211 protein-coding genes, 2 tRNA genes and 3 pseudogenes (1 of these 216 cut by a window edge) are annotated in these 229,303 nt (G+C 68.5%); 130 read left to right on the forward strand and 86 right to left on the reverse strand.

Going from position 1 to position 229,303, the window contains the following annotated elements; genetic code table 11:
* Positions 1-647: pseudogene (locus tag TBIF_RS24100) on the reverse strand (IS1634 family transposase); the annotation flags it as partial.
* A gap of 256 nt (positions 648-903) precedes the next feature.
* Between TBIF_RS24100 and TBIF_RS20205 the strand changes: the two are divergent.
* Complete coding sequence (locus TBIF_RS20205) at positions 904-1,905, forward strand: HNH endonuclease (RefSeq protein WP_024796557.1); 1,002 nt, start codon at positions 904-906, stop codon at positions 1,903-1,905.
* Between the two features lie 150 nt (positions 1,906-2,055).
* Here TBIF_RS20205 and TBIF_RS20210 read toward each other — a convergent pair whose 3' ends face one another.
* The 26 genes and pseudogenes from TBIF_RS20210 to upp all read right to left on the reverse strand — a co-directional run bounded on the left by TBIF_RS20210 (position 2,056) and on the right by upp (position 31,831).
* A complete protein-coding gene (locus TBIF_RS20210; RefSeq protein ID WP_024796558.1) occupies positions 2,056-2,487 on the reverse strand; it encodes a hypothetical protein in 432 nt (143 codons plus the stop codon).
* Positions 2,480-3,469 (reverse strand): hypothetical protein, encoded by a 990-nt coding sequence (locus TBIF_RS20215; protein WP_024796559.1) that lies wholly within the window; start codon positions 3,467-3,469, stop codon positions 2,480-2,482. The genes TBIF_RS20210 and TBIF_RS20215 overlap by 8 nt, the downstream gene beginning before the upstream one ends.
* Positions 3,470-3,973: 504 nt before the next feature.
* The gene (locus tag TBIF_RS20225; RefSeq protein ID WP_024796561.1) at positions 3,974-5,098 is read right to left on the reverse strand and encodes a hypothetical protein; all 1,125 of its coding nucleotides are present in this window, start codon (positions 5,096-5,098) and stop codon (positions 3,974-3,976) included.
* A gap of 163 nt (positions 5,099-5,261) precedes the next feature.
* Entirely contained in the window at positions 5,262-6,371 is a 1,110-nt protein-coding gene (gene bar, locus TBIF_RS20230) for a barbiturase (protein ID WP_024796562.1), read from the reverse strand.
* A gap of 154 nt (positions 6,372-6,525) precedes the next feature.
* Positions 6,526-8,022 carry a carboxyl transferase domain-containing protein gene (locus tag TBIF_RS20235; protein ID WP_024796563.1) on the reverse strand — a complete coding sequence of 499 codons (1,497 nt, stop codon included), beginning with the start codon at positions 8,020-8,022 and terminating at the stop codon, positions 6,526-6,528.
* On the reverse strand, positions 8,019-9,266 hold the full coding sequence (locus TBIF_RS20240; RefSeq protein WP_024796564.1) for a CaiB/BaiF CoA transferase family protein: 1,248 nt from the start codon (positions 9,264-9,266) through the stop codon (positions 8,019-8,021). The genes TBIF_RS20235 and TBIF_RS20240 overlap by 4 nt, the downstream gene beginning before the upstream one ends.
* A gap of 122 nt (positions 9,267-9,388) precedes the next feature.
* Positions 9,389-9,745, reverse strand: a complete 357-nt coding sequence (locus TBIF_RS20245) for a hypothetical protein (RefSeq protein WP_024796565.1) — start codon at positions 9,743-9,745, stop codon at positions 9,389-9,391.
* On the reverse strand, positions 9,742-10,218 hold the full coding sequence (locus TBIF_RS20250) for a hypothetical protein (RefSeq protein WP_024796566.1): 477 nt from the start codon (positions 10,216-10,218) through the stop codon (positions 9,742-9,744). The genes TBIF_RS20245 and TBIF_RS20250 overlap by 4 nt, the downstream gene beginning before the upstream one ends.
* Positions 10,219-10,286: 68 nt before the next feature.
* Positions 10,287-10,448, reverse strand: a pseudogene (locus tag TBIF_RS25520) (helix-turn-helix domain-containing protein); the annotation flags it as partial.
* A 358-nt stretch (positions 10,449-10,806) separates the two neighbouring features.
* Positions 10,807-10,947 carry a hypothetical protein gene (locus tag TBIF_RS25805; RefSeq protein WP_158506377.1) on the reverse strand — a complete coding sequence of 47 codons (141 nt, stop codon included), beginning with the start codon at positions 10,945-10,947 and terminating at the stop codon, positions 10,807-10,809.
* 15 nt (positions 10,948-10,962) lie between these two features.
* Positions 10,963-12,396 carry a hypothetical protein gene (locus tag TBIF_RS20265; RefSeq protein WP_024796567.1) on the reverse strand — a complete coding sequence of 478 codons (1,434 nt, stop codon included), beginning with the start codon at positions 12,394-12,396 and terminating at the stop codon, positions 10,963-10,965.
* A 291-nt stretch (positions 12,397-12,687) separates the two neighbouring features.
* The gene (locus TBIF_RS20270; protein ID WP_024796568.1) at positions 12,688-14,424 is read right to left on the reverse strand and encodes a PucR family transcriptional regulator; all 1,737 of its coding nucleotides are present in this window, start codon (positions 14,422-14,424) and stop codon (positions 12,688-12,690) included.
* A 45-nt stretch (positions 14,425-14,469) separates the two neighbouring features.
* Entirely contained in the window at positions 14,470-15,312 is an 843-nt protein-coding gene (locus tag TBIF_RS20275; RefSeq protein WP_024796569.1) for an NmrA family NAD(P)-binding protein, read from the reverse strand.
* Between the two features lie 10 nt (positions 15,313-15,322).
* Positions 15,323-17,260, reverse strand: coding sequence for a hydantoinase B/oxoprolinase family protein (locus tag TBIF_RS20280; RefSeq protein ID WP_024796570.1), 1,938 nt, complete (start codon positions 17,258-17,260; stop codon positions 15,323-15,325).
* Positions 17,257-19,365 (reverse strand): hydantoinase/oxoprolinase family protein, encoded by a 2,109-nt coding sequence (locus tag TBIF_RS20285; protein WP_024796571.1) that lies wholly within the window; start codon positions 19,363-19,365, stop codon positions 17,257-17,259. The genes TBIF_RS20280 and TBIF_RS20285 overlap by 4 nt, the downstream gene beginning before the upstream one ends.
* Before the next feature lie 188 nt (positions 19,366-19,553).
* Positions 19,554-19,931 (reverse strand): type II toxin-antitoxin system VapC family toxin, encoded by a 378-nt coding sequence (locus tag TBIF_RS20295; protein ID WP_024796572.1) that lies wholly within the window; start codon positions 19,929-19,931, stop codon positions 19,554-19,556.
* A gap of 9 nt (positions 19,932-19,940) precedes the next feature.
* Positions 19,941-20,180 carry a toxin-antitoxin system HicB family antitoxin gene (locus TBIF_RS20300; RefSeq protein WP_024796573.1) on the reverse strand — a complete coding sequence of 80 codons (240 nt, stop codon included), beginning with the start codon at positions 20,178-20,180 and terminating at the stop codon, positions 19,941-19,943.
* Between the two features lie 130 nt (positions 20,181-20,310).
* Entirely contained in the window at positions 20,311-20,967 is a 657-nt protein-coding gene (locus TBIF_RS20305; RefSeq protein WP_024796574.1) for an SRPBCC family protein, read from the reverse strand.
* Positions 20,964-23,435 (reverse strand): aerobic carbon-monoxide dehydrogenase large subunit, encoded by a 2,472-nt coding sequence (gene cutA / locus TBIF_RS20310; protein WP_024796575.1) that lies wholly within the window; start codon positions 23,433-23,435, stop codon positions 20,964-20,966. The genes TBIF_RS20305 and cutA overlap by 4 nt, the downstream gene beginning before the upstream one ends.
* Positions 23,432-24,070 (reverse strand): (2Fe-2S)-binding protein, encoded by a 639-nt coding sequence (locus TBIF_RS20315; RefSeq protein WP_024796576.1) that lies wholly within the window; start codon positions 24,068-24,070, stop codon positions 23,432-23,434. Before TBIF_RS20315 ends, cutA begins: the two co-directional genes overlap by 4 nt.
* Positions 24,071-24,072: 2 nt before the next feature.
* Entirely contained in the window at positions 24,073-24,963 is an 891-nt protein-coding gene (locus tag TBIF_RS20320; protein ID WP_024796577.1) for an FAD binding domain-containing protein, read from the reverse strand.
* A gap of 90 nt (positions 24,964-25,053) precedes the next feature.
* Positions 25,054-26,505, reverse strand: a complete 1,452-nt coding sequence (locus tag TBIF_RS20325; protein ID WP_024796578.1) for a uracil-xanthine permease family protein — start codon at positions 26,503-26,505, stop codon at positions 25,054-25,056.
* Between the two features lie 152 nt (positions 26,506-26,657).
* Positions 26,658-28,286, reverse strand: coding sequence for a PucR family transcriptional regulator (locus tag TBIF_RS20330; RefSeq protein ID WP_038172228.1), 1,629 nt, complete (start codon positions 28,284-28,286; stop codon positions 26,658-26,660).
* 120 nt (positions 28,287-28,406) lie between these two features.
* Positions 28,407-29,567: an XdhC family protein gene (locus tag TBIF_RS20335; RefSeq protein ID WP_024796580.1), complete on the reverse strand. Its 1,161-nt coding sequence runs from the start codon at positions 29,565-29,567 to the stop codon at positions 28,407-28,409.
* A gap of 105 nt (positions 29,568-29,672) precedes the next feature.
* Positions 29,673-31,067 carry an amidase gene (locus tag TBIF_RS20340; RefSeq protein ID WP_024796581.1) on the reverse strand — a complete coding sequence of 465 codons (1,395 nt, stop codon included), beginning with the start codon at positions 31,065-31,067 and terminating at the stop codon, positions 29,673-29,675.
* 140 nt (positions 31,068-31,207) lie between these two features.
* On the reverse strand, positions 31,208-31,831 hold the full coding sequence (gene upp, locus TBIF_RS20345; protein ID WP_024796582.1) for a uracil phosphoribosyltransferase: 624 nt from the start codon (positions 31,829-31,831) through the stop codon (positions 31,208-31,210).
* Positions 31,832-31,963: 132 nt separating this feature from the next.
* On the opposite strand from upp, the gene TBIF_RS20350 reads away from it, so the two are divergent.
* Positions 31,964-32,701 (forward strand): sulfite exporter TauE/SafE family protein, encoded by a 738-nt coding sequence (locus TBIF_RS20350; RefSeq protein ID WP_024796583.1) that lies wholly within the window; start codon positions 31,964-31,966, stop codon positions 32,699-32,701.
* Here the strand turns inward: TBIF_RS20350 and TBIF_RS20355 are convergent.
* A complete protein-coding gene (locus tag TBIF_RS20355) occupies positions 32,639-34,054 on the reverse strand; it encodes a uracil-xanthine permease family protein (RefSeq protein ID WP_024796584.1) in 1,416 nt (471 codons plus the stop codon). The two genes, TBIF_RS20350 and TBIF_RS20355, sit on opposite strands and share 63 nt — an antisense overlap.
* A gap of 275 nt (positions 34,055-34,329) precedes the next feature.
* On the opposite strand from TBIF_RS20355, the gene TBIF_RS20360 reads away from it, so the two are divergent.
* Both TBIF_RS20360 and TBIF_RS20365 read left to right on the forward strand, forming a co-directional pair.
* Positions 34,330-34,722 (forward strand): hypothetical protein, encoded by a 393-nt coding sequence (locus TBIF_RS20360; protein ID WP_038172173.1) that lies wholly within the window; start codon positions 34,330-34,332, stop codon positions 34,720-34,722.
* 81 nt (positions 34,723-34,803) lie between these two features.
* Positions 34,804-35,592 (forward strand): RES domain-containing protein, encoded by a 789-nt coding sequence (locus TBIF_RS20365; protein ID WP_024796586.1) that lies wholly within the window; start codon positions 34,804-34,806, stop codon positions 35,590-35,592.
* On the opposite strand, the gene TBIF_RS20370 is transcribed toward TBIF_RS20365, so the two are convergent.
* The 4 genes and pseudogenes from TBIF_RS20370 to TBIF_RS20385 form a co-directional block, all read right to left on the reverse strand.
* Positions 35,589-36,731 (reverse strand): DUF3322 domain-containing protein, encoded by a 1,143-nt coding sequence (locus tag TBIF_RS20370; RefSeq protein WP_024796587.1) that lies wholly within the window; start codon positions 36,729-36,731, stop codon positions 35,589-35,591. The genes TBIF_RS20365 and TBIF_RS20370 overlap by 4 nt on opposite strands.
* Positions 36,728-37,189, reverse strand: a pseudogene (locus TBIF_RS20375) (SbcC/MukB-like Walker B domain-containing protein); the annotation flags it as partial. The pseudogene TBIF_RS20375 and the gene TBIF_RS20370, both read right to left, overlap by 4 nt.
* 101 nt (positions 37,190-37,290) lie before the next feature.
* Complete coding sequence (locus TBIF_RS20380; RefSeq protein WP_024796589.1) at positions 37,291-37,971, reverse strand: SIMPL domain-containing protein; 681 nt, start codon at positions 37,969-37,971, stop codon at positions 37,291-37,293.
* A 25-nt stretch (positions 37,972-37,996) separates the two neighbouring features.
* The gene (locus TBIF_RS20385; RefSeq protein WP_024796590.1) at positions 37,997-39,070 is read right to left on the reverse strand and encodes an FUSC family protein; all 1,074 of its coding nucleotides are present in this window, start codon (positions 39,068-39,070) and stop codon (positions 37,997-37,999) included.
* 50 nt (positions 39,071-39,120) lie between these two features.
* Here TBIF_RS20385 and TBIF_RS20390 point away from each other — a divergent pair, with 50 nt between their 5' ends.
* A complete protein-coding gene (locus TBIF_RS20390; RefSeq protein ID WP_024796591.1) occupies positions 39,121-39,618 on the forward strand; it encodes a MarR family winged helix-turn-helix transcriptional regulator in 498 nt (165 codons plus the stop codon).
* Positions 39,619-39,809: 191 nt separating this feature from the next.
* Here the strand turns inward: TBIF_RS20390 and TBIF_RS20395 are convergent, their stop codons facing one another.
* The 4 genes from TBIF_RS20395 to TBIF_RS20410 form a co-directional block, all read right to left on the reverse strand.
* Positions 39,810-40,664, reverse strand: coding sequence for a tyrosine-protein phosphatase (locus TBIF_RS20395; protein ID WP_024796592.1), 855 nt, complete (start codon positions 40,662-40,664; stop codon positions 39,810-39,812).
* Positions 40,665-40,732: 68 nt separating this feature from the next.
* Positions 40,733-41,335: a DUF3558 family protein gene (locus tag TBIF_RS25095; RefSeq protein WP_158506378.1), complete on the reverse strand. Its 603-nt coding sequence runs from the start codon at positions 41,333-41,335 to the stop codon at positions 40,733-40,735.
* Positions 41,335-41,643, reverse strand: coding sequence for a hypothetical protein (locus TBIF_RS20405; protein WP_024796593.1), 309 nt, complete (start codon positions 41,641-41,643; stop codon positions 41,335-41,337). Before TBIF_RS20405 ends, TBIF_RS25095 begins: the two co-directional genes overlap by 1 nt.
* Before the next feature lie 147 nt (positions 41,644-41,790).
* Positions 41,791-43,356 carry an adenylate/guanylate cyclase domain-containing protein gene (locus TBIF_RS20410; protein WP_024796594.1) on the reverse strand — a complete coding sequence of 522 codons (1,566 nt, stop codon included), beginning with the start codon at positions 43,354-43,356 and terminating at the stop codon, positions 41,791-41,793.
* A 77-nt stretch (positions 43,357-43,433) separates the two neighbouring features.
* Here TBIF_RS20410 and nucS point away from each other — a divergent pair, with 77 nt between their 5' ends.
* The 3 genes from nucS to TBIF_RS20425 all read left to right on the forward strand — a co-directional run bounded on the left by nucS (position 43,434) and on the right by TBIF_RS20425 (position 45,412).
* A complete protein-coding gene (gene nucS / locus TBIF_RS20415; RefSeq protein WP_024796595.1) occupies positions 43,434-44,093 on the forward strand; it encodes an endonuclease NucS in 660 nt (219 codons plus the stop codon).
* A gap of 1 nt (position 44,094) precedes the next feature.
* Complete coding sequence (locus TBIF_RS20420; protein ID WP_024796596.1) at positions 44,095-44,424, forward strand: Rv1322 family protein; 330 nt, start codon at positions 44,095-44,097, stop codon at positions 44,422-44,424.
* Positions 44,425-44,734: 310 nt separating this feature from the next.
* Positions 44,735-45,412, forward strand: a complete 678-nt coding sequence (locus TBIF_RS20425; protein WP_235174905.1) for a DUF559 domain-containing protein — start codon at positions 44,735-44,737, stop codon at positions 45,410-45,412.
* Between the two features lie 57 nt (positions 45,413-45,469).
* Here TBIF_RS20425 and TBIF_RS20430 read toward each other — a convergent pair whose 3' ends face one another.
* Together TBIF_RS20430 and mce are read right to left on the reverse strand one after the other, a co-directional pair.
* Entirely contained in the window at positions 45,470-46,405 is a 936-nt protein-coding gene (locus TBIF_RS20430) for a DivIVA domain-containing protein (RefSeq protein WP_024796598.1), read from the reverse strand.
* 69 nt (positions 46,406-46,474) lie between these two features.
* Positions 46,475-46,906: a methylmalonyl-CoA epimerase gene (gene mce / locus TBIF_RS20435; RefSeq protein ID WP_024796599.1), complete on the reverse strand. Its 432-nt coding sequence runs from the start codon at positions 46,904-46,906 to the stop codon at positions 46,475-46,477.
* Between the two features lie 69 nt (positions 46,907-46,975).
* Between mce and TBIF_RS20440 the strand changes: the two genes are divergently transcribed.
* The 4 genes from TBIF_RS20440 (at position 46,976) to TBIF_RS20455 (ending at position 51,812) form a co-directional block, all read left to right on the forward strand.
* A complete protein-coding gene (locus tag TBIF_RS20440; protein ID WP_024796600.1) occupies positions 46,976-48,166 on the forward strand; it encodes an acetyl-CoA C-acetyltransferase in 1,191 nt (396 codons plus the stop codon).
* A 74-nt stretch (positions 48,167-48,240) separates the two neighbouring features.
* Positions 48,241-48,636 carry a DUF3817 domain-containing protein gene (locus TBIF_RS20445; RefSeq protein WP_024796601.1) on the forward strand — a complete coding sequence of 132 codons (396 nt, stop codon included), beginning with the start codon at positions 48,241-48,243 and terminating at the stop codon, positions 48,634-48,636.
* A gap of 87 nt (positions 48,637-48,723) precedes the next feature.
* Positions 48,724-49,608, forward strand: coding sequence for a tetratricopeptide repeat protein (locus tag TBIF_RS20450; RefSeq protein WP_024796602.1), 885 nt, complete (start codon positions 48,724-48,726; stop codon positions 49,606-49,608).
* Positions 49,609-50,201: 593 nt separating this feature from the next.
* Positions 50,202-51,812 carry a sulfatase family protein gene (locus tag TBIF_RS20455; protein WP_024796603.1) on the forward strand — a complete coding sequence of 537 codons (1,611 nt, stop codon included), beginning with the start codon at positions 50,202-50,204 and terminating at the stop codon, positions 51,810-51,812.
* Here the strand turns inward: TBIF_RS20455 and TBIF_RS20460 are convergent.
* Positions 51,809-53,239, reverse strand: a complete 1,431-nt coding sequence (locus tag TBIF_RS20460; RefSeq protein ID WP_024796604.1) for a neutral zinc metallopeptidase — start codon at positions 53,237-53,239, stop codon at positions 51,809-51,811. The two genes, TBIF_RS20455 and TBIF_RS20460, sit on opposite strands and share 4 nt — an antisense overlap.
* Positions 53,236-55,404, reverse strand: coding sequence for a 1,4-alpha-glucan branching protein GlgB (gene glgB, locus TBIF_RS20465; RefSeq protein ID WP_024796605.1), 2,169 nt, complete (start codon positions 55,402-55,404; stop codon positions 53,236-53,238). The genes TBIF_RS20460 and glgB overlap by 4 nt, the downstream gene beginning before the upstream one ends.
* 46 nt (positions 55,405-55,450) lie before the next feature.
* Here glgB and TBIF_RS20470 point away from each other — a divergent pair, with 46 nt between their 5' ends.
* The 6 genes from TBIF_RS20470 to TBIF_RS20495 are packed head-to-tail and all read left to right on the forward strand — an operon-like array spanning position 55,451 to position 60,481.
* Positions 55,451-56,281, forward strand: coding sequence for an ABC transporter ATP-binding protein (locus tag TBIF_RS20470; protein ID WP_024796606.1), 831 nt, complete (start codon positions 55,451-55,453; stop codon positions 56,279-56,281).
* A gap of 8 nt (positions 56,282-56,289) precedes the next feature.
* Complete coding sequence (locus tag TBIF_RS20475; RefSeq protein WP_051461683.1) at positions 56,290-57,090, forward strand: NUDIX hydrolase; 801 nt, start codon at positions 56,290-56,292, stop codon at positions 57,088-57,090.
* 58 nt (positions 57,091-57,148) lie between these two features.
* On the forward strand, positions 57,149-57,928 hold the full coding sequence (locus tag TBIF_RS20480; RefSeq protein WP_024796608.1) for an enoyl-CoA hydratase-related protein: 780 nt from the start codon (positions 57,149-57,151) through the stop codon (positions 57,926-57,928).
* Positions 57,929-57,960: 32 nt separating this feature from the next.
* The gene (locus TBIF_RS20485) at positions 57,961-58,929 is read left to right on the forward strand and encodes a class I SAM-dependent methyltransferase (protein ID WP_024796609.1); all 969 of its coding nucleotides are present in this window, start codon (positions 57,961-57,963) and stop codon (positions 58,927-58,929) included.
* Positions 58,930-58,943: 14 nt separating this feature from the next.
* Complete coding sequence (locus tag TBIF_RS20490; protein WP_024796610.1) at positions 58,944-60,110, forward strand: class I SAM-dependent methyltransferase; 1,167 nt, start codon at positions 58,944-58,946, stop codon at positions 60,108-60,110.
* 38 nt (positions 60,111-60,148) lie between these two features.
* A complete protein-coding gene (locus TBIF_RS20495; protein WP_024796611.1) occupies positions 60,149-60,481 on the forward strand; it encodes a hypothetical protein in 333 nt (110 codons plus the stop codon).
* Here the strand turns inward: TBIF_RS20495 and TBIF_RS24105 are convergent.
* Positions 60,478-61,788 carry an outer membrane protein assembly factor BamB family protein gene (locus TBIF_RS24105; protein ID WP_024796612.1) on the reverse strand — a complete coding sequence of 437 codons (1,311 nt, stop codon included), beginning with the start codon at positions 61,786-61,788 and terminating at the stop codon, positions 60,478-60,480. The genes TBIF_RS20495 and TBIF_RS24105 overlap by 4 nt on opposite strands.
* Before the next feature lie 113 nt (positions 61,789-61,901).
* On the opposite strand from TBIF_RS24105, the gene TBIF_RS20505 reads away from it, so the two are divergent.
* On the forward strand, positions 61,902-62,642 hold the full coding sequence (locus TBIF_RS20505; RefSeq protein WP_024796613.1) for an acyltransferase: 741 nt from the start codon (positions 61,902-61,904) through the stop codon (positions 62,640-62,642).
* Positions 62,643-62,647: 5 nt separating this feature from the next.
* Here the strand turns inward: TBIF_RS20505 and TBIF_RS20510 are convergent, their stop codons facing one another.
* Positions 62,648-63,361: a Crp/Fnr family transcriptional regulator gene (locus TBIF_RS20510; protein WP_038172176.1), complete on the reverse strand. Its 714-nt coding sequence runs from the start codon at positions 63,359-63,361 to the stop codon at positions 62,648-62,650.
* A 160-nt stretch (positions 63,362-63,521) separates the two neighbouring features.
* Here TBIF_RS20510 and TBIF_RS20515 point away from each other — a divergent pair, with 160 nt between their 5' ends.
* Genes TBIF_RS20515 through TBIF_RS20530 form a run of 4 tightly spaced genes read left to right on the forward strand, consistent with a single transcriptional unit; the run spans position 63,522 to position 66,802 of the window.
* The gene (locus TBIF_RS20515) at positions 63,522-63,854 is read left to right on the forward strand and encodes a cupin domain-containing protein (protein WP_024796615.1); all 333 of its coding nucleotides are present in this window, start codon (positions 63,522-63,524) and stop codon (positions 63,852-63,854) included.
* Positions 63,854-64,972, forward strand: a complete 1,119-nt coding sequence (locus tag TBIF_RS20520) for an ABC transporter substrate-binding protein (protein WP_024796616.1) — start codon at positions 63,854-63,856, stop codon at positions 64,970-64,972. The genes TBIF_RS20515 and TBIF_RS20520 overlap by 1 nt, the downstream gene beginning before the upstream one ends.
* Positions 64,965-65,990: a FecCD family ABC transporter permease gene (locus TBIF_RS20525; RefSeq protein WP_024796617.1), complete on the forward strand. Its 1,026-nt coding sequence runs from the start codon at positions 64,965-64,967 to the stop codon at positions 65,988-65,990. Before TBIF_RS20520 ends, TBIF_RS20525 begins: the two co-directional genes overlap by 8 nt.
* Positions 65,987-66,802: an ABC transporter ATP-binding protein gene (locus TBIF_RS20530; protein ID WP_024796618.1), complete on the forward strand. Its 816-nt coding sequence runs from the start codon at positions 65,987-65,989 to the stop codon at positions 66,800-66,802. The genes TBIF_RS20525 and TBIF_RS20530 overlap by 4 nt, the downstream gene beginning before the upstream one ends.
* On the opposite strand, the gene TBIF_RS20535 is transcribed toward TBIF_RS20530, so the two are convergent.
* From TBIF_RS20535 to TBIF_RS20545, 3 genes are read right to left on the reverse strand one after another with little or no spacing between them, the layout of a single operon-like run.
* Positions 66,774-68,033: a glycosyltransferase family 4 protein gene (locus tag TBIF_RS20535; RefSeq protein WP_024796619.1), complete on the reverse strand. Its 1,260-nt coding sequence runs from the start codon at positions 68,031-68,033 to the stop codon at positions 66,774-66,776. The genes TBIF_RS20530 and TBIF_RS20535 overlap by 29 nt on opposite strands.
* Positions 68,030-69,559, reverse strand: coding sequence for a 1,4-alpha-glucan branching protein domain-containing protein (locus TBIF_RS20540; RefSeq protein ID WP_038172246.1), 1,530 nt, complete (start codon positions 69,557-69,559; stop codon positions 68,030-68,032). Before TBIF_RS20540 ends, TBIF_RS20535 begins: the two co-directional genes overlap by 4 nt.
* Before the next feature lie 29 nt (positions 69,560-69,588).
* Positions 69,589-70,359, reverse strand: coding sequence for a class I SAM-dependent methyltransferase (locus TBIF_RS20545; protein WP_051461684.1), 771 nt, complete (start codon positions 70,357-70,359; stop codon positions 69,589-69,591).
* A 271-nt stretch (positions 70,360-70,630) separates the two neighbouring features.
* Here TBIF_RS20545 and TBIF_RS20550 point away from each other — a divergent pair, with 271 nt between their 5' ends.
* Complete coding sequence (locus TBIF_RS20550; RefSeq protein WP_024796622.1) at positions 70,631-71,416, forward strand: electron transfer flavoprotein subunit beta/FixA family protein; 786 nt, start codon at positions 70,631-70,633, stop codon at positions 71,414-71,416.
* Between the two features lie 43 nt (positions 71,417-71,459).
* Positions 71,460-72,419, forward strand: coding sequence for an electron transfer flavoprotein subunit alpha/FixB family protein (locus TBIF_RS20555; protein WP_024796623.1), 960 nt, complete (start codon positions 71,460-71,462; stop codon positions 72,417-72,419).
* Between the two features lie 277 nt (positions 72,420-72,696).
* Here TBIF_RS20555 and TBIF_RS20560 read toward each other — a convergent pair whose 3' ends face one another.
* On the reverse strand, positions 72,697-73,632 hold the full coding sequence (locus TBIF_RS20560; RefSeq protein WP_024796624.1) for a hypothetical protein: 936 nt from the start codon (positions 73,630-73,632) through the stop codon (positions 72,697-72,699).
* Positions 73,633-73,922: 290 nt separating this feature from the next.
* On the opposite strand from TBIF_RS20560, the gene TBIF_RS20565 reads away from it, so the two are divergent.
* The 7 genes from TBIF_RS20565 (at position 73,923) to TBIF_RS20595 (ending at position 81,586) form a co-directional block, all read left to right on the forward strand.
* Positions 73,923-74,747 carry a GNAT family N-acetyltransferase gene (locus TBIF_RS20565; RefSeq protein ID WP_024796625.1) on the forward strand — a complete coding sequence of 275 codons (825 nt, stop codon included), beginning with the start codon at positions 73,923-73,925 and terminating at the stop codon, positions 74,745-74,747.
* A gap of 62 nt (positions 74,748-74,809) precedes the next feature.
* Positions 74,810-75,535, forward strand: a complete 726-nt coding sequence (locus TBIF_RS24110) for a lysophospholipid acyltransferase family protein (protein WP_235174908.1) — start codon at positions 74,810-74,812, stop codon at positions 75,533-75,535.
* A 55-nt stretch (positions 75,536-75,590) separates the two neighbouring features.
* Complete coding sequence (locus TBIF_RS20575) at positions 75,591-76,817, forward strand: cysteine desulfurase family protein (protein ID WP_024796626.1); 1,227 nt, start codon at positions 75,591-75,593, stop codon at positions 76,815-76,817.
* Positions 76,814-77,893, forward strand: coding sequence for a tRNA 2-thiouridine(34) synthase MnmA (mnmA, locus tag TBIF_RS20580; protein ID WP_024796627.1), 1,080 nt, complete (start codon positions 76,814-76,816; stop codon positions 77,891-77,893). Before TBIF_RS20575 ends, mnmA begins: the two co-directional genes overlap by 4 nt.
* A gap of 2 nt (positions 77,894-77,895) precedes the next feature.
* Positions 77,896-78,954 carry a methionine synthase gene (locus TBIF_RS20585; RefSeq protein ID WP_024796628.1) on the forward strand — a complete coding sequence of 353 codons (1,059 nt, stop codon included), beginning with the start codon at positions 77,896-77,898 and terminating at the stop codon, positions 78,952-78,954.
* A gap of 35 nt (positions 78,955-78,989) precedes the next feature.
* Positions 78,990-81,110 (forward strand): NAD-dependent DNA ligase LigA, encoded by a 2,121-nt coding sequence (gene ligA / locus TBIF_RS20590; RefSeq protein ID WP_024796629.1) that lies wholly within the window; start codon positions 78,990-78,992, stop codon positions 81,108-81,110.
* Positions 81,107-81,586 (forward strand): GNAT family N-acetyltransferase, encoded by a 480-nt coding sequence (locus TBIF_RS20595; protein ID WP_024796630.1) that lies wholly within the window; start codon positions 81,107-81,109, stop codon positions 81,584-81,586. The genes ligA and TBIF_RS20595 overlap by 4 nt, the downstream gene beginning before the upstream one ends.
* A gap of 103 nt (positions 81,587-81,689) precedes the next feature.
* Here TBIF_RS20595 and TBIF_RS20600 read toward each other — a convergent pair whose 3' ends face one another.
* Positions 81,690-82,340: an ACT domain-containing protein gene (locus TBIF_RS20600; RefSeq protein WP_024796631.1), complete on the reverse strand. Its 651-nt coding sequence runs from the start codon at positions 82,338-82,340 to the stop codon at positions 81,690-81,692.
* Positions 82,341-82,581: 241 nt separating this feature from the next.
* On the opposite strand from TBIF_RS20600, the gene gatC reads away from it, so the two are divergent.
* From gatC to TBIF_RS25100, 3 genes are all read left to right on the forward strand, one after another.
* The gene (gatC, locus tag TBIF_RS20605; protein ID WP_024796632.1) at positions 82,582-82,881 is read left to right on the forward strand and encodes an Asp-tRNA(Asn)/Glu-tRNA(Gln) amidotransferase subunit GatC; all 300 of its coding nucleotides are present in this window, start codon (positions 82,582-82,584) and stop codon (positions 82,879-82,881) included.
* Positions 82,878-84,362, forward strand: coding sequence for an Asp-tRNA(Asn)/Glu-tRNA(Gln) amidotransferase subunit GatA (gatA, locus tag TBIF_RS20610; RefSeq protein ID WP_024796633.1), 1,485 nt, complete (start codon positions 82,878-82,880; stop codon positions 84,360-84,362). The genes gatC and gatA overlap by 4 nt, the downstream gene beginning before the upstream one ends.
* A 175-nt stretch (positions 84,363-84,537) precedes the next feature.
* Positions 84,538-85,356, forward strand: a complete 819-nt coding sequence (locus TBIF_RS25100; RefSeq protein WP_084611820.1) for a glycine-rich protein — start codon at positions 84,538-84,540, stop codon at positions 85,354-85,356.
* On the opposite strand, the gene TBIF_RS20620 is transcribed toward TBIF_RS25100, so the two are convergent.
* Both TBIF_RS20620 and TBIF_RS24120 read right to left on the reverse strand, forming a co-directional pair.
* The gene (locus TBIF_RS20620; RefSeq protein ID WP_024796635.1) at positions 85,353-86,684 is read right to left on the reverse strand and encodes an alpha/beta-hydrolase family protein; all 1,332 of its coding nucleotides are present in this window, start codon (positions 86,682-86,684) and stop codon (positions 85,353-85,355) included. The genes TBIF_RS25100 and TBIF_RS20620 overlap by 4 nt on opposite strands.
* Positions 86,684-87,334, reverse strand: a complete 651-nt coding sequence (locus TBIF_RS24120) for a hypothetical protein (protein WP_024796636.1) — start codon at positions 87,332-87,334, stop codon at positions 86,684-86,686. The genes TBIF_RS20620 and TBIF_RS24120 overlap by 1 nt, the downstream gene beginning before the upstream one ends.
* Before the next feature lie 374 nt (positions 87,335-87,708).
* On the opposite strand from TBIF_RS24120, the gene TBIF_RS24125 reads away from it, so the two are divergent.
* The 6 genes from TBIF_RS24125 (at position 87,709) to TBIF_RS20655 (ending at position 94,463) form a co-directional block, all read left to right on the forward strand.
* Entirely contained in the window at positions 87,709-88,851 is a 1,143-nt protein-coding gene (locus tag TBIF_RS24125) for a sensor histidine kinase (RefSeq protein ID WP_051461701.1), read from the forward strand.
* Positions 88,848-89,519: a response regulator gene (locus TBIF_RS20635; RefSeq protein WP_038172180.1), complete on the forward strand. Its 672-nt coding sequence runs from the start codon at positions 88,848-88,850 to the stop codon at positions 89,517-89,519. The genes TBIF_RS24125 and TBIF_RS20635 overlap by 4 nt, the downstream gene beginning before the upstream one ends.
* A gap of 18 nt (positions 89,520-89,537) precedes the next feature.
* Positions 89,538-90,569, forward strand: a complete 1,032-nt coding sequence (locus tag TBIF_RS20640) for an ATP-dependent 6-phosphofructokinase (protein ID WP_024796639.1) — start codon at positions 89,538-89,540, stop codon at positions 90,567-90,569.
* A 166-nt stretch (positions 90,570-90,735) separates the two neighbouring features.
* On the forward strand, positions 90,736-91,710 hold the full coding sequence (locus TBIF_RS20645) for a glycine-rich protein (protein WP_024796640.1): 975 nt from the start codon (positions 90,736-90,738) through the stop codon (positions 91,708-91,710).
* 34 nt (positions 91,711-91,744) lie between these two features.
* Positions 91,745-93,256: an Asp-tRNA(Asn)/Glu-tRNA(Gln) amidotransferase subunit GatB gene (gatB, locus tag TBIF_RS20650; RefSeq protein ID WP_024796641.1), complete on the forward strand. Its 1,512-nt coding sequence runs from the start codon at positions 91,745-91,747 to the stop codon at positions 93,254-93,256.
* A 10-nt stretch (positions 93,257-93,266) separates the two neighbouring features.
* Entirely contained in the window at positions 93,267-94,463 is a 1,197-nt protein-coding gene (locus tag TBIF_RS20655; RefSeq protein ID WP_024796642.1) for a cation:proton antiporter, read from the forward strand.
* Here TBIF_RS20655 and TBIF_RS20660 read toward each other — a convergent pair.
* The gene (locus tag TBIF_RS20660; RefSeq protein WP_024796643.1) at positions 94,440-95,570 is read right to left on the reverse strand and encodes a PQQ-dependent sugar dehydrogenase; all 1,131 of its coding nucleotides are present in this window, start codon (positions 95,568-95,570) and stop codon (positions 94,440-94,442) included. The genes TBIF_RS20655 and TBIF_RS20660 overlap by 24 nt on opposite strands.
* 120 nt (positions 95,571-95,690) lie before the next feature.
* On the opposite strand from TBIF_RS20660, the gene TBIF_RS20665 reads away from it, so the two are divergent.
* Positions 95,691-96,581, forward strand: coding sequence for a DoxX family protein (locus tag TBIF_RS20665; protein ID WP_148302352.1), 891 nt, complete (start codon positions 95,691-95,693; stop codon positions 96,579-96,581).
* 107 nt (positions 96,582-96,688) lie between these two features.
* Here the strand turns inward: TBIF_RS20665 and ilvD are convergent, their stop codons facing one another.
* Positions 96,689-98,530 carry a dihydroxy-acid dehydratase gene (gene ilvD / locus TBIF_RS20670; RefSeq protein WP_024796645.1) on the reverse strand — a complete coding sequence of 614 codons (1,842 nt, stop codon included), beginning with the start codon at positions 98,528-98,530 and terminating at the stop codon, positions 96,689-96,691.
* A gap of 60 nt (positions 98,531-98,590) precedes the next feature.
* Positions 98,591-99,085, reverse strand: coding sequence for a PH domain-containing protein (locus TBIF_RS25105; protein WP_158506379.1), 495 nt, complete (start codon positions 99,083-99,085; stop codon positions 98,591-98,593).
* Between the two features lie 297 nt (positions 99,086-99,382).
* Here TBIF_RS25105 and TBIF_RS20680 point away from each other — a divergent pair, with 297 nt between their 5' ends.
* Genes TBIF_RS20680 through ilvC form a run of 3 tightly spaced genes read left to right on the forward strand, consistent with a single transcriptional unit; the run spans position 99,383 to position 102,954 of the window.
* Complete coding sequence (locus tag TBIF_RS20680) at positions 99,383-101,380, forward strand: acetolactate synthase large subunit (protein ID WP_024796647.1); 1,998 nt, start codon at positions 99,383-99,385, stop codon at positions 101,378-101,380.
* A complete protein-coding gene (gene ilvN, locus TBIF_RS20685; RefSeq protein ID WP_024796648.1) occupies positions 101,377-101,880 on the forward strand; it encodes an acetolactate synthase small subunit in 504 nt (167 codons plus the stop codon). Before TBIF_RS20680 ends, ilvN begins: the two co-directional genes overlap by 4 nt.
* 60 nt (positions 101,881-101,940) lie before the next feature.
* Positions 101,941-102,954, forward strand: a complete 1,014-nt coding sequence (gene ilvC / locus TBIF_RS20690) for a ketol-acid reductoisomerase (RefSeq protein ID WP_024796649.1) — start codon at positions 101,941-101,943, stop codon at positions 102,952-102,954.
* 76 nt (positions 102,955-103,030) lie between these two features.
* Here the strand turns inward: ilvC and TBIF_RS20695 are convergent, their stop codons facing one another.
* Complete coding sequence (locus TBIF_RS20695) at positions 103,031-103,702, reverse strand: chymotrypsin family serine protease (RefSeq protein ID WP_024796650.1); 672 nt, start codon at positions 103,700-103,702, stop codon at positions 103,031-103,033.
* A 199-nt stretch (positions 103,703-103,901) separates the two neighbouring features.
* Here TBIF_RS20695 and serA point away from each other — a divergent pair, with 199 nt between their 5' ends.
* Both serA and TBIF_RS20705 read left to right on the forward strand, forming a co-directional pair.
* Positions 103,902-105,494 carry a phosphoglycerate dehydrogenase gene (gene serA, locus TBIF_RS20700; protein WP_024796651.1) on the forward strand — a complete coding sequence of 531 codons (1,593 nt, stop codon included), beginning with the start codon at positions 103,902-103,904 and terminating at the stop codon, positions 105,492-105,494.
* A gap of 80 nt (positions 105,495-105,574) precedes the next feature.
* On the forward strand, positions 105,575-106,588 hold the full coding sequence (locus tag TBIF_RS20705) for a 3-isopropylmalate dehydrogenase (RefSeq protein ID WP_024796652.1): 1,014 nt from the start codon (positions 105,575-105,577) through the stop codon (positions 106,586-106,588).
* 102 nt (positions 106,589-106,690) lie between these two features.
* Here TBIF_RS20705 and TBIF_RS20710 read toward each other — a convergent pair whose 3' ends face one another.
* The 3 genes from TBIF_RS20710 to TBIF_RS20720 form a co-directional block, all read right to left on the reverse strand.
* On the reverse strand, positions 106,691-107,647 hold the full coding sequence (locus TBIF_RS20710) for a hypothetical protein (RefSeq protein WP_024796653.1): 957 nt from the start codon (positions 107,645-107,647) through the stop codon (positions 106,691-106,693).
* A 236-nt stretch (positions 107,648-107,883) separates the two neighbouring features.
* Entirely contained in the window at positions 107,884-108,666 is a 783-nt protein-coding gene (locus TBIF_RS20715) for a PIG-L deacetylase family protein (protein ID WP_024796654.1), read from the reverse strand.
* Complete coding sequence (locus tag TBIF_RS20720; RefSeq protein WP_024796655.1) at positions 108,663-109,874, reverse strand: MFS transporter; 1,212 nt, start codon at positions 109,872-109,874, stop codon at positions 108,663-108,665. The genes TBIF_RS20715 and TBIF_RS20720 overlap by 4 nt, the downstream gene beginning before the upstream one ends.
* A 156-nt stretch (positions 109,875-110,030) precedes the next feature.
* Between TBIF_RS20720 and TBIF_RS20725 the strand changes: the two genes are divergently transcribed.
* From TBIF_RS20725 to TBIF_RS20745, 5 genes are all read left to right on the forward strand, one after another.
* On the forward strand, positions 110,031-110,831 hold the full coding sequence (locus TBIF_RS20725) for a fumarylacetoacetate hydrolase family protein (RefSeq protein ID WP_024796656.1): 801 nt from the start codon (positions 110,031-110,033) through the stop codon (positions 110,829-110,831).
* 78 nt (positions 110,832-110,909) lie between these two features.
* Complete coding sequence (locus TBIF_RS20730; protein WP_024796657.1) at positions 110,910-112,523, forward strand: AMP-binding protein; 1,614 nt, start codon at positions 110,910-110,912, stop codon at positions 112,521-112,523.
* A 27-nt stretch (positions 112,524-112,550) separates the two neighbouring features.
* A complete protein-coding gene (gene gltX / locus TBIF_RS20735; RefSeq protein WP_024796658.1) occupies positions 112,551-114,035 on the forward strand; it encodes a glutamate--tRNA ligase in 1,485 nt (494 codons plus the stop codon).
* Between the two features lie 147 nt (positions 114,036-114,182).
* Positions 114,183-114,254 (forward strand) — tRNA-Gln (locus tag TBIF_RS20740).
* Positions 114,255-114,375: 121 nt separating this feature from the next.
* A tRNA-Glu gene (locus TBIF_RS20745) sits at positions 114,376-114,448 on the forward strand.
* A 57-nt stretch (positions 114,449-114,505) separates the two neighbouring features.
* Here TBIF_RS20745 and TBIF_RS20750 read toward each other — a convergent pair.
* The gene (locus TBIF_RS20750) at positions 114,506-115,207 is read right to left on the reverse strand and encodes an IclR family transcriptional regulator (protein WP_024796659.1); all 702 of its coding nucleotides are present in this window, start codon (positions 115,205-115,207) and stop codon (positions 114,506-114,508) included.
* A 160-nt stretch (positions 115,208-115,367) separates the two neighbouring features.
* Between TBIF_RS20750 and leuC the strand changes: the two genes are divergently transcribed.
* From leuC to TBIF_RS20765, 3 genes are all read left to right on the forward strand, one after another.
* Positions 115,368-116,810, forward strand: a complete 1,443-nt coding sequence (gene leuC, locus TBIF_RS20755; protein WP_024796660.1) for a 3-isopropylmalate dehydratase large subunit — start codon at positions 115,368-115,370, stop codon at positions 116,808-116,810.
* A 36-nt stretch (positions 116,811-116,846) separates the two neighbouring features.
* Positions 116,847-117,452 carry a 3-isopropylmalate dehydratase small subunit gene (leuD, locus tag TBIF_RS20760; RefSeq protein ID WP_024796661.1) on the forward strand — a complete coding sequence of 202 codons (606 nt, stop codon included), beginning with the start codon at positions 116,847-116,849 and terminating at the stop codon, positions 117,450-117,452.
* Between the two features lie 134 nt (positions 117,453-117,586).
* The gene (locus TBIF_RS20765) at positions 117,587-118,414 is read left to right on the forward strand and encodes an HU family DNA-binding protein (RefSeq protein ID WP_024796662.1); all 828 of its coding nucleotides are present in this window, start codon (positions 117,587-117,589) and stop codon (positions 118,412-118,414) included.
* A 102-nt stretch (positions 118,415-118,516) separates the two neighbouring features.
* Here the strand turns inward: TBIF_RS20765 and TBIF_RS20770 are convergent, their stop codons facing one another.
* The 3 genes from TBIF_RS20770 to cofC form a co-directional block, all read right to left on the reverse strand.
* A complete protein-coding gene (locus TBIF_RS20770) occupies positions 118,517-119,425 on the reverse strand; it encodes an NUDIX hydrolase (protein ID WP_024796663.1) in 909 nt (302 codons plus the stop codon).
* Positions 119,422-121,542: an RNA degradosome polyphosphate kinase gene (locus TBIF_RS20775; RefSeq protein ID WP_084611835.1), complete on the reverse strand. Its 2,121-nt coding sequence runs from the start codon at positions 121,540-121,542 to the stop codon at positions 119,422-119,424. The genes TBIF_RS20770 and TBIF_RS20775 overlap by 4 nt, the downstream gene beginning before the upstream one ends.
* A gap of 120 nt (positions 121,543-121,662) precedes the next feature.
* Positions 121,663-122,352 carry a 2-phospho-L-lactate guanylyltransferase gene (gene cofC, locus TBIF_RS20780; RefSeq protein ID WP_024796665.1) on the reverse strand — a complete coding sequence of 230 codons (690 nt, stop codon included), beginning with the start codon at positions 122,350-122,352 and terminating at the stop codon, positions 121,663-121,665.
* A gap of 127 nt (positions 122,353-122,479) precedes the next feature.
* Between cofC and TBIF_RS20785 the strand changes: the two genes are divergently transcribed.
* A complete protein-coding gene (locus TBIF_RS20785; RefSeq protein ID WP_024796666.1) occupies positions 122,480-123,478 on the forward strand; it encodes an NAD(P)H-dependent glycerol-3-phosphate dehydrogenase in 999 nt (332 codons plus the stop codon).
* A 24-nt stretch (positions 123,479-123,502) separates the two neighbouring features.
* A complete protein-coding gene (locus TBIF_RS20790; RefSeq protein ID WP_038172185.1) occupies positions 123,503-124,624 on the forward strand; it encodes a D-alanine--D-alanine ligase family protein in 1,122 nt (373 codons plus the stop codon).
* A 9-nt stretch (positions 124,625-124,633) separates the two neighbouring features.
* Here TBIF_RS20790 and TBIF_RS20795 read toward each other — a convergent pair whose 3' ends face one another.
* Entirely contained in the window at positions 124,634-125,233 is a 600-nt protein-coding gene (locus TBIF_RS20795; protein ID WP_024796668.1) for a DUF3515 domain-containing protein, read from the reverse strand.
* A gap of 158 nt (positions 125,234-125,391) precedes the next feature.
* Between TBIF_RS20795 and TBIF_RS24135 the strand changes: the two genes are divergently transcribed.
* From TBIF_RS24135 to TBIF_RS20810, 3 genes are read left to right on the forward strand one after another with little or no spacing between them, the layout of a single operon-like run.
* Positions 125,392-126,357: a thiamine-phosphate kinase gene (locus TBIF_RS24135; protein ID WP_038172188.1), complete on the forward strand. Its 966-nt coding sequence runs from the start codon at positions 125,392-125,394 to the stop codon at positions 126,355-126,357.
* Positions 126,358-126,409: 52 nt separating this feature from the next.
* Positions 126,410-126,931: a gamma carbonic anhydrase family protein gene (locus TBIF_RS20805; protein ID WP_024796669.1), complete on the forward strand. Its 522-nt coding sequence runs from the start codon at positions 126,410-126,412 to the stop codon at positions 126,929-126,931.
* Positions 126,932-127,654 carry a uracil-DNA glycosylase gene (locus tag TBIF_RS20810; protein ID WP_024796670.1) on the forward strand — a complete coding sequence of 241 codons (723 nt, stop codon included), beginning with the start codon at positions 126,932-126,934 and terminating at the stop codon, positions 127,652-127,654.
* Between the two features lie 20 nt (positions 127,655-127,674).
* On the opposite strand, the gene TBIF_RS20815 is transcribed toward TBIF_RS20810, so the two are convergent.
* The 3 genes from TBIF_RS20815 to rpmB all read right to left on the reverse strand — a co-directional run bounded on the left by TBIF_RS20815 (position 127,675) and on the right by rpmB (position 130,046).
* A complete protein-coding gene (locus TBIF_RS20815; RefSeq protein ID WP_024796671.1) occupies positions 127,675-128,559 on the reverse strand; it encodes an alpha/beta fold hydrolase in 885 nt (294 codons plus the stop codon).
* Between the two features lie 194 nt (positions 128,560-128,753).
* Positions 128,754-129,755: a hypothetical protein gene (locus TBIF_RS20820; protein ID WP_024796672.1), complete on the reverse strand. Its 1,002-nt coding sequence runs from the start codon at positions 129,753-129,755 to the stop codon at positions 128,754-128,756.
* A gap of 99 nt (positions 129,756-129,854) precedes the next feature.
* Positions 129,855-130,046, reverse strand: a complete 192-nt coding sequence (gene rpmB, locus TBIF_RS25110; RefSeq protein WP_084611823.1) for a 50S ribosomal protein L28 — start codon at positions 130,044-130,046, stop codon at positions 129,855-129,857.
* 237 nt (positions 130,047-130,283) lie between these two features.
* On the opposite strand from rpmB, the gene TBIF_RS20825 reads away from it, so the two are divergent.
* The 14 genes from TBIF_RS20825 to smc all read left to right on the forward strand — a co-directional run bounded on the left by TBIF_RS20825 (position 130,284) and on the right by smc (position 148,357).
* Positions 130,284-132,017 (forward strand): DAK2 domain-containing protein, encoded by a 1,734-nt coding sequence (locus tag TBIF_RS20825; RefSeq protein ID WP_235174910.1) that lies wholly within the window; start codon positions 130,284-130,286, stop codon positions 132,015-132,017.
* Positions 132,018-132,117: 100 nt separating this feature from the next.
* A complete protein-coding gene (gene recG / locus TBIF_RS20830) occupies positions 132,118-134,421 on the forward strand; it encodes an ATP-dependent DNA helicase RecG (protein ID WP_024796674.1) in 2,304 nt (767 codons plus the stop codon).
* A gap of 41 nt (positions 134,422-134,462) precedes the next feature.
* Positions 134,463-137,846, forward strand: a complete 3,384-nt coding sequence (locus TBIF_RS20835; RefSeq protein ID WP_024796675.1) for a pyruvate carboxylase — start codon at positions 134,463-134,465, stop codon at positions 137,844-137,846.
* Positions 137,843-138,397: a 16S rRNA (guanine(966)-N(2))-methyltransferase RsmD gene (rsmD, locus tag TBIF_RS20840; protein WP_024796676.1), complete on the forward strand. Its 555-nt coding sequence runs from the start codon at positions 137,843-137,845 to the stop codon at positions 138,395-138,397. The genes TBIF_RS20835 and rsmD overlap by 4 nt, the downstream gene beginning before the upstream one ends.
* A 36-nt stretch (positions 138,398-138,433) precedes the next feature.
* On the forward strand, positions 138,434-138,910 hold the full coding sequence (coaD, locus tag TBIF_RS24140; protein ID WP_038172192.1) for a pantetheine-phosphate adenylyltransferase: 477 nt from the start codon (positions 138,434-138,436) through the stop codon (positions 138,908-138,910).
* Between the two features lie 170 nt (positions 138,911-139,080).
* Complete coding sequence (locus TBIF_RS20850; protein WP_024796677.1) at positions 139,081-139,833, forward strand: DivIVA domain-containing protein; 753 nt, start codon at positions 139,081-139,083, stop codon at positions 139,831-139,833.
* Positions 139,834-139,965: 132 nt separating this feature from the next.
* On the forward strand, positions 139,966-140,586 hold the full coding sequence (locus TBIF_RS20855) for a YceD family protein (RefSeq protein ID WP_024796678.1): 621 nt from the start codon (positions 139,966-139,968) through the stop codon (positions 140,584-140,586).
* Positions 140,587-140,588: 2 nt separating this feature from the next.
* Positions 140,589-140,771 (forward strand): 50S ribosomal protein L32, encoded by a 183-nt coding sequence (rpmF, locus tag TBIF_RS24145; protein WP_038172195.1) that lies wholly within the window; start codon positions 140,589-140,591, stop codon positions 140,769-140,771.
* Positions 140,768-141,490, forward strand: a complete 723-nt coding sequence (rnc, locus tag TBIF_RS20860) for a ribonuclease III (protein WP_024796679.1) — start codon at positions 140,768-140,770, stop codon at positions 141,488-141,490. The genes rpmF and rnc overlap by 4 nt, the downstream gene beginning before the upstream one ends.
* A gap of 3 nt (positions 141,491-141,493) precedes the next feature.
* Positions 141,494-142,393, forward strand: coding sequence for a bifunctional DNA-formamidopyrimidine glycosylase/DNA-(apurinic or apyrimidinic site) lyase (gene mutM, locus TBIF_RS20865; protein WP_024796680.1), 900 nt, complete (start codon positions 141,494-141,496; stop codon positions 142,391-142,393).
* A gap of 51 nt (positions 142,394-142,444) precedes the next feature.
* Positions 142,445-143,884 carry an alanine/glycine:cation symporter family protein gene (locus TBIF_RS20870; RefSeq protein WP_024796681.1) on the forward strand — a complete coding sequence of 480 codons (1,440 nt, stop codon included), beginning with the start codon at positions 142,445-142,447 and terminating at the stop codon, positions 143,882-143,884.
* A gap of 70 nt (positions 143,885-143,954) precedes the next feature.
* The gene (locus TBIF_RS20875) at positions 143,955-144,410 is read left to right on the forward strand and encodes an OsmC family protein (protein WP_024796682.1); all 456 of its coding nucleotides are present in this window, start codon (positions 143,955-143,957) and stop codon (positions 144,408-144,410) included.
* Complete coding sequence (locus TBIF_RS20880) at positions 144,397-144,702, forward strand: acylphosphatase (RefSeq protein WP_051461688.1); 306 nt, start codon at positions 144,397-144,399, stop codon at positions 144,700-144,702. The genes TBIF_RS20875 and TBIF_RS20880 overlap by 14 nt, the downstream gene beginning before the upstream one ends.
* A gap of 25 nt (positions 144,703-144,727) precedes the next feature.
* On the forward strand, positions 144,728-148,357 hold the full coding sequence (gene smc, locus TBIF_RS20885) for a chromosome segregation protein SMC (RefSeq protein WP_024796684.1): 3,630 nt from the start codon (positions 144,728-144,730) through the stop codon (positions 148,355-148,357).
* A gap of 47 nt (positions 148,358-148,404) precedes the next feature.
* On the opposite strand, the gene TBIF_RS20890 is transcribed toward smc, so the two are convergent.
* The 5 genes from TBIF_RS20890 to TBIF_RS20910 form a co-directional block, all read right to left on the reverse strand.
* A complete protein-coding gene (locus TBIF_RS20890; protein WP_024796685.1) occupies positions 148,405-149,994 on the reverse strand; it encodes a CotH kinase family protein in 1,590 nt (529 codons plus the stop codon).
* Positions 149,994-150,671, reverse strand: coding sequence for a DUF4956 domain-containing protein (locus TBIF_RS20895; RefSeq protein WP_024796686.1), 678 nt, complete (start codon positions 150,669-150,671; stop codon positions 149,994-149,996). Before TBIF_RS20895 ends, TBIF_RS20890 begins: the two co-directional genes overlap by 1 nt.
* Before the next feature lie 36 nt (positions 150,672-150,707).
* Positions 150,708-151,607 (reverse strand): polyphosphate polymerase domain-containing protein, encoded by a 900-nt coding sequence (locus tag TBIF_RS20900; RefSeq protein WP_024796687.1) that lies wholly within the window; start codon positions 151,605-151,607, stop codon positions 150,708-150,710.
* A 97-nt stretch (positions 151,608-151,704) separates the two neighbouring features.
* A complete protein-coding gene (locus TBIF_RS20905; protein WP_051461690.1) occupies positions 151,705-153,153 on the reverse strand; it encodes a sensor histidine kinase in 1,449 nt (482 codons plus the stop codon).
* Complete coding sequence (locus TBIF_RS20910; protein WP_235174912.1) at positions 153,150-153,863, reverse strand: response regulator transcription factor; 714 nt, start codon at positions 153,861-153,863, stop codon at positions 153,150-153,152. Before TBIF_RS20910 ends, TBIF_RS20905 begins: the two co-directional genes overlap by 4 nt.
* Positions 153,864-154,024: 161 nt before the next feature.
* On the opposite strand from TBIF_RS20910, the gene ftsY reads away from it, so the two are divergent.
* The 18 genes from ftsY (at position 154,025) to TBIF_RS24150 (ending at position 172,345) form a co-directional block, all read left to right on the forward strand.
* Positions 154,025-155,425, forward strand: a complete 1,401-nt coding sequence (gene ftsY, locus TBIF_RS20915) for a signal recognition particle-docking protein FtsY (RefSeq protein WP_024796690.1) — start codon at positions 154,025-154,027, stop codon at positions 155,423-155,425.
* Between the two features lie 360 nt (positions 155,426-155,785).
* Complete coding sequence (locus TBIF_RS20925) at positions 155,786-157,204, forward strand: ammonium transporter (protein WP_024796691.1); 1,419 nt, start codon at positions 155,786-155,788, stop codon at positions 157,202-157,204.
* Complete coding sequence (locus TBIF_RS20930; RefSeq protein WP_024796692.1) at positions 157,201-157,554, forward strand: P-II family nitrogen regulator; 354 nt, start codon at positions 157,201-157,203, stop codon at positions 157,552-157,554. Before TBIF_RS20925 ends, TBIF_RS20930 begins: the two co-directional genes overlap by 4 nt.
* A gap of 86 nt (positions 157,555-157,640) precedes the next feature.
* Positions 157,641-159,206 (forward strand): signal recognition particle protein, encoded by a 1,566-nt coding sequence (ffh, locus tag TBIF_RS20935; protein ID WP_024796693.1) that lies wholly within the window; start codon positions 157,641-157,643, stop codon positions 159,204-159,206.
* Between the two features lie 19 nt (positions 159,207-159,225).
* A complete protein-coding gene (locus TBIF_RS20940) occupies positions 159,226-160,335 on the forward strand; it encodes an amidohydrolase family protein (RefSeq protein WP_024796694.1) in 1,110 nt (369 codons plus the stop codon).
* Between the two features lie 160 nt (positions 160,336-160,495).
* The gene (gene rpsP, locus TBIF_RS20945) at positions 160,496-160,972 is read left to right on the forward strand and encodes a 30S ribosomal protein S16 (RefSeq protein ID WP_024796695.1); all 477 of its coding nucleotides are present in this window, start codon (positions 160,496-160,498) and stop codon (positions 160,970-160,972) included.
* The gene (locus tag TBIF_RS20950) at positions 160,969-161,214 is read left to right on the forward strand and encodes an RNA-binding protein (RefSeq protein WP_024796696.1); all 246 of its coding nucleotides are present in this window, start codon (positions 160,969-160,971) and stop codon (positions 161,212-161,214) included. The genes rpsP and TBIF_RS20950 overlap by 4 nt, the downstream gene beginning before the upstream one ends.
* A 67-nt stretch (positions 161,215-161,281) precedes the next feature.
* The gene (rimM, locus tag TBIF_RS20955) at positions 161,282-161,836 is read left to right on the forward strand and encodes a ribosome maturation factor RimM (protein WP_024796697.1); all 555 of its coding nucleotides are present in this window, start codon (positions 161,282-161,284) and stop codon (positions 161,834-161,836) included.
* Positions 161,837-161,848: 12 nt separating this feature from the next.
* Complete coding sequence (trmD, locus tag TBIF_RS20960) at positions 161,849-162,580, forward strand: tRNA (guanosine(37)-N1)-methyltransferase TrmD (RefSeq protein WP_024796698.1); 732 nt, start codon at positions 161,849-161,851, stop codon at positions 162,578-162,580.
* Between the two features lie 77 nt (positions 162,581-162,657).
* Positions 162,658-165,048, forward strand: a complete 2,391-nt coding sequence (locus tag TBIF_RS20965) for a Tex family protein (protein ID WP_024796699.1) — start codon at positions 162,658-162,660, stop codon at positions 165,046-165,048.
* 152 nt (positions 165,049-165,200) lie between these two features.
* Positions 165,201-165,542, forward strand: coding sequence for a 50S ribosomal protein L19 (gene rplS / locus TBIF_RS20970; RefSeq protein WP_024796700.1), 342 nt, complete (start codon positions 165,201-165,203; stop codon positions 165,540-165,542).
* Positions 165,543-165,773: 231 nt separating this feature from the next.
* Positions 165,774-166,526 carry a signal peptidase I gene (gene lepB, locus TBIF_RS20975; protein ID WP_024796701.1) on the forward strand — a complete coding sequence of 251 codons (753 nt, stop codon included), beginning with the start codon at positions 165,774-165,776 and terminating at the stop codon, positions 166,524-166,526.
* Between the two features lie 9 nt (positions 166,527-166,535).
* Positions 166,536-167,240 carry a ribonuclease HII gene (locus TBIF_RS20980; protein WP_084611825.1) on the forward strand — a complete coding sequence of 235 codons (705 nt, stop codon included), beginning with the start codon at positions 166,536-166,538 and terminating at the stop codon, positions 167,238-167,240.
* A gap of 76 nt (positions 167,241-167,316) precedes the next feature.
* Positions 167,317-167,640, forward strand: a complete 324-nt coding sequence (locus tag TBIF_RS20985; protein ID WP_024796703.1) for a DUF2469 domain-containing protein — start codon at positions 167,317-167,319, stop codon at positions 167,638-167,640.
* A gap of 510 nt (positions 167,641-168,150) precedes the next feature.
* Complete coding sequence (locus TBIF_RS20990; protein WP_024796704.1) at positions 168,151-168,558, forward strand: YraN family protein; 408 nt, start codon at positions 168,151-168,153, stop codon at positions 168,556-168,558.
* A complete protein-coding gene (locus tag TBIF_RS20995; protein ID WP_024796705.1) occupies positions 168,558-170,066 on the forward strand; it encodes a YifB family Mg chelatase-like AAA ATPase in 1,509 nt (502 codons plus the stop codon). Before TBIF_RS20990 ends, TBIF_RS20995 begins: the two co-directional genes overlap by 1 nt.
* Positions 170,063-171,235 (forward strand): DNA-processing protein DprA, encoded by a 1,173-nt coding sequence (dprA, locus tag TBIF_RS21000; RefSeq protein ID WP_051461692.1) that lies wholly within the window; start codon positions 170,063-170,065, stop codon positions 171,233-171,235. The genes TBIF_RS20995 and dprA overlap by 4 nt, the downstream gene beginning before the upstream one ends.
* A 441-nt stretch (positions 171,236-171,676) precedes the next feature.
* Positions 171,677-172,345: a hypothetical protein gene (locus TBIF_RS24150; protein WP_148302354.1), complete on the forward strand. Its 669-nt coding sequence runs from the start codon at positions 171,677-171,679 to the stop codon at positions 172,343-172,345.
* Positions 172,346-172,939: 594 nt separating this feature from the next.
* Here the strand turns inward: TBIF_RS24150 and TBIF_RS24665 are convergent.
* Positions 172,940-173,326, reverse strand: a complete 387-nt coding sequence (locus TBIF_RS24665) for an STAS domain-containing protein (protein WP_024796709.1) — start codon at positions 173,324-173,326, stop codon at positions 172,940-172,942.
* Between the two features lie 334 nt (positions 173,327-173,660).
* Here TBIF_RS24665 and TBIF_RS21020 point away from each other — a divergent pair, with 334 nt between their 5' ends.
* Positions 173,661-174,092, forward strand: coding sequence for a hypothetical protein (locus TBIF_RS21020; RefSeq protein WP_024796710.1), 432 nt, complete (start codon positions 173,661-173,663; stop codon positions 174,090-174,092).
* 2 nt (positions 174,093-174,094) lie between these two features.
* Positions 174,095-174,886, forward strand: coding sequence for a SigB/SigF/SigG family RNA polymerase sigma factor (locus TBIF_RS21025; RefSeq protein ID WP_024796711.1), 792 nt, complete (start codon positions 174,095-174,097; stop codon positions 174,884-174,886).
* A 92-nt stretch (positions 174,887-174,978) separates the two neighbouring features.
* Here the strand turns inward: TBIF_RS21025 and TBIF_RS25810 are convergent, their stop codons facing one another.
* A complete protein-coding gene (locus tag TBIF_RS25810; protein WP_158506380.1) occupies positions 174,979-175,137 on the reverse strand; it encodes a hypothetical protein in 159 nt (52 codons plus the stop codon).
* Positions 175,138-175,245: 108 nt separating this feature from the next.
* Between TBIF_RS25810 and TBIF_RS21035 the strand changes: the two genes are divergently transcribed.
* Both TBIF_RS21035 and TBIF_RS21040 read left to right on the forward strand, forming a co-directional pair.
* Positions 175,246-175,683 carry a DUF5709 domain-containing protein gene (locus TBIF_RS21035; RefSeq protein ID WP_024796712.1) on the forward strand — a complete coding sequence of 146 codons (438 nt, stop codon included), beginning with the start codon at positions 175,246-175,248 and terminating at the stop codon, positions 175,681-175,683.
* Positions 175,684-175,869: 186 nt separating this feature from the next.
* Positions 175,870-176,370 (forward strand): flavin reductase family protein, encoded by a 501-nt coding sequence (locus TBIF_RS21040; RefSeq protein WP_024796713.1) that lies wholly within the window; start codon positions 175,870-175,872, stop codon positions 176,368-176,370.
* A gap of 368 nt (positions 176,371-176,738) precedes the next feature.
* On the opposite strand, the gene TBIF_RS25925 is transcribed toward TBIF_RS21040, so the two are convergent.
* Positions 176,739-176,894 carry a DUF6131 family protein gene (locus tag TBIF_RS25925; RefSeq protein WP_162835019.1) on the reverse strand — a complete coding sequence of 52 codons (156 nt, stop codon included), beginning with the start codon at positions 176,892-176,894 and terminating at the stop codon, positions 176,739-176,741.
* Between the two features lie 339 nt (positions 176,895-177,233).
* Between TBIF_RS25925 and TBIF_RS24160 the strand changes: the two genes are divergently transcribed.
* Positions 177,234-178,019 carry a formylglycine-generating enzyme family protein gene (locus TBIF_RS24160; protein WP_038172205.1) on the forward strand — a complete coding sequence of 262 codons (786 nt, stop codon included), beginning with the start codon at positions 177,234-177,236 and terminating at the stop codon, positions 178,017-178,019.
* Here TBIF_RS24160 and TBIF_RS21060 read toward each other — a convergent pair.
* Entirely contained in the window at positions 178,009-179,175 is a 1,167-nt protein-coding gene (locus tag TBIF_RS21060) for a multidrug effflux MFS transporter (RefSeq protein ID WP_024796716.1), read from the reverse strand. The genes TBIF_RS24160 and TBIF_RS21060 overlap by 11 nt on opposite strands.
* 233 nt (positions 179,176-179,408) lie before the next feature.
* Here TBIF_RS21060 and TBIF_RS21065 point away from each other — a divergent pair, with 233 nt between their 5' ends.
* On the forward strand, positions 179,409-180,314 hold the full coding sequence (locus tag TBIF_RS21065) for a tyrosine recombinase XerC (RefSeq protein ID WP_024796717.1): 906 nt from the start codon (positions 179,409-179,411) through the stop codon (positions 180,312-180,314).
* Here the strand turns inward: TBIF_RS21065 and TBIF_RS21070 are convergent.
* Positions 180,262-180,813, reverse strand: a complete 552-nt coding sequence (locus TBIF_RS21070; RefSeq protein ID WP_024796718.1) for a M23 family metallopeptidase — start codon at positions 180,811-180,813, stop codon at positions 180,262-180,264. The genes TBIF_RS21065 and TBIF_RS21070 overlap by 53 nt on opposite strands.
* A 358-nt stretch (positions 180,814-181,171) precedes the next feature.
* Here TBIF_RS21070 and rpsB point away from each other — a divergent pair, with 358 nt between their 5' ends.
* The 5 genes from rpsB (at position 181,172) to TBIF_RS21095 (ending at position 185,421) form a co-directional block, all read left to right on the forward strand.
* Complete coding sequence (gene rpsB / locus TBIF_RS21075) at positions 181,172-182,092, forward strand: 30S ribosomal protein S2 (protein WP_024796719.1); 921 nt, start codon at positions 181,172-181,174, stop codon at positions 182,090-182,092.
* Positions 182,093-182,151: 59 nt separating this feature from the next.
* The gene (gene tsf, locus TBIF_RS21080) at positions 182,152-182,976 is read left to right on the forward strand and encodes a translation elongation factor Ts (RefSeq protein WP_024796720.1); all 825 of its coding nucleotides are present in this window, start codon (positions 182,152-182,154) and stop codon (positions 182,974-182,976) included.
* A gap of 155 nt (positions 182,977-183,131) precedes the next feature.
* Positions 183,132-183,860 (forward strand): UMP kinase, encoded by a 729-nt coding sequence (pyrH, locus tag TBIF_RS21085; RefSeq protein WP_024796721.1) that lies wholly within the window; start codon positions 183,132-183,134, stop codon positions 183,858-183,860.
* 56 nt (positions 183,861-183,916) lie between these two features.
* A complete protein-coding gene (frr, locus tag TBIF_RS21090) occupies positions 183,917-184,474 on the forward strand; it encodes a ribosome recycling factor (RefSeq protein ID WP_024796722.1) in 558 nt (185 codons plus the stop codon).
* Positions 184,475-184,539: 65 nt separating this feature from the next.
* Positions 184,540-185,421 carry a phosphatidate cytidylyltransferase gene (locus TBIF_RS21095; protein WP_024796723.1) on the forward strand — a complete coding sequence of 294 codons (882 nt, stop codon included), beginning with the start codon at positions 184,540-184,542 and terminating at the stop codon, positions 185,419-185,421.
* A 7-nt stretch (positions 185,422-185,428) separates the two neighbouring features.
* Here TBIF_RS21095 and TBIF_RS21100 read toward each other — a convergent pair whose 3' ends face one another.
* Positions 185,429-185,836: a LapA family protein gene (locus TBIF_RS21100; RefSeq protein ID WP_024796724.1), complete on the reverse strand. Its 408-nt coding sequence runs from the start codon at positions 185,834-185,836 to the stop codon at positions 185,429-185,431.
* 80 nt (positions 185,837-185,916) lie between these two features.
* Here TBIF_RS21100 and rlmN point away from each other — a divergent pair, with 80 nt between their 5' ends.
* The gene (gene rlmN / locus TBIF_RS21105; RefSeq protein WP_038172210.1) at positions 185,917-187,041 is read left to right on the forward strand and encodes a dual-specificity RNA methyltransferase RlmN; all 1,125 of its coding nucleotides are present in this window, start codon (positions 185,917-185,919) and stop codon (positions 187,039-187,041) included.
* Between the two features lie 166 nt (positions 187,042-187,207).
* Here the strand turns inward: rlmN and TBIF_RS25115 are convergent, their stop codons facing one another.
* Positions 187,208-187,486 (reverse strand): DUF2631 domain-containing protein, encoded by a 279-nt coding sequence (locus tag TBIF_RS25115; protein WP_024796726.1) that lies wholly within the window; start codon positions 187,484-187,486, stop codon positions 187,208-187,210.
* Between the two features lie 133 nt (positions 187,487-187,619).
* Between TBIF_RS25115 and dxr the strand changes: the two genes are divergently transcribed.
* The 5 genes from dxr to TBIF_RS21135 all read left to right on the forward strand — a co-directional run bounded on the left by dxr (position 187,620) and on the right by TBIF_RS21135 (position 194,067).
* The gene (gene dxr, locus TBIF_RS21115; RefSeq protein ID WP_024796727.1) at positions 187,620-188,792 is read left to right on the forward strand and encodes a 1-deoxy-D-xylulose-5-phosphate reductoisomerase; all 1,173 of its coding nucleotides are present in this window, start codon (positions 187,620-187,622) and stop codon (positions 188,790-188,792) included.
* Between the two features lie 7 nt (positions 188,793-188,799).
* Complete coding sequence (locus TBIF_RS21120) at positions 188,800-190,017, forward strand: M50 family metallopeptidase (RefSeq protein ID WP_024796728.1); 1,218 nt, start codon at positions 188,800-188,802, stop codon at positions 190,015-190,017.
* 43 nt (positions 190,018-190,060) lie between these two features.
* The gene (ispG, locus tag TBIF_RS21125) at positions 190,061-191,212 is read left to right on the forward strand and encodes a flavodoxin-dependent (E)-4-hydroxy-3-methylbut-2-enyl-diphosphate synthase (protein ID WP_024796729.1); all 1,152 of its coding nucleotides are present in this window, start codon (positions 190,061-190,063) and stop codon (positions 191,210-191,212) included.
* A gap of 155 nt (positions 191,213-191,367) precedes the next feature.
* Positions 191,368-192,204 (forward strand): GNAT family N-acetyltransferase, encoded by an 837-nt coding sequence (locus TBIF_RS21130; protein ID WP_024796730.1) that lies wholly within the window; start codon positions 191,368-191,370, stop codon positions 192,202-192,204.
* 54 nt (positions 192,205-192,258) lie between these two features.
* A complete protein-coding gene (locus tag TBIF_RS21135; protein ID WP_024796731.1) occupies positions 192,259-194,067 on the forward strand; it encodes a penicillin-binding transpeptidase domain-containing protein in 1,809 nt (602 codons plus the stop codon).
* On the opposite strand, the gene TBIF_RS21140 is transcribed toward TBIF_RS21135, so the two are convergent.
* Genes TBIF_RS21140 through galT form a run of 3 tightly spaced genes read right to left on the reverse strand, consistent with a single transcriptional unit; the run spans position 194,064 to position 197,589 of the window.
* Positions 194,064-195,305: a serine hydrolase domain-containing protein gene (locus TBIF_RS21140; protein ID WP_024796732.1), complete on the reverse strand. Its 1,242-nt coding sequence runs from the start codon at positions 195,303-195,305 to the stop codon at positions 194,064-194,066. The genes TBIF_RS21135 and TBIF_RS21140 overlap by 4 nt on opposite strands.
* Positions 195,306-195,343: 38 nt before the next feature.
* On the reverse strand, positions 195,344-196,465 hold the full coding sequence (galK, locus tag TBIF_RS21145) for a galactokinase (RefSeq protein WP_024796733.1): 1,122 nt from the start codon (positions 196,463-196,465) through the stop codon (positions 195,344-195,346).
* Entirely contained in the window at positions 196,462-197,589 is a 1,128-nt protein-coding gene (galT, locus tag TBIF_RS21150) for a galactose-1-phosphate uridylyltransferase (protein WP_235174916.1), read from the reverse strand. Before galT ends, galK begins: the two co-directional genes overlap by 4 nt.
* Before the next feature lie 57 nt (positions 197,590-197,646).
* Between galT and map the strand changes: the two genes are divergently transcribed.
* Positions 197,647-198,504 carry a type I methionyl aminopeptidase gene (gene map / locus TBIF_RS21155; RefSeq protein ID WP_024796735.1) on the forward strand — a complete coding sequence of 286 codons (858 nt, stop codon included), beginning with the start codon at positions 197,647-197,649 and terminating at the stop codon, positions 198,502-198,504.
* A gap of 46 nt (positions 198,505-198,550) precedes the next feature.
* The gene (locus TBIF_RS21160) at positions 198,551-199,126 is read left to right on the forward strand and encodes a hypothetical protein (protein ID WP_024796736.1); all 576 of its coding nucleotides are present in this window, start codon (positions 198,551-198,553) and stop codon (positions 199,124-199,126) included.
* Positions 199,127-199,210: 84 nt separating this feature from the next.
* Here the strand turns inward: TBIF_RS21160 and TBIF_RS21165 are convergent, their stop codons facing one another.
* Together TBIF_RS21165 and TBIF_RS21170 are read right to left on the reverse strand one after the other, a co-directional pair.
* On the reverse strand, positions 199,211-200,611 hold the full coding sequence (locus tag TBIF_RS21165) for a mycothione reductase (protein ID WP_024796737.1): 1,401 nt from the start codon (positions 200,609-200,611) through the stop codon (positions 199,211-199,213).
* Between the two features lies 1 nt (position 200,612).
* A complete protein-coding gene (locus tag TBIF_RS21170; protein ID WP_024796738.1) occupies positions 200,613-201,629 on the reverse strand; it encodes an alpha/beta hydrolase in 1,017 nt (338 codons plus the stop codon).
* 111 nt (positions 201,630-201,740) lie between these two features.
* Between TBIF_RS21170 and mqo the strand changes: the two genes are divergently transcribed.
* The 3 genes from mqo (at position 201,741) to TBIF_RS21185 (ending at position 206,108) form a co-directional block, all read left to right on the forward strand.
* Positions 201,741-203,270 carry a malate dehydrogenase (quinone) gene (mqo, locus tag TBIF_RS24165; RefSeq protein WP_084611827.1) on the forward strand — a complete coding sequence of 510 codons (1,530 nt, stop codon included), beginning with the start codon at positions 201,741-201,743 and terminating at the stop codon, positions 203,268-203,270.
* Between the two features lie 115 nt (positions 203,271-203,385).
* On the forward strand, positions 203,386-204,642 hold the full coding sequence (cobA, locus tag TBIF_RS21180; RefSeq protein ID WP_051461697.1) for a uroporphyrinogen-III C-methyltransferase: 1,257 nt from the start codon (positions 203,386-203,388) through the stop codon (positions 204,640-204,642).
* Positions 204,642-206,108, forward strand: a complete 1,467-nt coding sequence (locus tag TBIF_RS21185) for a DHA2 family efflux MFS transporter permease subunit (RefSeq protein ID WP_024796740.1) — start codon at positions 204,642-204,644, stop codon at positions 206,106-206,108. Before cobA ends, TBIF_RS21185 begins: the two co-directional genes overlap by 1 nt.
* A 325-nt stretch (positions 206,109-206,433) precedes the next feature.
* Here TBIF_RS21185 and yaaA read toward each other — a convergent pair whose 3' ends face one another.
* Positions 206,434-207,177, reverse strand: a complete 744-nt coding sequence (gene yaaA, locus TBIF_RS21190) for a peroxide stress protein YaaA (RefSeq protein ID WP_024796741.1) — start codon at positions 207,175-207,177, stop codon at positions 206,434-206,436.
* A gap of 54 nt (positions 207,178-207,231) precedes the next feature.
* Here yaaA and TBIF_RS21195 point away from each other — a divergent pair, with 54 nt between their 5' ends.
* On the forward strand, positions 207,232-208,977 hold the full coding sequence (locus tag TBIF_RS21195) for a proline--tRNA ligase (protein ID WP_024796742.1): 1,746 nt from the start codon (positions 207,232-207,234) through the stop codon (positions 208,975-208,977).
* 118 nt (positions 208,978-209,095) lie between these two features.
* On the opposite strand, the gene TBIF_RS26360 is transcribed toward TBIF_RS21195, so the two are convergent.
* From TBIF_RS26360 to TBIF_RS21210, 3 genes are all read right to left on the reverse strand, one after another.
* The gene (locus tag TBIF_RS26360; protein ID WP_235174918.1) at positions 209,096-209,641 is read right to left on the reverse strand and encodes a PDDEXK-like endonuclease domain-containing protein; all 546 of its coding nucleotides are present in this window, start codon (positions 209,639-209,641) and stop codon (positions 209,096-209,098) included.
* A gap of 538 nt (positions 209,642-210,179) precedes the next feature.
* The gene (locus tag TBIF_RS21205) at positions 210,180-210,653 is read right to left on the reverse strand and encodes a ferritin-like domain-containing protein (RefSeq protein WP_084611829.1); all 474 of its coding nucleotides are present in this window, start codon (positions 210,651-210,653) and stop codon (positions 210,180-210,182) included.
* Positions 210,650-211,195: a hypothetical protein gene (locus TBIF_RS21210; protein WP_024796745.1), complete on the reverse strand. Its 546-nt coding sequence runs from the start codon at positions 211,193-211,195 to the stop codon at positions 210,650-210,652. Before TBIF_RS21210 ends, TBIF_RS21205 begins: the two co-directional genes overlap by 4 nt.
* A 203-nt stretch (positions 211,196-211,398) precedes the next feature.
* Between TBIF_RS21210 and rimP the strand changes: the two genes are divergently transcribed.
* From rimP to truB, 10 genes are all read left to right on the forward strand, one after another.
* The gene (gene rimP, locus TBIF_RS21215; protein WP_024796746.1) at positions 211,399-212,031 is read left to right on the forward strand and encodes a ribosome maturation factor RimP; all 633 of its coding nucleotides are present in this window, start codon (positions 211,399-211,401) and stop codon (positions 212,029-212,031) included.
* Positions 212,028-213,053, forward strand: coding sequence for a transcription termination factor NusA (gene nusA / locus TBIF_RS21220; RefSeq protein ID WP_024796747.1), 1,026 nt, complete (start codon positions 212,028-212,030; stop codon positions 213,051-213,053). Before rimP ends, nusA begins: the two co-directional genes overlap by 4 nt.
* Before the next feature lie 79 nt (positions 213,054-213,132).
* Positions 213,133-213,438: a YlxR family protein gene (locus TBIF_RS25120; protein ID WP_084611830.1), complete on the forward strand. Its 306-nt coding sequence runs from the start codon at positions 213,133-213,135 to the stop codon at positions 213,436-213,438.
* 201 nt (positions 213,439-213,639) lie between these two features.
* Positions 213,640-216,615 (forward strand): translation initiation factor IF-2, encoded by a 2,976-nt coding sequence (gene infB / locus TBIF_RS25125; RefSeq protein ID WP_024796748.1) that lies wholly within the window; start codon positions 213,640-213,642, stop codon positions 216,613-216,615.
* Positions 216,616-216,729: 114 nt separating this feature from the next.
* Positions 216,730-217,215: a 30S ribosome-binding factor RbfA gene (gene rbfA, locus TBIF_RS21230; protein ID WP_024796749.1), complete on the forward strand. Its 486-nt coding sequence runs from the start codon at positions 216,730-216,732 to the stop codon at positions 217,213-217,215.
* Between the two features lie 2 nt (positions 217,216-217,217).
* The gene (locus TBIF_RS21235; RefSeq protein ID WP_024796750.1) at positions 217,218-218,192 is read left to right on the forward strand and encodes a DHH family phosphoesterase; all 975 of its coding nucleotides are present in this window, start codon (positions 217,218-217,220) and stop codon (positions 218,190-218,192) included.
* A gap of 5 nt (positions 218,193-218,197) precedes the next feature.
* Positions 218,198-219,538, forward strand: coding sequence for an MATE family efflux transporter (locus tag TBIF_RS21240; protein ID WP_024796751.1), 1,341 nt, complete (start codon positions 218,198-218,200; stop codon positions 219,536-219,538).
* 14 nt (positions 219,539-219,552) lie between these two features.
* Positions 219,553-220,494, forward strand: coding sequence for a metallophosphoesterase family protein (locus TBIF_RS21245; RefSeq protein WP_024796752.1), 942 nt, complete (start codon positions 219,553-219,555; stop codon positions 220,492-220,494).
* A complete protein-coding gene (locus TBIF_RS21250) occupies positions 220,491-221,189 on the forward strand; it encodes a 4'-phosphopantetheinyl transferase family protein (protein WP_024796753.1) in 699 nt (232 codons plus the stop codon). Before TBIF_RS21245 ends, TBIF_RS21250 begins: the two co-directional genes overlap by 4 nt.
* 9 nt (positions 221,190-221,198) lie before the next feature.
* Positions 221,199-222,119 carry a tRNA pseudouridine(55) synthase TruB gene (gene truB / locus TBIF_RS21255; RefSeq protein ID WP_024796754.1) on the forward strand — a complete coding sequence of 307 codons (921 nt, stop codon included), beginning with the start codon at positions 221,199-221,201 and terminating at the stop codon, positions 222,117-222,119.
* Positions 222,120-222,227: 108 nt separating this feature from the next.
* On the opposite strand, the gene TBIF_RS21260 is transcribed toward truB, so the two are convergent.
* Complete coding sequence (locus TBIF_RS21260) at positions 222,228-222,944, reverse strand: metal-dependent transcriptional regulator (RefSeq protein ID WP_024796755.1); 717 nt, start codon at positions 222,942-222,944, stop codon at positions 222,228-222,230.
* Between the two features lie 100 nt (positions 222,945-223,044).
* On the opposite strand from TBIF_RS21260, the gene TBIF_RS21265 reads away from it, so the two are divergent.
* The 5 genes from TBIF_RS21265 to dapB form a co-directional block, all read left to right on the forward strand.
* Positions 223,045-224,034, forward strand: coding sequence for a bifunctional riboflavin kinase/FAD synthetase (locus TBIF_RS21265; RefSeq protein ID WP_024796756.1), 990 nt, complete (start codon positions 223,045-223,047; stop codon positions 224,032-224,034).
* A 144-nt stretch (positions 224,035-224,178) separates the two neighbouring features.
* Positions 224,179-224,448: a 30S ribosomal protein S15 gene (gene rpsO / locus TBIF_RS21270; RefSeq protein ID WP_024796757.1), complete on the forward strand. Its 270-nt coding sequence runs from the start codon at positions 224,179-224,181 to the stop codon at positions 224,446-224,448.
* 541 nt (positions 224,449-224,989) lie between these two features.
* Entirely contained in the window at positions 224,990-227,278 is a 2,289-nt protein-coding gene (locus tag TBIF_RS21275; RefSeq protein ID WP_024796758.1) for a polyribonucleotide nucleotidyltransferase, read from the forward strand.
* A complete protein-coding gene (locus tag TBIF_RS21280; RefSeq protein WP_038172216.1) occupies positions 227,271-228,626 on the forward strand; it encodes a M16 family metallopeptidase in 1,356 nt (451 codons plus the stop codon). The genes TBIF_RS21275 and TBIF_RS21280 overlap by 8 nt, the downstream gene beginning before the upstream one ends.
* A gap of 58 nt (positions 228,627-228,684) precedes the next feature.
* A protein-coding gene (gene dapB / locus TBIF_RS21285; protein WP_024796760.1) for a 4-hydroxy-tetrahydrodipicolinate reductase crosses the window boundary here: on the forward strand, positions 228,685-229,303 show its 5' portion. It continues 128 nt past the right edge of the window; the window shows 619 of its 747 coding nt (coding positions 1-619); it begins with the start codon at positions 228,685-228,687; its stop codon lies beyond the right edge, outside the window.

Raw genomic sequence — 229,303 nt, forward strand, 5'->3', positions numbered from 1 at the left:
CCACGCATCGGCATAACTGAAACGTCGGCATAAACCTTATTATGCCGACGTCGGCATAATAAGGTCGTCACGTCGTAAAGGATGAGGCTGAGTCCGCCGGTGTCGGCGGCGTGGTCGAAGCATTTGTCGGCGATGATGTCGCGGTAGCCGCTGGGGGTGATCATCGCCAGATGTCGTTGGATTGTCTTGTAGGACACCGGTTCTGCGCCCAGGTCGTCGAGGACACGCTGGGTGTCGGCCTTCGAGGTGGGCTCGATGATCCGGGCGATGACCAAGTCCCGGAACACGTCGTCGCCGACGATGTTGAAGCCGAGCTGGTCGTAGACGGAGCCGAGGACCTCGTAGATCAGGCGGGAGCTGGTTGCGCTGATTCGTCCCGGCGGCGCCAGCCCCGGGGCGGGCCGGGGTGCCGGTGGGAGCAGTTCGGGGTTTCGCCAGTCCGCGACGTCGTCGATGCGGTGGATCAGTTCGGGCACCTCGAGGTCGAGCATCGGCTGGTCGCCGCCGACGAAGGCGTGGGCCTGCGCGAGGAGGACGCCGAGTTCGGCGTCGGTGTGCGCGGATCCGAAATGCTTGATGATCTCGAGTTTGCCGTCGCGTTTCTCCGCGGCTTGGACGGCGACCGCGCCGGAGCCTGTTCGGGTCTTTACCGGCGATCACCACGGCCTGGATACTACCGCCTTAGTATCCTTTTCCGCCCTACCGACGACGCGAACACGCAGGTCACAACATCGCCAGCCGATCTACTGACCGGTAATGTCCTAACTCAGGTCGGAGCCTACGAGGCCCGGCAGTCCTCGGGCTCAGTGGACGTGCGGAGTTCAGTGGCTTTGCGATCGAGTTATTTCGAGCCGGGCAACCGGACACGTCGTGGGCAAAGGACTCTATCCATGAAGGAGCGTGGTGGCCCAGCCTGACATCGCGGAGTTCGTAGACCCGTCGCCGGCCATGCTTTCCACGCAATGGAAGTCGGTGCTGGACCGAAATGTCTTGCCGGGCCAGCGCCAGGTCGACTTCGTTCCGTGCGAGATTGTGCTCTGCCTTTGTGCGTCGTTGGTACTTAACCACCGGGACTTCTCAAGCGAGAATCGGGCCAAGACCGCCGGGCGGCCAATCCCAGAGTTCCACAGCCTGTTCCAGAGACGGCGTCGGAGCTTCTTTGCGAAAATGGCCAACCTCGACGGCTCACTCCCCAACGCAGGCATGCGGGATATCGAGGTCGCGGCTCGTCTCTTGTCCGACAGCCTGATGCTTCAGGACGTATATCTGCGAATCATGAGGTCGGCCCGGCTGCACGGCATCGATGAGATCGTGCTGCCGGATTTTCTCGGCCTCGAAGGCGGCGAGTCCCTGGTCTTGTCTGGGCAGGAGGAACTTGTCCTCAGCGATGTCGAGTTCTCATTGGAAGGGGCGCTGCAGAAGTGGCGGGATCACCCGAAGGGCAAGGACATTCCGGCCGAGATGACGGAGCGTCTCCTCATCGGCGCTGTCCGCGTGGGCCAGCACCGTTTCGCCGAGGACGTGCTGACCAACCACGGCCGGCGCTGCGTGTTTTGCGGTCTGAGCGGCAGCATCGGCGGGCGAGAACGGCCGAGGTTGCTCACCGCCAGCCACATCAAGCCGTGGAAGGACAGCGACAACAAGGAGCGTCTCGATCACCGCAATGGATTCACTGCCTGTCCAACCCACGACGTCGCCTTTGACACTGGGCTGATCACGGTCGACGAGGACCTGGGTCTGCATTACGCGCCGGGCGTGGAGGCCGAGTTTGAACACGAGCGGCCGTTGCGTCTGGCGCTGGGCCGGCCGCCGCTGGGGGACCGGCTGATCCTGCCGGACCGCGCCGCGCGACCGGATGTCGCGTGCCTGAACTGGCACCGGGACAAGGTGTTTGTCGCAATCTGAGCGGAACAACTGGCGGCGTCGCGCAATGCTCTCGACGCCGGTCGGGTCGACTCCTGTTGGTTCTCCTATTGCCCATCAGTGGCCAGGATAGAGCTTTTTTCTGCGGATCTCCGCTTTCCAGTCAACACGGCTGGAAACACGAGCTCGCGGTCAGAGGTCCCAGACCTGGTCGGGGTCGTCGAGTGCCGCGCGGATCTGGCTCAGGTCGTTGAGGTCGCCAAGTGGGGAAGTGCGGGCGACATCGACAATGCTCTTCAGAACAGCGCCGGCTACTTCAGCGTTACCCTGTTCGAGTGCCTGGTCGAGCCGGGTGAACAGCCCATCAAAGTTGGTCCGCCGTTCGGCAAATACCTGCCCGAAATAGTTACGCAGGATCGACTCGGCAGCCTTGATACGCGTTACTTCGGTTGTCTCGTAGGCCGCGATCCGGGCTTGCTTTGAGTTCTCGACAGCATGCACGGTGATGCACTCCCGAGCCGCATTCACCAACTGGTTCAGTGCGTTGAAACCATCGAGGGCAGAGGGGAGGCCCTTGAGCGGTCCAAGAACCTCGCCGACGTGTACCTTGCCTTTTTCAGTCATCCTCAGCCTCTTCAGTCATCGCGCGATACTTGATTGTCAGGTTCGAGCTCTCCTCGCTGAGGTCGCCAGAGTCATCGATGACCGGCGTAGCAGCTAGATCTCGGACGGCGACGACGAGTACCATCGTCCGTTGGAATCGTGGTGCGTGAGCTTGGGGCTCGAATGGCTCAGACTCAAGCAGGTCGAGAGCGCTAACTGCTCGGGCAGTCAGCTTCTGTAGCAGGGAGCTCAGCTCCTCGGCGCGATCGTCAACCGCTGCCAATTTGGCGTCGGTTGCAGCCAACTCGGCTATTCCCACTGCGATCTTCGCCTGGAACTCCTTCGCCTGGGTGATGGCCTTGACTCCCTGGCCCTTTGTGACGAAGCCACCGACGAGCAGGGCCGGTCCTATCATCAATACATTGAGAACCACGGCACCGACCGCCATTCCGCCGCCGCCGGCGGCCAAGGCTCCGCCGCCAAGCCACGCGATGGTCGCACTCTGTGCCGCGGCTCCAGACAGCCCAGCGATCGCTGTGCCGGTGCTAGCAGCACCAAAGCTAGTGACAGCAGCCGTTGCCGCAGCTCCGGTTCCCATCGCTGATACCGCTGAAGCGGCGGCTCCGCCCACCCAGGACTTCGCATCAACACTCAGCCCAGTCAGGCCTGGTACGCGGGCCATCTTGGCGTCGACCCCGTCGACCAGTAACCGTTCGCTCTCTCGGATCTTCCGTTGATTGCGAACCATGAATTCCGCCATACGAAGTACGGTTTCTTTGTACGCACGCTGCTGGAGTGTCCCAAGATCCCCAATGGTCTGGTTGGTACCTGAGATCTTCTGCTCGGTGTTCATACGATGTTTTTCGTACTCTGCGCGAGCTTCTTTGATGTTGCCAGAAGCTTTCTTGATGTCGTAGGCGCCCTTGCCTCCGAGAGCGAGGCCGCCTCCGCCTACCGCAGCGCCAACAGCGATGACAGCGGCTGGGATCAGTGGCAAGACCATAGCGGTTCCTTTCAACAACGAGTGACGAGCAGCGAGATTCGGGTAATTCTCAATTTGCGGGACGCACATTAACCCGCAGTCGCGACATAGGCATCTCGGGTGATGATGAATAGTACTCGACCAAGCCTTGTCATTGAATGGGGCATCCTGTATTCGTAAGGAAGTCTCCAATGCGCGGCAGCTGGTCGCCGGTCCCGTGCCATAGCCTCGAAGTTTCGATACGTCCGCGGGTCCCTAGACCCCGCCGATATGAGGTCGGTCCTTCGACGATCGAGATCGAGCTGGGCGTCATCACGACAGAGGAGATCGAGTCGGTTCACGTCACCGAGCGGCACTACGTCTACGCCCAGTCCGAGGACCTGCGGCAGCTGGTGGGGACCTACGCATAGGCAATGCGAGTGGATAGGGGGCCTTGTTGAGGTGCCCCGCCGATCGCGCTGCGGACCATTGGGCTGAGCGACATGAGGCTCGCCAGGCGGCTGGTGTTCCCGTGATGGGCGAGCGTCATTCTTGGCTGTTGACCACTACCCAGAAGGTGCCGAAGTCCCAATCGTCCGGGGTCTCAGCATCGATCTCGATCATCGCCGCGATGATCGCGTCGAGGTCGAACCGCTCGGCGGTGCCCGGACCATGGCGTCGGTCGAGCGTGTTCGCGACGCAGCAGCGGACGGACTGCTGCCAGTTGCCCGATCCATCCCCGCCGTCTGGCGCATTCTGCACGCTGGACCCGTGAATGCTCAGCTCTGCCGCGGCCGCCAGGTAGCTCTCGGCGTCGCAGAGCTCGCCGGGGCTGACGTCGAGGGAATATCCGCCGAAGGCATCCAGCACTGGGGTCCAGCGGTTCTCGTCGCAGTCGAACTGCAGCGATTCCCAGTCGGTCCGGTCATCGTCGCGCTCGGCGAGCTCTCCCCAGAGCCAGGCGAACATGGGGCTGTGGAGGAAGTCGTAGTACTCCTTCCCGTGGTCTTCGGGATTCTCGGCGTAGCGATCCTGCAGGCAGAGGAGTTCACCGACCATAAGCTCGTATATTTCGTCCTCCCACGCACTAGGGGAACGATCAGTCCGCCGGCTGTCCTCCACCACCAGCCAGAACGTGCCGAAGTTCCAGTCGTCCAGTTGCGGCTCGTCGTATGCGAGCATGCGGTCGACAACGCGGTCGACGTCGTAGTCCTCGGCGGCAACAACGCCGTACCGGGCCTCGATGGCGGCGGCCACCCGACACCGGATGGCCACGATGCCGCCCTCGGTGCCGTGCTCGGTATGCCCGGACAATTCCGCCACGGCGATGGTCAATGCCAGGGAGTCGTGGACCGGGTGCAGCGCCTCGAAGGGCGTGTCCTCGATGTCGAAGAGCACGGGCAGCCAGCGGTTCGCCGCGTAGGTGCCCATGTGCGGACCGCAGTCGAAGCGGGAGTCCCGTCGCTCGATCGCCTGGCCCACGAGCCACACGAACATCGGCCCGGCGGTGAAGGCCGCCATATCGTCCTCGGCGTCGACCAACATCCGCGCGAGTGCCGAGACGTTGTCCGTGTCTACGTGCGGCAACGCGGCCGTGCAGCCTCGGATGCTGGCACCCATGTGCAGGTAGTCCTCCAGAACCAGCTCGTATAGCCCATCGTCATTCGTCAATTCCCACCCCTGTTGCGACCTGGCCGGCGTGCTCGCTCGCGCGTCGGCGTCAACTGTCGGCGATTGTGTATCAGGGGTCTGACATTGGCATCGCCAGCAGGCCAGGGACGACGAGAAGGGCCGCACGGGAGATCCCGTGCGGCCCTACCTGGTCAGCTGAGTCTTACGCGCCCATGTCCACAATTGCGGCGACGGGGCCGCCGCCCTCGGGGCCCTGGTGCGCGGCGGAGACGGAGACGAACACGGCCGGGTCGCCGGTGACGGACGCGGCGACGCCGCCGACGGCCGCCTTGATCTGGCGGTGCCAGTGCACGTCGGAGTCGTCGAGCATGGCGTTGCGGCGCCCGCGGACGGTGCCGTCCTGGCTGGCCTCGCACTTGAGGAAGACGTTGACGAGCTTGCCGTCGAGGTCGCTGGTGCGGGGGCGCTCGGGCAGCTCGAGGCCGGCGTCGCGGATCGCGTTCCAGATGCCGTCCTGGTCGAGGGCGTCCGTCATGACGGAGTGGCCGATGCGGTAGCGGCCGCCGACGCCGCGGGCGTTGCCGACGACGACGATCTGCGCGCGGTCGAGCTCCACGCCCGAGGAGCAGGAGGCGACGGCGGAGAACAGCTCGCGGTTGTTCATCACGTCCTCGTCGGTGGGCATCTCGATCTCGCCGAGCGCCACGGCGATGCCGAGGGCGGTGCCGCCGTTGGACAGGTCCATCGACTCGTGCGTCTGCTCGGTCCACACGGTCTTGCCGCGCTTCTTCGCGTCGCGGATGGTGTGGATGGTCAGCAGCGGTGTCTTGGTCTGCACGTAGTGCACGTCCGCGGGGTCGGTGATGCCGGCGTTGGCCATCGCGTCGCGCACGGCGTCGGCGACCTTGGTGATCATCGCGACGCGGCCGATGTCCTCGGGCAGCAGCTGCTGGCTCATCGCGACGCCGACGGTCAGGCGCGGCTCGTCGGTCTTGACGACCTTGTCCGCGGGGACGGTCGCGAAGATCGTCGCGTGGGGGCTGATGACGCCGTCGGTGCCGCCGGACCAGACGATGGGGACCTGGCCGACGTCGTACGCGCTGCGGGTGCCGCGGGCGGTGAGGACCTCGCGGAAGGCGCGGTCGGCGATGATGCGGGTGTAGTCGTTGACGCCGCCGTTGCCCTCGGTCTTGCCGATGACGGCGATCACGCGGTCCGCCTCGATCACACCGTTGCTGATGAGCTTGTCCAGCTCGCTAGCGTCGGACACGTTGTGGAGCGGGACCTTTTGGACTTCAATTGCCTCGGGCATGGGAATCTCCTTGATGTTCGGCGGTCAAGTGCGGGGCGGTCAAGTGTGAGGGGGCGACCAGGGAGTGACCTGATGACACACATCACGTTATCGGTGGGGGAAGGGCACGGGCATCGGCAAGGATTGCCCAACCTGGCCTAGATCTTGGGCAGGTTCACGCGCCCATCTCGCGGTAGCGGCGCAGGCGCAGTGCCAACAGCTCCTCGGGGGAGCGGGCGAGCAACGCCGCCAGCTCGTGTTCGAGCACCCGGCCCAGGCGGGCCAGGAACGCGTCGGGCTCGTCGGCGGCGTCGGGCCACTCGGCCACGATCCTGTCGACCAGGCCGTTGCGCAGCAGGTCGACGCTGCGCACGCCCTGCTGCTCCGCCATCTCGGCGGCGCGCTCGGTGGTGTGGAAGCGGATCGCCGACGCGCCCTCGGGCGGCAGCGGCGAGAGCCATGCGTGCTGCGCGCACAGGACCCGGTCCGCGGGCAGGAGCGCGAGCGCCCCGCCGCCGGCGCCCTCGCCGAGCAGCAGGCAGATCGTCGGCGCGGTCAGCGTGGTCAGGTCGACGAGGCAGCGCGCGATCTCCCCGGCGAGCCCGCCCTCCTCGGCCTCCTTGCTCAAAGCCGCTCCCGCAGTGTCGATCACGGTGACCAGCGGTAGCCGTAGGTCCGCGGCCAGGCGCATGCCGCGGCGGGCCTCGCGCAGCGCGGCGGGGCCCAGCGGCTGGCTGGCGGTGGTGCGGTCCTGGCCGAGCAGCACGCAGGATGCCGCGCCGAACTTCGCGAGGGCCAGGAATAGCCCGGGCTCGCGCTCGCCGGCCCCGGTGCCCTGCAGCGGGGTGACGGTGTTCGCGGCGACGCGCACGAGCTGGCGCACGCCGGGCCGGTCGGGTCGGCGCGAGCGGGTGATGGACTCCCACGCGGTCACATCCGCCAGTTTCTCCAGGGGCACGTTCGGCACGGGCGGCGGCGCGTCCCGCGGGGCGCACAGCACGGCGAGGGTGTCGATGGCGACGCGGCGCAGCTCCGAGTGTGGGACGACGGCGTCGACGAGGCCGTGGTCGGCGAGGTTCTCGGAGGTCTGCACATCCCGGGGGAAATCCTCCCCGTAGATCGCCTTGAACACACGCGGCCCGAGGAACCCGACGAGCGCCTTCGGCTCCGCGGCGGTCACGTGGCCCAGCGAGCCCCACGAGGCGAACGCCCCGCCGGTGGTGGGGTGGCGCAGGTAGACGACGTACGCCAACCCCGCCGCCTTGTGCTGGGCGACGGCGGTGGAGATCTTCACCATCTGCAGGAACGCGACGGTGCCCTCCTGCATCCGCGTGCCGCCGGAGGTGGGAGCGGCCAGCAGCGGCAGGCCCTCGGCGGTGGCCCGGTTGATGGCCTGGACCAGGCGCTCAGCGGCGGCGACGCCGATGGAGCCGGCGAGGAAGCCGAACTCGCACAACACCACTGCGACGCGCCGGCCGTCGAGGGTGGCTTCGCCGGTGATGACGGACTCGTCGAGCCCGGTGCGCTCGCGTGCCTCGGCGAGCTCGTCGAGGTAGCTCTGCGCGGGCGGGCCGTGGACGCCGATGGGCGGGCGCGGCTCGCTGTCCCAGCGCGTGAAGCTGCCCTCGTCGAAGACCAGGGCGGCGAGCGCTAGCGCGCCCACGCGGCTCACTGGACCACTCGTAGCGGCTGGGCGGAGGTCTCGTTGAGCCAGTGGCGGATCGAGTCGCCGTGCTGGTCGAGGGTGGGCGGCGCGGCGTGCGTCGTGCGGGTGGCGGGGCCGGCCTCGTCGGCGTCGAAGCGCAGCGCCGGGCCGGGCAGCGTGACCTTGCCGAGCGCGGCGTGCTCGACGTCGATGAGCAGGCCCTGCGACTTCGTCTGGTCCCACTCGTAGACCTCGCCGAGGTCGCGCACGCGGCCGGCGGGGATGCCGAGCTCGGTGAGCTTGGCGAGCAGCGGCGCGCTCTCGAACGGTGCGAACGCGGCGTCGACGGCGGCGTTGACCGCGTCGCGGTCGGCCACCCGCTGCGGGTTGGTGGCCCACTCGGGGCGGTCCAGGCCGAAGGCGGGGGCGAAGCGCTGCCACAGGCCCTCGCTGCCGACGGCGATCTGCACCGGGCCCTCAGAGGAGCGGAACAACCCGTACGGGCAGATCGACGGGTGGTGCCCACCGGTGGGGACGGGGACCTCGCCGGCCACGGTGTAGCGGGTGCCCTGGAAGGCGTGCACCCCGACGATGGCGGCGAGCAGGCTGGTGCGCACGACGCGGCCGCGGCCGGTGGCATTGCGCTCATGCAGGGCGGCGACGACGCCGTACGCGCCGTTCATGCCGGCGAGCAGGTCGCCGATCGGCACGCCGACCCGCGTCGGCTCCTCTTTGCTGGGGCCGGTCAGCGACATCAGGCCGGCCTCGCCCTGGGCGATCTGGTCGTAGCCGGGGCGGGCGCCCTCCGGGCCGTCGTGGCCGAAGCCGGTGATGGACAACACCACCAGGCGCGGGTTCAGCTCGTGGAGGCGCTCGACGTCGAAGCCGAGGCGGTCCAGGACGCCAGGGCGGAAGTTCTCCACCAACACGTCGGCCTGGCGCACCAGCTGGGTCAGCGTGTCCTTGCCGTCCGCGGCCTTGAGGTCCAGCGCGATGGACTCCTTGTTGCGGTTGCAGGACAGGAAGTACGTCGAGTGGCGCTCGCCGTCCGCGTCGGCGACGAACGGGGGACCCCAGCTGCGGGTGTCATCTCCCGAGCCGGGGGCCTCCACCTTGATCACGCGGGCGCCGAGGTCGCCGAGCATCATCGCGGCGTGCGGGCCGGCGAGGGCGCGGGAGAGGTCGATGACGAGGCAGTCGGACAGCGGGCCGACGGACTCGGCGGGGGCGGAGCGGGCCCAGGTCTCGGGCCGGTTCTGAGGAGTCGTCATAGCTCTTGAGTCAACTGACCCGAGGCCCGGAAGTCCTTGGCAGAATCTGCCGAGACTTGGCTCACGGGTTCGCAACATCGCCAGTGGCGGATGAACGCACGGCCCTTCAGCCCATGGTTGGGTCAGTCGGTTGTCTTGGGGTGCCCGGTGCCGGCGGCCTTGATCCACAGGGTGCGCCGGGCGGTGTCGACGAGATACCAGATTCGCCCACTTGCGGTTACTTCGTACTGCCACTGCTCCATCGCCGTCCCGCCGTGCGCGGCAGTGGCAAGGGAGCCTTTGAGCTGGTGGTGCCGAGGGGTCGGTCCGGGGTTCTCCGGGCGTGAGCGCATCTCGGTCCAGGCTGTGAGGGTGTTCGCCGGAGCCTGCTGGCACAGCGCCTCCCAGCCCTTGACCGCGTCGGTGGTGGCGAAGCGCAGTTCCCATCCTTCAGCTGGGTTGGCGGGTGGGGCCACCCGGTCGCCGCGTTTCGGGCTCACACAGTGTCCGGTGCGGGAACGACTCCGTGGTCTTCATAGGTGTCGGCCGCGAGGATCGCCGCCAACTCGGGGTCGGCCATCGCTTCGGCCGTGTGCCGCCACGCTTCGATCACCTGGACCACCGGGGCAGGATTGTCGATCGACTCCGCCGCCCGCAGCATCGCGACCAGCTCGACCACGAACTGCTGGATATCATCGCGAGAGAGGAACGACACCCACGGGAACACCTCGGGCAGCACATCGGTGGCCAGCTCCCGCGACTGCGGGTCGCGCTGCATCAATGCCACGAGCATCCGCGTAGTCACCGACGCAGCAGTGCGCTCGAGCTCGGCGCGCGCCGCCGTGGTCAACACCAGGTCCTCCGCATCACGCCGTCGCACCAGGAGCGCCTGGGCTGGCGAGCGCCGCAGCCGCTCGACCGTCGCCTTGCCCTGCAGTTGCAGCTGCGAGAATGTCACCTCATTTACCGACATACATTAAAACTACTTGTAAACTAGCGTGCTGTCGATGGTGCGGAGCCCGGCCCACGATGCCCCCGCACCTACAAACCCCGCATCTCCATCACCCGCAGCGCCAGGGCCACGTCGAGACGCAGCACCGGGCCCGTGGTGAACGGCCCGACGATGGTCTCCAGCTTGGTGATCCGGTACCGCACGGTGTTGTAGTGAAAGTGCAGGGCGCGGGCGGTCTCGGCAGTCTCCACTCGCGCCCGCCCTTGAGCCTGACCAGTCGGCGCTCGGAGACCATGGCCGACACCGTCTGAGGGGAGACACCAAGCAGGGCTGCCACGGCTCGATATGAGAAAGCCCCTTGGGCCAGTGGCCTTCGGGGCTTTCATGTATTAACAGGGAGCCTGTCCCTGCATCGACGCCCACTGTACTACTCCTGTACGAGCGTCGCCGCAGCCTGCGAGATGTCTCGCGTAGAGATAGTCGCCCAGGTATCGCAGGTCAGAACTACGATGACGCGGTGTCCATGATGAGTTCAGAATCTGCCAAGACTGAGGGCTGTAGGTTCGCAATATCGCGGTGGAATATCCAGAACGTGTGGGTGGGCGTCAACTAGCCGCGGCGATCGCCGAACACCCTCTTGAGAACTGCGCCGACGCCGGGAATGCCGCCTGCAAGGTAGAGCGTGAACCACAACGGACTTAGGATCCGAAGCTCGATGACGCGCCAGCGCCAGGGCGGTTTCTTCTCCATGACTATGTCTCCAAACTAGACGGCAACCGGCTGTCCAAATGATTGGAATGGGGCCACTTCCACGCCGCACTCAACGAGTAGATTTCCGATATCGTGCACTTTCTGTGGCGTGACCTGCGAGTTGATCGATTTCTCGTATCGGAATGTGCTCGCGATGACGCCGACCTCCTGCCCGCATGGGAACTCGGAACCCGGACCCCAGAGGCCGGAATTGTCTCCGTAGTTATACGGTTCCCCGTTGGTGTGGAACCCGTCGCGTGTCAAAAATTGACTATCGCTGCCGTCCGATCCCACCACCCAGACGAGTTTCCCGCCGCGACGCTCGACTTGGGCCTTGTCAAAGCATCCGGGCTGACTGTCGTCGACGATCACGGTCCCCCGCAGGTCCAGTTCGCAGTATTGATCTATGTCATCGAGATCGATTCGGGTGGTGGTGGCAGCGACCACAATCGAGGTGTTGGTCAGCACGGAAAAGGCGGATCCCTCGACGGTGATAAATTTAGTGAAGGGATGGGTCTCGGCCATTCTGGATAGGGCTTCGTTTCGGGTATCAAACGCGTGCACGTGATAATTGTCGGAGGATGCCAGTAATACGTCCAGGGTGGAGGATCCTATTGAGCCGGCGGCCCCGATGATTCCGACCCTCCCGTTGTTCTCTACGAAGGATTCGTGGCAGAGTTTCTTGACTATTTCCGATATCATCCAGACCGTCCCGCCGTGGCCGGTGGTGGTGGTCAGCGTGGTCGTTCCGTGGAGGTCGCTGATGGCTCGCCCGAAGTTTGTCAGCTTGGGCAGGATTGCTCCTAGCCCGATCAGGTTGGCCCCCAGCCTGTTTGTTGCGAACGTGACTGTCTCGTTGAGGATATGGGCGGCCGCCCCGATGAGGCGTTGATTCTGCTCCTTGTTGCCTCGGTCGGGGCGCAGGTCAGCGGTCATGTCCACGTACATCGGAGCCAGCACGAGCGCGCCACTCTGGCCGGGGATTTCACTTCTGAGGTATGTGTCGAGAACCAAGGGCGGAAACCCGTAAAGGGTGCGCATGCGAATCTCTGAGTCGACGCCAAACCGCACTGGGTCGAGCAGTGGGACGAACGGGGTGGACTCGCTCGCGTAAGACTCGTCTCGTCGATCGGACCGCATGGGGACGACGAATGCGCGATCCACCTTGCGACCCAGGACCTCTGAATTGCGCGACTCATACATATCGAATATCTTGTCGATGAATACCTGGCTAGCGCGGTAAGCGTCGGCGGCCTCCGTTTGGCTGGAGTTGGTCTCCCGCGTCACGGTGCGATAGACCGCGTCGAGCTTATTGTGGGACGACTTTCGGGAGAAGATGTCGTAGCTGGGAACCTCAACCCAGGGCCCCAGTGCGGACTTGAGACTTGCGGTGACCGCCGCTCTTTCTTCGCTCGAAGCAGAATATGGCGTCAGATGATTTACACCCATGACGTCTCCCCTCAAGGTTGCTCAACGCGCATTAAGAATGGTGATATATGCGCTGTCAAGCGGCACTCGAGGCGTCAGGGGAATGGGGCCCGGGGCGGCTATGGACTTCCATTTCGCCGTGTGGGCCGCATCTGGCGCCTGGTGTTGGGAGGCAGTGCTACAGCCATTATTTAGCATTCACCCCATGTTGTCTGTCCCCTAAAAGGAGGACATGGCTGGTATCGAGCCAACGCGTGGTCGGCCCTCGGGGATGGGTGGGCATGGCCTGCCCGGGCCCTTCTACCCCCGCGTCTACAAACCCCGCATCTCCATCACCCGCAGCGCCAGGGCCACGTCGAGGCGCAGCACCGGGTCCGTGGTGAACGGCCCGACGATGGTCTCCAGCTTGGCGATCCGGTACCGCAGGGTGTTGTAGTGAAAGTGCAGGGCGCGAGCGGTCTCGGCGACGTTGCAGTTGGTGTCCAGCAGTTGCTGCAGGGTCTGGCGCAGGTCCACCGACTCCTCGGTGTCCGCGGCCATCGCGCCGAGCACCTCGCCCGCGAAGGCCTGCAGCTCGCTGCCCTCGGGGATGAGCGAGAGCAGCCGGTGCACGCCCAGGCCGTCGAAGTGCGCGACGGTGCCGTTGCCGGACATCCGCCGCCCCACCTGCACGGCCCGTCGCGCCTGGTCATAGGCCTGGGGGAGCTCGGCCACGGACTCGACGATGCGGCTCACGCCGGTGCTGAACGAGTGCCGGCCCCCGCCCCGGTCGCCCGCGACCGCGTCCTGCAGCTCGGCCACCGCGGCGGCGACGTGCTGCGGGCTGATCTGCTCCGGGGCTGTGGGGTCGAGCGCGACGGGCAGCAGTAGCACCACCTCGTGGGTGAAGCCGACGACCGGGGCGGTCCGGTGCCGCCGGCGCGCCACCTGCTCCCACGCGGAGCTGAACCGCTCCTGGGCCATCCGGGCCGCGACCGGCTCGGTCGCGGGGTCGGGGGCCTCCGGGGCCGGGTCCAGTTGGGCCACCACGACCGCCATGGGCTGGCTCATGTCCCACTCGAGGTGGACGCAGTGGGTGAGGACCTGCTCGGGGGTGCCGGCGGTGCCGTTGAGGACATCCCGGAGAAAGTCCCCGCGGAACTTGGACTCGACGGCGGCGACCGCGCGCTGCTTGGTCACGGCGAGGGCGACGACCGTCGCGGCCCGCTCGAGGGACTGCACGGTGACGGGGCCGAGGTCGCTGGCGTACGCGACGATCAGACCGTAGTCGACCTCGCCCGCGGCGACCTGCGCGACGGCGATCTGGCCGGGCACGTCGTCCGGCGCGGCCTGCAGCCCGTGCCGGAGGCGCTCGGTGCGCAGCCGCCCGGAGGCGTCGAAGATCGAGGACTGGTCCAGCGTCCGAAGGTCGGCCTCGGGCCCGGACCTCGCCTGGACGCGGCCGTCGGGGGAGCAGACCAGGACCGCGGCCTCGAACACCGTGGCCACCTCCTCCGCGATCTGCGGGAGGTCGCCGCCCTCGAGGACGATGGCGGTCAGCGCGCGGTGCATGCGGTCGGCCACGTCGAGGGCCCCGGCCTGGCGGTCCACCAGGTGGGTGAACACCTCGGTGAGCACCTCGTTGAACCCGGTCTCGCGCGGCATGCGGAACAGCGGGAAGCCGAGCCGGTCCGCCGCGTCCAGCATTGCGGCCGGCAGGTCGTCGAGGTAGCGGCCCTCCTTCACTCCGAGCGCCGCGGCGCCGCGCTCGTCGAGGCCCTCGACGAGCGCGACCAGCGCGTCCGCGTCGAACGGCTGCCCGGACTCGCCGTGGCGCAGCGGGAATCCGGTGGTGAGCAGCAGCTCGTTCGCCTGCACCCACGGCAGGATGTCCGGGACCTCGATCACGTTGACCCGGCGCACGACGCGCTCGAGGCCGCCGTCGCCGGCGATCAGCTTGGACCCGGCCAGGCTGGGCAGGGCGAGCAGCTCCCGGACCGCCAGCGGATAGCTGGTCGGCGTGGTCAACTCTTGCCCATCAGGACGCTCATTCTCGGCAATACCTTCCATGGGCAGACCCTACGTGACGGCCACCACCCGGCCATAGGTTCAGTCTCAGTCGCGGATCAACGCGGACACGGGGGTGGGCGGGCGGCCCAGCAGCGCGGCGGTCACCGCGGAGCCGGCGAGGAAGTCCCGCTGGTTGTAATACTCGAACATCGCGACCAGCCTGCGCACGGCGTCGTCGGGCATGGTCGGGGACTGCGCGGTGGCCCACTGCGCCGGGTCGATCCGGACAATCGGCACCGCCCGGCCGGTGGTGTCCTCGACCAGCCGCACGAGCTGGCGCACGCTCAGCGCCGCCGGCCCGCCGAGCTCGTACGTCGCGCCGTGGTGGACGTAGATGCCCTCGATGAGTACCCGGGCGGCGATCTGCGCGACATCCTCGAGGCTGACGAAGCGGAAGCGGGTGTCCGGGCTGTAGGGCACGGTCACGCTGCCCGCCTCGCCGGTGAGCGCGGCCTCGAAGTTCTCCGCGTAGGCGCAGGGCTGGAGCACCGTCCACCGCAGCCCGCGCGCCGCCGCGAACTCGCGAAGCAGATCCTCGCAGCGGGCCTTGTCCAGGTGGTGCGGCATGGCGGGGCTGTAGGGCCACGCCACCGAGTGGTAGACGACGTGCTCCACGCCCGCGTCCGCCGCCGCCTCGAGGACCCGGCGCAGCAGCGCCGGCTCGTCCGGATGCACGTTGGGCGCGATGAAATACACCGCGCGGCAACCAGTTAGCGCCGCGTCGAGCCCGGCGCCGGTCTCGAGGTCGATGGGGTGCTCGCTGCTGCGAGAAAGCCTGCGGACCGGCACGGGTGTAGCAGCTGCCAATGCGGCAACCACAGCCCGGCCGGTCTTGCCCGCGGCGCCGACGACTGCGATGTCGGCGCCGCGGGTGGTGATGCTCGTCATCGGTGCGTGCTCACGCGTCGATGAAGTCGTACACAGCGTGCTTGGCGCCGCCGGAGAGGCGCTCGAAGCCGGGGCCGCGGTCGAAGAACGGCTCGCTGCCGTCGCGCTCATTGCGCATCGCAGCGCGCAGCGAGTCGCTGGCGTCCTCGTCGGCGACAGGATGGTCACCGTCGAGCAGGATCACGCCGTAGTCGTTGCGTGCGCCCTCACGGGAGACCTTGTGCCACAGCACATCCCGAACCACCTCGGCGATCGGCCGGTCGAGGGGGTCGCCCCAGCCGCCGCCGCCGGTGGTGCGGATCCGGAAGGTCTCGCCCGCCTTGATCGGCTCGGCGTCGGTGAGCGCGTCGAAGACCCGCTCGTTGGGCTCGCCCGGGTTGAGCACCACGGAGAACGGCTGGCCGGCCTTGCCGCCCTTGACGCCCCAGCAGGCGAGGATGGAGCGGTCCGCGATGGACATGAAGTGCGCGTCCTTGAGCATCCGGATGTGCTTCTCGTAGCCGAGGCCGCCGCGGTAGCGCCCCGCGCCGCCGGAGTCCTTCGCCAGGCCCAGCTTCTCGACGATGAACGGGAAGCGGCTCTCGGTGAACTCGGTGGGCAGGTTCCGCGAGTCCGGCACCACGTGGATGGTGTCCTCCCCGTCGGCGTAGTACCGACCGCCGGAGCCGCCGCCGAGCACCTCGCGCATGAGGTAGGACTGGCCCTCGAAGTCCTCGCCGTAGACGCCGGTGTAGCGGATGGTCTCCTGGTCGGCGGGCATGTTGCCGTCGACGGCCTTGGCGATGGCGCCGGTGAGCACGCCGAGCAGGCGCAGGATCACGAAGGTGCGGGCGTTCGTCGGGGCCGGGAAGATCGGGGTGATCAGCGTGCCCGGCTCCGGGAACTTCATCTCGATGAGGGGGATGATGCCCTCGTTGACGTCCAGCTCGGCCATCCGCTCCGGGGTGTCCGCGAGGCTGCGGAGCACCGGCGCGAGCCACTTCGCCAGGAAGTTGCCGTCCGAGTAGTCGCCGCAGTGGTTGATCGGGCCCTTGGCCTGGGGGCCGGTGCCGGTGAAGTCGAGGATCAGCCGCTCGCCGCCCTCGTCCTCCGGCGCGGTCTTGGTCATGGTGATCCGCTGCACGTGGAGCTGCGGCTCGTCGACGCCGTCGTGCTCGGCGTAGTCCTCCCAGGTGTAGGAGCCGACGGGGATCTTGGACAAGATCTCGCGCCGGTAGGTCTCGGTGCAGGCGTCCATGGAGGCGTCGAAGCAGGCCTCGATGGTCTCCACGCCGTAGCGCTCGAACAGCTCCGTGAGCCGGCGCGCGCCCATCAGGCACGCCGAGCACTCGGCGTCCAGGTCGGCCGCCAGCGCGTCGGGCATCCGGGAATTGCGGGTCATGATGCGCAGCGCGGCCTCGTTGGGCACGCCCTGGTCCCACAGCTTGATCGGGGGGACCATCAGGCCCTCCTCGAAGACGGTGGTGGCGCCCGAGGGCATCGAGCCCGGGCAGCAGCCGCCGATGTCGTCGTGGTGGCCGAAGGCCTGCACGAACGCCACGACCGAGGGCTCGTCGGCCCCGGGCAGCGTCGCGAAGACGGGGACGGTCACGCACAGGTCGGGCAGGTGGCCGATGCCGCCTTCGGAGAGGTACACGTCGTTGTGGAAGTAGACGTCGCCGGGCTTCATCGTCTCGATCGGGAAGTCGCGGACCACGGGCTGGACCAGCGCCGAGTAGGAGCGGCCGGTGAGCTTGCGCATGTTGCGGTCATAGATGCCGGCGCGGAAGTCGTGCGCGTCGCGGATCATGGGGGAGCGGGAGGTGCGCGCGATGTGGGTCTCGACCTCCATCTCGACGCTGGCGAGGTAGCCGGCGACGATCTCGACGAGGACCGGGTCCGGCGTCTCGGCGTCGACCGGGGTGAGGCGGTAGGGCTTGCCGTTCACCAGATCTGTGGTCACGGTCATGACTGCGCTCCGTTCGTGGCGATGAGGTCCTTGCTGATGCGGATGTTCCCGTAGGTGTCCATGTGTGCGGTGAACCCGGGGTGCACCGGCACTGTGGAGCTGAACTCCTCGATCACGGCGGGGCCGGCGAGGATGTCGTCCGAGCCCATCAGCGCGCGGTCGTAGACAGCCGTCTCGAGCCAGCCGTCGAAGTAGCCCTGGCGGGTGCCTGTGCGCGCGTGCTCCGCGCCGCGGCCCTTGGGGACCTGCGGGATCTCCGGGCGCTTGATCGGGCCGATGCCGCTGACCCGCAGGTTGACCCACTCGACGTACTGGGTGGGGTCGCCGCGGAAGTCATAGCCGTAGAGCTCGCGGTGCGCCACGTGGAAGGCCTCCGCAGTGTCGTCGATGATCTGCTGGGTGACGGGGCCCTCCCCGACGGGCACCCGCACCTCGAAGGCCTGCCCGAGGTAGCGCAGGTCCGCCGTGCGCTGGTAGCGCCGCTCGTCGGGGCCGAAGCCCTCCTCGACCAGGGCGGTCTCGGCCTCGCCCGCGAGCGAGTCCATCTCCGCCTGCAGGTCCTCGCAGCGCAGCCGCTCGTGGCGGGTGACGTTGGTCTGCACGTAGTCGTTGCGCACGTCCACGGTCAGCAGCCCGAACGCCGAGACGTTGCCGGGGTTGGCCGGGACGAGCACGCCCTTGAGGTTGAGGATGTCGATCAGCCGGCAGGCGAGCAGCGAGCCGGAGCCGCCGAAGGTGACCAGGGTGAAGTCGCGGACGTCGAGGCCGCGTTGGACGGAGATCTGGCGCAGCGCGTTGGCCTGGTTCCAGGCCGAGACCTCCAGGATGCCGGTGGCGCAGGCTTCCATTTCCAGGCCCAGCGTGTGCGCGAGCTCGGTGACGCCCTTGCGGGCCAGCTCGGTGTCGAGGGGGATCTCGCCGCCGAGCAGGTGCGGGGGGATGCGGCCGAGCAGCACGTGAGCGTCGGTGATGGTGGCGTCGTTGCCGCCGTTGCCGTAGCACATTGGGCCGGGATCGGCGCCTGCAGACTGGGGGCCGACGCGCAGCGTGCCCTCGGGCGTCATCCAGGCGATGGAGCCGCCGCCGGCGCCGACGGTGACGACGTCGATCATCGGGATCTTCGAGGGGTAGTTGCCCACCCGGCCCTCGGTGGTCAGCGCGGGGTCACCCTGGACCACCACGGTGACGTCGGTGGAGGTGCCGCCGCCGTCGCAGGTCAGGACATGCTCCACGCCCGCCACGCTGGCGACCATGGCCGCGCCCAGCGCGCCTGCCGCCGGCCCGGACAGGACCGTCGTGATCGGCTGGTGCACAACCTCTTTGGCGGAGAGGACACCGCCGTTGGACTTCATCAGGTAGAACGGGATCTCGCGGGTGGCGCCGTCGGCGGTGGCCGAGAACTGGCGCAGGCCGGTGGAGATGTTGGTGACGTAGTCGCGGATGTTCGGCTTGACCGACGCGTCGACGAGCGTGGTGATCGAGCGCTCGTACTCGCGGTACTCGCGGAGCACCTCGCTCGAGATGCTGATGGTGGCCTCGGGGAACTCCTCGAGGATGATCTCGCGGACGCGGCGCTCATGGAGCGGGTTCGCGTAGGAGTGCATCAGGCAGATGCCGAGCGTGTGGATCCCGTTGTCGCGGAAGAACCGGGCCGCCGCGCGAGCGTCCTCCTCGACGAGGGGGCGGATCTCGTTGCCCTGGTAGTCAAGGCGGCCGCCGACGGTGCGGACCTTGTCAGCGGAGACGATGCGGTCCGGCTTGACCCAGAAGTACGAGTTGCCGTAGCCGTCCGGCACGGACTGGCGGGCGATCTCGAGCACGTGCCCGTAGCCCTCGGTGGCGATGAAGCCGAGGTTGCCGACCTTGCCCTCGAGGAGCTTGTTGGTCGCGACGGTGGTGCCGTGGCTGACGGCCGTCAGGGCCTCGCCATTGACGCCCATCTGCTTGAGGACCTTGTCGATGCCGGCCAGGAAACCCTCGGCGGGGTCGGCGGGCGTCGACGGCGTCTTGGTGGTGACCATCTCGCCGGACTCTTCGTCCACCGCCACCACGTCAGTGAACGTCCCGCCGGTGTCGATGCCGACCCGAATCTTTCTGGACTCCATAAGTTCCTCCTTGGATAGCCGGCCCGAACCGGCCGTGTGAATTCATTCCACTCGTTCCCGCGGAGGTAATCGTCGTCACATATCGCCAAACTCGGGCATGGGTTTTCATGCACCCGAGTTGTGGGGGAGCGGAGGCCTGGCAGGTGGCGCCGAAAGGCAATCGGCGCCTGAGTTGGCGTGCGGACCCGTTAGAGAAGCTGGATCGGGCATTGCAGCCCGGGTGCGTGGGCGAGGCGCGCGTCGGTGGTGAGCAGCGCGGTGGCGTCGATCGCTTCCGCGAGTGCCACGTAGGTGGCGTCGTAGGCGGACAGGTTGTGGCGCAGTGCCCACATGCGCGGCCGCAGCTGCTGCGCAGGGAAGCGTGTGAGGGTGAGCGCCAGGAATCCGTCGAACGCGGCGGCCGACTGGGCGTCGGTCAGGGCGCCGCGGCGAGCGAGGTTGCGCAGCACGTGCGTCACTTCGCTGTCGATGAGGTGCGGGGCAGCGAGTGGTTCGTGCCCGAGCGCGTCGGGGTCGAGGTCGCCGACGAGGAGCTCGACGAGGACGCCTGCGTCAACGACTTTCACGCGGGACCTTCACTTCCGGCCCTCGTCGAGCGCAGCGAGGATGGTGGCCCGGTCGACATGTCCGTGCACCGCGTCCTGGGTGCGGCGGATGGCGGCGGCGTTATCGGCGACGACCTGCGCGCGGGTGGCGATCCCCTCAAGCTCGCGCAGCACGTACCGGGTTAGCGATAGCCCCTGTTCGGCGGCGGCGGCGGTCAGGGCGGCGTGCACGTCCGCGGGCACATCCCGGATCTGCACAACTTTTGACATGGCTCCACTATAACCCTCATGGGTGCAGTGTGCACCCAGCTTCTTTCGGCGCCGCGTGGCCACCTCCCCGACATGCCAACGGCCGCCGCCCCGAAAGGGGACGACGGCCGTGGTGGCTACGGGAGGCAGGCTATCGCGGGCAGCGCCGCCAGCTGAGGAGCCCGCCAACGAGCACCCCGGAGAGGGCGATGCCGGCGCCGACGGCCGCGGCCACCAGCAGCGACTGCTGCGAGGCGGGAGCTGCGGCGGCTGTTGCGGGGGCGGGGGTCGCCAGGCCGGCGACTGCGGCCTCGACATCTGCGGCAATGGACTCGGCCACGGCCGCGAGCGCCGCCGGGGCCTCGGGGATGCCGTGGTCGATGACCTTGCCGAGCTCCTTGAAGAACACGCCCGCCATCTTCTTGGCGACGCCGGTGATCATCCGCTGGCCGACGCCGCCGACCATGCCGCCGACCACTGCGTCCGCGTCGTAGGTCAGCAGGGTGCCGCCCTCGTGGGCCTCCAGCCGCACGGTGACATCGGCGGTGACCGTGCCCGGCGCGCCCGATCCGGAGGCCGTCATCACGAAGGACTCCGGCCGGTTCTGCTGGGAGAGCTTCACCTCGCCGTCGTAGGTGCCCTTGATGGCGGCGACTCCGGCGATGACCGAGAGCTTGTAGTGGTTGTCGGTGACCTGCTCCAGGGACTGCACGCCCGGGATGGTGGCGGCGAGGACTCGGCCGTCCTGCAGGTTGTCGTAGACGACCTCGGGCGGCGCGGTCAGCTGCGCGGTGCCTGCGATTCTCATTGCTTCTCCTCGGTGTCGGCGGCGTGGGCCAGCCGGAGTTCATATAGTTCGGACGGGGAAATGGGCATGCGCAAGATGGGGAAGCCCTCGGCGTCCTCGATCGCGGCGGCGATGGCGGCGGATGTCGGGATGACGCCCGCCTCGCCGGCGCCCTTCATGCCCAGGGGGTTGAGCGTGGACGGGGTGACGGTGTGGTCGATCTCGATCTCTTCGGGGACCTCGGTGACGAAGGGCATCAGGAAATCCATGAACGATGCGTTGAGCATCTGCCCGTGCTCGTCGTAGACGATCCGCTCATACAGCGCGCCGCCGATGCCCTGTGCGACGCCGCCGTGGATCTGCCCCTCCACGATCCGGGGGTTGATCACGTTGCCGCAGTCGTGGATCACGGCGTAGCGCTCCACATGGATCTCCGCGGTGACCGGGTCGGTCTCAACGATCGCGGCGTGGATGCCGGAGGCGAACGTCGAGCGCGGCGGCGAGTAGTAGCCGGTGGCCTCGAGGCCGGGTGCCTCCCCGTCGCGGATCGGCGGAATAGACATGTCGGTGACGGGCTTCGCGAATCCTGTTGCGGCCCTGGACTCCTTGTCGAACGCGTAGCGCAGGGGGTTGGACAGCACCGCGACGGTGGCCAGCGAGAGCGAGGTGCCGTCGGCGCCGGGGACGGTGCCGATCTTGCAGACGTGGCCGCCGCGCAGCTCGAGCTCGGCCGGGTCGAGGTCGAGGGTCTCGCCGGTGATCTTCTTGGCCTTCTCCGCCACCATCTGCGCCGCCACGTGGAACGCGGAGCCGGACATCACGGCCCCGCGGGACGCGAAGGTGCCGACGGCGTAGCCGAATCGGCGGGTGTCGCCGGTGACGATCTCGATATCGGACATCGGCACGCCGAGGTCGTCGGCGATGATCTGCGCGAATGAGGTCTGGTGCCCCTGGCCCTGGGTGGTCAGGCCGGTGGCGCCCTTGATCTTGCCGGACGTCTCGATCAGCACATGTGCGCCCTCGTAGGGGCCGGGGCCGGTGCCCTCGACGTATGCGCCGACCCCGATGCCGACGGTGCGGCCCTCCTCGGCGGCCTGCCTCTTGTACTCGGGGAACCCATCCCAGTCGATGAGCTTCTTCAGCTTGTCCAGCCCGGCCTGGTAGCTGCCGGAGTCGTAGATCAGGGGGCGGCCGTCTTGGAAGGTCAGGTGGAAATCGTAGGGGAACTCGTCGGGCCTGATGAAGTTGTGCTCGCGGACCGTCAGCACGTCCTTGCCGAGGTGCTTGGCGATGGCGTCCATGGAGCGCTCCATCGCGAACACGGCCTGGGGCCGACCGGCGCCGCGGTACGGGGTGACGATCACCGTGTTGGTGTACAGCGAGTACGCGTTGACCCGGAACGAGACCGGCTTGTACGGGCCCAGCACCTGGGTGGCGGTGTTGATCATGCAGATGATCCCGTACGGCAGGTACGCGCCGTTGTCGTGCCAGAACGTGAAGTCGAAGGCGAGCAGGCGGCCGTCGTCGTCGAAGCCGACGGTGACCTCCTGCAGCTGCCCGCGCTCGTGGGCGCTGGAGATGAAGTGCTCGCGGCGGTCCTCGGTCCACTTGACCTCGCAGGAGATGCCGGCCCGGCCGAGCTTGCGCGCGGCCCACGTGACCATGACCTCCTCGGGCCACGGGTGCATGATCTTGGCGCCGAACCCGCCGCCGACGTCGGGCGCGATGCAGTGCACCTTGTTCAGTGCCATCCCGAGCCGGGCGGCGATCGCGGCGCGGGCCGAGGTGGACGTCTGCGTGGACGTCCAGAACGTCAGCGCGTCCTCGTCGTCGTCCCAGCGGGCGAAGACGCCCTTGCCCTCCATGGGCATGGACGCGGAGCGCTCGATGTCCAGCTCCAAGGTGAGGGTGTGCGGGGCCTTGGCGAGCTCGGCGTCGATGTCCCCGAAGCCGTGGTGCAGGTGCGCCGCCACGTTGTCCGGGACGTCGGCGTGCACGGCGCGCTCCGCGCGTCGGGCGGTCTCGATGCCGACGACGGGGAGCAGCTGGTCATAGGTGACATTGATCAGCGCGCAGGCGTCCTCCGCGATGTAGCGACTGGTGGCCACCACCATCACGATGGCCTCACCCACGTGGTTGACCTCGTCCTTGGCCAGGGGATAGCCGTTGCGCGGGGCGATGATCGCCGGGTGCGGGATGAGCAGCGGGAGGCACTCGGCGAGCTCCTCGGAGTCCGCGGCGATGTCCTCATAGGTGTACACGGCGTGCACGCCCGGGAGCTCTAGGGCCGCGTCGATGTCGATGTCGACGATGCGCGCGTGGCCGTAGGGGGAGCGCACGAAGGCTCCGATCAGCGCGCCGTGCCCGAGGTCGTCGAGGTACTTGCCCTTGCCGCTGAGCAGCCGGTTGTCCTCGGAGCGGGGGATGGGCTTGCCGAATAGGGGCTCGGACGCGGTGGTGGTGGGGGTGTCTGTCTGCTGGGTGCTCACAGCTTGGACCCCCGGCCGCCGACGGGGTTGGTGGTGCCGCGGACCTTCGCGTCGAGGGAGGCCCGGCTGGACTCGTCGTCCTGGCCGAGGGGGGACTCGCCGGCCCGCTCGCGGGTGATCTCCGCGGCGCGCAGCACGGACGCCTTGATGTTCTGGTAGCCGGTGCACCGGCACAGGTTGCCGGCGATGGCCTCGGTGGCCTCCGCGCGGGTGGGGTTGGGGTTCTCCTTGATGAACGCGGCGATCGTGGTGACGAAACCTGGTGTGCAGAAACCACATTGGAGGCCGTGGCAGTCCTTGAAGGCCTGCTGGACCGGGTGCAGGGTGCCGTCCGGCTCAACGAGGCCCTCGACTGTGGTGACCGAGCGGCCCTCCAGGCTGGCAGCGAGCATCAGGCAGGAGCGGATGGGCTTGCCGTCGAGCAGCACGGTGCACGCGCCGCACACCCCGTGCTCGCAGCCGACATGGGTGCCGGTCTTGCGCAGGTGGTGGCGGATGGCGTCGGAGACGAGGGTGCGCGAGGGCAGCACCACCGTCTGCGTGACCTCGTTGAGGGTGAAGGTCACCGCGACGTGCTGTTCGCCCGTCTCGGACTGCAGCTCGGCGAGCTGGTCCTCGATGTTCTTGGTGGGCACCGTTAATTCCTTTCGGCGGAGTGGAGGGCGTCCTGCGCGGCGTTGAAGACCACTCGGGAGGTGAGGGCCGCGACGAGCTGGGACCGGTACCGCGCGGTGGCGTGGATGTCGGCGTCGGTCTCGACGCGCTCGCGGGCGGACTCGGCGAGGGCGCGCCACGGCGGGTCGGACTCGTCGACGGCGGAGGCTCCGGCGAGGATCTCCGTGAAGTCGATGACCTCGCCGAACTCGCCCGCCGAGATGTAGGCGGCGCGGGCCTCCGTGACCACCTCGTCCACGACGCGGACCTGCGCGACGACGCCGACCAGTGCGTAGTCGCCGTGCCGGCGGGCGATCTCGTCGATGGCGGTGCCCACGCCGGGCTCGGCGGCCGGGACGGTGACGCTGACGGCGACCTCGTCCGGCTCCACCGAGGATTCGAGGGGGCCGAGGAACAGCTCCTCGGCGGCGATCGTGCGGGTGCCGCGCACCGAGCGGACCTGGACGGAGCCGCCGAGTAGCAGCAGCACCGCGGGCATCTCGGCCGACGGGTCCGCGTGCACGATGGAGCCGAGGGTGGTCCCGCGGTTGCGGATAGTGGCGTGGGCGACGTGGTGCAGGCCGCGACGCAGCAGCGGCTGGGCCGCGAAGGCGCCGTCGTTGGCAGCGAGGTCGGCGTGTGTGACCAGCGCGCCGAACGTCACCCCCGCCTCGCTCGACGAGGTGATCTCGTCGAGCTTCGGGATGGCGGTGATGTCGATCAGGTTTGCGGGCGCGGCCAGCCGCATGGAGAGCATCGGGACGAGCGATTGGCCGCCGGCTAGGACCTTTCCTTCGTGTCCGACCTCGGCGAGGACCTTGCAGGCCTCCTCGACCGAAGTCGGACGGTGATACACAAGCGGCGAAGGTTTCATGCCTAGATTCTGCCTCTCCAAGTTGGAAGCCGATTCATCGATTAGTGACAAGCATCACGGGTAGAGCTGGCAATAAGTGCCGCAATCCCATTAGACGAGTTGCTTGTCCGGATCTGGCAGGTCCGGCCGGGCCTCGGCGGCGCCGGTGCGGTCCGGCAGGGGCGCATCGGGCCGCACCTGTTCGGCCATGTCGTCGCGCATGTGCGCTGGCGCGATGGCCTTGCACAGGTGGTAGAGCACGATCACCGCGATGGTCCCGAACGCGATGCCGCTGAGTGCGAACGAGTCTGTGAAGTTCAGGGAGGTGTCGCCGATAGCGAGGATCAGCCCGGCCGCGACGGGCATGATGTTGAGCGGGTTGCCGAAGTTGACGCCGTTCTCCATCCAGATCTTCGCGCCGAGCAGCCCGATCATGCCGTAGAGCACCACGGTGATGCCGCCGAGCACTCCGCCTGGCGTCGCGGAGATGATCGCGCCGAATTTCGGGGAGAAGCCGAGCAGGATCGCGATCAGCCCGGCCATCGCATAGGCGGCCGTGGAGTAGACCTTGGTCGCGGCCATCACGCCGATGTTCTCGGCGTAGGTGGTGGTGGGGGAGCCGCCGACGGCCGAGGCCATCACGGTCGCCATGCCGTCTGCGGCCAGTGCGCGGCCCATCATCGGGTCGAGGTCCTCGCCGGTCATCTCGGAGACGGCCTTGACGTGGCCGGCGTTCTCGGCGATCAGGGCGATGACGCCGGGGAGCACCAGCACGATGAACGTCAGGCTGAACGAGGGGGCGTGGATGCCGACGATCCCATTGGCCTCATCGGACATGGGCGGCAGGCCGAACCAGTCGGAGGAGCCGACGCTGCCCCAGTTCACCCGGAAGTGCTCGGTGATCTCCCCGACGTTCGCGTCGTAGGAGGTGATCTTGCCGACCGTGAGGTCCAGGATCCAGGACAGCGCGTAGCCGAAGACGAGCGAGAGGAAGATCGCGATCCGGCCGAGGAAGCCGCGCAGCGCGATGCTGCCGATGATGAGCACCACCATGACGGTCAGCCCCACCCACTGGTCCTGCGGCCAATAGAGGGTGGCCACCACGGGCGCGAGGTTGAAGCCGATGAGCATGACGACCGCGCCGGTGACCACCGGTGGGAGGATCTTGAACACGATCTTGCCGCCCATGAAGTGGATCGCCACGCCGATCAGGGCCAGCACGAGGCCGGAGACCAAGATGGCGCCGGTGACCTCGGCGCTGGTGCCGCCCTGCGCGCGGATCGCGGCGATGCCGCCGACGAAGGCCGCGGACGTGCCGAGATAGCTGGGGATCTTGCCCTTGACCACGAGCAGGAAGAAGATGGTGCAGAAGCCGGACATCAAGATGGCGAGCTGCGGATTGAGACCCATGATGATGGGGAACACGAAGGTGGCGCCGAACATTGACACCACATGCTGGCCGCCGAGGCCGATCGTCCGGCCCCAGTTCAGCCGTTCATTGGGTGCGACAACCTCGCCGGGCAGGACATTTTTACCGTCCCCATGAATCTTCCAAATAGCCATTCTCACGCCTTCCATGATGGTGGCGGTGCTGGAGTCGCTCGCGACTGAATAGTGCCGACGACGCACCTGTAACTAACGACGACGCTAATGCAAAAGTGAGGCAGGCCACATGGGGGTAATCTGCCAAACCGGCGTGCACCGCATAGGCACTGTTAGTGATTAATTCGGCGCATCGACATGATCTTGAGGGCCAGCGACAGATCGAGGCACAACTCCGGCTGGTCGGTGAAGGAGCCCAGGATCTTCTCCAGCTTCACCACGCGGTATCGCAAGGTGTTGTAGTGGAAGTGCAGCTTCCGGGCGGTCTCCGCGATATTGATGTTGGTCGATAGCAGCGTCTCGAGGGTCCGGCGCATGTCCTGGGCCTCGGCGGTGTCCGCGGTGAGCTCGCGCAGCGTCTCCCGGGCGAAGGACTCAAGCTCGCCCTCGTCGTCGACGAGGCTGAGGAGGCGGTAGACGCCCAGGTCGTCGAAGTGGGTGACGGCCCAGTCGCCGGAGATCTTGCGCCCCAGCTGCAAGGCGGTGCGCGCCTGGCTGTAGACCGTCGGCAGCTCATCCATGGACGTGCACGGGCGGGAGACGCCGACGCTGAACGCGCGGCGGCCGCCGCCACCCTCGCCGCGAACGATGGCGACCAACTCATGGACCGTGTCCATCGTGTGGGCGTCGGCGCCGAGCAGGATCACGGTCTCGGTGGCGAGCGCGGCCATGGCCGCAGCCGGGTCGCGGGATGCGAGGGCGCTGCTGAAGGCCCGAGCCTGGCGATCCACCAGCGGCATCTGGACCGGGGCGGCCGGCGTCTCGAGGGGCACGGGGTCCGGCTCGATCGAGACCACCACCACCTCGCGGTCCAGGTCCCAGCCGAAGCTCTTGGCATGGGCGACGGCGTGGTCGTGGCCGCCGCCGCGGCCCAGCAGTAAGTCCCGGACAAAGTTTGAGCGGTGCTTGTCCTCCACCGAGGCCAGGGCCTGGTCTCGGGAGACCACGAGCGCGCAGACCGACGCGGCACGCTCGAGCAGGTACAGATCATCGTGCGCCAGCGTCCGGTCGCGCCGGAACGCGGCGATGCGCCCGTGGTCGACGCCATTCGCGGAGATAGCGCTGACCGCGATGCTGCCGCACTCCGTGGACCGCACGCCGAGGCCGCCCTCGATGGCGTCGGTGCGCAGCCGGCCCGTCGCGTCGAGCGCATGGCTGTGGGCCAGCGCGCACAGGTCATCGGCACTGCCGGCCCGTGCGATCTCGCGGCCGTCCGAGGTGGTCACCAAGATCGCCGCCGACAGCTCCTGGGCCCCGGCCGTCGCGATGTCGGCGAACGCGCCGCCCGCCACCACGACGTCGACCAGCCGACGCCGGAGTCGCTCCGCTCGGAACATGGCCGCGCGTTGGCTCGCGGCCAGCGCGGCCAAGCCGCGGCCGAGGGGGTGACCGGGGTCCGGCGCCTGCGTCACGGCGATGACGGGCAGCCCGAGCGCGCCGGCCACGGCGAGGGCGTCTTGGGGAAGGCTGTCGTCCCGTTCGCTGGCGAGGTGCACGATCACGGCGGCGATGCCCCGGGAGTTCGCTCGGGAGAAGAAGGTCCCGACGGGCTCGGCCAGCTGGTCCAGCATGAACCCGGTGGTGAGTAGCAGGTCCTGGGGACGCAACCACGTGATGACGTCGGGGACCTCCATGACGTTGAGCCGCATGATCTCGCGGCCCAGGTTGGCATGGCCGGCGAGCACGCTGCAAGAGGACAGGAAACTGGTCGCGAGCAGGTCCTGGACCGTCGTCGGGTGCATGGCGTTGTCGACGCGGGCCTCGAGTTGTGTGCCGGACGTGTTCACTTCGCCACCTTGTAATCTGGAGTATTCGATCACCACAATGTGATCTGCATTATCTTCAGCGATGGTAGCCGCGGCTCAGCAGCCCTCGACGGCTTTGCTGCGCTCGAACCCGCCCAGGGCGGCCGCGGCCTCGCGGTGGATGGGCCCGGTCAGGCTGCGCAGCTCGAGCCCGGTCGCATCGCGCGTGGTCTTGAGGACCTCGGCCATGATCGAGATGGCGGTCTCCTCGGGGGTCCTGGCCCCGAGGTCGAGCCCGATAGGCGAGTGCAGCCGGTCCAGTTCCGCCGCGCCCAGCCCGGACTCGATCAGCTTGTCCATGCGGCGCTCATGGGTGGCCCTACTGCCCAATGCGCCGACATAGGCGGCGTCGGTGCGCAGCGCCAGCTCCAGCAGCGGGATGTCGAACTTCTCGTCGTGGGTGAGCACCGCGATGATGGTGCGGGGGTCCACCGGGGCACCGGCGAGGAAGCGGTGCGGCCAATCCACGACCACCTCGTCGGCGTCGGGAAAGCGCGCCGCGGTGGCGAAGACGGCCCGGGCGTCGATGACGGTCACGTGATAGCCGGCGAATTTGCCGATCCGGCACATCGCCGCGGCGAAGTCGATGGCGCCGAAGACATACATGCGCGGGGCGGTGCCAAACGCCTCGACCAGCACCTGGTCCAGATCCTGCGAGCCAGCCGGTCCCAGCTCCATGACGCCCAACTCCATGAATCCCAGTCCCGAGGCGCCGGACTGGAGGCCGGTGCGGACGCGGCCGATCAGCTCGTCGTCCGCTTCGCCGCCGCCCATCGAGCCCCACGCGTCCTCTGCGGTCACGACGAGGTGCCGGGGTGGCTCGCCAGCGCGGCAGTCGGTGAGCACGGCGACCGGCTCGCCGGCGGCGACCAGCCCGGGCACCCGCGCGAAGTCGGGGAACGTGTCGGGGGTGATGAGCTGGAGGTAGACGACGATGGTGCCGCCGCACGTGAGGCCGACACCGATCGCGTCGTCGTTGGCGACGGTGAATATCTCGGTGCGGCTCACGCCGTCGGCCAGCACCTCCGCGGCCAGTTCATACAGGGTGCCCTCGACGCAGCCGCCGGACACGCTGCCGACGACGGCGCCGGATTCGGAGACCGCCATCGCGGCGCCGGCTGGGCGGGGGGAGGATTGCCAGGTCCGGATGACGGTGGCCAGCGCGAAGCGCTCACTGCGGGCAGACCACACCGCAAGGTCATCGAGAATGTCTCGCATTGCCGAACCTCCTAATGTGATGTGGCGCTCACAGTATCCGGCCCGCGCGGGTGCCCGGTGGGCAGATCTCGCCCAACTTCCCCTGGGTTTCCTGTGAGGTCTTGCTCAGATGTCCACGGCCCGCCAGCACAGTGCGGCCAGGGCTAGGGCCTCGTGCTCGTGGAACGGCTTGGCGACGATCTGCACCCCGATGGGCAGGCCCGACGCGGACGTGCCCACCGGCACCACCACGGACGGCACTCCGAGGATGCTGATGGCCCGGCTGCTGGCCAATGCCTGCGCCCAGGTCAGCACCTGGTCTCCGACGGGGAACTCGGTGGCGTCCACGCCCGGCGCGACGATGGACGCCACAGGCATGACCAGCAGGTCGCCGATCTCGGAGAGGAACTGGTCCACGAGCAGGGTGCGCTGGCTCCACCCGGCCTCGAGCTCGATGGTGGAGACGGGACGCACCGCGGACAGGAAGGCCTGGGTGTTGCCGCTGAAGCCAGCCGGGGGACCGTACTGGGTGACATCGGTCTGCGTCTCGCGTGCGCGCATTGCGCTAAACAGCGGCTCGGCCTGTGACAGCGCCTGGCCGGAGTACGGGGCGATTGACCCGACCGCGGGCTGCAGCCGCGCTGCCAACGCGGCCACCGTCGCCTTGATCTCCTCGGCCACCGGGACGTTGCCCTCACCGTCGGCCCAGCGGACGTCGAGCGCGGAGACGTCGACGGTGGCGGGGTCCACCCATCGGAACTGCGGCTCGGAGAGCACCTTGAGCAGGGCCGTCAGATCGTCCAGATCTCGCGCCAAGGGACCGATCATCTGCACGGCGCCGTGCAGGGTCACCGGGTTCGTCAGCACCCCTCCGCTGACCGTCGCACTGCCGGTCATGACACCCGGGTACTGGCCGTCGTCGGCGACGCGCCCGGCCGTCGGGCGCACCGAGCACAGGCCGGTGCAGTGCGCCGGCCAGCGGACGGAGCCGCCGAAATCGGTGCCCAAGCCGGCGGCGCTCATGCCGGAGGCGATGGTGGCGGACTCGCCGCCGCTGGACCCGCCGGGGGACAGCGCGATCCCCTCGGGCGCGAGCGGGCTGACGGTGTTGCCGAAGTACTCGTTGTGGGTCAGTCCGCTGGCGCCGAACTCGGGGGTGTTGGTCTTGCCGATCAGGATCGCGCCCTCTGCGCGCATGCGGGCCACGGCCGGGGCGTCGGTGTCCGGCACGTTGCCGAGCAGCGCCTCTGAGCCAGCCGTCGTCCGCACGCCGGCGGTGGCGATCAGGTCCTTGACCGAGAAGGGGACGCCCGCGAGCACCCCGACGGACTCGCCGCGCTCTAGGCGGCGGTCGAGCTCCGCCGCCGCCTCGATGGCCTGCTCCGCGGGGACCGTCAGGATCGCGTTCAACCGGGTGTTGGTCTCCGCGATGTGGCTGAGGTGCTGTTCGATCACCTCGCGGGCGCTGATCTCGCGGGCGGTCACAGCCCGGGCGATCTCCAGGGCTGAGGCACCCACCATGGAACGGCGGTCTACGGAGCTAGCTTTTGTTTGCGGCACGGTATTCACGCTATTGGTCGACGGGGATCTCGGGAATGGCCAGATTCGCCAGTAGCCGCAGATCTCCAATGTGAATAGTTGACGGCGGCGGCTCGAAGCGGCTATCGGGGGCCGAATTGGCGGTCGCCCGCGTCGCCGAGTCCTGGCACGAGGAATGCATTCTCGTTGAGGCCCTCATCGATTGCCGCCGCGACGAGGCGGACGGAATGCCCCGATTCCGCCAATGCGGCTATGCCCTCTGGGGCCGCCACAACGCACACAATTGTGACATCTGTGGCGCCGCGGGAAACAAGCAGATCTATTGTGCGCACCATGGACCCGCCCGTGGCCACCATCGGATCCAGGACGTATACCGGATAGTCGGAGAGGTCGGCCGGCAGCGACTCCAGGTAGGGCACGGGCTGGTGCGTCGTCTCGTCCCGGGCCATCCCGACGAACCCCACGCTGGCCTGGGGGATCAAGTTGCTCGCCTCCTCGACCATGCCCAGCCCGGCGCGCAATACTGGCACCAGGAGCGGCGGATTCGCGAGCCGCACCCCGCGCGCGGTCGCGATCGGCGTGGCCACCTCGAAGTGCTCCACCTTCGCGTCGCGCATGGCCTCGTAGACAAGCATCTGAGTTAGTTTTCGCAGCGCGTCGCGAAAGGTGATGTTGTCACTGCGCGCGTCGCGCATCGTGGTCAGGCGCGCGGCCGCGAGCGGGTGGTCCACCACATAGGTATCCATCAGGTGAGCGTATTGCCGGGGCGACAGCCGTGTCCTGAGTGAAAGTGCCCACGTTTGGTTCGGGATTTGGCAGATGTCGACGAGAGCCCCGGGAGGTGATGCGGGCATGCTGTGGGGATGATTTCTACGTCCCTGAGCCTGCTCCAGTACGCCCTGCTGGTGCTCGCGGGCTTTGGCGCGGGGCTGGTGGGATATGTGACCGGGATGGCCTCGCTCGTCTCCTACCCGGCGCTGCTCGCCGTCGGGCTGCCGCCCGTCACCGCCAACGTGACCAACACCGTGGCGCTGGTCGCCTCGGGCGTGGGGAGCACGGCGAACTCCGCGCGCTCGCTAGGGGAGAACGGCCCGCAGCTGTGGCGGTGGGGCGCGGTCAGTGCGGTCGGCGGCCTGGCGGGCGCGCTGGTCCTGCTGTGGTCGCCGGCCGGCTCCTTCGAGGTGGTGGTGCCCTACCTGGTGGTGCTCGCGTCGCTGGCTCTCTTGCTGCAGCCCCGGATCCGGAAACTGGCCGGCGGCAAGGACTTCCCGATCCTCTACCTCGTCGGGATGGGAGCGGTGGCCGTGTACGGCGGATACTTCGGCGCCGGGGCGGGCGTCCTCTTTCTGGCGCTGACGCTGACCTGCACGGGGCTGTCGGTGTGGCGGTCGGCGGTGTTGAAGAGCTTCCTGCTCGGCATTGCGAATCTCGTGGCCGCAGTGATTTTCTCCCTCCTGGGCGAGGTGCACTGGTGGGCGGCGGCCGCGATGGGGCTCGGGGCCCTGTGCGGCGGCTGGTGCGGCCCGCCGGTGGTGAAGGTGATCCCGCCGAACCTACTGCGGATCGCGGTGTCTATCGCGGGATTCGGCCTCGCCGGCTGGCTGGCGTTCGGGTGACTTCGTCCGCATCTCGGCGGGGGCGATCGCCCGGCACAGGTGATAGAGCACGATCACGGCGATGGTCCCCAGCGAGATGCCGGTCAGGGCGAACGAGTCGGTGATCTGCAGCGAGGTGTCGCCGATCGCCAAGATCAGCCCGGCCGCGACGGGCATGAGGTTGAGCGGGTTGCCGAAGTCGACGCCGTGCTCCATCCAGATCTTGGCCCCGAGCAGCCCGATCATGCCGTAGAGCACCACCGTGATCCCCCCGAGCACCCCGCCCGGCGTCGCGGCGATGACGGCGCCGAATTTCGGTGAGCAGCCCAGCGCGATCGCCACCAGACCGGCCACCATATATGCGGCGGTGGAGTAGACCCGGGTGGCCGCCATCACCCCGATGTTCTCGGCGTAGGTGGTGGTGGGGGAGCCGCCGGCGGCGCTAGCCATGACGGTCGCGAGGCCGTCGGCGACGAGCGCGCGGCCCATCATCGGGTCGAGGTCCTCGCCGGTCATCTCGGCGACGGCCTTGACGTGGCCGGCATTCTCCGCGATCAGGGCGATCACGCCGGGGAGCACCAGGACGATGAACGTCAGGCTGAACGAGGGGGCGTGGATGCCGACGATCCCGTTGGCCGCATCCGACGTCGGCGGCAGGCCGAACCAGTCCGCGGCCCCCACACCGGTCCAGTCCACGCGGAAGTGCTCGGTGATCGCCCCGGCGTTGGGGTCGAACGAGGTGATCGTGCCGAGCCCGCGGTCCAAGATCCAGGACAAGGCGTAGCCGAAGAGCAGCGAGAGGAAGATCGCCATCCGGCCGAGGAAGCCGCGCAGCGCGACACTGGCGATGATCAGCGCCGCCATCACGGCCAGCGCCACCCACTGGTCCTGGGGCCAGTAGACGGTGGCCACGACGGGCGCGAGGTTGAAGCCGATGAGCATCACGACCGCGCCGGTGACCACTGGCGGCAGGATCTTCGCCAGGACGCCGCCGCCCAGGAAGTGGATCGCCAGGCCGATCACGGCCAGCACCGCGCCGGCCACGAGGATCGAGCCGGTGACCTCGGCCGTCGTGCCGCCCTGCGCCCGGATCGCGGCGACCCCGCCGACGAAGGACGCGGACGTGCCCAGGTAGCTGGGGATCTTGCCCTTGACGACGAGCAGGAAGAACAGGGTGCAGAAGCCCGAGAACAGGATGGCCAGCTGCGGGTTGAGCCCCATGATGATGGGGAAGACGAAGGTGGCGCCGAACATCGAGACGACGTGCTGGCCGCCGAGGCCGATGGTCCGGCCCCAGTTCAGCCGCTCGTTCGGGGCGACGACCTCGCCCGGCAGGATATTCTTCCCATCCCCATGGATCTTCCAGATCGCCATCAAACGCCTTCCCAGTCGGCCTTTGGCGCTGTCGGTTCTGGAGTCATTGTGGCGCATGAGTTCCGGGGCTGGGGGCGTCCTGGGGAATAACAAACTCGCAGTGGGGGCGGATTGGAGATCCCGACCGCACCCTGCTTCGTGGGTGCGCATTTCATGCTTGCAGATGATGGATGTTACGTGCAATATCAGTCTGATTTCCGTATGGTTGGTGATGCTGCACACGGAGTGGATGCCGCTCGCAATGAGCGGTCGCCGGAGCATTGGAGATGGGGACAATGGCCACAAGCCTGCTGACGCACGCGAGCGAGGAGACAACTCGGCTCAGGACAGACCAAGTTGTCGAATACCTGCTTGGACACTTCGGGCCGACCTACACCGCCTACATCGCGAACTCTCGGAGCCGTGCGATGCCGGCGCGCTGGGCGCTGGCGCCTGGTCAGCCGAACCGAGTGGAGCCGGCCTTAGACAAGGTGCGACGTCTTCGTGCGGCGCACACGGTGGCGGTCGCCATCGAGAAGGCCGAGAACGACCAGGTTGCTCGCGCGTGGTTGATAGCGGGCAACCCGAGGATCGGGGGCCGGACCCCCGCGGAGTTGATCCGCGATGACGATCTTCCCAAGGTCTTCGCTGCCGCTGAGGCCTTCTTGGAGGGGACCTACTCAGCGTGACGCACTGCGCGGGCGGAGCGTTGTCCGACGTGTGACCTATGCTCTGCGCACTTGGTGGGACGGGTAGATAGGGGGCTGTGGATGGGCGGAGGTGACGACAGGATCTGCGCGCGCACGGGACTGCTGCTCCAATCTGGCAGCGGGCGGAGGGTTTCGCGCATCGCGCAGAGCCGGTTCGGTGCGCTCAATCCTCCGCAGCGGCCTGTACAGGGTCCTCGGGACGGGTGGGGGCGGTGGGACGTACCCGGACATCGCACCGTGTATGCCGCAGAGGATGAGGTCGCAGCGTTTTCGGAGGTGATCAACTACATTGAGCCCCGATTGCCGAGTATCCCGATGGCTGACCTTTTCGACGACGTGTCGGCCGTCGACTCGGAGACCTTGGACGCACAGATATACAGCGAGTTGCCCACTCATGGATCGATGCCGGTGCGGTCGATCTCCAAGGGCTGGCGCGACGCCCGGAGCAGTTACACACTCTCTCTGCCGGCAGCGGGGTGGTTCGTCGATGTGACGGCTTCTGCCAGTGTCGCGATAATCGGTCAGGCATTGGAATCGCCACTGCAGAAATGCGGGGTGGACCAATTGACCCTCGGCGAGATCACCGGCTCGCTGGACAAGGACGTCACGACAACGATTGCCTCGTGGCTCCACGGCGCAGTTCTCGACGACGGCTCGCTTCCCCACGGGATCACGTACAGATCAAAGTGGGGCGCGGAATGGAGAACGTGGGCGATTTGGCTGCGAGAGATGGATGCGGGGCTCGAGTCGACTGAGGAGCCCACGAAATCGTTGATGCAGGACAGCATCGGTGCGCATAGCCGGCCATTGATTGAGGCGGCGATTCTGCGCAACATGCGTGTCTACTAGGTCGTGCTGATTGCACCTGGCGTAGCAAGCCTCTCCAGCGCCCACGGCCACGGTACCCGCTCCTGCTCCAGCCGCAGCGACCCTTCCCGAATCACTGCCAGCGCCGCGCGTTCCTCAACCGTCAGCATCGTCAACTCACCGATAGCGGGGGACTCCTCGGTCACGGCCAACTCCAGCCAGGCCTCCAGGGTCTCGCGGTCCATCAGCAGGCTCTCGACCCCGGGTAGGTGATGGCGCAGCCGATCCAGGATCGCGAAGCCGTGGCTGTCGAGGTCGCCCCAGTACTGCACCCGAACTTCGTGCATCCACTCCAACCCAGCCAGTTCGGACACCGAATAGCCGCGGCCGTGCAGGGCGACGGCGCCCGTGAGGTCCGGCAGGGCGTGCAGCCCCTCCTGGTTCTCGAGTATCAGCACGCGGGCGGGCCGCAAGTCCAGCACCGCGAGCTCGTCGAGGGAGGTGTCGAAGATCCGGGGCGCGCCAGGCAGCAGCGCGCGGTCGCACACGGCGATCCGCCGCATCGTCGGCAACCCTCGGACACCCAGGTCCATCTCGCCGCGCACGCCGGTGAGCAGCGACTCGAGCAATCCCCGGTGGCGGCCAATCCACTTGGTGTCCACCCCGGGTACGGGCAGCTGCCGGATGTACCAGCCGGAGTCGGGGTGCTCGGTCAGCCATGTCAGCGCGGCGAGCAGCCGTGCGAAGTCGGGCTCGGTCAGCGACTCCCACTTGCCGACGGCGGCCGCGGCGGCGGGGCGCAGACCATCGGCGCGTCCGGCCAGCAAGCGGTCGAGCCGGGACTTTGCACTCAGCCAGCTGGTGGAAGCACGTGCGGCGGAGGCGATCACGTCGGGCCCGGACAACAGCACCCGGACGGGGATGTCCTGGCTACCGTAGTTGGCCCAGCGCCGCGTCTCCCACTCCACCGTGCCGGCCCCGGCGTAGGACTGCCACGTGCGGACCCATGCGACGACGGCGTCGAACCCGGCGTGCACCTGGGCCTCGGTGGGCGGCTTGAGGGAGATCGACAGTGAATCATCCTGTGCTGCAGCGGGATCGACGAGCCATCCGCTACGGCGTCGGCGATACGCGGTGGCGGCGCGCTCGGCGACCGCGGTGGGCGGCAGGCAGGTGCTCACAGCCCGCCGCCCAGATCCTCGAACGGCACCAGGTTCAGATGCGAGCTGCGCGAGTCCTCGTTGTGCACCGACGCGGCCCCGCCGATGTAGTCCTCCAGCGTGGAGAGCAGCTTGAGCGGGGTGGCCAGCATCATGTGAAAGCCGAAGAGCGCGAACACATCCAGTGCGCGGCGGGTGTAGGCGGCGTCGGCGCGGTCGAAGGCCTCGTCGAGGATCACGGTGCCGTAGCTCGGCAGCTCCTCGCCGGCGGCCGCCAGCTGATAGCGCAGCGCCGCGGCCAGGCAGAAGAACACGAGCTTCTGCGCCTGGCCGCCGGAGAGCCCGGAGCTGGAGTCGTGGAAGTTCACGTCCACCCCCTCGTCGTCGACCTCCACGCCGATGAAGCTCACGTGCAGGCGGGTGTCGAGCACCTGGATCCGCCACCGCTGGTCGGCGGGCTCGCCGGAGCCTAGGCGGTCCTGGCTCCTCTCGCGGTTCGGCGGATGGCCTGATCGTTCCAGCTGGCCGGGCCGCGTGGCGTTGGGGCTGAGATCCCGGGTTAGGCGGGACGACCCGCCGTTTAGGTTGTTGCCTCGAATCGTGCGTCGACATCCACCGCGACGCGCAGCCGCTCAGGCCGCAGGTTGGGCCCGTCGCCGGCGGGCATGGAGTCGCTGGCCATCATCATCCGGGCCTGCCCCATCTGCGGAGTGGGGTTGGACGAGACGCCCAGCATTCCGGGGTCGGCCAGCGCGATGACGTGCATTGCCTTGAGCCCCAAGCCATTAGCATAGGCGTCCGCCTTGGCGGTGGCGTCGTGCAGGGCGAGCTTGCGCACCCGGGACTGGGCCTTTGCGCGGGCGGTGCGGGTCAGCTTCCACTGGAGATGGCCGACTTCCACGCCCGCGATCTCGGCGGCGTCGTCCACGAATTGCCCGACGGCGTCCAACCCCGAGAACGTGGCCACGAGCCCCGCGGAGGACTGGTAGAGCCATGGCTGCACCGAGCCGTCCTGGCTGTATGGGCGGTGGCGCGAGTGCTGCACCTGATCCAGGCTCCAGCGGCGCAGGGGTCCGTCGGCCAGTTGGTCGAGGGTGGTCAGCAGTGCCGTGAGCGCGTGGATGGCCGTCGAGGATTGGTCCGCGGCAGCCTCTCGGCTAGGTCCGTCGCTCGCCACCCGCAGGTGCACGGCGCAGCGGTTGGGCGCGAACTCGCGCGTGGCGTGGCCGGTGACGGTGATGATGACGCGAGTAGATGCCATGGCTGCAGTTTCCCACGCCCGACGTTCAGGCCGGGGAGATGTGCTGCCGATCGGCCATGGAGATGGTTATGGCCGCGACGAGGACGCCGATAACGACCCCGATAGCGGTGTCCGCCACCCGGCTGACCGCCATCTCCGTCGTCATCTGGCCCGCCAAGCTGATCATCAACAACGCCATCGGAGTGATCGCGGCGGTGGCTAGCGCGTAGTTCTTCAGCACGAAGAGCTCGGTGAACACCTGGAGCGCGATGATCACGACGACGGTCGGCCAGAACCCGAGCCCCAAGGCGATCAGCGCGATTGCGACCACCGCGCCCACCACATTGCCGAGCAGCCGCTGGATGGCGCGCTCGACGGTGCTGGCAAAGGTCACGGACTGCATCGCGGCGACGGCGCCCATCGTCGCCCACAGCGGATGCTGCAGGCCGATGGCCAGGGATGCCCATCCGGCGAGGGCCGACGCGGCAAGGATACGAGCGCCTGCCCCGAGCATTTCAGCCGAGCGCAACCGGGTGAATCCCTCACTCAGCCATGGGGTTCTGGCGGTATCGGCCACTCGGGTCACTGGGACGACGGCTATCAGCAAGCCGAGCAGCACGCCGATCGCGGTGGCCAGAACTGCGCGCGGGAGGCTGTCCGCGACCGATGCCGCTGCGGCGGAGAAGACCACGACCACGGCACCGGGTCCGAAGATCCGCAGGCTGGTCAGCACCCACACCGCCAATCCGGCCGCGGCGGACAGCGCCGCAATCTGCAGGAGCATCGGGGTGGAGCCGAGCAACGCGCCCAGCAGCACGCCGGCCAACACGAACCCGCCGGCGATCGCCACCTTTCCGGCCCGGCGCAGGTAGGGCTCTTGCCGTGCGAAGGCCGAGGCGATGGCGCCCAGCGCCGCGAGCGCGGCCAATTGAGGTTGGCCCAGTGCGCCGCCGACCACAAGGGCCAACCCGGTCGCGATCCCCACTCGCACCGCGGGATCGAACGCCGTGGCCGAGGGGCGCATCCGAAATGCCGCCCGCCAGGTGTTTGGCGCCCAGGAGTGGCCCAGTGCGGTCTGGGTGTGCGCCAGGTGTGTGCGGATCGGTGCGGTATTGCCCATTTCCACATAGTACTTCATGAGTAAAGTACTTGTGAAGTATCCTGTGAGGCATGGAACCCGACTTCATCGACGCCGTGCTTGGCGAATGGGCGCTGACCTACCCCGACATCGACACGGAGCCGGTGGAGGTGGTCGGGCGGATCGCCCGCATCAGTGCCCTGATGCTCCACGACCTCGACCGCGCGCTGGTGCCGGCCGGTATATCGCGAGCGGAGTTCGAGGTGCTCGGCGCGTTGGCGCGCAGTGGGGAGGCGCTACGCGCCAGCGAGGTCACCTCGTTGACGATGGTCAGCGGCGCCGCGACCACCAAGCACGCGGATCGGCTGGTCAAGCTGGGCCTGCTGGAACGGTGCCGCTGGGAGCCCGACGGCCGGGTGGTGCTCCTCGAGATCACCGCCGCCGGCCGGGCGTTGGTGGACGCGGAGTTCCCAGCTCGGGTCGACCGTGACAGCCGCCTGCTCCATGGTCTTGACGAGCAGGAGCGACACACACTCATTCGTCTGTTGCGGCAGGTGACCGCGAATGCGGAGGCGGCGGCGCGGCGCTGAGCGTGTCGATGGCCGACTGGTAGATGCCGCGCTGCTGCACGGCGTCGGGCAGCATCTCCGGATCATCGACGCGCTCGGACACCTTGCACAGGCCGTGCCGCGGCGGCAGAGCTGGAAAAGAGGACGCGGACGGGACGGCAGAGTCGCCGCCCCGCCCGCGTCTTGACGAGCTTGGTACTTGAGAAGCCGGGCTACTTGAGCAGCTTGGCCTTGAGCGCGTCGAGGGTGCCCTGGTCGATGCCGAGGCCGTCGCGCACGTACGTGTCGAAGTCGCCGTAGATCCGGTCGACGGCGTTGAACGACGCGTTGAGCCAGGCGGTCTGCGCGGCGTCGGGGTTGCCGAAGGCGTCGTTGGTGGCGAGGAAGTCGGCGTTGACGCCATCGCGTGAGACGCCCAGGACGGTCAGCAGGATGGCGGAGCCCCAGCCAGTGCGATCCTTGCCGGCCGTGCAGTGGAAGACGGTGGCGCCGTTCGTGGTGGCGATGGTGCGCAGCAGTTCGCCGTAGGCGGCATTCGCACTGTGCAGGTTGGTCATCACCGGGTACAGCATCGCCTCGCCGACGAGCCCGAACGTCGACGGCTGCAGGTTGGTGCCGCCGGAGGTCACGTCGAACAGCCCGTGGCCCAACGTGATTGGCAGGGGTTCATTGGTCTGGCCGCCCTGCAGGCCCGCGAGGACGTCGGCGACCTGGAAGTAGACCTCGCCCGGCAGCACATCCGGCTTGTCCTGGCGTTCGCTGGCGTCACGCAGGTCGATCACCGTGGTGACGTTGCCGTCGAGCAGAGTCTGATGGTCTTGCGGCGTCATCCCGCTCATATCGCCCGAGCGATAGACCAGGCCCGAGCGGACGGTGCGGCCGTCCTGGGTCTGCGCGCCGCCGATGTCGCGGAAGTTGAAGACGTTGCCGGGGGAGATCGAAGCGGGGTCAGCGCTGGCGATCGCGGGGGACAGGGAGACGGCCAGGCCGAACGCCATGGCCGCGACGGCCGCGCCACGCAGACTGCGGGCGAGGGTGGTCGATCGGGAATTACGTGCCGAGGTCAATGGGGCTCCTTTGGTCAAGCGCGATGATCTCACAGTTGATCGCATTCGGAAGAACCGTGGCTTGGGGATTAGTCGTTAATCCAGGGCTCGATTTGGCGGAGTAGCTCGATGATTCGGTCGCAATTGGGATCCGGGTTTGAATCCCTGTGGTCGCTGCCAGTGATCGTCATAGATCCGAAGGTTGTCGCCATGGACACCATGCAGGTTTTTCCACCATTTGCCGGAGGTCGGACGATGGTGCTCCGGCCTTGGATCTCGATGAGGCGCGATCTACCTTTGTCGTCGTGCTTGGGCTCTAGGGTCTCGCCCGGCATCATGAACGGTGCCGTTGACGATTCTGTAAGGGCGCTGAATCCGTCGTGAGTGTACCGACAGGATGCATACCAATACCCAAAATATTGTTGGCCCTTGGGTAAAATTACCTCGGCATCTAGTTTGAGTCCAAGTGTGGCCATGCTGTCGATAAAGCTGTCATGACATGGGTCGATGGATAGTGCGGGATTTTCCTCGTAGTAGTTGTCCATCTGGGAAACAATGGTGGACTTGCTGGTAGCTACTACTGGCGACGAGGACGGTGCGTCTGAGGCGACCGGGCTGCCGGATGTCGTGGTACTGCAGGAAGTGAGCGCTACGCATATGAGTAGCACCGGCAGAGCGATTTTCTCCCTCACTACGGCGTCTCCACAGTAGATAGTGAGGTCGCTGTTTGGCCGTCCTCGGCGAGGATTGCCAGCCAATCACGCTGGAGATTATCTGCGAACTGTGTCGCGGCTGCAGCGAACTCGAGAACCCTTTGGTGGAGGCTGTTCTGACCGCCGTACATTAACTGGTCGTAGCCAGCTGCCAGCTGTCTGAGGGAGTCCAGGTCACCGAAGAATGTGGTGTGGTTCTGCCTCTCGATCTCCTCGGCGATTCCTTCCATCGTCTCGGCGTACTTCCGATACGCCCTTACCCACCCCTGCACAGCTTCATCGCTCATGATCAGCCGTCCACCACCTGGACCGTCAGCCATGTCGACCTTGAGATTTGGATTGCCCACGTCTACCCCCTGTGTCAGGCCACCCCCTGAGCGGCCACCCCCGTGTTGCCCGCGTCGAGAATACAACAGGTCGAGCGTATGTCGGTTCTAATCGAGCACTCTGGATCGGCTCGCGGGCACCGCCAGAAGGGTTGGCCGGCCGCGTCCGCGCAGCTCCACCGCGCCGGCATCCACCCAGTATCGGCGTTCGTCCACTCCCGCACCGGTGAGCACCGCGTCGGCGACCACGACGCGGCCCGGGACCACCTTCGCGTGCTCGGACAAGCGCGCGGCCTCGTTCACGGGGTCGCCGATCACCGTGTACTCGTAGCGCTGACGCGCGCCGATATTGCCGGCGACCGCAGTGCCGTAGGAGACGCCGAGCCCGGCCTGGATTTCAGGCACCTCGGCGTCGAGCCGGTCCATGATGGATCGGGCGGCGCACAGGGCGGCGGCGCATGGGTCGGGCAGGGGAGAGGGGGCGCCGAAGATCACCAGCGCCGCGTCGCCCTCGAACTTGTTGATCAGCCCGCCGCGCTCGTCCACCTCGTCCACGACGACGGAGAAGAACCGGTTCAGCAGCGTGACGACCTCCGTCGGGGCGCGGTCGACCGCGATGGTCGTGGAGCCGATGATGTCGACGAACAGCACCGCGACCTGCACCTCATGCCCACCGAGCTCGAAGTCCTGGCTCATCGCCGCCTCGGCCACCTTGTTGCCCACGTGTTTGCCGAAGATCTCGCGAATCCGCTCGCGCTCCTGCAGTCCGTCGGCCATGCGGTTGAACCCGCTCTGGAGCTCGCCCAGCTCGGTGCCGTCGAACACCACCACCTCGGCGTCGAGGTCGCCGCGCTCGACCCGCGACATGGCCCCGCGGACGGTGCGGATGGGGGCGACGGTCGCGGAGACCACCAGCACGGTGAGCAGCAGCCCGACGGTCAGGATCACCCCTCCGAGCGCCAGGATCGGCACGGCGAAGTCGACCGCGGTGAAATCGTCCTTGGCCAGCCCGTAGATCGCGATGATCATCAGCCCGGTCACGGGAACCCCGGTGCCGGCGAGCCAGGCGAGGATGGTCCGGGTGGTCACACCCACGCGCAGGCGGCGCGACGGCGGACCCGCGGCCAGGGCCAACGCGGCGGTGGGGCGCAGGGCGAACTCGCTGAACAGGAAGCTCGTCGCGCACGTGACGGTGCCCGCGAACAGCATCGTGAAGGCGATGGGCGGAATATAGTTCGCGTCGCGCAGTCCGTACAGCAGCGTGAATAGCGCAGTGGCGCTGAGCCAAAGGGTGCCCTGGATGACGGTGAGCCGCCACGGCAGGGCGAGGGTGTCGCGCAGGTTCTGCGCGGTGGCCTGCTCACCGCGGATGGACCAGCGCAGGTACCGCAGGCCCGACCTCGTGGTCCACACGATGCCGATGATGAACATCAACGTGGTGTAGAGCGGCACCGCGATAAAGTTCACCGGCCAGTTGCTCAGCGCCAGTACCTGGGGACCGGGCACGACGAAGGCCGCCAGGGTCAGGGTCATCGTGGCACCGACGAGGTTGCTGGTCAGCAGCGCGACGGTGAGCAGGAATTGCACGCGGAAGCGCCTGCGCCGGACAGACTCCGCACCGGTGCCGAGGATCCGCGAGCCGAGGGGCGGGACCACATATCGGGGCGGGGTCATGGCTACTGACCCTAATCGCAACGCGCCTGTCTGCGGGGACGATGGCGTCGGGGCCGGTAGCCAGTAGGGTGTGCAGCGTGCGTCTCGTCATTGCTCGGTGCCAGGTCGACTACTCCGGCCGTCTCACCGCCCACCTGCCCATGGCCCGCCGGCTGCTCATGCTCAAGGCCGACGGGTCCATCAGCGTGCACGCTGACGACCGCGCCTATAAGCCCCTGAACTGGATGACCCCACCGTGCTGGTTCTCGGAGGAGGACAACGTCTGGGTCATCGTGAACAAGGTCGGCGACCAACTGCGGATCACGATCGAGGACATCGAGCATGACTCGACGCATGAGCTTGGCGTCGACCCCGGACTGATCAAGGACGGCGTCGAGGCGCACCTGCAGGAGCTGCTGGCCGAACAGGTGCAGACCCTCGGCGAGGGCTACACCCTGGTTCGCCGCGAGTTCCCGACGGCGATCGGTCCGGTCGACCTGATGTGCCGAGACTCCGACGGCGCGCACGTCGCGGTGGAGATCAAGCGGCGCGGGGGGATCGACGGAGTGGAGCAGCTGACCCGCTATCTGGAGCTGCTCAACCGCGATCCGCTGCTGTCCCCGGTGCGGGGCGTGTTCGCGGCCCAGCAGATCAAGCCGCAGGCGAAGACCCTGGCGGAGGATCGTGGGATCCGCTGCCTCACACTCGATTACGACGGTTTGCGCGGAATCGAGAGCGACGAGTTCCGGCTGTTCTGACATGGCACGACGCAATAAGTCACGCGGAAACTCCGATCGCCGAGGCTCGACTGGGCACCACGAGCCCACCGATCGGCCCGCTTTCTCGGACTCCTTCGGCCGTCGCGAGGCGGGCCCCGGCGGGCTCGACTACAACGTGCGGACGATCCCCGGCTCACGTGCGACGAAGATCTATCGGTGCCCGGGCTGCGACCAGTCGATCGTGGTCGGCGTGGCCCATGTGGTCGTCTGGCCGGAGGATGCCTTCGGCGGCGGGGACGACCGTCGGCATTGGCACACCGGCTGCTGGGGCGGTCGCGGCACGAGGTCGATCACCCGCCGCTGGTCCTGAATTGGTCCGCAGAATCTGTGGATAACTAGCGCATTCGAGGCATTGTCGAGCCGGAGTTGTCAGGCGTTCGTGTAAGCGTGTCGCCATGGGGGAAGTGCATCGACCATTCCTGGGGAGCCGAAGTGGCCTATCGCCGTATCGGCTGAGGTCGTTCCGCAAGCTGCATCGGAATGTTTATGTTGACCGTCGTGCATGTGCCAGCGCGGTCTTGCGCGCACGAGCCGCGTGGCTGTGGCTCGGCGACAACGGGATACTCGCTGGGCTATCCGCCGCAGCGCTGCATGGATCCAAGTGGGTTGATCCAGGACGGATGGCTGAAGTACTTCGCCGGGGCCGGCGAAAGTCTGTGCCGGGCATCAATGTCCGCTCGGAGGCTGTTCTGTCACACGAGATCGTCATTCTTGACGGTATGCGGGTGACAAGTGCCGCACGGACTGCGTTTGACCTCGGCAGGTGGTTGGAGCACGACGACGCTGTGGAGATGATCGATGCACTGTGCAACGCGGCAAAGCTGAACGTGGTGGACATCCTGGAGGTGGCGGACGGCCATCCGGGTGTGCGGGGTCTGCGTAAATTGCGAAGTGTGCTGCGCGTCGTTGACGGCGGGGCCGAGTCGCCGGCCGAGACGCGCACGCGGCTGGTGCTTGTGCGCGCAGGCCTGCCGACGCCGAACACACAGGTGTCTGTCTTCGACAGATTTGGACAGTTCGTGGCACGCTGCGACCTGGGATGGGAGTGCTGGCGTGTGGTCGTGGAGTACGACGGAGAGGGGCACTGGTCGAGCGAAGCGCGGCGAACTCGGGACATCCGACGCTATAGACAGCTCGAGCGGTTGGGGTGGCGGGTGGTGAGAGTCAATTCTGGCCTGTTGAGGGAATCCCCGGGAGACGTGATTGAGAATGTGCGCGAACAGCTCCTTGCGGCTGGCGCGGACTTGTCTGAGTTGCAATCACTGGATGATCTAGAACTCGAACGTGCGGAAGATTGACTGAATTTCGAGAGAATAGTCAATCTTCCGCACGTTCGAAGGACCACGAATAGAGGATTAGCTGGCCGCTGCGACCTTCGACTTGTCCGGGCCACCCTTGGCTGCAGAATCCTTATCCGCAGCATCCTCAGAGTCTTTCGTGGCCGGCCTCTCGCGCACCCCCGCGATGGGTTCGGCCTCGACGTCGTACCAGTCGAAGTCGACCTCCGAGGGGGCCTTCTCCGAGATGGCGACCGCGTGGACCTCCGCGATGGACTCGAGGTGCCCGTGCACGGACATGAGCTGCTTGAGCGCGTCCGCCCGCAGCTTGGCGACCGCGTTGAAATCTGCCCGCGCCTGCGTGATCCGACCGGACGCGGTGGCGGTGGCCACGGTGATGCGGCGCTCGGCCTCGGCGGCCGCGATGCGCTTCGTCTCCTCGGTGTGCGCGCGGAGCTCCTCATAGGTGCGGTCGCGTCGGGCCTGGGCCTCGGCGTCGAGGCGCTCGCGCTCAGATTGCGCGGCCAGCTTGATCTTGTCGGCGTGCTCGCGCGCGAGCGTCATGGTCTGCTGATGCTCTTTCTCGAGCGTCTGGCGGCGGAGCTCCAGCTCGGAAAGCTTGGCCTGCTGCGCGGCGCGCATCTCGTCGGCGTCCTGCTCGGCGACGGAGACCACCTCCGCGGCTTCGCTCTCGGCGCGGGCGCGCATCTCGGCGACCTCGTCGGAGGCTAGGCGGAGCATGCGGGAGATGCGGTCGCTCATGCCCTCGGCCGTCGTCGGCGGGACGGAGAGCCGGTCGATCTCGCTGCGCAGCTGATCGATCTCGTCACGGGCGTCGTCGAGCTGCGCCGCGAGATCGTTGGTCTGGGCGGCTGCCGCGTCGCGGTCGGTGGCGGTCAGCCGGAGCTCGGCGTCGAACCGTCTTAAGAATTCCAACACCTGATCGCGGTCATAGCCCCGGCGGACGATGTCGAAGGGGGCGTGGATCCCCTTGGGATCTGGTGTGTAAGACATGGTCACCAGGTTACCGCCGCGCCACCCGGAAATGGGGGAGGCGCGACGGTCATGCCTGGCAGACGCCGATTACTTGGCGGGTTCGACGAGCTCGACGAGAACGCCGCCCGCGTCCTTCGGGTGGATGAAGTTGATGCGCGAGTCGGCGGTGCCGCGCTTGGGCTCCGGGTAGAGCAGGCGGACGCCGTCGGCGCGCAGCTGCGCGGAGAGCGCGTCGAGGTCGGTGACACGGTAGGCGAGCTGCTGAAGGCCGGGGCCGGAGCGGCCGATGAACTTGGCGATGGTCGAGTCCTCGTTCAGCGGTGCGAGGATCTGGATGGCCACTGCGCCAGCCACTGCGCCGGCGGGGACGAGCATGCCCTCGCGCACGCCCTGCTCCTCGTTGATCTCCTCATGGGAGAGCACGAGTCCGAGGTGCTTGGCGTGCCAGGCGACGGCGACGTCGAAGTCGGGGACGGCGATGCCGACGTGGTCGATGGCGGTGACGAGATGTGATGTCATCCCTCGACGGTATCGTGGCGGTTGGAGCGCGGCGTCCGCGCGTCCCGAACTATCGTCGGAGGCCATAAAGTGAGCAGTTCAGTCATCATCGCCGGAGCCCGCACCCCCATTGGTCGGCTGCTCGGCTCGTTGAAGGGGTTCAGCGGTTCGGACCTCGGCGGCATCGCCATCAAGGGCGCGCTGGAGAAGGCGGGCGTCAAGCCCGAGCAGGTCGACTACGTCATCATGGGCCAGGTCCTCACGGCCGGCGCGGGGCAGATGCCGGCGCGCCAGGCGGCCGTCGCCGCGGGTATCCCGATGAGCGTCCCGGCGCTGACCGTCAACAAGGTATGCCTCTCGGGCATCGACGCGATCGCGCTCGCAGACCAGTTGATCCGCGCGGGGGAGTTCGACGTCGTGGTCGCTGGCGGCCAGGAGTCGATGAGCCAGGCGCCGCACCTGCTGCCCAAGTCTCGTGAGGGCTTCAAGTTTGGCAACACCACGCTTGTCGACCACATGGATTACGACGGGCTGTACGACATCTTCACCGAGCAGAGCATGGGTCTGCTGACCGAGCAGGGCAACGACGTGAACCCGATCGAGCGCACCGAAATGGACGCGTTCTCGGCCGCCTCGCACCAGAACGCGGCGAAGGCGTGGAAGGACGGGCTCTTCGACGAGGAAGTCGTGCCCGTGCTGATCCCGCAGCGCAAGGGCGACCCGATCGAGTTCCGCACTGACGAGGGCATCCGCGCGGACACCACCGCCGAGTCCCTCGCGAAGCTGCGCCCCGCCTTCCGCAAGGACGGCGCGATCAGCGCCGCGACGGCCTCGCAGATCTCCGACGGCGCCGCGGCCGTCATCGTGATGAGCAAGGCGAAGGCCGAGGAGTTGGGCCTGGAGTGGATCGCGGAGATCGGAGCCCACGGCGTTGTCGCCGGCCCGGACTCCACCCTGCAGTCGCAGCCCGCGAACGCGATCGCCAAGGCCTGCGCGCGCGAGGGCATCGACCCGAAGGACCTCGACGTCGTCGAGATCAACGAGGCGTTCGCCGCGGTGGGCATCGCGTCGACCCGCCAGCTGGGCCTGGACCCCGCGAAGGTGAACCCGAACGGCGGCGCGATCGCCGTCGGGCACCCGCTCGGCATGTCCGGCGCCCGCATCACGCTGACGCTGATCCTGGAGCTGCAGCGTCGGGGCGGCGGCATCGGCGCAGCCGCACTGTGCGGCGGCGGCGGCCAGGGCGATGCGCTCATCGTGAAGGTGCCCGCCAAGGCATGACCTGCTGAAATACATGGAAAGGGCGTCGGAGATCACATGCTCCGACGCCTTTTTCAGCGCTGTGCTCAGGCACAATGGACGACATGCGCAAAATCTTCGACCTCTCCACGACCGCGAAGCGCTTCCGCTTCATCTCGATTGTTGAGGCCTTCACCTGGGCCGGACTGCTGCTGGGCATGTTGTTCAAGTACTTCACGGGGGATATCAACAAGGATCTGGAGATCTACCCGAACGAGATCGGCGTCAGCATCTTCGGCCCCCTGCATGGCGCGGCCTTCGTGCTTTTCCTGATTCTCGGGGTCCTGGCGGCGCGTGCGTTCAAGTGGTCGCCCAAGGTGATCGTGGCCGGGTTGGCTGCGTCGATCGTCCCGTTCGCGACCATCCCGTTCGAGATGTGGGTGACCCGCAACGGCCAGCTCGGAGAGCTCTCGCTGCAGCAGCCCGACGGTGTGAAGCTGGCGGACGCCTGACCGTTCGCCGATCGTGGCAGACTGTTCGACGTGACTCGCCCAGGTAATCGCCCCCCGTCCGCGCCCTCGGCCGCTATGGCCGCGGCGATGTCGTCTGCCTTCGACCTTTCCGCACTGGCCCCGCGCCCGCCGCGACCCGCCGGAGCCCCGGCGCCCGCGCCCGCCGGCCCCAATGGGCTCGCGCCGGTGGTGCTAATCGACGAGGCCAACTTCGAAGCCGAGGTGGTCCTGCGCTCGCAGCAGGTGCCCGTGATCGTCTCGCTAGGCACGCCCGACTATCCGCAGTGTGTGGCCTTCGACGAGATCCTCGAGCGCGCGGCCCTCGCGGCAGGTGGCGCCTGGGTGCTCGCGAAGGTCGACGTGGGGCTGAATCCGCAGATCGCGCAGGCCTTCGGCGTGCAATCGGTGCCCATGGTCATCGCGATGGCCGCCGGCCAGCCGCTGGACTCTCAGCAGGGGACCTTCTCCGAGGACGAGCTGGCGCAGTGGCTCACCGCGGTCCAGAACGCGGTTGGCGACCGGCTGACCGGTCCGCCGCTACCCGAGGGTCAGGAGCCCGAGCGGGATCAGCGTCTTGTGGCCGCCGAGGCCATGCTCGACGAGGGAGACCTCGACGGCGGCATCGCGGCCTACGAGCTGATCCTCCAGTCGGAGCCGAACCATCCCGAGGCGCTGCCGGCCGTGCGCCAGCTGCGCTTCCTGCAGCGCGCGCAGGCGGTGCCCGACGGCGCGGTGGAGGCCGCCGACGCCAACCTCGGCGATGTCGACGCGCAACTGCGGGCCGCCGACGCAGAGCTCTTGGCACAGCAGCCCGACGCCTGCTTCAACCGGCTGATCGCCGTATTCCGCATCGGCGACGCGGACATGAAGGCAACGACGCGGGCCCGGCTGCTCGAGCTCTGGGAGCTGTTCGACCCGGCAGAGCCGTTCATCATCGCCGCCCGCCGGAACCTTGCGAACGCTATGTATTAGGCGAGACTACTTATAGTCCTGTCTCGGCCCTACACGGTGCGGGCAGGGGTGGGAGCGCGCACGATTTTCCTCGGCTATCTGCGTTTCCGCTGGTCCTACCGGTTTTGTGTATCGGGACCACACAAGCCGGATTTGCAGAACGGGCATTCGATGTGCGCCGTGCTGGGATTTTGTGGTGCGGCGAGTCTTGAACCGCCCGTTCGTCGATTCGCGGCAGTTATTCCGTACTCCGCAGTACTGGTGTATTCGCAGGTCCGCGGCGTGCGCGAGCGGGAGGCGGCGGTCAGTGGCCGCACCCAGCGCGGGCAGCGGGCAGATCCAGCGCGACACGCCGTGGTCCATCCGCCGAACCGGCCATATCTGCCCGCGGAATGTAGGCGCCGAGAAGGCATATGGCCGGCACGGAAATTAGCTGTTCGCTCTGTTTAGTTTGGCCTGCGGATAACCCACCATTTTGGCTAACCCTCGATACCTGGTGACGAATTGCAGCATAGTTCTTCGCAATCCGGCTAGGTCGAGAGGGGCCTCAGATGGGCGACGACGAGAATATATCGGGCACTGGTTCTTTCCAGCGCAGAACTTTCCTCGGAGCGGTGGGCGCGACCGCCCTCGCGGCGGGCGTCGCCTCGACGCTGGGCGCCCGGCAGTCGAGGGCCGCGCCGGGCTCGGGCGGCACCGGCGCGCTGCCGGCCAGACCGAACATCGTCGTCATCATCACCGACCAGGAGCGGCAGCCCCAGCATTGGCCCCCGGGCTGGTCCGAGGAGAATCTGCCTAACCGCAAGCGGCTCTCCGACACGGGCGTCAGCTTCACACAGGCGTTCTGCGCCAGCGCGATGTGCTCGCCGAGCCGCTCGAGCCTGTTCACGGGGCTGTACCCGTCGCAGCACGGAGTCACGGCCACCCTGACGACGGGCGGCACGGTCTCGCCCAGCGAGCCGCAATTGCAGGCCTCCGAGCAGAACATGGCCAAGATGCTGGCCTCGGCCGGCTACAACGTGCATTACCGCGGGAAATGGCACATGAGCAAGGGGGCCACGGGCGCTGATCCCAGCACGGAGGACCTCGCGAGCTTCGGCTTCCACGGGTGGGTGCCGCCGGAGGCGGGGCAGGACACCGAGCCGGCGAACTTCGGCGGCGGCTGCGCGGACCGGGACCGGGACACGGCCCGGCAGGCGGTGGACTTCATCAGCCAGGCCGGGCCAGCCAGCACTGGCGGGGACGCGCCGTTCGCGCTCATCGTCTCGTTCGTCAACCCCCACGACGCGCTGGCGTATCCCCGCACGTGGGATCAGGAGGACGGGGACTGCGACAATTACGGCTCGGCGCCGGGGGCGTTCACGCAGGGCATCGGACTGCCGCCCACCTATGGCGAGATGCTGGCGACGAACCACAAGCCGTCGGCGCACGTGCAGCTCAAGGCGCTGCTGGCGGGCGGCCTCGGCCCGCTGCCCGGCGCGGGCGAGGCGACCAACTACGTCAACTTCTACGCGTACCTGCAGAAGGTCGTCGACGAGCATATCGGCAGCGTCGTCGACGCGCTGGACGCGGTGCGCGGGCTGCGGGAGCAGACGGTGGTCTTCCGGATCTCGGACCACGGCGAGATGGGGATGTCCCACGGCGGGCTGCGGCAGAAGGCGTTCAACGCCTATGAGGAGACGCTCAATGTGCCGCTGGTGATCAGCAATCCGGCGATGTTCCCGGCTCCCGCGTCGACGAACGCGCTCGCCTCCTTGGTGGACCTGATGCCGACGATGGCCACGATGGCCGGGGTGCCCGACCGCGGCGCGTGGTGGCTGCCAGGCGCGGACCTGACCCCCGCGATGGCGGCCGCGGCGCGGGGTGATGCCGGCGCGGCGGTGCAGGACGCGGTCCTGTTCACCTATGACGACCAGAACGCGGCGGCGCCCGACGGGCAGAACGTGGTGCGCCAGCCCAACCACATCCGGTGTATTCGCGATACGCGGTGGAAGTACTCGGTGTACTTCGCCCCCGACGGCTCGGCGTTCCCGCAATTCGAGCTCTACGACCTGCAGAAGGATCCCCTGGAGCTCAACAACAAGGCGGACCCGACGAACTTCGACGGCTTCGATCTGGGCAAGTCGCTGGAGATGCACCAGCGGCTGCTCGCGCTATTGGACCAGCGGTCGGCGGTGCCGCCGGGCTTCGGTTCGATGGCGGGACTCTCGAGCGTCGGCGGCTAGCGGTACGCCTGCGCGCACATGTCCGGCCCGCTGACCAGACCGGTGCGGAACGCCTCGACGCGGGTGAATCCGCTGAGCACGGTCTGGCCCTGCACGTCGCTGGCCATCAGGCCGTTGGACAGCAGCGAGGAGATGGCCTCGTCGAGGTCGCCGGGCGAGAGCCGCACCGGCCCGTCGACGTTCGACGCGACAGTGCCGGTCCACGCGCCGGTCAGGCACGCGGAGCGCAGGGCCGCGGCCAGCCCGTCGAGCGGCAGGCCCTGGTCTGCCTGCACGGCCAGGGCGTAGCGGGAGGCGAGCAGCCCGAACGCGGTGAAGTCGCCGACGATGTCGGCGGGCAGGTCGCGGGTCGATTTCTCGGGGGTGGACGCGGCAACGAGGCCGGGCAGGTCCACGCCGATGCTGTTGGTCTCGGGGCAGTAGGTGACGGGCTCGGTCTGCTGCTCGCAGCCGACGTCGACGCCGGCATATGTCACCAGGGGCGGGTCGGCGGGGTTGAAGGTGCTCTCGAGGGAGTCGACGATCAGGGCGAGCGACTCCGCGGTGACGGGCAGGTCCCCGGCCTCGCCGGCCATGAGCACGTTCAGGGGCAGGTTCGCGCGGCGGCTGTCGACGTCGTCGGGGTCGATCGCGGCGCACCGCTGCGCATCGCCGCCGAAGCCCAGCTGGAACGCCGTGACGCGTTCGAAGGCGGAGCCGTGCTCGGAGCCGGAGAAATAGTCGTCACTGGGATCATCGCGGGTGCTGACCATCGCGGACAAGACGTTGCCGAGCCCGTCGGATGTGTTCATGGTGAAGTGCTCGGAATTGCCCTCGGCAACCTCGCGCATGAACACGCCGGCGTAGCAGTCCGCCTGCTGCTCGGCGACGATCACCGGCATAGCGTTGACGTCGGCCCCGGTCTGGTACTGGACGGCGTGCCCGTACTCGTGGGCCAGGACGGTGACAATGGCGAGGGGCCCGAACTTCTCGTCGAGCCCGCTCATCAAGATGCCACGGTCCCAACCCATCTCGTTGTCGTCGTGGCAGTAGCCGGCGTTCGCGATGCCGGTGGGGTCGAAGCCGCAGAACGACGGGGCGGTGCTCCCGGTGGTGTCAGCGGCGTCCCAGGACACGATGCGGTCCAGATGCTTGAAGCGTTTGTGGAACTCCGCGGGAAAGCGTTCATCCCAAAATGTTTGCAGGTCCCCGATGGCGTCCTTGGCGATCACGTCGATCTCGTCGCCGGAATCGTTGTCCACCTCGACGCCGGCGGGCACAGTGCCGGGGCGCAGGCCGCTGGGCCCGTCGGACAGGGGCAGCCCGGCCACCATGGTCAGGTCGATCGGCTGCAGCGCGGCGGTCCCCTGGACCGTGGTCACCCCGCAGCCGCTGGCGAGAACCCCACCGAGCACCACCACCGCGGCCAGCGCAAGACTCCGGATCACGCGTCACCCCCTCCAGGCACAAGCCACACGGTACTGTGCGCGGCCAGGGTGAGGGTGATCGACGCGTCCCGGCCATGGCAGGCGATCTGCTCGGCGGCGAGCAGGCGGCCAGGAGCTCCAGCGCTGTCGAGCATGATGCGCCACTCGCCGCCGACGGGTGTCCCGACGCGATAGCCGACGTGCTCGCGGTCGGCGAAGTTCGCGATGCAGAGCAGCCGGTCGGCGGGGCTAGATCCCAAGCGCAGGAAGCTGACGACCGAGTTGATGACATCGTGCGCGTCCACCCACTCGAATCCGTCGGGCGAGTCGTCGAGCTGCCACAGGGCGGGCGTCGCGCGGTAGTGCCGGTTCAACGTGGCCACGTGGTCCCGGATCCCGCGGTGCAGGGGATCGCGCAGTTGCGACCAGTCCAGGCCGTAGAACTCGGACCACTCGGTGGACTGGCCGTACTCCTGGCCCATGAACAGCAGCTGCTTGCCGGGGTGCGCCCACATCATGGCCAGCAGGGCTCGCGTCCCGGCGGCCTTGGCGTCAGGGTCGCCGGGGAGTCGGGCGAACGGCGTGCCCTTGCCATGGACCACCTCGTCGTGGCTGATGGGCAGCAGATAGGACTCGCCCCATGCGTAGGTGAGCGGGTAGGTGATCTCGGCGTGGTGGAAGCTGCGATGCTCGGGCGCGCGGGAGTGGTAGACGAGGGTGTCGTTCATCCAGCCCAGGTTCCACTTGAACGTGAAGCCGAGCCCGCCGAGCGCGGTGGGCCGGGTGACGCCGGGCCAGGAGGTGGAGTCCTCCGCGATCATCGCGACGCTCGGGTGCGCGGCCGCGACCGTGTCCGTGAGCTCGCGCAGGAAGCTCACCGCGGCCAGATTCTCCGGCCCGCCGTGGATGTTCGGCGTCCACTGGCCGGGCTCGCGGGAGTAGTCGAGGTAGAGCATGGAGGCGACGGCGTCGACCCGGATCCCATCCACGTGGAACTGCTCGGCCCAGTACAGGGCGCTGGCGATGAGGAAGCCGCGGACCTCCGGGCGCTCGAGGTCGAATGCGAGTGTGCCCCAGTCTGGTTGGTTGGCCAGCTGCGGATCGGCGGGCTCGTAGAGGGGCTCGCCGTCGAACTCGGCCAGGGCAAAGCCATCACGCGGGAAGTGCGCCGGCACCCAGTCGATGATGATGCCGATGCCCGCCACATGGAAGGCGTCGAGGAGCGCGCGTAGCTCGTCCGGGCTGCCGTAGCGGGAGGTCGGCGCGAAGTACGACGTCACCTGATAGCCCCACGACGCGCCATAGGGATGCTCGCAGACGGGCAGCAGCTCGACGTGGGTGAAGCCGAGCTCGCGCACATATGCCACCAGCTCGACGGCCAACTCGCGGTAGCTCAGCCCCACCCGCCAGGAGCCCAGATGGACCTCGAAGACGCTCATCGGCTGCGTGCGCAGGTTGCCGCGTCTGCGCAGCCAGGCCCCGTCCCGCCAGCGGTAGCCCGCAGCGTTTAGGCCCCCAGCGTCGATGCGCGACGCGGTCTTGGACGGCAACTCGGCGGCGCGCGCCATCGGGTCGGCCCTGTCTCGGGGATCCCCGGAGCTGTCGCGGATGCGGAACTTATAGAGCTCCCCGGCCTCGAGGTCCGGGACGAAGACCTCCCAGACGCCGCAGTCCAGTCGGCGCATCGGTGCGCTGAACCCCGTCCAGCCGTCGAAGTCCCCGACGACGGCGACGCCGGCCGCGTGCGGGGCCCACACGGTGAATGCGGTGCCCGCGATCGCGCCGGAGGGGGTGCTGGCGAGCATGGGCTGCGCCCCGAGGACCTCCCACAGCCGGGGATGGCGCCCGGCGGCGAACAGCTCGAGGTCTGCCGGGGAGATCGTCGGCGGGAGCAGATAGCCGTCGGGCACCACGAAGACCCGGCCGGGGGCGTAGGTGACGACGAGGCGGTAGTCGGGCAGCTCGTCCGTGTCGAGGACCGCGGCGAACACGCCGTCGCCCATGGACTGCAGGGGATATGAGGCCTGCTCGGTGCGCACGGTCACGCACTGGGCGTCGGGCTTGAGCGCGCGCACGAGCGTGCCGCGGGGATGGGGGAACGGGCCGAACAGGCTGTGCGGGTCCGGGTGCGTGCCAGCGATCAGCAGCGCGCGATCTTCCGGGTCCAGGTCCACGGGATGGATCATCCCACCCAGCCGAGGGTCAGAGCATGCGGTGGGTCAAGATAGGGGAGTGCATGAACCAGACCTTGACCTTTTGATCGACCTCCAAGACGTGCACCTGCGGCGCGGTGGCAACACGCTGATCGGCCCCATCAGCTGGCAGGTGGAGCTCGACGAGCGCTGGGTGGTGCTCGGGCCCAACGGCGCGGGCAAGACCTCGCTGATGCGCGTCGCGGCGGCCCAGGAGTTCCCGACCTCCGGCGTGGCCCACATCCTCGGCGAGGTGATGGGCAAGGTGGACGTCTCGGAGCTCCGCCCGCGCATCGGCCTCTCGTCCGCGGCGCTGTCCACCCGCATCCCGGGCGAGGAGGGCGTGTTCGACCTCGTCGTCTCCGCCGCCTACGGGGTGCTGGGGCGCTGGCGCGAGCAGTACGACCAGATGGATGTCGACCGCGCGCACGAGCTGCTGGAGAGCCTCGGCGTGGAGCACCTCTCGCAGCGCACGTTCGGCACGCTGTCCGAGGGCGAGCGCAAGCGCGTGCTGATCGCGCGCGCCCTGATGACCGACCCTGAGCTGCTGCTGCTCGATGAGCCTGCGGCCGGCCTGGACCTGGGCGGGCGCGAGGACCTGGTGTCGCGGCTGGCCCGCCTGGCGCTGGACCCCGACGCGCCCGCGATGGTGCTGGTGACCCACCACGTCGAGGAGATCCCCCAGGGCTTCACCCACGCGCTGCTGTTGCGCGAGGGGCGCGCGGTGGCGTCGGGCCTGATCGAGGACGTGATCACCGCGGAGAACCTGTCCGCGGCGTTCCGGATGTCGATCACCCTCGACCGCGCCGACGGCCGTTACTTCGCGCGCCGGCGCTTCGTCCCCGGCCGGCACCGCGCCGGAAACCTTTAGGAGTGGCCATGAAGTTGAGCGTTGACGAATCCGCGCCGCCCGCGAAGCTGCGCGATGCGGCGACCGTGATGCTGCTGCGCGACGGCGAACCGGGGCTGGAGGTCTTCCTGCTGCGCCGCGTGCTCGGCATGGCCTTCGCGGGCGGGATGACGGTGTTCCCCGGCGGCGGCGTGGATGAGGGCGACTCGGACGCGCACCTGAGTTGGTCCGGCGCCGAGCCGAGCTGGTGGGCGTCGCGTTTTGACACCGACGAGGCGCGGGCCAAGCGGTTGGTCTGCGCGGCGGCGCGTGAGACGTTCGAGGAGTGCGGGATCCTGCTCGCGGGCGCGGCGCCCGGTGCGGTGGTCACGAACGCGCAGCGCTACCACGATGCCCGTCAGGAACTCGAGAAGCATGAGCTGGACTTCAGCGGCTTCTTGCGGCGCGAGGGCCTAGTCCTGGGCGCGGACCGCCTCCGGCCGTGGTCGCATTGGATCACGCCCATCGGGGAATCCCGGCGCTACGACACGCACTTCTTCGTCGCGGCGCTGCCGGAGGGGCAGACGGCCGACGGGCTGACCTCGGAGGCTTCGGAGGTGCTCTGGTCGACCCCGTCCGCGGCGCTGGAGCACTGGCGCGCGGGGCAGTCCGGGCTGCTGCCACCGACGTGGTCCCAGTTGGAGTCCCTGCAGCAGTACGCGACCGTGGCCGAGGTGATGGCGGCCGAGCCCGTGATCACGCCGATCCAGCCGGATCTGGTGCGCGAGGGCGAGAGGTGGCGCGTGGAGTTCGACGGCGGCGACCGCTACCTGGCACAGATGCCGAGCTGAGGACAGGCTTGGGTTACCGGGTGGTACTGCAACACGTATCACCCTGTAGCCTGCGAACATGTCTGAATTCGTGACTCTTGAGGTATCCGAGGGCATCGGGACCATCCGGCTCAATCGTCCACCGATGAACGCGCTTAACCGCCAGGTGCAGATCGAGTTGCAGGCTGCTGCCCTCGAGGCCGCGGATCGCGACGACGTCAAGGCCGTCATCGTCTACGGCGGCGAGAAGGTCTTCGCCGCAGGTGCTGACGTCAAGGAGCTCGCGCAGTTCTCCGCCGAGCAGATGGGCGAGATCGTCGGGGACCTGCAGCGGGCCATCGGCTCGATCTCCGAGATCCCCAAGCCCACCGTCGCGGCCATCTCCGGCTACGCGCTCGGCGGGGGCCTCGAGGTTGTGCTCGGCGCGGACCGCCGCATCATCGGCGACAACGGCAAGCTCGGCCTGCCCGAGGTCCTGCTGGGGATCATCCCCGGCGGCGGCGGCACCCAGCGCCTCGCGCGGCTGATCGGCCCCGCGAAGGCGAAGGACCTCGTCTTCACCGGCCGCTTCGTCGGCGCGGATGAGGCGCTCGCCATCGGGCTGGTCGACGAGGTCGTCGCCCCCGACGAGGTCTACAACGCGGCCCGCCGCTGGGCCGCGCAGTTCGCCGGCGCGGCGTCCAAGGCCCTGGCCGCGGCGAAGGCGTCCATCGATGAGGGCCTCGGCCTGGATCTCAAGGGCGGCCTGCAGGTGGAGGCGCGCGAGTTCACGGCGCTGTTCAACACCGAGGATCAGAAGATCGGCATGGAGTCGTTCATTGCGAACGGGCCCGGCAAAGCACAGTTCACCGGCAAGTAGTGCCGCGGCACGTAAAGAATAAGGAACCACTGATGAGCGAAACCACCCTCAATGACCCGGCGCCGAACCCGCACGCCACCGCAGAGCAGGTGCAGGCCGCGTACAAGGACACCAAGCTCGCCCAGGTGCTCTACCACGACTGGGAGGCCGAGAGCTACGACGACAAGTGGTCGATCTCCTATGACGACCGCTGCATCGAGTACGCCCGCGGCCGCTTCGACGCCGCCGCCCCGGACGCCGCGCTGCCCTATGAGCGCGCGCTCGAGCTGGGCTGTGGCACCGGCTTCTTCCTGCTGAACCTCATGCAGTCCGGCGTGGCCAAGAAGGGCGCCGTCACCGACCTGTCCCCGGGCATGGTCAAGGTCGCGCTGCGCAACGGGCTGAGCCTGGGCCTGGACGTCGAGGGCCGGGTCGCCGACGCCGAGACCATCCCCTACGAGGACAACACCTTCGACCTCGTCGTGGGCCACGCTGTGCTGCACCACATCCCGGATGTGGAGCAGTCGATGCGCGAGGTTATGCGCGTGCTCAAGCCGGGCGGCCGTTTCGTCTTCGCCGGCGAGCCGTCCACCGTCGGCGACTTCTACGCCCGCTGGCTCAGCCGCGCCACCTGGGAGGCCACCACCCGCGTGACCAAGCTGCCGTTCCTGGCATCCTGGCGCAAGACGCAGGAGCAGCTCGACGAGTCCTCGCAGGCCGCCGCGCTCGAGGCCGTCGTGGACATCCACACCTTCGACCCCGGCCACCTCGAGGACCTGGCCCGCTCCGCGGGTGGCGTCGAGGTCAAGGCAGTCACCGAGGAGTTCACCGCCGCCATGCTCGGCTGGCCGGTGCGCACCTTCGAGGCCGCGGTGCCGGCCGACAAGCTGGCCTGGAAGTGGGCGCGCTTCGCGTTCGGCGGCTTCAAGACGCTGAGCTGGTTGGACGAGAAGGTGCTACGCGGCATCGTGCCCCGCTCGTTCTACTACAACGTCATGATCACCGGCGTGAAGCCCTCCTGAATCTCTTATAGCTGATGGGCTACACCTTCACCCTCGACGACGTCCGCGCGCTGTCCTCCCCGGAGGGCGCGGCGGCGCTCGCCGAGGTGGACACGCTGGAGCTGTCCACGCGCACGCATCTCGCCGATATCGGCGGGGTGCGTGCGCGTTTCGGCGCGGCAACCGCGGCGTTGGTGGAGACGGTCCTGTTGCGGCGCAAGGCAGTTGCGAAGCTGCGCGGCGCCGGCTGGCTCCTGACCGACGACGCCCTGCAGCAGGCCACGCCCACCCTCGTCGCGGCCGTCCGCGCCCGCCGGCTCACGGGGCGACGCGTGCACGACGTGACGTGCTCGATCGGCGCGGAGCTCGACGCGCTGGTCGCCGAGTGCCCCGTGGTCATCGGCTCCGATCTCGACCCCGTGCGCCTGGCCATGGCGCAGCGCAACGTCCCCGCGGCGCACCTGCTGCGGGCCGACGCGCTGATGCCCACGACGCGCGACACCGTGATCCTCGCCGACCCCGCCCGCCGGGCCGGGGGCCGCCGCCAGCACCGGCCCGAGGACCTCATGCCGCCGCTGCCGGACCTTCTGACCGCCTATGCGGGCCGCGATATCGCCGTGAAGTCCGCCCCCGGGCTGGACTTCGACGCCCTGGGATGGGCCGGCGAGGTCGAGCTCGTCTCCCTGGACGGCGGCGTCCGCGAGGCATGCCTGTGGTCCCCGGGGCTCTCGGGGGATGGGGTGACCCGCCGGGCGACGGTGCTCGGCTCGGGCGGTTTCGCCGAGGAGTACACCGACGCCGAGCCGGACGAGCTGCCGGAGAAGCCGGTGGGGCAGTGGATCATCGACCCCGACGGTGCCATCGTGCGCGCGGGCCTGGTGCGCCACTACGCGGCCCGGCACGGTCTCTGGCAGCTGGACCCGCGCATCGCCTACGTCACGGGTGACCAGGTGCCTGCGGGCACGCGAGGCCATCGGGTTCTGGAGGAGCTGAAGTACTCCGAGAAGGCGCTGCGGCAGGTCTTGAGCGGGCTCGACTGCGGAGCCCTCGAGATCCTCGTCCGCGGCGTGGACGTGGATCCGGATATGTTGCGGCGCAAGCTCAAACAACGCGGTTCGCGGTCGCTGAGCGTGGTGCTCACCCGTGTGGGACGGACTCCGACAGCATTCGTGTGCGAGCCGACGCTGGGTTTCTCGAAGTAGCAGGGGTTCTCGCCGCCCGTCGTAATAGGCTGCTCAGTATGGAATTCACTCTGAGCAAGTCCTTCACGGCCGTGGCGAAGAAGCGGAAGAAGATCGAGGACCGGATCGACGATTGCGTCGAGCACATGCCGGAGGCTTGGGCGGAGGACCTGGCCGAGCGTTTCAAGGAGGACCCCAGCAACCCCTGGCCGGTGGAGTGGGTTTTTCACACTGTCACGCCGATCAGCCATCAGGTTTTGCCTATCACGGAGAATGGGCGAACCGAGTATCTGATCACGGCCGTCGTCCAGGCGACCTTCGCGCTCGTCTTCGAGGACGACGACGTGGATGAGGACAGCGACGAGGCTGACGACGTGGTGGTCGAGCCTTAATCGAAGACGTACATGCCGCCGTCGGCGGTCAGCGTCGCGAGCTGCTCGCCGGGGGCGATCAGGGTGACAGCGCTGGCGCTGGCGTCGCCGGGCAACTCCGCGCGGGAGACCGTCTGGCCGTCGGAGAGGTCGATCGCCATGACGGTCAGTGGATGCGCCCCGTCGCGGATGGCCACGTAGCCGCGGCTATTCGCGGCGATGGACGTCGGGCCCACCACCGGCAGGTCCGCGCGTCGCCACTTGACGGCGGCCCCGTCGCCATTGTCCTGCAGTGCAATCAGCGGGCCGGTCGTGGCGGGGGCGGGGATGATCAGGCCGTCGGCGGAGACGGAGAGCGTGCGGGCGGCCGTGAAGTCGAGGGGATGGCTCCAACGGGCGGCGCCGTCGGCGGTGTCTAGGGCCCAGATCGTATTGTGCGCGTCGAGCACGTAGACGGTATTGCCGTCGGCCGAGAGCGCGGGGGCAGATTGCACGCTTGAGCCGTCAATATCGGTGCGCCACAGCTCTTTCACGCTGGCTTGGCCGAACTCGTCCTCGGTGGGGTCGTACTTCATCGCCACCAGCGACGTGGTCGCGGAGCCCGGCATGCGCAGCGTCAGGTAGAACTCGCCGGTGGCCAGGTTCAGCGCCGGCGCATTCGCCACCGCACAGTCCGGGCCGGCGGTTGCGCACTGGTCGAGGCCGATGGCGGGATCGGGCATGGGGACGGTGGGGACGAGGTTGACCGACTCGGCGTGCTTGCGGCCGTTGGGGGAGTGCAGGGCGTTGACCTGGCCCATGTGGGTGACCACGAGGATGTTGCCGTCGGCGAACATCGCGATGGGCTGGGGCATCCCGATAACCGGTGTGGTCCAACGGGTTAGGCCGCCGTCATTGAAGGACATGGCCGCGCCGATATTGCCGGCGTACACGCTGCCGAAACGGTCCTGGAGCGGCGAGGTCAGGCCCGGCCCGGGGTTCTGCCCCGTGCACCACTGCTTGCGGCCAGAGTCCAGGTTGAACGTGAACAGTTGGCAGCCGGCGGTGGTGCCGGCGAGGACGGTGAACTGCCCATCGGGGCCGACGGCGCCCGTGCCGATCAGCGGGCCGCCGAGCGGGCGCTCCCACCGCAGGTCCAGCGTCGAGGGGCCGTCCACGTCGACGGCGTTCGCACCCCTGGCGTCCCCGTGCGCGGCCGACCAGCCCGACGCGTACCCCGGAGTGGGGTCCGGGACGCCCGCGCAGCCGCTGACCGTGACCGCCGCCACGGACAGCAGCGCGGCACCGACCAGCAGGCGCCTCGGGGAGAGGCCGGGGACAAACCGCATCGATGTGCTCCTAGTGAACCGTGGACATTCGCCAGTCGAGACTATCTGGTCTGGTGTGCAACACCCGACACCGCAAGACACGGCCTGGCCGCGCCGCGTTAATGTGGAGCACTATGACGAGTATGTGGGGCGCGCCGCTGCGCGCGCGATGGCGCGGGGCCCAGCTGGACGACGATGCGCAGGCGAAGTTCCTGACGGTGGACTCGCTGAAGTGGGTGCTGCGCAATAAGGCGTACACCCCTTGGTACCTGGTTCGTTACTACCGCCTGGCGAAGTTCCGGCTGGCGAACCCGCACGTGATCTTGAAGGGGATGCTCTTCCTCGGCAAGAACGTGGAGATCCACTCGACGCCCGGGCTCTCGCGCCTGGAGATCGGCAAGTGGGTCCACATCGGCGACGGCAATGCCATCCGCTGCCACGAGGGCTCGCTGCGCATCGGCGACAAGTGCGTGTTCGGCAAGGACAACGTCGTCAACTGCTACGTCGACATCGAGCTCGGCGCGTCGACGCTGGTGGCCGACTGGTGCTATATCTGCGACTTCGACCACGTCACCGACAACATCCACGTGCCGATCAAGGATCAGGGCATCGTCAAGGGCCCCGTCCGCATCGGCCCGGACACCTGGCTGGCCGCGAAGGTCACCGTGCTGCGTGACACCAAGGTCGGCCGCGGGTGCGTCCTGGGCGCGCACGCCGTCGTCAAGGGCGATATCCCGGACTACAGCATCGCCGTCGGCGCGCCGGCCCGAGTGGTGCGCAACCGGCAGATCGACTGGGACTCGAAGGCTGAGAAGCGCGCCGAGATCGAGGCCGCGCTGGCGGACATCGAGCGCAAGAAGGCTGCCACGAGCTAGCTGGGCTAGGGCGTGGACCAGTGGTCCGCTAGTCCTGGCATAACGGTGAAGGTGCTGCGGTGGAAGTCGATCAGGCCCTGCCCCTTCATCCGCATGAGCTCGCGGGAGAGCGCCGCACGGTCGACGCCGAGGTAGTCGGCCAGCTCCGCGCGGGAGAAGACCACGGTGAAGTCCGCCGACCCATGGGCGCGCTGCTGCTCGGCGAGGAACAGCACGACTCTATCGCGCAGGGACTTTCGGGACACGATCCGCAACTTCGCCTGCAGCATGCGGTTCTTCGCCGACATCACCCGGAACAGATTCTCGACGACCCTGCTCCGCAGGTGGCACAGCGGGCCCGTCGAGTGCACTATCTTTTCCATGCCCAGCAGCAGGGCCTCGCCGGGCCGCGCGCCGGTGACGGAGTGCTCGGTGTGCTGGAGATCGTGGGTGAGCATGTCCTCGGCGAACACCTCACCGGCCGTCATCGCGCTGACGAGGTGGCGGGTGCCGTTGGCGTCGTGGGTGCTGGCGAAAACTGAGCCGTCGAGCACCAGTCCGACCACGCTCGTCCGCGAGTTGCCCGCGACCAGTGTCTCGCCGCTGCCGAAGCGCACCCTCTGCGCGCCCAGGCAGTCGGTCACCTGGACGATCTCGCTTTCTTCGAATCCCGCGAACAGAGCGCTGCCCGCGACCTGGCGAACCCAGGTATCCGTCCTTCGCTCCACCGCTAGGCCCACTGTGTCCCACCTCTCATTCGGGGGTTGCCATGGCAACCGACAACGGGCACTGGCATGTGCAAATCTCTATTGGTCAGGTTAGGTAAGGCTAACAGCCGAGCCTTGCGGGGCGTTTGCCAGCCGCGGCGAACAGCCCATCACCCGTAGAGAGAAGGCAACCATGCCCGACGCGTCCTCAATCCTCATCGCCAATGGCCTACCCGCGCTGGCCGAGCAGAACCCCATCCTCGAGGGGAAGGTCTCCCCGCACTTCACCTACGACGGCACTGGTTTCCGCATCCGTCACCTCGCCTTCGACGCCGGAGCGGTCCTCGCGGAGCATAAGGCGCCGCTGCCCATCATCGTGCAGGTGGTGGAGGGATCGGTGGAATTCACCGTGGACGGCCAGACGCACACCATGGGCACCGGCGCCATCCTGTATGTCGCGGCCGAGAACCCGCACGCGGTGGCCGCGCTCGAGCGGGCCCGCCTGATCGTCACGTTGGTCGGCTGATGGCCAAGTCAGGCCAGCTCCGCGTCCTGGCCCTCGCCGGCGCGCTGGCCGTGGCGCTCGCCGGCTGCTCCGCTAACACCACCGACACCGCCGCCCGCACAGAGGGCCCGGGGACCATCACCATCGTCGACCACACAGGCAACGAGGTCACCATCCCCGCCGACATCCAGCGGGTGGCCATCGACGAGATCCCGCTGGCGTCAACGTATGTCGCCTACAACGAGGGCTCAGCGCCGCACCTGGTCGGCATGTCTGACTCGGTGGTGCGCTCTCTCGAGAACACCGTCGTGGCGGATATCGCGCCGGAGGTCCTGGAGGTGGATACGAGCTATTACAAGAACGGCGATCTCAACGTCGAGTCATTGCTCACGCTCGATCCCGATGTGGTCTTCTACAACGCGAACAACACCGAGCACGCCGCAATGTTCGCCGCCGCGGGTATCCCCGCCGTCGGGTTCTCCACGAATGGCGATCCCATCGTGGTGTATCAGGACTGGCTGCGCCTGTTGGAGGACGTCTTCCAGGAGCCCGACAAGATGGACGCGGTGATCGACCGGGGTACCGCGATGGTCGCCGAGACCCGGGCTCGAGCTGCCGGATTGGACGCCGGAGACAAGCAGAGCGTGCTGATCATCTACAACTACTCCGCGGGCGTCCTCCGAGTTGCGGGCGAGACGCCGTTTTTCGGCTATTACTGGTTGGAGACCGTGGGCGCCGACAACGCCGCCGTCGGCGCGCAGGGCGGGCTCGCTGCCGTCACCGCCGAGCAGGTGTTGGCGTGGGATCCCGACGTGGTCCTGATCGGCGGCTCCGGACCGGCTGGCATCACCTCCGAGCAACTGCTCTCGAACAGCGTCGACGGCCTCGATCTCTCGGCGCTGCGCGCGGTGCGGGAGGGCAAGGTCTACTCCAACGATCTCGGTATGTGGAGCTGGTTCACGCCGAACCCCGACGCGCCCCTGATCGCCAACTGGCTGGGCCAGGTCATCTACCCGGCCGCGTTCGGCGACGTCGACCTTGTCGAGCAGACTCAGGACTACTACCAGCAGGCATATGGCTTCGAGCTGGGCGAAGAGCAGGCGCTCGCGATGTACCAGGGCTTCTTCTCGAATGAATGACCTCGCCGTCAGCAATGGGCGCCTCCGCTGGTGGGTGCCCCTTGCGCTTGTCCTGGTCTTGGCGGCGACAGCCGCGGTCGGCCTCGCGGTGGGGCGCTACCCGCTATCGCTTGGCGAGGTCGGCTCCGCGCTGAGTTCCAGACTCGGCGGGGCGGTCGTGAGTCCCGCGCTGGACTCGGTGGTGTTCGGTCTGCGGCTACCGCGCATCGCGCTCGCCGTCATCGTCGGGGCGGGACTCGCGTGCGCGGGGGCGGCGTTCCAGAGCATCTTCGCGAACCCGCTAGCCACTCCCGATACCCTTGGAGTCACTGCGGGGGCCTCCGTGGGCGCGGTCCTCGCGCTGGTGCTGAGCCTGCCGATGCTCGGCGTCCAGCTGGTCGCGCTGGTGTTCGGTCTGCTCGCGGTGGGGTTGACGATGGCGATCGCGCGGACCAACGGCCGCAGCAACATCGTCATGCTGATCCTGTCCGGCGTCGTCGTCGCGGCCATTGCCACAGCCCTGCTGTCAATCCTCAAGTACACGGCGGACCCGAACGACAAGCTGCCGCAGATCACCTACTGGCTGATGGGTTCGCTCGCGGGCGCGAACGGCCAGGCCCTGCTCATCGGCGGCCCGATCATCGGGGTGGGCGTGGCGGTCATCGCCGCGCTGCGCTGGCGCCTGAACATCCTCGCGCTCAGCGAGGACGAGGCCCGGGCGTCGGGCATGAATATCCGCCGGGCGCGGGCGGTGATCATCGTGGCAGCCACACTGATCACCGCGTCGGCCGTCTCGATGTGCGGCCAGGTCGGGTGGGTGGGGCTGCTGATCCCGCACTGTGCACGCATGCTCTGCGGCAACAACAACCGCCTCGTTGTGCCCGTAAGCATCTTCTTGGGTGCGATCTTCCTGGTGGTGATCGACACCCTCTCCCGCACGATCTCGGCATCCGAGATCCCGATCTCCGTGCTCACCGCGGTGGTTGGCGCGCCATTTTTCGTGGTGCTCTTGCGCCAGACGGGAGGCAAGTGGGCATGACGCTCACAGTCGCGGACGGCACCTTCGGGTACCGCCGACAGCACCCGATCTTGAAAGATATCTCGTTCGCCATCGAGCCCGGCGAGATCCTCGCCATCCTCGGCCCCAATGGCGTTGGCAAGACCACACTGCTCCGCTGCATGATCGGCCTGGAGAAGTGGAACAGCGGGACCAGCGCACTAGACGGGGTGGACATCGCCACAATGCGGCCGACGCAATTGTGGCGGCGGATCGCCTACGTGCCGCAGTCGCGCAACGCGGCCTCGGTGTCGCTGACTGGCCTCGACATGGTGACGATCGGGCGGAGCGCGCATCTGCCCACACTGGCACAACCCGGCGCGCGGGAGGCGAGGATGGCGGCGGAAGTGATGGCAGAGATCGGCATCGAGCACCTGCGGGACGTGCCGTGCGGGCAAATGAGCGGCGGCCAATTCCAGATGGTGCTCATCGCGCGGGCTCTGATCGCCGAGCCGTCGCTGCTGGTGCTCGACGAGCCGGAGACGGGCCTGGACTTCAAGAACCAGCTGATCGTCCTCGACCTGCTGGACAGGCTCGCCCACACCCGCGAGATCTCTGTGGTGATGAACACGCACTACCCGACGCACGCGCTCCGGATCGCCGACCGGTCGCTCCTGCTCAGCGGCGATGGCGAGCCCTGCGTCGGGCCCACCGAGGACGTGATCACGGACGAGAACATGCGGCGGGTGTTCGGCGTCGTGGTGCATCTGGCTCGGGTGGAGGTCGACGGCGAGATCCATCAGAGCGTGCTGCCCCTGCGCGTGGCTACCGGTCCGGCAGCGGCCGCGCGATGATCACCGGGCGCGCGAGGGGCACGGGCTCGTGGCGCTCGGCGCGGGCGTAGACCCGTGCCGTTTGCTCCGCGACGTGCGTCCACGTGAACTCCGCGGTCAGCCGCACATACGCCTGCTCGGCGAGCTCCTGCGCGCGGGCAGAGTCCTCGAGCGAGCGGCAGGCGGCCTTCGCCAGGCCCTCGGCGTCGCCGGGCTCGAAGGAGAACCCGGTGATGCCGTCCACCACGGCCTCGCCAAGCCCGCCCGCGGTGGACGCGACGACGGGGGCGCCGGCCGCCGCGGCCTCCAGGGCCACGATGCCGAACGGCTCATAGCGGCTGGGCAGCACGATGGCGTCGGCGGCGTGCAGGCGTTCGAGCAGCTCAACGTGGTCGAGGCGGCCGAGGAAGATCACGGCATTGGTCACGTCGTGCTCGGCGGCCTGCTCGATCAACCACTGGTGCTGGGTGCCCTCGCCCGCGATCGTCAGCGTGGTGCCAGGGAACTCCGCGCGGATGGCGGGCAGCGCGGCGATCGCGTCCTGCACGCCCTTCTCGTACTCGAGCCGCCCCACATACAGCAGCTGCGGGGGGCCGTCGTGCTTGGTCCGCGGCCGGAACGTCCACGTGGCGAGGTCGATGCCATTGCGGATGATGGAGATCGGCGGCAGATCGGGGCCGAAGAGGGTGCTGACCTCGCCATCCATCGACTGCGAGCACGCGATCAGCCCGTCGGAGGAGTTTGCCAGCCACCACTCCACGGAGTGCACCTGGCGGTTCATGTTGCTCGAGACCCAGCCGCCGTGCCGCCCGGCCTCCGTGGCGTGGATGGTGCTCACGAGCGGTGCCTTGAAGTGCTCGGCGAGGGCGATCGCGGGGTGCGCGACGAGCCAGTCGTGCGCGTGGATCACCTCGGGGGCCCACGGTGCGCCGTCGAAGGGCCCGTCGAGCTCGCCGGCGCCCAGTGCGAGGCCCGCGCGGATCATCGCGTGGCCCATGGCGAGGGTCCACGCCATCATGTCCTCGCCGAAGACGAAGTGCGGCGGGTCCTCGGCGACGGCGATCACGCGCACGCCCTCTGCGAGGTGGTCGACGGTGGGGTGGCTGCGCCCGTCCGTGCCCGACGGCCGCCGCGAGAGCACAACGACGTCGTGGCCCTGCTCCGCGAGGTGCACGGCGAGGTGGTGCACGTGCCGGCCCAGGCCGCCGACGATCACCGGCGGGTACTCCCACGAGATCATCAGGATCTTCACGAGGACTCCTTGCTAAGCCGTCGTGCGTCCAGGCCCGGGAACAGCCCGTCCGCGCGGTGCCACGCGGCCGCCAGCTGCTGCGCGCGCGCCGTGTTGCCGCCGCGGTGTGCGGCGATGATCTCCCGCATCGCGTGGGCGTGCTTGTGCGCGCGGTCGCGGGCGTAGCCGGCGGCGGTGTCCTTGCTGACCATGAACGCCCAGTCGCTGGCGATGGCCAGCAGAGCCTCCCTCAGCACCTGGTCGGCGACGAGATCCCTTCCGCCAGCAGCTAATTCGTCGTCAACGAAGGCGAGCGCCTCCGCAACGACCTCCGCGTTGAGCTGCACCAGGTCCTGGACCTGATCGCCGGCCCACACCCGCCAGTCCTTGCCCGAGCCCCAGGAGGACTCGGGCAGGTCGATGGGCTCGCCGACGTAGCCCTCGCGTCGGGCCCGGTCCAGGGTGCCCACGTTGATCCCGGCGGCGGGCAGCGCGCGCAGCACCTGCTCGAGAAACTGCGGGCCCTCGTGCCACCAGTGCCCGAACAGTTCGGTGTCGAACGCGGCGACCACGAGGGCGTCGCGCCCGATGCGCTCGGACTCCTCGCGCAGGCGGGCCCGGACGGCCTCGACGAAGTCCGCGACGTGTTTGTCGACCGCGACAGCCGCGAGCGCCGGGTCGTACGGTTTCTTCTGCTCGGACGAGGTGGTCTTGCTGGTCACACGCGCCGGCTTGAGGCCGGTGTCGTGGTCGTAGGTGTGGAAGTCGCGGTAGGCGCCGTCGCCCGGGTAGCCGGACTTGGGGGACCAGACGCGGTAGCTGACGGTGAGGTCGCGGCCGAAGGCGACGACGCCCGAGTCGCCGACCGGCCGGCCCAGCGAGGTGTCCCCGCGCAGCGACGGGCCGTCGACCATGAAGTGGCTGACGCTGGCGTCGGCATAGCCGGACTCCATGCCGGGGGTGAACGCGCACTCAGGCGCCCAAAGCCCTTGGGGCCGTGCACCCCAACGAGTCTTGGCGTCCTCGAGCCCCTCGTCGAGGGAGAAGGCGCGCAGGCGGGGGTCGAGCAGCGGCTGGAACGGGTGCATCAGCGGGCCGCCGAGCAGTTCGATGACGCCGGACTCGACGAGCGGGCGGATCACAGGGGAGCCGCCGTGGCGCCAGTGCGTCTCGAATTCCTCAAGCGCCGCAGCGGAATAGCGGTGCTCGCGGTGCCCGAGCTCGCGCAGGGCCGCGGTGCTGGAAGCGGTGCCGGCGGCCCCCGCCCCATTGGTCATCAGCGCGGCCTCGTGCGAGCGCAGCTGCCAATTGCCGAGCCAGTGGTGCATGGCCTCGAGGCAGTGCGGGTCGTCGAGCTGCGCCGCCAACACGGGCGTGATGCCGAGGGTGAGCAGCCCTGTGCGGCCCTCGTCGGCGAGCGTGCGGAGCGCGGCGAACACCGGGAGATACGTTGCGGCCCAAGACTGGTAGAGCCACTCCTCGCCGACGGGCCAGCGCCCGTGGTTGGCCAGCCACGGCAGATGGCTGTGGATGACGAGGGCGAACATGCCCGGCTCGGTCACCTCATATTGGTCGGTCACGGCTTCACCGCGATGGCGACCAGGTCCAGGCTCGCATCGATATCCGCCCCGATGAGGTCGAAGTCGGCGGTGGAGATCGCGGCGACGTCGGCGGTGAGCTCGGCGGGCCAGGGCTCGCCGGCCAGGGCACGTTCGATCTGCGCGTCGATGATGGAGCCGCCGTGTTTCGCGTCGAGCTCCTTCAGCCGGGGCCCGTGGTGCACGCCGGTCATCGACTCGACCACGAACTGGGAGTCGGTGAGCAGCTCCGTCATCTCCGCGGCGGAGAGCTCGCGGGTGTGGAACGGGTTCAGCGGGGTGTCGCGGCCGGGGGAGAACGTGATGCGGTTCGGGGTGGAGATCAGCAGCTTTCCGCCAGGCTTGAGAATGCGGAAGCACTCGTCGAGGAACTGCTTCTGGTCCCAGAGGTGCTCGATCACCTGGAAGTTCACCACCGCGTCAACACTGCTGCTGGCGAGCGGCAGCGTCGCGAGGTTCCCGCGAAGCACCGAGACCGACGGGTAGCGGCGGGCAACGTGGGCGGCGGCGGAGGCGTCATAGTCCACGCCGATCACATGGGTGGCCGTGCGGGAGATCAGGTCCGCGCCGTAGCCCTCGCCGAACCCGGCGTCGACGACGACCTTCCCGTCGCAGTGCCCAAGAAGGTCCAGGTACACCACCTCGTGGCGGCGGAACCAGTAGTTCTCCTCGGGGATGCCCGGGACGGTGCGCTCGCCGGTGAGGGGGAGCGGGGTGGCGGCGTCTGTTGAGTCGGTCACCTGTTGCACGCTAGTGGGTCGAGCGTCTGCAAGTTGCCCCAGGTGCACGCCAACGGGTGATTTCGCAGGTCGATCGCGGGTTATTGTGGCGGTCGACACCTGCCGTGGGGTGGCGTAAATGTTACTGACGAGTAACATGTGGGGAGGGGTTGGCTAGCGGCAGACGGTATACATGCGCTAGAACTAGCAAGGAAAGTGCCACCCCCAAGTCATAAGCACAGGCGTTCCGCGATGCGGCGCGAGGGTGACCGCAGACACCACAGGAGGTCGGAGTAGACCCATGCCAAACATTGTCGTACTGATCAAGCAGGTTCCGGACACATGGTCCGAGCGTAAGTTGACCGACGGTGACTTCACCCTCGATCGCGAGGCCGCGGATGCGGTGCTCGATGAGATCAACGAGCGTGCGGTCGAAGAGGCCCTCCAGATCAAGGAGGCGCAGGGCGGCGAGGTCACCGTGCTCACCGCCGGCCCCGATCGCGCGACGGACGCAATCCGCAAGGCGCTGTCGATGGGCGCCGACAAGGCCGTCCACCTCAACGACCCTGCGCTGCACGGGTCCGACGCGATCCAGACCTCGTACGCGCTCGCCGCGGCGATCGGTCAGATCGAGGGCGTTGAGCTCATCATCGCCGGCAACGAGGCCACGGACGGTCGCTCCGGCGCGGTCCCGGCCATCATCGCCGAGTACCTGGGCATCCCCATGCTCACCCACATGCGCGAGCTCAAAGTCGAGGGCGAGTCGATCTCCGGCGTGCGCGAGACCGACGAGGGCACGTTCGATTTGGTTGCGCCGCTGCCCGCGATCGTGAGCGTCACCGAGAAGATCAACGAGCCGCGCTTCCCCTCCTTCAAGGGCATTATGGCCGCGAAGAAGAAGGAAGTTCAGACGCTCACCCTGGCTGATATCGGCGTCGAGGCCGAGACGGTCGGTGTCGCGAACGCGATGACCACGGTCACCGCGTCTGTCGCGAAGCCGCCGCGCACCGCAGGCGAGAAGATCGCGGACGAGGGCAACGGTGGCGATGACATCGCCAAGTACCTCGTCAGCCAGAAGATCATCTGATCGCCCCTCGAGACCACTAGACCAGAACTGGAGATTTGAAGACATGGCAGAGGTACTTGTGCTCGTTGAGCACGCAGAGGGCGCCCTGAAGAAGGTCAGCATTGAGCTGATCACCGCCGCCCGCACACTGGGCGAGCCGTCCGCCGTGGTGACCGGCCCCGCCGGCACCGCCGACGCGCTGCAGGACGCGCTGGCCGCGGCCGGCGCCGCCAAGGTTTACGCCGCAGAGTCGGCCGCCATCGACGGTGTCCTTGTGACCCCGAAGGTCGATGTCCTCGCTGAGCTCAGCGAGTCCGCCGCCCCCGCCGCGATCCTGATCCCGGCCAGCGTCGAGGGCAAGGAGATCGCCGGCCGCCTGGCCGCGCGTATCGGCTCCGGCTTGCTCGGCGACGTTATCGAGGTCAAGGCCGACGGCTCCGCGGTGCACTCGATCTTCGGTGGCGCGTTCACCGTCGATGCGAAGGCCAACGGCGACGTCCCCGTCATCACCGTCCGCCCGGGCGCCGTCGAGGCGCTCCCGGAGGCCGGCGCGGCAGAGCGGGTGGCCGTCGAGGTCCCCGAGCCCGCCGAGAACGCCTGCACCATCACGGCGCGCCACCCGATCGTCGGCGGCAACCGCCCCGACCTGACCGAGGCCACCATCGTGGTCTCCGGTGGCCGCGGCGTCGCGTCCGAAGAGGGCTTCACGACGGTTATCGAGCCTCTCGCCGACGCGCTCGGCGCAGCGGTGGGCGCTTCGCGTGCCGCCGTGGACTCCGGCTACTACGGTGGCCAGTTCCAGGTGGGCCAGACCGGTAAGACGGTCTCCCCGCAGCTGTACATCGCCCTGGGCATCTCCGGCGCGATCCAGCACCGCGCGGGCATGCAGACGTCGAAGACCATCGTCGCCATCAACAAGGACGAAGAGGCCCCGATCTTCGAGATCGCGGACTACGGCATCGTCGGCGACCTGTTCAACGTCGCCCCGCAGCTGACCGAAGCGGTCAAGAAGCACCGCGGCTAGATCCTTAGCGCCTATCCGGCCCCGTTCCCGTTGTGGAGCGGGGCCGGATTTGTCTCTCTGCGACTGACATGTGGCGGTAATCCCTGTGCCCGCATGCCTTCCCGTCGCTGCGCCCTGAATTCCGCAGCCCTTCGTGTGTGCCGCATGTGTTGTAACGCATGCGGCACACACGAAGGGCTGCGACTTTGCGGACGGTTGGCGCTGGGGTCGACGGTTGGCCTCGCGGCGGGCGACATGGCCGGGGCCTGCTGCGCTGACGGGGTGGAGCCAGCCGGATCTAGCGCGATGTGGCCGCACGGTCGATGGCGCGGGCGAACCGGTCGGCGATGGCCTGTGGATGCGCGAGATCGCCCCAGGTCCAACGAACCACCTGCCAGCCGAGGTCTCGGAGCCGGTCCTCACGCCGCTTCTCCTCGAACACCGCGTCGCCGGCGGTCTGCCCTGGACGCAGGTATCGGCCGTACTTGACTTTGCCGTCGAACTCTCCAAGCACCTGGTGTCCAGGTAGTGCGAAATCGCTACGACCCACGAGGTTGCCGCGCCCGTCGCGTACCTCGAATTGCAGGTCGAAGACGGGTAGGCCGAGCTGGCTGAGTATCACTCTGCTGCGGGATTCGCCGGGGCTCTCGCTGCGCCCGTCGAGGAAGGTGACGGTGCTCAGACCCCGTGAGACGCCTTGCCGCCCACGAAGGTGCAGAAGGCTGCTGGTGACTTCTGGAGGGGTCAGGCCGAGTCGGTGGCACGCATGGTCCCCGGCGACGACTGCTTGTTCGAAGGGCAGCGTCCGGGCTAGGTCGGCGATGGTCCTGGCCAGCGACACCGCCTGGATGTTGCCGATGCGCACGGTCTCGCCGGGCGGGATGGGCGCGACATGCAGGTGGGAGCGATTGGTGCGCCGGCCAGCGGAGACATCGCTCCTTGTGACATGGACACGGTTTAGCGGAGTCTGCCAGACGGTGACCCCGTGCAGCACCGCCGCGGATTGGTGGCTGACGACGGCGTCCCGGGCAAGGCGAGGCACCGTCGCCTCGACGAGCAGTCGGTGCCGGGAATGCGCTGTTAATCGCTCCTCGAGTTCGGGGGACAAATAGTGGCCGCGACGGAGCCTGGTCCAGCCATCGCGGGATTGCATCCTCCGCAGGTCGCCGTCCGTGTAGCCGTGTGCCAGCGCCTGGACGCGTGGCAGGGGGCGTTCATGCTCATTGGTTGCCATGGATCGATGATGGCCGCAGAGGCCGACGGAATTGGGTCCGAAACAGTTGCCCTGTGGACAGTTCTTCCGGCTATGCACAGTGCGCATTGAGGGGATTGACCAGCTCGCAGTCCTACTGGTAGAACGCAGCCTCTGCAGGGGCTGCGTATCGCGAGAAGGCCTGCGGATGGGAGGGCGCGAGGAGGGCGTGAGGGGCAGCGAAGGAGGGCCCGGCGGATGTTCACCGAAACTGCACGCATTGGCCACCGCAGCGTCTTTGTCGCGCCTTGTGCGGTTGATAGACCTTGCGTATGACAACTTCGCAGGTCATCGAATGTCATCAACCCATCCTTCACATCGAGCGCCCGCAGCCGCGCTACTCCCTGCTGGTCTCCGCAGACCGCGTCCACCGCGAGGCGGCCCAGCGACTCCGCTACCAGGTCTTCGCCAGCGAGCCGGGCTTCACGATCCCGCATTCTGCGGACGCGCTGGACGCGGACCACTATGACGAGTTCTGCGATCACATCCTGGTGCGGGAGAACGCCACCGACGAGATCGTCGGCTGCTACCGGATGCTCCCGCCCGACGCCGCCGTCGCCGCTGGCGGCTACTACACCGCCACCGAGTTCGATCTCAGCGCGCTGGACCCGGCACATAACCGGATCGTCGAGATGGGGCGGGCGGTCGTCGCCCCCGCCCACCGCAGCGGCACGGTGCTGTCAATGATGTGGTCTGGCATCCTTGCCTACCTGGAGCTTGCCGGCCATAGCCAGGTGATGGGGGCCGTGTCGGTGCCGATCGCTGGGCCCCTGGGCCAAGAGCCGGCTGCGAATGTCCGGGCGGTGCGGGACTTCGCACTGGCCAAGCATGCGAACCCAGCCGGCCAGCGCGTCGTGCCCCGCAACCCGGTGGTGATCGATGGTCGTGCGCTCGACGACATCAGCGCCTCGCCGCGGCCGCAAATACCTCCACTGCTGCGCGGATACCTGCGGATGGGCGCGACAATCTGCGGCGAGCCTGCTCACGACCCGGACTTCGGGGTGGCGGACTTCTTCGCGCTCCAGAGCCTGGCCGGGGCGAACCGCCGCTATCTGGACCGGCTGCGCTCGGCCGCATCGAAGGTGGAGGCGGCATGAGCTGGGTCCCGACAAGCCCGTGCGACGCAGGGTGTCTGCCCCCGCAGGCCCCGACGGTCGGTATGGGCGCAACGACGGCGAGGGCCGCGGTGATCGGCCTTGCGGTGCTGACAGCGCCGATTCTGGCGACCCGTTCTCTGACGATGCGGCAGCGCTATGCGCGCACGGTCCTGCGCTGTCTGGGGGTGCGGGCCCAGGTGCAAGACGAGCGTCTTCAGCGGGAGCCGGGCGGGGTGCTGATGGTGGCCGGGCACGTGTCGTGGATCGACGTGCTGGTGCTCTCGGCCGTCGCGCCGTCGAGCTTCGTCGCCCGCGCGGACATGCTGGACTGGGGGCTGCTCGGGAGGCTGGCCCGGCGGATGCGGATCATCCCCATCGACCGGGCGAATCTGCGGGCACTCCCGGACACCGTCGGCGTGGTGCGGGACCGGCTCGCGGCAGGTCAGATTGTCGCCGCCTTCCCGGAGGCCACCACCTGGTGCGGGCGGGCCTACGGCAGGTTGCGGCCGGCGATGTTCCAGGCGGCGGTCGACGCGCAGTGCCCGGCGCAGCCCGTCGGGATCCGGTATGAGGACGAGCGCGGCGAGCTGTGCACGGGCCCCTGCTTCGTGGGCGCGGAGACGATGGGCGCGTCGATCCTTCGGTCGCTGCGCCAACGCGGGATAGTCGCCAGGGTGCGGCTGGCCCCGCTGGAGGAGCCTGGGCTTTGCCGGCGCGACCTCGCCCGGCGGTGTGAGGAGGCGGTGCGGGAGACCCGTCAGGTGACTAGCCTCGCAGCCGTCGCCTGAGTCGAACCCGGCCCACGGTGGCGCTTGGCGGTACCACGGCTATCCTGGCTGGACCATGATTTCGCCCCAATCCAACCCGGCCTATCTAGATCACGCCGCGACCACCCCGATGCGCCGTAGCGCGATCGACGCGATGACCGAGGTGTTCACCACCGTCGGCAACGCGTCGTCCCTGCATGGCTCCGGCCGCGCGGCGCGCCGCCGGGTCGAGGAGTCGCGCGAGGCGATCGCGGCGCTGCTCGGCGCGCGGCCCTCGGAGGTCATCTTCACCGGTGGCGGCACCGAGTCCGACAACCTTGCGGTCAAGGGCATCTTCTGGGCCCGGCGCGACGCGGACCCGGCGCACACCCGGATCATCGCGGGGGCGACAGAGCACCACGCTGTGCTCGACGCCGTCGAATGGCTGGTGGCACACGAGGGCGCGGAGGTCAGCTGGCTGCCCGTGGACTCGACGGGGCGGGTGCGGCCGGAGGTGCTGCGCGCGGAACTCGAGCGCCACCGCGGCCATGTCGCGCTGGTCACCGTGATGTGGGCCAACAACGAGATCGGCACGGTCATGCCCATCCTCGATATCGCCGCTATCGCCGCCGAATTTGACGTGCCGCTGCACACCGACGCGATTCAGGCCGTCGGGCAGGTGCCGGTGGATTTCACCATCCCGGGGCTGTCCGCACTGAGCCTGACCGCGCACAAGTTCGGCGGACCGCATGGCGTGGGCGCGCTGCTGCTGCGCCGCGATGTCGTGTGCGTGCCGCTGCTGCACGGCGGCGGGCATGAGCGGGACGTGCGCTCCGGCACCGCCGATGTGGCCGCGCTGGTGGGGATGGCTGTCTCTCTGGCGGAGGCTGTCGCCGAGGAGCCCACGCGGGGACGGGAATTGGCGACGCTGCGGGACCGTCTGATCGACGGGGTCCAGGAGCTTGCGCCCGACGCGATCTTGAACGGCGGCGGCGACCGACTGCCCGGCAACGCGCACTTCACATTCCCGGGCTGTGAGGGCGACTCGCTGCTGATGCTGCTCGATGCGGCTGGCGTCGAATGCTCCACGGGATCGGCGTGCACCGCCGGGGTGCCGCAGGCCAGCCACGTGCTGATCGCCATGGGCGTGGACCCATCGGTGGCGCGCGGCGCGCTGCGCTTCTCACTGGGACACACCTCCACCACGGAAGAGGTGGACCGGCTCTTGGCGGCGCTGCCACAGGTGCTGGCGCGCTCACGGGCGGCGGGCATGGCGGGCGGCGGACGATTGAATCAGGAACTTGCGAAGGGAATGTCACGATGAGGGTGTTGGCGGCGATGAGTGGCGGCGTCGACTCCGCGGTGGCGGCGGCGCGCGCGGTTGAGGCCGGGCACGACGTCGTGGGCGTGCACCTCGCGCTGTCCACGGCGCCGGGCACCCTGCGCACCGGCTCGCGCGGCTGCTGCTCCAAGGAGGACGCGGGCGACGCGCAGCGGGCGGCGGACATGCTCGGCATCCCGTTTTACGTCTGGGACTTCGCGGAGCGGTTCAAGGAGGACGTGATCGACGATTTCGTCGAGTCCTACGCCGCCGGCGAGACCCCCAACCCGTGCCTGCGCTGCAACGAGAAGATCAAGTTCACCGCGCTCGCGGACCGGGCGATGGCGCTGGGCTTCGACGCGATCGCCACCGGGCACTACGCCAGGCTTGAGGACGGCGTGCTGCGCCGGGCCGTCGATCCGGACAAGGACCAGTCCTACGTCCTGGGCGTGCTCACAGCCGAGCAGCTCTCGCGGGCGATGTTCCCCATCGGCGACACTCCCAAGCCCGCTATCCGCGAGGAGGCCGCCGCTCGGGGCCTGGCCGTCGCGAACAAGCCCGACAGCCACGACATCTGCTTCATCCCCACCGGCGACACAAAGGCGTTCCTCGGCGCGAAGATCGGCATCCGGCCGGGCGCCGTCGTGGACTCGAGCTCCGGCGCGGTCCTCGCCGAGCACGACGGCGTCCACGGCTTTACGATCGGCCAGCGCAAGGGCCTCGGCATCGAGGGCCCCGCGGCGGACGGTCAGCCGCGCTACGTCACTGGCATCGAGTCCGCCACGGGCACAGTGACGGTGGGGCCCATCGAGGATCTGCAGATCCGCTCGATCACCGCCCGTGACCCGAAATGGTGCTCCATCGCGGAGCCGACGGAGCCGTTTGATTGCATCGTGCAGGTCCGCGCCCACGGCGGGCTCTCACCGGCCCGCGCCGAGCTGCGAGATGGCGAACTGCACCTGGAACTATCCGAGCCGCTGACCGGTGTCGCGCGCGGGCAGGCCGCGGTGCTCTACCGGCCCGACGCCGAAGCCGGCGACGTGGTGCTCGGCAGCGGCACTATCTCCGGAGCGCAATAACCTTGGCAGACAAAAGTTTTCCCGGCGGCACGGCCACCGGCATCGGCTCCTGGCCGGGCGAGGACGCGCACGAGGCGGCCGCGATCGTGGCAGGCGAGTTCGAGGTCCTCTCGCACCTGGTGGAGCTGCCCGGGCGAGGCCTCGGGGCGGACCTGATCGGCCGCACCGCCGCGCTCTTGGTGGACCTGCCCATCGACATCTCCACCACCGGCTACAAGCTGTCGGACCGACCCAGCAGCGTGGGCCGGCGCGCGCAGGCGCACCTGACCCGCGACCTCGACATCATGGAGGAGGTCTGGGACAAGAAGGGCCTCCTCGGCTCTGAGCGGACAGTCAAGGCGCAGCTGGCGGGTCCCGTGACGCTGGCCGCGGAGCTTGAGCTGCGCAACGGCCGTCGCGTCCTCACCGATCGCGGCGCGGTCCGCGACCTCACGGACTCCCTGGCGGAGGGCGTGCGCGGACATCTCGCGGACCTGCGCCGCCGCCTCGGCGTGGACGTGGTGCTCCAGCTCGACGAGCCGCAGCTGCCCGCCGCGCTGGCCGGCGCGATCCCGGGCCCCAGCCGCTTCGACCCCGTCCGTGAGATCCCCGGCCCTGAGGCGCTAGAGCTCATCCAGATCATTACGGATGCCGCCGCGGTGCCCGTCGGTGTGCACTGCTGCGGTGACAAGATGCCGCTGGAGCTGTTGCGGCGCAGTGAAATTCAGGCCCTGTTCCTCGACGTGACGACCGTGCGGCAGCGTGACTTCGACCACCTCGGCGAGTGGCTGCAGTCCGGCCGCGCGCTGGCCCTGGGGCTGGTGCCGTCGACCGCGCCGCTCGAGCTCGACGAGAAGACCGGCGATTGGGTCCCGGCGCGCGAGCCCGACTGGCGCGAGCTGGCCGACCCCGCGCTGCGGCTCGTCGACCATCTGGGCTTTCCCCGCGAGATCCTGGCCGCCCAGATTATGGTGACGCCCGCGTGCGGCCTGGCCGGGGCAGACCCGCAGTGGGCGCGTCGGGCAGTGGCCCTGGCGACTCGGATCGCCGCAGAGTTCGCGGGGGACCCGGACGCGCTGTGAACCAAGGGTGCCGCGGGATCGGATAATCTTGCCGGGTGAGTGATTCCGGTCAGACCCCCGCAGACGTCCGTGAGCGCTGGCAGCTGTTGGCGGAGGAGGTGCGTGGGCACCAGTTCCGCTACTACACGAAGGCCGCGCCCACGATCTCCGACGGCGAGTTCGACGCGCTGCTGCAAAGTCTGGAGACCCTCGAGGACCAGTACCCCGAGTTGCGGACGCCGGACTCGCCCACCCAGCTGGTCGGCGGCGGCTTCGTCACGGAGTTCGCGCCCGTGGAGCACCTTGAGCGGATGCTCAGCCTCGACAACGTCTTCTCGACGGAGGACCTCGCCGGCTGGGTCGGCAAGATCGAGTCCCAGGTGGGCAAGTCTCTGCACTTTCTCTGCGAGGTCAAGATCGACGGCGTCGCCATCGACCTTGTCTACCGGAATGGCAGGCTCGCGTCGGCTGGCACCCGCGGCGATGGCCGGGTGGGGGAGGACGTCACCCTCAATGCGCGCACCATCACCGATATCCCGGACCAGCTCACCCCAGCCGACGGCTTCCCGATCCCCGCGGTCCTCGAGGTGCGCGGCGAGATCTTCTTCCGGCTCACCGACTTCGAGGACCTCAACGCCTCTCTGGTCGCCGAGGGCAAGGACCCGTTTGCGAACCCCCGCAACTCCGCCGCCGGCTCCCTGCGCCAGAAGGATCCGCGCGTCACGGCGAGCCGCAAGCTCGGCATGATCTGCCACGGATTTGGCCACAGTGTCGGCTTCACCCCCGACTCGCAATTCCACGCCTATGAGGCGCTCGCGGCGTGGGGGCTGCCGGTCTCGACGCACACGGCCCGCGTGCATGGCGCCGAGAAGGTTCTCGAGCGCGCCGCGTACTGGGGCGAGCACCGGCACGATGTGGAGCACGAGATCGACGGCTTCGTCGTGAAGGTCGACGAGATGGCTCTGCACGACGAGCTGGGCGTCACCTCCCGCGCCCCCCGCTGGGCCATCGCCCTGAAGTACCCGCCGGAGGAGGTCAACACCCGGCTGGTCGACGTGCGCGTGGGCGTGGGCCGCACCGGCCGCGTCACTCCGTTCGCGCAGATGGCCCCCGTGCTGGTCGCGGGCTCGACGGTGGAGATGGCCACCCTGCACAACGCGTCCGAGGTCGAGCGCAAAGGCGTGCGGATCGGGGACATGGTGGTGCTGCGCAAGGCCGGCGACGTCATCCCCGAGGTGCTGGCCCCGGTGGCCGACGCCCGCACCGGCGACGAGCGGCCCTTCATCATGTCCACCCACTGCCCTGAATGCGGCTTCGTCCTGGCCCCGGGCAAGGAGGGCGATATCGACATCCGCTGCCCCAACCAGCGGCACTGCCCGGCCCAACTGCGCGAGCGGCTCTTCCACCTGGCAGGCCGCGGCGGCTTCGACATCGAGGCGCTCGGCATGGAGGCGGGCGCGGCGCTGCTACAGGCTGGGGCGATCCAGGACGAGGGCGACCTGTTCGCGCTCACCGAGGACGACCTCAAGCCCGTCGAGCTGTTCCGCACCAACAAGGGAGCTTTAAGCCAGAACGGCAAGAAGCTGATCGAGAACCTCGAGCGCGCGAAGTCGCAGCCGCTGTGGCGGGTGCTGGTCTCGCTGTCGATCCGCCATGTCGGCCCCACCGCGGCCCGGGGCCTGGCCACCGAGTTCGGCAGCCTCGAGGCGATCCGCACGGCGGACCTCGAGCGGCTCGCGGCGACCGAGGGCGTCGGCGGAATTATCGCCCAAGCCGTCACGGAGTGGTTCGAGGTGGACTGGCACCGCGAGATAGTCGACAAGTGGGACCGGGCCGGCGTGCGCATGGAGGACGAGCGCGACGAGAGCGTCGAGCGGAACCTCGAGGGCCTCTCGATCGTCGTCACCGGCGCGGTCGAGGGCTTCACGCGCGACGAGGCGAAGGAGGCCATCGTCTCCCGTGGCGGGCGCTCCGCGTCCTCGGTGTCGAAGAAGACGGCGTTCGTCGTCGTCGGCGACGCCCCGGGATCCAAGGCCGACAAGGCCGCAGAGCTGGGCCTGAAAATCCTTGACGCAGACGGTTTCCGACTGCTGTTGGCCGCGGGTCCGGGGGCGTTCGCCGCCGCGGAGGACATTGCCACGAAGGACCCCGCGACGGAAGAGCCCGCTGCCGAATGATCGAGATTCGCCTTGCCCGGCCAGCGGAGATTGCTGTGGTCGGGGAGCAGACCGTCGCCGCTTACGCGGAGTTCGTGCCCGCCGCCGATCCGTACCGATCCCGGCTGGCCGACGCCGCCGACCGGGCGGATGTCGCCGAGCTGTGGGTCGCATTGCAGGACGGGGTGCCGGTCGGCTCGGTCACCGTCAGCGAGGCGGGCGGGCCATACGCCGACGTGGCCCGCGAGGGTGAACTCGAGTTCCGGATGCTCGGCGTCGCCCCCGCCGGCCGGGGCCTCGGGGTGGGCGCCGCGCTGGTGCGGCATGTGCTGGACCTGGGCCGCGCACGGGGCCGGCAACGGGTGGTGATGTCGACGCAGCCCAACATGGTCTCCGCCCGGCGGATCTACGACGCGTGTGGCTTCGAGCTGGCCCCGGAGCGGGCGTGGTCGCCGATCGCCGGCGTCGACCTGCAGGTGCTGGTCCGCGAGCTCTGAGCCCGGCCGCCGCTCCCGTCTCGCTGACGCATCGTGACCTCGCCCCCGTTGCAACGTCAGCGAGGTCACGATGGATCAGCGAGGCCGCGAGATAGGGCAGGACCTACTTCAGCACCGTCGCCAAGATCCCGCTGACGTAGCCGAGGCGGGCGATCTCCGCCGGGCGGAACTGGGGATCGCCGTTGCGGCCGAGCAGCAGGATGCGGCCGCTATCGCCGAGGGGCGCGGCCGCCAGCTGGATATCGCTCTGCCGCCAGGACTCAGGCAGCCACTCGGCCTCTGAGTCGAGGGCCACGGGCCTGGAGCAGTGGACGCCGAGGGGCTCGCTCGGCCAGGTCTCTGGGGTGCCGGAACTGGCGGCGAGGTGCGCGGCCGTCCCGTCTGCCCCGTCGATCACCACCGCCCAGTGCACCTGCAGCGCGCGGGGCAGGCCGTTGGCGAGCACCTGTAGGCGGTCGTGGCGGGCGACGGCGACCGCATCGATCAGCGCCAACTCCAGGTGGGTGTCCAGGGATCCGGTGAAGGGGCGCACGGCGTCGACATACGTGTCGTCGAGCGCCTCTGCCGCGGTGATGAGGGTGTCCGGCAGCGCGCCGTTGGGCATCTCCACGACAATGTCGTCAACGGCGTAGCCGCCGCCGCGCTCGACCACATCGAGGGAGAGTATGTCCGCGCCCACCTCGGCGAGCGCCAGCGCCAACATGCCGAGGCTGCCGGGTCGATCGGGCAGGATCACACGAAGCAGGTAGGACACGAAGCCTCCTAGTAGTTGTTTGCCACGCCCGAGGGCTCTGCGCCCCGTCGAGACCATTGTGTCACCGGGGCGCCACACGTGTCGGCGTGCCGATGGCGGGCATCCTGGCTAACGGTGATCGTGCGGGAGCCTTTAGGGTTGAGGGCGATGCCGCGCGCTGATTGGGCCGCGGCGGCTGACTTAAGCAGTAAACAAGGCAGTACCACCCAGGCCGCGTCACGCGGCCGGAAAGGGGCACTCGGTGCCTGACATCTCCAGGGACGAGGTCGCTCACCTCGCTCGACTCTCGCATCTCGATGTGACGGAGGCGGAGCTCGATGAGTTCGCCGCGCAGCTGGACACGATCCTCGGCTTCGTCAAGACCGTCTCCGAGGTGAACACCGACGACGTGCCCGCCATGGCGAATCTCACTGGCGTGGTGAATGTGGTGCGCCCCGACGTCGTCGTCCCCGGGCTGACCCCCGCGCAGGCCCTCGCCGGCGCGCCTGCCACCGAAGACACCCGTTTCGTCGCCCCGCAGATCCTGGGAGAAGAGCAGTGACCGACCTGACCCGCCTTGGCGCAGCCGAGCTGGCCGAGAAGATCCACGCCCGTGAGGTGTCCTCCGTAGAGGTCACCCAGGCGCACCTGGACCGCATCGGCGCCGTGGACGGGACTGTCAACGCGTTCCTGCACGTCGCACATGAGAGCGCGCTGTCCGCCGCGCAGGCCGTGGACGACGCCCTCGGGGCCGGCGACGCGCCCGCCTCGGCGCTGGCCGGAGTCCCGTTGGGGCTCAAGGACATTCTCGTCACGACGGACATGCCGACGACGGCCGCCTCGAAGATCCTCGAGGGCTGGGTGGCGCCGTACGACGCGACGCTGGTGACGAAGCTGCGTGCCGCCGGCATCCCGATCCTGGGCAAGACCAACATGGACGAGTTCGCGATGGGCTCCTCGACGGAGAACTCCGCCTACGGTCCGACACGCAACCCGTGGGACACCGACCGGATCCCCGGCGGCTCCGGCGGCGGCTCGGCGGCCGCCCTCGCGGCGTTCGAGGCCCCGCTGAGCATCGGCACCGACACCGGCGGCTCAATCCGCCAGCCCGCGGCCTGCACATCGACTGTCGGCGTCAAGCCCACCTACGGCACCATTTCGCGGTACGGCATCATCGCCGCGGCGTCCTCTCTGGACCAGGCCGGGCCCTGCGCCCGCTCGGTGCTCGACACGGCGCTGCTGCACGAGGTCATCGCCGGCTACGACCCCCGTGACTCGACGTCCATCGACACCCCGGTCCGCCCGATGGTGGCGGCCGCCCGCGCGGGCGCGACGGGCGACCTCAAGGGCGTACGCGTCGGCATCGTCAAGGAGCTCTACTCCGACAGCTACAACTCCGGCGTGCGCGGCTCCTTCGACGCCGCAGTGGCGCAGTTGACGGCGCTCGGCGCGGAGGTCGTGGAGGTCTCCTGCCCCAGCTTCGAGCACGCCGTCGCCGCGTACTACCTGGTGATGCCCAGCGAGGTGTCCTCGAACCTGGCCCGCTTCGACTCGATGCGCTACGGGCTGCGCGTCAAGGACGACGGCAACCACAGCGCGCAGCAGGTCATGATGGCCTCCCGCGCCGCCGGTTTTGGCGACGAGGTCAAGCGCCGCATCATGATTGGCACCTATGCGCTTTCGGCAGGCTACTACGACGAGTACTACGGGCAGGCGCTGAAGGTGCGCGCGCTGATTGCGCAGGACTTCGCGAAGGCCTACGAGCAGGCGGACGTCCTCGTCTCGCCGACGAGCCCCGTCACGCCGTGGAAGCTCGGCGAGAAGCTCGACGACCCGCTCGCGATGTACCTCTCGGACATGTGCACGCTGCCGACCAACCTCGCCGGCCACTGCGCGATTTCCGTCCCCTCGGGCCTGTCCGCGGAGGACGGCTTGCCCGTCGGCCTGCAGATCATGGCCCCGGCCCTGGCCGACGAGCGACTCTACCGGGTTGGCGCGGCGTACGAGGCCGCCCGCGGAGAGCTGCCGACGGCTGCTCTCTAGAACGCGATCAACGGCGGGCCGGGGCTTTCACAGCCCCGGCCCGCCGTTGTCTATCTAGCCTGTGTCCTTGACTGTTATCTGATCGTGACCCGAACTGCGTCATTTGGCGGATGTCTCCGCAAGTATTCCGGCGCACGGTGAGCGCGTCAGATCAATCCCAGGAAGGGACAGGACGATGAGTAGAGGACGATCAACCGCGAGCATTGCGCGGCGGGCGGGCACGGGCTTGGCGGGGTGCGCGTTGGCGGGCGCCGCAGCGGTGGTCCTGCCGGGGGCGGCGGGTGCGGCCCCGCTGCCGGATAATTGCATTGAATACACCCCGCCATTCGCGGCGACGACGGTCAGTTGCACGTTCGACTCCACCGGGGCCGATTCAGAGTATGGCGCGGGGGGTATGGGCGCGCAGGTCACTGGGGCTCTTACAGTCACGCCGAATACAGACTTGCTGGTGTATGTCGGCGGCAACGGATCCGATAAGACGGGCGGGTTCAACGGTGGCGGTGATTCGGATGACATGGGTGGCGGGGGCGGAGCCTCGGATATTCGCCTCGATGAGTCACTGTCCAGCAGATCGATCGTTGCAGCCGGTGGCGGTGGGCATGGGCGATACCGGGCTGGCGGTGACGCCGGACAACCTGGCGGCGGGGCCGGGGCCGGGCAACCGGGCACGGATTCTGTGGGCGGCGTGGGGGGCGGGGACCTCGAGGTCGGTGCGGACGGAGTGTTCGGCCTCGGCGGGCACGGCGGCTACTACAACGGCGGTGGCGGCGCTGGCGGATACTACGGCGGTGGCGGCGGGGGTTCGTTCAATACCGAGAAGGACTACGACGGTGGCGGTGGCGGCGGCTCCTCCCTGGTTCCTGAGGGCGGCTCGGAGTCGCTAGCGGTCGAGGGCCAGACCCCACACGTCGTGATCAACTACACCTACTGCACCGGCTCGCTGTGCATGCTCGCCGGCAGCCTGTCGAACTTCGGCGGCCCCCTCTGCAACTAATACTGGGTGTCTCCGCGGGCGGCCAGCAGGTTCTCATCCCCAGTCGCGTTCTCGACGAGTGGACGGGGATCCGGTAGCGGACACGTCGGCAACGCGAGCGCCTGCTCCTCCCCGTAGACGTGCCCGTTGCCGGGCTCGAGCCCCAGCGCGCCCAGCACGTCGACGCTGGTCTGCAGGAAGGTGACCACCGGCAGCCATGGGCCCTCGAGTGCGGGCTCGACCAGCAAGCGTGGGGACCAGCGCGCCACCGAGTCTGACGCGTTGGCCAGGGTCACCACCTCTGGAGGGCCGGCCCCGGGCGGTGGGCCGACGGCAAGGACGCCGCAAATCGGTTGGGAGGCACTGGATTCTCGCACGGCGGTCGCGCCGAGGGCTCCCAGCGACTGCCCGTACAGATACAGCGGGGGCCGGACAGCGGGGTCGAGGGCGGCGAGCTTGCCGGCGACGGCGTCGTACAGAGCCTGGGCGCTCTCCGCCGCGGCATCGGGATCGAAGAGGTAGCCGACCCAGCTAGGAGCGCGCGCGTATTGGATCCCGACGATCGCCACATCCCCGCCGAAGCGCTCCTCGAAACCAGCCGCCGCAGTGCCGTCGATCCAGCCGGAACCTGTTGGTACGGACAGGATCACGGCGGAACGGGCCAACCCACCCACTCGCTCGAGCTCATCGGCGGCCAGCTCGGCCCGCGCGGCGACGCTGGGCGCGGACGCGAGCCCGACGTAGACGCGCACACTCGAGGGCGTCGACGTGTCCGCGACGAACCTGCGCCCGTGCACGCCCATCGAGTCCCAGCGGATCAGCGAGTCGGGGCTCCCGGCGCGGATTCGTGAGAGGGGCTGCGCCACACCAGGCTCCAGCGCGCGGTCGCGGCTCTCTAGCCAGGCTTGCGTGGCGGGCGGCGCCACCACGTAGGTGAGCGACGCGGCCAGCACGATCGCGGCCGCGAGCCGCGGGGATCCCAGCCGCCGATGGGCCACGCGGACCAGCCTGGCCACGGCGACTAGGAGAGTGAGAACGGCAGCCGCGATGCCCAGCGCGGTCGGCCAATAGGCGAGGTCGAGCCCGGGCATGGACATCGACGCCCGGACTCGGTTCTGATGCGCGGTGGCCAAGAACAGGGAGCCGACGAGCAGGGGCAGGGTGAGCGCCCACGCCACGGCGGGCCGGATCCGGGAGAGCCATCTCGCGCACGCGATCCCGAGCACCAGTCCGCCGGCGGCCAGCAGGCCGGTCGCCGCGCCTTGCAGGACGGCCGCGCGGGGGAGCAACCCGGGCGCGAGGGAGACGAGAACGCCAAGGCTGACGCCGACGATGGCGGGGGCGCGCATCAGTAGATGGCCTGCGCTTGCTTGCGGGAGATGGGCAGCAGCGCGAGCGTCGACAACCCGGCGCCGCCGAGCACGTAGAGCGCGATGGGCTCGCGGGCCGGCACCGCATACAGCTGGCGCCACGAGTTCACGTCGACGGCGGTGACGGCGGTGTTGGCCATCGCCGCGCAGCCGGAGCTGTCGCAGAGCCCGTGCAGGCGGTCAGCGAACTGCGCGTCGATGTCCTGGCGCGCCCACGGACCAAGGGGCCCGCCGGAGAGCTCGGCGAGGCGCAGTAGGTCGTAGCCGAGATCATGTGCGCGGCAGGGGGTATCGAATGTGGAGGGCAGCGGCACGGGCGAGGAGCAACCGCCGTCGGGATTGGTAAGCATCCCGTCCGCCACCACCGGGGTGTACTCCATCACTGCGGCGAAGTCGGCGGGGATCTGCGCGGCGGCCTCGGCGGGCGACGCGTCCAGCAGCGCGACGACGGCGGCGCGCGCGGTGGGGTCCTCGGGGAGGGTGGTCGCGCTGGCATCGGCGATGGCCGGCCCCATGAAGGTGGTCACCGCGACCCCGGTGCCGCCGAGGACAATCATCGCCGCAGACCGGGCCAGGACACGCCGGGGATTCCGCTGGGGCTTGCGGCGTTTTCGCAGGGAGTTCAGCATGCCCTCGACATTATGAACCCATCGCCGTCGGCCACATCCCGCGCGAGACCTAATCGAAGGTCGCCGGCTGGTGTGGGTGGGTCGACGTCGTCATACCTGAGAGGGATGCCTGCCCGCCCCCGCAGAGTGAGGCCGAAACGGGTCCAGGTTCGTAGGGTGGAGTCGTGACCGAGATTAAGCCGACCCGCGCCGAGGCCAAACTAGCGCGCGCGCAGGCCCGCGTGACGAGGCAAGAAGCCAAGGTGGCGCGGAAGGGCACCAAGGCGACCGACAAAGCCGCCAAGCGGACGCGCCGCGCCGCGCGGGCCGAGTGGAGGCGCGCAGGCTGGGGTTGGTCCCGGCGCAACCTCGAGGGCCGGTGGACGACGGCTCTCATCGTGCTGGTGACCGGAATCTTGTTCAGCATCGCCTGGCCGACGCTCCAACTGACCCACCAGGTCCACGCGGCTCTGCAGCCCGTGGTGGCCGCCTTCGCTGTGCTCCCATTTCTGCTGGCGCGGGCCAATCCGGTGCTCGGTTGGTCGATCTCGGCGCTGGCGGCGCTGGTGATCCCCATCGGCTTTCGCGGCACGCTGGGGCACGGTCTGGGGGAGGGGCTGCCCTGGCAGGTGGTGCACATCCTGGTGCTGCTGGCCCTGGCCGTCGCGGTGGGCCTGCAGGCTCGGCCGGGCCGCATCGCGCAAGTGTGGATGGGCACCGCCGCGCTGTTCGCGATATTCGCGCCCGGGGGCGACCGGATCGGCTGGATCGTGGGCCTGGGCGGCATTCTCGCGTTCACGCTGCTGGTGCGGCGGCTGTGGGACTCCCGGCGCCTGCTTGCGCGGGAGGAGGCCGTCAGCGAGTTGGAGCGCACCCGGCGCACTGCGCTGGAGGAGCGTGCCCGCATCGCACGGGACTTGCATGACGTTGTGGCCCATCACATGTCGCTCATCGTGGTGCAGTCGCAGACCGCGCCCTATCGGGTGGCGGGCTTGACGGCCGAGACTCGCGCGGAGTTCGACTCGATTGCGGGCACCGCGCGGGAGGCGCTCAACGAGGTGCGGGTGATGCTCGGAGTGCTGCGCAGCGACGACCAAGGTGCGGAGCACCAGCCACAACCGGGCATCGCGCAGCTGGCGGAGCTGGTCGCGGGCAGCGCGCGGGCAGGGGTGCCGGTGCAGATGGAGGTGCGGGGACAGACGGACCGGCTGGGGATGGCGACGGCGGTGGTGCTCTATCGCATCGTGCAGGAGTCCTTGGCGAATGCCACCCGCCACGCGCCCGCGGCGCAGGTTGAGGTGCTCGTCGAGATGGCGGCGGACCACGTCACGGCGACCGTCCACAACGCGGCCCCGCCCGGTGGGCAGGCGGCGGCGGAGGTCAGCGGCGGCAACGGGATCGTCGGCATGCGGGAGCGGGCGGGGGCCGTCGGGGGCACCCTGACCGCCGGGGCCACCGATGACGGCGGCTTCCTGGTGACGGCCGAGCTACCGGTGGAGGTGGGCTTGGTCGCCGGGGGCTTAGGCTCAGACCTATGACTTCAGCGGCCATCACGGTCTTCATCGCAGACGATCAAGCCATGGTGCGCCAGGGCTTCGGTGCCCTACTGGCGGCGCAGCCGGATATCAGTGTGATCGGCGATGCGCCGGACGGTAAGGCGGCGGTCGCCGAGGTACGCCGCCTGCGGCCCGACGTCGTTCTGATGGACGTGCGGATGCCGGAGCTCAACGGGATCGAGGCGGCGCGGCAGATATTAGCCGCGAATCTCACCCCACGACCGCGGGTGCTGATGCTCACCACCTTCGACATCGACGACTACGTCTACGAGGCGCTACGGGTAGGAGCCAGTGGATTCCTCCTCAAAGACGCGCCCGCGGAGGAGTTGGTCCGCGCCGTGCGGGTGGTCGCGGCCGGCGACGCGCTGCTCGCACCGTCGATCACCCGGCGGCTGATCAGCGACACCATCCGCCGTCGCCCAGTTGTCGACGCCGAGGCGCCGGGACTGGCGGACCTGACGCCACGGGAGCGGGAGGTGCTCGAGCACATCGCGTGCGGGCTCTCCAACGCGGAGATCGCCGAGACGCTCTTCGTCGCCGAGCAGACCGTAAAGACCCACGTGGGGAAGGTGCTCGCCAAGCTGGGATTGCGAGACCGGGCGCAGGCCGTGGTGCTCGCCTATGAGAGCGGCGTCGTCACAGCGGGCTAGGGAAGGGTAGGTACATACATGAGAATCGGAATTCTGACCGGCGGCGGGGACTGCCCCGGCCTCAACGCGGCGATCCGCGCGATCGTCCGCACCTGCCTGGACGGCCACGGCTCTAGCGTGGTCGGGTTCCACGATGGTTGGCGGGGGCTGCTGGAGAACAGTTGGCGCGAGATGGCCAGCGGCTCGCGGGTGGACCGGATCCTCTCCCGCGGCGGCACCATCCTCGGCACCGCGCGGGTCAACCCGGATCGGCTCACCGCGGGACTAGACACCATCCACCAGAACCTCGCCGACAACGGCATCGACGCGCTGATCCCCATCGGCGGCGAGGGCACGCTGACCGCCGCCAAGTGGCTCTCGGACGAGGGCGTGCCGGTGGTCGGTGTGCCGAAGACCATCGACAACGACATCGGCGGCACCGACTACACCTTCGGCTTCGACACCGCCGTGTCCATCGCGACCGATGCGATCGACCGCCTGCACACCACCGCGGAGTCCCATCGGCGGGTGATGCTCGTCGAGGTGATGGGCCGGCACGCCGGCTGGATCGCCCTGGACGCCGGCATGGCGACCGGCGCCCACTTCATCGCCGTGCCGGAACGGCCGTTCGACATCGAGGAGATCTGCGCGCTGATCAGCAGCCGGTTCGAGCGCGGCGACAAGCACGTCATCGGGGTCATCGCGGAGGGTTCGGCCCCGGCCGCTGGCACGATGGATCTCCGCGACGGCGGGGTCGACGAGTACGGGCACGAGCTGTTCACCGGCGTCGCCGCCCAGATGGCCACCCAGATCGAGCGTCGGACCGGCGCCGAGGTCCGCACGACCGTCCTCGGCTATGTCCAGCGCGGCGGCACGCCCACCCCCTTCGATCGGATCCTGGCGACCCGCCTGGGAGCCCGGGCCGCGGAGGCCGTGCACCGCGGCGAGTTCGGGCAGATGGTGGCGCTGCGGGGCACGGAGATCGCGATGGTCCCGCTGTCCGAGGCTGTCCGGGAGCTGCGCCGCGTCCCGCCCGCGCGCTACGACGAGGCGGCGGCGTTCTTCGGCTGAGGCCTCCCGTTATCGAATTGTGACCATGGGCTGCGGTAAAGACGGACGCCCAGGGCGTGACGTCCGGCAGCATTTGCCGCAGGGCTCTGCGAGTGGCGTCGAGCGCGATGACTCTCGCAGGGAGAACCGGATGTCCAGGTCGATCACCATGACAGGTCCACGTCCAATGGCGAGACGGGCGCTGGCCGGCCTCGCGGGGGTCGCGCTGGCCGGCGCGACGGCGCTGGCGCTGCCCGGGTCGGCCGGCGCGGCGGATCTGCCCGCCGACTGCGTGGAGATCTCGGCGGGCGGCGCTGTGGAGTGCACGTTCGACTACACCGGCGCCGCGCAGACCTTCGTAGTCCCGGCGGGCGTGAGCGAGCTGGAGGTGACCGCGATCGGCGGGCACGGCGCCTCCTCCAGGACGGCGTCGGGCGGGGCGGGCGCGGTGGTCACAGGGACTGTGCCCGTCGCTGGGGGATCCGAGTTGGCGGTCCTGGTCGGCGGCAGCGGCGGTGGACAACTCGACCACACTGCCGGCTGGAACGGCGGCGGTGCCGGCGCGCTGGGCGGGGGCGGTCCGATTGTGGGGCCCCCGCCGGAACAGAGTGACTCCTGGTCGGGCGGCGGCGGCGGTGGCGGCGCCTCGGATGTGCGGACCGGCGCGGGCCTGGAGTCTCGCAAACTGGTCGCGGCCGGCGGCGGTGGCGGGGGCAACTATCGCCCTGGCGGCGCTGCGGGGCAGGGCGGGCAGAAGGACGGAAGCGCAGATATCCAAGGCGGCCTCGCCGGCGGCGAGACCGACGGCGGCGAGGCGGGCGACGTGCCCGGTGCCGGCATTGGCCTAGGCGGCAGCGGGCTGTTGGGGATTGGCGGGGCGGGCGGTGGCGGCGTCGATGGCCTACCCAAGGGCGGCGGGGGCGGCGGCGGCCTCTTCGGCGGCGGCGGCGGCTCGGGTTCCCTTGCCCACCCGTACTTCGGCGGTGGCGGCGGCGGCTCGTCCCTGGCACCGGCGGGCGGCACGGTGGAGCTGGCCGCGGCGGACCGGGCCCCGACGATCGTGATCCGGTACACCCCGGCGGATCCCGTCGGCCCCGAGACCTGCACCGGCTCGCTGTGTACGCTCTTCGGCAGTCTGGAGGGCCTTTTCGGGTCGGCATAGGGCAGTGCGCGGTGGGCCGCATAGACTGTTGCCCATGACTTCTGCCATCTCCGGTGACCTGATGGATTTCGACGATGTGGTTGCGCGCTTCGACCCCGTGCTGGGCATGGAGGTGCATGTTGAGCTGAACACCGCCACCAAGATGTTCTGCGGCTGCGCCAACGAGTTCGGCGCGGAGCCGAACTCGCAGGTGTGCCCCGTGTGCATGGCGCTGCCCGGCTCGCTGCCCGTGGTCAACGAGGCGGCCGTCGAGTCCGCGATCCGTATCGGCCTGGCGCTGAACTGCACCATCACCCCGTGGGGCCGCTTCGCCCGGAAGAACTACTTCTACCCGGACCAGCCGAAGAACTACCAGATCTCGCAGTACGACGAGCCGATCGCCACCGAGGGCTACCTCGACGTGGTGCTCGACGACGGCAGCACCTTCCGCGTGGAGATCGAGCGCGCGCACATGGAGGAGGACACCGGCAAGCTCACCCACGTGGGCGGCGCGACGGGCCGCATCCACGGCGCCAGCCACTCGCTGATCGACTACAACCGGGCCGGCGTGCCGCTGGTGGAGATCGTCACCAAGACCATCGAGCACACCGGTGACCGCGCCCCAGAGATCGCCCGCGCCTATGTGACCGCACTGCGCGATCTGCTCAAGGCGCTCGACGTCTCCGACGTCCGCATGGACCACGGCTCGATGCGCTGCGACGCGAACGTCTCGCTCATGGAGAAGGGCGCACCCGAGTTCGGCACCCGCACCGAGACCAAGAACGTGAACTCCCTCAAGTCCGTCGAGGTGGCTGTCCGCTACGAGATGCGCCGCCAGGCCGTCGTGCTCGCAGAAGGCGGCGAGGTCACCCAGGAGACGCGGCACTTCCAGGAGGTCGACGGCAGCACCCGCCAGGGCCGCAAGAAAGAGACGGCCGAGGACTACCGCTACTTCCCAGAGCCCGACCTCGAGCCCGTCGCGCCCGACGCCGCCTGGGTCGAGGAGCTGCGCAAGACGCTGCCCGAGCTGCCGTGGATCCGCCGCGCCCGGATCCAGCAGGATTGGCAACTCTCCGACGAGGAGATGCGCGACCTGATCAACGCCGGGGCTATGGACCTCGTGGCCGCCACCGTCGAGCAGGGCGTCTCCGCAGACGCCGCGCGCTCCTGGTGGGTGTCCTACCTCAGCCAGCAGGCGAAGGTTCGGGAGGTCGAGCTTGCCGACCTGCCGATCACACCCACCGAGGTGGCGGCCGTCGTGAAGCTGGTCGACGAGGGCAAACTGACCAACAAGATGGCGCGCCAGGTGGTCGACGGCGTCCTCGCCGGCGAGGGGGACCCCGCCAAGGTGATGGCGGACCGCGGCCTCGAGGTCGTCCGTGACGACTCCGCGCTGCAGAGTGCCATCGATGCCGCGCTGGCCGCCAACCCGGACATCGCGGACAAGATCCGCGATGGCAAGGTGCAGGCCGCTGGGAAGATCGTCGGCGATGTCATGAAGGCGACCCGCGGCCAGGCCGACCCGGCCCGCGTCAAGGAACTGGTCCTCGCGGCCTGCGGGCAGTAGTCGCTAGCCGGTGACCGCGACCGTAGCAACCTCTCTGTTCTGGATAGTCCTGGTCGCCGCCGCGGCACCCCTGATCGCGCGGGCGCTGCCGCATAGGCTGCTGCCCGAGGTGGTTCTGCTGCTGGTCGCGGGCATTGCCATCGGACCGTTCGGCCTGGGCCTCGCGGTGGCCGGCAGCGAGATTGAGCTGCTGAACGAGCTCGGCCTCGGCCTGTTGTTTCTGCTGGCCGGCTATGAGCTGGACAAAACCGAGTTGACCGGCCGCGGCGGCCGGCGGGCGATGTACACCTGGCTGCTTTGCCTGGGCCTCGCCTTCGGCGTGGTGGCCGCATTGAACGCGGCGGGTCTGCACCTGGCCGAGATCGCCGTCGCGATCGCGCTGACGTCCACTGCGTTGGGCACGTTGCTGCCGATCCTCAAGGACCGTGGCTTGACGACAACGCGCGTCGGCAAGGCGGTTCTCAACCACGGCGCGTTCGGCGAACTGGGCCCCGTCGTGGCGATGGCCATCTTGCTGGGGGCGCGCGGAGCGTTCGCCTCCCTCTTGGTGCTGGCGGTGTTCGCTCTCGTCGCGGTGATTGTGGGGATGCTGCCCACGCGGCTGCTGCGCGAGGGCACTCGGCTGCTGGACCTGGTTCGCGGCGGCGCGGACTCCACAGGCCAGACGACGATGCGGCTGACGATGCTGCTGCTGGTCAGCCTGGTCACCGTCGCGGCGGTCTTCGATCTGGACGTGATCCTGGGCGCCTTCGCGGCCGGATTCATCCTGCGCCGCCTCATCCCGGACGGCGACCACCGGTTGGAGTCCAAGCTCGAGGGGTTGGGCTTCGGCTTCCTGATCCCGATCTTCTTCGTCGTCTCCGGCATGGCGATCGAGGTCCACAGCGTGGTGGAGAACCCGCTGGCGCTGCTGGTGTTCCTGGCGCTGCTGATCGTCGTGCGCGGGGTGCCGGTGTTCCTCTCGGCACGCTTCGACAAGAGGGAGGAACGGTTCTCCACCTCAGGCAGCGCACAGCTGGCCCTGTACTCCACCACGGGGTTGCCCATCATCGTGGCGGTCACCGGCGTGGCCGTAACCGCGGGGCAGATGTCGAACGCGAGCGCCTCGATTCTGGTCGCGGCGGGCGCGATCACCGTCTTCGTGCTCCCATTGATCGCGAGCATCGTGGCGGGGCGGAGCAAATCAGACGAGCCCGCCGACTCCTGAGGTGACCTCGATCCGCACGACGCGGTCGTCGGTGGGAGCGGCCTCGGGGCCAGACTTGTTGACCGTGGCGACCCACACCGTGCCGTCGGCGGCGAACGCCGCGGCGCCGTAGCTGCCGTAGAGGTCCTGGGCGATCAGCTGCGGGTCGCCGAGCACAGCGCCACCGCTACCCGAGACGACGACCGAGAGTGCCTTGGCTCCGTCCAGGGCCACGACGACGGTCTCCGCCGCCGCGGCGCAGCCGCCCACGCCAGGTTGGTCCGCCCACGTCCACACCTGGGTTGCGGACGTGCCGTCGGGCACCACGATCTGCAGCCGGTCCATCGTGGGCGCGCGGTCCGTCACCCACATCGAGCCTGACTGCGGGTCCAGACACAACCCGCCGGCGGACCCCATCCCGGCTGAGACCTGCTGCGGGGCGGGGGCGCCGGATTCCGTTGAGTTCAGCCGCAGCAGCTTGCCGGCCATGGAGCCGGGGTCATTGGCCGCCGCGGGATTGCCGGTGTCGCCGGTGAGGATCATCAGCTGATCCGGCGCGGCGAACGCGATCGCGCCGGCATTTCCGGTGGGCCCCTTGGGGATCCCGGTGAAGATCTCTTTCGGCGAGTCGCCAGGGGCGACGCGCACCACGCGGTTGTCGCTGGGGGTCGTGATGTACGCGAAGACCAGCTGGTCCTCCTCGAAGGTGGGGGACAGCGCGATACCGGTGAGCCCGCCGTCGCCCGCGGGTTCCACGGGAACCCGGGCGTACTCCGTGGTCTCCGCGCCGGGTGAGACGCGGAGGATGCGGCCCGTCAGTCGCTCGGCGACCAGGGCGGATTCGCCGCCTGGGAGCATCACCAGGTCGCCGGTGGTGTCGAGACAGCCGGCGATGACACCGGGGGTCAGGTCGCCGCACGCGCCGGGCAGGGGCTGCGGCTCGCCGGGCGGCTGATTGGGGTCCTGGGGTTCAGGGGTGGGGGTGCGGGGGCCGGACTCCATCGGGATCTGCTCCGGCACCGGCGCAAACGGTGCGGACGTCGGCTGGTCATAGCGTGCGCAACCGGTCAGCAGCAGGCTCGTCGCGGCGATGGCGACCGCGCCCTTGACGAAAAATTGGTTCCCCACAGCCGCCAACACTACGGAATGGCGAGTGCCGGCGGCCACAGGAGGTGACCGAGGCGCGTGGCTCGCCGGGCAGCGCGGCAATTGCCCGACATTGGGAGCTCCGGCAATTACCCTCGACATGTGAGTGAAACACCGCGAAACCCAGACGACGCGACAGCGGCGCCCGACCCACGGCCGGCCGGGGATGCGAATCCCGAGCCCGACCACGGATCGAGCGCCTTCGACGAGCCGACCGCCCGCATCCCTGTGGCGGGCGATCGGCCCCGCCCCTTGGCCGCGGACACCGAGTTCCCGCCGGACAGCAGCCCCACCCAGGCGTTCCCCGTCGCCGGCGCGCGAGTGCTGAGCACCGAGACAGATGTCCCCGTGGGCGAGAACTCCACGCAGCGCATCCCCACCTATCAGGAGTTGAGCGCGCCCCGACGCGAGCCGCAGGATGTGGCGGCCACGATGGATGAGCACCTCGCCGACGACGCGCCCGCCAAGCGGGGCACGCTGGAGATCGGCCTACTGCTGATCCGCGTGGGCCTCGGCGTGATCTTGTTCGGCCACGGCCTGCAGAAGCTCACCGGCTGGTGGGGCGGCCCGTCGCGCGGCGCATTCGAGACCTTCCTCAACGGCCAGGGCTTCGACTACGCGCAGCAGCTGTCCTTCGCCGGGCCGATCACCGAGGTGGTCGTCGGCGCGCTGCTGGTGCTGGGACTGTTCACGCCGGTCGCGGCGGCCGCGGCCACCGCGGTGCTGATCAACGCCTGGTGCGTGGTGCAGGCCAGCGCCCCGGGCTTCCAATTCTTCACCGACCAGGGCGGCAACCCCGGGGTGGAGTTCGAGTCGATGCTGCTGGCGGTCGCGGCGGGACTGTGCCTGACCGGCGCCGGCAAGATCTCGCTCGACGCGAACCGCGGGTGGACGCACCGTCCCCTGTGGGGCTCACTGACGTTCCTGGTGCTGGGCATCGCGGCGGGCGTCGCGACCTGGGTGGTGCTCAACGGGGCGAACCCCTTCACCTGATGCCCGCGCCGTTCCGGTGTGAGGTCGAGAATGCGCAAATGCAGGGGTTTCGTGATGATTCCCCTGCATTTGCGCATTCTCGGCCCGGCTAAGTGATCAGCTAACGATCACGGGACGTAGCGCACGGCGCCCTTGTCCGCGGAGGTCGCCAGCGCGGCGTACGCGCGCAGCGCGGTGGTGACGGTGCGGCGGCGGTCGACGGGCTGCCACGGACGCTCGGAGGCCTCCATCTTGGCGCGGCGCTCGGCCAGCGCGGCGTCGTCGACCAGGATCTCGAGTGTGCGGGTGGCAACGTCGATGCGCACCTGGTCGCCGTTCTCGACGAGCCCGATCACGCCGCCGGCCGCGGCCTCGGGCGAGATGTGCCCGATCGACAGCCCGGAGGTGCCGCCGGAGAAGCGGCCGTCCGTGATCAGCGCGCAGACCTTGCCCAGGCCGGAGCCCTTGAGGAACGCGGTGGGGTGCAGCATCTCCTGCATGCCGGGCCCGCCCTTGGGGCCCTCGTAGCGCACGACGATCACGTCGCCCGGCTTGATCTTCTTCTGCAAGATGATGGAGACCGCCTCCTCTTGGGACTCGACCACCACGGCCGGGCCTTGGAAGGAGAACAGCTCCTCGTCGATGCCCGCGGTCTTGAGCACCGCGCCGTCGACGGCGATGTTGCCGCGCAGCACGACGAGGCCGCCCTCGACGGTGTACGCGTGCTCCATATCGCGAATGCAGCCGCCGGCAGCATCGGTGTCCAGCGCGGACCAGCGGTTGGCGGTGGAGAACGGCTCGGTGGTGCGAACCCCGCCCGGAGCGGCATGGAAGAGTTCGATGGCCTCCTCGGAGGCCTTGCCGGAGCGGATGTCCCAGGTGTCGAGCCAGTCGTCGAAGCTCTTGGTGTGCACAGTGGAGACGTCGGTCTCGATCAGCCCGCCGCGGCGGAGTTCGCCGAGCAGCGCGGGGATGCCGCCAGCCCGGTGCACGTCCTCCATGTGGAAATCGGAGTTGGGGGAGACCTTCGACAGGCACGGCACCTTGCGGCTGATGGCGTCGATGGTGTCCAGGTCGAAGTCCACCTCGCCCTCCTGCGCGGCGGCGAGGACGTGGAGCACCGTGTTGGTGGACCCGCCCATCGCGACGTCGAGGGCCACGGCGTTGCGGAACGCGGCCGGGCTCGCGACGCTGCGCGGCAGCACGGACTCGTCGTCCTCGCGGTAGTAGCGCAGGGCCGCCTCGACGACGGTGGTGCCGGCGCGGGAGAACAGGTCGCGGCGCGCCTCGTGGGTGGCCAAGGTGGAGCCGTTGCCGGGCAGCGCGAGCCCGAGGGCCTCGGTGAGGCAGTTCATCGAGTTGGCGGTGAACATGCCGGAGCAGGAGCCGCAGGTGGGGCACGCGGACAACTCGACAGCCTCGAGGTCCTCGTCGGAGACGTCCTCGCTGGCGCTGGCCGAGATCGCGGTGATCAGGTCCGTCGGGGCCTGGGTGACACCGGCGACGGCGACGGCCTTGCCAGCCTCCATCGGCCCGCCGGAGACGAACACCGTGGGGACGTTCAGGCGCATCGCGGCGTTGAGCATGCCGGGCGTGATCTTGTCGCAGTTGGAGATGCACACCAGCGCGTCGGCGGTGTGCGCGTTGACCATGTACTCGACGGAGTCGGCGATGATCTCGCGGCTGGGCAGCGAGTACAGCATGCCGGAGTGGCCCATGGCGATGCCGTCGTCCACGGCGATGGTGTGGAACTCACGCGGCACGCCGCCAGCGGCGCGCACGGCCTCGGCGACGATCTCGCCGACGTCCTTGAGGTGCACATGGCCGGGGACGAACTGCGTGTAGGAGTTGGCGATCGCCACGATGGGTTTGCCGAAGTCGGAGTCCGTCATGCCGGTGGCCCGCCAAAGCGCACGGGCGCCGGCGGCGTTGCGTCCAACGGTGGTGGTCCTGGAGCGAAGCGGTGGCATGGCAAACCTCGTCAATCAGTTATCGAAAGTACACAGAGGGGAAATGGTCCGATAGCGAGATTACTCAGTGGAGTCGGCGGGCGGGATAGCGGTCACGTCGGGGAACCTGCCCCGGCTCGCACGGGACAGCTCCGGGATCTGCTGCCACGTCACGGCGGGCAGGGCCACCCGGGACTCGTCGGCGAGCACGGCCCGCGCCCAGCTGATGCCGAACAGCCGGGGGGTGGGGAAGTAGAGGCCCTTGATCTGGCTCCACGAGATGGTGGCGGAGCCGGTGGCGGTGCGGACACGGATCTCGTCCACGGTCACGGTGGTCCGCACGCGCGCCACCCACCAGATCAGCAGGAGGGGGATGACGAGCATCCACCCGCAATACAGCGGCCAGGCGAGCGCCGGCATGGAGAGGATCATCAGCAGCACCGCGACGGCCACATAGGCGGTCACGGGGATGCGGATCACGGCCGGGGCCGGGTCCTGGGCTGGCGCTTGGCCTGGGTCCGGGGCGGGGGAGGGCGGCGGGGTAGCATCTGAGGCAGAGTCTCGCGAGGTCGACACGATCACCATCCTTGCATCCGGCCAAGCCATCCCACATCCTGGGATGCCACGGCCGTCAAGTTGACTCCGCGCCTGCAGCACGCCTACGGTCGAGCACGTGATGATCAATGAACACCTCGTAATCGGCTGGCGCGTCAACGCCTGAGCCGACCATCGTCTCGTTCCAGGCATCGACGCGCACCCTCGTACAGCAGCATGCTGGCGGGGGTTTTTTGTTGTCACCACAAAAAAGAGTCAAGAGCAAGCATCGTCCGCCCCCGTCCCCACACCGGGCAGACCCGATCAGAGGAACCTGCAGTGAGCGCACCAACCGCACGGCCTCAGCCGCAGCCGCGGAAGGCCTCTTCCACCAGCGCTAACGACCCGACCGTTGTCGGGGAGACCGCCGGTGAGATCACCACGGTGGAGGCGGCCGTCGCAAGCCGGCGCCAGCTTCCGCCCGAGTCCGTGACGGGCGCGCAATCCGTCGTACGCACGCTCGAGGAGCTGGGCGTGGACATCGTCTTCGGTATCCCGGGCGGCGCGATCCTCCCGGTCTACGACCCCCTGTTCGACTCGAAGCGCGTCCGCCACGTCCTCGTGCGCCATGAGCAGGGCGCTGGCCACGCCGCCACCGGCTACGCGCAGGTCACCGGCAGGGTCGGCGTGTGCATGGCCACCTCCGGCCCCGGCGCCACCAACCTCGTGACCCCGCTGGCCGACGCGCAGATGGACTCGGTCCCCATCGTCGCGATCACCGGCCAGGTGGCGCGCGCGCTGATCGGCACGGACGGCTTCCAAGAGGCCGATATCTCCGGCATCACGATGCCGATCACCAAGCACAACTTCCTGATCAGCGAGGCCGCCGACATCCCGCGGATCATGGCGGAGGCGTTCTACCTCGCCGAGTCCGGCCGGCCCGGCGCGGTGCTGGTGGATATCCCCAAGGACATCCTGCAGGCGCAGACCACGTTCATCTGGCCGCCCGAGCTCAACCTGCCCGGCTACCGGCCCGTGTCCAAGCCGCACGGAAAGCAGGTCCGTGAGGCCGCCCGCCTGATCGCCAAGGCGACCTCGCCGGTGCTGTACATCGGCGGCGGCGTCATCAAGGCGAACGCGTCCGCAGAGCTGCTCGAGCTCGCCGAGCTGACCGGCATCCCCGTCGTGACCACGCTGATGGCCCGCGGCGCGTTCCCCGACAGCCACGAGCTGCACTGCGGCATGCCCGGCATGCACGGCAAGGTCTCGGCCGTCGCGGCCCTGCAGAAGAGCGATCTGTTGATCACGCTTGGCGCGCGCTTCGACGACCGCGTCACGGGCCAGCTCGACTCGTTCGCGCCCGACGCGAAGATCATCCACGCGGACATCGACCCCGCCGAGATCGGCAAGAACCGCACCGTCGACGTCCCGATCGTCGGGGACTGCCGCGAGGTCATCACCGAGCTCATCGAGGCGGTGCGCAGCGAGCGCGCCATCGCGCCGGCGCCGGACCTGACCAGGTGGTGGGCGTACCTGAACGACCTGCGCGATCGGTTCCCGCTCAGCTACGACCGCCCAGCGGACGGTGCGCTGTCGCCGGAGTTCGTCATCGAGTCCATCAGCAAGGCGGCCGGCCCCGACGCCGTCTACGTCGCCGGCGTCGGGCAACACCAGATGTGGGCCGCGCAGTTTGTCCAGTACGAGAAGCCGCGCACGTGGCTGAACTCGGGCGGCCTCGGCACCATGGGCTACGCGGTCCCCGCCGCGCTCGGCGCCAAGATGGGCGCGCCGGACACCGAGGTGTGGGCCATCGACGGCGACGGCTGCTTCCAGATGACCAACCAGGAGCTGGCCACCGCCGCGCTGGAGGGAGTGCCGATCAAGGTTGCCATCATCAACAACGGCAACCTCGGCATGGTGCGCCAGTGGCAGACGCTGTTCTACGGCGAGCGCTACTCCAACACCGACCTGTCCACGCACTCGCGCCGGATCCCGGACTTCGTCAAGCTCGCCGACGCGCTCGGCTGTGTCGGCCTGCGTTGCGAGCGCGAGGAGGACGTCGCCGCGGTGATCGCGGAGGCCCGCGCCATCAACGACCGCCCCGTGGTCATCGACTTCATCGTCGGCGCGGACGCGCAGGTGTGGCCGATGGTCGCGTCGGGCACCGGCAACGACGAAATCATGGCGGCGCGCGATATCCGCCCGCTGTTCGACGACGACGAGACGGCTGTCAGCCCCGCCATCGCCGCAGAGTTGCAGGCAGTGGCCGAGCAGTCCGCGCTGACCTCGGCGGTCCAGCAATCGGCGGTCCAGCAATCAGAGGAGAACGGAAAGTGAGCTCCACCCACACCCTGAGCGTGCTCGTGGAGGACAAGCCAGGCGTCCTCGCCCGCGTCTCCTCCCTGTTCTCGCGCCGCGGCTACAACATCGCGTCGCTGGCTGTCGGCACCACCGAGGTGCCCGGCATCTCCCGCATGACGATCGTCGTGACGGTCCATGATTTCCCGCTCGAGCAGGTGACCAAGCAGCTGAACAAGCTGGTCAACGTCATCAAGATTGTCGAGCAGGATCCCGCGTACTCCGTGGCGCGCGAGCTGGTGCTGATCAAGGTGCGGGCGGATGCGACGGTGCGCTCGCAGGTGATCGAGGCCGTCGGGCTCTTCCGCGCGAAGGTCATCGACGCGTCCCCGGAGGCGTTGACGATCGAGGCCACCGGCACCCGCGACAAGCTGGAGGCGCTGATGCGCATGCTGGACGATTACGGCATCCGTGAAATAGTGCAGTCTGGCGTTGTCGCCGTCGGGCGCGGGCCGAAGTCCATCACGGCTACCCGCTAGAGCTGTAAGAACCGCTAGACCCCTAGAACTGCAGTAACCCCAACCCCGAAGGGAAATACAGTGGCTGTCGAGATCTTCTACGACGACGATGCTGATCTGTCGATCATCCAGGGCCGCAAGGTCGCGGTCATCGGCTACGGAAGCCAGGGCCACGCGCATTCGCTGAGCCTGCGCGACTCCGGCGTCGACGTGCGCATCGGACTGAAGGACGGCTCCAAGTCGCGGGCCAAGGCCGAGGAGCAGGGCCTGACGGTCGGCACGCCGGCCGAGGTCAGCGAGTGGGCCGACGTGATCATGGTGCTCGCGCCGGACACCGCGCAGGCCGCCATCTTCACCAATGACATCGAGCCCAACCTGAAGGACGGCGACGCGCTGTTCTTCGGCCACGGCCTGAACATCCACTTCGACCTGATCAAGGCTCCGGCCAACGTCGTGGTCGGCATGGTCGCGCCGAAGGGCCCCGGCCACCTCGTGCGCCGCCAGTTCGTCGACGGCAAGGGCGTCCCCGCCCTGATCGCCATCGACCAGGACCCCAAGGGTGACGGCCAGGCACTTGCCCTGTCCTACGCCAAGGGCATCGGCGGCACCCGCGCGGGCGTCATCAAGACCACGTTCAAGGAAGAGACCGAGACGGACCTCTTCGGCGAGCAGGCCGTGCTGTGCGGCGGCACCGAGGAGCTCGTCAAGACGGGCTTCGAGGTCATGGTCGAGGCCGGCTACGCCCCCGAGATGGCCTACTTCGAGGTCCTCCACGAGCTGAAGCTGATCGTGGACCTCATGTACGAGGGCGGCATCGCGCGCATGAACTACTCGGTGTCCGACACCGCGGAGTTCGGCGGCTACATCTCCGGCCCGCGCGTCATCGACGCCGGCACCAAGGACCGCATGAAGGCGATCCTGGCCGACATCCAGTCCGGCGAGTTCACCCGTCGCCTGGTCGCCAACGTCGAGAACGGCAACACCGAGCTCGAGGGACTGCGCAAGGCCAACGCCGAGCACCCCATCGAGGTCGTCGGCTCGCAGCTGCGCAGCCTGATGAGCTGGGTCGACCGCCCGCTCACCGACACCGCGTAAATCTTCACCTGAGCAATGAGAACGCCCCCGGCCGATTGGCCGGGGGCGTTCTCATTGGCGTGCGGGGCGGTCAGCCCTAGTGGACGCGGAACCCGGCGCCGACGCCGCCATGGGCGTTAATGGACGCGAGGGTGGCATCCATCGTGGTGCCCACGGCTGGGCCGATGCACGGGACGAAGATGTACGCGTTGATCATGCCGACGAGGCGGCTGCCCACGACGACGGGCGCGCCCGAGTCGCCGCCATTGACGCAGATCTGGTTCCAGGTCTCGGCGTAGTTCGGATCGGTGCCCCAGACGATGCCGCAGGTGTTGCCGGTGGTCCGGCCCTCCTTGCAAGCGATGTCCGGGAAGTTCGCCGGCGGCCCGACCTCGGTGATGGTGACATTGCCCACGCGGTTCACGGGCTGGACCCTGTTCGCGTCGAACTCGATCACGGCGATGTCGAGATTGTGGTCGACCATTGCCACGGTGCCGATCTGATCGTGGCCGCCCGTGTACTCCGCGGCAACCGGCGAGCCGACCTCGCCGCAGTGCCCGGCGGTGATCCCGACAAGACGGTTCGCGTCGTCATGGCCGATCGTGGTGAGAGAGCACGCGGTGTTGCCATTCAGGATGATCCCGGACCCGCCCCCGATTTGTGTCTTCTCCGGAGCCGCGTTCGCGGTGGTGGCGACCCCCGTCAGCACCACTGCCGCCGCGGCAATCGCGGCCGCGGCCTGGCCAGCCCTTCCAAACTTTCGCAACACGTGCGTTCCCCTCGTTGTTGATCGCCTGAACACACAGGCCTGGGTGAAGTGTAATGGAGAAACGAGTGTCACGGAATTCACATATTGCGGTAGCGCGAGGATGCGGCGCGGACGTCGCGATAGGTCCCCTCTAAACTGGCTCGTGGAATTGTCGTGTCCGAAGTCCGTCACGTTTCACTACCGCAGGGGAGTCACACCAGTGAGTCAGTCAGGCCTACCCGTTGTTCTCATCGCCGACAAGCTTGCCCAGTCCACTGTCGAGGCGTTGGGCAACGACGTCGAGGTCCGCTGGGTGGACGGCCCGGACCGCGCGGCGCTGCTCGCGGCGGTCCCCGAGGCCGACGCGATCCTGGTCCGCTCGGCGACCACCGTCGACGCCGAGGTCCTCGCGGTCGCGCCGCGGCTGAAGATCGTCGGCCGCGCCGGCGTCGGCCTGGACAACGTCGACATCCCCGCCGCCACCGAGCGCGGTGTGATGGTCGTCAACGCCCCGACCTCCAACATCCACTCGGCTGCCGAGCACGCCGTCGCGCTGCTGATGTCCGCCGCCCGCCAGGTCCCCGCCGCCGACAAGACACTGCGTGAGAGCACCTGGAAGCGCTCCAAGTTCAACGGCACCGAGATCCTCGGCAAGACCGTCGGCGTCGTCGGCCTCGGCCGCATCGGCCAGCTGTTCGCGCAGCGTATGGCCGCGTTCGAGACCAAGATCATCGCGTACGACCCCTACCTGCCGGCCGCCCGCGCCGCGCAGCTGGGCATCGAGCTGGTGGACATTGACGAGCTGGTCGAGCGCGCCGACTTCATCTCCGTGCACCTGCCCAAGACCAAGGAGACCGCCGGCCTGATCAACGCCGAGCGTCTCGCCAAGGCCAAGCCCGGCGTCATCATCGTCAACGCGGCCCGCGGCGGCCTCATCGACGAGGACGCGTTGTACAACGCACTCGTCGCCGGCCAGGTCCACGCGGCCGGCCTCGACGTGTTCAGCACCGAGCCCTGCACCGACTCGCGCCTGTTCGAGCTGGACAACGTCGTCGTCACCCCGCACCTGGGCGCGTCGACGTCCGAGGCACAGGACCGCGCCGGCACCGATGTCGCGAAGTCCGTGCTGCTGGCCCTCGCGGGCGAGTTCGTGCCCGACGCGGTCAACGTCTCCGGCGGCCCCGTCGGCGAAGAGGTCTCCCCGTGGCTCGAGCTGGTCCGCAAGCTCGGCCTGCTCGCCGGTGTGCTGTCCGAGGGCGTGCCCACCACCGTGCAGGTCGAGGCCCGCGGCGAGCTGTCCGCGGCCAACGTCGACATCCTTGGCCTGGCGGCCCTGCGCGGCATGTTCTCCACCATCACCGATGACCCGGTCACGTTCGTCAACGCTCCGCAGATGGCGCAGCAGCGCGGCGTCACCGTGGCCGTCACCAGCCACACGGAGAGCACGACGCATCGCAGCTCCGTCGAGGTCAAGGCGGTCACGGCGGAGGGCGAGGCCGTCACCGTCGTGGGTGCGCTGACCGGCCTGGACCAGGTCGACAAGATCGTCCGGATCAACGGCCGCAGCTTCGACCTGCGCGCAGAGGGCCACAACCTGCTCGTGCACTACGCGGACCGCCCCGGTGTGCTCGGCACCCTGGGCACCGTCCTCGGCGGCGCGCAGATCGACATCCAGGCCGCCGCGCTGAGCCAGGACGCCGAGGGCGAGGGCGCCACAGTCATCCTGCGCGTGAGCAAGGTCGTCGGCGACGCCGAGGTCGCAGCGATCACCTCGCAGCTCGACGCGCGCGTCCTGCAGGTTGACCTGTCCTGATCCCAGCTTGACCGGTGGCCGCGATCGTCGACGACGGTCGCGGCCACCATCTTGTCCCCTTGTTACGGAAGTGAGTAGTTATGAAGCTTGCAGTCATCCCCGGCGACGGCATCGGCGTCGAGGTCACGGCCGAGGCGGTCAAGGTGCTGAAGGTGCTCGTCCCCGAGCTTGAGACCACCGGCTACGACCTGGGCGCGAAGCGCTACCTGGAGACTGGCGACCTGCTGCCCGACGCCGAACTCGCTGAGATCCGCGCGCACGACGCGATCCTGCTCGGCGCCATCGGCGACCCCCGCCTCGTGGCCCCCGGCGTCCTCGAGCGCGGACTGCTGCTGAACATGCGCTTCCTGCTCGACCACCACGTGAACCTGCGCCCCGCGCGCACCTACCCGGGCGCGACGTCTCCCTTGGCCGGCAACCCCGAGATGGAGTTCGTCGTCGTCCGCGAGGGCACCGAGGGCCCGTACACCGGCAACGGCGGCTCGATCCGCATCGGCACGCCCCATGAGGTCGCCACCGAGGTCTCCGTCAACACGTGGTTCGGCGCCGAGCGCGTCGTCCGCTACGCCTTCGAGCTGGCCCAGTCCCGCCGCAAGCACCTGACGCTGATCCACAAGACCAACGTGCTCTCCAACGCCGGCCGTATCTGGACCCGCGCGATGGAGACCGTCGGCGCGGAGTACCCCGAGGTCACCACCGACTACAGCCACATCGACGCGGCCATGATCTACATGACCACCGATCCCGGCCGCTACGACGTGATCGTCACCGACAACCTCTTCGGCGACATCATCACCGACCTCGCCGGCGCGGTCACCGGCGGCATCGGCCTGGCGGCGTCCGGCAACATCGACGCCTCCGGCACGAACCCGTCGATGTTCGAGCCCGTGCACGGCTCGGCCCCGGACATCGCCGGCCAGGGCATCGCGGACCCCACCGCCGCGATCCTCTCCGCCGCGCTGCTGCTGCGCCACCTGGGCCGCGAGGCCGACGCCGTGCGCATCGAGGCGGCCGTCGAGGCGGACCTGTCCGCGCGCGGGGACGCCAAGATCGTCACCACCGAGGTCGGCGACCGGATCGCCGCGGCGCTCTAGCCTCTCTCTTTTCCCGGCCTCGCCCCCGTATCTTGACCTGGCCCCCGTTGCATCGTCAGCGAGCTCAAGATACGGGGGCGAGGCCGTCCTGCGCAGCGGCGATCAGAGATCTGCCAGAGCCGGGTTCAAGAGAATTGCCCTGCGCCTACGTTCGAACGCCGCGCAGATTCGTCGGTGCAGAATGTGCGGCTGGCGAAGGTCGTCCCACACCCATCGGACGACGACCAATCCCGTGTCCCGGATCCGATCCTCTCGAACTTTCTCCTGATAGACGGCATCGCCCGCAGCCTGCCCGGTCTTGAGGTACTTGCCGTACTTCACCTTGCCGTCAAACTCGCCCACGACGGCGTGGCCCGGGAAGTAGAAGTCAGCTCTGCCGAGCCACTCGCGATCGGCGTTCCACACATCCTTCTGCAGCTCGGGGGCAGGTAGCCGCAGTTCCCGGATCTTGAGCCGGCTGAGCGACTCGCCAACGCTCTCGCTGCGCCCGTCCATCAGCGCGAGGGCATGGCGAGCGTTCGGTGCGCCGTGTCGGCCCTTGGCTGCGGCCACCTCGGCCACGAGCGCGGCAGTCGGCAGACCGCGCCGCAGCGCGCAGTCCCCGGTGACGACGGCAGATTTGAGGCTGACTGTCCGGGCGAGGTCGGCAATGGTCCGGGCCGCCGAGGTCACCAGGATGCCGCCCACGGACACGATCTCGCCCGGGGCCAGTTGCTCCCGATGGCGGTGTACCCCGTGTCGGCGCTTGCCGTTCGCCGGGCCGGCCTGGGACAGATGCACCGCGTCCAAGTGGACGTCCCAGAGGTCGTAGCCATGCATCGCGGCAGCGGAGACGTGGCTAATCACCGCGTCTTCCCCGTGCCGATGCGCGACAGCGGATATCCGGGCCCTATGTCTGCCGAGGGCGTTGAGCGAGCCATAGTCGGTCTGTAGCAGGTAGCTTCCGCGGGTCAGATGCACGAGCTCGCCGGTTCGCCGACGGCTGCGCAGCTGTGAGTCGGTCGCGCCATCTAGTACCGCGTCCGATCGGTACAGCAGCGCTGGTTTCTCGTTGTCCATGGTTCTGCACCCCCTGCTATCCAGCATGCACGGGAGCGACGGCTTCAGAGGCTGCGAATGGGGCAGCTGTGGATAGCGGACCGGTTGTGGATAAGCCCCGCTCACATGCCGCCTCGCCCCCGTAACTTGACCTGGCTGACGCTGCAACAGGGTCCAGGTCAAGTTACGGGGGCGAGGTGCAGCGAACTCGGAACCCGAGGTGCAGCGAACTCGAATAGGCGCAGCGAACTCGGAACCTACAGCGGCAGCGACCGCTCCACCAGGCCCGGATCGGCCCGCCAGCGGCGGAACCACTCCGTGCCGAAGGCCGCGGTCAGCTGGTCCACCTCCATGCCGAGCATGGGGCCGAAGTCGCCGATCTGCGTCTCGTGGATCAGCATCGCCGCGCGCTTGGCGGCCATCGCGGCGGCGACGTCGACCGTGGTGGTGAAGGCGCTGGCGGGCAGGCCGATGTTGTCGAGGTCCGGCAGGTCGAACTCGGCGAACTCGGTGCTCTGCTGCGCGACCATCGACATCAGCGCCCGCATATGGTCGCGGTTGATCGAGGACTCGTATACGGATTCCAGGCCCAATTGCTGGGCGGCCCGCACGCCGACCTCGTGGACCTGGATGTGGTCGGGGTGGCCGTAGCCGCCGTTGGGGTCGTAGACGGTGACCACGTCGGGCTGCTCCTCGGCGAGGACCTTCGCGAACCTGCCCGTGGCCTCGTCGAGATCGGCGAGGCGGAACGGGTTGGTCGAGGCGGGGGTGGGCTCGCCGGCCATGCCGGAGTCCCCGTAGCCGAGGTGCACGACGCGGTCCGCGCCCAACACTGCGGCGGAGCGCTCGACCTCGTCGCGGCGCCGGACGGCCAAGTTCTCGCCGGGGCGAAGAAGGCCGTCGGGCACCTGGCCCGCGGCGCCATCGGTGGCGACGACGAGAACGACGCGGTGGCCGGCGTCGGCGGCCAGGCGCATCACGCCGCCCGTGCCGAAGACCTCGTCGTCAGGATGGGCATGGAAACAAAGAAGGACACTCACCTGGACAGCTTAGAGAATTCCTTGGGCACGAGGGGGATGGCGGCGACGGGGCACAGGGCGGAGATCAGGAACGTCGCGGGATATCCGACGATTCCGATCAGCGCGCCGAACAGTGGCGGCACGATCGAGGCGGCGAGGAACTGCCCGGTGTTCTGGGCGCCGAGCGCGCGGCCGGACCAGTATGAGCCGCTGATCTCCGCCACTGCGGTGAACGCTAAACCGTTGTCCGCCACGGTGATCACGGAGGCGGCGACAAGCAGTGCGACGGCGACGGGGGAGCCGAGCCAGTCGGTCACCGCCAGGGCCGCCATGACGAGAGCGGCGGCCAGCGCGATGCCGCGGATCGGGCGCATCCGGCTGCCGATGCGGTCCGACCACCACCCGGCGACCATGCGGCCGACGGCGCCGAGGACCTGCGCCAGCACGATGATCAGGCCGGCGGCGGTGGCGGACCAGCCGCGGTCGGTCATCAGCCAGACCAGCGCGAACGTCCACACGGTGAACTGGGGGACGACAAGCAGCGCGGAGACCGCGTGGATGCGCCACAGATGGCTCGACTGCCGATAGGGGTTCTCAAGCAGCCCGGCGTCGGCGGCGGCCGTGCGGCTCGGCCGTGGCGGGTCGATGATCACGACCAGGCAGATGACGGCCGCGGCGAGGTTGAGCACCGCGGGCAGCCACAGCGCCTGGGTGGGGTTGGCAGTCTGGGAGAGGGTCGGCAGCAGCATCGCGGCGAGCGCCACGCCGATCGGCTGCGCGGTCTGCCGGATGCCCATTGCGAGCCCGCGCTGATGGGCCGGGAAGTAGCCGACGACGACGCGTCCCGTCGCGGAATTGGTGCTGGCCGCGGCCATCCCGCCGAGCAGGAGGAGCACGCCGACGGCGGGGATGGACGAGACCGTCGCGGCGAGTCCGGCGGCGACTGCTGTCAGGCTCAGGCCCGCGACGAGGACTTTCCGCTCGCCGATGCGGTCGATGAGGACCCCCCACGCGACCAGGGTGAGCATCATGCCGACGGTGGGCATCGCGGCCAGCAGCCCGGTCTCGGCGAGGGTGAGCCCGCGCTCAGTGTGCAGGGCCGGGATGAGGAAGGCGACGGCGTTGACGAAGAAGGTGCTCACGGTGGCCGCGGCCATGCTCACTGTGAGGATCAGCCAGGGGTTCCGCAGCGGGGCGTTCGTGGCCCCGACGGGGCTATCAGCCGACATGACTTTCTCCTATGCGGGACGGGAGTCGGAATATTCCCAGATAATGAGATCAATATTTCGTTATATGAGAAATGGTAGACCCCGAGGCGAGGCGTCGGGCACGGGGTCCGTCCGGGGCCAGTCCGGGGCTGTCGGGTCGGTCGCTAGGCTGTCCCCATGCGTCTAGGTCGAATTGCCAGTACCAGCGGTGTCGCTTTCGTCAAGATCGATGACGGCGAGGTGACATTGCCCTCGGGGCAGCCGAATCCGGAGATTCGCGCCCACGAGATCAAGGACCACCCGTTCGGGGAGCCCACGTTCACTGGCCGCAGCTGGCCGCTCGCCGACGTGCGCCTCCTCGCTCCGATCCTCGCCTCGAAGGTGATCTGCATCGGCAAGAACTACGCCGACCACGCAGCGGAGATGGGCTCGGAGGCGCCCGCTGATCCCGTGATCTTCATGAAGCCCTCGACCACGATCATCGGGCCGGAGGCGGCCATCGTCTTGCCGCCCACTGCCACCGAGGTGCACTACGAGGGCGAGCTGGCCGTGGTGATCGGCCGGCCCGCAAAGTCGGTGTCCGAGGACAAGGCCCTCGACGTGGTGCTCGGCTACACCTGCGCCAACGACGTCACCGCGCGCGACCACCAGAGCCACGACGTGCAGTGGACCCGGGGCAAGAGCCACGACACGTTCTGCCCCCTCGGCCCGTGGATCGAGACGGACCTCGACGCGTCGGACGTAGGGATCCGGACGGCGCTTGAGGGCGCGGTCAAGCAGGACAGCCGCACCGCGCTGCTGCTCCACGACATCCCCAAGATCATCGCGTGGGTCTCCGAGGTTATGACGCTGCTGCCGGGCGACGTGATCTTGACCGGCACCCCCGCCGGCGTGGGCCCGATCCACGCGGGCGAGATGGTGGAGGTCACCATCGAAGGCATTGGGACGCTGCGCAACCCGGTTGCCAACAGGGCGTGAACGTACCCTAAATCGGGGGTGGCGGGTTCCGGGACGATAGAGCAAGCTGGAGCGAAACCCTCGACGAAGGAGCCCTCCATGGCTGGCCTCGACACGCCTTTGACCCCGCTGCGATTCCTCGAGCGCGCGGTGGAGGGGCACCCCGGCGCGACGGCCATCGTCGACGGGCCGCGCCGGTTCACCTACGCGGAGATGGCGGATCGGGTGCGATGCCTCGCCACCGCGCTGCGCGCCCGGGGGCTGGCAGCCGGCGAGTCGGTGGCCGTACTCGCGCCCAACAGCGCGGAGGCGCTCATCGCGCACTATGCGGTGCCGATGGCCGGCGGGGTGTTGGTGATGCTCAACACCCGCCTGGCGCCGCCTGAGGTCCAGTACATCTTGGAGCACTCGGAGGCCCGATACCTCTTTGGCGACGCGGAGCTGCTGCGCCCCGTGCTCGGCGTCGCCGTGCCCGCGGCTGTCCGGGCGGTCATCGCGCATCCCGCCGAGGATGGCGCGGATAGCGCGCTCGCCGGAGCTGAGGACTACTCTTCGTGGCTGGCCTCCGAGCCGGACGAGGCCTTGTCGTGGGAGGTCGAGGATGAGACGTCCACGATCGCGATCAACTACACCTCCGGCACCACAGGGCAGCCCAAGGGCGTGATGTACACCCACCGCGGCGCCTACCTGAATTCGATGGGCGAGGTTGTCACGCAAGGCTTCACACCGCTGGTGCGGTACCTGTGGACGCTGCCGATGTTCCACTGCAACGGCTGGTGCACCACCTGGGCGCTGACCGCTGTCGCCGGCACGCATGTGTGCCTGCGCGCGGTGCGCGGCGAGGACGTGTGGCGGCTGATCGACGAGGAGCAGATCACCCGCGCGGCCGGCGCGCCCACGGTGCTTTCCATCATGGCCAGCGCACCTGAGGCGCACGATATGGCCGGCGGCCTGTCGATGGTCACGGCCGGGGCGCCGCCGTCGCCGACGATCATCGCGAAGTTCGAGGACCTCGGCATCAACGTCGTGCACGTCTACGGCCTCACCGAGTCATACGGCCCCTACTCGTCCTGCGAGCCGCAGCCGGCGTGGGCGGGGCTGACCCGCGACGAGCGCGCGGCGATGGTCTCGCGTCAGGGCATCGGCATGATCTCTTCAGACCGGATGCGCGTGGTGGAGCAGCGCCAAGATGACGTCTTGTCCGACGTTCCCCGCGATGGCGTCACGATGGGCGAGATCGTGCTGCGCGGCAACTCTGTGATGAAGGGTTACTTCAAGGCGGAGGAGGCCACCGTAGAGGCATTCCGGGGCGGCTGGTTCCACTCCGGCGACCTGGCCGTCATGCACCCAGACGGCTACGTGCAGATCCTGGACCGGGCCAAAGACGTGGTGGTCTCGGGCGGCGAGAACATCTCCACCATCGAGGTCGAGCAGGCGCTGCTGACCCACCCGGCCGTGCAGGACGTCGCGGTCGTCGGTGTGCCGGACCCGCGCTGGGGCGAGCGGCCGAAGGCGTTCGTCGTGCTCGCACCCGGTGCGCAGGTCGACGAGGCCGCGCTGATCGAGCACGTCAAGACTCGCATCGCCAAGTACAAGGCGCCGGGAGTGGTCGAGTTCCTCGTGCAACTGCCCACCACCTCCACGGGCAAGATCCGCAAGAACGAGCTCCGCGACAAGGAGTGGGAGGGGCGCACTAGCCGGGTGCAGGGTTGAGCCCGTCCGGGCACTAACCTTGTGGGCATGAGTATTCCCGCCGATACCGGTGTCCGTGTCCGCTTCTGCCCGTCCCCGACGGGCACCCCCCACGTGGGCTTGATCCGCACCGCGCTGTTCAATTGGGCCTTCGCCCGCCACCTCGGCGGCAAAATGGTCTTCCGCATCGAGGACACCGACGCCGCCCGCGACTCCGAGGAGTCCTACCAGGCAATCATCGACGGCATGACGTGGCTGGGTCTGACGTGGGACGAGGGCCCCGACATCGGCGGCCCGCACGCGCCGTACCGCCAGTCGCAGCGCCGCGACATGCACATCGACGTCGTCAAGCGCCTCGTCGAGGCGGGGGAGGCCTATGAGTCCTTCTCCACCGCCGAGGAGGTCGAGACGCGGCATAAGGCGGCCGGGCGCGACCCGAAACTGGGGTACGACAACTTCGACCGCGACCTCACCGACGAGCAGCGCGCGGCGTTCCTGGCCGAGGGCCGCAACGCCGTCGTGCGCCTGCGGATGCCGGCCACCGACCTGACGTGGACCGACCTCGTGCGCGGCGACGTCACGTTCCCCGCCGGCAGCGTCCCGGACTTCGCACTCACCCGCGGCAACGGCGTCCCGCTGTACACCCTGGTCAACCCCGTGGACGACGCGATGATGCAGATCACGCATGTGCTGCGCGGCGAGGACCTGCTCTCCTCCACCCCCCGCCAGCTCGCGCTCTACGCGGCGCTGCAGCGGATCGGCGTCGCCGAGCGCACGCCGGAGTTCGGCCACCTGCCGTTCGTGATGGGCAACGGCAACAAGAAGCTGTCCAAGCGCGACCCCGAGTCCAGCCTGTTCCACCACCGCGACCGCGGTTTCATCCCTGAGGGCCTGCTGAACTACCTGGCGCTGCTGGGCTGGGGCATTGCCGAGGACCGCGACGTGTTCTCGATGGCCGAGATGGTGGAGAAGTTCGAGATCTCCAACGTCAACGCGAACCCCGCGCGCTTCGACCAGAAGAAGGCCGACGCGATCAACGCCGAGCACATCCGCCTGCTCGAGCCCGCCGACTTCGCAGCGCGGCTCAAGGCGTTCCTCGTGGGCCAGGGACATCCCGTCGCCGACGTCGACGCGGAGCTGTGGGCGACGGCTGCCGAGCTCGTGCAGACGCGCATCGTGGTGCTCGACGACGCGTGGGGGCTGCTGAAGTTCCTCTTCGTGGCCGAGGCCGAGTTCGCCATCGACGAGGCCTCCGCGAAGAAGAACCTCACCGCGGACTCCGGGCCCGCGCTCGACGCCACCGTCGCGGCGCTCACCGCGCTGGAGGACTGGCGCACCGAGCCCATCGAGGAGGCGCTCAAGGCGGCGCTGATCGAGGGCCTCGAGCTGAAGCCGCGCAAGGCCTTCGCGCCCGTGCGGGTGGCGCTGAGCGGCTCGCACATCAGCCCGCCGCTGTTCGAGTCCATCGAGCTGCTGGGCCGCGAGCGCACGTTGGCCCGGCTGGCCGCGGCCAAGCAGGGCCTGCCGGAGTGATTCAACGCCCGACCGTGCTGGTCGGGGCCTAAGAAAATGGCTCTGACCAGCACGTTTTGGGAATACGAACATGTGTTGATATTGTTCTTCTCGGCAGCAAGGGAAGCCGCAAGGAACTCCGGTTCCGGGCGAGAGACCTCAAGCCAATGGGGTATGGTGTAATCGGCAACACTACGGTTTCTGGTACCGTCATTCTAGGTTCGAGTCCTGGTACCCCAGCTAGAGCAAGTCAGCTTATCGATTTGGCCGACAAGCTCAGGCCAGTTATGCTGGCCGAGTTCACAAACGTGGTTCGGCTGAAACGTCGATCATTAATGTGTCGCAAGAGTAAGAAAAACATGGCCCCGTCGTCCAGTGGCCTAGGACGCTGCCCTCTCAAGGCGGAAACGCGGGTTCGAATCCCGTCGGGGCTACAAAAACTCAGGGTCACCTCCACAAGGAGGTGACCCTGAGTTCTTTCATGTCCCGGGCTAGAGCCGCTTCTCGATGGCGGCAGCGGCGCTTATGAGGTCCGCCGCCCAGTGTGGGCCCGGCTTGCGGCCGATCCGATCGGCAGGGCCGGAAACTGAGATTGCGGCCACCACAGCACCTCGGGCGTCGCGGATGGGCGCCGCGACACTGGCCACCCCGGCCTCGCGCTCCGCGTTGGACTGCGCCCAGCCCCGCCTGCGGACCTCGGCCAGCGAGTGGTCGGCGAACCGGGCGCCGATGAGCAGGTCCTGCCGCACCGACGCGGGGGACCAGGCGGCGAGGATCTTCGCCCCCGAGCCGGCGGTCATCGGGAGCCGGCTGCCGACGGGGACCGTGTCCCGCAGCCCGGTGGTCGGCTCGGCGCTGGCGATGCACACCCGCTCCGCACCCTCCCGGCGATAGAGCTGGATGGACTCGCCAGTCCGGTCTCGCAGTTGTGGCAGCACGTGGGCGGACGCCTCGATCAGCGGATCCTCGACGGTGGCGGCAAGCTCGCCCAGGTGGGGGCCGGGCCGCCACAGGCCATCGGCGTCGCGGCTGAGCATGCGGTGCACCTCGAGGCCGACGGCGAGGCGATGGGCGGTGGCCCTCGGCAGGCCGGTCCGCGCGCAGAGGTCGACGAGGTTGCACGGGCGCTCGGCGACGGCCCGCATGACGTCCATCGCTTTGTCTAGTACTCCGATACCGCTATGCTGTCTCACAGGACGATACTATCCTCCCAGATCGTGAGATTGCTACTTTCGGCCACAGTTGGCCCGCAGTGCAAACCTGTGGTGGGGGACGATGGAGTTAGTTCGATAGATTTCAGTGGCCGGGGCAGTTCAGTCCCCAGCCCGCAAACGCCGGAGGGATGGCAAAGCGATGAGTGGTACCGACGGCTCGGGCACGACAGCGCGCACGCTCGCTGAGAAGGTCTGGGCGGATCATGTGGTGGTCGAGGGCGAGGGGACGGGCGGCGCCCGCCAGCCGGACCTGATCTACATCGACCTGCACCTCGTCCACGAGGTCACCAGCCCGCAGGCATTCGAAGGCCTGCGCCTCGCGGGTCGCAAGCTGCGCCGGCCGGACCTGACGATCGCCACCGAGGACCACAACGTCCCGACGATCGACATCGACAAGCCGATCGCGGACCTCGTCTCGCGCACCCAGGTGGACACGCTGCGGCGCAACTGCGAGGAGTTCGGTGTGCGCCTGCACCCGATGGGCGACTTGGACCAGGGCATCGTGCACGTCGTCGGCCCGCAGCTGGGCCTGACGCAGCCGGGCATGACGGTGGTCTGCGGCGACAGCCACACCTCCACCCACGGCGCGTTCGGCGCCTTGGCGATGGGCATCGGCACCTCCGAGGTGGAGCACGTGATGGCCACCCAGACCCTCTCGCTGCAGCCGTTCAAGACGATGGCCGTCACGGTGGACGGCATCCTGCCGGCCGACGTGACCTCCAAGGACCTGATCCTTGCCGTGATCGCGAAGATTGGCACCGGCGGGGGACAGGGCCACGTGATCGAGTACCGCGGCGAGGCCATCCGCAACATGTCGATGGAATCCCGGATGACTATCTGCAACATGTCGATTGAGGCCGGGGCCCGTGCCGGGATGATCGCGCCCGACGAGATCACGTATGAGTTCATCAAGGGGCGCCCGCACGCGCCGAAGGGCGCCGACTGGGACGCCGCCGTCGTCGCTTGGGAGCAGCTGGCCACCGACGAGGGCGCGACCTTCGACAAGGAGGTCCACATCGACGGCTCGAAGCTGGCGCCGTTCGTCACGTGGGGCACCAACCCGGGCCAGGGCCTGCCGCTGAGCGCGAACGTGCCGGACCCCGCCGAGATCGTGGACGCGGAGGAGGCGGAGTCGGCGGCGAATGCGCTTCGCTACATGGGCTTGCAGGCGGGCACCCCCCTGCGGGACATCGCGATTGACACCGTCTTCGTCGGCTCCTGCACCAACGGCCGCATCGAGGACCTGCGCGCCGTCGCGGAAATCCTGCGCGGCCGCAAGGTGGCGGACAGCGTCCGGATGCTCGTGGTGCCCGGCTCCATGCGCGTGCGCGCGCAGGCCGAGGAAGAGGGCCTGGGCGACGTTTTCGTGGCGGCCGGCGCGGAATGGCGCCAGGCCGGTTGCTCGATGTGCCTGGGGATGAACCCCGACCAGCTCAAGGCCGGTGAGCGCTCGGCGTCCACTTCCAACCGCAACTTCGAGGGCCGACAGGGCAAGGGCGGACGCACGCACCTGGTCTCGCCCGCAGTGGCCGCCGCCACCGCAGTCCGGGGCACCCTCGCCGCCCCCGGCGATCTGGCCTGACCCAACCCCACTCTCGCAGACAGGAACTCAGCTGACATGGAAGCCTTCACCACCCACTCCGGCATTGGCGTGCCGATGCGCCGATCCAACGTCGACACCGACCAGATCATCCCCGCCGTCTACTTGAAGCGGGTGACCCGCACCGGATTCGAGGACGCGCTCTTCGCGGCCTGGCGCGGCGAGCCGGAGTTCATCCTCAATATTCCGCCCTTCGACAAGGGGACCGTGCTGGTCGCCGGGCCTGACTTCGGCACCGGGTCCTCCCGCGAGCACGCGGTCTGGGCGTTGTCGGATTACGGCTTCCGCGTGGTGATCTCGTCCCGCTTCGCCGACATCTTCCGCGGCAACGCGGGCAAGGCGGGGCTGCTGGCCGCGACGGTCGAGCAGTCCGACGTCGAACTGCTGTGGAAGGTACTGGAACAGCAGCCCGGACTTGAGGTTTCGGTCAACCTGGCAGACAAGACCGTGCATGCCGGCAGCGTCACCGTGCCGTTCGCCATCGACGACTACACGCGGTGGCGACTGCTCGAGGGACTGGACGATATTGGGCTGACCATGAGGGTCGAATCTGACATCACGGAATTCGAAAAGACAAGGCCTGTATGGAAGCCCGCGACTCTGCCCGCGCAGACTGAAGCGTAGATAAGCCTCCTAAGACCCTCCACTGCGTTACAATTTTGAATTGGAATTGGCGCGGCACGTCGACGCCTACCCAATACCGGTTTAACGTGACTGTCAGCCGGTCCGCAATGGGCCACCGTTTCGGAGGTAATTCCATGAATAAGGCAGAGCTCATTGAGCGCCTGACTGAGCGGTTGGGCACCGACCGGAAGACCGCGACCGCCGCTGTCGAGGGCTTTGTGGACCTAGTGGTCCGCGCCGTCCACAAAGGCGAGAGCGTCACGATCACCGGCTTCGGGGTTTTCGAGAAGCGAAAGCGCGCGCCGCGAGTGGCGCGCAACCCTCGCACCGGTGAGACGGTGAAGGTCAAAGCCACCAAGGTGCCCGCGTTCAGGCCGGGCGCGCAGTTCAAGGCGATCGTCGCCGGGCAGCAGAAGCTCAGCGCCACTGGGGTCGCGGTGAAGCGGGGCTCGGGCGCGCCTGCGGTTCCGGTGGCGGCGAAGAAGACTGCGGCGAAGAAGGCCCCCGCCAAGAAGGTGGCGGGCGCCGCGAAGCCCGCCGCGGTCAAGGCGACGGCTGCGGTGAAGAAGACCTCCGCCGCAAAGAAGGTGGCGGCGAAGAAGACGGTGCCGGCCGCGAAGGTCGCTGACCCGAAGCCCGCGACCGTCAAGGCCGTGCCGGCCGCTAAGAAGGCCGGCACCGCTAAGAAGGCTGCGGCGCCGAAGAAGGCTGCGGTGGCCAAGAAGGCCCCGGCGGCCAAGGCTCCGGCGGTCAAGACTCTGGTGGCGAAGGCCGCACCGGCGAAGAAGGCCCCGGCCAAGAAGACGGTCGCTGCCAAGCCTGCGGCAGCCAAGGCCCCGGCCAAGAAGGCCCCGGCCAAGCAGGCCGCGGTGGCCAAGCCAGCGGCTGCCAAGGCCGCGCCCGCGAAGAAGGCCCCGGCGAAGAAGGCTCCGGCCAAGAAGGCGGCGCAGAAGAAGGCGTAGTAGTCCCCACGCCGAAGGGCGTGTAAGACAGTCGGTGGCGGCGAACCTCGGTTCGCCGCCACCGACTGCTATCTAGCCGCCCACATCCTGTTGGCAATCAGCTCAGATCGTCGGCGGCGCCACCTGATCCGCGGCGATCAGCGTGCCCCCGCGCAGCGTCAGCACCCAGGTGCTGGCCTTCCTCGTGCTCACTGCGGCCAATGCGACGCCGTCGCGCTTAGCCCACCACCCCAGCAGATCGGGGATCACCCCGGACTGACTGCAGATGGCGGCGGTGCGGGACTTCGCGGCAATGATGCGGATCCGCTTGCGCGCGTCCTTGGGCACCAGCGCGAAGGCCTCCTCGGAGAAGCTGGGCTCCAGCCGCACTCGGACGCCGAGGGCGGTCGCGGCGGGGATCACGGTCTGCACGCAGCGGGTCCGGTCCGCGGAGTAAATGGTGTCCACCCCGAAAGCCAGTGTCTGCGCCGTCAGGAGCTCCGCCTGCTCCCAGCCGCTGGCATCGAGCGGGCGCTCGGCGTCGGGGCCGTCGAACTTCCCGCGGGTGCCGGCGCTGGCGTGCCGCACGAGGAGCAGGGTTCGATCGCCTGGGGGCCGGGCCAGAAAGCGGGCCAGCACGGCGCGGTCGACGTCGTGGGAGAGCAGTTCGGTGGCCTTGTCAAAGGGCAACCAGCGCAACTCATCCACCTCGTTGTTGGGGGTGAACTCGCCGTCGACCGCCTCGGCCGCCCAGTAGTCGACGCGCTTCTCTCGGCGATCGGCTACCGGATAGGTCACGGATTGGAGGTACCTGCCGAGGACCGCGTGGAATCCCGTCTCCTCCAAGATCTCTCGGACCGCGGCCGTCGGCAGTGTCTCGCCGGGGTCCAACTTGCCCTTGGGCAGGGACCAGTCGTCGTACTTGGGCCGGTGGATCACCGCGTACTCCACGGTTCCCGGTAGATTCGCGGCCGCGCGCCAAAGTACGCCACCGGCCGCGAGCACAAGGGTGGGCGGCGACGTCGAAGTCATGAGTTGTACCGGTGTCGATGAGCTTTGATCAGGTCCTGGTGGTAGTCGCGGACCTGTTCCCCCGTGGCGGGGAAGGCGTTCCACTGGCCGTTGCCGTCGAGCACCCAGGAGCGGGTGCGCGCGTCCAATGCCATGGTGAACATCTCGTCCAGGATCGGCGTCAGGCTGGGGGACTTGACTTGTGCCATCACCTCGACCCGGCGGTCGAGGTTGCGGTGCATCATGTCGGCGCTGCCGATCCAATACTCGTCCGCCCCGACGAAGTGCAAGATCCGCGAATGCTCGAGGAAACGGCCGAGGATCGAGCGCACCCGGATGTTCTCACTCAGCCCCGGCACGCCCGGCTTGAGCCCGCAGATTCCGCGCACCACGATGTCGACCTCCACGCCGGCCCGTGAGGCCCGGTACAGCGCGTCGATGACCTCCTCGTCGACAAGGGCGTTGGCCTTCAACCGAATCCCCGCCGGCAGGCCCTCGCTGTGGCGGGTTGCCTCCGCCTCGATGCGCTCGATGATGCCGGAGCGGATCCCGTGCGGGGCCACCAGCAGATTGCGGTACTGCTTGACGCGGGAGTAGCCGGTGAGGGAGTTGAACAGGTCGGTCAGGTCCGCGCCGATGTCGGGATCTGCGGTGAAGATGCCGACGTCCTCATAGAGCCGGGCGGTCTTGGGATTGTAGTTGCCGGTTCCGATGTGGCAGTAGCGGCGGATGGTGGAGCCCTCGCGGCGCACCACCAGACACGTCTTGCAGTGCGTCTTGAGGCCCACCATGCCGTACACGACGTGCACCCCGGCCTGCTCTAGCTTGCGGGCCCAGCTGATGTTCGCCTGCTCGTCGAAGCGCGCCTTGATCTCAACCAGCGCCACCACCTGCTTGCCGGCCTCCGCGGCGTCGATCAGGGCGTCGACGATGGGGGAGTCGCCGGAGGTGCGGTAGAGCGTCTGCTTGATCGCCAGCACATCCTTGTCCGCGGCTGCCTGCTCGATGAAGCGCTGGACGCTGGTGGAGAAGGAGTCGTAGGGGTGGTGCACCAGCACGTCAGCCTCGCGCAGCGCGGCGAACACCGATTTCGGCGTCTCCCGCTCGCCGAACGCCGGCGGGGTCAGCGGGACGTAGACGGCGTCCTTCAACTGGGGGCGGTCGACGCCGTACACCTGCCACAGCGCCGTCAGGTCGAGGAGGCCGGGGACCCGGATGACGTCGTCGGCGTGCACATCGAGCTCGCGCAGCAGCAGCTCCAGCATGTGCTCGGAGATGTTGTCGGCCACCTCGAGGCGGACGGGCGACCCGAAGCGGCGGCGCGCGAGCTCCCGCTCGAGGGCTTGCAACAGGTCCTCGTCGCGGTCCTCCTCGACCTCGAAATCGGCGTTGCGGGTGACGCGGAAGCAGTGGTGCTCAACAACTTCCATGCCGTGGAACAACACGTCGAGGTGTGCTGAGATCAAATCTTCCAGGGGCAGGAACCAGACGCTGCCCGCGGGTGCGTCGGGCCGAGGCACCTCGAGGAACCGGTCGACGTTGTCCGGGACCTTCACTCGCGCGAAATGCTCGCCGCCGGTGGCCAAGTCCCGCACGGTGACGGCGAGGTTCAGGCTCAGCCCGCTGATATATGGGAATGGGTGGGCGGGGTCCACGGCGAGCGGCGTGAGCACCGGGAACACCTGCTCGTGGAATACCACCGACAGGCCCTTGCGTTCCGCTTTGGTGAGGTGCTTCCATGAGATGACATGCACGCCAGCGCTTTCCAGCTCCGGCAGTACCTGGTCAAGCAACACCCGAGAGTGCTTGGTGGCCAGATCCTGGGTCTCTTTGCCGATGAGCACCAACTGCTCGCGGGGTGAGAGGCCGTCCGCGGAGCGCACGGAGAGGCCGGCCTCGGCGCGGCGCTTGAGGCCGGCTACGCGCACCATGTAAAACTCGTCGAGGTTGGAGGCGTAGATGGCGAGGAACTTCGCGCGCTCCAGGACAGGCAGCGAGGAGTCCGCGGAGAGCGCGAGCACCCGCGAGTTGAAGTCGAGCCAACTCAGCTCTCTGTTGAGGTATCGGTCGGGCGGGAGCGGGTCCGGCACGGGCTCCGGCTCGACGGTCGCCGCAGGTGGGGCCGTCAGCGGGGCCATCGGCGGCGGGACTCGGACCACGGCTACGGACACATTCTCAACTTCGTCGCTGCTCACGTGGACAATTATCCAGTATTGGGGACGTGGGCGCCTGCCAAATCCGGGCTAGTCACCAACAGTTCACGCAGTGTTCCAATCGCTGTCGTCCAACGCCGCCAAAAGTGCGGTGGTCGCGGGCCCCACCCCGAGTCGGTGCACGCGCCGCAGATCCCCCGGGGTGTCCACATCGCTGCGCAGGCCGGGCCAGTCGCCAACCAGGGGGACGGCGCCGCCGCGTTCGTGCTCGCGGGCAGACCACGGGCCGAATCGGGGGGTCAGCTCGGCGCGCGGTCCGGGGACGATGAGGGTGGTAGTGCCGATCCCGGAGTAGTCGGCGACGAGGGCCCGGCGGCCGGCGGCCTGCGCGATTGCCGCGGTCAGCTCCTCTGGGCGCAGCGCGGGCAGATCTGCTTGCAGGACCATGAGACTCGAGGGGGTGGAGTTCGCGCGCACCTGCCGGGCTGCGGCGTCGAGCGCGGCATTGAGGGGGCCGAGCGCGGGCGCCACGGCTGGCAGCGCCTCCTCGGCGAGGACCGCGACGCCACAGGCGTGGGCGCGCCGGGCAGCGGACTCGTCGGGCGTGACCACTGTGATGCTGCCGACGAGGGGACTTGCGGTGGCCGCGCGGAGGGTGTCCTCCAGCATCGCCAGCGCCAGCAGTTTGCGCTCGACGGCCTCCAACCGCGGGGCCAGCCGGGACTTCGCGCGTGCCAGGTGCTTCACGGGAATGAGCACGTGGACGCCGCTGTCCGCGCTAGCTCGGGTGCTCATGAGGCTCAATCTTGCCAGGCCGGTGAATCGGGCCGCGCGGTGATCCGCGGATGGCGGCCCGCGCGGCTCGGGGAATGGGTACTGTTTCCCCCACAGTGCGGGGCGAATGCGAGGAGGAGCGGTCTAGATGGTCAAGGCAGCGGTGATGGGGTCGGGCTCGTTCGGAACGGCGTTCGCCAAGGTGCTCAGCGACGCGGGCACGGACGTCGTGATGTGGGCGCGGCGCGCGGAGGTCGCGGAGTCGATCAACAGCGTGCACCTGAACCCGTCCTATATGAAAGACGTGCTCCTGCCGGACAACCTCGTCGCGACCGCAGACCACCGCGAGGCGCTCGCCGGCGCGGACTTCGTGATCCTGGCAGTGCCCTCTCAGAGCCTGCGGGAGAACCTCGCGAAATGGTCGGCGGACATTCCCGCCGATGCGACGCTGGTCAGCCTGGCCAAGGGCATCGAGACCGGCACGTTGATGCGCATGACCCAGGTCATCGCCGAGGTCACCGGCGCCAAGCCGGACCGGATCGCGGTGATCTCGGGGCCCAACCTCGCCCGGGAGATCGTCGAGCAGCAACCCACGGCCACCGTTGTCGCGTGCACCGACTCCGTGCGGGCCGTGGCCCTGCAGCGCGCCTGCTCCACCGGCTACTTCCGGCCGTACACCAACTCGGACGTCATCGGCTGCGAGATCGGCGGCGCCTGCAAGAACGTTATCGCGCTGTGCTGCGGCATGGCGGCCGGAATCGGCTTGGGGGAGAACAGTTCCGCGGCCATCATTACCCGTGGGCTGGCAGAGATGACGCGGTTGGGCGAGGCGCTCGGCGCGAACGCCAAGACCCTCGCGGGGCTGGCGGGCGTGGGTGACCTGGTGGCCACGTGCACCTCACCTCTGTCCCGCAACCGTTCGTTCGGGCTGCGCCTGGGTCAGGGCGATACTCTCGCGCAGGCCCAGGAAGCGGCGAACGGGCAGGTCGCGGAGGGCGTGAAGTCCTGCTCCTCGGTGCTGGAGTTGGCGGAGAGCTACGGGGTGGAGATGCCACTGACCAAGGCCGTGCACGAGATCTGCCACGAAGGCAAGAACGCGGGGGAAGCGCTTCGGGACCTACTGGGGCGGCGGGTCAAGCCGGAGTAGTCCTCGACAGGTACGGTCTTTGTCGTGAACAATGGGCGGTCAAAAAGCGGGCGGACTTCAGTCGCAGTCGTATTCGGTGGGCGTAGCAGTGAGCACTCGGTGTCCTGTGTCTCCGCGAGCAGCATCCTCGCCAACCTTGACCGGGAGCGCTTCGACCCCATCGCGGTGGGCATCACCGAGGCCGGCGCTTGGGTGCTGGGTCCGGCGGAGGCCGAGGAGTTGGCCAAGAAGGGCCGGGTCATGCCCGTCGTCGACGCGACCGCCACCCCGCTGACCCTCACCGCGGACCCGACGCGCGCCGGCGCTCTCGTCTCCCTGGCCGCGGGCGCCGCTGGCGACGTCCTGGCCAACGTGGACGTCGTCTTCCCCGTGCTGCACGGCCCGTTCGGCGAGGACGGCACCATCCAGGGGCTCCTCGAGCTCGCCGGCCTGCCCTATGTGGGGCCGGGCGTGCTGGCCAGCGCCGCCGGGATGGACAAGGAGTTCACCAAGAAGCTCATGGCGGCCGACGGCCTACCCGTCGGCCACCAACTGGTGCTGCGGTCGGACCAGCCGACCCTCGACGAGGCCGGCCGCGCGCAGTTGGGCCTGCCGGTGTTCGTCAAGCCGGCCCGTGGCGGCTCCTCCATCGGCATCACCCAGGTCACCAAGTGGGCGGATCTCGACGCGGCCATCGCGCACGCGCGCGAGCACGACCCGAAGGTGATCATTGAGGGCGCGATCATCGGCCGCGAGGTCGAGTGCGGGGTCCTCGAGATGCCCGACGGAACCGTACGGGCCAGCGTGATCGCCGAGATTAAGATGCCGGAGATGCCCGCCGACGACGGCGCCTTCTACGACTTCGACACGAAGTACCTCGACGACATCGTCCAGTTCGACGTGCCGGCCAAGCTGGACGACGACGTCACCGCACAGATCCAGGAGCTTGCCGTGCGGGCTTTTCGGTCGCTGGACTGCCAGGGCCTGTCCCGCGTGGACTTCTTCGTCACCGCGGACGGCCCCGTCATCAACGAGATCAACACGATGCCCGGCTTCACCGCCATCTCGATGTACCCGAAGATGTGGGCGCAGTCGGGCATCGAATATCAGGACCTGCTCACGACCCTGCTGGACACCGCGCTGGCGCGAGGCACCGGACTGCGCTGAGCCCCGGGGTTACGGGACGGGGGCGGGCGCGGGATCGATGTCCTGAGCGGGCATCGCGGACTTGATGGCCTCGGAGACGCCCTGAATAGGCGCGGAGCCGGTGTCGCTCGGCAGTGTCAGCGCCACGTAGGCGGAGCGGTCGACGGCGACCCAGGTGCTGGCGTCGAGGCCCTGCGCGCTGCCGTCGATCTCGAACCACTGCACGTTGTTGACCTCTTGCAGGCTGGTGCCCTGCACGAACTCGAGCGGACGCTGGAAGCCGCAGCGCAGGACGATCGGCTCCGCGTCCGCGACGGTGGTGCTGCGCCAGGCTGCGACCGACTCCGGCGCTGGGTCCAGCAGGGCGACCTTCTGGTAGTCGCCCATCTCCTCCGGCAGCGCGCTCATCAGGGCGACGCAGTCCGCGGCGCCCGCATCCGGGGTCTCCGCCGCGCCCACGGCGACCGGCTCGAGGACCGGATTGCGGTTTGCCAGGGCGGCGGCCACGACCACGCCCGCGACCAGGGCGATCGGCAGCGCGATGGCGGCGGCCATCAGCGCGGGATTGCGACGCGGGGGCGCTGACGTTTCGGTGGGCTCGGTTGCGGGTTCGCTCGGGTTCTTGGTCATCAGGGGGTGTCGATTTCCTCTGTGCGTGGTTACGGCTATGCGTGTTTTACGGCTGTGCGTGTTTGGATCAGAGGCCGTCACATTAGGATCACGACCGGCGACCACGCTACCGGAGCACCGGCGGGGGCGTCGCCGACGACTAGCTCTGGAGGCGATGGGTGACGGGACCGACAGTGTCCGAGATCGGCGAGTTCGCGCTGATCGGACGCCTGACAGGCGGTGGTGTGGCGGGCCAGCGGGGAGGGGGCGTGCCGCTCGGCCCTGGAGACGACGCGGCCGTGGTCGACGCGCCCGATGGTCGCGTGGTGGCCTGCACCGACATGCTCATCGAAGGCCGCCACTTCCGCCTGGACTGGTCGACGCCGCACCAGGTGGGACATAAGGCGATCGCGCAAAACGCCGCCGACATCTATGCGATGGGCGCGCGCCCGACGGCCTTTCTTGTGGCGCTCGGTTGCCCGTCTGATACTCCCGTCAGCGTGCTCGAGCAGATCAATGCGGGGATCTGGGCAGAGGCTCGTTCCTTGGGGTCTCAGGGCGTTCCCATCGTCGGCGGCGATCTCGTGCAGTCCGCGCAGATCACCATCGCGGTGACCGCGCTCGGCGATCTCGGTGGGCGCGCGGCCGTGGTCCGATCCGGGGCCAGGCCAGGCGATGTGGTGGCGATCGCGGGGCGGATCGGCTTCTCGGCGGCCGGCCTCGCCGCGCTCCTCGCGGGCCGTGCCGAGCCGGCCGACCTCATCGAGGCGCACTGCCGCCCCCGGCCGCCCTATGCGGCCGGCATCGAGGCCGCCGAGTCCGGGGCCACCGCGATGATCGACATCTCCGACGGGCTCTGCGCGGACCTGGGGCACGTGGCCCGTGCCTCCGGTGTGCAGGTCAATCTGGACTCGGCAGCCCTCGCCCCGCCGGCTGCGCTGGTTGCCCTGGGCGCTGAGCTGGGCATCGACCCGCAAACCTGGATGCTCGGCGGCGGCGAGGATCATGCCCTCGCCGCGACGTTCCCCGCGGGCTCCGTCCCGGCGGACTGGCTGGTGGTCGGCGTAGTCGTGGACGGTGAGCCCGCGGTGTTGGTGGACGGGCAGGAATGGGCGGGGCTCCGAGGCTGGCAGTCGTTCGACTGAGAGTCACGCTGAGGCATCGCGAGGGGTCATATTGGCTGGGATAGATTGCGGTATGGCAATTTATGCGCTCGGCGACCTCGTACCGAACATCGCTCCCGATGCCTATGTGCATCCCGATGCGGTCGTCATCGGGAATGTGACGCTCAAGGCGGGGGCCTCCGTGTGGCCGCAGGCCGTGCTGCGCGGTGACTACGGGTATATCGAGATCGGCGAGCGCACCAACATCCAGGACGGCAGCGTGCTGCACTGCACCCCGGTCGACTCGACGATCATCGGCGCGGATTGCGTGGTCGGGCACAACGCCCACATCGAGGGGGCGGCTATCGGCGACGGCACGCTTGTCGCGTCGGGCTCGGTTGTGCTCAACGGCTCGACGATCGGGGCGGGGTCCATCGTCGGCGCGGGCGCGGTGGTGCCGTTCGGCGCCGTCATCCCCGAGCGCAGCATGGCGCTGGGGGTGCCGGCGAAGGTCCGCGAGGGCTATGAGGTGCCGCTCGATCATCTCGCGGTCAATGTGGAGGTCTATAAGGCGAACGCCGCGCACTACCGCGTCGCGCTGCGGCGGCTGGACTAGATGGCTGCCAACCTGATTCCCGAAGACCTGACGGCCCGGATCGACCCGGGCTGGCGTACTGCGCTCGCCCCGGTAGAGGAGCAGATCGTCGAGATGTCCGAGTTCTTGGCCGCGGAGGACGCCGCGGGGAGGGGGCACCTGCCGGCTACCGAGCACGTGCTGCGGGCCTTTGAGCGGCCACTGGACCAGGTTCGCGTGCTGATCGTCGGGCAGGACCCATATCCGACGCCCGGGCACGCGGTGGGGCTGAGCTTCTCGGTGGCGCCCGACGTGCGGCCGATCCCGCGCAGCCTGACGAACATTTTCCGCGAGTACCGGGACGACCTCGGCTATCCGCAGCCCGCGAACGGCGACCTCTCGCCGTGGTCGGACGCCGGGGTACTGCTGCTCAACCGGGTTCTCAGCGTGCGACCTGGGGATGCGGGCTCGCACCGGCGGCGGGGCTGGGAGGCGGTGACCGAGCAGGCGATCCGGGCGTTGGTGGCCCAGGACCGCCCGCTCGTGGCGATCCTGTGGGGGCGCGACGCAGAGGCTCTGACCCCGATGTTGGGGGAGATCGCCATCATCGCGTCGGCGCACCCGTCTCCGCTGTCCGCGTCGCGCGGCTTCTTCGGCTCGCGCCCGTTCAGCCGGACCAACGAGCTGCTGCTGGACCGTGGGGGAGAGCCGGTCGATTGGCGGCTGCCGGCCGAGGAGCCCGCGCAAGCGGGCCTGTGGGATTAAGCTGGCGCCTTCTATCGCAACTATCGGACCTGGTCGACAATGTTTTCGACTGCCGTGATCACCACATCGGGTCGATCCAGCGGAATATCGTGGGAACTGGGGTCGGCGACGACGAGTTGGCGATTCGGAGCGGCGCTGACGAACTGGGCCTGCGCATCCTTCCACAGCTGGGCGTCCTCCGCCGTGTCGAACGGTGTCTGGGACGAGACGATTGCCGTCGCCGGGACGTCTCCAGGCCAGGACATCTGGTGGTAGGCGCGATGGTTGGGGCCGTATTCGACAGCCTGCGCTATCAGCTGGCGGGTCTCTCTCGTCTGGGGCTGCTGCTGGAGCGCGGCGATCTGCTGTGAGTTGGCGGCGACGATCTTGTCGATCTGATCGTCGGTGTAGAACTCCGGGAGCGAGGCGTCGACCAGGACCGCGCCGGCGATCCAGCCCGGGGCGGTCCGGGCGAACTCGGTGGCGATCTCTCCCGCGAGGGAATGCGACACCAGCACGACGTCCTGGGTGACCCCCAGCTCGGTGAGGCCGGCTTGCAGATCGGCGACCGCGTCCTCGACCTTCCACGGGCCGGGGACCTCGTCGCTGCGGCCCTCGCCTGCCCGGTCGTACGTGATGACCATGGACCCCGTGCTTTGCGCCAGTTTGGGGGCAATGGTGTCCCATTCCGACGAGTCGAGCCCGCCGCCGGCGTCGAGGACGATGGCAGGGGACTGGCCGGGGATCACCTGGAAGGCGAGCTCGTGGCCGTTGTTCGAGATCAGGTGGACGGACTCCGGCGATGGCCCTTGCTCGGCCGCGGAGGTGGCTGCCTCGGCGCAGGCGCTGAGGCCACCGCCCACGAGTGCGGCCAGTGCGAGGACGGATGCTGTCGCGCGAAATCGCTTCGGCGGATGGGTGCTCATGATAAACGTATTCCCCTCATACATAGCTGACTACCTGCGCCGATTCAATTCGGCTGCAGACTTCAGCATGGCGTGTGCCGGTGCTTGGCCGCATCGCTCTGGTGGGCTGATCGCGGGTAGCTCCCTGGTATGAGAACCGTGTTGCGGCTGGCCCGCACGGCTGGCCCGCCGAGGACGGCGGCATAGTCGGGGCGTCAGTTGAAGGGGAAATCCTCGATCTGCGAGGCGGGGATTCTCGGAATATCGAGGGGCTCGCCGAATCTTCCGTTCACGACGATCTGATCGTCGGTGACCTGCTTGATGATGCGGCCGCGGTCGTCAACCCAGTATTCGATGGTCGTGGGCACCTGAGAGCGAAGCTCCCTGCGCATGTCCGCGTCTGACAGGCCCAACTCGTCGCCGCCGAACTCCTTGGCCAGATTCAAGGAGTATTCGATGAACTTCTGTGAATCGACCGTGGCGACCAGCCGCGTGAGGCTCTGCCCCTCGAAGGTGCTCTTGCCCCTGTCCTCGACGCTGGAGTAGACGTCCATCATCTCGCGCTGGCTGTCCTTGTCGGTGGCAATCGCGATCGACTGGCCAATCAGGGAGAATAGCGGATTCTCGGTGTCGAGCCGGTACCAGGTGTTGCCATCGACGCCCGGCAACCCCAGTTCCTCGCCAAACCTGATCATCATCTCGCCGTTGTCCAGGTAGAAGGTCGCGCCAGCGGTGGCGCCGCCGGACTGCTCGCTATAGGAGATGCCGCGGCCGTAGTCGACCTGCGTGCGGCTGATCTCGGTGCCGGCCACCGTCATGCGGGAGACCATGGGGGTGCTGTCCAGCGTCACATTCGTGGCCGCGATCAGGGCGTCAGCGGGGCTCGACGCCTGCGCGAACTGCGACTCCGCGGCGGAGGTCGTGGGGCTGGAGCCGGCGAACAGCGCGATCCCGCCGCCGACGCCGCCCGCGATCACCAGCGCTCCCGCCAATGCGAGCACGGGGATGAGCCATTTCGGCCTGCCCTTCGGGGCGTGCCCCGGGGGCGGCATCGGGGGCTGCCACTGCTGGTAGCCGGGCTGCTGCCCCTGCATCGGCGGCTGCCCAGAGGCCTGCGGGGCGGCGGGCGGCGGATACCAGCCCTGCTGCCCGGGGCCCCAGGGCTGCTGGCCCGTCGGCTGGTTATCGCCTGGCTGGCGACCGAATTCTGGATTCACGTGTGATCCCCCCGGGTCGGAATTGCGTCATTTTTGCATAGAAAAGACCCCGACGCCGAAGCGTCGGGGTCCAATCTTCTTGCAGATGTCTAAGAGACCTTAACCGCGCGAGACCTTGCCTGCTTTGAGGCAGGAGGTGCACACGTTCATCTTCTGGCGGTTTCCGAGTCCGATACGCGCACGCACAGTCTGGATATTCGGGTTCCAACGGCGATTGGTCCGCCGGTGCGAGTGCGAGACGGACTTACCGAAGCCGGGTCCCTTGGCACAGACGTCACAGACGGCAGCCATAGTCGTCGAACTCCTTGAATAGGGGGATGGGGATACAGTTTTCCTGTGTCGCCTAACCTAGCAGGCTAGTGACACCGGATACCTCGCACATAGATGCAAGCTAAGCCATCTTCGTGTCGTGGCAACCGAGCAAGAGTAACTCTCCCGGGCCGGGATTACCAAACTGGGGACTGTTGCGCTGACCAGAGGTGCGCCACAACACACCCTGTGTCATCGGCTGCCGCTACTGTTGACGCTGTGACTTGGGGCGCGGCCCCGATATCTATGGGGAAGGGGCATGCCGCGGTGGTGAACGACGCGCTGGATCCTAAGCTGCTGCGACGCTGGCTTGAGGCCTCCTTGAAGGTCCTGATGGCCAAGTGCGACGAGATTAACGACTTGAACGTGTTCCCGGTGCCGGACTCGGACACCGGATCGAACATTCTGCACACGATGATGGCCGCGGAGCAGGCTCTCTCCACAGAGTATGCCGACGGCCGGGAGCCCGCACCTGATCAGTTGGGCACCTTGTTCTCAGCGGCGGCGCGAGGCGCGATGTCGGGGGCGCGGGGCAACTCCGGCATCATCTTGTCGCAGGTGGTGCGAGGCCTGGCGGAGTGGCCGGACGACAACGCGTTCGGCGGCGACGCCCTGGCCTGGGGACTGTCGAAGGCCGACGAGTTGGCCCGCGCCGCGATCAGCATCCCAATGGAGGGCACTGTCCTGTCGGTGCTCTCCGCCGCGGCCCGTGCGGCGCAGTCCGCGGCGGAAAAGGAATCCGCGGGACAGGGCCTCATCCGCACGGCCAGGGACGCCGCCGACGCCGCATATGAGGCGCTGCGACAGACCACCCGGCAGCTTGACGTCTTAGAGGCCGCGGGTGTCGTGGACGCGGGCGGACTGGGGCTGCTGCTGATTCTCGACGCATTGGTCGAGGCCGCGGCGGGGGAGTCGGTCCCGCGGGAGACCTTCGCCCGGTCCCGGCGGGCGCAACTAGGTCGTTCTGGCGCGGCGATCGCGCAGGTTCCGCTCGGGCGGGCGGACCTTGGGCTGGCAGAACCGGAGTCGGCGGACTGCGAGGCCGGCCCGGATGACTACGAGGTCATGTATCTACTCTCCGCGAGCTCTGAGTCCGCGGTGGCGACACTGCGCGTGAGCCTGGAGGAGCAGGGCAACTCCGTGGTTATCGTGGGCGACGGCGCGGGCGGCTGGTCGGTGCACGTGCATCTGCGCGATGCCGGCGCGGCCGTCGAACTCGGGCTTGCCGCGGGGACGATCCGAAAGGTCCAGATCACGCACTTCGGCGCGCAGCAACGGGACAACCTGGCGTTGCGGCCCGGCCGGGTGGTGCTCGCGGTGGTCCACGGCGCGGAGGCGGCGGAGCTGTTCCGCGATGAGGGCGCGCACGTCTTCGAGACCGACGGCGAAGTGTCCGGCGCGGGGCTGCTGGACGCGATCGTGGCGACCGGTGTGGGGGAGGTCGTCCTGTTGCCGAACGGGCTGGTCCGCCAGGAGGATCTTGTCGCGGTCAGCGCGGCCGCCCGCCTACACGGCCAACAGGTGCTGCCGCTGCCCAGCGCGTCGATGGTGCAGGGACTCGCGTCGATCGCGGTCCACGATCCCCAGCGCCCCGCCACCGACGACACGTACACGATGGCCGAGGCCGCCGCCGGTACCCGCTCCGCGCATCTGCGCATCGCGACCGAGCGGGCGTTGACCTGGGCGGGCACCTGCGAGCCGGGGGACGCGCTGGGGCTGATCGGCAACGAGATCCTGGTAGTGGAGAAGCGCCTGCAGACGGCCGCCGAGACCCTGGTGGACCTGATGCTGGCGACAGGCGGGGAGCTGGTCACGGTGGTCGCGGGACGCGGCGCGACGGACGAGCTCCTCGAGATCGTCGAGGAGCATGCGAACCGCCATCATCCGGCGGCCGAGGTGATGACCTATCGCGGCGGCCAGGACGACGATGTGCTGCAGATAGGCGTCGAATAGCGTCGCGCCGAACTGGGGTGTCGGTGGGCTGCGGTATGAATGCCGCGATGACCACAGCTGCGCGGAGCACGTTCGCGCGGCAGGCGAGAAAGGTGGGCTCGTGGCGAAGCTGGAAGACCGGCTCGACCATCTGCTCGGCAACGCGGCCGCAGAGTTGCTGCTGAAGGACTTCGAGCTGCGCACGGTCGGCGACGTGCTGCGGCACTACCCGCGGCAGTACGTGACTATGGGCCAGCTGATGTCGCCGGAGGACCTGGAGCCCGGCATCCACGTGACGATTGTGGCCCGGGTGCTGTCCGCGAAGCTCCTGCCGATGCGCCGCAACCCCAAGCTCAAGATGCTCAAACTCCGGCTCAACGACGGCCGGAATGAGTACGACGTGACCTTCTTCAACGGGCACAAAATCAGCTACCACATCAAGGAGGGCATGCGCGGCATGTTCTCGGGGGTCCTGGGCAAGTTCCACGGCCACCTCCAGCTGACCCACCCCGGATATCTGATGATGCCCGACGCGGTGGCCGGCGGCGATGCGCAACTGCTGCGCACCGGCGACAAGATTCGCGGCGGCGGCGCCATCGCGGACATGGCCCGCGGGCTGGTCACTGACGACGGGCTCGCGGTCTCCGACCTGGCGCAGCCGATGTTGCCGATGTACCGGGCCTCCAAGGACACTGAGTCCTGGGCGATCATGCGCTGTGTGCGGCAGGTGCTGGATCTGCTCGACGAGATCGAGGACCCGCTGCCGGAGCCGGTGCGGGCGCAGCACCAGTTGATCTCGCTGGATCGTGCGCTGCGCACCATGCACTTCCCGCGCACCAAGGAAGAAGCCGCCCTCGCGCTGGAGCGGCTGCGCTTCGACGAGGCGGCCGCGCTCCAACTGCTCCTGGCACAGCGCCGCCTGGAGGGCACGAAAGCCGGGGCTCCGCCGTGCCCGCGGGTCGCCGGTGGGATCCGCGCGGCCTTCGAGGAGCGGTTGCCGTTCGAGCTCACCGCGGGGCAGCTGGCGGTCGGCGCGACCCTCGAGGAGGAGCTGGCCCGCCCCCACCCGATGAATCGGCTGCTTCAGGGCGAGGTGGGCTCCGGCAAGACGATCGTCGCGATCCTGGCGATGCTGCAGGTAATCGACTCTGGACACCAGACCGCGGTGCTCGCGCCGACCGAGGTGCTGGCGGCCCAGCACGCCCGCTCGATCCGCGAGATGCTCTTCGAGCTGGCGACGGCCGGCGAGCTGGGGGCGCCGGAGATGGCGACCCGGGTGACGCTGCTGACCGGCTCGCTCACCGCGGCGCAGAAGAAGGTGGCACTCGCGGAGATCGCGAGCGGCGAGGCCGGGATCGTCGTCGGCACGCACGCACTGTTCCAGCGGGGGGTGGAGTTCGCGGACCTGGGCCTGGTGGTGATCGACGAGCAGCACCGCTTCGGAGTGGACCAGCGAGACCTGATGCGCAGCAAGGCGAAGGGCGGGGTCTCACCGCACGTGCTGGTCATGACGGCGACCCCGATCCCACGGACGATCGCGATGACCGTGTTCGGCGACCTCGAGGTCTCCACGCTGCGGGAGCTGCCGCGGGGGCGCTCGCCGATCAAGACCTCGGTGGTGCCGGCGCAGCAGCGGCCGGGCTGGGTGGACCGGGCGTGGGAGCGGATCGTCGAGGAGGTCGGCGACGGGCGTCAGGCGTATGTGGTGTGTCCGCGGATCGGCGATGAGAAGTCGGACCCGCCGCCGACGCCGCCCGTGATGGCGCTGGACCTGCCAGAGCCCGACAGCCCGGACAAGAAGGGGCCGGACGAGCAGGAGATGGTCGCAGCGGTGGAGCTGTTCGACAAGCTGATCGCCGGTGGGCTGTCCTCCATTCGCGTGGGACTGCTGCACGGCCGGCAGCCGCCGAACGAGAAGAACACGGTGATGCAGGAATTCGGTGCGGGGATGATCGACGCACTCGTGTGCACCACCGTCGTAGAGGTGGGCGTCGACGTGCCGAACGCGACGGTCATGGTGATCATGGACGCCGAGCGGTTCGGCATCAGCCAGCTACACCAGCTGCGCGGGCGCATCGGGCGCGGCGGCCATCAGGGGCTGTGCATCTTCGTCACCAACCGGAACCCCGGCGGCAAGGCGTGGGAGCGGCTGACCGCCGTGGCTGCCACCAACGACGGCTTCGCCCTGGCCAATCTGGACCTGGAGCACCGGCATGAGGGCGACGTGGTGGGCGCGGCGCAGTCGGGGCGGCGCAGCGGATTGCTGCTGTCGCTCCTCAAGGACGAGCAGGTGATCGCGGACGCCAAGGAGTTCGCGACGGCGATCATCGCGCGGGACCCGTCGCTGCGCGAGCACCCGGGACTAGCGGAGATGGCCCGCTCTGTGGCCGCCACCACCTCCACCGAATACCTCCACAAAGCGTGACGATGGCGACGGGCGGCGCGGTGACAGGTAAATTCAGCGGCATGTTCACCAAGGTGCTAGTGGCCAACCGCGGCGAGATCGCAATCCGCGCCTTCCGCGCGTCCTTCGAGCTGGGAATCGGTACCGTCGCCGTGTTCCCAGAGGAAGACCGGAACTCCCTGCACCGGACCAAGGCCGACGAGGCCTATGAGATCGGCGAGCCGGGCCACCCCGTCCGCGCCTACCTGTCGGTGGCCGAGCTCATCGCCACCGCCCAGCGGGCCGGGGCCGACGCGATCTACCCCGGCTACGGCTTCCTCTCGGAGAACCCGGAGCTGGCGTCGGCCTGCGAGGCCGCCGGGATCACGTTCGTGGGCCCGCCCTCGTCGGTGCTGCAGCTGACGGGCAACAAGTCCCGGGCCATCGACGCCGCGCGCAAGGCCGGGCTGCCGGTGCTCACCTCCTCTGAGCCCTCCACCGATGTGGAGCAGCTGCTCGCGCACGCCGAGCAGCTGAGCTTCCCGCTGTTCGTCAAGGCCGTCTCCGGCGGCGGCGGGCGCGGCATGCGGCGCGTGGCAGAGAGGTCCGCGCTGCGGGAGGCGATCACGGCGGCCTCGCATGAGGCGGAGTCGGCGTTCGGCGACGGCGCGGTGTACCTGGAGGAGGCCGTCGAGCGGCCCCGCCACATCGAGGTGCAGATCCTCGCAGACACCTTCGGCAACGTGGTGCACCTCTACGAGCGGGACTGCTCCGTGCAGCGCCGCCACCAGAAGGTCATCGAGATCGCACCCGCCCCGAACCTGGACCCCGAGCTGCGGGACCGCATCTGCGCGGACGCCGTCGCCTTCGCCCGCGAGATCGGCTACTCCTGCGCGGGCACCGTCGAGTTTCTTGTGGACGAGCACGGGAACCACCGCTTCATCGAGATGAACCCGCGGATCCAGGTGGAGCACACCGTCACCGAGGAGATCACCGACGTCGACCTGGTGCAGGCGCAGCTGCGGATCGCCGCGGGGGAGTCCCTCGTAGACCTGGGGCTGACCCAGGACAAGATCCGCATCCGCGGCGCGGCTCTGCAGTGTCGCATCACCACAGAGGACCCCGGCAACGGCTTCCGGCCGGACACCGGCCGCATCACCGGCTACAGCACCCCCGGCGGTGCCGGGATCCGGCTGGACGGCGGCACCACTGTCGGCGCGGAGGTGGGCGCCTACTTCGACTCGATGCTGGTCAAGCTGACCTGCCGCGGCGCGGAACTGCCGGCCGCCATCGTCCGCGCGCGCCGGGCCCTCGCGGAGTTCCGCATCCGCGGGGTGTCCACCAACATCCCATTCCTGCAGGGCGTGCTCACCGACCCGGACTTCATGGCCGGCGGGGTCACCACCGCGTTCATCGAGGACCATCCGCATCTGCTCGAGGCCCGCTCCTCCGCGGACCGCGGCACCAAGATCATGACCTACCTGGCCGATGTGACGGTCAACAAGCCGCACGGCGCACGGCCTGCCGGAGTGGACCCGGTCTCCAAACTGCCCAAGCTGGACACTTCGGCCCCGATTTCGGACGGCTCACGCCAACGGCTCCTGCGCCTGGGTCCGGAGGGGTTCGCCGCGGACCTGCGCGGGCAGACCGCGCTGGGCGTCACCGACACCACCTTCCGCGACGCGCACCAATCGCTGCTCGCCACGCGCGTGCGCACCCACGACCTGCTGGGTGCCGCCGGGCACGTCGCGCGGATGACCCCCGAGCTGCTCTCGATCGAGGCCTGGGGCGGCGCGACGTTCGACGTGGCGCTGCGCTTCCTCCGCGAGGACCCATGGGAGCGGCTCGCCGCGCTACGCGAGGCTGTGCCGAACATCTGCCTGCAGATGCTGCTGCGTGGGCGCAACACCGTCGGCTACACCCCCTATCCCGAGGCGGTGACGGACGCGTTCGTGCGCGAGGCCGCCGACAGCGGCGTGGACATCTTCCGGATCTTCGACGCGCTCAACAACGTCGACCAGATGCGCCCGGCCATCGACGCGGTCCGGGAGACCGGAACGGCCCTGGCCGAGGTGGCCCTGTGCTATTCCGGGGACCTGTCCAACCCGGGGGAGCGGCTGTACACCCTCGACTACTACCTGGGCCTGGCTGAGGAGATCGTGGCGGCCGGCGCGCATGTGCTGGCGATCAAGGACATGGGCGGCCTGCTGCGCGCCCCGGCGGCGCGGACCCTCGTGACGGCACTGCGCGAGAACTTCGATCTGCCAGTGCACGTGCACACCCACGACACAGCCGGCGGGCAGCTCGCGACGTACCTGGCGGCGTGGGACGCCGGCGCGGACGCCGTGGACGGGGCGTCCGCCGCGCTGGCGGGAACCACCAGCCAGCCGTCGCTGGCCGCCATCGTCGCGGCGACCGCGCACACCGAGCGAGACACCGGCCTGGATCTGGACGCGGTGTGCGCGCTCGAGCCCTACTGGGAATCCGTGCGCGGGCTCTACGCGCCGTTCGAGGCCGGCCTGCCCGCGCCGACGGGGCGCGTCTACGCCCATGAGATCCCCGGCGGGCAGCTGTCGAACTTGCGCCAGCAGGCGATCGCGCTGGGCTTGGGTGACCGCTTCGAGGACATCGAGAACACCTACACGGATGTGGACCGCGTGCTGGGCCGGCTGATCAAGGTGACGCCGACCTCCAAAGTGGTGGGCGACTTGGCGCTGGCGCTGGTCGGCAAGGGCGCGAGCGCGCAGGACTTCGCGGCGGATCCGGCGTCGTTCGACATTCCCGCGTCCGTCATCGGCTTTCTGCGCGGCGAGCTGGGCGAGCCCGCGGGCGGCTGGCCCGAGCCGCTGCGCACGCAGGCCCTGCGCGGGCGCGGACCGGCGCGCGCGGACCAGGAGCTCACCGCTGCCGAGCAAGCGGGCCTCGACGATCCGGCGACGCGCCGCGGCACGCTGAGCGAGTTGCTGTTCCCGGAGCCGGCCCGCGGCCTCGCCGCTCACCGGGCGGAGTTCGGGGATACCTCGACCATCGGCTCCCGGGAGTTCCTCTACGGGCTCCAACAGGACGAGGAGCACCGGGTAAAGCTGGGCCCGGGCGTCACGCTGATCATGCGGGTGGACTCGATCTCCGAGCCTGACACCCGCGGTATGCGGACCGTGATGTGCATGCTCAACGGGCAGTTGCGCCCGCTGCAGGTGCGGGACAGGTCTGTCGCCGACACTCAGCCGGTGGCCGAGAAGGCACGCAAGGACTCGCCGGGGCAGGTGCCGGCGCCGTTCGCGGGCGTCGTGACTCTCGCCGTGCAGGTGGGCGGGCAGGTGCGCGCCGGGGAGGTCATCGGCAGCATCGAGGCGATGAAGATGGAAGCCGCGATCACCTCGCCTGTCGGGGGCCGGGTGGCGCGGGTCGCCATCGCGCCCGTCGCGCAGGTCGAGGGCGGGGACCTGCTCGTGGAGGTCATACCGTGACACGGATCATTGCCGGCGCGGCCAAGGGCAGACGTCTCGCCGTGCCGCCCGCCGGGACTCGACCCACCTCCGACCGAGTCCGGGAGGCGGTGTTCAGCGCGCTCGGCTCGCGGATGGACTTCGACGAGGCGCGCGTCTTGGACCTGTTCGCAGGCTCGGGCGGGCTGGCCCTCGAGGCGCTCTCGCGCGGCGCCGCGCAGGCGGTGCTGGTGGAGGCCAATGCGAAGGCCGCGGACATCGCGCGGGCGAACATCGCGACGGCGGCGCTGCGCGGGGCCAGAGTGCACCGCGGACGGGTACAAGCGCTGCTCGACGCGGGCGCGGATGGGCACTATGACCTGGTGTTCGCCGACCCACCGTATGACATCGCCGAGGAGGACGTGACCGCGATGCTGGCAGCGCTCTGCCAGCACGGCTGGCTGGCGGCGGACGCGCTGGTGGTGCTGGAGCGGTCCACCCGCTGCCCGGAGACGAGCTGGCCCGCGGAGATCGACGACGTGCAGGTCAAGCGCTACGGAGAGACCCGGGTCGAATTCGGCAGGGCGGAATAGGCCGCGGGGCAAACGGGCCTGTTACGGTCAGCAGCTATGAGTATCGCGGTATGCCCCGGGTCCTTCGACCCCGTCACCAATGGCCATCTGGACGTCATCAAGCGGGTCGCGGCCCAGTTCGATGAGGTGATTGTCACAGTGCTGATCAACAAGAGCAAAAAGGGCATGTTCACCATCGAGGAGCGGATGGCGATGATCGCCGAGGCCACCTCCGGGCTGTCCAACGTGCGCGTCGACTCCTGGCACGGGCTGCTGGTGCACTACGCGCAGCAGAACGAGGTCACGGCCATCGTCAAGGGCCTGCGCGGGGCCAACGACTTCGACTACGAGCTGCAGATGGCGCAGATGAACACCGCGCTCACCGGCATCGACACGTTCTTCGTGCCGGCGAACCCGCAGTTCGGCTTCCTGTCGAGCTCGCTCGTCAAAGAGGTCGCCACGTACGGCGGCGACGTCGCGGAAATGCTGCCGAAGTCTGTGCACGCGAAGCTGTTGGCCCGGCTCGCGGAATAGCCCTCTCGCCGCTGTGGAAAATGCCGACACACCGGACACCGGAGCGTGGCGTGGCCCCTCTCAGCGGGCAGACTGGGCGCAACACATGAATCTCGAGCCCCGCACTATCGCGCGCGCACGCGCATAATCAGACGGGGCAACAGGCGTAACAGTGAACGATAGGGGTAGCGGTGTATCGGGTATTCGAGGCGCTCGACGAGCTTGTGGTGATCGTGGAGGAATCGCGCGGGGTGCCGATGACGGCTGGCTGCGTGGTGCCGCGAGGCAACGTGCTCGACCTGCTCGACGACATCAAGGAGTCGCTGCCTCCCGAGATGGACGACGCCCAAGACGTGCTCGACCGTCGCGACTCGCTCATCAACGAGGCCCGTGCCAGCGCGGAGCACGCCGTGGAGCGGGCCAACACACACGCGGAGACCACCCTCGCCGACGCTCGCGATCAGGCGGACCGCATCGTCTCCGACGCGAAGGCACAGGCGGACCGGATGGTCCAGGACGCGCAGCACCACGCTGTGGAGCTGGTCTCCGGCGCGGAGGCCACCGCCGACCGTGCGATCGAGGACGGGCGCCGCGAGTACGAGATGCTCACCGGCCGCGCCAAGTCCGAGGCGGACCGCATCATGGAGGCCGGCAACGCCTCCTACGAGCGCTCCATTGCGGAGGGCCAGGCGGAGCAGGACAGGTTGGTCTCGCAGAACGAGGTCGTCCAGGCCGCGCATGCGGAGTCTGCGCGCGTGATCGACGAGGCGCACTCCGAGTCGGACCGCCTGCGCGGGGATTGCGACATCTACGTGGACACGAAGCTCTCGGAGTTCGAGGACCTGCTCTCGGGCACGCTGCGCTCAGTCGGCCGCGGCCGCCAGCAGCTGCGATCCACCGGCGCGCCGGACTTCGGCTCCGGTTTCGCCAACAACACCCGCTGACCCCGCCGGCACCGAGGATCGGCTGGAACCCGTTAGTGCGCGCTAATTGGGTTGCGGCCGATTTTGCCGTACCCTTACTAGGTTGTCACCGAACGTGGTAACCGTCTGCTTTAGAAGTCATCGGAGAGGTATTTGTCGACAACGCATCACACCGCCAGGAGGACCCCGCAGGAGGGGCCTTTCGTGTTCGATACGCGCCTGCTGGGACGCCGGCCCGGCGCTATGCAATCTGAGCAGCGCACCGTGGCTGCCCCTGCGCGAATGGGTCTTGACCTGATCGCCATCGCGGCCGGCGCGCCCATCGAGCTCGACCTACGCCTGGAGTCTGTCGTCGAGGGCGTGTTGGTGACCGGCACGGTCAACGCTGAGGCGGCGGGGGAGTGCTCGCGTTGCCTGGGCCCGCTCACCCAGCACGTCGAGCTGTACCTCACCGAGCTCTTCGCCTACCCGGGCAGCATCACCGCCTCGACCAGCGAGGAAGACGAGGTTCCGCGGATCGAAGACGATGCGCTGAACCTCGAGCAAGTCCTGGTGGATACCCTTGGGCTAGAGTTGCCACTGCGGCCGCTCTGCCGTGAGGACTGTGCGGGATTGTGCCTGGAATGCGGCATTGACCTGGCGATTGCTGAACCGGGGCATGGGCATGACAGAATGGATCCTCGCTGGGCTGCACTGGCCGCGAAGTTCGGGGATCCGGCAGCCGATCAACCAGATGATCAAGCAAGTCAAGACCTTCAAACCGAGGAGAATTAGTCGTGGCCGTTCCCAAGCGCAAAATGTCGCGTTCCAACACCCGGTCACGGCGCAGCCAGTGGAAGACCACTGCGCCCAACCTCGTCACCTGCCCGAACCGCGGCTGTGGCGAGCCGACCCTGCCCCACATCGCGTGCCCGTCCTGCGGCACCTATAAGGGGCGTCAGGTCACCGCAGCGGTGTGACGCACGTCTCTGCGTCTACCCATGAGCTAGATCGAGGCCCACTGCTGCGTGCAGTGGGCATCGATGTCGAAGAGGGCTTGCTCACGTTGGCACTCACTCATCGCTCGTTCGCACACGAGCATGGTGGGCTGCCAACGAATGAGCGCCTCGAATTTCTAGGCGACTCGGTGCTCGGCCTGACCGTCACCGAGAATCTGTATCGCAGCCACCCGGAGAAGTCCGAGGGCGAGCTCGCCAAACTCCGCGCCAGCGTGGTCAACATGCACGCGCTCGCCGAGGTGGCCCGCGGGCTGGGCCCCGGCGGCCTGGGCGTCTACATGCGTCTGGGCAAGGGCGAGGAGCTCACTGGCGGCCGCGACAAGGCCAGCATCTTGGCCGACGGGACGGAATCGCTGCTCGGTGCCGTCTACCTGCAGCATGGTCTGGACATCGCCTCTGAGGTGGTGCTTCGGCTGTTCGCCGACCTGCTCAGCCGCGCGCCGCGTCTGGGCGCCGGCCTGGACTGGAAGACCAGCCTCCAGGAGCTCGCCGCCGCGCAGGACCTGGGCGCCGTCGAGTACCAGATCGAGGGCACCGGCCCCGACCACTGCCGCGAGTTCACTGCGACTGTCGTCATCGGCGAGGCCTCCTACGGCTCGGGCATCGGCCCCACCAAGAAGGAAGCTGAGCAGAAGGCGGCCGAGCAGACTTGGCAGCAGCTTTCCGGCCAGGCTGACTAACCGGTGCCGGAGCTACCTGAGGTCGAGGTGGTCCGCCGTGGCCTCGCCGAACACATCCTGGGCCGCGTCATCGAGAAGGCCACCGTCCTCAACCCCCGTGCGTCCCGGCGCTACGAGCCGGGGCCTGACGCAATGGCTGCGCACCTCGCAGGCTTGCGGATCGACGCGGTCAGCCGGCGCGGCAAGTATCTGTGGCTCGAGCTGAGCGACTCGTCCGCGGAACAGCACGGGGAGCCCTCTGAGGCGCTCGTCGTGCACCTTGGCATGAGCGGGCAGATGCTCCTGCATGATTTGGGCGCGACTGCCGGCAAACACCTGCGCGCACACGCGATCCTCGGCAAACTCGGGGCCCCGAGCGTCGAACTGCACTTCGTGGACCAGCGCACCTTCGGGTGGTGGCTGCTAGCGCCCATGACCGAGGTGGACGGCACCGCGGTGCCCGAGCCCGTCGCGCACATCGCCCGCGACCCCCTGGACCCGCAGTTCGACGCCGGCGCGGTGGTCAAGGCCCTCAAGTCCAAGCGCTCCGAGGTCAAGCGGTTGCTGCTGGACCAGACGGTCATCTCCGGGGTCGGCAACATCTACGCGGACGAGGCGCTGTGGCGTGCGCGCGTGCACGGCAACCGGCCCGCGCATCTGTTGACCAAGCCGAAGCTGCACGAGCTGATCGAGTCCGCCCAACAAGTCATGGCAGAGGCGCTTGCCCAGGGCGGCACCAGCTTTGACGCGCTGTACGTGAACGTCAACGGCGAGTCTGGGTACTTCTCGCGCTCGCTGAACGTCTACGGCCGCGAGGGCGAGCCATGCCTGCGCTGTGGGACGACCATCCGCCGCGAGCAGTTCATGAACCGCTCCTCCTACAGTTGCCCCGTCTGCCAGCCGCGCCCCCGCTCCACCCGCTAACCCACCAGGGTCCTCGGCTCGCGCCAGGTCCGCGAGTCCGATGGGACACCCATGGAAACCGCAACCGACTTCGTATCGTCTGTCAACGACGTCGTCTGGTACCCGATCATCGCGCTGCTGATCGGGCTGGGGCTGTACTTCTCGGTCAAGTCCCGGTTCGTCCAGGTGCGCCTGTTCCGGGAAATGTTCCGCGTCATCACTGACAAGCCGGACAAGCTGCCCGACGGCCAGGACGGCATCTCCGCGTTCCGAGCGTTCTCGATCTCCGCGGCCTCGCGAGTGGGCACCGGCAACATCGCGGGGGTGGCGATCGCAATCGGCATCGGCGGCCCGGGCGCGGTGTTCTGGATGTGGGCGATGGCCATTGTCGGCGCGGCCTCGGCGTTCGTGGAGTCCACGCTCGGCCAGCTCTACAAGGTTCGTGATAGGCAGAGCTTCCGCGGGGGACCGGCCTACTACATGCAGTACGCGCTGGGAAAGCGGTGGCTGGGGTTGGTCTTTGCGGTGATCATCACCATCACCTACGGCTTCGTGTTTGTGGCAGTGCAGACCAACTCGATCGCCGACGCGGTCTCCAGTTCTGTGGGCCGCAGCAGCGGCGCGATCAACATCGCCGTCGGCCTGGTCGTGGCTGCGCTGACGGCCTCCGTGATCTTCGGCGGGGTGCGTCGGATCTCGTCCGTCTCGCAGGTCGTGGTCCCGTTCGTCGCGATTGCCTACCTGCTGCTCGGCCTGCTGGTGGTGGTCCTCAACATCACCGAGGTGCCGCGGATGTTCCTGGAGATCGTGCAGGGCGCGTTCGGTATCAAGGAGGTCGTCGGCGGGGGCATCGGCGCGGCGCTGATGCAGGGCATCCGGCGCGGGCTGTTCTCCAATGAGGCCGGTATGGGCTCCGCACCCAATGCCGGCGCGACGGCATCCGTCAGCCACCCCGTCAAGCAGGGCCTAGTGCAGAGCCTAGGCGTGTACTTCGACACTCTGTTGGTCTGCTCGATCACCGCGTTCATCATCTTGCTGGCCCAGCCGGACTTCAGCGCCAACGTCGGCGCGGCCCTGACCCAGGACGCGCTGGCCACCCACCTCGGCGACTGGACCATCCACTTCCTGACCATCGCAATCTTCTTCCTGGCCTTCACCTCGGTGCTCGGCAACTACTACTACGGCGAGTCCAACATCGAGTTCATGACCGGCAACCGCAACGTCCTGCATACCTTCCGGGTGCTCGTGGTGGTGTGCGTGTTCGTCGGGGCGGTGGGCTCGCTGCCGCTGGTGTGGGCGATCGCGGACCTGTCGATGGGCGTGATGGCGACCGTGAACCTCATCGCGATCGCGCCGCTGTCGGTAATCGCGTTCCGGATGATGAAGCACTACCTGGACCAACGCAAGCTCGGGCTCGAGCCCACGTTCAACCGGTCCGAGATGCCAGACCTGCCGGGCGTGCAGGTCTGGGACGACACACCCGTCTCGGAGCTGGCCCCGGCCAAGGCCTGACCGCCGTGCCCTGACCGCCGTGCCCTGACCGCCGTGCCCTGACCCGCGGGCCAGTGGCAGGATTATCGGCATGGCTGTCAATCCCGAAACACCGGCGAATCCCGAGACCCCCGCCCACACCGACCTGTGGGTCGAGCGCACCGGCACCCGCCTCTACACCGGGCGCAGTTCCCGCGGCGCGGAGGTGCTCATCGGCTCCGACGGCGTCGAGGGCGTTTTCACCCCCGGCGAGCTGCTGAAGATCGCACTGGCCGCGTGCACCGGGATGAGCTCGGACCTGCCGCTCTCGCGTCGGCTCGGGGAGACCTACGACGCCGTCGTGCATATCGACGGGCCCGCGGACCGGGAGAACGAGTGGTACCCGGTGCTCAGCGAGCGGATGGAGCTGGACCTGAGCGAGCTCGACGCGGATGCTCAGGAGCGGCTGCTGCTGGTGGTCCAGCGCGCCATCGACAAGGTGTGCACGGTGGGCCGGACGATTAAGCGCGGCGCCGAGATCGAGCTGGAGCTGGATGTTGAGTCCTGAGCCACGTCCTGAGCATGAAGAGCTGGTGCGGCTGACCGCTTGGGCACACGGCACCGTGCAGGGCGTTGGCTTCCGCTGGTGGACCCGGGCACGCGCCCTGGAGTTGGGGCTGGTCGGCAGCGCCACCAACACCGCCGACGGCCGGGTGCTCGTCGTTGCGGAGGGGGAGCGTCCGGCGTGCGGGCGGCTGCTCGCGCTGCTGGAATCGGGCACCACGCCAGGCTCTGTGGACCTGGTGGTGGCCAGCTGGGACGAGGCGCGCGGGGGCCTGCGGGGATTCGTCGAGCGGTAGGTACCGCCCGGTAAGATGGACCCCTATGCATCTCAAGAGTCTGACGCTCAAGGGCTTCAAGTCCTTCGCGTCCTCGACGACTCTGCGATTCGAGCCCGGCATCACCTGCGTGGTGGGGCCCAACGGCTCCGGCAAGTCCAACGTGGTGGACGCGCTGAGCTGGGTGATGGGCGAGCAGGGCGCGAAGGCGCTGCGCGGCGGCAAGATGGACGACGTGATCTTCGCCGGCACCGCCGGCCGCCAGCCGCTGGGCCGCGCCGAAGTCACCCTGACGATCGACAACTCTGACGGCGCGCTGCCCATCGAGTACTCCGAGGTGTCCATCACCCGGCGCGTGTTCCGCGAGGGCGGCGGCGAGTACGAGATCAACGGCGCCGCCTGCCGGCTGATGGACGTCCAAGAGCTGCTCAGCGACAGCGGCATCGGCCGCGAGATGCACGTGATCGTCGGCCAGGGCCGCATCACCAGCATTCTCGAGTCCCGACCCGAGGAGCGGCGCGCGTTCATCGAGGAGGCCGCAGGCGTCCTCAAGCACCGGCGCCGCAAGGAGAAGGCCGTCCGCAAGCTCGACTCCATGCAGGCCAACCTGAGCCGACTGAACGACCTCACCTCCGAGCTGCGCCGCCAGCTCAAGCCCCTGGGCCGGCAGGCCGAGGTGGCCAGACGGGCCCAGACCGTGCAGGCCGACCTGCGCGACGCGCGGCTGCGCCTGGCCGCCGACGACCTCGTGACCCGCCGTGGCGAGTTAGCCCGCGGCGAGGAGCAGGAGGCGGAGATCCGGGCGCAGTTCGAGACGACCGCCGCCGCGCTCGAGGAGGCCACCGCCGAGCTCTCCGACCACGAGGTGGCCGTTGCGCACCTGGCCCCCGAGGCCAAGGAGGCGCAGCAGGGCTGGTTCCGGCTCTCCGCGCTGGCCGAGCGCCTCGACGCGACCATCCGCATCGCCGGCGAGCGGGCCCGCAACCTCGACTCCGCGCAGGAGTCCGCGCCGGGACGCGACCCGGACGAGCTCGATGCCGCCGCGGAGCGCGCTGCGGAGGAGGAGCTCGAGCTCGCCGCCGCAGTGGAGGCCGCCGCTGAGGTCCTCGAGTCCGCGCGTGAGGAGCTGGCCGACCGCGAGATGGTCGCCGCCGAGACCGAGCGCGCCCACGTCGCCGCCGTCCGTGCCGTGGCCGACCGTCGCGAGGGCCTGGCGCGACTCGTCGGGCAGGTCAACACCCTGCGCAGCAAGGCCGAGTCCGTGGACGCGGAGGTCACGCGGCTGAGCGAGGCCATGGCCCACGCCGAGCAGCGCGGGGATGAGGCGCAAGCCGAGTTCAACACCGTGCAGGGTTCCGTCGACGCCCTCGACGCCAGCGAGCTGGGCCTGGACGCCCAGAACGAGCGGGCCGCCGCCGCCCACGCGACTGCCGCCGCCCGAGTCGCAGAACTGCGGGCCGCCGAGCGCGAGGCCGAGCAGACGGTGGTCTCACTGCGCGCGCGGATCGAGGCCCTCGAGATCGGGCTGGCCCGCCGCGACGGCGTCGCGTGGCTGCTGGAGCGCTCCGGCCACGGCATCCTGGGCACGGTCGCGGAGCAAATCAAGGTGGATGACGGCTATGAGCGGGCCGTCGCCGCAGCCATGGGCCCGGCTGCGGAATCGCTTGCGGTGCAGGATGTTTCCAGCGCGCATGCGGCGATAGCCGCGCTCAAGGACGGCGACGGCGGCCGGGCGGCGCTCGTGGTCGCAGGGGCCGTAGACCCCGCCGCGCCCGCCGTCGCACTACCCCCCGGCGCGCGCTGGGCCGCCGACCTGGTCACCGCCGAGCCCGAGCTGCGGGCCGGGCTGCGGACCCTGCTAGCGGGCATCGTCGTGGTGGGGGACTTGGGTTCTGCCGCAAGGCTTGTGGAGGCCCACCCCGCGCTGCGTGCGGCCACCATCGAGGGGGACCTCATCGGCGCCGGCTGGCTCGTCGGCGGCTCTGAGGCCGGGGCCAGCGTGCTCGAGGTGCAGGCCGCGATCGATAAGGCCCGAGTGGACCTCGCCGCCGCCGCACATCGCGCGGAGGAACTCGCCGCCGCGCTCTCGGGGGCCGTCGCGGAGGAAGCGCAGCGGGCGGAGTTCGCGGAGCAATCCCTTGCCGCCTTGAACGAGTCCGACGCTGAGATGGCCGCCGTCTACGAGCAGCTCGGCCGGCTGGGCCAAGTGGTTCGAGCGGCCCAGGGGGAACGGGACCGGCTGGCCGCCCAGCGGGCGAAGGCCGAGACCGGCCGTGAGGAGTCCATCGCCGGGCTCGCGGACCTGGAAGACCGGCTGCGGGTCGCGGAGGTGGAGACCGACGGTGGGGAGGATGCGGAGATCGAGGGCGGGCACGTGCTCGCCGAGGCTCGCGAGGAGGCCGCCGCCGCGGTCGCCGAGGCCCGCATGGTCGAGGTGGAGGCCCGGTTGAACCTGCGCACCGCCGAGGAACGTGCCAACGCGCTGCGGGGCAAGGCCGACTCGCTGCGCCGCGCCGCCGTCGCCGAGCGGGAGGCCCGTGCCAGGGCCGAACGAGCCCTGGCACAGCGGCGACAGGCCGCGGAGGTCGCGGCCACCGTTGAGGAGCTGGGGCGGATGGTCGACGAGCGTCTGGTCGAGGCCGTCGCGTCGGCTGCGCGCCACCGCGACGAGCTGGAAGCGCAGGTCGCCGAGCGCAACGAGGCGCTGCGGGCGATCCGCGACCGGGTGGGCGAGTACACCACCATGATGAGCGCGCTCACCGACGTGGTGCACCGCGACGAGGTGGCGCGAGCCAAGATTGCGCTGCGCATTGAACAGCTCGAGGAGCAGATCGGCGAGCAGCACGGCATCGGGCTCGAGGACCTGATCGCCGAGTACGGCCCGGACGTGCCGCTGCCGCCATCCGAGTTGGAGATCGCCGAGTACGAGCAGGCTCGCGAGCGTGGGGAGCAGGTCATCGCGCCCGCGCCCATGCCCTTCGACCGCGCCACCCAGGAGCACCGCGCCAAGCAGGCCGCGCGCGACCTCGCCACGCTCGGCAAGGTCAACCCCCTCGCGCTAGAGGAGTTCGCCGCGCTAGAGGAGCGCTACAACTTCCTTTCCACGCAGCTTGAGGATGTGCGCAAGGCCCGCCTCGATCTGCTGGAGGTGGTTGCCGACGTTGATGAGCGCATCCTGCAGATCTTCACCGAGGCGTGGCTGGACGTCGAGCGCGAGTTCGTGGACGTCTTCGCGACACTGTTCCCGGGCGGGGAGGGCCGGCTGATCCTCACCGACCCCTCCGACATGCTCACCACCGGCGTCGACGTCGAGGCCCGCCCGCCCGGGAAGAAGGTCAAGCGTCTCTCGCTGCTCTCCGGCGGCGAGAAGTCCCTGACCGCCGTCGCCATGCTCGTCGCCATCTTCCGCGCCCGGCCCTCCCCGTTCTACGTGATGGACGAGGTCGAGGCGGCCCTCGATGATGTGAACCTGCACCGGCTGATCAGCCTGTTCGATCAGCTGCGGGAGAAGTCCCAGCTGATCATCATCACCCACCAGAAGCCGACGATGGAGATCGCCGACGCGCTGTACGGGGTGAGCATGCAGGGCGACGGCATCACGAAGGTGATCTCGCAGCGGATGCGGGGCGTGGAGCTGGGGTCCGCGGCGGCAGTGGCCGGGCCGATCGGGGAGTAGCGCCGCCTGCTCGACGACCCCGGGATCGAGGCCGTCGAGCAGCTGCATCACTTCCGCATCGCGGATAGCGCCGCGGTGCGCTCTTTCACCCAGGCCCGGAGCGTCGCGATCTCCTCATCGCGGCTCTCCGCGGTGAGCGAGTCCGTCACCGGGACGGCGCTCTCCAAACGCGCGAGCACCTCGAGCGCGGTGCCGTCGCCGTAGATCTGCTCGAACAGCTCCCAGTAGGCGGCCTCGTAGAGGTGTGTGAACGCCTCCGAGGCCAGGAACCGGGTCTTGAGGCTGTTGCCGCCGAGACCGCCGGCGTCCATGCCGGGCGGACCGGATTCCGGTGCCGCACCGGGTGCCTTGCCGTCGCCACCCCCGGGGAACGCCGGCATGTCCTGGGGCGTCACCGGCATGCCCCCTGGCATCTGGGGCATGCCCTCCGGAGCTGCGTCGGGCATCCCCACGGGCATGCCCGCGCCGCCGCCACCGTTCGCGCCGCCCGGCATCATCGACACGGTGTCCTGCGGCCCAGCGGCGGTGTCGCCGGACAGCGCCATGTTCAGGTCCCAGGACATGACGCTGATCAGCGTGGTGTCGAGGTCGTACCAGAGGTAATAGTTCTGGCCTGGCCCCGCCATGTCGTCGCCGTTCGACAACAGATTCTGCGTCGCCACGTAGCGGGCGAAGGAGTCGACGTCGACCCAATCACCCAGCTCCGCGTCGAAGGTGGCGTCGTCCGCCGAGTCCAGCCAGCGCAGGAAATCGATCACGGGCTGCAGCGTGCCGGAGTCCCGTGCGTTGACCTGCTTGAACTGGCCTGAGTAGTCGGACTGGTCCTCGCCGACATACTCGAATCGGGAACCCGCGTCGGCCTTGTAGAGGTAGCCGTCGGAGTCGAACAGCGAGTTCGCGTACTGCTCGTCGGGGTTCTCCAGCACCAGTCGCGTGGTGGTGGCCCCGCCATTGATGGAATACGACGTGTAGGCGTGCCGCTGGGTTGGCTGGCCGGTCTCCGCGGTCAGCGACAGCGCGAGGGCCTCGTTCACCACGGGGGAGCCAGGCCGGACAGACAACTGGGTCATCCCCTGGTAGGCCTGCCCCTCGTGATTCTTGTTGAAGCTGAGCAGCAGCGGGAGGCTCGCCGGATCGTCGGCGCTCACCGACGTGGCGGCGCCCATCGCCCCGCCCGCGTCGGGCATGGCCATGCCGTCCGGCGGGACGAAGCCCTCGGGCAGTTCCATTCCCTCAGGCGGGGCGAAGCCGCCATCCCCGCTCAGCCCGATCAGCGTCGAGTTCCCCTTCAGCCGCACCCCGACATCGCTGATGAGCAGGCCGTCGATCGTCACATCCGCGGTGATCCACTTCTTGTCCCCGTTGTCCTGGTACGCCGCGAGCATGTCGTGGTATTCCGTGTCGGAGATGGACAGCTCGAGGGTGTGGCCGACGGTGTCATCGAACAGATCGACCGTGCCGGTGAGGTTCTCGGTGATCGGCGAGGACAGCACGGTCGCATCGCCGGTGATATACGGCCGGATCCGCGTCGCGCCGAACACGGTGGCCACGACGGCGATGGCCGCGACGAACGCGACGAGGAGCTTCCAGTGCTGTCGCAGGGGCATGGGCACGCGGTGCCGTAGCCGGGCAGTCATCAGATGTCTGTCTGGTCGTATCCGGTCAGGACGGTGACGCGCTGGCCGGTATTCACCGCGCTCAACTCCCCGATAAGTGTGGCTGGTTTATGGCCCTTCTTCAATTGCGCCGTGTAGTACAGCTCTGTGAGCGCCCCCGAGCGGGCCGACTCGGTCGAGACCAGCTCGAAATCGGAGCAGTGGGCCAGCAGGACGTCCTCGACCAGGGCGGTGTAGTCGCCGGTCGGGGGCACCTGGACCTTGACGACCTGGCGTTGGACGTCGAGCTTGAACATATTGAACTTGCCCATGATCACCAGCACCGCGCAGATGGCGATGGTGGCGGCGATCGCGAGCAGATAAAAGCGCGTGCCCGTCGTCATACCTATCGCCATGACGAGGAAGATGAACGCGACGTCGCGGGTCTCCTTGATCGCATTGCGGAATCGGACGACGGAGAGCGCGCCGACCAGAGCGAACGCGCGTGCGATATTCGAGCCGACGACGAGCATGATCAGCGCGACGACCATCCCGACGACGACGAGCGTTTGCACGTAGGACTGGCTGTAGGAGACCCCCTTGTGGGTGTACCGATAGACCCAGCCGATGATCGCGGACAGGATGAAGGACAGTGTCAGCGAGATGACGATGTCGAACGTGGTGAAGGTTCCGCTGAGATCCTGGAAATCAATGTTCATTGCATACCTAGTTCGTAGTGGTCGTGTGGCGTTAAGTCAGACGGCTGGGACGAGGACGTCGGCCGGTGCGGTGGCGTCGGCGCTGTCCTGCATGATCAGCTCAGGACTGCCGAGGATTGAGCGCGGCGCCTGGCCGAACGCCTCCACCGACTGGCAGTACTTGGAGATCCGCGCGATGGACATGTCCATGCGGGCGGCCATGTCCGTGGCCCAGTAGGGCACCCGCTCGTTCGCCTTGAGCTCGACGATCGCGAGCTTGGGCGGGATGATGAAGCGGTTCTCGGCGTCGGCGGCAAAGTGGAAGTCGCGGTCCCGGCCGTGGACCTTGTGATCGATCGTGACGCGCAACCCCAGGTCGGCGTCGCGCCCGATGAAAGCCTCGCGCAGGTACGCGGTGGTGACGAGGGGGCGCAGGTCGAGGTTGCCGACCAGGGTCGTCACCTCGTTGGCGAAGGCCCGGCAACTTGGATCCAGCTCAATCTCTTCGCGCTCGTCCAGCCAGCGCCGAGCGTCCGCGTACGGCATCTCGACGCGCCGTTTCTGGGTGACGCGGTTCACCCGCTGCTTGATCTCGACCTGCACGGGAGTGTCGTCGCCGCAGTCCGCGGGATCGCCGTACAGACGGATCCGCAGTTTTCGCCGGAACTTCAGCCCCTCGATCTTCTCCCAATAGAAGCGCAGGTTCGCAGTGTCGTAGTACAGCGACGTGACGGGGTAGCCGCCGGTGGGAGAGTACGGATCGGAGTCCATCCGCGCGGCCAGCTCGGCGCGCAACTCGGGGACCCGCAGCTCGTCGACGAGGTATTTGATCTCGTAGCGGTTGAAGGAGTGCAGCCGGCTGGCCGTCTGCTGGAAGCCCATGGACGAGAGCGCGCTGGGCTCCCCGGTTTTCTCGGTGGGGGCGGAACGCGCTCGAAACTGTTGCCAAAAACCCAATGGCCTGGCCTTTCCTCGGTGAACGGGAGGTGTACGTCTCCAGTACAGCGGGGGAACATGGCAGCCAGGTCCGCCTAGGCTGGGAGTTTGCTGGCAATCAGGGCGCGTCGCGGCGCGGCAGAAGCACTCGGAACGTCGCGCCGGCGCCCAGCCGCACCTGGGCCGTGCTGCCGCTCTCCGCCGCGACGCTGCCGCCATGTGCTTCGACGATGCCGGCGACGATGGACAGCCCCAACCCGTTGCCGCCCGAGGTGCTGGTGCGTGAGGAGTCCGCTCGGTAGAAGCGCTCGAAGATCGATTCCAGGTCCTCGGCTGCGAGGCCAGGTCCGTTGTCCGCGACCTCGAGCACCGCGGAGTCGCCCCGCGTGCCCACTCGAACCGTGATCGTCGAGTTGTCGGGAGTGTGGGTGAGGGCATTGTCGACGAGGTTGCCGAGCACCTGGCGCAGGCGGGCGTCGTCCCCGGTCACCACGACGCCGTCTGTCCCCGGGAACAGCTCGAGCCGGGTCTCGCGCTCGGGGGCCACCGCGCGCGCGTCGTGCACGGCGTCGGCAGCGAGCACAACGAGGTCGACGGGCTCTTGTGCGTGGGGTCGGCGCTCGTCTAGTCGTGCGAGAGCGAGCAGGTCCTCCACCAGGGCGCCCATGCGCCGGGACTCGCTCTCGATCCGCGCCATCAGCCGGTCCATATCCGTGCTCGCACCCTGCCGGTAGAGCTCGGCGAACCCGCGGATCGTGGTGATGGGGGTGCGTAGGTCGTGGCTGGCGTCGGCGATGAATCGCCGCATCTTCCGCTCGGAGGCTGCGGTCGCCGCGAACGCGTCCTGGATTTGCGACAACATCGAGTTCACTGCGATCGCAAGCGCACCGACCTCCGTCCGCGGGTCGGATTCTGGCACGCGTCGGGACAAGTCGCCCTCAGCGATCGCGGCCGTCGTGCGCTCGACCTCCCGAAGCCCGCGCAGGCTCTGCCGCACCGTCAGGTAGGCGGCTCCGGCGAGGAGGGCCAACACCACCAGGCCGGTCCAGATCTGCAACCCGGCGAGCCGGCGGACCACCGCGTCGTTCGCGGTCAGCGGGGTGGCGATGGTCAGCGTCTCGCCGCGCGGCGTCGTGAACCGCAGTGCGCGCCAGCGCACCCCGGTGCCCTCCGTCGCGGGGACTGTGGTGGGCGTGCCCATCCCCATGCCTGCCAGATCGGGGCTGGTGGACTCGTCGTTGAATAGGGCGAGGGTCTCGCCGTCCGCCGCCTGCACGTGGACATAGAACCAGCTCGGCGGGCGTTCCGGGCCTGGAGGGCTGGCACCCGGGGGCAGCTGGCCCGGGGGCAGCTCGCCCAGCGGCCGCGCCCAGCCCTTCTCCGCGTCCAACAGCGACTGGTCGGTCCGCGCGAGCATCGAGTCCGCCAGGGCCCTGGTCACCACCACGCCGGAGACCACGAGCGCCGCCGCGGACAACAACACGGCGAGCCCCACCAGGCGCACTCGCAGCGGCGTGCGGCGGGCGACCTGGACGATCCTGGAGACGCGCGTGCTCTCTTTTCTCACGCCCGCGGCTCGCGCAGGACGTACCCGACACCCCGGATGGTGTGGATCAACGGCCGCTCGCCATTGTCGACCTTGCGCCGCAGATATGAGACGTAGGACTCGACCACGCCCACCTCGCCGCCAAAATCGTAGTTCCACACGTGGTCGAGGATGCGCGGCTTCGAGAGCACCGTGCCAGCGTTGATCATGAGATACCGCAGCAGCGTGAACTCGGTGGGGGACAAGGACACCGGCACCCCTGCTTTTGTCACATCGCGGGTCTCGTCATCGAGCTCGAGATCGGCGAAGCGGATCCGGGCGCTGCGCTCGGCCCCGGCGGCCCGACCCGCGCGGCGCAGGATGGTGCGCAGCCGGGCGATCACCTCCTCGAGGCTGAACGGCTTGGTGACGTAGTCGTCCGCGCCGAGGCTGAGCCCGGTGACTTTGTCCGCCACCGCGTCACGCGCGGTGAGGAACAAGACCGGCGCGTCGCACCCGTCGGCACGCAGCCGCTTGAGCAGCCCCATCCCGTCCATGCCGGGCATCATCACGTCGAGGATCAACGCATCGGGGCGGAATGTCCGGGCGCGGTCGAGGCCCTCCGCCCCGGTGCGCGCCGTCGCCACTTCGAAACCTTGGAAGCGCAGGGACACCGAGAGCAACTCCAGAATGTTCTCCTCGTCGTCGACTAGGAGGATCCGGGCTTCGGGAACGGCAGCGATTGAGGTCACGCCCGACAATATGTCGCACCTTTCTGACAACTCGTGGTTAGTTTCCTGGCAGTCTCCTGTGAGCCCGCGCGGAGAGCTGGGCGGGAACACGGCCCGCATCGGCTACAGCGTGAGTCCGAGCCGCCACCACCAAGATGAGGTCAGGCTGCGATGATGACCAGGTGAACTCAACGCTATGGATTGTCATCGCCGTAGTCGCCGTCCTGCTCGTCGCCGCGGTCATCGCCGGCACCGTGCTGTACCGGCGTCGCCAGATCAGCCTCACGGGCACTGCCGAGCCGCAGCAGGTGGGGGAGAAGAAGGACGCGCCAGGCGGGTATCAGACCGGCAGCGGGTTCAACTTCAGTGAGGGCGAGGGAGCTCCCACACCCGCAGCGGAAGCGCCCGCTGCCCCGAAGCACGAGGCGCCTGAGACTGAGGCCCCGCAGGTCCAGGTCCCGCCGCATGCCCCGAAGCACGAAGCCCCGATCACTCCCGAGGTTGTCGATCCTGAGGTAGTCGAGCCGGCGCCCGTGGAGAAGGCTCCCGAGGCCCCGCTGGTTGTCGCCCCGGAGACCGTCGAACCTGCGATCGTCGCAGAGCCCGAGGCCATCGAGCCCGCCGCACCCGTCGAGCCCGCTGCTCCCAAGCTCGACGAGATCGCGCCCACCGAGGGCCGCCTGGATCGCCTCCGTGGCCGGCTCTCGCGCTCGCAGTCGGCTGTCGGCAAGTCCCTGCTGGGCCTGCTCGGCGGCGGCGACCTCGACGAGGACTCGTGGGAGGAGGTCGAGGACACGCTGATCATGGCGGACATCGGCACCGCCACCACGACGAAGGTCGTCGCGATTCTGCGTGAGCAGATGGCCACTCGCGCCGTGCGCACCGAGGCGGACGCCCGCGCGCTGCTGCGCGAGGTCCTGGTCGCGGAATTGCAGACCGACCAGACCCGGTCGATCCGCGCGCTCCCGCACGCCGGCAGCCCCGCGGTGCTGCTGGTCGTCGGCGTCAATGGCACCGGCAAGACCACCACCACCGGCAAGCTGGCCCGCGTGCTCGTTGCGGACGGCCGCCGCATCCTGCTCGGCGCGGCGGACACCTTCCGCGCTGCCGCGGCCGATCAGTTGCAGACGTGGGGCGACCGCGTCGGGGCGGACATCGTGCGCGGCAAGGAGGGCGGGGACCCGGCCGCGATCGCATTCGACGCCGTCGCCAAGGGCACCGAGCTCGGCGTGGACGCGGTCCTGATCGACACCGCCGGCCGCCTGCACACCAAGACCGGACTGATGGACGAGCTCGGCAAGGTCAAGCGCGTCATCGAGAAGAAGACCCCGGTGGACGAGGTGCTGCTGGTGCTCGACGCGACAGTCGGGCAGAACGGCCTCACCCAGGCCCGCGTGTTCGCCGAGGTCGTGGATATCACCGGCGTCGTGATCACCAAGCTCGACGGCACGGCCAAGGGCGGCATCGTCTTCCAGGTGCAGAACGAGCTGGGCGTGCCAGTCAAGCTCGTCGGCCTGGGTGAGGGCCCCGACGACCTCGCGCCATTCGAGCCCGGCGCGTTCGTGGATGCGCTGCTCGGCTAAACCTCCAGATCGCAGCCAGGCGAACCCGGCCCGGGGCAACCCAGGCCGGGTTCGCCATTTCCGGTCAGCGCGGGAGCGGTCGCCGAACGAGGCGAAGTTGCGCGGTTCGTCGACGAATTGGCGCAACTTCGTCCAGTTCGAGGAGCTCCACAGGGAGAACATGTGCGGGCAGGGGTGTGAGGGGAAGTTCACCCGGCCGTAACACCGTGCTGGTTTTTGTTTCGTAATCGCAACACTGCGCGCCAGCTGGTGAAACGCGAGTCCCGCAAGATTTCCACCAAGAGCGGGGAAAGTGGTTCCCCGCTGGTGGGAGGTGTGGCGGTGAGCCAACTTGTGACAGCGGCGGAGCAATTTCCGGTGATGGGGGTGCCAGACACCGGGGACACGGCGTGGGTGCTCATCAGCGCGGCCTTGGTGATGCTGATGACGCCCGGGCTGGCGTTCTTCTACGGCGGCATGGTCCGCGCGAAGAGCGTGCTCAACATGATCATGATGAGCATCAGCGCGCTCGGTGTCGTCGGCATCTTGTGGGTGGTCTTCGGCTACTCGATGGTCTTCGGCAACGACCGTGGCGGGTTGATCGGCGACCCCACAGAGTTCTTCGGCCTGGGGAGCCTGCTCAGCGGTGCCAGCACCACGGAGATCCCGCTGGTGGGCACGGTGCCGGCGCTGGCGTTCGTCGCGTTCCAGATGATGTTCGCCGCCATCGCGGTGGCGCTGATCTCCGGGGCTGTGGCGGACCGGATGCGCTTCGGTCCGTGGCTGCTGTTCGCGGGGGTGTGGGCGACGCTGGTGTACTTCCCCGTGGCGCACTGGGTGTTCTCCGCGGACGGCGTGGCGAGTGAGACGGGCGGCTGGATCATCAGCAAGCTCCACGCGATCGACTTCGCCGGGGGCACCGCGGTGCACATCAACGCGGGCGCTGCGGCGCTGGTCCTGGCGCTGATGCTGGGCACCCGCCACGGCTGGCGCAAGGAGCCGATGCGCCCGCACAACGTGACGCTGGTGATGCTCGGCGCGGCGCTGCTGTGGTTCGGCTGGATCGGCTTCAACGCGGGCTCCGCGCTCGGGGCGAACGGTGTGGCGGCGACTGCGCTCGTGACCACCATGGTCGCGGCCTGTGCGGCGATGCTGGCCTGGCTGCTGGTGGAGCGTCTCCGCGACGGTCACTCCACGAGCCTGGGTGCGGCGTCGGGCGTGGTCGCCGGCCTGGTGGGCATCACCCCGGCCTGTTCCTCGGTGGATGTGTGGGGGGCGCTGGCGATCGGCGTCGCGGCGGGCGTGGCCTGCGCGTTGGCCGTCGGGCTCAAATTCCGCTTCGGCTACGACGACTCCCTCGACGTGGTGGGCGTGCACCTGGTCGGCGGCATGGTCGGCACCCTGCTGATCGGTCTCGTCGCGACGAAGAACGCGCCGGCGGGGGTCGACGGGCTGTTCTACGGCGGCGGACTCGAACAGATGTGGCGCCAGGCGGTCGGCGCTGGCGCGGTCCTGGCGTACTCGCTGGTGGCCACGGCATTGATCGTCGCCGTGCTCAAGACGGTCATGCGACTGCGCATCGCCACCGAGCACGAGGTGGCTGGCATCGATGCCACCCAGCACGCGGAGACCGCCTATGACTTCGGCCGAGCCATGATCGACTCCGTGCGCGCGCCGATGCTGGCCCCACAGGGCAAGATCGAGCACGACCGAGTGGGAGGCGGGCGCGTGTCAGCGGGCGCCTCCGCAGCCGCCCGGCAGGCAGATTCCAGAGGGACCGAAGTGAGGGAGACGCTGTGAAACTGGTGACCGCAATCATCCGGCCGGTGATGCTGACCAACGCCAAGACCGGCCTCGAGCAGTGCGGAGTCCGCGGCATGACCGTGACAGAAGTCCGCGGGCACGGCCGCCAGAAGGGCCACACGGAGGTGTACCGGGGCGCGGAGTACGCGGTGGACCTGCTGACCAAGCTCAAGATAGAGGTGCTGGTCGACGACGAGATGCTGGACGAGGTGATCGACGCGCTGGTGCGATCCGTGCGCTCCGGGGACGGCGGGGAGGGACGCGTCGGGGACGGCAAGGTGTGGGTCACCGCGGTCGAGTCCGTGGTGCGGGTCCGCACGGGGGAGCAGGGCAGAGAGGCGCTGTGAGGGCGAGTCGCTAGGCTGTCGTCAATACAGTTGTGCCGCGACCGGCCAGCTGACTGACACACAGATACCGAACGGGAGCGCAATCGGTGTTCGAATCCCTCTCCGACAGGCTGGCCTCTTCCCTCAAAGACTTGCGAGGGAAGGGCCGGCTGTCACCTGCCGACATCGACGCGACGTGCCGTGAGATCCGGCTCGCGCTGCTCGAGGCGGACGTCGCGCTCCCCGTGGTGCGCGGGTTTGTCGCCAAGGTCAAGGACCGCGCCAAGGGCGCGGAGGTCTCCGGGGCGCTGAACCCGGCGCAGCAGGTCGTCAAGATCGTCAACGAGGAGCTCGTCGGCATCCTCGGCGGGGAGACCCGACGGCTGACGTTCGCCAAGAACCCGCCCACCGTGATCATGCTCGCGGGCCTGCAGGGCGCCGGTAAGACGACGCTCGCCGGCAAGCTCTCCCTCTGGCTCAAGGGCCAGGGACACACCCCGATGCTGGTGGCATGCGACCTGCAACGCCCCAACGCCGTCACGCAGCTCCAGGTCGTCGGCGGCCAGGCCGGCGTCCCCGTCTACGCGCCGCACCCCGGGGCCAGCGGCGAGGGCGACGCGGCGGGTGCAGGTGCCGGAGACCCGGTCGCCGTGGCGCGCGCGGGCGTGGCGGAGGCCCGGGCCAAGCAGCACGACATCGTGATCATCGACACCGCCGGCCGCCTTGGCGTCGACGAGGTCCTGATGCAGCAGGCCGCGGACATCCGCGACGCGACGCAGCCTGACGAGGTGCTGTTCGTCCTCGACTCGATGATCGGCCAAGACGCGGTCTCCACCGCCGAGGCGTTCCGCGCGGGCGTCGGCTTCACCGGCGTGGTCCTGACCAAGCTCGACGGCGACGCCCGCGGCGGCGCGGCGCTGAGCGTGCGTGAGATCACCGGCCAGCCGATCATGTTCGCGTCCACCGGCGAGAAGCTGGACGAGTTCGACGTCTTCCACCCCGACCGCATGGCCAGCCGCATCCTCGGCATGGGCGACCTGCTCAGCCTCATCGAGCAGGCCGAGACGCACTTCGACGCGTCCCAGGCGGAGGCCACCGCCGCCAAGCTCACCAGCGGCGAGCTCACCCTGGACGACTTCCTCGAGCAGATGATGGCCATCCGCAAGATGGGCCCCATCGCCAACCTCATCGGCATGCTCCCCGGCGCCGGCCAGATGAAGGAGCAGCTCGGCCAGATCGACGATAAGCAGCTCGACCGCGTGCAGGCCATCATCCGCGGCATGACGCCCGCCGAGCGCGAGAACCCCAAGATCATCAACGGCTCGCGCCGCGCGCGCATCGCCGGCGGCTCCGGCGTCACCGTCACTGAGGTCAACCAGCTGGTAGACCGCTTCTTCGACGCCCGCAAGATGATGTCCGCGATGGCGGGCCGCATGGGCATGCCCGGTGGCCGCAAGAACGTCAAGGGCAAGAAGGGCAAGAAGGGGAAGAAGGGCGGCCGCGGCCCCACGCCCCCGAAGATGAAGGGCGGCTTCCCCGGCGGGATGCCGGGCGGCTTCCCTGGCATGGGCGGCATGCCGGACCTGTCCAACATGCCCCCCGGGCTCGACCAGCTGCCCCCCGGTTTAGAGGGCATGGACCTGTCCAAGCTGAAGCTGCCCGGCCAGAAGTAGCGCTGTGGGAGATAGCGCTGTGGGAGATACAGGGGCTTGGCGGATTCGCGGCCGCGCCCTCCCCGGCGGCGAGCCGTGTGACTGGTTCGTGCGCGACGGGCTTCTCACCGCAGAGCCCGTCGCCGGCGCCGTGGACCTGCTGCCAGTAGATTCTCCGGCCGGGGACTCGTGGATCCTGCCGGGTCTGGTCGACGCGCACTGCCACGTCGGCGTCGGGCGCGGCAGCGTCGGCACCGATATCAACACAGCCACTGCGCAAGCGGTGGCCGAGCGCGACGCAGGCGTCCTGCTGCTGCGCGACGCGGGCGTGCCCGTCGACACCCGCGCGCTCGACCAGGTCCCGGGCCTGCCCCGGATCATTCGCGCCGGCCAGCATCTGGCGTTGCCCAAGCGGTACATGCCAGCGCTGGGGCTCCACCTGAACGATGAGTCCGAGCTGCCCGACGCGGTGGCCGCGCAAGCCCGTGCCGGCGACGGCTGGGTCAAGTTGGTGGGGGACTGGATCGACCGCGGCGTCGGCGACCTCGCCCCGCTGTGGAGCCCGAAGGTGCTCAAGGAGGCCATCGGCCGGGCGCACGATGAGGGCGCGCGCGTCACCGCGCACGTATTCGGCTTCGATGCGCTGCCGGGCCTGCTCGACGCGGGCATCGACTGCATCGAGCACGGTGCCGGGCTGGACGCCGAGCTGATCGCACAGATGAGATCCCAGGGCACAGCACTGGTGCCGACCATCATCAATATCGCCAGCTTCCCGGGAATTGCCGACGGCGCCGGCCGTTACCCCGTGTACGCCGCGCACATGCGGGCGCTGCACGCGCGCAACCCCGAGATGCTCGCGATGGCCATCGACGCCGGCCTAGACCTATACGCCGGCACCGACGCAGGCGGATTCATCGACCACGGCCGCGTCGTCGACGAGATCGAGGCCCTCTCAGCCGCGGGACTGGGCAACGAGCGGGCCCTCGCGGCCGGCTCCTGGGCCGCGCGCCGCTGGCTGACCGGGCAGGACGGCCTCGTAGAGGGCGCCCGCGCAGACCTCGTGGCCTATGCCTCGGACCCGCGGGTGGACCTGAACGTGCTGCGTTCGCCGTCGCACATCCTGCTCGGCGGGTCGCTCGTCGGCAGGTGAATCGACTGCCGTTTTCGCGCTGGGCCGTTGGTCTGGCAGAATGGCGGATTGTCGTCGCATCCGGTTCCGTACCGCGCGGCGGTCACAAGAACGAGGCAAAACCGGGCACCCGAATCGCGGGCGTCGCTGAATTGCACGTGACACCAAGGAGAACACAGCTGTGGCTGTCAAGATCAAGCTCACGCGTCTCGGCAAGATTCGCAACCCCCAGTACCGCATCACCGTCCAGGATGCCCGCACCCGCAGCAAGGGCCGCGCGATCGAGACGATCGGCCGCTACCACCCCAAGGAAGAGCCTTCCCTGATCGTGGTCGACTCCGAGCGTGCGCAGTACTGGCTGGGTGTTGGCGCGCAGCCGACCGACCCGGTCCTGGCGCTGCTGAAGATCACCGGTGACTGGCAGAAGTTCAAGGGCCTCGAGGGCGCCGAGGGCACCCTGAAGTTCAAGGCCGAGAAGACCTCGAAGCTGGAGCTGTTCAACGCCGCCCTCGCGCAGGCCGAGAACGAGCCCAAGGCCGAGGCCATCACGCCCAAGAAGAAGGCCGCCAAGAAGGAAGAGGCTGCCGCTGAGTCTGAGGTTAAGGCTGACGCTGCAGTCGCGGCGGAGTCGACCGAGGCAGAAGCCACCGACAAGTGAACAGCGACCTCGTAGCTGACGCCGTCGAGCAGTTGGTTCGCGGCATCGTCGCGAACCCCGATGACGTGCAGGTCGACCTGGTGGACAACCGCCGAGGCCGCACCATCGAGGTCCATGTGAACCCGGACGACCTCGGCAAGGTCATTGGCCGTAACGGTCGGACCGCGACTGCGCTGCGCACTGTCGTCTCCGGTATCGGTGGCCGCGGCATTCGCGTCGACGTGGTGGACACCGACCGCTAGAGATCGTCAGTCTGCCGCCGTTCGCCATCGTGGGGCCAGCCCGCTCGAGTACCAGGAGAATTCTGACATGGAACTTGTTGTGGGCCGCGTGGCCAAGTCCCACGGTGTGCGGGGCGAGCTCGCTGTCGACGTGCGTACCGACGCGCCGGAGATCCGGTTTGCCGAGGGCGCGATCTTGCAGGGCCGCAAGCCTCGCGAGAAGAAGCTGCATAGTTACACGGTGGAAGCCGTCCGGGAGCACTCCGGGCGGCTTCTGCTGCGTCTGGTCGGCGTTGACGGCCGCGAGGCAGCCGATGCCCTGCGCGGGACGCTGTTCGTCATCGACTCCGCCGACGTGGAGCCGTCCGAGGACCCGGACGAGTATTACGACCACGAGCTCGAGGGCCTCGACGTGCGCCTGCCCGACGGCACCATCTTCGGCAAGGTCCGCGAGGTGCTGCACACCCTCGGCGGCGAGCTCCTCGCCGTGCGCCCCGCCGGTGAGGGCCCCGAGATCTTGGTGCCGTTCGTCAACGCCATCGTCACCACCATCTCCACCGCCGACGGTGTCATCGACATCGACCCGCCCGTGGGGCTGCTGAACCTGGCCGACGCCGAGACCGACACCCCGCCCCAGGCGTAGTAGGAGTAGCTCGTGCGCCTCGACGTCCTCACCATTTTCCCCGAATACCTCGAGCCGCTGCGCACCGCGCTGCTCGGCCGCGCCATCGAGCGCGAGCTCATCGCCGTGGGCGTGCATGACCTGCGCGCCTGGACCCACGACGTGCACAAGGCCGTCGACGACTCCCCGTACGGCGGCGGCCCCGGCATGGTCATGAAGCCCGACGTGTGGGGCCCAGCCCTCGACGAGGTCTGCCCGGACGACGCGCTGCTGATCGTCCCGACCCCCGCCGGCCGTCCCTTCACCCAGGAGACCGCCCACCGCTGGGCCGCTGAGAAGCACCTCGTGTTCGCCTGCGGGCGCTATGAGGGGATCGACCAGCGGGTGTTCGACGACGCCGCCAAGCGCGTGCGCGTCGAGGAGGTCTCCATCGGCGACTACGTGCTGATCGGCGGCGAGGTCGCCGTGCTCGCCATGGTCGAGGCCGTTGTGCGGCTGATGCCCGGAGTGCTCGGCAACGCCCGCTCACACCAGGAGGACTCGTTCTCCGACGGGCTCCTCGAGGGCCCCAGCTACACCCGCCCCGCCAGCTGGCGGGGTCTCGACGTGCCGCCTGTGCTGCTCTCCGGAGACCACGCGAAGGTCGACCGGTGGCGGCGTGCGCAGTCCCTTGAGCGCACCCTGGCCCGCCGCCCCGAGCTGTTGGATTCGGTGGAGCTCACCGCCGCCGAGCGAGCTCTCGTCGAGCGTCCGGCGTCCTCCTAAAACATTCTGAAAGCAATTGAACCGCAACTGATCTCAGTGAAGGTGGCCTCATCGTGAGCAAGGACATGACCGGGCAGATGGCGGCGGGCGCACTCGCCTCTGTGAACGCCAGGATCGCCGCGGAACTACAGGTCCGCGAGTCGCAGGTGGCGGCCGCCGTCGACCTGCTCGACGGCGGCGCGACGGTCCCGTTTATCGCGCGCTACCGCAAGGAGGTCACCGGCGGGCTCGACGACGAGCAGCTACGCACCCTCGAGGAGCGGCTGCGGTACCTGCGCGAGCTCGACGAGCGTCGCGTCGCGATCCTCGAGTCCATCGACTCGCAGGGCAAGCTCACCGATGCGCTGCGCACCTCGCTGCTGGCGGCGGAGACCAAGTCCCGTCTCGAGGACATCTACCTGCCGTATAAGACGAAGCGGCGCACCAAGGCGCAGATCGCGCGTGAGGCCGGGCTGGCCCCCCTCGCAGAGCAGCTACTCGGGAATCCCGACACCGATCCGGTCGCGGCCGCGGCGGGCTATATTGACGCTGCTCGAGTTGACGGGGGCGAAGGCGTCGCCGACGCCGTAGCCGCCCTGGAGGGTGCCCGGTCGATCCTCGTCGAGACGTTCGCCGAGGACGCCGACCTGGTAGGGGACCTGCGCGAGACCATGTGGCGGCGTGGCCGGCTCGTCACGGCCGTGCGCGAGGGCAAGGAGGCCGAGGGCGCGAAGTTCTCCGACTACTTCGAGTTCTCCGAGCGCTTCGCCACCGTGCCCTCGCACCGGATCCTCGCGGTGTTCCGCGGCGAGAAGGAGGAGATCCTCCGGACGACGATCGACCCCGAGCCCGGCGAGGTGGACACCACCATCCCCTCGGACTATGAGAACGCCATCGCCGCCCGCTTCGGCGTCGCCGACCGAGGCCGGGCCGCCGACAAGTGGCTCAAGGACACCGTCCGCTGGGCCTGGCGCACCAAGCTGCTGCTGAGCCTGGGCATCGACATCCGCCTGCGCCTGCGCCAGTCCGCGGAGGACGACGCCGTCACCGTGTTCGCCCGCAACCTCAAGGACCTGCTCCTGGCCGCGCCCGCCGGCGAGCACGCCACGATGGGCCTGGATCCGGGTTTCCGCAGCGGTGTGAAGGTCGCCGTGGTCGACGCCACCGGCAAAGTCCTCGACACCGCCGTGATCTACCCGCACCCGCCGCAGCGCCAGCACGACCAGGCCCTCGCGACCCTCGGCGCGCTGGCCCAGCGCCACCAGGTCGGACTGATCGCCATCGGCAACGGCACCGCCTCGCGGGAGACCGACGCCCTGGCCGCCGACCTCCTCAAGGCCATCACGGCCGGGGGCGCCAAGGCGCCGGTGAAGGTCGTGGTCTCTGAGGCCGGCGCGTCCGTGTACTCCGCCTCCGCGTACGCCACTCGCGAGCTGCCGGACATGGACGTCTCACTTCGCGGCGCGGTCTCCATCGCCCGCCGGCTCCAGGACCCACTGGCCGAGCTGGTCAAGATCGACCCGAAGTCCATCGGTGTCGGCCAGTACCAGCACGACATCTCCGAGGCCAAGCTCGCCCGCAGCCTCGAGGCGGTCGTCGAGGACGCGGTGAACGCCGTCGGCGTGGACGTCAATCGGGCGTCGGTGCCGCTGTTGCAGCGCGTGTCCGGGATCGCGACCACGCTCGCCGAGAACATCGTCGCGCACCGTGAGGCCAACGGCCCGTTCCGCACGCGGCGCAAGCTCCTTGACGTCGCCCGCCTGGGGCCGAAGGCCTACGAGCAGTGCGCCGGCTTCCTGCGCGTGAGCGGCGGTAGCGATCCACTGGACGCGTCCGCGGTGCACCCCGAGGCCTATCCCGTGGTGCGGCGCATCCTCGCGGACACTGGGGGAGACCTCGCCAAGCTCGTCGGCAACACCAATATCCTGCACGGGCTGCGCCCTGAGGCCTATGCGGACGAGCGCTTCGGCATTCCGACCATCACCGACATCCTGCGTGAGCTCGAGAAGCCCGGCCGCGACCCCCGCCCGGAGTTCGAGACCGCCACCTTCGCCGTCGGCGTCGAGAAGGTCTCCCACCTGCGCCCCGGCATGGTCCTCGAGGGTGTGGTGACGAACGTCGCGGCGTTCGGCGCGTTCGTCGACGTCGGCGTGCACCAGGACGGCCTCGTCCACGTCTCGGCGATGTCGAACACCTTCGTCTCCGATCCGCATGACGTCGTCAGCTCCGGCCAGGTCGTCCGCGTCAAGGTGATGGAGGTGGACCTCGAGCGCGGGCGGATCGGGCTGAGCTTGCGCCTGGACGACGAGCCCGGCAAGCCCGCGCCGAAGCAGTCCGGCGGCCGGCCTGGTGGCGGTCGCCCCGCTGGCGGCAGACCGTCGGGTGGCAAGCCATCAGGTGGCAAGCCGGCGGCCGCGAAGCAGGCGGGCAACCGCCCGGCGGCCGGCGGCTCCATGGCAGACGCGCTGCGCAAGGCCGGTTTCAACTGATTTCCGCCGAGTTCGCGGTAAGCTTCCTGATCTGGCACAATGGCCGGGTTGCCTGAAGCTAGGCGCACTACACATACGGAGCATGAACCGGTCGAGCCCTTGTGGGTCGCCAGGGTCCTCTGCTCACGCAACATCCCAAGGATGGATAGACAATGCAGACCCTGGATTTCCTGGACAAGAAGTCGATTCGCGACGATATCCCCGCCTTCCGCGCGGGTGACACCGTCAACGTGCACGTGAAGGTCATCGAGGGCTCCAAGGAGCGCGTGCAGATCTTCAAGGGCGTCGTTATCCGTCGCCACGGCGGCGGCATTGGCGAGACCTTCACGGTCCGCAAGGTCTCCTTCGGCGTCGGCGTGGAGCGCACCTTCCCGGTGAACAGCCCCAACATCGAGAAGCTTGAGGTCCTCAGCCGCGGCAAGGTGCGTCGCGCCAAGCTGTACTACCTGCGCGATCTGCACGGTAAGGCTGCCAAGATCAAGGAAAAGCGCTGAGCGCATCCCGGACTATCCGGCAAAGTCGACTAGCCTGAGCAAGTGACAGACTCAACGACACAGCCGACCGGACCCGAGCCCGAAGATGGGCGAGACGGCCATCCGCAGCACAGTCGTGCTGCGGATGGCTCGTATCCGGGTGCCGAACCGGCTCACGAGGACCCGACAGCACGTCCGGCCGAGGGCACCCATTCGTCCCACGACGCCGCTACTGAACCGGCTCCAGATCGGATGACGCGCGCGCAGCGCCGTCGGGCCGAGGCTGGGGACGACGAGCCGTCGGGGAAGAAGAAGAAAAAGGGCGGCCTCCTCAAGGAGATCGGCATCCTCGTCGTCGTGGCGCTGGTGCTGAGCGTGGTGCTGCAGACCTTCATCGCCCGCGTGTACTTGATCCCCTCGCAGTCGATGGAGCCCACGCTGCACGGTTGCGCAGGCTGCACCGGCGATCGCATCGTGGTGGACAAGCTGACCTATCGGTTCTCCGATCCTGAGCCCGGCGACGTGGTCGTCTTCCGCGGTCCGGATTCCTGGGATAAGGAGTTCACCTCCAACCGCTCGTCGAACACGATCGTCCGCGGTTTCCAAGAGGTCGGCTCCTTCGTGGGCCTGGTGGCGCCGGATGAGAACGACCTCGTCAAGCGCATCATCGCCAAGGGCGGGCAGACCGTGCAGTGCCTGCCGGGCGACGCCGGCGTCACCGTCGACGGCAAGGTGCTCGACGAGCCCTATCTGATGACTCCGCCGAGCCCGCTGCCCGGCGCGAACACCGCGTGCCAGGGCCGCAACTTCGGGCCGATCACCGTGCCCGAGGGCAACGTGTGGGTCATGGGTGACAACCGCACCGACTCCGCGGACTCGCGCTATCACATCGGCGATGAACTGCAGGGCACCGTGCCCGAGGCCAACATCATCGGCAAGGCCCGATGGATTGTGCTGCCGTTCAGCCGAATCGGCTCGATCTCCTCGTTCAACCCGCAGAACTAAGCGCTTCTCATGGCAGGTAGTTGGCCGCCTCGCGCGGTGATCCGAGGCTCCACGGGGTTGCGGGCCATGGAGGGCGCGCTGTACCGACGCGGCCTCGGCCCTGTCGCCGGGGTGGACGAGGCCGGACGGGGCGCCTGTGCGGGACCGCTTGTCGTCGCCGCCTGTGTGTTGGGCGAGCGCCCGCATAAGGCACTGGCCGGTCTCGACGACTCCAAGCGGCTCACCGTCGGGGCCCGCGAGCGGCTCTACCCTCTGATCCTCCGTCATGCCTTGGCCCACGCGGTGATCTCGATCCCCGCCGACGAGGTGGACAAGCTAGGTGTGCATGTCGCCAACATCGAGGGCATGCGCCGGGCCGTCGCCGCACTGCCGACCTCGCCGGGTTACGTGCTCACCGACGGCTTCCGTGTGGAGGGTCTCGCGACGGCGTCGCTCTCGGTGATCGGGGGCGACGCGAACTCCGCCTGCATCGCCGCCGCGAGCGTGCTCGCGAAGGTCTCTCGCGACGCCGTGATGGCGGAGATGGACGCTTTGGTCCCCGGCTACGGATTTGCCGGGCACAAGGGGTATTCGACGGCGGTGCACACGGCCGCGCTCCGAGAACTTGGGCCCAGTCTGGAGCATCGGTTCTCCTACTCGAACGTGGCGGCGGCCGCGGAATCGGTGGGCATGCCGCTGCCAATTGGACGGGGCCGGCCGGCACGTGTGTCCTGACCGGGGATGCAGGGCAAGGCCGCGCATCGTGCGCGGCTAAGCTGATGGGCATGACTATGGGAGGAGTTCGGAACAGATGAGTGCCGAGGATCTCGAGAAGTATGAAACCGAGATGGAGCTCTCGCTGTACCGGGAGTACAGGGACATCGTCGGGCAGTTCACCTATGTGGTGGAGACCGAGCGGCGTTTCTATCTGGCGAACTCGGTGGAGTTGCTGCCACGCAATGCGGATGGCGAGGTGTACTTCGAACTTCGGATGGCGGACGCCTGGGTGTGGGACATGTACCGCCCGGCGCGCTTTGTGAAGAATGTTCGGGTGCTGACGTTCAAGGACGTCAATATCGAGGAGTTGGAGAAGTCCGAGCTGGGCGTTCCCGAGAACGGGCCGTTCGGCCGCTAGCTGTAGTGCCGAGACGCGCCACCGAGAAATTCGGTGGCGCGTTTTGTCATCTTGCGAGGGTGATAGTGGTGTTCGCGGCCCTACGCTAGGCGGGCAGACATGGCCCTTTGGCCTGAATATCCGGGCGCGTCGTGCCCTGGACGCCCGTACGAGGTGAGCGTCCGCACCCGGGCCGGAACCCGAATTGGATCTCTGCAGGTCCGGGCGACGGATGCTCGTTGGCGAGCGGGCAGATCGGGGAGTTTCGGCGAGCTGCGCACGGCGTGTCCTCCCGTTCGTGCCGCGCTGCCTGTCCCCATCCACAGCGCTGTGTGGGGCGGGGGGCTAGCACGACGCTCTGACACAACAGAGAGAAAATTCCTCGGAAGCCGCATGTTATCCACATTCACGGCCCCCTCCACAGGCACCGGAATTATGGCGGTATTCCGGTGATCTCCGGCCATCCGCTCCACCACGATGGGCCCCAGCAGATCGGTCCGCTGTGGGCCGCCGGGGCGAGGGGGAGACGAGATGGCTGGCGCGAGCGGGTCTACGGGGCAAGAGAGGGCACGGGCGGAGGCGCAGTCCGACGCTGTGGCGTTGGGTGTGCGGGGCGAGCGATTGGCGGCTGCCTACCTCGAAGGGCAGGGGTGGACGGTGCTGGATCGCAACTGGCGCTGTCGGAACGGCGAGCTGGACCTGGTGGCGATGGACGGGGACGAGATCGTCTTTGTGGAGGTCAAGACCCGCAGGGGCACGGGATTTGGGATGCCGGGGGAGGCAGTCACCAATCAGAAGGCTCAGCGGATCCGCCGGCTGGCCAGCCTGTGGCTGACCGCGCGCAGAGAGGTCTGGTCCTACGTGCGCTTCGACGTGATCGGCATCGTCGTGCCGATCACCGGAGACGCCAGCCTCGAGCACTATGAGGGAGCGTTCTGATGGCGCTCGGACACGCGTTCTCTGTTGCCCTCACGGGGTTGAACGGCGAGATAGTCGAGGTGGAGGCGGATCTAGGCAACGGCCTGCCAGGCGTGCACCTGGTGGGGCTGCCGGACACGGCGCTGCAGGAGTCGCGGGACCGGGTGCGCGCGGCGATCTCGAACTGCGGCGAGACCTGGCCCAACCGCAAAGTGACGCTTGCGCTTTCTCCCGCGACATTGCCCAAGGTCGGCTCGGTCTACGACATCGCGCTGGCATCGGCGGTGCTTGACTCCGCGGGCGTGGTTCCGAGCCTGCCCCTGCGCGAGACGGTGCTCATCGGCGAGCTTGCCCTCGACGGGCGGGTGCGAGCAGTGCGCGGGGTGCTGCCCGCGGTGCTCGCCGCGAAGCGGGCGGGCTGGCGACGCGTGGTGGTGCCCGCCTCGATACTGCCGGAGGTCAGCTCCGTCGACGGCATCGAGATACTGGGGGCCTGGCATCTGCGCGACCTGCTCGGCTGGTTGCGCGGCGACGTGGCACTGCTGACCCCGCGGCCGCCACCAGCGCGGGCGAGGACCTTCGGGCCGGACCTGGCGGACGTGGTCGGCCAGGCTGAGGCGCGGCAGGCCCTCGAGATCGCGGCTGCGGGGGCGCACAATCTCATGCTCACCGGCAGCCCCGGCGTGGGGAAGACCCTTCTCGCCTCGCGACTGTCGGGGATTTTGCCGCCGCTGACGACGGCCGAGTCCCTGGAGGTCAGCGCCATCCACTCGTTGGCGGGTCTGCTCACACCGGACCATCCGCTGGTGTGCGAGCCTCCGTTTATCGCCCCGCACCACACGACATCGGCTAGCTCGATGGTCGGCGGCGGGGCTGGGTTCGCCAAGCCGGGGGCGGTGAGCATCGCGCATCGCGGGGTGCTGTTCCTCGACGAATGTGCCGAGTTGCCAGTCCGGGTTCTGGAGGCGCTGCGGACACCGCTGGAGGAGGGCGAGGTTCGCTTGGCCAGGGGGAAGGGCGTGGCGATCTATCCGGCGCGTTTCCAGCTGATCCTGGCCGCCAATCCGTGCCCCTGCGCACCCGCTCGCGATATCGACTGCGTCTGCTCGCCCTCTGTGCGGAGGCGCTATCTTGGCAGGATCTCCGGCCCGTTGCTCGATCGGGTGGACCTGCGGATCACGATGCGTCCGCCGACGTCGGGTGCCTTGACGGCGGACAGCCCGGAGTCCAGCGCGGTGGTCCGGGAACGGGTCGCGATGGCACGGCTCGTCGCGGCCGATCGCTGGGCGGAATGGGGCTGGCGGACCAACGGCGAGATCCCCGGGCCCATGCTGCGGCGCAGATTCGCGCTGGGGCCCAAGGCCCGCCAGCCGGTGGAGGCCGCGCTGCGGCGTGGCCAGATTACGGCGCGCGGCGTGGATCGCTCGCTGCGGGTCGCCTGGACGATCGCGGATTTGGATGGGCGCACGGCGCCGAGTGCGGACGACACCGCCGCCGCGTTGTTCCTGCGGGATCGGGGCGCGGCATGAGCGCGGCAGTGCGTCAGCCTGAGCCGGCCGATGAGGGGTCCCCCGAAGAGCGGCAACTGGCTTGGGCCTACCTGTCCAGAGTCGTGGAGGGCGCGTCTAAACCGCTGGTGGCACTGATCAACGAGGTCGGGCCTGTCATCGCGGCGAGGGTGGTGCGGGAGAACCGGCTCGAGGTTCTCGACAGCAAGACCGTGGCCCGGCGCGAGATCGACCTGGTGGAACAGGACCTCGAGGCGATTGCCCGGATGGGCGGGCGCCTCGTGACGCCCGACAGTCCGGAGTGGCCGGCCTGGAGGTTCAACGCGTTCGCCCTCCTCGACGACGACAACACGATTCACCAGCGGTCGGACTACGCGCCGCCCGTGGCGCTGTGGGTGCGCGGCGAGATGGCGCTCTCGGAACTGGACGATCGGGGCGTCGCGATCGTCGGCACGCGGGCCGCCAGCGGGTACGGCGAGCATGTCACGGCGGAGATCGCCGGCGACCTCGCGGTGGAGGGATACACGGTGGTCTCCGGCGCGGCCTATGGAATCGACGGCAGTGCTCATCGTGCGGCACTTGGCCAGGGCGGCAAGACCGTGGCGGTGCTGGCCTGCGGACTCGACCGGGTGTACCCCGCGGGGCACGGCAAGTTGCTACAGGCGATCGCCCGGCAGGGCGCGGTGATCAGCGAGTACCCGCCGGGCACGGTGCCCGCGAAGTTCCGGTTCCTCGCGCGAAACCGCCTCGTCGCGGCGTTGACCGACGCGACGCTTGTCGTCGAGGCTGGCTGGCGGAGCGGGGCGCGGAACACCGCGAACTGGGCGGCGGCGCTGGGGCGGCAGGTTCTCGCTGTCCCCGGCCCGGTGACGGCGGCCACCTCCGCGGGCTGCCATCGGATGATCAAAGAGGGGGTTGCCACGCTTGTGACGAATGCCGGGGACGTGATGGAGGCCGCTGGGCCGATCGGGACGCTCGCGCTCGAGCCCACGGTCCCGGCGCGGCCGACGGACAAGCTGAGCCCGGCACAGTTGCAGGTCTATGACGGGTTCCCCAGTTCCGGGGCGATCGGGGTGGCTGAGCTGTCGCAGGAGTCGGGCCTGCGGATGCCGATTGTGATGGGCGCGCTGTCGGTGCTGGAGTTGGAGGGGCTGGTGTCGACGGATGGCACGGGATGGTTCAGGAAGTGAGCGGCCGTACGCAAGGACGCCGCTACGCCAGCGACAGCCAGGTCAGCGCGCAGAGACGTGGCGGCGGTACCGACTGTCTTGAGCGAGGATTATCGCCACCGCAATAGCAATAGCAATAGCAAATGGCATAGGGCGCGACGTCCGGGGAGATGAGGAAGCTCTATGGTGCGAGTGATTCTTCTTTTGCGGCATTTGTGATGGTTCGCGATTTGGCTGAACTAGATCTTGCTGCCCCGAGACGGTCGCGCCAGGCTCACCCCTCATGTCGCGCAGTAACAGTGTGGTGCTGGTGCTGGCCAGCCGGGTGAACCAAAGCCGCCTCCATGCGGAGCCGGCGTCGCCCTGGCGTTTGACAAGCCCCGACTCTCACTGAGGTCGGTGTTTCCCAGCACGTCCTACCGGGTATCCACGAGTGTCCATATGTGGTGAAGGGAGTCGCTCATGAACGTCAGCGAGCAGGGCAGAGAGCCAATCAGAGATGGACACCGTCCTGTGATGCGTCGCCGCAGAGGAGCACTGTGCGGGGTAATCGTCATGCTGCTCGGATTGTGGGGTGCCTTGATCCCGTTTGTCGGGCCATACTTCAACTTTTCCTTCACACCGGATCCGGACACCGCCTGGGTGTGGACCTCTGCGCGGGGCTGGCTCGAGGTCTTACCCGGCGCCGCGGCGTTCATTGGAGGTTTGCTGCTGGTGACGAGTGGTAACCGGCTGTCGAGCCAGGTCGGCGCGGTGCTGGGCGCATTGTCAGGAGCGTGGTTCATCGTCGGCAGAACTTTAGCTCCCGTGGTGGGAATCGACGGAATGGGCACACCGGGGGCCAGCGGGCCGAACATGAGCGCTCTCCAGGACCTCGCGTTCTTCGGTGGACTCGGCGCCATCATCTTGTTCTTCTCCGCACTGATGATCGGCAGGCTCTCCACCTTTGGGGCCCGCGACGACGAGACACTGGCCAACGGCGTGGACATGGGTGCGCGTCGTGGGCGGTTCTATCGGCACGACGTCGACTCAAGCGATCCTTACCGGCATGAACGAAGCGGAGATGAGCACGAGATCCAGACTCAGCAGGAGGGGCGGGGCCCGAACTCAAATGTTTCCCATGACCATTAGCTGATCGAGAGGGCGACAAGGCGCTTGGCCCGCGGTCGCCGGCCGCATGCCGAATATCCGCGGCGAAAAACAGCGGGAACCGAGAAGCAATGGGTATCGTTAAAATAGAGGAGATAAACATGTGGGATATGCGGTGCGACGAGTGTGGCCGCGCATATCATTCGCCCGTTGATGACATGCGAGAGTCCGAGGACTCTGCCCGCCGAAACGGATGGGTAGTCGGCCCGATAGTGCAGTGCCCCACCTGCGCCGCCGCCGACACGACTGACGACGACTCGGAGAGCTCCGAGGATCCCGAGCACGTTGCCGAGTAAAAATCGGGAATAGAGTCAGAATGTGATCTGCCACGGTGAGAGATGCCAAGTGGCCGTCAAAACGCAGGGGAGAGCCTATGCCGACGACCTGACGTTTGTGCCGAGCCCGCTGCTCGCAATTGGTGGGATGACCGCATTTGTGAAAGTCGTATACCGTGTGTCGAGCAGGTGGGCCCTAGAAGGTGTGGGACGCGAGCGGATGGGCGCTGTTCGTCATGATGATCAGTCATGGGTTGCGACTACCCCTTGACACGCGAAATATCCTCCGTGGCGCACATGGTTATTTGGCTGATACGTGCGCTATCGCACTGTGAACAGATCCGCACACCGGCAATCCGCCGAGCGCCCCGAGTAGCTGCAAGGGCCGCAGGACCGCGCGGCTGCCGACAACTGCCCAGCTGACGCCTGGTTTCGACACAATCTGGCCAAAGTTGATGAGCTCGCGGAGCGCGACCGCGCCGAAGAAATCTATTCCGGTCAGATCGAGGACTATGCACGGTTGTGGTTGCGCGAGCAAGTGCTTGAGCGCAAGGGAGAATGCGGGCACGGTCAGCACATCGACGGCGCCTGAGAGGGAGGCGATGGCCACCCCGTCTCGGTTGATGATCTCTACCGCGACATCGGTGGCGCCGCGGGGCAGAGCACAGTGTGCGCGGATGTCGGACACGCCTGCAGGTTCCAAAACCCGCTCATGCTGCATGTAATCTGGCTTTGAGAGGCGAGTCATGATTCTCCGATCCGCGCCTACCGCGTTTCAGATGGCGCATCGAGTGGCTGCGGAGGCACGTCGGCCGCAAACACCACGCGTATCCGCAGGATGCGTCATAAATGTGTTCTCAACCATGCCTGGTCAACGCTACGTTTGCCATGTGATAACTGCAAGGGGTCATGCCCGCTTCCCATCAATCGCGATGAGCGGATTGGTGCCATGATCCCAGTTTGCGGGGCGCAGTGTTGGGTATCCTTTACCGACAAGCCCAACTTGAAAACCTGGAGTGTTGATGCCTACTGCCAGCCACACGGAAGAGTTGAACTCCGTCTTGGGGAAGGCCGCGGAACTGAGGGTCATGGCGGAGTTCGATCAGCTTCCGGTGATCCGTGCCGTGGCCGAGACGTTGGCGGTGTTGGTGGACTTCAATTTGGATGAGGTTGCCGATATCAAGCTGGCCATCGACGAGATTGGCTCGGAGCTGATCGCCGGCGCGGTGGAGAGCTCAGACCTCCGATGCCTTTTCCTCATCACGGACACGGAGCTTCGCATCACCGTCTCCGCCCAGGTCATGGACGGCTATGTACTTCGACGCGAGGGGTTTGGTTGGCATGTATTGGTGGCTGTCGCCGACGCCATCTCGGTGCGCGAGCCGACGGAGAGCGCGCCAGGCGTAAACCGGCGACTTGCCGTGGAGTTGATCAAACGCCGAATTGGCGGTTAGTGGTGCCAGAGCGCGGCCGGACCCACCGGCGTGCGAGCTCGTCTGACGACTACTCCGATGTGGCGGCATCGCTGCAGGCCCTCACAGAGATTTCCCCGGACAGCCCTGAATTCGCGAGGTTGCGCGAGCAAGTGATCACCCGATGTCTGCCGCTCGCCGAGCACATTGCCATGCGATTCAGAGGCCGCGGCGAGCCGCACGAGGACCTTCTGCAGGTCGCTCGGATCGGACTAGTGAATGCGATCGACCGGTTTGACATCACACGTGGGGGAGACTTTGTGTCGTACGCGGTCCCCACGATCATGGGTGAGGTGCGGCGTTACTTCCGGGACTCGGGGTGGGCGATGCGCGTGCCCCGCCGGATGAAGGAATTACACCTGATGATCGCGCGCTCCACTGAGGTGCTGTCGCAGCGGTTGGGACGCGCGCCGACCGCACGTGAGCTTTCGGTCGAACTGGGGATCAGCGTGCAAGAAGTCTCCGAGGGCTTACTGGTGAAGGGCGCGTACCACACCGACTCGATGGACGCGGCGGTCTTCGGGGAGGATGGCGGCCTGCGTTTGTCCGAGGTGCTCGGGGCCGAGGATCCCGAGCTGCAGAACGTCGACGGCTATGTCGCGTTGCAGCCTCTGTTGGCGCAGCTCCCTGATCGCGAACGCCGGATACTGTTGTTGCGCTTCTTCGGGTCGATGACTCAAACGCAGATCGCCGAGAGAGTGGGAATGTCGCAGATGCATGTGTCGCGAATCCTGGCACGGACCCTGGAGCAGTTGCGCGAGGCGCTCAGGCAATGACTGATCCGCATGGAGTGGTGCGACTCCTAGGTCCCGCTCGTGCCTGAATGATTGGCGGCGCGCGGATGCGCGGCCTAGTCCTAGCTGTGCGGTCAGGCGTTCCGGCAATGGCGGGGGACCCGACCAGCGGCGATCAGGACGCTGGGGCCGCGACTCCAACTGGCCTGTCCATCGGGGTGGATCTCGACATCTAGCGGGAGGCTGTTGACGACGACCACGAACTCGCTCTCTGCGAGCGGCATTGTGGACATAAGTGCGGACTACCCTGGGGCAGTCCGACCGTAGAGAAACCGCTTACCCGGGGCCGCAATGTATGTGGACGGTGGCACGGGCCCGGCGTCGGTGGCATCGTTGGAAGCATGGACATGCCAGAGAACGCGCAAGAGGGACCCGGCGGCGAGTACGCCATCGACGACGAGGACCAGCTGCAGCCACAAGACAGCTTGGTCGACCGCGGCGTGGATGACATCCTGGACGAGGGCTTCTCCCCGTTGGAGAGACCGGTCGGGGTCGACACGTTCGGGATGACCGAGGCGGAGCAGAGGGAAGGTGAAAGTCTCGGGCGCAAACTCTCCACGGAGGTACCCGAGGTGCCACTGGCCTCCGACGACGATGTCGACCCGCGGTTTCGTCCAGTCGATGGCGAGGTGGGAGACAAGCGGGCGGGCCGGCTCCTCGCGGAGGACGAGGGCGTCGGCGAGGACACGGAGTCCGAATTGGTGGCGGAGGACGTCGGCATCGACGGCGCGGCGGCATCAGCTGAGGAGGCCGCGGTCCATGTGATCGACGAGCCATAGCCGGGTCAGTCATCGCTATTCGCCTGTGCGAGGGCGGGTGGTGTGGGAAATTGGGGCTGTGGATGCCGACGACCGCGGTTCTGTTTTGGCCGACGCCCGAGAGTCCGCGCGCTCGCGGCCTGTGTCGGCGCTACGCGCGGCGGCGGAAGATGGGATGTCAGAGAGCCGGCAGGTGGTGAGGCACAGATGGTAGCCAGCGGCAGCGGGGACGCGTTCGAACGCGCGGCCGCAGAGCTCGATTATCCGATGCTTATCGCCACCACGAGCGCCGACGGCGAGCTGTCTGGCTGCTTGGTCGGCTTCGCCACTCAGGTGAGCCTGCTGCCGGCGCGCTTCCTGGTCTGTCTATCCGATAAGAACCACACATTTCGAGTCGCCGGTCGCGCCAGCCATCTGGCTGTGCACTACGTCGCAGCCGACCAGGTGGAATTGGCGCGTTTGTTCGGCGAGCAGACGGGTGACACGGTCGACAAATTCGCGCGCTGCGAATGGTCCATGGCCGCAGACAATCTGCCGGTGCTGGCAGGGGCTGAGTTTTGGTTCGCGGGTCCCATCGTGAACGTGGTGCGCTTCGGCGACCACACGGGTTTCGTGATCGAGCCTGACCGTGGCGACGCAGCCGAGCGATCAACCGAACTGCTGTCCTCGCTTTTGGTCCGGGACTTCGAGCCCGGGCACAAAGGGTGACAGTCGGCCATTCTGGCGCGGTGTGCCGCCGAGGTCTACACGGTCAGGGGGCAAGGACGCGGGGCGCACGGACGGGCTCCTTCTCCGCCCCGATAACGACAATTCCGTCTGATCTATCCTTGCTCGTGATGAAACCGCTCCTCACCAGATAGTCCATGCGACTACGGAGAACCGGGCAAAAATGGATCTTCTGACCGGCGATGACTGCGGGCGAAAGACCTGCCGCGCGCAGCCGCGATAATGCTTGGTCCACATCGGAGAGCGCCGAATGCACCAGGAGCATCCGGCCTCCAGAACTGAGGAGCGTGGGCAGGACGGCGCAGATGGGATCTACCACTGCCTAGTGTGCGGCGGCGACTGCGGTGTGATCAGTAGTAGTGTCGACGACCACCTACAGCGCGGCCCATCGAGCCCAGGAGCAGCAGGATCAGGCCGATCACCAGCAGAATGATGCCGATGGTCCACACGAACGGGACATTGAAGATGAAGCCCAGGATCAGCAAGATGATTCCCAAAGTGATCATGGCGATCTCCATTCGTCGATGGGCCTGCTTACACGAGGGGATACCCCGTGTGGCTGCCCGCGAAACGCCCCACGTTGCCCTTCCGGCGGCGGCCTCGGCTACCGGCGGCGACGCTCGGGTATGCGCGGAAGCGACGTATCCATCGACTCCGGCGTGTAACGCTGCGAAACCCCACGTGATCCGGCCATTAGACGACTTTGACGGTGACCTGGCTCCGTCATCGGATCGCGCGAAGCCTGGCGTTCAATGCGCCCAAAAGTTGCGCAGCGCGGCTCTTGCGCCTGTCCGATCATCATGTCTGCGGCGGCGTGATCGCCGCCAGCCGCTACGGTTGGCCACATGAATTCGGCTACCCCGCACCTGGTCGCGATACCCGCGGGGACGGTTGTACTGCGAGACGCCCGGACCGGGACTTCCCGGGACGCCACGCTGAGGCCCTTCAACATTGGTCGCACCACGGTCACCCGCGCGCAATTCGCGGCGGCAGCCGGGCCGGAGGCCTGTCCGCAGATCCCAGCACACGCGGTGACGTGGTTCGAGGCCGTGCGGTGGTGCAACGAGGCCTCCGCCCTGGCGGGCCTGGCACCGGCCTATGAGATCCGTGGCCGGGAGGTGCGGTGGGACGTGGCGGCTGAGGGGTTCCGGCTGCCGACGGAAGCCGAGTGGGAATGGGCCTGCCGGGCGGGGACCTCTGGTCCGGCGTACGGACCGTTGGCAAACATCGCGTGGACAGCTGCAGACCAGGTCGACGGCCCGCAGGAGGTGGGCGGCAAGGTGCCAAACGACTTCGGGGTGTTCGACATGATCGGCAACATCTGGGAATGGTGCTGGGACTATGCCGACACCGCCCGCTATGCCGACTATCGCAGCATCCGGGGCGGGGGATGGGCTGATCCGGAGTGGAGCTGCCGGGCCTCAGTGCGACGCGGCAGCGCACCGGACGCAGTGCTCGAAGACGTCGGGTTTCGGGTGGCGCGTGGTGCGGTAGGCGAAGTTGGCTCGCAGACCGCTCAGGGGTGGTCGGCGGCGGCGGATCTGAGCAGGGCCGAGTTCCATGGGCCCCGCCCGCCCGGCTGGACTCCGCTTCGTGGCGATAGGACTCCGCCGGCCACGCTCAACTCTTGAGCGGATCGCGCGTCAGCGTGTGCATCAGGATGTTCGCGCCCGCCGCCACCACCAGGATGGTGAGCGCCATCGGCACGATGCTCGTCGAGCCGCCGAGTCCGGCGATAGGTGAGACCACCGCGCCGACGGTGAACTGCAGCGCGCCGAGCACGGCGGACCCGCTGCCGGCGAGGTGCCGGACGTGGCCGAGCGCCAGCGCGGTCGCATTGCCGAAGATGAACCCGATGGAGGTGGCAAGCGCGAACATCAACGCCAGGATCGGCCATGCGGCGTCGACCCCGGCGAGGGCGACGACGGTCATGGCGACGGCGACCGTCAACATCGCGGCCAGCCCCACGGTGAGCAGCTGCCGGGGGCGGAAGCGGCCGATCAATCGGGAGTTCACGGCGTTCCCGCCGGTGAGCCCCATCGCGTTGATCGCGAAGAACACCGAGAACCAGCCAGGGGAGAAGCCGAGCATGTCCTGAATAACGAACGGGGAGGCGGAGATATAGGCGAACAGCGCGCCGAAGGACAGTGCGAAGGAGGTGGTGTACCCGAGGTATTGGCGGTGCCGCAGGACGGTGGCGAGGTTGCTCCGGAAGCCGGCGAGCGTGGTGGCGTGCCGGTGCTCGGGCTGCAAGGTCTCGGGGATGAACCGCCACACGCCGACGAGCATGACCAGTGCCAGGGCCGAGAGCACCACGAAGATGCCGCGCCAGCCGATGGGACCGAGCAGCACGCCGCCGATGAGGGGCGCGATGACCGGGGCGAGGCCGCCGATGATCATCATGAGGCTGAACAGCTTCGCGGCGTGATCGCCCTTTGCCCGGTCGGAGATGACCGCGCGGGCCACGACCACTCCGGCGCCGCCGCTGAAACCCTGCAGGAATCGTGCGGCGATCAGCACCGTGATGGAGGGCGAGAGGGCGCAGGCGAGGCCGGCGATCGCCAACACCGCGGTACCGATCAGCAGGATGCGCCGTCGGCCCAGACCATCCGACAGCGGCCCGATCGCCAGCTGCCCCACCGCGAGCCCGATCATGAAGGACGTCAACGTCAACTGGGCCATCGACGCGCTGGTGCCCAGGTCCGCCCCGATCTGCGGGAGGCCGGGCAGGTACATGTCGATGGCCAGCGGGGCGGTGGCCGAGAGCAGGGCCAGGGTGCAGAGCATCGAGATGGGAATGGGGCGACGAGCGGGGGAGGCGGGCACGAGAGCAATTGTGACGTACACGGCGATTCGGCCCGTTCGCCCCCACCGCCTCGGCAGGGCATGCTGAGACGGTGAGCACAATCAAGCGAAGGGCCACGACCAAGGCCAGCGGACGGGCCGCAGCCGAGGGACGGGCCAGCGCTGCGACCGACGGGCCGGCCAGTGCCACTGCCGCGCTCCCGGCGGCTCTGGCGATGGCCGTCGATGATTTCACGGACTACTTGCTGCTCGAGCGCGGCCGGTCGGAGCACACAGTGCGGGCCTATCGCGCGGACGTCGAGTCGCTGCTGCGGTATGCGCTACTCGCCGACGTGGACGCTGCGCCTGGACCGATGGGCGGCGTGACGCTCCCGGTGCTGCGCGGTTGGCTCGCAGCGCAGGCCAACGCGGGGGCGGCCCGCACCTCGCTGGCGCGCCGGACGTCGGTCGCCCGGAACTTCACCGCATGGGCGCTGCGACGCGGGCTTTTGGCCGAGGACCCTGCGATCCGGCTGCGCGCGCCGAAGCCGCACCGAACGCTGCCGGGCGTGCTGCAGGTGGACCAGGCGGAGGCCGCGATGGACGCCGCTGAGCTGGGCGCACGGGAGCGGGATCCGCAGGCGCTGCGCGATCGGCTCATCGTGGAGCTGTTGTACGCCACCGGCATTCGCGTGGGGGAGCTGTGCGGGCTAGACGTGGGGAGCATCGATCGCTCGAGCCGGGTGCTCCGCGTGCTCGGTAAGGGCAATAAGGAGCGGACGGTGCCGTACGGTGCGCCCGCCGAGCAGGCGTTGGCGGAGTGGCTCGAGCACGGGCGGCCTGCGCTGGTCGCGGAGCGGTCTGGCGCGGCCCTGCTGTTGGGCGCGCGCGGGGGCCGACTGGACCCGCGGATCGCCCGCACCGTGGTGCATGAGGTGCTCTCGGCGGTGCCGGGTGCCCCAGACCTCGGCCCGCACGGGCTGCGGCACTCGGCGGCCACTCATCTGCTGGAGGGCGGCGCGGATCTGCGTGTGGTGCAGGAGTTGTTGGGCCATGCGAGCCTGACCACCACCCAGCTCTACACCCACGTCAGCGTGGCGCGGCTGCGGGCGGTGCACGATCAGGCGCATCCACGGGCTTGAGGCGGATTGCCACGGCGCCCACCAGCGTCAGCGGGTTGAGATAATCCTCGCCGCGCCGCAGCCCCCAGTGCAGGCAAGCGGCCTGGCCGCAGCCGAGGTGACCGGCCTCGAGGGCGCCGATGGGCGCACCGGCGACGACGATCTCACCCGCCGGCAGCCCGCTGGCGACTGGCTCATAGGTGGTGCGCAAGCCGTCGGAATGGTCGATGGACACGACCGGCCGGCCCGCGACCTGGCCGGCGAACGCGACAACTCCGGGGCCCGCGGCCAGGACCGTCTGGCCGGGCACACCCGCGAGGTCGACGCCGCGATGCCCACGCCCGTACTTGAATGGCGGCGGCTCGAAGGGCCTGGCGACGGCGGGCCGGGGCGCCAGCGGCCAGACGTAATCGCCTCGGGTCGCGGGGACCCCGCCGGGCGCTGCGGACAACGGCAGCGCCGCGGCGACCGCGCAGCACGCGGCCAACGCCAACGAGGCCGCACGGTGAAATAAGCGCATCGCCCCAGCATGGCCTTCGGCGCACAGGTCCAGGCGGGGAGAACAGGGCGGCTGGGGAGAAATGGGCCGGTTCTGCACAGGAGCGGCTTAGGGGTCTTGACAGGGCGGCGGGGGAGTCGTATGGCAGGCGCATTTCTTTTCTGGGCCACTGAGGACGTACACTTGCCAAGCGTTCTGCCGTCAGGTGGATCGACTTCGCGCGTCCGCGCAATCCGTGCTGGCTTAGCCAGTGCGGAGGACCCCTCGGGGAAATGGGCCGCCGACGGTCCCACAGCAATGTGGGTTCGGACGGCCTGCGGGCGCCAGGGCGGTGGCCGACCGGTCGCCGCGACAAACCGAATGTTAGGACTGGCTGAACATGGCCGTAGTGACAATGAGGCAGCTGCTGGACAGCGGCGCCCATTTTGGACACCAGACCCGCCGTTGGAACCCGAAGATGCGTCGTTTCATCTTCACGGACCGCAATGGCATCTACATCATCGACCTGCAGCAGACGCTGACCTTCATTGACAAGGCGTACGAGTTCGTCAAGGAGACGGTCTCGCACGGAGGCACTGTCCTCTTCGTCGGCACCAAGAAGCAGGCGCAGGAGTCGATCGCCGCTGAGTCGACCCGTGTCGGCATGCCGTACGTGAACCAGCGCTGGCTCGGTGGCATGCTCACCAACTTCCAGACCGTCCACAAGCGTCTGATCCGCCTCAAGGAACTTGAGATGATGGAGCAGACCGGTGGCTTCGAGGGTCGCACCAAGAAGGAAATCCTCATGCTCACGCGTGAGATGACCAAGCTGGACCGCACCCTCGGCGGCATCCGCGACATGGCCAAGGTCCCCTCCGCGGTGTGGATTGTCGACACCAACAAGGAGCACCTGGCAGTCGCCGAGGCGCGCAAGCTGAACATTCCGGTCATCGCGATCCTGGACACCAACTGCGACCCCGACCTCGTCGACTACCCGATCCCGGGCAACGATGACGCGATCCGCAGCGCCGGCCTGCTCACCAAGGTCATCGCCTCCGCGGTGGCCGAGGGCCTGCAGGCGCGTGCCGCCCGCAACAGCGGTGGCACCGACGAGAAGCCCGCGGCAGGCGCCGCTTCCGAGCCTCTCGCCGAGTGGGAGCAGGAGCTCCTCGCAGGCGCGACGGCCGAGGCCCCCGCAACTGAGGCCGCAGCAGTCGAGACCCCCGCAGTGGACGCCCCCGCCGAGGCAGAGGCCGCCGCAGTCGAGGCGCCTGTCGCCGAGGCCGCTGCTGAGGTTGCCGCGCCCGAGGCTGACGCCTAACCATTATCCGTGTGGTGGCCCGTGACCCGGGCCCCTATTCGAAAGGAAGGCTCACTGAAATGGCGAACTACACTGCCGCTGATGTGAAGCGTCTCCGCGAGCTCACCGGCTCCGGAATGATGGACTGCAAGAACGCGCTCGCCGACAATGACGGCGACTTCGACAAGGCCGTCGAGTACCTGCGTATCAAGGGTGCCAAGGACGTCGGCAAGCGTGCAGAGCGCTCCACCGCCGAGGGCCTCGTGGCCTCGTCCGGCGGCGTGATCATCGAGATCAACTGCGAGACGGACTTCGTCGCGAAGAACGACCAGTTCCAGGACCTGGCGAACCGGATTGTGGCCGTGGCCGCAGCTGGCAAGCCGGCCGATGTCGAGGCGCTCAACGCACTCGAGCTCGATGGCTCCACCGTCGGCGAGACCGTGCAGGCGATGTCCGCGAAGATCGGCGAGAAGCTCGAGCTTCGCCGTGTCGCGGTCCTCGAAGGCAATGTCGCCACGTACATGCACAAGCGCAGCACCGACCTGCCCCCGGCAGTCGGCGTGCTCGTGGCGTACACCGGTGACGGCGACACCGCCGCGGAGGCCGCCAAGGCCGCCGCCATGCAGGTGGCTGCCATGAAGGCGCGCTACACCACGCGCGACGAGGTTCCCGAGGAGATCGTCGCCACCGAGCGTCGCATCGCCGAGGAGACCGCGCGCGAGGAGGGCAAGCCGGAGCAGGCGCTGCCGAAGATCATTGAGGGCCGTGTCAACGGTTTCTTCAAGGATGCGGTGCTGCTGGAGCAGGCGTCCGTCACGGACTCGAAGAAGACGGTCAAGGCCGTTCTCGACGCCGCCGGCGCGGCTGTCACGGGCTTCGTGCGGTTCGAGGTTGGCCAGGCCTAAGGCCTGCGCTAGCGCAGTAAGGCAAGATAAGGCGGGACCGTCCTGGACTTGAGGGTCCATGGGCGGTCCCGTCCTTGTAGGTGGAGGTGGCTGGTGCGCAGCCCAGAGCACATAGAAATCGCCGTGGAAGCCGGCGAACTGTCCGAAGGAGAGAGATGGCGGATCTGACCGATAACCGGACGGGCTACCGACGAGTGCTGCTCAAGCTCGGTGGTGAGATGTTCGGCGGTGGCCAGGTCGGCCTGGACCCCGACGTTGTGCACACCGTGGCCGCGCAGATCGCCGAGGTCGTCCGCGACGGCGCGCAGATGGCCGTCGTGATCGGCGGCGGCAACTTCTTCCGTGGTGCGGAGCTGCAGCAGCGTGGCCTCGAGCGCTCGCGCTCGGACTACATGGGCATGCTCGGCACTGTCATGAACTCCCTTGCGCTGCAAGACTTCCTGGAGAAGGAAGGGATCGACACGCGCGTGCAGACCGGCATCACGATGGGCCAGGTCGCCGAGCCGTACATCCCGCGTCGCGCGGAGCGCCATCTTGAGAAGGGCCGCGTCGTCATCTTCGGCGCTGGTATGGGCATGCCCTACTTCTCGACGGACACGACAGCCGCGCAGCGTGCGTTGGAGATCGGCGCCGAGGTCGTGCTGATGGCCAAGGGCGTCGACGGCGTCTACACCGCAGATCCGCGGACGGACCCCACGGCGACGATGTTCGAGGAAATCACCCACGCCGAGGTCATCCGCCGCGGCCTCAAGGTGGCCGATGCCACCGCGTTCAGCCTGTGCATGGACAACGAGATGCCGATGTTGGTTTTCAACCTCCTCACGCAGGGCAATATCGCACGCGCGGTGTCAGGTGAGAAGATCGGTACGTTGGTCCGCACGTAACCTGTGCAGCCCATGATCACCAGTTATGTGGAATTGACAACAATCGGAGGAATGTCGTGATCGACGAAGCTCTCTTCGAGGCCGAAGAGAAGATGGAGAAGGCGATCACGGTCGCCAAGGAAGACCTGGGCTCAATCCGCACCGGGCGTGCGAACCCGGGCATGTTCTCGCGCATCGTGATCGACTACTACGGGGCTACCACGCCGATCACCCAGATCGCGAGCATCAGTGTGCCCGAGCCGCGGATGGTCATCATCAAGCCGTACGAGGCCTCGATGCTCGGCGCGATCGAGACCTCGATCCGAAACTCGGATCTGGGCTTCAACCCGTCGAACGACGGCGCGCTGATCCGCATCAGCGTCCCGCAGCTCACGGAGGACCGTCGTCGGGAGTTCGCGAAGCAGGCACGAGGCAAGGGCGAGGACGCGCGGGTCACTGTCCGCAACATCCGTCGCAAGTCGATGGAGGAGCTCAACCGCATCCAGAAGGATGGCGATGCGGGCGAGGACGAGGTCAACCGTGCGGAGAAGGAACTCGACAAGGTGACGGCGAAGTACGTGGCCATGGTCGACGAGATCGTCAAGAACAAAGAGGCCGAGCTCCTCGAGGTCTAACCCCAGAGGCACCCGCACGATCAGTGGATAGGCGAGAAGAACCGTTGGCAAACTCAGGAGGCGCTGTGTCGGTGGGGGATGGGGCGGCGCAGCAGCCAGCCGAGAATGGACCAGCCGAGGCCAAGCAGTCGAAGGCCGGCCGGAACCTGCCGGCCGCGATCGCCGTCGGCGTGGGACTAGGCGCGCTGGTCATCTGCACGCTGCTGTTCGCCCCGAAGTTGTGGGTGGCGGTGGTCGCTGTCGCGGCGGCGATCGCCACCTACGAGGTGACGCAGCGTCTGCGGGAGCACGGCATCGCGGTCCCGCTGATCCCCCTGCTCGTCGGCGGCCAGGCGATGGTCTGGCTGAGCTGGCCCTATGGGATTCCAGGTATCCTCAACGCCTTCGGCGTCACGGTCCTGGTGCTGATGATCTGGCGGCTGCTCAACGGGGGCCTGGCGAACAAGCCGGAGAACTACACCCGGGACATGGCGGTGTCGATCTTCGTCGCCGCGTGGATCCCGCTGTTCGCGTCGTTCGCCACGCTCATGGTGATCCACGGCGAGAACGGCCCGGGCATGGTGTTCTGCCTGATGATCGGCATCGTGTGTTCCGACGTCGGCGGCTACATCGCCGGCGTGCTGTTCGGCAAGCACCCGATGGTGCCGGCGATCAGCCCCAAGAAGTCCTGGGAAGGCCTGGCCGGCTCGTTGCTGTTCGGCGTCGTCGGCGGCATCCTGACCGTCACGTTCATCCTGGACGAGTCCCCGTGGATCGGCGCGGTGCTCGGCGCCGCCCTGGTGCTCTCGGGAACGCTGGGGGACCTGGTCGAATCGCAGTTCAAGCGGGACCTTGGCATCAAGGACATGAGCGCGATGCTGCCGGGCCACGGCGGACTCATGGACAGGTTGGACTCGGCGCTGCCGTCTGCCGTGGTGACCTGGGTGATCCTGGGCGCACTGCTCTAGCCGGTTGCTAGCGCGGGAGCTTCTTCGCGGCCCGGCGCAACTGCAGGATGCGGGCCCCACCGATCAGCCCAGCCAACAGTGCGCCGATGATCGCTGCGAAGAGGATGGCGACGCCGATCGGCAGGTTCCACTCCCACGCGAGGACGTTCAGACGCACCGAGTCCAGGTTCTGGATGATGAACACAAGCAGCAGGACCAGGATGATCGCGCCAACGATCAGGCCTGTCCAGGCACGGCCAGTGCGTGTGGCGCGGACTCGGTCCCAGTCCCGCTTGCGGGTGGTGGCGGCCGACGTTGCTCCGGTCGGTGGCAGCGTTGGCGCCTCGCCCGCCGAGGGGTCTGCCGGCAGCGGGGGTTGGGGGAGTCCGGTGGCCTCGGACGGCAGGTCGGGATTCGGCTGATTCTCAGGGGTCATACACCAATCCTGCCGTAAATCGGGCAATATCACAGCCCAACCGGGGCAGATCTCGGTGGGGATGGGACAATGGATCAATCATGGCTGGATCTTCGCAGGTAATTCCCGTTCCCCTTGTCTTCAACGCGCCCCGTCGCGGGCTGCCCCCACGGCACTTGGCCGACCTCGACGAAGAAGGGCGCAAGGCCGCAGTCAAAGAACTGGGCCTGCCCGCCTTCCGCGCCGATCAGATCGCTCGCCAGTACTACGGCCGGTTGGTCGCCGACCCCGAGCTGATGACCGACCTGCCCGCAGCGGTCCGCGAGAAAATCGCCGAGTCGCTCTTCCCGAAGCTACTGACCACGGTCCGCGACATCTCCTGCGATGCGGGCACCACCCGCAAGTCGCTGTGGAAGGCCAACGACGGCACGCTGCTCGAGAGCGTCCTCATGCGCTACCCGGACCGGGCGACCCTGTGCATCTCCAGCCAGGCTGGCTGCGGCATGGCGTGCCCCTTCTGCGCCACCGGTCAGGCGGGGCTCACCCGCAACCTGTCAACGGCGGAGATCGTCGACCAGGTGCGGTCCGCCGCAGCGGTGATGCGGGACGGCCAGATGGGGGAGCCCGGCCGGCTGTCCAACGTGGTCTTCATGGGCATGGGCGAGCCGCTCGCGAACTATAAGAGGGTGGTCGCGGCCGTGCGGCGCATCACCGAGCCGGCGCCGAATGGGCTGGGCCTGTCCCAGCGCAACGTCACCGTCTCGACGGTGGGCCTGGCCCCGGCGATCCGCAAGCTGGCCGACGAGGGGCTGTCGGTGACCCTGGCAGTGTCGCTGCACACCCCCGACGACGAGCTGCGCAACACCCTCGTCCCCGTCAACAACCGCTGGACCGTCGCGGAGGTCCTCGACGCCGCCCGCTATTACGCTGACCAGACCGGCCGGCGTGTCTCCATCGAGTACGCGATGATCCGCGACGTCAACGATCAGCCGTGGCGCGCGGACCTGCTGGGCAAGAAGCTGCACAAGGCGCTTGGCTCGCGGGTGCATGTGAACCTGATCCCGCTCAACCCCACGCCGGGCAGCGAGTGGGATGCCTCGCCGAAGCCGGTCGAGCGTGAATTCGTCAGGCGCGTGTTGGCTCAGGGCGTCTCGTGCACCGTCCGGGACACCCGCGGCCAGGAGATCGCCGCCGCCTGCGGGCAGCTGGCCGCCCAGGAGAGCTGACCCCGTAGAACAGTTCGCCCCCGTAGTTTGTCCTTGCCCCCGCTGCAGCGGGGGCAAGGACAAACTACGGGGGCGAATCGCGTCGGGGCATGGGCCGCGGGCCGCATAAAGCACAACGGCCGACTCGTAATCCGAGTCGGCCGTTGCGCTGTGAAGCTCTAAGGCACTAGCGGTGCCACTTATTGCGCGCGCGGTACTCGTCGGCGCCGATGAAGAAGACGATCAGCGCGGCGAAGATACCGAGGTACCAGTCCTCGATGCGGCTCTCGTGGTTGCCGATCATCATCAGCAGCAGGAACGCGGCGAAGAACAGGCCGAGGACCTTGAAGGCCTTGTTGGCGTGTCCATGCCAACCCCAACCGACGGAGGGCTCATCTGCCGGATCAATGCCGGAGGCCTCGATGGCGTCTTCTAGGGACGGCTGCTGCAACTGCTTGCTGGCCACGGTCGAACCTCCTGGGAAAAAGTCTGTTTCGCCAATCCTGTCATATTGCCGGGAGCAATACGACGATGGGTCGTAATCGGGGCCCTGTGCTCGCGGGTGGCTAGAACCGTACGAGGTCAGGAACAATGGCCCGGTGAGCATCACACGAGTTTTGCTGCTGGGCAGCACTGGTTCTATCGGCACTCAGGCGCTGGAGGTGATCGCCGCCAATCCCGACCGCTTCGAGGTGGTGGGCTTGGCCGCCGGTGGTCGCAACGTGGCCCTGCTGGCCGCGCAGGTCCAGGCGACCGGGGCTCGTGCGGTGGCGGTGGCGGACGAGGACGCGGCGGAGGCCCTCGCGGATCTGCTGGCCACCTCGGTGCCCGGGACCCGGCTGTGGAGCGGCCCCGACGCTGTCACCGAGTTGGTCCAGCAGACCGAGGCCGACGTCGTCCTGAACGCGCTGGTCGGCTCCCTGGGACTGCGCCCGACCCTTGCGGCGTTGGAGACGGGCGCGCGGTTGGCGCTGGCCAATAAGGAGTCGCTGATCGCGGGCGGGCCACTGGTGCTGGCCGCCGCGAAGCCCGGGCAGATTGTGCCGGTGGACTCCGAGCACTCGGCGATGGCGCAGTGTCTCCGGGGCGGGCGCGCCGAGGAGGTGTCCTCGTTGGTGCTGACCGCGTCGGGCGGGCCGTTCCGCGGCTGGACGGCCCAGGACCTGGAGGGCGTCACCCCGGCTCAGGCCGCGGCTCACCCGACGTGGTCGATGGGGGAGATGAACACGCTCAACTCCGCGAGCTTGGTGAACAAGGGCCTAGAGCTGATCGAGGCGCACCTGCTGTTCGGCGTGCCCTATGAGCAGATCGAGGTGACGGTGCACCCGCAGTCCATCGTGCATTCGATGGTGACGTTCTTCGACGGCTCCACCATCGCGCAGGCCAGCCCGCCGGACATGCGGCTGCCGATCGCGCTGGCTCTGGGTTGGCCGGACCGGATCGCGGGCGCAGCGCCGGCGATCGACTTCACGACCGCCTCCACCTGGGATTTCGAGCCCCTCGACGACGCGGTCTTCCCAGCCGTCGACCTCGCCCGGCGCGCCGGCCTGGCGGGCGGCACGATGACCGCGGTCTACAACGCCGCGAACGAAGAGGCGGCCGCCGCGTTCCTGGCCGGGCGGATTCGTTTCCCGGCGATCGTGCGGATCATCGCCGAGTCGCTCACAGCTGGTGACCAATGGACCGCGGAACCCCGTACGGTGGACGAGGTTCTCGCCGCTGAGGACTGGGCGCGGGCACATGCGCGTGAACTTGTGAAGCTGGAGGGCTAATCCCGTAATGGCATTTGCATTGGGCGTGGTGCTGTTCGCGCTAGGGATCGGCGTCTCGATCGCCCTGCATGAGTTCGGCCACCTGGCTGTCGCGAAGGCGTTCGGCATGAAGGTGCGCCGGTACTTCATCGGATTCGGCCCCAAGGTGTTCTCCTTCCAGCGCGGCGAGACTGAATACGGACTCAAAGCGATTCCCGCGGGCGGCTTCTGCGACATCGCCGGCATCACGGCGATGGACGAGCTGGAGCCCGACGAGGTTGACCGGGCGATGTACAAGCAGGCTTGGTGGAAGCGCGTCCTCGTGATGCTCGCCGGCGTGTTCATGAACTTCGTGATTGGCCTGGTGCTGATCTACTCGCTGGCCCTGGGCTGGGGATTGCCGAATCTGAACCAGGCCCCGCAGACCACGCTGGGCGACCTCAGCTGCGCGGCGACGAGCCAGAATGCCGACGGCACGCTGGTGGACTGCTCCGGCACGGGTCCAGCGCAGGAGGCGGGGCTGCGCCCCGGGGACGAGGTGCTCGCCATCGGCGGCCAGGAGGTCGACACCTGGAACGCCCTCGTGGCCCGCATTCAGAAATCCACCGGCACGGTGGACTTCACCATCAAGCGCGACGGCCAGAAGATGGATGTTCCGGTGACAGTCGCGACGGTGCAGCGCCTGGTCAAGGACACGAACACAGACACGGTGAGCGAGCAGACCGTCGGCGCGATCGGCGCGGGCTCGGTGCCGGCGGAGCCGCTGCGGCAGTACAACGGTTTCTCTGCGGTGCCCGGCTCGCTGGTGTTCACCGGCGACCTGGCCCGGCTGAGCTTCAGCGCGCTGCTGGACTTCCCGTCGCGCATCCCCGCGGTGGTCCGCTCCATCGGCGGCGCCGAGCGCGGGCAGGACACGCCGATGAGCATCGTCGGCGCGAGTAGGCTGGGGGGCGACTTCGCGGAGAACGACGCGTGGGCGAGCTTCATCTTGCTGTTGGCACAGCTGAACTTCTTCTTGGGCTTGATCAACCTGCTGCCGCTGCTGCCGTTCGACGGCGGGCACATCGCAGTGGTGATCTACGAGAAGATTAGGGACGCGCTGCGCAGACTGTTTGGCAAGAAGGCCGGCGCCCCGGTCGACTACGGGAAGTTGATGCCCGTGACTCTCGTGGTCGCGGTGCTGCTAGGTGCAGTTATGTTGTTGACAGTGACGGCCGACATCGTCAATCCGATCAAGATTTTCTGATGATCGCGATGACGGCCAGTCCTGCCTGGAGAGGATGATCGCAGTGACGACCCCCATTGGACTGGGCCTACCAGTCCCGCCGCCCCCCGTGCTGGCACCGCGTCGGAAGACGCGTCAATTGCACGTCGGCAAAGTCGGCGTGGGAAGCGACTTCCCGATCTCCGTGCAGTCGATGACGACCACGAAGACCCACGACGTCAACGCGACACTGCAGCAGATCGCGGAGCTCACCGCATCCGGCTGTGACATCGTGCGCGTCGCGTGCCCCCGTCAAGAGGACGCGGACGCCCTCGCGGAGATCGCCCGCAAGAGCCAGATCCCGGTGATCGCGGACATCCACTTCCAGCCGCGCTATATCTTCGCGGCCATCGAGGCTGGCTGCGCCGCGGTGCGCGTGAACCCGGGCAACATCAAGGAGTTCGACGGCCGGGTGGGCGACGTCGCGAAGGCGGCAGGCGAGGCCGGCATCCCGATCCGTATTGGCGTCAACGCCGGCTCCCTGGACCCGCGCCTGATGAAGAAATACGGCAAGGCCACCCCGGAGGCGCTTGTGGAGTCCGCGCTGTGGGAGGCCGGGCTGTTCGCCGAGCACGGCTACGAGGACATCAAGATCTCGGTCAAGCACAACGACCCGGTGATCATGGTCGAGGCCTACCGCCAGCTGGCCGCGCAGTGCAACTACCCGCTGCACCTGGGCGTGACCGAGGCCGGGCCGGCATTCCAGGGCACCATCAAGTCCGCTGTCGCGTTCGGCGCGCTGCTCGCGGAGGGGATTGGCGACACCATCCGCGTCTCGCTCTCCGCCCCGCCGGTGGAGGAGATCAAGGTCGGCAACCAGATCCTGCAGTCGCTGAATCTCCGCCCCCGCAAGCTGGAGATCGTCTCCTGCCCATCCTGCGGGCGCGCGCAGGTCGACGTTTATAAGCTGGCCGACGCGGTCGCGGCCGGCCTCGAGGGCCTCGAGGTCCCGCTGCGAGTGGCCGTCATGGGCTGCGTCGTCAACGGCCCCGGCGAGGCCCGTGAGGCTGACTTGGGTGTCGCCTCCGGCAACGGCAAGGGCCAGATCTTCGTCAAGGGCGAGGTCATCAAGACCGTCCCCGAGGCCATGATCGTGGAAACCCTCATCGAGGAGGCCATGCGCATTGCCGAGCAGATGGAGGCCGACGGCAGCAGCCCTAGCGTGACGGTGGGCTAGGCGGGGCTAAGTGGGGCTGGTCGGGGTCGCCCTGACCAGCCGTGAATGGGCATCTCAAGGGCACCCGTCGCAGATTCGTGGCAATCTGGTGAAGGGCCCGCGGCGCATCGCCGATCTTGGGTCTGTGACCTGCGGACTCGAGGACCGGAGTTGATGTGCTGAAGCTGCTTGGAGCCAGGCCTGTGGGCCCCTGGGAGCTGACCGCGGTGTTGCGTGGCCTCGACACAGACCCCATCGCGACGTGCATGGTCGCCGCGCGCGTGCAGCGGCACGGGCTCAGCCCCACCGCCATCCGCGGCGAGCTGTGGAGCCGGGGCGCCGTCGGGCGGTCGCTGTGCTTCTCCGGCGGCAACCTCGTGCCCCTATGGGGCAAGCGCGAGGATCTGCACACTTTCGCGGACCGGGCCCTGCGGCATCCGCGGCGGTGCAGCGCCATTGTCGGGCGGACAGAGCTGGCGATCCCGCTGTGGGAGCAACTGGCCTCGGAGTGGGGACCACCTCGCGAGGTGCGTCCCGAACAGCCGCTGCTGGCGCTCAGCGGGCCGCCGCGCATCGAGCCCGATCTGCGGGTGCGCCAGGTGCGGGCCGCGGAGCTGGAACCGTATCTCGCCGCCGCCACCGCGATGTTCATCGAGGAGGTGGGGGTGGACCCGCGCGCGCATGACGGCGGTGCGGCGTATCGCGACCGGATCAGAGGGATCATCGCCAGCGGGGCCGCGTGGGCGCGATTCGAGGACGGTGAAGTGGTGTTCAAAGCGGAGATCGGCGCGCAGTCGGACCAGGTCAGCCAGATCAACGGCGTGTGGGTGAGTCCCCAATTGCGCGGTGGCGGGCTGGGCACCGCGGGCACCGCCACGATCGCGCAGGCCATCCAGCGGGAGGGCCGCGTGCCGAGCCTGTATGTCAACGCCTATAACCACGCCGCGCGCAGATCCTACGAGAAGATCGGGTTCACGCAGGTGGCGACGTTCTCCACCATCCTGATCGACTAGCCGGGCGGGTGGCCTCGGCGGCGCTGTCGGTGGCGCCACTTATCATGGCGCACGATGAACTCTCACCGCCTCACCCGCCTCGGCCTGACCCTGCTCGTCGCCATCCTGGGCCTGAGCCTGGTCTCCTGTGGCAGCCGGCCCGACGTGGCGCAAACGGCTGCCCAAGACTTTATCGACCACTTCGCCAATCAGGACCTTGATGCCGCCGCGGCCGCCACGGATGCCCCGAACACTGCGCGCACGGTGCTCGCGGACGCCTGGGGCGGGCTGCAGGCGGAGTCGCTGACGGCGAAGCTGGGCGCCATGAGCGTAGTGGGGGACACCGCGACCGTCGAGTACACCTATGAGTGGCGGTTGCCGAAGGAGCGCGTCTGGTCATACTCCGGGGAGCTGGGGCTAATCCGGCAGGGCGGGCAGTGGGAGGTGCGCTGGAACTCCACGGCGGTGCACCCGCGGCTGGGGGCCGGCCAGACGATGGCTCTGCGCACCAGCGCGCCGCCACGAGCCCCGGTGATCGGCCACGACGGGGCCCCGCTCATGGTGCCTGGCATCAGCGTGCAGGTCCTGCTCAACGCGAAGGAGGCCGGGAATCTGCGCAACACCGTGGACACGCTCACCCGGACCTTGCAGGGCTTCGATCCCAGCATCACTCCGCAGACCCTGGCGGAACGGGCGACCAGCACCACAGGCTTTTACGCGATCACCCGGATCACCGCGGCGCAGGCCGAGCAGGTGCGCGGGCAGCTAGAGCTCCTGCCGGGCGTGCGCCTGGTCGAGCAGCCTGACCTGATCGTCACCGATCCGATGCTGGACAACGACATTGTGCGCAACGTCAAGGACATCGTCCTGGGCGACATCGACGGGGCCGCCGGTTGGCGGGTGGTGACTGTGAACCAGGACGGGGTCGACGTGGACCTGCTGACGGAGACTGCCGCCAAGCCCGCCCCGGCGGTCTCGGTGAGCCTGGACAAGCTGATCCAGACCTCCGCGCAGGCGGCGGTGCGGATCACCGACAAGCCGGCGATGCTCGTCGCCATCCAGCCCTCGACTGGCCAGATCCTGGCTGTCGCGCAGAACGAGGCCGCAGACCAGGAGGGCCCGATCGCGCTGACCGGCATGTACCCGCCCGGCTCGACTTTCAAGATCATCACTGCCGGCGCCGCCATCTCGGGCGGACTCGCGGGCCCAGGCTCCCCGCTGAGCTGCCCCGGGGAGATCGTCATCCGCGACCGCACCGTCCCGAACTACGCGGGCTTTGCCCTCGGCGGTGTTTCCATGGCCACCGCGTTCGCCGCATCGTGCAACACCACCTTCGCCGAGCTCGCCAGCCGGATGGAGGCGGACGCGCTGCCGACGGCCGCCGCCCAGTTCGGCATCGGCGTCGACTACGACGTGCGGGGCCTGCGCACCATGACCGGCTCCGTGCAGGCGGCGGAGGACATCGTCCAGCGCGCGGAGGACGGCTTCGGGCAGGGCCGCGACTTGGCCTCGCCGTTTGGCATGGCGCTCACCGCGGCGACGGTGGCCAACGGGCGCACCCCGGTCCCACAGTTGATTAGTGGGCATGAGACCACTGTGACTGGTGATCCAGGCGTCATCACGCCGGAGATGGTCGACGGGCTGCGGGAGATGATGCGGCAGGTGGTCACCAGCGGCACCGGCACCCGGATCGCGGACCAGGGCGCGGTGTTCGGCAAGACCGGCGAGGCGGAGTTCGACGGCGGCTCGCACGCGTGGTTCGCGGGCTACCGCGGCGACATCGCGTTCGCCGCCTTGATCGTGGATGGCGGCAGCTCGGACAACGCCGTCGCCGTCAGCCGCGAGATGCTGATCGGGCTGCCCGACGGGTATATGGCCGACTAGGGGCGGGTGGGCGGCGCGGCGTCGGGCGCCATGATCGCGCCGATCTCGCGGAAGATGGCGTCGGCGCTGTTGGCATACGCGCCGTCGGCGCCGAATGCCCCGGGCTCGAAGGTCACCGCGACGGAGATGGCCACCTTCTGTTCGGGGAGGTACGCCATGAGCGACGCGTACCCGCTGAACAGCGGGTTCTGCAGGACCCAATCGCCGGAGGTGACCAGACCGATGCCGTAGCTGTAGAACTCCGACATGGGGCCGCACGAGCAGCCCTCCTGGACGTGGCCGAAGCCGCGCAGGTCGGTGGAGATCATCGCCTCATATGACTCCGGCGAGAGGAGCTCGCCGGTGCCGATGGCGATGGCGGATCTGTCGAAGTCGTCGATAGTCGAGGTCTGGACCGCGCCCTGGGTGATGGACCAAGACGGATTCCAAAACGTGGACTCCTCGGTGAATGGCGCATCCGGCGCGATGCCGAGGTCGGCGCGGCGCTCGGAGCTGAAGGAGTGCAGCACGGGCTCGGGGATTGCGGCCGTCTGGCTGGCGACGGTGTGGTCGAGCCCGAGCGGGTCGAGAACCTCGGCCTGCATGACCTCCGCCATGGGCCGCCCGGTGATCTTCTCGATAACCAGGCCGAGGATGAGGTAGTTGGTGTGCGCGTATCCCCAATTGGAGCCGGGCTCGAACGAGAGCGGCTTGTCGATGACATAGGCGAGAATCTCGTCGACGGTCCACAGCCGGAACGGGTCGGCGGAGTTCGCGGCGACGAAGGCCGGGTCGGTGACGTGGTCCGGGTAGCCCGAGGTCATCCGCGCGAGCTGGCCCACGGTGACCTCGCCCGCATGGTTGAGCTCGGGCAGGTACGTCGACACCTTGTCGTCGAGGCTGACCTTTCCTGCGTCGACCAGCGTCAGCAGCAGCGTCGCCACATAGGAGATGGCGACGGCCCCGTTGCGGAAGCTCATCTCGGGCGTGGCCGGCACGCCCGTCATGGAGTCGCCCCGGGCCTCGCGCACCACCTCCTCGCCGTCGACGGACACCTTGACGATCACCGAGCGCAGGTGCCGGGCCGCCATCTCCGACTCCACCAGCGTCATGATCTCGGCGGCTTGGGCGGGGTCGGCCGCGGCCGCGGCCTCCGATGGTGTGGCCCCGCTCGTCGTGTTGCTTGTCGAGGAGCAGGCGGCGCCCGCTGCCAACAGTGCGAATGTCAATGCGATGGCCAAGCTGCGATTTGCGCTCATGGGCTGAAGTGTGACTGACATCGCCGTGGGCTTTGTGGCTATTCGGTCAAAGCTCCACTGCTGGCGACCGCGGTGGAGAACGTGGGGGCGCCCAGCCCCGCCCGTCGGAACGCCTCAGCCACCTCGGCGCGCACCACCGCCGCCGCGCCGGGCTCGACCAGCGCGATAGCGGAGCCGCCGAAGCCTCCGCCCGTCATTCGAGCGCCGTAGGCCCCGGCCGCCCGCGCAGCGTCGACGGCGACGTCCAGCTCGCGGCAGGACACTTCGAAATCATCGCGCAGTGAGTCGTGCGAGGCATTGAGCAACGCACCCAGTCGGGGGAGAGCGGGGGCGGGCCCCCGCAATTCGGCGGCGAACTCCAGCACCCGCGCGTTCTCACTGGCCACGTGGCGTGCGCGTGCGGCGAGGACCGGATCAGCCGGCACGGTCGTGAGCTCACGCAGGGTGGCGACACCCGCCAGCTCCGCGGCGCGGGCGCACTCGGCGCGCCGGCGCGCGTACTCGCCGTCGGCCAGTGCGTGCTCCGCGCGGGTGTCGATCACGAGCAGCTCGGCGGTGAACGGGATCTGCTCGAGCGAGCCGTCCGCGAAGTCGATCAGCAGCGCGTGGCCAGCCTGTGCGCGCAGGGACACGGTTTGGTCCATCGCCCCGGTAGGTGCGCCGACGAAGTCGTTCTCCGCGCGCACGCAGGCGGGGATCAACACGTCGGTCGGCGCGTGGCCCGCCAGACCCACGGCCATCGCGCACTCGAGGGCGGCCGAGGAGCTTAGGCCCGCGCCGACCGGGACACATGAGTCGAGGGCCAGATCGAATCCGGCGGAGAGCAGGCCGGCCTCGCGCAGCGACCACGCCACGCCGAGCACGTAGCCGGCCCAGCCGAACGTGGACGGCGGGGCCAGCTCGGCGAGCATGGCCTCAATGGGCTCGCCAGGGCGCTGGGCGGAGACCACGCGGATGCGGCCGTCCTCACGACGGCGCAGTGCCGCGAAGGTCCGGTGGGGCAGCGCGATCGGCAGCGCCAGCCCGGAGTTGTAGTCGGTGTGCTCCCCGATGAGGTTGACCCGCCCGGGGGCAGACCAGACTCCCTCGGGGGCGCCGCCGAGCTCTCGGGCGAATACCTCGCGGGCGCGCCGCGCGCCCTCCGCCTCCGACCAGGTCACGGCGCGAGCTCCCGGAGCCGATCCGCGATGGCCTCGGGCGTGGTGTCCGTGATCCACACGCCCATCGCCGACTCCGAACCGGCCAGATACTTGATCTTGTCAGCCGCGCGGCGCACGGAGAACAGCCGCAGATGCAGTCGGAACTCGTCACGGCCGACGTGGACCGGGGCCTGGTGCCAGGCGGACACGTACGGCAGCGGCAGCGGCGCCCCATCCGCGCCGGTGAAGAAGCGGTCCAGCCGGCGCAGCAGCCCGGGATAGAACTCAGCCAGCTCGGCGCGCTCGGAATCGGTGAGCGCGCACAGGTCCGGCACGTGGCGGCGCGGGGCGATCTCGAGCTCGACTGGCCAGCGTGCGGCGGCTGGCACATAGGCCACCCAGTGCTCGCCCTCGGCGACGATCCGGCGGCCCGAGCGCAGCTCCGCGGCGAGCAGGTCGTCGAGGAGATTGCGGCCCGTCGTCGCCCGGTGTCGACGGGATTGCTCCAGCACCGCGACCGTGTCCGGCGGCAGGAACGGGTACGCGTAGATCTGCCCGTGCGGGTGGGGCAACGTGACGCCGACCTCCGCGCCCCGGTTCTCGAAGCAGAACACCTGCGCAACACCAGCCAACCGCGCGAGCTCTCTCGTACGGTCCGCCCAGGCCTCGATCACGGTGCGCATGCGCGACGGGCCCAGATCGCCCAGGGAGGCGGCGGGGTCGGGGGAGAAACACAACACCTCGCAGCGCCCGGCGGCCGGACGGCGCGGCCACAACGGTTCCCCGTCGAGCACGGTCTCGTCGCCGGGCAGACCGGCGAAGGACGGGAAGCGGTTCTCGAAGACGACCACGTCATAGTCGTCGGCGGGGATCTCGGTGGACCGACCGGCGCGCGTCGGCGCCAGGGGATTGTCGCCGTCGCCCGGCAGGTGCGGACGGCCGGACCGGTGCGCGGCCAGCGCCACCCACTGCCCGACGCGCGCGTCCCAGCGCAGCTCACCGCCATGCTCGACGGCCGTCAGCCCGCGCAGGTCGGCGGCTTCGCGGCGCGGGGGCGTGGCGGAATCGTCGAAGTAGATCAGCTCGCGGCCGTCGGACAGGGTTGTGGTGGTGCGGCGGAACAGGTGCTGGTTAGTGGTGCTCACCACGACATTGTGGCCCGCAGGACCCGAGCCGTCGGCGCCGGTACTATTCTCGACGCCATGGCCTCACGTGCACCTTTGACTCCCGGAGTCATCTCGCCCACCCGTACCGTCCCGTCCTCGATCGAGCGTCCAGAATATGCGTGGAAGCCGACGGTGCAGGAGGGCTCCGAGCCCTGGGTGCAGTCGGCGGAGACGATCGAGGCGATGCGGATCGCCAGCAAGATCGCGGCGCGCGCACTGCAGGAGGCTGGCAAGGCCGTTGCCCCCGGTGTCACCACAGACGAGCTGGACCGCATCGCGCACGAGTACATGTGCGACCACGGCGCGTACCCGTCGACGCTCGGCTACAAAGGATTCCTCAAGTCCTGCTGCACCTCGCTCAACGAGGTCATCTGCCACGGCATCCCAGACTCGACCGTGATCCAGGATGGGGACATCGTCAACATCGACGTCACCGCCTACATCCACGGCGTGCACGGCGACACCAACGCCACCTTCCTCGCCGGCGACGTCTCGGAGGAGCACCGACTCCTGGTCGAGCGCACCCACGAGGCGACGATGCGCGCGATCAAGGCCGTCAAGCCGGGCCGCGAGCTCAACATCGTGGGCCGCGTCATCGAGGCCTACGCCAACCGCTTCGGCTACGGCGTCGTGCGTGACTTCACCGGCCACGGCATCGGTGAGACCTTCCACAACGGCCTGGTTGTGCTGCACTACGACGAGCCGAACGTGGACACGGTCCTCGAGCCCGGCATGGTCTTCACCATCGAGCCGATGATCAACATGGGCGGCATCGAGTGGGACATGTGGGACGACGACTGGACGGTGCTGACCAAGGACCGCAAGTGGACCGCGCAGTTCGAGCACACCCTCGTCGTCACCGAGACCGGCACAGAGATCCTCACGCTGCCGTGATCCGTAACGCGCGCCTGCAGGCCATGTTCCAGTACCGTAACTGCTCATGAGCGAAGCAGAGGTCATGGCCGGCGGGCGTTCCCGCACCATGCGAGTGGACGGGCCCGAGGGTGCGCTGGCGGTACTGATGCTCACGGGCGGCCCCGCGGACGCCGCGGGCTACGCGGACATCGCGACACGCCTGGCGAACTCGGGGCTGCGCTCCTACGTGCTCGAGGACGTTGCGGGGCTCGAGGCGGCCGATATCATCACGATCCTCGACGGCCTCGGCGCGCACTGGGCGCATCTCGCCGGCTCCGGTGCGGGGGCGGCGTTGGCCTGGCAGGTCGCGGCCCGCAACTTCGATCGGATCAGCAGTCTCGTGGTGGTCGACGAGGGCCATCCCGCCGCCGCGGACACCGAGGGCCTGGTGCTCGACGCGGGCTGCCCCGCCGTCGAGGTCGCCACGACACTGATCCTCACCGCGGACGACCACCGCACCCGCGCCTATGGGACCGGGCGGCACACGTACTCGGACTATCGGGTGGTGGAGTTGCCCGCTGGCACGCCGGGCGGCGTCGTCGACAGCGCGTTGGCGGCCTCGCTGGCGACGGAGATCATCCTGCGCAGCAACCCCTGGTAACTCCGCCCCTAGTTGCCGAACGGGACGTTGGGGTCGGAATTCAAGTGGAATCCAGACCCCAACGTCCCGTTTGGTGCGCGGGGTCTAGAGCTCCAGGCCCAGCAGCGCGTTCTCGACGACCTCGGTCAGCGCCGGGTGGATCCAGTACTGGCCCTTGGCCATATCTGTCGCGCTCAGGCCGAAGGACATGGCCTGGATGAGCGGCTGGATCAGGATGGAAGCCTGCGCGCCGAGGATGTGAGCCCCCAGGATCTGGCCGGTGTCCTGGTCCGCGATGATCTTGCAGATCCCCTCGGTGTCCTCCATGGCCCAGCCGTAGGCGACATCGCTGTAGTTCTGCACCTTCACTGTGATGCGCGGGTACTGGGCCCGGGCCTGCGCCTCGGTCAGTCCCACGGCGGCGATCTGCGGCTCGGTGAACACGGCAGCGGGGACGAAGCGGTGATCCGACGCGCGCAGTTCGGGGTCCGATCCGCCAGCCGCGCGCACCGCGATCAGGTTGTGCCCGACCACTCGCGCCTCATGGTTTGCGACATGCTTGAGCTGATGGGCGGAGCTGACATCGCCGAGGGCGAAGACGCCGTCGGCGGTGGTGCGCTGGAACTCGTCGACGACGATCAGGCCGTCCTCACGCACCTGGATGCCCGCGGCCTCGGCCCCGATCAGGTCCGAGTTGGGCGCGCGGCCGACGGCGACCAGCAGGGCGTCGCCCGCGACGACGGTCCCGTTCTCCAGCTCGATCTCCACTCCACCGTCGGAGCCCGATCGCACAGCCCGCACCCCGGAGTCGAGGTGGCAGTCCCACTTGGCCTTGGCCAGCTCGGTGAAGTGCGCGGACAGCTCGTCGTCGAGGTGGCGGAGCATCCGGCCGCTGCGGCCGATGACGCTGACGTCCGAGCCGAGCGAGGAGAAGACGTGGGCGAACTCGGAGGCGATGTAGCCGCTGCCGAGCACGATGAGGCGGTCCGGCAGCTCGGGAATCCGCATCACGTCGTCATTGGTGAAGTACGGCACGCCGGCGTCGCGCACCACATCCGGGACGATCGGCCGTGAGCCGGTGGCGATGACGACCTGGTCGGCGGTGATCGTCTGCGCGGGGCTGGCCTCGGTGGCGTGTGTGGTGATCGTCCTGGGCCCGGTGAACTCGGCGTGGCTGCGGAAGACCGTGATGTTCGCGCAATCCTGCTCGCGGTAGCGGCGGCCGCCGTCGGCGATGGGGTCGATGCGGCCGAACACGCGGCTGACCACGTCCTGCCAGCGCACCCCGTCGATGTGGGCGTCCACGCCGTAGCGATGCGCGCTCCGCACCGCGTTGGCCACGTCCGAGGCGTACACGAACATCTTGGTGGGGATGCAGCCCACGTTCAGGCAGGTGCCGCCGAAGACGCCCTCCTCGAACAGGGCGACCTTGAGACCGTCATAGCGCTCATCGAGGAAGGTGTTGCCGGATCCGGTACCGATGACGGCAACGTCGAAATGTGTCACTTTAGGACTCCTGCAGAGTGGGGTTGGAGTTGCGGCGCTCGAGATCGGCGAGCCAGGTGTCGACCTCGCTGAAGGCTGCGGCGCGCGCGGCGGGGGCGGAGAGGAAGACGTCGTGGAGGGCGCCATCGATGGGGACGGTGGTGTTGCGGTCGCCCAGGCAGCCGGACCAGCGGGCGATCTGGCGCACGTCGAGCACGGTGTCCGCGGAGCTCGAGTCGGGGCCGAACTTCCGGGAGTAGTGGGTGCGGGCCGAACGCAGCACCAGCGACGGCACCCCGATGTCGAGGCCGCGGTGCAGTTCGGCCTGGCCCTGGCGGACGGCGCTGAGCCAACCGGCCAGCACGGGGAATCCGCTGAGCGGCTTCCAGTCCAGGTTGTAGTCCCACTCGCCCCCGGCGCCGGCGTACAGGCTGTCGCCATAGGCGGAGGACAGCTCCGTGGGCAGCGCGGTCCGGGGCCGGACCTTGCCGACGGTGTTGATCGCGACGGTGCCCACCGACCGCAGGAAGGCCGGCCCCTGCAGATCTAGCCAGGGGCTGTTCAGGACCAGTCCGGTGATGCCAAGGGTGCGGGGGGCCCGGCCAGCGCGGCGGAGCCGGTCCAGCCACAGGGGCAAGATCAGCCCACCGGTGGAGTGGGCCATCAGCAGCGTCTCTGCGGGGCCGATCAACTTCATCGCAGCCTCGAGCTCGCGGTCATAAAGCGCCAGGTCGGAAATGTAGTGCGGGGTCTGCCCGGGATGAAGTGACCGACCACACTTGCGTAAGTCCAGCGCGTAGAAGTCGATGCCGTGCTCGACGAAATGCGCGGCGAGGTGCCGTTGGAAGAAGTAGTCGGTGAAGCCGTGCACATACAACACCGCGCGGCGGGGTTCGGCAGGGGATTCACCCTGGTCAGCGAGCTGTCGGACGAGAGTCGCGGACACTTCCGACTCGCCGTCGGGGTCGGGCCCCAGCGGGATTGAGCGCGCCTCGAATGGGGCTCCGAGCAGATCGGGGGACCACTGCGAACAAGTCATGGCGCCAGGTTATCTGGGTCGACGGGGACCGGACACGGCAAGGAGGCTCAATCCGATGCGGGCACGTGCGCGACTGACGAGTAACGTGATGCGCGTTATCTATGTGTCCAGTTGACCGAGGATGTTGAATTTCCAGTGTCGAAGCAGAGTTCACAGGCCGAAAGTGCCGATGTAGTCCTTATTGGCGCGGGTATTATGAGCGCCACTCTCGGCGTGCTCTTGCGCCAGCTCCAGCCCGAGTGGTCGATCACGGTGTTGGAGAAGCTCGACGCCGCTGCGGCCGAGAGCAGCGATCCCTGGAATAACGCCGGCACCGGACACTCGGCGCTGTGCGAGCTGAACTACACGCCGCAGAACTCCGACGGCTCCGTGGAGATCAGCAAGGCCGTCAAGGTCAACGAGCAGTTTCAGATGTCCCGCCAGTTCTGGGCACACGCGGTTGAGAACGGCGTGCTGCCCGATCCGAGCGAGTTCATCAACCCGATCCCGCACATGAGCTTTGTCCACGGAGCCGACGACGTCGAGTACCTGGGCAAGCGCTACGAGGCGCTCGCGGGACACCCTCTCTTCCAGGGCATGGAGTTCTCGGCCAGCGAGGAGGCGTTCACCGAGCGCCTGCCGCTGATGGCGAAGGGCCGGGATTTCTCCGAGCCCGCCGCCATCAACTGGATCGAGGGCGGCACGGACGTCGACTTCGGCGCATTGACCAAGCAGCTCCTGGCGAACTTGGGCGCGGGCGGCGCGACCCTGGCGTTCGGCACCGAGGTGACCGGCCTCAAACAGCTCTCGGATGGCAGCTGGCAGATCACCGTCCGCAACACCCGCACCCGCGCGAAGCGCACGCTCACCGCGAAGTTCGTCTTCGTCGGCGCGGGCGGCGGCGCGCTGCACCTGCTGCAGAAGTCCGGGATCAAGGAGTCCAAGGGCTTCGGCGGCTTCCCGGTCAGCGGCGAGTTCCTGCGCTGCACCAATCCGGAGCTGATTAGCCAGCACCACGCGAAGGTCTACGGCAAGGCTGCGGTGGGCGCGCCCCCGATGTCGGTGCCGCACCTGGACACCCGCGTCATCGGCGGCAAGCAGGGCCTGCTGTTCGGCCCCTACGCCGGCTGGTCGCCCAAGTTCCTGAAGAACGGCAAGATCACCGACCTGCCGTTCTCCGTCAAGGCCGACAACCTGATGTCGATGGTGGGCGTCGGGCTGACCGAGATGGGCCTGACCAAGTACCTGATCAGCGAGCTGATGCAATCTGAGGAAGACCGTATCGGTACCCTCGGCGCGTTTGTCCCGTCCGCCGAGAGCGGCGACTGGGAGCTGATCACCGCCGGCCAGCGCGTGCAGGTCATCCGCCGGAAGGGCAACCTCGGCGTCCTGGAGTTCGGCACCGCGGTGGTCAACTCCGACGATGGCACCCTCGCCGGCCTGCTCGGCGCGTCCCCGGGCGCGTCCACCGCGGTCGACGCGATGCTCGACGTGCTGCGCCGCTGCTTCCCGCAGCGCCAAGCCGACTGGCAGCCCAAGCTCAAGGAGATGGTGCCGTCCTACGGGGTGGCGCTGGCCGATGACAAGGCGCTGTTCGACGAGCTGTGGAAGTGGACCTCCGAGGCCCTGAAACTTGACCGGGACACGCGCGCCGACGCCTGACCTGGCGTTAACCTTTTACCATGCAATGCCGCGTACACCCGGGCTCATCGGCCCGGGTGTACCGCTGTCTATAAGCCAATACTCATGGGCCGCGAGGACCACCCGAGGAGATGCAGTGTCGACCACCCCAGGGACCACAACCCCAGTGTCCGCAACCGAGTCCGCGTACCTGGTGGGGCTGAACCTCGTCGGCAAGCGCGTCGTCGTCGTCGGCGGTGGTTCGGTGACCCAGCGCCGGCTGCCGCTGTTGATCGAGTCCGGCGCTCATATCCAGGTGATCGCACCGGCCGTGACTCCGGCCGTCGAGGCGCTGGCGGACTCCCGCCAGATCGAACTGCTAAGCCGCGCCTATAGCCACGGGGATCTGGCGCAGGCCTGGTACGTCATCGCCGCGACGGACGACGCCGACGTGAACGCGGCCGTTGTCGCGGAGGCGGACCGGCTGCGGGTGTTCTGTGTGCGGGCCGATCTCGGCTCGGCGGGCAGCGCGGTCACCCCCGCGACGACGAGGCACGACGGCGTCACGCTCGGCATCCTCGCGGGCGGGGACCACCGGCGATCCGCGGCGCTGCGCACAGCCCTCTCGGAGGCGCTGAGCACCGGCGCGGTGGACGACTCCGCGGAGCCGATGGCCGCGGGCGTCGCGCTCGTGGGCGGTGGCCCCGGCGACCCCGAGCTGATCACGGTCCGCGGCCGACGCCTCCTGGTGCGGGCCGACGTGGTGATCACCGACCGCCTGGGCCCGGCCTCGCTGCTGGGGGAGCTGGGCGCGGGCGTCGAGGTCATCGACGCGTCCAAGATCCCGTACGGCCGCGCGATGGCGCAGGAGCGGATCAACGAGCTGCTGATCGAGCACGCGCGCGCGGGCAAGTTCGTCGTCCGGCTCAAGGGCGGGGACCCGTACCTGTTTGGCCGCGGCTTCGAGGAGCTCATCGCGCTGACCCACGCCGGCATCCCCGTGACCGTGGTCCCCGGAATCACCAGCGCGCTCGCCGTGCCGGCCGCCGCGAACGTGCCTGTCACCCACCGCGGCATCACCCACGAGCTCACGATTGTCAGTGGCCACCTGCCCCCCGGACACCCTGACTCCCTGCTGGACTGGGACGTGTTGGCCAAGCTCAACGGCACGATCGTGCTGATGATGGGCGTGGGCAAGCTGAAGCTGTTCACTGACGCCCTCATCGCCGGCGGCCGCGACGCCGCAACCCCGGTGGCCATCATCCAGGAGGGCACCACCGCCCAACAGCGCGTCCTGCGCGCGGACCTGGCGACCATTGCCGAGCGGGTCGAGCAAGAGCAGATCAAGCCGCCCGCCATCACCGTCATCGGCGCCGTGGCCGGCCTGGCGGACCTGCTCGGTGGTCTGGGCTGATGCGCGAACTCACGACCCGGGCGTTCGGCATGGCCATCGTGGTGCTGGGCTCGCTCCAGCTCATGGTGGTGCTCGACGGCACCGTGGCAAACCTTGCGCTCGCCCGCCTGCAGGCGGACCTGGGCCTGAGCGACAGCGGCCGCACCTGGGTGCTCACGTCCTATGCGCTAGCGTTCGGCGGCCTCATGCTGCTGGGTGGCCGGCTCGGCGACGTGTTCGGCCGCAAGAGGATGTTCATCGTCGGCGTCGCGCTGTTCACCGTGGCCTCGCTGCTCTGCGGCATCGCGGTGAACGAGACGATGCTGCTCGCGTCGCGGGCGTTCCAGGGCGTCGGCGCGGCCATCGCGTCGCCGACGGCCTTCGCACTGGTGGCCACCACGTTCGCGCCCGGCAAAGCCCGCAACCAGGCCATCGCGATCTTCGCGGCGATGACCGGCCTGGGCTCCGTCGCGGGCCTGGTGATCGGCGGGGCCCTGACGCAGGTGTCCTGGCGGTGGATCTTCTGGATCAACGTGCCGATCGGCATCGTCATCGTCGCGCTGGCCTTCGTGGCCCTGCACGAGTCGGAGAACGCCAAGCGGATCACCCTCGACGTGCCCGGCGCGGTGCTGGCCACGGTCGGCTGCACCGCAGTGGTGTTCGGCATGATGGAGGGCATCAATATCGGCTGGACCAGCCCGGTGATCATCGGGTCGCTGGTCTTGGGCATCTTGACGCTGGGGTTGTTCCTCTATGTGGAGCGCACCGCGAACAACCCGCTGTTCCCGTTCGTCCTGTTCCGCAACCCCAACCGAGTCGCCGCCCTCGTGGCGATCTTCTTCGCGGGCGCGATGCTGTTGTCGATGACGATGTACGTGGCCCTGTTCGTCCAAGACCTGCTCGGCTACTCGCCGCTCACCGCGGGCCTGGCGTTCATCCCGTTCGCGGTCGGCATCGGCGCGGGCGCCCAGATCGCCTCCAAGCTCACGCTGAGCGTCCAGCCGCGCTGGGTGGTCCTCGCCGGCTCCGCGCTGATGGTCGTCGGCCTGCTCTACGGCTCCACCCTCGACGGCTCCGCGGATTACCTGACCGACCTGCTGCCACCCACGATCGCCATCGGCCTGGGTGTCGGCCTAGCGCTGGTGCCCCTGCCCCTGTGCGCCATCGCCGGGGTCGGCCCGTCGGAGATCGGCCCGTTGACCGCGATCGGCACCGTCGCGCAGACCCTGGGCGGACCCCTGGGCATCGCGATCATCAGCGTGTTCGCCACGTCCCGCACCATCGCCGACGGCGGCTCCGTGGACATCAAGGTCGCCGAGATGAGCGACTACCAACTGATCGCCCTCGGCAATGGCTACACCTTCGCCTTGGTGGGGTGCGCTGCCGCGGCGGCCCTGGCAGGGGTGGCGGCGCTGTTCATGCGGTTCACCCCCGCGGACATCGCGGAGGCGCAGGCGGCAGAGAAGGCCGCGCAGCTCGCGGACTGATCTCCCCGCCGCACTTCCCCCGCCGCACTTCTCCGCCTCGCCCCCGTAACTTGACCTGGCCCCCGTTGCAACGTCAGCGAGGACACGTTGCGGGGGCGAACTCGCCTCGCGGCGATCCATCCGCCAACGGCCGCACGGTGTTGACTGACTGCGGCTGAGCGCCTATGTGAAGCTCAGCCCGATCGCGTATGGGGGCAGCGCGATGCTGCCCAGGCCCGCACATGACCTGCTCCCGCGAGTTCGCTGCGGCTTCGTGGAGGCACTGAGGTTGCAACGACGGCGGATCAACGAAGCGACGGCGTACTCGGCAGCGGAGGCGGCAGCATCAAGTCAGGATGACCAGTTCACGTTCCGACGCGATCTCCACCCGCAGCCCGGCCTTCTCCGCGACCCGGGCCACACCCTTGAGGTCCGTGGGCTCCGCGCGCGTGATCGTCAGCGCGCGGGCCAGCAGCCCCTTGTGATGTTTGTTGAAGTGGCTCACCACCGATCGGCTGCCATCGGGCTTCTCCGTGAGCACCGTCGCGATGACGGACTCCTTGAGTGGGCCCAGCTGCTGGTAGGAGCCCGAGCGTAGGTCCACGATCAGCCCGCCGTCGGCCTCCGCGCGGATCGCGTCGGGCAACTCCGTGCGCCATACCGAGGCCAGTGTGCCGAAGCCCGGCAGCTTGGAGTTGCCGGAGAGCCGGTAGGCGGGGATGGGGTCGCCCGCGCGGATCGTGCCAAATAGCGCAGAGCCAATGCCCAAGCGCTGCAGGGCCTTCGAATGCTGGGCCTTGGTGAACGTTTTGGCATCGAGGGCGTCGAACAGCACGCCGGTATAGCGGCGCAGGGCGGGGGAGGTGGGGGAGACCCACAGCTTCGCATTGCGCTCGATCTCGTCGGCCTGCGTGGGGCCCAGGCCCAGCGCGGCCTGCGAGGCCTCCGCGTCGGCCGCGAGCTCGACCAGCGCGTTGGCCAGGATCTCCCGCGTCGCGGTCAGGCCCGGCATCGAGAGCTCGGCGAGGTCCAGCGGCGCGTCGGCGCCATCGGTGGACTTGGTTTCGGAGGGAGGCAATAAGACCAACACAGATGCCAAGGCTACCGACGCGTCCGCGCGAGGCACCGACTAGGCTGGACCACCGTGATCACCCGTCTTTCAGAGCTGTTCCTGCGCACCCTCCGCGACGACCCGGCCGACGCCGAGGTTCCCAGCCATAAACTGCTGGTGCGAGCCGGCTATGTCCGGCGCATCGCGCCCGGCATCTACTCCTGGCTGCCGCTGGGCCTGCGCGTGCTGCGCGAGGTCGAGCGTGTGGTCCGCGAGGAGATGGACGCGATGGGCGCGCAGGAGATTTTGCTGCCCTCGCTCTTGCCCCGCGACGCCTACGAGACCTCCAACCGCTGGACGGAATACGGCCCGGACCTGTTCCGCCTCAAGGACCGCCGCGGCAACGACTACCTCCTGGGCCCCACCCACGAGGAGATGTTCACGCTCACCGTCAAGGCCGAGTACAACTCGTACAAGGACTTCCCGGTCACGCTGTACCAGGTGCAGAACAAGTACCGCGACGAGCAGCGCCCCCGCGCCGGCATCCTGCGCGGCCGCGAGTTCCTGATGAAGGACTCGTACTCCTACGACCTCACCGACGAGGGCCTCGCCGCGTCCTACCAGGCGCACCGCGACACCTACGAGCGCATCCTGCAGCGGCTGAACATTAAGTACGTCATCGTCGCCGCCACCTCCGGCGCCATGGGCGGCAGCGCCTCCGAGGAGTTCCTCGCGGAGAGCCCGATCGGCGAGGACACCTACGTCCGCTGCCTCGAGTCCGGCTACGCCGCGAATGTCGAGGCCGTCACCACCCCGGCGCCCGAGGCCATTCCGTTCGACGGACTGCCCGACGCGTCCGTGCACGAGACTCCCGGCGCCACCACCATCGACACTGTCGTCGCGTGGGCTAACACCGCGAGTCTCGGCCGCACGATCACCGCCGCGGACACCCTGAAGACCCTCGTCGTCAAGACCCGCGTGCCGGGCGGCGAGTGGGAGCTGCTCGGTGTCGGCATCCCCGGCGACCGAGAACTGGATGAGAAGCGCCTCGAGGCCGCGCTCGAGCCCGCCGAGTTCGTCATGATCACCGAGGGCGATTTCACGAAGAACCCGTTCCTCGTCAAGGGCTACATGGGCCCGAAGGCGTTGCTGGAGAACGGTGTCCGCTACCTCGTCGACCCCCGCGTGGTCGACGGCACCAGCTGGATCACCGGCGCGGACGAGGACGGCAAGCACGTTGTCGGCCTCGTCGCCGGCCGCGACTTCACCCCGGACGGCACCATCGAGGCCGCCGAGGTGCGCGACGGCGACCCCTCGCCCGACGGCGCTGGCCCGCTGGTCGCCGCCCGCGGCATCGAGGTGGGCCACGTGTTCCAGCTCGGCCGCAAGTACACCGACGTGTTCGAACTCGATGTGCTAGGCGAGAACGGCAAGCCCGTGCGCCCGACGATGGGCTCCTATGGCATCGGCGTATCCCGCCTGGTCGCCGTCATCGCCGAGCAGATGCACGACGAGAAGGGCCTGTGCTGGCCCGCCGAGGTCGCGCCCGCCGACGTGCACGTGGTCATCGCGAACAAGGACGAGACCGCCCGCGCCGGTGCCGAGGAGCTTGCCGCCGCCCTCGACAAGGCCCGCGTCCGCGTTATCCTCGACGATCGCAAGTCCTCGCCCGGCGTGAAGTTCAAGGACTCCGAGCTGCTGGGCATCCCGCAGGTCGTGGTCGTCGGCCGCGGCTGGGCCGAGGGCAACGTGGAACTGCGCGACCGCTTCACCGGCGAGGCCCGCGAGGTGCCCGCCGCCGAGGCGCTCGAGACGGTGCTGGCCGCGATCCGCGGTTAGGCCTCTGGGGGCTGGGCCTGCGAGGGCTGGGCGCTGATGCCCTCGCGAACATGAAGAAGATCCGCTGTCCTCTCGGGCGATGGCGGATCTTCTTCATGTTGGCGGCCGTCGCAGAGGGTCAGATATCCGCCCCCGCCGCCCGGAGCTCGACGCGGACGTTCTCCACGACCTCCGTCGGGTCTTCTCGGAGCAACTCGGAGTTGACCCGCACGATTCGCCAGCCAAGCCTGTTCAGCTGGGTATACCGGCGAATATCCTTGGTGCGGCGATGTTCGGCAGACCAATGTCCCTCGCCGTCGTATTCGACGGCAACACGCCAGCGGTCCCACCCCAGATCACATCGAGCGACGAACCGGCCGAGCTTGTCGAACACATGCACCTGCGTGGACGGGCGTGGAAGTCCAGCGCGTACCAGCACCAACCGTGTTCGCGTCTCGGCGGGTGACTCGGCACCCGCGTCAACGTGGCTCAAAACGCTGCGCAACTGGCGAATGTTCCGTGCACCTGGATGAGCTTGAGCCACCGCAGTGATCGCCTCCACCCGCAACTTTCTTGCGTGGCATAGCGCGTCAACCATCTCGATCGCATCATCGTGTCCGAGCCATCGCCCGAGGTCGAAGGCAGTCCTGGCGGCACTTGTCACCCTCATCCCGTCGATGGTCACGACCTCGCCGGGCAACAGCGAGTCCGACCGGACCCGGATCCCCGGCACAGACCGGAGATTTGCCCGCCGGATCGCCTCAGCCGGCCGGTCGGAGTCCACCCACTTGGACCCGTGCAGAGCGGCGGCCGAAAGACCCGCCAGCACTCCGTTGTCGCCAAGCCAGAGCCACGCGGCTTGCGCTCGCAATATCGCAGACGCGCAGGACCGTCGGTGGACATATACGTTGCGGTGCAGCTTGCGAAAGAATCGCAGTTCATGCTTGCCCAGCCCGCTCGAGCTTCCCAGAAATGGCCTATCGAACTCCCCCATGGAGACATCGTGGCAGCGCCCACACTCCCCGCATGGCCTGGAATGCCGGAATAATGGCAGTTATCCACAGGCCCGGGCCACGAATTTCGCCGCGAACATGAAGAAGCTCCGCCGCGCTCTCGGGCGATGGCGGATCTTCTTCATGTTCGCGGCTGTCTGGCCAGCGGCTGTCTGGCCAGCGGCTGTCTGGCCAGCGGCTGTCTGGCCAGCGGCAGCAGCCAGGCGAGAGTCAGACTGGCTGTCCCGGGAACGGCGTCGTCGGGGGCGTGACGCCCAGGGCTATTCGCCAGTTCCCGGCGCGGACGGCAGAGTCGGTGAGGTTGTCGATCGCAATCCCACGCACAGGCTCGGAGTCTGCGTGCTCGAGCGCGGAACGCCAGGCGGTCGCGGCGTCCTCCTCGACCGTCACCGCGAGCTGCGCGGCGGAGGCCGGATCCGTCACGGGGAACGGCACGGTGTAGCCGGCCGCGGCAGCGGGAACCACCGCACCGCCTGCAGCCAACATTGCCGCAGTGGCGTCGCGGCGGGCACGGTGGGCGGCGGCGTGCACCGCGACCTGATCACGCCGGCTCGCATTGCCATACGCGGTGATGAGGCCATAGGAGTAGACGGCGGCGTGCTCGGCCTCCAACGCGACGCCGAGGGCGGCGATATCGTTCTCGGACAATGGTTCTCCCGCCGGTGTGGGGGTGGGTGTGGTCACGGCAGGAGCACCTCGTTCTGGGCGGCGCACGCGGCGCTGATGGATCCGGCGAGTCCCGCCCGATAGCCGGAGTCGGTCCGGGCAGCGTCGGCCGCGCCGCGTTGGGCGTTCGCCAACGCGGTACGCAGGCCGTCGAGCGTCGGCGGGGGAGATGGCGGGGACTGGGTCTGCCCTGGGTCGGGCTCGGGGGCAGGGGTGGTGGGACCGTTGGCCCGAACGAGCTCGGTCTCCAGCGCGTCCGCGTGGGCAGCGCGCTCGGCGGCGACGGTGGTGAGCGCAGGTGCCTGGTCAGGCAACTGGACCGAGAGCTGGGTGGCGGTCTCGGCGTCGGCGCGCGCGGCCGCGGCCATCGCGATGAGGGGGTCGGGGGCGGACGGTTCGTTGGTGCCGATCGTGCACCCGCCGAGCGCGGCGGAGCCCGTGACCGCCGCCAGGCCAAGGCCGAGCCCGAGACCGGAATTGCGGAGGGCCGTCCGCCGGGAGAATCTGCGGGCCAGCGGGGTGGCGAGGGGGGCGGGGGCATGTGATGAGGACGACTGCACAGTGGACAGTCTGCCAGTCTCGGCAGGCTACTCTTGACAACTGTGCCGGGTGCGGCGCGAGCGGGATGATCTCGACTACGCTGAGCCGATCGAGATCGCCGTCGAGCACGAGTAATACCGTGCGCGCCGGACTGGGTCGTGCTCGTCGCGGCCAGACCCAACCCCCGATTTTTTTGCCCAAACCTGAAGCTAGGAGCGCTCCGATGCCAGTGCCCACCAGAGACAAGGTGGTCGAGCTGCTGAACGAGCCTGTCCGCCTCGCAGGCTATGACCTCGAGGACGTCGAGGTCACGCAGGCCGGCAAGAAGAGCATCGTCCGCGTGATTGTCGACTCTGATGCCGGTCTGGCCCTCGATGCCATCGTCACGCTGACGCGGCTGGTCTCCGACCACCTCGACACGGAGAAGTCCTTCGGCGAGGCCCCGTACACCCTCGAGGTCACCTCGCCCGGCGTGAGCCGTCCGTTGACCGAGCCCCGGCATTGGCGCCGGGCACGGGGCCGCAAGGTCGAGGCAGTCGTGACGGCAACCGGCGCGGAGCCCGAGACGATCAGCGCGCGGATCGGGCGCGTGCACGGCGAGGGCGGCGAGACCCCCCAGGTGGACCTCGTGCTGCCGAGCCAGTCGGCCAAGGTGGGCCCGGCCGTGCGCAAGGTGGCGCTCGCCGAGGTGTCGAACGCGGTGGTGCAGGTGGAATTCGGGAAGGTCGACCCCCGCGAGCTGGAGCTTGCCGGCGGCGTCCAAGCGGGGCGCGAAAGCACGGGCACTGTAGATCTGGAAGCGGCAGAGGATGCCATCGCCGACTCGGGCGAGGCAGCTAAGGAGAATGACAAATGAATATTGACTTGAACGCACTGCGCGCCATCGAGCAGGAGAAGAACATCCCGCAGGGCGCTGTCCTCGCGGCGCTCGCAACCGCTTTGATGACCGCCTACAAGCACACCGTGGGCCACGAGTCGAACGCCCGCATCGACATTGACCAGAAGAATGGCTCCGTCCGCGTCATGGCACGCGAAGTAGACGAGGACGGCAACCTCATCTCCGAGTGGGACGACACCCCCGAGGGCTTCGGCCGCGTCGCCGCCACCACAGCCCGCCAGGTCATTCTGCAGCGCCTGCGCGATGCTGAGAACGAGAAGACGTTCGGCGAGTTCGCCATGCACGAGGGCGAAATCGTCGGCGGCGTCATCGTCCGGGACACCGGCGCCAACGCGCGCGGCATGGTCATCGTGCGCATCGGCAATGACGCGCACGGCATCGAGGGCGTGCTACCCCAGGCCGAGCAGGTGCCAGGGGAGAGCTACGAGCATGGCGACCGCATCAAGTGTTATGTGATTGGTGTCACGCTCGGTGCGCGGGGCCCCCAGATCACGCTCTCGCGCTCGCACCCGAACCTCGTGCGCAAGCTGTTCGCGCTCGAGGTCCCGGAGATCGCGGACAACTCGGTCGAGATCGCGTCGGTCGCGCGCGAGGCCGGCCACCGCTCCAAGATCGCCGTCCACTCCGCCGTCGCCGGCCTCAACGCCAAGGGCGCCTGCATCGGCCCGATGGGGCAGCGCGTGCGCAACGTGATGAGTGAACTCGCAGGTGAGAAGATCGATATCATCGATTATGACGAGGATCCGGCCACGTTCGTGGGCAATGCGCTGTCCCCGTCGAAGGTCGTCTCGGTGACGGTCGTGGACGAGCTGGCACGGGCAGCCCGTGTCGTGGTGCCGGACTTCCAGCTGTCGCTGGCAATCGGCAAGGAGGGCCAGAACGCCCGCCTCGCCGCCCGTCTCACGGGCTGGCGCATCGACATCCGCAGCGACGCGGAGGTTATCGACCCCGAGACCGGCGAGCCCGTCCCGGAGTCCTGAGCCTCGGATCAGGGGCGCGCCCGACCTCGGGAGCGCCGTCAGGTTAGCCAGACAGCGACAAAGAGCGGTAGACTGCCAAATGGCCCAGCACGAAGGACTCGCAGCCACAGATCCAGCACCGGGAATCCCGGTGCGGACCTGCATTGGCTGCCGGGTTCGGACGCTGAGCTCCGATCTGCTCAGGCTGGTGGCAGTGCCGGGCGCAACCTCCGGGTTCGCGCTGGCGCCAGATCCAGCCAGAAGGTTGCCCGGTCGGGGTGCGTGGTTGCACCCCAACGCGGAGTGCCGGAAGTTGGCAGAAAGGCGTCGCGCATTCGGGAGGGCACTGCGGGTACAGGGAGACTTGGACCTGAGCGCCCTCGATAGCCGGATCGGGGCGGAATAGGAAACAGCGTCGGTCATGCGCCACCAGGGCGGATGGTCACGGCTTCGGCCGTCGACGTGAACACACGCGAGAACGACCTCTTGAGAAGGACAATACAGAAAACTCATGAGCACACCGTGAAGCACCAGCGATGATCGTCCATCGGAGTTAACCCGAGGTCGTGCGGGCATTGGCCGCTCGACCTCACCAGTGAGGAGAGCAGTGGCAGGCAAGGCCCGCGTGCACGAGTTGGCTAAAGAGCTCGGTGTCACCAGTAAGGAAGTTCTCGCCCGGTTGAAGGACCAGGGCGAGTTTGTGAAGTCCGCATCGTCGACGGTGGAAGCACCCGTCGCACGCCGACTCCGCTCATCATTCGAACCGTCCGGTGGAGCATCCGCCGCCGAGACGCCCACCCCGGCGGCGGCGAAGCCCGCAGCCAGCGAGAAGCCGGCAGCAGCGCCTAGCGCAGCCAAGCCCGGTGCGCCGAAGCCCGCGGCCGCAGCGCCCAGCGCAGCGACGCCCGGCGCCGCAACCCCCAGCTCGGCGAAGCCCGGCGGCCCCCGCCCCGGACCGAAGCCGGCAGCGGCGGCGACGCCGATCCCGGCAACACCGGCGCCGGCAGCCCCTGTGGCCGCCAAGCCTGCGACCCCGACGCCGAAGGCCACCCCGGCCGCGGCGCCTGCTGCGGCGAAGTCCGCCGCGGCGTCCCCCATGCCGGGTGCGCCCAAGCCGAAGCCCGTGGTCCAGCACGCGACCCCGCAGCCTCCGGTCGAGTCGGCCCCGGCCGCGGAAGCCGCAGAGAAGCCCGGTCCCGGCGGTCCCAAGCCCGGCCCGCGCGCTCCGCGTGTCGCGAATAACCCCTATTCCTCGGCACCCGCGCCGCGTCCGGCATCGCGTCCCGCGCCGGGTCAGGGCGGTGCCCGTCCGGCTCCCGGCGCCGGCGGTGCCCGTCCGGCGCCTGGCGCAGGTGGACCTCGTCCGGCTCCCGGTGCAGGTGGACCTCGTCCGGCTCCCGGTGCCGGCGGTCCTCGCCCGTCTCCCAGTGGCATGCCTCCGCGCCCGAACCCCGGTGCGATGCCCTCCCGTGCGGCTAAGCCCGCCGGTGCGGGTCGTCCCGGACCGGGCGGTCGTCCCGGCCCCGGCGGCGCCGGTGGCCGTGGTGGTCCCGGCGGCGGCGCTGGCGGCGGCGGCGGTTTCCGTCCCGGTGGCGGCGCTCCCGCTGGTGGGCCTCCCGCAGGTGGTGGCTTCCGCGGTCGCGGTCGCGCCCCCGGTCGTGGCACCACGGCCGGTGCATTCGGCCGTCCCGGAGGCGCGCCTCGTCGCGGACGCAAGTCGAAGCGGCAGAAGCGTCAGGAATACGACTCCATGCAGGCGCCCGCCGTTGGCGGCGTCAGGTTGCCTCGCGGCAACGGCGAGACGATCCGTCTTGCCCGTGGCGCCTCGCTCTCGGACTTCGCGGACAAGCTTGACGCGAACCCGGCAGCGCTGGTCCAAGCCCTGTTCAACCTCGGCGAGATGGTCACCGCGACGCAGTCGGTTCCCGACGAGACGCTGGAGCTGCTCGGCTCGGAGATGAACTACGTCGTCCAGGTCGTCAGCCCCGAGGACGAGGATCGCGAACTGCTCGACAGCTTCGACCTCACCTACGGCGAGGATGCCGGTGGCGAGGACGATCTGGAGCAGCGTCCGCCGGTGGTCACGGTCATGGGTCACGTCGACCACGGCAAGACCCGCCTGCTGGACTCGATCCGCAAGGCGAACGTGGGCGAGGGTGAAGCCGGTGGCATCACCCAGCACATCGGCGCGTACCAGGTCATGACGCACCTCGAGGGTGTCGACCGCCTGATCACGTTCATCGATACCCCCGGTCACGAGGCGTTCACCGCCATGCGTGCCCGTGGCGCCCAGGCCACTGATATCGCGATCATCGTGGTGGCGGCGGACGACGGCGTCATGCCGCAGACCGTCGAGGCCATCAACCACGCCCAGGCGGCCGGTGTCCCGATCGTCGTGGCCGTGAACAAGATCGACAAGGAGGCGGCGGATCCCCTGCGGATTCGCAGCCAGCTGACCGAGTACGGCCTGGTCGCGGAGGACTTTGGTGGCGACACCATGTTCGTCGACATCTCCGCGAAGCAGGGCCTGCACATCGACGAGCTGCTGGAGGCCGTGCTGCTGACGGCGGACGCGTCGCTGGACCTGCGGGCCAACCCGAACATGGACGCCCAGGGTGTCGCCATCGAGGCGCACCTCGACCGCGGCCGTGGCCCGGTGGCCACCGTGCTCATCCGTCGCGGAACGCTCCGTGTCGGCGACTCGATCGTGGCGGGCGACGCGTATGGCCGCGTGCGCCGCATGATCGACGAGAACGGCGATGACGTCATCGAGGCGTACCCGTCGCGTCCCGTCCAGGTCGTCGGCTTCACGTCGGTCCCCGGCGCAGGCGACAACCTGCTCGTGGTCGACGAGGACCGCATCGCCCGGCAGATCGCAGACCGTCGCAACGCTCGCAAGCGCAACGCGCTGGCGGCCCGTGGACGCAAGCGCATCAGCCTGGACGATCTGGATGCGGCGCTCAAGGAGACGAGCCAGCTCAACCTGATCATCAAGGGCGACAACTCCGGCACCGTCGAGGCCCTCGAAGAGGCCCTGGTCGGGTTGGAGATCGACGACGAGGTCGAGCTGCGCATCGTCGACCGCGGTGTCGGTGCAGTCACCGAGACCAACGTCAACCTGGCGACGGCGTCGAACGCGATCATCCTCGGGTTCAACGTCCGCGCCGAGGGCAAGGCAACGGAGCTGGCGAACCGCGAGGGCGTCGACATCCGTTACTACTCGGTGATCTACCAGGCGATCGACGAGATCGAGGCCGCGCTCAAGGGCATGCTCAAGCCGGTCTACGAGGAGCACGCGCTCGGCCAGGCCGAGATCCGCGCGATCTTCAAGTCGTCGAAGCTGGGCAACATCGCCGGTTGCATGGTCACGAAGGGCTCGGTTCGCCGCAACAGCAAGGCGCGGTTGATCCGTGACGGAGCGGTGATTGCCGAGACGATGAGCGTGACGTCGCTGCGGCGTGAGAAGGACGACGCCACCGAGGTCCGCGAGGGCTTCGAGTGCGGTATGACGGTGTCGTACTCTGACATCAAGATCGGCGATATTGTCGACACCTACGAGTTGCGCGAGGTTCCGCGCGACTAATGGTCGACGGTAGTTAGGCATTGATCTGATCCGGTGCGCACGTGGCGAGCTAGTCGCGTGCGCACCGGATCGATCGCTTTAGAACCACCAGCGAGTACGAGGAGTGGAATCAAGATGGCTGATCCGGCACGGGCGAGGAAGCTCGCCAAGCGCATCGGCACGATTGTCGCGTCGGCGATCCAGACCGAGATCAAAGACCCCCGACTGGCCTACGTCACAATCACCGACACCAGGGTGACCGCAGACCTGCACGACGCCACCGTCTACTACACGGTGATGGGCGACAGCGTGGAGGCGGAGCCGGACATGGAGTCGGCTGCGGCGGCGTTGGAGAAGGCCAGGGGCGCCCTGCGCACCCGCGTCGGCGCCGGCACCGGGGTGCGCTTCACCCCGACGCTGACCTTCGTGGCGGACACCGTGCCAGACGCGGCCCGCCACATGGAGGAGCTGCTGTCCCGGGCGAAGGCCAAGGACGCGGAGGTCGCGGCCGTCGCGGCCGGGGCTAAGCCGGCGGGCGAGGCGGATCCGTATAAGTCGGATGACACCGACGTGGAGGACGAGCTCGACGGCGCGGCCGCGGACACCGAAGGCTCCGAATAACGATGGGCGATCAGCACAGCACGGTCAGTGTGGAAGAGACCGCAGCCAAGATCCAAGCGGCTGCCGCCGTGACCGTGCTGTGCCACGTCCACCCCGACGCCGACACGATGGGCAGCGCGCTCGCCTTGGCGATCGCGCTGCACCGCGCGGGCACCCCCGTGCAGGTGTCGTTCCCGGAGCCGCATGAGCTGCCGAGGTCTCTGGAGCTGTTGCCTCGGCGCGACCTCGTGGTGCCGCCGGCGGCGCTGCCCGACGCCGCCGAACTTTTGGTCGTGGTCGATTGCAGCAGCGCCGACCGATTGGCCGGATTGTCCGGCCAGATAGCGGCGTCGGACACCACTTTGGTGATCGACCATCACCGGACCAACACTTTCTTTGGCGATCTGCACTATGTGGACGCCGACGCGCAGTCCACGACCGTCCTCATCACGCGGGTGCTTGACGCGCTGGGCGTAGAGATCGACGCGGACATCGCGACCTGCCTGTACGCGGGGCTCGTCACCGACACCGGCGGTCTGCGCTGGGCGAACCCCGAGTCGCTGCTACTGGCGGCCCGGCTGCTCGGCACCGGGATCAACGGCGCGGAGCTGCTGCGCGGGCTGATGGACACCCACCCGTTCGCGTGGCTGCCAATGCTGGGCGCCGTGCTAGGCCGCGCGGAGCTGGAGCCCGCCGCCGCCTGCGGACTGGGATTAGTGCACACCGTCGTCCTGCACACCGACGTCGCCGGCGTCGCGTGGGAGGAGATCGAGTCAGTCGTGGACATCGTGCGCACCTCCGCCGAGGCCGAGGTTGCCGTGGTCCTCAAGGAGCAGGGAGAGCAGCGCTGGACCGTGTCGATGCGGTCCAAGGGCTTGATCAACGTCGCCGAGGTGGCACTGAAGCTTGGCGGCGGCGGGCACGCCGCGGCGGCCGGGTACTCCGCGACGGGCACCAGAGACGACGTGCTGGCCGCCCTGCGGTCGGTTCTTGGGTAGCGCCGTTGAGTAGCCAGGTCTCCGACGAGGTCGCACCCGGCGTCACGCTGCGGGGCTTTCTCACGCTCGCCCTGCCAGCACTCGGCGTGCTGGCGGCAGAGCCGCTGTACCTGCTGCTTGACGTCGCAGTGGTGGGCCGCCTCGGGGCCGACGCGCTGGCCGGGCTGGCGATGGGCGCCCTGGTGCTTGGCCTCGTCAGCACTCAGCTCACGTTCCTCAGCTACGGCACGACCGCCCGCGCCGCGCGCATGTTCGGCGCTGGCCGCCGTGGGGACGCCGTGAACGAGGGCGTGCAGGCCACGTGGATGGCCGTCGTGATTGGCACGGTGCTCGCCGCCGCGGTGTTCACGACGGCGAGCCCATTGTTGTCCCTGCTCGCCGGGGACGGCGAGATCGCCGCGGACGCCGGGCAGTGGCTGCGGATCGCGATCCTGGGCACGCCCCTGATCCTCATCACCCTCGCCGGGAACGGCTGGATGCGCGGGGTGCAGGACACAATGCGGCCGCTGCGCTGCGTGCTCGCAGGATTGGCCGTGTCCGCGGTGCTGTGCCCCGTCCTGGTCTTCGGTCTGCTGGGCGCGCCCGAGTGGGGCCTCGCGGGCTCCGCGGTGGCGAATCTCGTGGGCCAGGTGCTTGCGGCGGCGTTGTTCATCTGGGCCCTCGTGGCGGAGCGGCAGTCGCTGGCCCCGCAGTGGCCGGTCATGCGGGCCCAGCTGTCGATGGCCCGGGACCTGGTGCTGCGCAGCTTGGGCTTCCAGGCCTGCTTCCTCTCGGCGGCGGCCGTCGCCGCCCGGTTCGGTGCTCCGGCGCTGGCCGCGCACCAGGTGGTGCTGCAATTGTGGAACTTCATCACTCTCACACTGGACTCGCTGGCTATCGCAGCGCAGGCCATGATTGGGGCGGCCCTCGGCGCGGCGCAGGTCACGCATGCGCGGCGCTTGGCCTGGCGGATCACCGGCTGGTCGCTGGGGCTGGCGGCGGCGTTGGCGGCGGCGATCGCGCTCCTCGCGCCGGTCCTGCCGAAGGTGTTCACCGATGACGGTTCGGTGCTCGCGGAGATCGGCTCCGTGTGGTGGTTGTTCGCGCTGCTGATCCCGCTCGGCGGCGTCGCGTTCGCCCTGGACGGGGTGCTGCTCGGTAGCGGCGACGTCGCGTTCCTGCGCACCGCGACCCTGGCCAGCGCGGTCCTCGGGTTTCTCCCGCTGATCTGGCTGTCGCTTATGCTCGGCTGGGGCCTGACCGGCATCTGGTGGGGCCTGGTGCTGTTCATGGCCCTGCGCGTGGTGGCCGTCCTGTGGCGCACCGCGTCGGGCAAGTGGGCCGTCCCCGGTAGCGTCCGGGCCTGAGTAGATAGGGAGTACTGGTGGCAAAGTTATTCGCGGTCAGCGACCTGCACGTGGGGCACCGCGGCAACCTGCCCGTCATCGAGGGGCTGCGGCGGGAGGGCCCGGACGACTGGCTGATCGTGGCGGGCGACGTCGCCGAGCGCACCGAAGAGATCCGGACGAGCCTGGAACTGCTGGCCAAGCGGTTCGCGAAGGTCATCTGGGTGCCCGGCAATCACGAGCTGTGGACGACCGTGAAGGACCCGGTGCAGCTGCACGGCGTCGAGCTCTACGACTACTTGGTGGAGATGTGCCGGGAGATCGGCGTCGTCACCCCCGAGGACCCGTATCCGGTGTGGGAGGGCGACGGCGGGCCTGCCGTGATCGTCCCCATGTTCCTGCTCTACGACTACTCCTGGCTGCCCGACGGCGCCGCGGACAAGGCCGCAGGTCTGGAGATCGGCCGGGAGAGCGGCGTCGTCGCCACCGACGAGTTCTTGCTCTCGCCCCAGCCCTACGGCAGCCGTGAGGCCTGGTGCCGGGCGCGGGTGAAAGAGACCAGGACCCGCCTCGACGCCCTCGACCGCTCGCTGCCGACGGTCCTGGTGAACCACTTCCCGCTGGTGCGTGAGCCCACGCGGGTGCTCATCCACCCCGAGTTCGCGATGTGGTGCGGCACCGATGCCACCGCGGCCTGGCACGTGCGCTACCGGGCGGTCTGCGCCGTCTACGGGCACCTGCACATCCCGCGCACCACCTACTACGACGGCGTCCGCTTCGAGGAGGTCTCCGTCGGCTACCCGCGGGAGTGGCGCCAGCGTGGGCTGCCGGAGCCGGTCCTGCGGCAGATCCTGCCGGCCCCGGTCTACCCGCCCGGCGCGCTGAACAAGTGGGGCGGGCACTTCCACGTCAGCGAGGAGCAAGAGGCGGAGATGGAGCGCCTGCGGGCCAGGCTGGCGAAGCGGGGTTCGGCGTGATTGGGGAGATCCTGCCGCCCGGTGTCGAGTCCGCCGAGCTGTTCCACGATCCGGCGGATCTCGGCCTGTTCCCCGAGGAGCGCGCCCAGATCGCGCGCGCCGTCGACAAGCGCCAGCGCGAGTACGCCAGCGCCCGCCACTGTGCCCGCGCGGCCATGGGGCGGCTGGGGCTGGACCCCGTGGGCATTCTCAAGGACGAGAAGGGCGCGCCGCAATGGCCCCGCGGGATCGTGGGGAGCATGACCCACACCGAGGGGTATCGCGCTGCGGCAGTGGGGTTCTCGATGGGGATGCGCTCGGTGGGTATCGACGCCGAGCAGCACGCGCCGCTGCCGAGCGACGGCGTCCTCTCCTCGGTGAGCCTGCCGGCTGAGCGGGAGTGGTTGGCGGCGGCGGGGTCGGGGGAGAGCTCCGGTTCGGGTCCAGGAGAGGGGGGTGTGCACTGGGACCGGCTCCTGTTCAGCGCCAAGGAATCGACCTATAAGGCCTGGTACCCGCTCACCGAGCGCTGGCTCGGATTCGAGGACGCGCACATCACCTTTTCCCTTGTTCACGAGGGCGACAGCCCGGCCGGCACGTTCCATTCGCGGCTGCTGGTGCCGGGCGGAACCCTGGCGGGCGACGAGCTCACGGGGTTCGACGGCCGCTGGGTGGTGCGCGGCGGGTTAGTGGTCACGGCCATCGCCGTGATCTAATTTGCCCCTGTGTCCGCACCTGGAAAGAAACCACCCTCCGGCCTCATCGGCGCCGGGCTGCTCATCGTCGACAAACCGGCCGGGCTGACCAGCCACGATGTGGTAGCGCGGTGCCGCAAGCTGTTCAAAACCCGACGCGTGGGCCACGCTGGCACCCTCGACCCGATGGCGACGGGCGTGCTGGTCCTGGGTATCGAGCGCGCCACCAAGCTACTTGGCCTGCTGGCCCTGACGACCAAGTCCTATACGGCGACAATCCGGTTGGGCCAGTCGACCACCACCGACGACGCGGAGGGCGAGGCCTCCGGCGGTGCGCCGGCCCATGAGATCGCCGAGGAGGACTGGCGGGCCGAGATCGCGAAGCTGACCGGCTCGATCTCCCAGGTCCCGTCCACGGTCTCCGCCATCAAGATCGACGGCCAGCGGGCGCATAAGAGGGTGCGCGACGGCGAGGAGGTCGTGATCCCGGCGCGGGACGTCATGGTCGACCGCTTCGAGGTCCTCGGCACCCGTGTGGTGGGCGAGTACCTGGACCTGGACGTGGAGGTCGACTGCTCGTCGGGCACCTACATCCGGGCGCTGGCCCGCGACATCGGTGCGGCGCTCGGCGTCGGCGGCCACCTGACCGTGCTGCGGCGCACCCGGGTGGGGCCGTTCGGCCTCGACGGCGCCCGCACGCTGGACGAATTGGCGGAGCACGCGGAGGTCAACCTGCCCATCGACGAGGCGGTGCGCACCGCGTTCCCGCTGCGCGATATCAGCGCGGACGAGGCGGAGGCGATCAGCCAGGGGCGTTGGCTCGAGACGGTGGGTATCAAGGGCGTCTACGGCGTGGTGGATCCGGGGGGCAACGTCATCGCGCTGCTCAAGGAGGAGGGCCGCCGCGCCGCCTCCGTGCTGGTGGTGCGGCCGGCCACGCTGCGGGACTAGGGCCGGATCGGCACCGGCTTCGCGAGTTCGCCGCGGCTTCCCAGGCGCGCCGTCGCTGCAACGGGGGCCGGTCCGCAGAGCGGCGGCGAACTCGGGGATCGAGTCCGGCTAGCTCTCGACCAGGTCGATCAGCCAGATAGCCTCGGCGGCCGACTGGCCCAGCTCCACCGGCGGCGCGTCGGGGTCCTGCCCGGCCACGCGCACTGAGATGGTGCCCGCGAAATCGCGCCGCTCCAGGACTGCGAGCCCCACATCGGGCGCGATGCCCAGCGCGTCGAAGTAGCGCAGCAGATCCGGCTGCTCGTCCGAGATCCGGGTAATGGTCCCGCGCATGCCGGCACCCAATTCCACCAGGCGCTGTCCCTCGATCTGCGGGAGCGTCCCGTCGGCGCACGGGATCGGGTCGCCGTGCGGGTCGCGGCTGGGATAGCCCAGCTTCGCGTCGATCCGCGCGATCATCAGGTCCGAGACCGCGTGCTCGAGGACCTCAGCCTCGTCATGCACCTCGTCCCAGCCGTAGTCGAGCTCGCGGACCAGGAAGGTCTCGATGAGACGGTGCCTGCGCACCATCGCCACCGCTGCGGCGACGCCGGCCTCGGTCAGGGTGATCGCGCCGTAGCGGACATGATCCACAAGGCCCTGGTCGGCGAGGCGGCGCACCGCCTCGGAGACGGTGGAGGGGGCCAGGCCCAGCCGGTCTGCCAAGACTTTTGACGACATGGGCTGCGCGGACCACTCGCTGGCGGTCCAGATCACCTTCAGGTAATCCTGGGCTGCGGTAGTCAAGGCGGGGGCCGGGGCGGGGGTCTCAGATTGGTCGGACATCACCCCTAAGCCTAGAGCCATAGCCTCGGCTAACCTACTTTCCCACGACGGGGTGTCCCCACGGGCCGCGGTGCGCAGGTCGCGACGTAGAATCCGAACCGTGCTGAAGTGGCGAGGACTAGATGACATCCCGGCCGATTGGGGGCGCTGTGTCGCCACGATCGGGGTATTCGACGGCATTCATCGGGGGCATCGAGAGCTGATCTTCGCCGCAGTGCAGTCCGCACGGGCGAAGGGCGTGAAGTCGGTCCTGGTGACCTTCGACCCGCACCCGTCCGAGGTGGTCCGCGCAGGCAGCCATCCGGCGCAGCTCAGCTCGCTGTCCCGGCGCGCGGAGTTGGCGGGGGAGTTGGGCGTCGACGTGTTCTGCGTGCTGCCCTTCAACCAGGAGCTCTCGCGGCTGGCGCCGGAGCGGTTTGTGCACGAGATCCTCGTGGAGCGGCTGCATGTCGCGGAGGTCGTCGTCGGCGCGAACTTCACCTTCGGGCACAAGGCAGCCGGCGACCTGAAGATGCTCACCGAGTTCGGCCAGCGCTTCGGCTTCACCGTGCAGGGGGTGGGCCTGCTCGCGGAGGATGCGGTGACCGTCTCCTCCACCTATATCCGCTCCTGCGTGGCGGCCGGCGACGTCGCGGCCGCACGCCAGGCTCTGGGCCGTCCGCACCGGGTGGAGGGCGTCGTCGTCCGCGGCGAGCGCCGCGGCCGCGACCTCGGCTATCCCACCGCCAACGTGGACTCTCCGGTGCACGCGGCGATCCCGGCTGACGGCGTCTACGCCGCCTGGTTCACCCGCTTCGGCTACGAGGCGCCCGAGGCGGCGTTGACCTCCGGGGTGGCGTATCCGGGCGCGGTCTCGGTGGGCACCAACCCGACGTTCTCCGGCCAGACCCGCACGGTCGAGGTGTTCGTGCTCGACGCGGACGCCGATCTCTATGGCCAGCACGTCGCGGTGGACTTCGTGCAGCGGCTGCGGGGGATGGTCAAGTTCGACTCCATGGAGGCGCTGATCACCGCCATGGACGCGGACGTCGTGAAAGTTCGCGAGGTCCTGGCGGCGGACAAAGCGGCGGGCGACGCGGCTCAGGGCTGATTTCCGGGGCTGGTAGAGTGGGTCAGCGGTGTGGCTGTGGTTCGCGGCGGCTGCACCGATCTCCCGACTAGATCTTTGCCCCGGCAGGTGTCCAGGCGGTGGATATACACAGAGCGCGGACCACAATGAGCAGGAGAATCTCCAGTGGCATTGACCACCGAAGAAAAGAAGCAGGTCCTTTCGGAGTACGGCCTCCACGAGACCGACACGGGCTCGCCCGAGGCGCAGATCGCGATGCTGACCAAGCGCATCACGGACCTCACCGAGCACCTGAAGATGCACAAGCATGACCACCACTCGCGTCGTGGCCTGCTGCTGCTGGTCGGCCGTCGTCGTCGTCTGCTCAAGTACTTGCAGCACGTCGAGATCGCGCGTTACCGCTCGCTCATCGAGCGTCTGGGACTGCGTCGCTAGTTTGCTAGCGATACCAGCGCGAACTGCGCGTGCACGACTGTTCTGAGGGGCCCGTCGCCATCTGGTGACGGGTCCCTCAGCGCGTGTATGGGCCCGCAGGCGGGGCCTGATGGTACTGTTTTGCTTGGCTCGGCCGAATCCATCGACGCTTCGCCGCGGAACAGTACGGCCCGTGGCGATCGTCGACAGTGCATCGTGGCGAGCCGGAATATGTGGCCAGCCCGATGATCGGGTCGGCCAATTGAGATACCGACCCGACAACTCCACAGCTCAGCCCGAGTAACAACCCCAAGAACACCACCACGTCGCACAACGGCAACGGATGGTCCTCGGTGGTGGTTATCGGAGCGTAGGGGGGCCACGCGTTTCTGGGACTCTTGGTTTTTAAGAACACGAGTCCAGGCGCGGCAATGCCCTCACGAGCGCATCCGATGGCTTCGATCGACGACCTCCGCGGCGCACGACGGCAATGCAGATCACGAGGATCTCGCATCCGGTGCTGACGTCGGAAAAGACAACAAAGAGGACGAGAAGAGAATCTATGTCAGACAACGAATACTTGGATGAGGGTGTGCACGAAGCCACCGCCATCATCGACAACGGTGCCTTCGGCACCCGCAACATCCGCTTCGAGACCGGCCGCTTGGCCCAGCAGGCCGCTGGCGCCGTGGTCGCGTACCTCGACGAGGAGACCATGCTGCTCTCGGCCACCACGGCCGGCAAGCACCCGAAGGACCACTTCGACTTCTTCCCGCTGACGGTGGATGTCGAGGAGCGCATGTACGCCGCGGGCCGCATCCCCGGCTCGTTCTTCCGTCGCGAGGGCCGCCCCTCCACGGACGCGATCCTCACCTGCCGCCTGATCGACCGCCCGCTGCGCCCGACCTTCGTCGAAGGCCTGCGCAACGAGATCCAGGTCGTCGTCACGGTGATGAGCCTGAACCCGAACGACCAGTACGACGTCGTCGCGATCAACGCCGCGTCCGCCTCCACGCAGATCGCGGGCCTGCCCTTCAACGGCCCCGTCGGCGCTGTGCGCGTCTCGCTGATCACGTCGCTGGAGAACCCGGCCGGCCAGTGGGTCGCGTTCCCGACCGTCTCGCAGCTTGCGGACTCCGTCTTCAACCTCGTCGTCGCCGGCCGGATCGTCTCCGGCTCCGGCAAGGATGCCGACGTCGCGATCATGATGGTCGAGGCGGGCGCGAGCGACACCGTCATCGCCCAGATCGCCGCCGGCGCGACGGCCCCCACCGAGGCCGTCGTCACGCAGGGCCTCGAGGCCGCCAAGCCGTTCATCGCGCAGCTGTGCGAGGCGCAGAAGGAGCTGGCCGCGAACGCTGCCAAGCCCACCGGCGACTTCCCGCTGTTCCCCGCCTACCAGGCGGACGCATACACCGCGGTCGAGGCCGCGGCGACCGCGAAGCTCTCCGACGCGCTGTCCATCGCGGGCAAGCAGGATCGCGATGACCGCACCGACGAGATCAAGGCCGAGGTCCTCGAGGCCATCGGCGGCGATTTCGAAGGCCGCGAGAAGGAGATCGGCGGCGCGTTCCGCGCGCTGACCAAGAGCCTCGTGCGCCAGCGGATCCTCAAGGACCACTTCCGCATCGACGGCCGCGGCATCGCCGACATCCGCTCGCTCTCCGCCGAGGTCGCGCTCATCCCGCGCACCCATGGCTCCGCGCTGTTCGAGCGTGGCGAGACCCAGATCCTGGGCGTCACCACCCTCGACATGGTCAAGATGGCGCAGCAGATCGACTCGCTCGGGCCGGAGACGTCCAAGCGGTTCATGCACCACTACAACTTCCCGCCCTACTCGGTCGGCGAGACCGGCCGCGTCGGCTCCCCGAAGCGCCGCGAGATCGGCCACGGCGCCCTCGCAGAGCGGGCCATCCTGCCCGTGCTGCCGAGCCAGGACGAGTTCCCGTACGCCATCCGCCAGGTCTCCGAGGCGCTGGGCTCCAACGGCTCCACGTCGATGGGCTCCGTCTGCGCCGCGACCATGTCGCTGCTCAATGCCGGTGTGCCGTTGCGTGCGTCGGTGGCTGGCATCGCCATGGGCCTGGTCTCGGATCAGGTGAAGAACGAGGCCGGGGAGTCCGAAACGAAGTTCGTCGCGCTGACCGACATCCTCGGCGCCGAGGATGCCTTCGGCGACATGGACTTCAAGGTCGCGGGCACCAAGGACTTCATCACGGCGCTGCAGTTGGACACCAAGCTCGACGGCATCCCCTCCGACGTGCTGGCCGGCGCCCTGACGCAGGCCAAGGACGCGCGTCTGACGATCCTCGAGGTCATGGCCGAGGCCATCGACGCGCCGGATGAGATGAGCCCCTACGCTCCGCGCGTGACGGCCATCAAGGTTCCCATCGACAAGATCGGCGAGCTGATCGGGCCGAAGGGCAAGATGATCAACTCGATCACCGAGCAGACCGGCGCCAACATCTCCATCGAGGATGACGGCACCGTATTCGTCGGCGCCACGGACGGCCCGTCCGCGCAGGCCGCCATCGACATGATCAACGCCATCGCCAACCCGCAACTCCCGAAGGTGGGCGAGCGTTTCCTGGGCACGGTCGTCAAGACCACTGCCTTCGGCGCGTTCGTCTCGCTGCTCCCGGGCCGCGACGGGCTGGTGCACATCTCCAAGCTGGGCAACGGCAAGCGCGTCAGCAAGGTCGAGGACGTCGTGAACGTGGGCTCCAAGATCCGCGTCGAGATCGCCGACATCGACAACCGGGGCAAGATCAGCCTGGTGCCCGTCGAAGACGGCGCGGACGCCTCCGCCGAAGCAGAGGCTCCCGCAGACGCCGAGGCGTCCGCTGAGTAGCAGTTTCGCGCAGTCCTACAGGGGCTCCCCGGTCATTGACCAGGGAGCCCCTGTGGGCGTTCGGCGGACAGTGCTGCCGGGCGGACTGCGCGTCGTCACAGAGCATGTGCCGGGGGTGCGCTCGGCGTCGGTCGGCGTGTGGGTCGGCGTGGGCTCGCGTGACGAATCGGCCTCGGTGGCCGGCGCCGCGCACTTCCTCGAGCACCTGCTGTTCAAGCGGACACCGACGCGCACCGCCACAGACATCGCCGAGTCGGTCGATGCCATCGGCGGCGAGCTCAACGCGTTCACCACCAAGGAGTACACGTGCTTCTACGCGCACGTGCTCGACGAGGATCTGGCGCTGGCGGTGGACGTCGTGGCGGACGTCGTGCTGCGCGGGCGCTGCGATACCGATGACGTCGAGCTCGAGCGCGGTGTGGTGCTCGAGGAGATCGCCATGCGCGACGACGATCCCGAGGACCTGGTCGCAGACCTGCTGACCACCTCGCTCTTCGGCGACCACCCGCTGGGCCGGCCGGTGATCGGCACGGACGAGTCCATCGAGGCGATGACCCGGAACCAGATCCACTCGTTCCACAAGCGCCGCTACCAGCCTCGCCGCATGGTCGTCGCAGTCGCCGGCAACGTCGACCACGACGTCGTGGTGGAGCTGACAAGGCTCGCGTTCGCGGATGCGATCACCGGTCCCGGCGCCGACGGCGTGGAGCCGGATCGATGCCGGGGCGGGAAGGCCAGGTTCACGGGCCGCCCGCAGGTGCTGGTGCGCCCGCATGACGGTGAGCAGGTGCACCTGAGCCTCGGCGTACGCACCCTCGGCCGGCACGATCCGGGGAGCCGTTGGGCGCTGGCCGTGCTCAACCACGCGGTGGGCGGCGGCCTGAGCTCGCGGCTGTTCCAAGAGATCCGCGAGCTACGCGGCTTGGCGTACTCGGTGTACTCGAGCGTGGACACCTTCGCGGACGCCGGCGCGTTCTCCGTGTACGCGGGTTGCCAGCCGGAGAACGTCGGCGAGGTCGCCGCGCAGATCCGGGCGGTGCTCGAGGATGTGCGCGAGAACGGCCTCACCGAGCAGGAGTGTGCCCGCAGCCGCGGCGCGCTGCGCGGGGGCCTGGTGCTGGGTCTGGAGGACTCCAACTCCCGGATGAACCGCATTGGCGGGAGCGAGCTGAACCTGGGCCGGCACAGCTCCGTCGCGGGCTCGCTGGATCGGATCGCGGCGGTGACGTCGGAGGACGTGTCCGCGATGGCGGCCCGGTTGCTGGCCAAGCCGCTCGGCGGCGTCGTGCTCGGGCCCTATGAAGGTGTGGCGGACCTGCCATCGGAGCTACGCGCGATGGTGAGCTGACCAGCCGGGCCGGTATTCTTGTGAGCAGGTGTCAAGTGGTAGATCGAGAGAGGAATCCGTGGGCATTCGCGTAGGTGTGTTGGGGTCGGACGGCAAAGTGGGGCAGGCGATGTGCGCGGCGGTGGAGGCCGCCCCGGATCTTGAGTTAGCCGCGGCCCTCGACCGCGAGGATCCGCGGCAGGGCCTCGTCGACGCCGGGGTCGAGGTCGTCATCGACTTCACCCACCCGGACGTGGTGATGGGCAATCTTGAGTTCCTCATCGAGAACGGCATCCACGCTGTTATCGGCACCACGGGCTTCGACGAGGACCGGCTGGCGCAGGTCCGGGAGTGGCTGGCGGCTCGGCCAGCGGTCAGCGTGCTGATCGCCCCGAACTTCGCTATCGGCGCGGTGCTCTCGATGCTGTTCGCCCAGCAGGCGGCCCGCTACTACGACTCCGTCGAGATCATCGAGCTGCATCACCCGCACAAGGCGGACGCCCCGTCGGGCACCGCCTACCGCACGGCCGCGCTGGTGGCCCAGGCCCGCCGCGAGTCGGGTCTGGCACCCTCGCCCGACGCCACCACCGTCGAGCTCGACGGCGCGCGTGGGGCCGACGTCGAGGGGGTCCGGGTGCACTCGATCCGCCTGGCCGGCCTCGTCGCGCACCAGGAGGTCCTGCTGGGCACCCAGGGCG

The sequence above is a fragment of the Tomitella biformata AHU 1821 genome (genome assembly GCF_000524475.1).
In the GTDB taxonomy this organism is placed as follows: domain Bacteria; phylum Actinomycetota; class Actinomycetes; order Mycobacteriales; family Mycobacteriaceae; genus Tomitella; species Tomitella biformata.

Bases quoted from the DNA above. Each gene is read 5' to 3' on its own strand.
- rimP (WP_024796746.1), top strand. From the start codon at position 211,399: ATGCCAGTGCCCACCAGAGACAAGGTGGTCGAGCTGCTGAACGAGCCT.
- mnmA (WP_024796627.1), top strand. From the start codon at position 76,814: ATGAGGGTGTTGGCGGCGATGAGTGGCGGCGTCGACTCCGCGGTGGCG.
- TBIF_RS21140 (WP_024796732.1), bottom strand. From the start codon at position 195,305: ATGAGCGCAAATCGCAGCTTGGCCATCGCATTGACATTCGCACTGTTG.
- TBIF_RS21100 (WP_024796724.1), bottom strand. From the start codon at position 185,836: ATGACCCCTGAGAATCAGCCGAATCCCGACCTGCCGTCCGAGGCCACC.
- TBIF_RS20360 (WP_038172173.1), top strand. From the start codon at position 34,330: ATGGCCACAAGCCTGCTGACGCACGCGAGCGAGGAGACAACTCGGCTC.
- TBIF_RS20770 (WP_024796663.1), bottom strand. From the start codon at position 119,425: ATGACTTCGACGTCGCCGCCCACCCTTGTGCTCGCGGCCGGTGGCGTA.
- TBIF_RS20540 (WP_038172246.1), bottom strand. From the start codon at position 69,559: ATGTTCGCCCTCGTCATCCACAGCCATCTGCCGTGGCTGGCCAACCAC.
- TBIF_RS20870 (WP_024796681.1), top strand. From the start codon at position 142,445: ATGGAAACCGCAACCGACTTCGTATCGTCTGTCAACGACGTCGTCTGG.
- TBIF_RS20550 (WP_024796622.1), top strand. From the start codon at position 70,631: ATGCCAAACATTGTCGTACTGATCAAGCAGGTTCCGGACACATGGTCC.
- TBIF_RS21065 (WP_024796717.1), top strand. From the start codon at position 179,409: ATGGCCGTCGATGATTTCACGGACTACTTGCTGCTCGAGCGCGGCCGG.
- TBIF_RS20320 (WP_024796577.1), bottom strand. From the start codon at position 24,963: ATGAAACCTTCGCCGCTTGTGTATCACCGTCCGACTTCGGTCGAGGAG.
- mce (WP_024796599.1), bottom strand. From the start codon at position 46,906: ATGACATCACATCTCGTCACCGCCATCGACCACGTCGGCATCGCCGTC.
- TBIF_RS20425 (WP_235174905.1), top strand. From the start codon at position 44,735: ATGGCTGAAGTACTTCGCCGGGGCCGGCGAAAGTCTGTGCCGGGCATC.
- TBIF_RS20565 (WP_024796625.1), top strand. From the start codon at position 73,923: ATGACAACTTCGCAGGTCATCGAATGTCATCAACCCATCCTTCACATC.
- TBIF_RS20385 (WP_024796590.1), bottom strand. From the start codon at position 39,070: ATGGGCAATACCGCACCGATCCGCACACACCTGGCGCACACCCAGACC.
- TBIF_RS20300 (WP_024796573.1), bottom strand. From the start codon at position 20,180: ATGTCAAAAGTTGTGCAGATCCGGGATGTGCCCGCGGACGTGCACGCC.
- TBIF_RS20775 (WP_084611835.1), bottom strand. From the start codon at position 121,542: ATGGCCCCGCTGACGGCCCCACCTGCGGCGACCGTCGAGCCGGAGCCC.
- TBIF_RS20965 (WP_024796699.1), top strand. From the start codon at position 162,658: ATGGCGGCGGGCGCACTCGCCTCTGTGAACGCCAGGATCGCCGCGGAA.
- TBIF_RS20875 (WP_024796682.1), top strand. From the start codon at position 143,955: ATGGCTGTCAATCCCGAAACACCGGCGAATCCCGAGACCCCCGCCCAC.
- TBIF_RS21260 (WP_024796755.1), bottom strand. From the start codon at position 222,944: ATGTCCGACCAATCTGAGACCCCCGCCCCGGCCCCCGCCTTGACTACC.
- TBIF_RS20325 (WP_024796578.1), bottom strand. From the start codon at position 26,505: ATGGCTATTTGGAAGATTCATGGGGACGGTAAAAATGTCCTGCCCGGC.
- TBIF_RS20410 (WP_024796594.1), bottom strand. From the start codon at position 43,356: ATGACCCCGCCCCGATATGTGGTCCCGCCCCTCGGCTCGCGGATCCTC.
- TBIF_RS20635 (WP_038172180.1), top strand. From the start codon at position 88,848: ATGACTTCAGCGGCCATCACGGTCTTCATCGCAGACGATCAAGCCATG.
- coaD (WP_038172192.1), top strand. From the start codon at position 138,434: ATGAGTATCGCGGTATGCCCCGGGTCCTTCGACCCCGTCACCAATGGC.
- TBIF_RS20390 (WP_024796591.1), top strand. From the start codon at position 39,121: ATGGAACCCGACTTCATCGACGCCGTGCTTGGCGAATGGGCGCTGACC.
- TBIF_RS20520 (WP_024796616.1), top strand. From the start codon at position 63,854: ATGGCCAAGTCAGGCCAGCTCCGCGTCCTGGCCCTCGCCGGCGCGCTG.
- ilvD (WP_024796645.1), bottom strand. From the start codon at position 98,530: ATGCCACCGCTTCGCTCCAGGACCACCACCGTTGGACGCAACGCCGCC.
- gatB (WP_024796641.1), top strand. From the start codon at position 91,745: ATGACTTCTGCCATCTCCGGTGACCTGATGGATTTCGACGATGTGGTT.
- TBIF_RS20420 (WP_024796596.1), top strand. From the start codon at position 44,095: ATGGCACGACGCAATAAGTCACGCGGAAACTCCGATCGCCGAGGCTCG.
- TBIF_RS20815 (WP_024796671.1), bottom strand. From the start codon at position 128,559: ATGAGCACCCATCCGCCGAAGCGATTTCGCGCGACAGCATCCGTCCTC.
- cofC (WP_024796665.1), bottom strand. From the start codon at position 122,352: ATGAGCACCCGAGCTAGCGCGGACAGCGGCGTCCACGTGCTCATTCCC.
- glgB (WP_024796605.1), bottom strand. From the start codon at position 55,404: ATGATCCATCCCGTGGACCTGGACCCGGAAGATCGCGCGCTGCTGATC.
- TBIF_RS20445 (WP_024796601.1), top strand. From the start codon at position 48,241: ATGGACGACATGCGCAAAATCTTCGACCTCTCCACGACCGCGAAGCGC.
- TBIF_RS21235 (WP_024796750.1), top strand. From the start codon at position 217,218: ATGGGCGATCAGCACAGCACGGTCAGTGTGGAAGAGACCGCAGCCAAG.
- TBIF_RS25120 (WP_084611830.1), top strand. From the start codon at position 213,133: ATGGCCCAGCACGAAGGACTCGCAGCCACAGATCCAGCACCGGGAATC.
- TBIF_RS21035 (WP_024796712.1), top strand. From the start codon at position 175,246: ATGGACATGCCAGAGAACGCGCAAGAGGGACCCGGCGGCGAGTACGCC.
- TBIF_RS24110 (WP_235174908.1), top strand. From the start codon at position 74,810: ATGGGCGCAACGACGGCGAGGGCCGCGGTGATCGGCCTTGCGGTGCTG.
- TBIF_RS20925 (WP_024796691.1), top strand. From the start codon at position 155,786: ATGGGGGTGCCAGACACCGGGGACACGGCGTGGGTGCTCATCAGCGCG.
- TBIF_RS20480 (WP_024796608.1), top strand. From the start codon at position 57,149: ATGTCTGAATTCGTGACTCTTGAGGTATCCGAGGGCATCGGGACCATC.
- TBIF_RS20620 (WP_024796635.1), bottom strand. From the start codon at position 86,684: ATGCGCGCCCCCGCCATCGTCGGCGTCAGCCTTGGCGTTCTCGTCTCC.
- TBIF_RS20250 (WP_024796566.1), bottom strand. From the start codon at position 10,218: ATGTCGGTAAATGAGGTGACATTCTCGCAGCTGCAACTGCAGGGCAAG.
- TBIF_RS20490 (WP_024796610.1), top strand. From the start codon at position 58,944: ATGGGCTACACCTTCACCCTCGACGACGTCCGCGCGCTGTCCTCCCCG.
- TBIF_RS20795 (WP_024796668.1), bottom strand. From the start codon at position 125,233: ATGACCAAGAACCCGAGCGAACCCGCAACCGAGCCCACCGAAACGTCA.
- TBIF_RS20785 (WP_024796666.1), top strand. From the start codon at position 122,480: ATGGTCAAGGCAGCGGTGATGGGGTCGGGCTCGTTCGGAACGGCGTTC.
- TBIF_RS20710 (WP_024796653.1), bottom strand. From the start codon at position 107,647: ATGGACAACGAGAAACCAGCGCTGCTGTACCGATCGGACGCGGTACTA.
- tsf (WP_024796720.1), top strand. From the start codon at position 182,152: ATGGCGAACTACACTGCCGCTGATGTGAAGCGTCTCCGCGAGCTCACC.
- TBIF_RS21120 (WP_024796728.1), top strand. From the start codon at position 188,800: ATGGCATTTGCATTGGGCGTGGTGCTGTTCGCGCTAGGGATCGGCGTC.
- TBIF_RS20765 (WP_024796662.1), top strand. From the start codon at position 117,587: ATGAATAAGGCAGAGCTCATTGAGCGCCTGACTGAGCGGTTGGGCACC.
- TBIF_RS20340 (WP_024796581.1), bottom strand. From the start codon at position 31,067: ATGGTGGGTGCCTCAGCCCTGGAGATCGCCCGGGCTGTGACCGCCCGC.
- TBIF_RS20280 (WP_024796570.1), bottom strand. From the start codon at position 17,260: ATGACCGTGACCACAGATCTGGTGAACGGCAAGCCCTACCGCCTCACC.
- TBIF_RS20560 (WP_024796624.1), bottom strand. From the start codon at position 73,632: ATGGCAACCAATGAGCATGAACGCCCCCTGCCACGCGTCCAGGCGCTG.
- TBIF_RS20880 (WP_051461688.1), top strand. From the start codon at position 144,397: ATGTTGAGTCCTGAGCCACGTCCTGAGCATGAAGAGCTGGTGCGGCTG.
- TBIF_RS21170 (WP_024796738.1), bottom strand. From the start codon at position 201,629: ATGACTTGTTCGCAGTGGTCCCCCGATCTGCTCGGAGCCCCATTCGAG.
- rpmB (WP_084611823.1), bottom strand. From the start codon at position 130,046: ATGGCTGCCGTCTGTGACGTCTGTGCCAAGGGACCCGGCTTCGGTAAG.
- TBIF_RS20595 (WP_024796630.1), top strand. From the start codon at position 81,107: ATGATCGAGATTCGCCTTGCCCGGCCAGCGGAGATTGCTGTGGTCGGG.
- TBIF_RS20240 (WP_024796564.1), bottom strand. From the start codon at position 9,266: ATGACGACTCCTCAGAACCGGCCCGAGACCTGGGCCCGCTCCGCCCCC.
- TBIF_RS21275 (WP_024796758.1), top strand. From the start codon at position 224,990: ATGTCAGACAACGAATACTTGGATGAGGGTGTGCACGAAGCCACCGCC.
- smc (WP_024796684.1), top strand. From the start codon at position 144,728: ATGCATCTCAAGAGTCTGACGCTCAAGGGCTTCAAGTCCTTCGCGTCC.
- TBIF_RS20365 (WP_024796586.1), top strand. From the start codon at position 34,804: ATGGGCGGAGGTGACGACAGGATCTGCGCGCGCACGGGACTGCTGCTC.
- TBIF_RS20645 (WP_024796640.1), top strand. From the start codon at position 90,736: ATGGCGAGACGGGCGCTGGCCGGCCTCGCGGGGGTCGCGCTGGCCGGC.
- TBIF_RS20990 (WP_024796704.1), top strand. From the start codon at position 168,151: ATGGCTGGCGCGAGCGGGTCTACGGGGCAAGAGAGGGCACGGGCGGAG.
- bar (WP_024796562.1), bottom strand. From the start codon at position 6,371: ATGCCCGAGGCAATTGAAGTCCAAAAGGTCCCGCTCCACAACGTGTCC.
- TBIF_RS25925 (WP_162835019.1), bottom strand. From the start codon at position 176,894: ATGATCACTTTGGGAATCATCTTGCTGATCCTGGGCTTCATCTTCAAT.
- TBIF_RS20355 (WP_024796584.1), bottom strand. From the start codon at position 34,054: ATGGCGATCTGGAAGATCCATGGGGATGGGAAGAATATCCTGCCGGGC.
- TBIF_RS25810 (WP_158506380.1), bottom strand. From the start codon at position 175,137: ATGTCCACAATGCCGCTCGCAGAGAGCGAGTTCGTGGTCGTCGTCAAC.
- dprA (WP_051461692.1), top strand. From the start codon at position 170,063: ATGAGCGCGGCAGTGCGTCAGCCTGAGCCGGCCGATGAGGGGTCCCCC.
- TBIF_RS20730 (WP_024796657.1), top strand. From the start codon at position 110,910: ATGGCTGGCCTCGACACGCCTTTGACCCCGCTGCGATTCCTCGAGCGC.
- TBIF_RS21135 (WP_024796731.1), top strand. From the start codon at position 192,259: ATGAACTCTCACCGCCTCACCCGCCTCGGCCTGACCCTGCTCGTCGCC.
- TBIF_RS20895 (WP_024796686.1), bottom strand. From the start codon at position 150,671: ATGAACATTGATTTCCAGGATCTCAGCGGAACCTTCACCACGTTCGAC.
- nusA (WP_024796747.1), top strand. From the start codon at position 212,028: ATGAATATTGACTTGAACGCACTGCGCGCCATCGAGCAGGAGAAGAAC.
- TBIF_RS20405 (WP_024796593.1), bottom strand. From the start codon at position 41,643: ATGAGCGATGAAGCTGTGCAGGGGTGGGTAAGGGCGTATCGGAAGTAC.
- TBIF_RS20330 (WP_038172228.1), bottom strand. From the start codon at position 28,286: ATGCACCCGACGACGGTCCAGGACCTGCTCGCGACCAGTTTCCTGTCC.
- gltX (WP_024796658.1), top strand. From the start codon at position 112,551: ATGAGTATTCCCGCCGATACCGGTGTCCGTGTCCGCTTCTGCCCGTCC.
- TBIF_RS20335 (WP_024796580.1), bottom strand. From the start codon at position 29,567: ATGCGAGACATTCTCGATGACCTTGCGGTGTGGTCTGCCCGCAGTGAG.
- TBIF_RS25100 (WP_084611820.1), top strand. From the start codon at position 84,538: ATGAGTAGAGGACGATCAACCGCGAGCATTGCGCGGCGGGCGGGCACG.
- TBIF_RS20980 (WP_084611825.1), top strand. From the start codon at position 166,536: ATGGCAGGTAGTTGGCCGCCTCGCGCGGTGATCCGAGGCTCCACGGGG.
- TBIF_RS20270 (WP_024796568.1), bottom strand. From the start codon at position 14,424: ATGGAAGGTATTGCCGAGAATGAGCGTCCTGATGGGCAAGAGTTGACC.
- TBIF_RS24150 (WP_148302354.1), top strand. From the start codon at position 171,677: ATGAACGTCAGCGAGCAGGGCAGAGAGCCAATCAGAGATGGACACCGT.
- TBIF_RS20985 (WP_024796703.1), top strand. From the start codon at position 167,317: ATGAGTGCCGAGGATCTCGAGAAGTATGAAACCGAGATGGAGCTCTCG.
- TBIF_RS20725 (WP_024796656.1), top strand. From the start codon at position 110,031: ATGCGTCTAGGTCGAATTGCCAGTACCAGCGGTGTCGCTTTCGTCAAG.
- TBIF_RS25805 (WP_158506377.1), bottom strand. From the start codon at position 10,947: ATGGAGAAGAAACCGCCCTGGCGCTGGCGCGTCATCGAGCTTCGGATC.
- TBIF_RS20515 (WP_024796615.1), top strand. From the start codon at position 63,522: ATGCCCGACGCGTCCTCAATCCTCATCGCCAATGGCCTACCCGCGCTG.
- TBIF_RS20380 (WP_024796589.1), bottom strand. From the start codon at position 37,971: ATGGCATCTACTCGCGTCATCATCACCGTCACCGGCCACGCCACGCGC.
- rlmN (WP_038172210.1), top strand. From the start codon at position 185,917: ATGGCTGGATCTTCGCAGGTAATTCCCGTTCCCCTTGTCTTCAACGCG.
- TBIF_RS20530 (WP_024796618.1), top strand. From the start codon at position 65,987: ATGACGCTCACAGTCGCGGACGGCACCTTCGGGTACCGCCGACAGCAC.
- TBIF_RS20555 (WP_024796623.1), top strand. From the start codon at position 71,460: ATGGCAGAGGTACTTGTGCTCGTTGAGCACGCAGAGGGCGCCCTGAAG.
- TBIF_RS20495 (WP_024796611.1), top strand. From the start codon at position 60,149: ATGGAATTCACTCTGAGCAAGTCCTTCACGGCCGTGGCGAAGAAGCGG.
- TBIF_RS20215 (WP_024796559.1), bottom strand. From the start codon at position 3,469: ATGGTCTTGCCACTGATCCCAGCCGCTGTCATCGCTGTTGGCGCTGCG.
- TBIF_RS20450 (WP_024796602.1), top strand. From the start codon at position 48,724: ATGTCGTCTGCCTTCGACCTTTCCGCACTGGCCCCGCGCCCGCCGCGA.
- rimM (WP_024796697.1), top strand. From the start codon at position 161,282: ATGGAACTTGTTGTGGGCCGCGTGGCCAAGTCCCACGGTGTGCGGGGC.
- map (WP_024796735.1), top strand. From the start codon at position 197,647: ATGGCCTCACGTGCACCTTTGACTCCCGGAGTCATCTCGCCCACCCGT.
- TBIF_RS20305 (WP_024796574.1), bottom strand. From the start codon at position 20,967: ATGAGAATCGCAGGCACCGCGCAGCTGACCGCGCCGCCCGAGGTCGTC.
- rplS (WP_024796700.1), top strand. From the start codon at position 165,201: ATGCAGACCCTGGATTTCCTGGACAAGAAGTCGATTCGCGACGATATC.
- lepB (WP_024796701.1), top strand. From the start codon at position 165,774: ATGACGCGCGCGCAGCGCCGTCGGGCCGAGGCTGGGGACGACGAGCCG.
- rpsB (WP_024796719.1), top strand. From the start codon at position 181,172: ATGGCCGTAGTGACAATGAGGCAGCTGCTGGACAGCGGCGCCCATTTT.
- TBIF_RS20275 (WP_024796569.1), bottom strand. From the start codon at position 15,312: ATGACGAGCATCACCACCCGCGGCGCCGACATCGCAGTCGTCGGCGCC.
- TBIF_RS20485 (WP_024796609.1), top strand. From the start codon at position 57,961: ATGAGCGAAACCACCCTCAATGACCCGGCGCCGAACCCGCACGCCACC.
- TBIF_RS20430 (WP_024796598.1), bottom strand. From the start codon at position 46,405: ATGTCTTACACACCAGATCCCAAGGGGATCCACGCCCCCTTCGACATC.
- TBIF_RS24120 (WP_024796636.1), bottom strand. From the start codon at position 87,334: ATGCTGAACTCCCTGCGAAAACGCCGCAAGCCCCAGCGGAATCCCCGG.
- TBIF_RS21160 (WP_024796736.1), top strand. From the start codon at position 198,551: ATGAGCGAAGCAGAGGTCATGGCCGGCGGGCGTTCCCGCACCATGCGA.
- TBIF_RS20265 (WP_024796567.1), bottom strand. From the start codon at position 12,396: ATGGGTGTAAATCATCTGACGCCATATTCTGCTTCGAGCGAAGAAAGA.
- TBIF_RS20505 (WP_024796613.1), top strand. From the start codon at position 61,902: ATGACGAGTATGTGGGGCGCGCCGCTGCGCGCGCGATGGCGCGGGGCC.
- TBIF_RS20720 (WP_024796655.1), bottom strand. From the start codon at position 109,874: ATGTCGGCTGATAGCCCCGTCGGGGCCACGAACGCCCCGCTGCGGAAC.
- TBIF_RS24160 (WP_038172205.1), top strand. From the start codon at position 177,234: ATGAATTCGGCTACCCCGCACCTGGTCGCGATACCCGCGGGGACGGTT.
- TBIF_RS21070 (WP_024796718.1), bottom strand. From the start codon at position 180,813: ATGCGCTTATTTCACCGTGCGGCCTCGTTGGCGTTGGCCGCGTGCTGC.
- TBIF_RS21040 (WP_024796713.1), top strand. From the start codon at position 175,870: ATGGTAGCCAGCGGCAGCGGGGACGCGTTCGAACGCGCGGCCGCAGAG.
- TBIF_RS24105 (WP_024796612.1), bottom strand. From the start codon at position 61,788: ATGCGGTTTGTCCCCGGCCTCTCCCCGAGGCGCCTGCTGGTCGGTGCC.
- TBIF_RS20475 (WP_051461683.1), top strand. From the start codon at position 56,290: ATGAAGTTGAGCGTTGACGAATCCGCGCCGCCCGCGAAGCTGCGCGAT.
- TBIF_RS20890 (WP_024796685.1), bottom strand. From the start codon at position 149,994: ATGACTGCCCGGCTACGGCACCGCGTGCCCATGCCCCTGCGACAGCAC.
- TBIF_RS20210 (WP_024796558.1), bottom strand. From the start codon at position 2,487: ATGACTGAAAAAGGCAAGGTACACGTCGGCGAGGTTCTTGGACCGCTC.
- TBIF_RS20575 (WP_024796626.1), top strand. From the start codon at position 75,591: ATGATTTCGCCCCAATCCAACCCGGCCTATCTAGATCACGCCGCGACC.
- TBIF_RS20835 (WP_024796675.1), top strand. From the start codon at position 134,463: ATGTTCACCAAGGTGCTAGTGGCCAACCGCGGCGAGATCGCAATCCGC.
- TBIF_RS21020 (WP_024796710.1), top strand. From the start codon at position 173,661: ATGCCTACTGCCAGCCACACGGAAGAGTTGAACTCCGTCTTGGGGAAG.
- rbfA (WP_024796749.1), top strand. From the start codon at position 216,730: ATGGCTGATCCGGCACGGGCGAGGAAGCTCGCCAAGCGCATCGGCACG.
- pyrH (WP_024796721.1), top strand. From the start codon at position 183,132: ATGGCGGATCTGACCGATAACCGGACGGGCTACCGACGAGTGCTGCTC.
- leuC (WP_024796660.1), top strand. From the start codon at position 115,368: ATGAGTGGTACCGACGGCTCGGGCACGACAGCGCGCACGCTCGCTGAG.
- TBIF_RS20995 (WP_024796705.1), top strand. From the start codon at position 168,558: ATGGCGCTCGGACACGCGTTCTCTGTTGCCCTCACGGGGTTGAACGGC.
- TBIF_RS20285 (WP_024796571.1), bottom strand. From the start codon at position 19,365: ATGGAGTCCAGAAAGATTCGGGTCGGCATCGACACCGGCGGGACGTTC.
- TBIF_RS20640 (WP_024796639.1), top strand. From the start codon at position 89,538: ATGAGAATCGGAATTCTGACCGGCGGCGGGGACTGCCCCGGCCTCAAC.
- TBIF_RS20810 (WP_024796670.1), top strand. From the start codon at position 126,932: ATGGCTGCCAACCTGATTCCCGAAGACCTGACGGCCCGGATCGACCCG.
- TBIF_RS20705 (WP_024796652.1), top strand. From the start codon at position 105,575: ATGAAGCTTGCAGTCATCCCCGGCGACGGCATCGGCGTCGAGGTCACG.
- leuD (WP_024796661.1), top strand. From the start codon at position 116,847: ATGGAAGCCTTCACCACCCACTCCGGCATTGGCGTGCCGATGCGCCGA.
- TBIF_RS20805 (WP_024796669.1), top strand. From the start codon at position 126,410: ATGGCAATTTATGCGCTCGGCGACCTCGTACCGAACATCGCTCCCGAT.
- upp (WP_024796582.1), bottom strand. From the start codon at position 31,831: ATGGATACCTATGTGGTGGACCACCCGCTCGCGGCCGCGCGCCTGACC.
- TBIF_RS21185 (WP_024796740.1), top strand. From the start codon at position 204,642: ATGCGCGAACTCACGACCCGGGCGTTCGGCATGGCCATCGTGGTGCTG.
- TBIF_RS20525 (WP_024796617.1), top strand. From the start codon at position 64,965: ATGAATGACCTCGCCGTCAGCAATGGGCGCCTCCGCTGGTGGGTGCCC.
- TBIF_RS21060 (WP_024796716.1), bottom strand. From the start codon at position 179,175: ATGCTCTGCACCCTGGCCCTGCTCTCGGCCACCGCCCCGCTGGCCATC.